Origin of the sequence: Streptomyces sp. NBC_00271 (genome assembly GCF_036178845.1) — a bacterium.
In the GTDB taxonomy this organism is placed as follows: domain Bacteria; phylum Actinomycetota; class Actinomycetes; order Streptomycetales; family Streptomycetaceae; genus Streptomyces.
This window is the reverse complement of sequence record NZ_CP108070.1, coordinates 3,669,104-3,897,171: the sequence shown is the minus strand read 5'-3', so window position 1 is coordinate 3,897,171 and position 228,068 is coordinate 3,669,104. Positions and strand designations below refer to the sequence as shown.

Genomic DNA, 228,068 nt, shown 5'->3' with positions numbered 1-228,068 from the left:
GGTCGCGCTCGGCGGCCTCGGTCACCCAGGGGGCGGTCAGATAACGGACGTTGCCGTCGGCCCGGTCCAGGACCAGCGCCTCCGCCTCGGCCCCGGTCGCGCCGTCGACCCGGGCGAAGTCGAGGGCCGCGCCGCCCGTGCCGGCGCGTGGCTCGGCGTACCGGGCGATGCGCAGTCCGTCGTAGAAGAGCACCACGCGCGCCTGGTCCACATCACCGGCGTACAGCAGCTGCGGCGGTCCGGCCGGGGCGCCCGAGGGGGTGCCGGGCGTCGCCGAGACCTGCACGGATTCGCCGGGCCGGGCCCAGACGGCGAGCGCGCGGCGCAGCAGCGCGATGTCCCGGGCGAGGTTGCCGCGCGCGGGCCACACGGAGAAGTCGGTGCGCGCGGACGACCGCCACGCCGTCGGGGCGACCCGCGTCACCTTCCCGGGGTCGAGGGCGGCCTCGGCGGCCGGGTTCTGCGCGTACGACGGGGCGGCGGCGCCGTCGGGTCCCCAGCCGCCGCTGGGCAGGGCCAGCAGCGCGCCGCAGACGGCCGCCGCGACGCCGGCGGCGAGCGCGGCCTTCATGTGCTGTCTGCGCCGCATCAGGTCGGTGGGCCGGGCGTGCAGCGAACAGGGGTCGAACTCGGGGGACAGGAGCAGGACGTCCCTGGCCTCGACGCCGCTTGCCTCCTTGAGCGCCGCGCCCGGGTCGTCGACGCCCGCCGCCGTCAGCACCTTGCGCACGTCGGGGTCGGGCAGCTTCTCCAGGCCGCGCAGGACGTACGCCGCGCGGGCGGGTCCGGACAGGGCCGACAGCCGCTGGTCCAGGGCGAGTTCGTCGGCGCCACCCGAGCGTGGGAAGAGCCTCAGGCCCCACACCTGGGGCAGCAACGGAGGCAGCTGGGACCGCTTGGGCCAGGCCGCGCGCCGCAGCGGCACCCCGGCCTCCAGCGCCGTACGCACGACCTTGAGGCGTACGAGGGCGTAGCCGGGGTCGCCGTCGCGGCCGGTGGCCTGGGCCGGGATCAGGGCGGCGGTCGTGCGTCCCCGGGGCAGGGCGCGCTGGGTGAGGGCGTGCGCGGTCAGCACCCGTCGGTTGCGGCCGAGGCTCGGCGGCAGCACCAGATAGGCGAGCCGGACGAGCCGCGGGTAGTGCTCGACGAGAGCGGCCTCGGCCTGCTCGACGTCGACGACCGGTCCTGGGGAGGCTGCGGAGCGCTGGGCTACATCCTGTGACTGCACGTTCAGCAAAACGAGCGAATCGGTGGATGGTCACCTGGCTCCGGAGAGTTACTCCCCGGGTTGTACGAGCAGCCGCGCGTAGTTCGCCATGGATCGCTGGTAGCGCGGCAGATGGGGCGCGAGGGCGGCGATCACCAGCGAGAGGCCCTCGCGTTCGCGGCCCAGGTCGGCGAGACAGAGCGCGAGAGTGGCGCGTACGGCATCGTCCAACTCGTCGGAGGGCGCGTCGAGTTCGGGGGTGAGGAGCTTGACGCCCTCCTCGGCCTGCCCGATGTTCCGCAGCGAGCTGGAGAGTTGGATCTTGGTGCGGCGGCCGCGGTAGCCGCCGAGGCCGCGGGCGAGGGCCTCCCGGTACAGCGGTACGGCCTGGTCCGAGTGGCCTGTGGAGTCCCAGGCGCAGGCCCGCTCGAACGGGCCGACGGGGCTGTCCGCGGGCAGTTCGGCGACCAGCGCGTCGATCACCGCCCGGAAGTCCGCCGCGTCCGCTTCGGTCGCTTCTTCGGAGCCGTCGAACGTGGCCCAGGCCGCCGCCGTACGCTCTTCCCAGTCTTCGGTCACGGCCACACCTTCGCACACACGTGCCCGTTGCGGCATCGGCATTCCCACCGGATGTCCTTCCGTCCGTAACGGGGGAGATTGAGCATTTGGCGCGCCGCAGCCGTATCGAAGACCAGGGCCCTCGCCGGGGCTCTCGACGGCGTGGGCGCCGACAGGCACCGGAGGAACGTATGAGGTTGACACGCGAAAAGCTGAGCGGGCACGGCCTTGCGGTCGTCGCGGCCGCGGCCCTGCTGGCGCTGACCGGCTGCGGCGGGTCGGACGGGGGAGGAACCAAGAGCGACTCGGCCGACCGGGTCCCGGCCACCGCGACCGGCAGTCTGGAGGATCTGGCGGCCGAGGTGAAGTGCAAGCCGGACATACAGACGGACGCCGACGAGATCCGCCAGGCGATCTGCAAGAACACCAACGGCAAGTTCGTCCTCGCGACCTTCGCCACCGACCGCGGCCAGCGCGAGTGGATCAACGACGCGAAGGACTACGGCGGGTTCTACCTCGTCGGCGCCAAGTGGGTCGCCGTCGCCGACCAGAAGGTGGTCACGGCGCTGCGCGGCACGCTCGGCGGTGACATGGAGGTCGGCACCAACCACAGCCAGCATTCCTCCCACAGCGGCTGAGCCGCACGCACGGCACACACACAGAAGGCCGGTGGCGGGATCTCCCGCCACCGGCCTTCTCAGTGCCTTGCTAGCTCTTCGGTGAAGCGACTACTCGCTTCGGCGAAGGGGCTGCTACCTGCACTGCTTGCCGGTGTTGAGGCAGTTGGCGATCTTGTTCGCCAGGCCACCGGTGGTGACGCTGATGAAGTCGTCGTGGTCGGTGGCCGCCTTGTGGAGCTGCTCCGGGAAGCCGTCGACCGCGTACGCGTTCTTCACCACACCGTTCTGGATGGTCGGCGGCGCGATGTTGTACGTCAGGCGCATCGTCAGCTGCGGGATCGCCTTGAAGCCGTTGCCGCAGACACCGCTCGCGGGGTCGGGGAAGGCCACGTGCGTACGGTGGTTGGCGCTGTCGATGTTCTGGCCGTCCCAGCAGCTCTGGAAGGCGAACGTGCGCACCACCTTGCTGCCCTGCGGGCAGATCGGGTACTGCGACGTCAGCTGGACCTTGTTCTCGAAGCCGGTGCAGCTCCAGTGCGCGTTGGCGTTCGCCAGACCGTTGGTCGTGGTCTTGGCGTCACCGGTGATGATGCGCAGGAACTGCGGCATCGCGACGACCTTGCTGGCCGGGCTGCCCACGTACTTGATCTGGGCCGAGACCGGGGTCAGGATCTTGCCGACGTTGCCTTCCTTGCCGCCGCCGTCCTTGTTCTGGTCGAAGTCCTGCGTGCCGTTCTGGATACGGACCACGGGCCAGTAGTACGACGACAGGTCGCTCTTGTTCTGGCAGCTGGTCCCGCCCTGCAGGAACGTCTGGTTGCTGGAGAACGCGTTGACCTTCTGGTTGCCGACGTAGTCGTGCAGGTGGTGCGCGCCGTTGGTCACGCCGGGCGCCACGATCACGTTGTCGGTGTTGAAGTTCTTGTTCGCGTTCACGCCGCACGCGGTGGTGAACGTACCTCGAGAGGCGTTGGCGCCCTTCTGCGGCTTGCCCTGGACGTTCGGTGCGACCTTGGTGATGTCGACGAAGTCGGCGGCGACGGGACCGTTTCCGGCCTGGCCGCCGATGTTGGCCGGCGCGCTCGCGCTCGGCGCCGCGGTGGCCGCGCCGCCGCCGTTGTTCTGCTGGCCGCCGTTCTGCTGGCCGCCGTTGTTCTGGCCACCGTTGTTCTGGCCGTTGTTGTTCTGACCCCCGTTGTTCTGCTGGCCGTTGTTCTGGCCACCGGCGGTGGTCTGGGCCTGGTTGGCGGTGGTGCCGGTGCAGGCGGCGAGACCGTCCAGCATGGTCGGCGCGGCGGCGCCCACCCGAGTGAAGTCGATCTTGATTCGGCCGATGACCGCGGAGCGCTTGTCCTTGAGCGGCGACAGGATCGCGTTCTGGACGAAGCCCGCGTCATTGGCCTGAGCCTGACGCGACGAGGCCAGCCGGGCGTAAGCCTCGGTGATCTGCTTGTCGAGCGTGGCCAGCTCCGCGTCGACGTTCGACTTGGCGTTGGCGGGCACACTGGTCAGTTTCTGCCCGACATCGGGGCAGGAGATGGTGGCGACCTGAGCGGCGGCAGCCTTGGTGGTGTTCGGGCTCGAGTTGGACTCGTGCGCCGAAGCGTAGAAATTCGCCCAGATCAATCCGCCCCCACCGATCGCGAGCGCCGCGGATGCGGCAACCGCGCGAACAGCCAGCGGCGAACGTCGTTTGCGAGTGTTGCGTCCCATGGAACTCCTCTGACTTCCTTGCGGGGCATCGAGGCGCCCGACAGGAGTGAAGCGGCGTCCATCAGTACGCAGGTGACTCCTGAGGCGTTCAGAAACCCAGGAAAATCTTAGAAGTTCGTGAGGTCATTTCCGGCGCAATGGGCTCAGAACCGCATGTTTTTCGAGGAGTTGATCTCGAAAAACAGGTTTGAACGATATTCAACGGCGTCGGCGGGCGCTTCTTCTTCACTGGCTTCCGTGATCCAAATACGCCAGTACGGCGAGTACGCGCCGGTTGTCATCGTCGGAGACCTCCAGCCCCAGTTTGGTGAAGATGTTGGAGGTGTGTTTGGCGATCGCCCGTTCTGTGACCACGAGTTGGGCCGCGATCGCCGCGTTCGAGCGGCCCTGCGCCATCAGTTCGAGCACCTCCAGCTCACGGGGGGTCAGCCACCCGAGGGGCTGCGCGGTGTGGGAACGCCGCGCCAGCAACTGCTGGATCACCTGCGGATCCATCGCGGTCCCACCCGCGGCGACCCGCCGTACGGCGTCGATGAACTGCTCCGCGTCGAACACCCGGTCCTTGAGCAGATAACCGACCCCGCCCGTGCCGTCCGCGAGTAACTCCCGTGCGTACAGCTGCTCCACGTGCTGGGAGAGCACGAGCACCGGCAGCCCCGGCCGCTCCCGACGGGCCTGGAGCGCGCACTGCAGCCCCTCGTCCGTGTGCGAGGGCGGCAGCCGTACGTCGATCACGGCGACGTCCGGCGCCAACTCGGCCAGCGCCCGGGTGAGTTCGGGTCCGCTCTCGACGGCGGCGGCGATCTCGAAGTCGTACGCCTCGAGCATCCGGACCAGTCCGTCGCGCAGCAGGAACAGGTCTTCGGCTAGGACAACGCGCAAGGGATCTCCATGGTGACCATGGTGGGACCGCCCGCGGGGCTGCTGACGGCCAGGACGCCGTCGAATGTACCGAGCCGCCGCTCGACGCCGGTGAGCCCCGAGCCCGCGCCGACCCGGGCACCGCCCTCCCCGTCGTCGGTGACGGTGATGCGGAGCGTTCCGTCCCTGTGCTGGAGGTCGACCCAGAGGCGCTCGGCTCCGGAGTGCTTGACCGCGTTGGTCAGTACCTCGCTGACGGCGAAGTACGCGGCGGACTCGACGGGCGCGTCGGCACGGCCGTCCATGTCGACGTCCACCTCGCTCACGAGAGGCAGCCGCAGCACCAACGCCCTTACCGCGTCGCCGAGTCCACGCTCCGCGAGCACGGGGGGATGAATACCCCGTACGAGGTCGCGCAGCTCGGTGAGCGCCTCGGCGGAGGACCGGCGGGCCTGGGCGAGCAGCTGTCGGGCCTTGGCCGGGTCCTTCTCGATGAGGACCTCGACGGTCCCCAGGTCCATCCCCATGGCGACCAGTCGCGCCTGCGCCCCGTCGTGCAAGTCCCTCTCGATACGGCGGAGTTCGGCCGCCGACGTGTCCACGGCGGTGCGCCGGGTCTCGGTGAGGACGCGGACCCGTTCGGCGAGTTCGCCGTCGCCGGAGGCGAGGACGGAGCGGGTGAGGAGGAAATGGATCCGCAGGAGGGCGGGGGAGAGGGCGTAGGAGGCGACGAGGAGCGCCGCGCCCAGTGCCCCCGCGAGGAGGGCGGAGCCCTGCCCCGACACCGGCACGAAGCCGTACCACCAGCCCACGTGCGTGCCGTCCGTGAAGACCCGCCACAGGCCGGCCGCCAGCGCGAAGCCCTCCAGGGGGTAGAGGAGGAGGGCGGCGGGCAGCAGTGCGGTCGCGAACCCGGCGGTCATGTCGACCACCAGCCAGCCGAGGTCGCGCCAGGTCGCCGGGTCCCCCAGCATGCGGAGGCAGCGCGTCCACGGGGTCGTGTCCGCGGGCAGGCTCCGGTACGTGGACGGAATCCGTATCCCGTACCACTCGGCGGCGATGATCCGTCGCCGGTCCGCGAAGGCCCGTACGCCGGTCAGGACCCAAGGGGTCGTGACGATCCCCACCCCCACCGGGACGAGCAGGATCGACACGACGGACAGCACGAAGAGAACAACCGCTCCGGTGAACCCCCCGACGGCCAGCATCAGCCCTCGTCCCCCGGCGACCAGTACCTCCGGCCCGCGCGTCCGTATGCCCCTGCCGCTCCATCTCTCCATACCGCCAGTCTCACCGACCCGCCCCTCGGGGTCACTGGGCCGAGCACCAGGGCGGGGGTGGTGCCAGGTGCACCCCGGCTCCGCCCCAGACCCCAGGGGGTGGTCTTTCGGCCGCGGCCCGGTGGGGGCTGGTCGCGCAGTTCCCTGCGCCCCTAAAAGCCTCGGCTCGCCCTCGTTTTCAGCCCGTCCGGCGTTTGAGGACGAGGCCGTTCAGGCCGATCAGGGGGCCGGGGGCGCAGCCCCGGCCCCCCAGGGGCGCGGGGAACTGCGCGATCGGCCCCCACCGGCCCGCAGCCGACGAACCCACCCGGGGGTCTGGGGGCGGAGCCCCCCAGGAACGGGATGGGACGGGTAGGGGCGGCGGGGGCGAGAACATGGGGTGGTGCTACTGGGTGAGTACCTTTGTCTCCAGGTGGGGCGGGAGGCCCACCGGGGGGCGGTCCGGGCGTTGGGGGGCCACCCCGCCGATGCCCTGGAGCCAGGTCCACGTGTCCGCGACCGTCTCCGAGACGGGCCGACACCGCAGTCCCGTCGCCACCGCACGGGAGACATCCGCCCGATGAAGAGCGTCATGCATGTCGGACCCCACCGGCACCCACACCGGCAACTGCGTCCACGGCTGGATCCCGGCGTCGAGGACCACGGAAGGCTCCGTCCAACGGAGTTCCGCCCGCGCCCCGGTGACCCGGACGCACGCGTCGAGCAGCTCCCCCATCGTCGTATGCCCCTGCGGACTCATCAGGTTGTACGCCCCGCTCACCCCCGCATCCGCCGCCCCGAGGATCCACTCCGCGAGATCACGCACATCGACGTACTGGAGGGGGAGGGACCGGGGGCCGGGCGCGAGGACGGGACCGCCCCGGGCGATCCGGGTCAACCACCACGGCAGGCGCCCGATGTTCTCGTACGGCCCGAGGATCAGCCCGGACCGCACGAGCAACGAGCGCTCCGCGCCGAACGCGGACACGGCGGCCAGCTCGCCGCCCAGTTTGTCCTGCGCGTAGTCGGTCTGTTCCGCATCCTCGGACGCCCCTTCCACGAGCGGCGCGTCCTCGGCGTAGTCGGCGGGCGGAGCCCACGCGTAGACCGAGCAGCTCGACACGTACACATACCGCCCGGCCCGGTCGGCCAACAGCCGGGCCGCGTCGCGAACGGCCCGCGGCGCCGCCGACCAGGTGTCGACGACGACATCCCACTCACCATCGGTGGACGCGTCGGCGAGCGCCGCGAGCCCGTCCGGGGCGGTGCGGTCACCCAGCAAGGACCGCGCCCCGGCGGGCGGCTCGCGGTGCCCGCGGTGGAAGACGGTCACCTCCCAGCCGCGGCCGAGCGCCGCCTCCACCACGGCCCGCCCCGCGAAATCCGTACCGCCCAGCATCAGCAGTTTCTTGAGTGTCATACGGAGGACTCTGCCCGCAGGGTCCGCGGGACGGAACGGGAATCTGCTGACAGAAGAGTTCCTGAGCTGCGGGGAGGGTCAACGCCCCGTCGGAGGCGCGTACTTGTACCCCACCCGCCGTACCGTCTGGATCGCCTGCCGGTGCTGCGCCCCCAGCTTGCGCCGCAACCGCGCGACGTGGACGTCGACGGTCCGCCCGTCGCCCACGTGCCCGTAGCCCCACACGGTGGTGACCAGTTGGTCGCGGGTGTGCACCCGGTGCGGATGCGAGACGAGGTGCGCGAGCAGCTCGAACTCCAGGTAGGTGAGGTCGAGCGGCCGCCCGTCGACCTCGGCGGTGCGCTGCACGGGGTCGATGCGGACGAGCGGGTCGTCGCCCACGGCGGCGTCGGTGGGGGCCGGGGAGTCCGGGACGGCGACCGGCAGCAGGGGCTGCTGGTCGGCCGGTACGAGGACCAGGTAGCCGATCATCGGCGGCTGGCCGGGGAGCACCGGGAGGGTGTGCGGGGGAGCGGGCAGCCAGGTGGCGCCCGGCGGCAGGAAGTCCGCGACGTCGACCACCTCGTCCCGGTGGACGGCACGGAGTCGGTGCCGCGCGGGGACGGGGGCGGGTGCCGGTGCGGACGTGGTCGCGACGGACGAGAAGGAACGAGTGGTCGCCATGAGAGGTCAGCTCTTTCGCGCGAGAAGTTCGTCGGGAAGGTCGACGACCGCGAGTTCGTGGTCGGGGCCGTCGAGGACGTACGTCGTGCGCGCTGGCCGAAGGCCGGGGGTGTACGGCTTTAGAGGGCCGGCGCGTTCGTCGCGCGGCAACACACCCGGTCGAAGTCGTGATGCTGACGGGAAGGCCAGAAGGGCTCCAGGTCGGGGCGACCCGTCGCGGTGTACTTCTGGAAGCTGGCCATGCCCCCATTGAAGCAGAAGCCGGAGCTGAGCAGGAGACTCCTCTCACAGGTCGGACGCGTCCTTGGCGTCAACTTGACGCCGTACGACGAGGCTGACCTCGTACGACCACGAATGACCTCGTACGACGAGGCCGATGTCGCGCGACGCGAGGAGGCGCCCACCATGACGGTGGGCGCCTCCTCGCGTGGCGTGCGGGGCGGATCAGACCTGGCCGGCCTTCTCCAGGGCGGTGCAGCAGGTGTCGACGAGCAGGCGCGTGACGACGTACGGGTCGACGTTGGCGTTCGGGCGGCGGTCCTCGATGTAGCCCTTGCCGTCCTTCTCGACCTGCCACGGGATGCGGACCGAGGCGCCACGGTTGGAGACGCCGTAGGAGTACTCGTTCCACGGGGCGGTCTCGTGCAGACCGGTCAGGCGGTCGTCGATGCCGGCGCCGTAGTTCTTGACGTGGTCGAGCGGCTTCGAGCCCTCGCCCAGCGACTCGCACGCGGTGATGATCGCGTCGTAGCCCTCGCGCATCGCCTTGGTGGAGAAGTTGGTGTGCGCGCCGGCGCCGTTCCAGTCGCCCTTGACCGGCTTGGGGTCGAGGGTCGCGGAGATGTTGAAGTCCTCGGCGGTGCGGTAGAGCAGCCAGCGGGCCACCCACAGCTGGTCGGAGACCTCCAGCGGCGCCAGCGGGCCGACCTGGAACTCCCACTGGCCGGGCATGACCTCGGCGTTGATGCCGGAGATGCCGAGGCCCGCCTTGAGGCAGTTCTCGAGGTGCGCCTCGACGACGTCACGGCCGAAGATCTCGTCCGCGCCGACGCCGCAGTAGTAGCCGCCCTGCGGGGCCGGGAAGCCGCCGACGGGGAAGCCGAGCGGGCGCTCCCCGTCGAAGAAGGTGTACTCCTGCTCGATACCGAAGATCGGCTCGTGCGCGGCGAACTTCTCCGCCACCTCGGCCAGCGCGGCACGGGTGTTGGACTCGTGCGGCGTCATGTCGATGTTCAGGACCTCGCACATCACGAGGACGTCGTCGCCGCCGCGGATCGGGTCCGGGAAGGTGGCGACGGGCTTGAGTACGCGGTCCGAGGCGTGGCCCTCGGCCTGGTTCGTGGAAGACCCGTCGAAGCCCCAGATCGGCAGTTCGACACCCTTGGCGTCGTCGCCCAGTATCTTCGTCTTGGAACGGAGCTTGGCCGTCGGCTCGGTGCCGTCGATCCAGATGTACTCAGCCTTGAAGGTCACGGGCCACATCCTTCGGGGTGTGTCTTAGGGCGCACTGCGGGTGCTGCGGCGCTGCGGCACTGGGGCGCCGCGGTACTGCCCGGCAGCCTGTCAACAGGCGATTTCCCGATCATTGCTCGAATGTGAACCCCGTGTTACCGGGTGTCTCTGTGCTGCGACTCACTCGCTGAGAGCGATTCCCGACCACTGTCGGCGGCCCGCTCGCGAAGGCCGCGAGCACATGCGTCGGCCCACCGTGGTCCTCGCGGTCCCGGTGGCGGCGGCTCGTATGCGATGGGTTTGGGGGCGCGCAGCACCGGGCTCTCCGCCGGTGAACTCGCTCTACGTGCCGGTCCTGCTGTTCGTGGCCGCGAACAGCAGGACGCACGACCCGCACCGGGCGGCGGTCCGGGCCGCGGGGCTGCTGCCGCACGCGGCCCGGCCGGTACCGCCGTCCCTTCGGCGGAGTTCCTCAGTCGTCAGATGTGGGCGCTCACCCCACCTTCTCGATCCGCGCCCGGCGGATCAGGAACTTGCCCGGCTCCCGGACCTGCTCGAACGCCGCGTTGTTGAGCAGTACGCAGCTGCCCGACACCGAGGTGACCTGCACGGTCGTGGACTTGTTGTTGTCCAGGTTCGTGACCTTGAGCTTGGTCCCGGCCGGGAACTGGTTGCTGGACGCGGCAGGGGCGCCCGCCTCGCCCGAGAGGGTGACGGTCGAACCGTTGCAGACCTGCTGGCCGGTGGCAGCGCCACCACCACCCGTCCCCTGCGCGGGTGCGGTGGTCTGCTGCTGCGCGGGTGTGGTCGTCGCCGGCTGGGCGGACTGCGCGGGCTGCGTGGTCTGGGAGTCCTGAGCCGACTCCCCAACCGCGCAACCGGACGCCTTCTGCTGCACCTTGATCTGTGCGATGACCGCCTCGCGGTTGGCGATCCGCGCCGCCGACTGCGCGTCGGGATTGGCCCGTTGGCCGTCGATGAACTTCTGGTTGTTGCCGAGGGCGGTGGTGAGCCCCTGGCAGACCGTCGAGTCCGCGGCGGACAGGGTCCGGCCGCTCTCGGTCGGCGCCGCGTTCGAGGTGGCCGCCATGGCGAAGGCGCCACCTCCGGCCACGGCGGCGGCACTGACCAGCAGCGCCAGCTTCTTCTTGGGACTGAGAGTCCTTTTACGCGACATGCACGCCTCCTGTCCGTGGCCGCCTCGTGCGGCGGCCGGATGCGATCCGTGTGCCGCTATGTACGAGATGCCGAACAGGGTTACTCAATGGTTAACACGAGTCAGTACAGTGGCCTGGGTCACATGCGAGTCAAGGCGTCCCGAACCGCTTCCTCCGTACGGGCCACGACCGCCGTCCCGTCGTCCGCCGTGATGATCGGACGCTGGATGAGCTTCGGGTGCTCGGCCAGCGCCTTGATCCACTGCCCGCGCGAACTGTCGTCGCGCGCCCACGACTTCAGGTCGAGCTCCTTCGCGAGGGCCTCCTGCGTCCGGGTGATGTCCCACGGCTCGAGGCCCAGTCGCTCCAGTACGTCCCGGATCTCGTCCTCCGTGGGTACGTCCTCCAGGTAGCGGCGGACGGTGTACTGCGCGCCCTCCGCGTCGAGCAGGCTGATGGCGCTGCGGCACTTCGAACAGGCCGGATTGATCCAGATCTCCATGCCGCACACGTTACGCGGGACCTCCTTTCCCGCCGGTGCGCAGGAAGCTCCCTCGTCCGTCCTCGTCCGTCTCCGGGAGGCCGCGCAGGACGCTGGGGCGGACACGAGTGGGAGCAGCGACAGTGGCACCTGCTCGATCGTCTCCAGCTCGGGCAACTGCTACGAGGCGGGGCGGTACTGCCGGAACAGGGATCACGGCGCTTCGACGACGGATGCCGGCGGTGCGGGCATCACGTGCGCCTACCGCAACGGGTGGCGCTGGACCTACTCCTGACGGCGCGAGCCGCGTCTTTGCCGGTGGGTGACGGGCGGGTCCCCGCCGTGCCGCCGGAGGGTCTGTTCGAATTTGCTGCTGCCTCACGCGCCTCTCGCGGAACTGCTGTGATGCGGCGGCAATTCCCTTGCCCACCTGGATGTTTGCTGGACTCTGTGGACTCCCTGGATGTCAGTGCCGGGCAGTAAACTGGAGTCAGTGTTCGAGGGTGTCGCCGGGGGGTCCGGATGGCGCCCTGACCGCGACAGGAGGATGCCTGTGCCCGCTGCCGCACTGAAGCCGCTGCCCACTCAGTCCACGTCCAAGAGGGCGGTCCTGATGGACCTGCCGTACGAGCCCGTGGCGAAGCGCCCGTTGCCGCCGGGGCGGCCTCGCGAGTGGTACGTCACGCACAACCGCCGGCTCAAGGCGATGCGTCTCGCGATCGCTCTGCTCGACTCCGGTGTGTACGTTCCGAATCAGGCCCGCAACGAGAAGATCCGCAGTACTGCGGAGGCGATCGGTGTTCATCCGCCGTCGGACATCACGTGCCACATGGTGCGCGCGCTGATGCGCTACGCGCGCTGAGCGCAAGGGGCGGCCGGGGCAACGTCTCTCGCCCCCGCCGCCCCTACCCGTCCCATCCCTGGGGGCTCCGCCCCCAGACCCCCGCATCGGCCTGAACGGCCTCGTCCTCAAACGCCGGACGGGCTGAAGACACGGGCCGGGGTGGGTGGGGTGCGGTCTTCGGGATCGTTCTGGGACGCCGGACGAGCCCAGGCCTTTAGGGGCGCGGGGAACTGCGCGCCCAGCCCCCACCGGGCCCGCAGCCAAGCGAATTGGGCGGGCGGGGGACGCGGGGCGAAGCCCCCGCCTTGGGGGCGCGGAGAACTGCGCGATCCGCCGCCACCGACCCGCAGTGGAACGGCACACCCGGGGGCTAAGGCGGAGCCACTTCGCTCCGTTACTGGCCCGTCGTCAGTTCCTTCTCCAGGGGGGTTCGGAAGCGAGGCGTGATCCGGGTCGGGCCCAGCCAGGCCCGTAGACGGGCGGCCTCCGTCTCGATCGCGGCCAGCGCCTCCCGCCCCACCCCGGCAGGGTCCAACACCCGCCACACCAGGGCCCCATCGGCCCGCTGCGCCCACCCCCCGACCACCCGCCCGTCCCACCACACCGTCGGCCCGACATTCCCACTGCCGTCGAAGAGGGCGGGACGGAGGGAGGGGGAGAGGTACCAGTCCCGTTCCTGCCATCCCATGGCCGTGGGATCGAGCCCGGGGAGCAGCGCGGCCCACGGCGCGGCGGGGCCCGGGACGGGGGCGATGTCGTCGGCGGTCACATATCCGGTGCCTCCGTCGTCGAGCGACACGGCCACCGCCCCGATCGCCGCCAGCGCCCGCCGCACATCGGTGACCTTCCACCCCGTCCACCACTTGAGGTCGGCCTCGGTGGCGGGCCCGCACACCGCGAGCCAGCGGCGCAGCAGTTCGGGCTGGGCCTCGGAGGGCGGGAGTTCGGGATGCGGCGGCGCCACGGCCCAGCGGAACTGGGTCGACGTCCAGGACCCCAGCGGCCGCCCACGCACCACCCGCCCCTCGACCCCGAGCACCCGCATCAGGCGGGACGACACGGTTTGCGCGCTCTCGTAACTCCGCCCCGCGCCGTACGTGAACTGCTCCCTCAACCGCGGCTCGTCCTGGACGAGTTCATTCACGGTGGCCTGCCCGCGCCGCGCCAGCGCGGCGAGCGCGGACGCCTCCACCTCGGCGAGCCACTCCTCGCTCAGCCGCCCGTCGCTGCCGCTCACCATGTCCTTGACCAGCCCGGCCCGGGCCTTCGCGGCGATCGCGAGCCCCGTCGAGGCGTGCACCACCGCGGCCAGCTCGGTGGGGAACACGAACACGGTGTGCCGCATGCCGTGCATCCGCACCAGCGTCCGGTCCTCGTACAGCGCCCGGTCGAGCTCCGCCACCGTCTTCCCGGCGTCCGCGAGCCGCGCGCCCACCGCCAGGTACACCGTCGCCGGATCGGTCCCGTGCAGTGCGACCAGGGACCCGGCGACCTCCTCGGGGCTCGCCGCGCGTGCCGTCCCCGCGAGCCGGTGCCGCAGGGCGAGCCGGGCCCGTCGCTCCGCCACTGCGATGTGCCGCCGCTCCTCGCCCACGCCGCCTCCTTCTCGTAGCTGCCGTCCCCGCATCCTCTCGCGCCTCACCCGATCGGCGCCCCCGCCGTGCGTACGCCCTGCTCACGGCCTTCACTGAAGCGGGAATCCGCAGCGGAACGTCGGGAGACGACATGGCGCGGCACGCGAGGCAAGGGATACGCGGCATACGCGGGATACGAGAGAGAGGCAGGGCGCTCGGGGTGCGTGGGACACCAGCGTCCGGCGTACGACGGACCGGCCCGGGGGCCGTGGCTGTCGTGCTCCTGCTGGCCCTCGGCGCCTGCCTGGCCGGCTGTTCCGACGGCACCACCCCGTCCGACGTGGCCTCCGCCGCCTCCTCCCTCGCGTCCGAGGCCGGCGACTCGCTCGCCTCCGCGACCGCCGAGGCCGGGCGGAAGCTCGACGAGTTCAAGAACGGCCTGGACGCCAAGGACGAGGTGAAGCTCGGCGACCGGGTGACCATCGACTCCGCGGGCCGGGCCACCGTCAAGGCCACCGCCACCAACCCGACGTCCGCGGCGAAGACGTACGCGGTCCAGGTCAACTTCCGTGACAAGGGCGGCAACCTCCTCGACACGGTCGTCGTCACCCTGAACGACGTCCCGGCGGGCGCCGCCAAGGACGCCACCGCCCGCAGCACCCGCACTCTCTCCGGAGACATCACCGCCGACGTGGCCCGCGCCGTACGGACCTGACACCCGCGAACGCGCCTCCCGCCCCGGCGACCGTCTCGCCGTGGCCGATGCCGATGCCGGTGCCTCAGCCGTATAGCTCGAACAGCCCGGTCACATACGCCGTCAGCCGTTCGCCCAGCAGTTCGGGGGTCAGGTCCGTGCGCCCCAGTTCCCGCCACGGCACCGCGAGCTTCTCGGCGTCGGGGGAGTAGGCCAGCGCGTCCAGCAGCCGCCAGTACAAGTGCTCCTCGGCGTCGGCCGGGCGGCGTCCGCCGTGTGCCTCGTACCGCGCGCGGAACCCCAGGCCGTACGCCTCCCCGTGGAGCAGCGCGAGAGCCGTGGAGCAGTGGGCCACGTCCAGGTCGGCGGGCCCCCACGAGGTCTCCACCCAGTCGACCACCCCGCTGATCCGCAGTGTGTCGCCCGCGCCGGTGAAGAGCACGTTGCCGGGATGGAAGTCCCGGTGCAGGAAACATCCTTCGTACGCCGGGGGTTCGCGTCGGATCACGTCCACGGCCCGCTCCCACAGCGCGCCCCGGGGCGCACGGACGCGTTCGGGCGAGGTCCATGCCTGGTACGGGCGCGGGCGGTCGGCCGGAACCACCGCGTGGATACGGGCCAGTTGGCGGGCCAGCAGGTCGATGCGCCGGTCCAGGTCCTCCTCGTCGACCCGTACCCGGCCCGGCAGCGAGGACATCAACAGCGAGGGGTGGTCGCAGTGTTCGGCGGCGGCGTCGACGGCGTGGAGCTCGGGTGTGGGTACGTCCTCGTACGGGGCGAGCAGGGTGAGGACGGACGCCTCGCGGGCCAGCAGGCCGGGCGCGTGACGACGGTAGAAGGGCTTCACGAACGACCGCAGCACCAGACCCGTACCGTCGTCGAGGGTGAGCCGGCGCATCTGGGAGCTCCAGCCGCCGCGCAGGGCCGTGGACTCCCGTACGCTCCTGCCGGCCGGAAGCTGCTTGGCCACCCAGCCGCGGGTCGCGGTCCACCCCCGCTCGCCCAGTCCCACGAGTACGGCGTCCACGAACCGCGCCCGGTCGGCGGGATGTTCGCGCAGCCACAGGCCCAGCATGTGGTCGGCGTCGGGGAACTCGAGCCGGGTGAACTGGGCGCGGGCGGTGAGCGCGTCCGTCACGGCCTCGGTGACGGCGGGCGGGATGACGGCGTCCGTACCGGGTACGGCGAGGACCGCACGGCCGTCGTACCCGCGCAGCACGTCGAGCGCGGGGGCCTGCCGCCAGCTGTCCGGCGCCCGGATGATCTCGCTGAAGCGCCCTCCCCCACTCTCGACTTCGCTCGAGCGGGAGGTGCCCCCACCCTCCCCGAACGGAACCTGCCAGGCCTCGGCGCCGTACACCGCGGGCGCGCACAGGCCCAGCGCCACCACGCGCCGCCCGTAGTGCCCGGCGAGATCGGCCACCGTCTGGCCGCTCATGCTGAACCCGGCGAGGATCAGCGGACCGTCGGCCGGGACCGACGTGTCGATGACGGAGACGGCCTGCTCGAAGCGTCGGCGCAGGCTCAGGTCCTTGAGTTCGCCCGAGCTCTCACCGTGTCCGGAGAAGTCGAGGGCGAGGCCCCGGCAGCCGCGTGCCACGAACTCCTCCAGCAGCGGGAGCAGTCGCTCCTTGTTGCCGAGGCCCGCGCCGTGCAGCAGGACGACGGTGGCCGCGGCGCCAGGGCCGTCGTCACCGCCGCCGCTGACGCAGCTCAGTCGTTCACCGTCATGGTCGTGTGCGAAGGAGGCGAGCATCCCCCCATTTATCCACGCCCGCCCTTCCACTCTCTATCTCCCGACGGCATGTACCGACGGCCCCGGCCAGGTCACAGACCCGGGGCGCCCCAGATCGGGAACCAGCGGCTGAGGTCCTGCTCGATCCGCAGATCGTCCGCGAGTGCGGCCTTGACCTGCAGTTCCAGCGCGTTGTCGCGCCGTTGGGCCTCGCCGGCCAGCGGTGCGAAGGGATAGAAGGTGCCGCGCTTGTAGAGGTAGACGAGTCCGAGCCGTCGCTGCCCGGTGTCCTGGAAGCCGGCCACGGAGCAGAGCAGCTGCGGTCCGAAGCCGCTGCCCTCCAGCGCGCTGTTGACCGCGTGCAGATCACTGACCAGCGCGGGCAGATCGTCCGGTTCCCGCCGTGAGACCAGCCACGAGTACCCGTACTCGTCGCGGCTGACCTCCACCGGCGGACCCGTGCGTTCGGCATCCGCGTCGAGCAGCTCCTGCACCTCCTGGTGCGCCTGGGCGAAGGCCCCGCCCTCGACGCTCGCGAAACACACCGCGCCCGTCCCGGTCGGGGTGAACCCGGCGGCGGCCTGCAGGGTCAGGGCCGCCGACGGCAGCCCGAAGAGCTGGTCGAGATCGGGCGCGACGGCCTTGGTTCGCCCGAGCAGGATGTCCAGGAACCCCATGCAGTCGGCTGCCTTTCCGGAAGGGACGAAGGGCCATGGCCCAGGATGAGCAGGGTGGGTAGGGAAGGGACAGGAAGGGGCAGGAAGGGACAGGAAGAAGAGTCAGGCGGTGGTTTCCGGGGTCGCCGCCTCACCCAGCTCCGCCGAGATCCTGGCCAGTTGTTCGAGCCGCTGCTCCAGGCTGGGGTGGGTCGAGAAGAGCTTCGCGATCCCCGGTTCGGCACCGAAGGCCGGCGTGAAGTAGAACGCGTTGAACGCCTGTGCCGTCCGCAGGTCCTTGGTCGGGATCCGCGCGATGTCCCCGGAGACCTTTGTCAGCGCGGACGCCAGCGCCGAGGGCCGGCCGGTGAGCAGGGCGGCGGACCGGTCGGCGGCCAGCTCGCGGTACCGGGACAGGGCCCGGATGAGCAGGAAGCTGATCGCGTACACGGCCGCGGAGACGGCCATCACCGCCATGAAGATCGCCACGGTGTTCTGGTCCTTGCGGCCGCGCCCGCCGAAGAGCTGGGAGTAGAAGGCGAACCGCACGATCAGCCCGGCGATCACCCCGAGGAACGAGGCCACGGTGATCACGGCGACGTCCTTGTGCGCCACGTGCGACAGCTCGTGCGCGAGCACGCCCTCCAGCTCGTCGGGCTCCAGCCGCCGCAGCAGCCCGGTGGTCACGCACAGGACCGCGTGATCGGCGTTCCGCCCGGTCGCGAACGCGTTCGGCATGTCGATGTCCGACACGGCGACCAGCGGCTTCGGCATGTCGGCGACGGCACACAGCCGGTCGACGACCCCGTGCAGCTGCGGATACTCCTCGCGCTCCACGATCCGGCCGTGCATCGCGTAGAGCGCGATCCGGTCCGAGAACCAGTACTGCGCGCCGAGCATCAGGGCCGCGACGACCACGACCAGCACCCAGGACTTCAGCAGCACGATCAACGCGGCGACGAAGGCCACGTACAGCAATCCGAGCAGGAACAGCGTGACCGTCATGCGTACGGTCAACCGCGGATCGCTCCGGAACCGGCTCTGCATCTGCATCACCCCCGCAGTAAGGCACTCGTCCCGCTGTCCAGTGTGCACCTGCGGATGCCCATGAAGCGGTTCCGAACAGCCCTAGGAGGTGCAAAGGCGACCTGTGGGATTCCGGTCAGGATCTGAGGGATTCCGTCCAAGATGCCGAGTGGTCGATCACCGACTAGCCTTTATCCGCGAGCAGCTCTTAATGAAAAGAGCCGCCATCGGAGTACGCCCGCCGCACGCGTCGGCGGTTTGAACGTACTCCGCGTACTCGGGCGAGAATCGCGCCGGACCCGCTCCGCCGCGGTCACGGCCATCTGCCATCCGTCTCGTGCCTCCGAAAGACCGCACGAGGGGTGCAAGGAGGATTCATCCATGAAGGCACAACGTGCGAGGCGCTTCTTCGCGGTATCCGCCATCGGCGTTCTGATGGCCGGAGGCGCCGCGATCGGCGCAGCAGGTACGGCCTCGGCAGCTGCCCCGGCCCAAGCCCACACCTACGGCTGTTCCAACTGGGGTGGCCGTGGCAACTGTGGCTTCGGCTTCAACAACGGCTTCAACACCGGCTTCAACCGTTTCGGCTTCAACAACGGTTTCGGCTTCAACAACGGATTCGGCTTCAACAACGGCTTCAACAACGGCTTCGGTGGTGGAGTCGTAGTCATCGTGGTGCCCTGACGGGCCACGACCGAGGGCCGCCACCTGTACACACAGGTGGCGGCCCTCAGTTTTTCAGGCGTCTTTTCAGGCGTCGTGATCTCTGGACGTCGTGATTTTTAGACGTCGTAGTACAGCTCGAACTCGTGCGGGTGCGGACGCAGCTGCAGCGGCGCGATCTCGTTCGTGCGCTTGTAGTCGATCCACGTCTCGATCAGGTCGGACGTGAAGACGTCGCCCGCGAGCAGGAACTCGTGGTCGGCCTCGAGGCGGTCGAGGACGGCCGGGAGGGAGGTCGGGACCTGGGCGACGCCCGCGTGCTCCTCGGGAGCGAGCTCGTAGAGGTCCTTGTCGATCGGCTCGGCCGGCTCGACCTTGTTCTTGATGCCGTCGAGGCCCGCGAGCAGCAGCGCCGAGAAGGCCAGGTACGGGTTGCCGGAGGAGTCGGGCGCACGGAACTCGACGCGCTTGGCCTTCGGGTTCGAACCGGTGATCGGGATACGCATGGCCGCCGAGCGGTTGCGCTGCGAGTACACCAGGTTGACCGGGGCCTCGAAGCCGGGGACCAGGCGGTGGTACGAGTTCACCGTCGGGTTCGTGAACGCGAGCAGCGACGGGGCGTGCTTGAGGATGCCGCCGATGTAGTAGCGGGCGGTGTCCGAGAGGCCCGCGTAACCGGCCTCGTCGTAGAACAGCGGGTCGCCGTTGGCCCACAGCGACTGGTGGACGTGCATGCCAGAGCCGTTGTCGCCGAAGATCGGCTTCGGCATGAAGGTCGCGGTCTTGCCGTTGCGCCAGGCGACGTTCTTCACGATGTACTTGAAGAGCTGGAGGTCGTCGGCCGCGGCGAGCAGCGTGTTGAACTTGTAGTTGATCTCGGCCTGGCCGGCGGTGCCCACCTCGTGGTGCTGGCGCTCGACCTGGAGGCCGGACTTGGCCAGCTCCAGGGAGATCTCGGCACGCAGGTCGGCGAAGTGGTCGACCGGCGGGGTCGGGAAGTAGCCGCCCTTGTAGCGGACCTTGTAACCACGGTTGTCCTCGAGGGCACCGGTGTTCCAGGCGCCGGCCTCGGAGTCGATGTGGTAGAAGGCCTCGTTCGACTTGGTGTCGAAGCGCACGCTGTCGAAGACGTAGAACTCGGCCTCGGGGCCGAAGAACGCGGTGTCGGCGATGCCGGTGGAGGCGAGGTAGGCCTCGGCCTTCTTCGCCACGTTGCGCGGGTCACGGGAGTACTGCTCGCCCGTGATCGGGTCGTGGATGAAGAAGTTGATGTTGACCGTCTTGTCGCGGCGGAAGGGGTCGACGCGCGCGGTGGACAGGTCGGCGCGGAGCGCCATGTCGGACTCGTGGATGGCCTGGAAACCGCGGATCGAGGAACCGTCGAACGCGAGCTCCTCGGCCGGGTCGAAGGCCTCGGCCGGGATCGTGAAGTGCTGCATCACGCCCGGCAGGTCGCAGAAGCGGACGTCGACGAACTTGACGTCCTCGTCCGCGATGAACTTCTTGGCCTCGTCGGCGTTCTGGAACATCCAGCTCCTCCTACTCCCGCCCACAGTGGACCGGGGTGGTAGTTCGTTCGTGCGGCCAGTGCGGTGGCACACGCTGGAGCCGACCTTAGGGATGGGGGATTTCTCCAGCGTGACCCATTTGTTTCGCCCAAGTTAACCGACCCGGGGTCGCCAGGCCCCTCCTGTCCGCATGCCAAAACGGGCGCAGTACCGTGGACGGGTGGACAACAGGCAAGCAATCGGATCGTGGCTCTCCGGACCCCGCGCGGCCCTGGAGGACGCCGGTGCCGACCTCGGATACCGGGGTGCACAGCTGGGTCTGCCGGAACAGGGCCCCGGCTCCATCGCCCGCCCCGGCCGCAGGCTGGGTGCCCTCGCCATCGACTGGGCCCTGTGCCTGTTGATCGCATACGGACTGCTCACCCACGGCTACAAGCCGGGGTCGACGGGTAACTGGGCCCTGCTCGTCTTCTTCGTCCTGGGCGTCCTGACCGTCGGCACGGTCGGCTTCACCCCGGGCAAGCGCCTCCTGGGCCTGCGGATCGTCCCCGAGGGCGGCGGCCGTCTCAACCCGCTGCGCGTCCTGCTGCGCACCGCCCTGCTGTGCGTGGCCATCCCCGCCCTGATCTGGGACCGCGACGGCCGCGGCCTGCACGACCGCATGGCCCGCACGATCGAGGTCCGGGCTTAGCAACCGGACACCAGGCCGTACGGCGACATCAGGCCGTCCGGCGAGTGGTACGACGATGGGGGCGCCCGGAGTGATCCGGGCGCCCCCATCGTCGTAACTCTGCTCAGAGGAGTGTCAGCGGGCCTTCGGTCCGCCGCGCGGCATCCGCATGCCCTTGGGCATCGGACCCTTCGGAAGGGGCATGTTGCTCATCAGGTCGCCCATCGCGCGCAGCCGGTCGTTGGTGGCCGTCACCTGCGGGCCGGTCAGGACGCGGGGGAACTTCAGCATCGTCGTGCGGAGCTTCTTGAGCCCCACCTGACCCTCGCCGGAGCCCACGAGCACGTCGTGCACGGGCACATCGGCGACGATCCGCGCCATCTTCTTCTTCTCGGCCGCCAGCAGGCTCTTCACCCGGTTCGGGTTGCCCTCGGCCACCAGCACGATGCCGGCCTTGCCGACCGCGCGGTGCACCACGTCCTGGCTGCGGTTCATCGCCACCGCCGGAGTCGTGGTCCAGCCCCGGCCGATGTTGTCCAGCACGGCCGCTGCTGCGCCGGGCTGGCCCTCCATCTGTCCGAACGCGGCTCGCTCGGCCCGGCGCCCGAAGACGATCGCCGTCGCGAGGAAGGCGAGCAGAAGGCCGAGAATGCCCAGGTAGTACGGGTGGTCGATCAAGAGGCCGATCGCGAGGAAGACACCGAAGGTGACGATTCCGACTGCCGCGAGTACAAGACCGATCTTGGAGTCGGCCTTGCGAGTCATCTTGTAGGTCAGGGCGATCTGCTTGAGTCGCCCGGGGTTAGCAGCGTCCGCTGCAGTTTCCTTCCTCGCCATGCCACGAAGTCTACGTGGCCCGGCAAGCGCCGACGACGGCAGTGTCCGGGCAGGCGGCGGCAGCGCCCGCACGGGGGGTCCGGCGACGGCTATGAACGCGTCGCCACGGACTCCAGCACGCGCTGCGCCTCGACCCGGTCCTTGGCGCGGCGGCGGTCCTCCAGGACGGAGGTCCAGGCGTTGCGGCGGGCGGTGCGCTGACCGCTGCTCATGAGCAGCGACTCGACGGCACGGAGTGCATCGGTGAACGACGGGATGGCTGTGGCGCGTACGGGCGCGGCCTGCATGATGGAGGTCCCCCCTCGGGATGGCGGCTCTGGACGGGGCGGTACGTGGCGTAAGACCAGGGTCACTGATTGGTGTTACCAGGGCGTGACCGACCGGTCAAACACCAATGAAGCCTTGATGCGGCGGGCCTCCAGCATGACGCCGTCCTGACGCCTGTCCCCATCTGCGCGGACGGTCCGTAGCGCGGTGAATTGGCCACATTGTGGGGGGAGTTGCTTGTGCGCCGATTCACACGCGAGCGGTGGCACTGAGTGCCACCGCTCGGGTTGTAAGGCGTTTCAAATTATGTCGCCCGCACTGCTCCGTACGGGTGTTCAGACCGCCTGCGAGGCGACGTACGCGCCACGCTTCTCGATGGCCATCTGGTACAGCCGACCGGCGCGGTACGAGGAGCGCACCAGCGGGCCCGACATGACACCGGAGAAGCCGATCTGCTCGGCCTCCTCCTTCAGCTCCACGAACTCGTGCGGCTTGACCCAGCGCTCCACGGGGTGGTGGCGCACGGAGGGACGCAGGTACTGCGTGATGGTCACCAGCTCGCAGCCCGCCTCGTGCAGCTGCGTGAGGGCCTCGCTGACCTCTTCGCGGGTCTCGCCCATGCCGAGGATGAGGTTCGACTTCGTGACCAGACCGTAGTCGCGCGCCTCGGTGATGACCTTCAGCGAGCGCTCGTAGCGGAAGCCCGGGCGGATGCGCTTGAAGATCCGGGGGACCGTCTCGACGTTGTGCGCGAAGACCTCGGGGCGGGACGAGAAGACCTCGGCGAGCTGGGCGGGCTCGGCGTTGAAGTCGGGGGCGAGGAGTTCGACCTTGGTGCGGCCGGCCTCGCGCTCCGCCGTCTGCAGGTGGATCTGGCGGACCGTCTCGGCGTACAGCCACGCCCCGCCGTCCTCCAGGTCGTCGCGGGCGACGCCGGTGATGGTGGCGTAGTTCAGGTCCATCGTGACCACGGACTCGCCCACGCGACGGGGCTCGTCGCGGTCGAGTGCCTCCGGCTTGCCCGTGTCGATCTGGCAGAAGTCGCAGCGCCGGGTGCACTGGTCGCCGCCGATCAGGAACGTGGCCTCGCGGTCTTCCCAGCACTCGTAGATGTTGGGGCAGCCCGCCTCCTGGCAGACCGTGTGCAGGCCCTCGCTCTTCACGAGGTTCTGCATCTTGGTGTACTCGGGGCCCATTTTCGCCCGGGTCTTGATCCACTCGGGCTTGCGCTCGATGGGGGTCTGGGCGTTCCGGACCTCCAGGCGCAGCATTTTGCGTCCGTCGGGTGCGACTGCGGACACATCGGCTCCCTGTAGCTTCGATTCTTCGGCGTACACCAGGGTACGCCCGTACGGTTCTCGGCCCCCGCGGTGGGCAACCTTGCGGACCGGGGGTGCATTCCCGGGGCTTTCCTCGCCCCCGCCGCCCCTACCCGTCCCATCCCCAGGGGCTCCGCCCCCAGACCCCCCGATCGGCCTGAACGGCCTCGTCCTCAAACGCCGGACAGGCTGAAAACGAGGGCGAGCCGAGGCTTTTAGGGGCGCGGGGAACTGCGCGAGCAACCCCCACCGGCCCGCAGCCAAAGGACTTCGGGTGGGCGGGGAACGCCCGCTGGCGGCATCCGTCAGGCCGAGGCCCGTTCGACCTCGCGGGGGCGCAGGTCCGCGTTCTCCAGGACGTCGCGCAGGTGCTTCTCGGCGACCGGCAGAACCTCGGCGATGGTGACCTCGCGCCCCAGCTCGTACGCAAGGGACGTCACCCCCGCGTCCCGGATCCCGCACGGGATGATCTTGTCGAAGGAGGATGTGTCCGGATTCACGTTCAGGGCGAAGCCGTGCATCGTGACGCCCTTGGCGACCCGGATCCCCATGGCGCAGATCTTCCGGTCCTCGCGCCGCTGCCCGGCGTTGGAGGGCGCGTACTCGGGCCCGTTCAGACGGGGGTCGAACTCCTCGTCCGTCAGCCGCGGGTCGAAGTCGAGGGAGAGTCCGCCGAGGGAGGGGCGCGAGGCGACGGGGTCGCCCAGGACCCAGACGCCCGCCCGGCCCTCCACCCGGCTGGTCTCGACGCCGAACTCGGCGCAGACCCGGATCATGGCGTCTTCGAGCCGCCGCAGGTGCGCCACCACGTCCACCGGGCGCGGCAGCTTCTGGATCGGGTAGCCCACGAGCTGCCCGGGCCCGTGCCAGGTGATCTTGCCGCCGCGGTCCACGTCGACCACGGGCGTGCCGTCGAGGGGCCGTTCGCTGTCCGCCGTACGCCGGCCCGCCGTGTAGACCGGCGGGTGCTCCAGGAGCAGACAGGTGTCGGGGACCTCGTCCAGGAAACGGGCGGCATGCACGCGGCGCTGCTCGTCCCAGGCCTCTTGGTACTCCACGGCCTCGGCACCGAATCCCATGCGGACGAACCGCAACTCACTCACGGCAAGCGCCTCCCTAGAAGCCTCAGAACCTTCGGAAACCGGCGGTGTGGCAACCGGCGGGCCCGTTGTGCGGCAGGCGAAAGAACCTTTCGTCAGGTACATAACGCGCCCACGCCACTGTACGTCCGGGCCATGCGCGTCAGCCCAGCGGTCAATCCTCACACGATCGGATGAATGTATGTCGATGCCTGCGATCAGGTGCTTACCCTCCGCTACATTCGCGCCGTCCACGAGGCCATAAGGGCTGCTCACAGGCAATCCGGGCACCCAGTGATGCCCGGAAGGCAGGAGACCGCACCGCAGATGACGGAACGACCCGCGCAGCGCACTCCCAATCGCCAGCTCGCCGCGCTCATCGCAGAAGCGGGGTTCTCCAACGCAGGTCTCGCCCGTCGCGTGGACCAGCTCGGCCTCGAACACGGACTTGACCTGAGATATGACAAGACATCGGTGACGCGGTGGCTGCGCGGGCAGCAGCCCCGCGGCACCACACCCGCCCTCATCGCCGAGGTGTTCACACGGCGCCTCGGCCGCCGTCTCACCGCGCAGGACCTCGGGCTCGACGCCTGCGCACCCGTCTACGCGGGCCTGGAGTTCGCCGCGACCCCCGAGGAGGCCGTCGACATCGTCAGCGGGCTGTGGCGCAAGGACTCCGGCAGCCACGCCGAGCTCCGCAAGATCGCCTTCACCCCGGCGGGACTCGTCGTCCCCAGCCGCGACTGGCTGATCGGACGGGCCGACGACCGGGTGAGCCGCGGCGACCCGGCCGCCACGCGCATCCCCGCCCAGGGGCGCCCCGCGGTCCCCCGCCAGCGCAACCAGACCGAACGCGGCCCCGGCCAGAAGGTCACCGGCGGGGACATCGCCGCCCTGCGCTCGGTGGGCGAACTGTTCCGCGCCCTCGACCACGCCTACGGCGGCGGCCACGCCCGCCAGGCCCTGGTCCGCTACCTGGAGCACGAGGCCGAGCCCATGCTGCGCGGCGCGTACGGCGAGCAGACCGGGCGGCGCCTGTTCGCGGCCGCCGCCGACCTCACCCGCCTCGCCGGCTGGACCTCGTACGACATCGCCGCGCACGGGCTCGCGCAGCGTTACTTCGTGCAGGCGCTGCGGCTGTCGCAGGCGGCCGGCGACCGGGCGTACGGCTCGTACGTCCTGGTCACCATGAGCCGGCAGGCGGTCTACCTCGGCCACGGGCGCGAGGCCGTGCAGCTCGCCCGGGTCGCGCAGCAGGGCGTCGGCTCGTCCGTGCCGCCCGTCGTCCAGGCGCTGCTGCACTCCGTGGAGGCGCGCGGGCACGGCGTCCTCGGGGAGGTGCGGGCCTGCACGGCGTCGCTGGTGCGCGCCGAGCGAGCCCTCGAATCCGCCCGGCCGGGGGACGAGGCCCCGCACTGGGCGCGGTTCTTCGACGAGGCGCAGCTCGCCGACGAGTTCGGGCACTGCCACCGGGATCTGCAGCAGTACCGGGCCGCGGCGCAGCACGCCGAGCGCTCGCTGCAGTTGCGGGCGCCCGGCTTCGCGCGCAGCCGGCTGTTCTGCCGGGTGGTGCTCGCCTCGGCACGGCTCGGGCTCGGGGAGCTCGACCAGGCCTGCCAGTTGGGCGCCGAGGCCGCGGGGCAGGCGGTGGAGATGCGGTCGGTCCGGGCCGTCGAGTACGTACGGGACTTCGAGCGGCGGCTCGAACCGTACCGGGACGCGGCACCCGTACGGGGCTACCGGGATCGGGTGGCGGCCCTGGGCTGACTCAGGCCGCCGTTTCCAGACGCTCCTCCGTCGCGGCCGGACGGGCGCCCAGGTCCATCAGGAGGGCGTGGGCGGCCCGGCGGCCCGAATGCAGGGCGCCCTGGACCGTGCCGGTGTCCCGGTGGTCCCCGCAGACGTACAGGCCCGCCAGGAGGCGTACAGGGCGGCGCAGGTCGTGCGGCGGGGGCATCGCGGGGACCGCGTCACGGGTGTGGTGGACGGCGAGGAGTTCCCAGCGGGTCGTCGACGTGCCGTAGAGGCGGGCCAGTTGGGCGCGGACCGCGGTGTCCAGGTGGGTGGCGGCCGGGGGAGTGCCCAGCACCGTCGAGGAGACGAGCGCCCGTCCGGCGGGGGCGCGGGACGGGTCGACCTGGCTGATGACCGCCGTCTGCGCCACCGGGCCGCTCCGGTCGGCGTCCAGCAGGAGGGCCGGGTCGGTCAACGGGGGCTCGTCCGTGGTGTGGTGCAGGACCGTCACCGGATGGAAGGCCGGGACGCGCAGACCGGGCAGCAGCCGGGCCGCGGCGCGGGCTCCGGTCGCCAGCAGGATGGCCCGGCAGGTGAGTTCGCCGTGGTCCTTCGTCGTCACGGTGGTCGTGGAGACCGCGGTGACCTCGACGCCGGTGTGGACGGTGCCCGGGGGCAGGGAGGCCGCCAGAAGCTCCGGCAGGGTGTCCGCGCCGCCCTCCGGCAGACACAGCCGGCCCGACGCGAACGAATGCAGGGCGAGGTCGGCGGCGCGGCTGGAGGTGGTGAGGGCCGGGTCGCACAGGAGTGCGGCGAGCAGGGGGCGCAGAAAGCCGTCGACCGTACGGGGCGGCAGACCACGGGTGGTCAGCGCCTGTGCGGTGGGGAGGTCGGGGCGGGTGAGGAGGCGTTCGGGTGGTGTGACGGCGAGGCGGGCGAGGGCGGTGGCCAGGCGGGTCTGGTCGAGGTGGCCGCCGAGGGGGCCGGGGCGGGAGGACTGGCTCCGGGGGAGACGGGGGGCGCTCGCGAGGGCGCGTGCGGCGGTGAGTGCGCCCCTTGCGCTCCGGGGGGTGGCGGGGGCGGCGGCGCGGTGGTGACGGCCGTCGCTGTGCAGCAGCACGCCCGGGGAGAACGGGCGCAGGGCCAGGGTGTTCAGGCCCGGGGTGCGGTGCAGTTCGGGGTACGAGGTGGACAGGAGCCGGCCGATGCGGTCGAGCCGGAAGCCGTCCACCTTCTCCGTCGTCATGCGGCCGCCCACGGTGGGGGCGGCCTCCAGAACCTTCGTCGTGAGGCCCGCCCTGGTCAGGTGCTGGGCGGCCGCGAGTCCCGCGGCTCCGGCCCCGACGATGACGACGTCCACGTCCGCCTTGCATACGGGCTCTAGCACGTACCCCTCCTCGAGGTTGCGCGGCCGGTGGGAACGTCATGCCCCCAACGTGCCCTGGGGATACCCGAGTTCGGGTCGAGGGTAGGTGCGTCTGGAGCCGTGGACAGTCGCGCGTCGGGCGTGCACGGTCGCATGGGGGTGCACGGATTCTTTGTCCGTGGGCGAGTGCGGGCCGTTCGCGCAGTTCCCCGCGCCCCTGAGGCGGGGCTCCGCCCCGCGTCTCCCTGCCCGCCCGGATTGGTTTGGCTGCGGGCCGGTGGGGGTTGCCCGCGCAGTTCCCCGCGCCCCTGGGGCGGGGGCTCCGCCCCGCGTCCCCGAGCCGCCCGCTGTCGTTCGGCTGCGGGCCGGTGGGGGCTGGGCGCGCAGTTCCTCGCGCCCCTGAAAGCCCCGGCTCGCCCTCGTTTTCAGCCTGTCCGGCGTTTGAGGACGAGGCCGCTCAGGCCGATCGGGGGTTTGGGGGCGGAGCCCCCAAGTGGGGATGGGACGGGTAGGGGCGGCGGGGGCGAGGAACGTTTGTCAGTGCAGGGCCGCTCGCAATGCCCCCTCGATCGTCGGGAAGGCGAAGGTGAAGCCGGAGGACAGCAGGCGGGTGGGGTGGACGCGTTGGCTGCCCAGAATGTCGCCGGACATGTCGCCGAGGGCGAGGCGCAGGAGGGGCGCCGGGGTGGGGAAGACGGTGGGCCGGTGCAGGACGCGCCCCATCGCCTCGGTGATCTCCCGGTTGGTGAGGGGCGTCGGCGCAGTGAGGTTCACCGGCCCGGACAGCGACGACGTGTCGATGAGATGCCGGATCGCGGCCACCTCGTCATGCAGGGAGATGTAGCTCCAGTACTGGCGGCCGTCCCCCATCCGCCCCCCGAGCCCCGCCCTGAAGAGCGGAAACAGCTTCCCCCACGCCCCACCCTCACGGGCCACCACCAGCCCCGTACGAGCGAAGACGGTACGGACACCCGCCTCCCGCGCCGGCTCCGCCGCCCCCTCCCACGCCACGCACACGGAGGGAAGGAATCCCTCCCCGGGCGGCGCCGACTCGTCCACCACCCGGTCGCCCGTCTCGCCGTAGAACCCGATCGCACTCCCGTTGACGAACACCCCCGGCCGCTCGTCCAGAGCGGCCACCGCCGCGGCCAGCGTCGCCGTCCCCCGCACCCGGCTGTCCAGGATCTTCCGCTTGTACGCCTCCGTCCACCGCCGCGAAGCGACCCCCGCCCCCGCGAGATTGACCACCGCCGCGCACCCGGCGAGCCCCGCGGCGTCCATCCGCTGCCCGTCCGGATCCCACCGCACCTCGTCCTTCCCGCGGGGCGCACGCCGTACGAGGCGGACCACCTCGTGTCCGTCCGCGGTCAAGGAGCGCGTCAGCGCCGAACCGATCAGGCCGGACGCACCGGCGATCGCGATGCGGGACCTACGGGAATCCGGAGCGAGCGGTGAGTCGTTCATGCGTCCATCCTGCCGCGCGCGCCGGAAAAGTACGGGACGGGACCGCGCGCGGCCGCCGTAAAGTGACCTTCATGCCGGTACCGCTCATACGCATCGCCACCCTCGACGACGAGGACGCGCTCGGCCGTCTCGACCGTGTCACCTGGTCCACCCTGCACGCCGTCATGCCGCGCCCCCAGCCGCCGTACGAACCCTTCTACAACGAGCGGTTCGGCCCCCGGGACCATCACGTCGCCGAACTCGACGGCGTCCTCGTCGGCTACATCCGGCTGGGCTATCCCACGCCCCTCGCCTGCAACTCCCACGTCCGGCAGATCCAGGGACTTGTCGTCGCCGAGGAGGCGCGCCACGCGGGCGTCGGACGAGGGCTGCTGCGGGCCGTGATGGACGGGGCCCGACGGCAGGGCGCCCGGCGGATCACGCTGCGCGTCCTCGGGCACAACGCCCCGGCACGGAAGCTGTACGAGTCCGAGGGCTTCCAGGTGGAGGGTGTCCTGCCCGAGGAGTTCCTGCTCGACGGCGACTACGTCGACGACGTGTTCATGGGCCGCTTTCTCTGAGCTACGAGGTGATCAGGTCGCCCGTGTCCACCGGTGTCGTCGAGGCCGCCGCGCGCTGGGCGTCGCCCGCGACCTCGTCGGCCGTCAGGACGTAACCCGTCTCGTCGTCCGAGGTCGAGCGGGCGAACACGACGCCGTACACCCTGCCGTCGGTGGTGAGGAGCGGGCCGCCGGAGTTGCCGGGGCGGACGGTGGAGCGGATCGAGTAGATCTCCCGGGTGACCATGCTCGAGTTGTAGATGTTCTGGCCCCGCGCGTTGATCCGGCCTGCGACCGTGGCCGCCTGGAGATCCAGACCGCCGTCCTGCGGATAGCCCGCGACGACCGCCGAGTCGCCGCGCTTGGCGCTGTCGTCGAAACGCAGGAGGGGGACCTTGAGGTCCGGCACGTACAGGACCGCGACGTCCTTGCGCGGGTCGAAGAACACCACCCGCGCCGAGTACACACGGCCCACACCGCCCACCCGCACGGTCGGGTTGTCGATGCCCGCCACCACGTGGGCGTTGGTCATCACGTGCTGCGCCGCGTACGCGAACCCGCTGCCCTCACGGCCCTGGTTGCCCGCGGCGCCCTCGATCTTCACCGTGCTGCGCTTGGCGGCGCTCGTCGCCGCCGCGGTGACGCTGTCGCCGGAGGGCTTCGCGACACCCGCCGTCGGCTCGTTCTCGAACGGGTTGAAGACCTGTGGGAAGCCCGCCTCCGTCAGCGCCGAGGTGGCCCGCGAGAACCAGGTGGGCGTGGTGTCCGGCATCGCCGTCTGTACGGCACCCAGCAGCGCGGAGTTGCGGATCGACTGGGTGATGAGGGTGGACGAGGAGGCTCCCAGGACGCTCGCGGCGACCCAGGCCACCAGCAGCACCGCCACCGTGTTCGCCGCCGCTCCGCCGACCCCGTCGGCCACCCGCAGCGGCCCCTGGTCCAGCTCGCGGCGCAGCTTCAGCGCCAGTCGGCCCGCCAGCTCGTGGCCCACCACGGCGGGCACGAGCACCGTCAGCACGGCCGTCACCGTCGCCGCCGACGTCCCCGCTGTCACCAGGTCCATCATCCACGGCAGCACCCATACGCCGATGACGGCGCCGCCCACGAACCCGGCCAGCGAGACACAGCCTGCGACCAGCCCGCGCCGGTAGCCGGACGCCGCGTAAGCAAGGATCACCAGCAACAGCAGGATGTCGAGCAGGTCCACGGAGCCGCCTTTCTCTTGGGCCCCTTAGTACGCGTGGGGCAGGCCCAGTGATCAGGCACGCGCGCGTGGAGCCCGGGAAACGGCCACGTGTGCGTGGACCTGTAAAAACGTCCCGGACCAGGACGATGGTTCCACCAGGTGGCACAGCACACATCGCGAGGTGATCGGAACCGGGTCAGGGTGGCTCCATGCGTGTCTTCAGAAAGGCGCGGGGCGCATGGACGCGACTCGCCCGGTGGGTGTGGGCGCGGCGTGCCGCCGTCGTCGTGCTCGGGTGCGTGCCCGGTCTGCTCGCCGTGCTCGCGCTGGGGGTGTGTGCGGCGGGGGTCGACCGGCCGGTCGACCCCGGGCGCGAGCGGCCGGTGGCCGCGCCGCTCCCCGCGGGTCCGCATCGCGCGGCGCGGCCGGTCATCGTGCCGCGGTCGCGGTGGCTGGACGCCGGGAGCACGCACACGCAGCCGCCCGCCCGCTACGACGACCACGTCGTCGCGGTCTTCGTGCACCACACCGACTCGCCGAACGCGTACGAGTGCGCCGACGTGCCCCGCATCATCCGCTCCCTGTACGCCGGTCAGACCGGTGTCCGGCGGTGGGACGACATCGGGTACAACTTCCTCGTCGACCGCTGCGGCACGATCTACGAGGGGCGGGCGGGTGGGGTCGACCGGGCCGTCACCGGAGCGCATACGCAGGGGTTCAACCATGGCACCGCGGGGATCGCGGCCATTGGTACGTTCGGGGCGGGGACGCCGGTGCCGCGGGCGATGACCGAGGCGATCGCCGCGTTGGCGGCGTGGAAGCTGGGGCTGTCCGACGTGGATCCCCGTGCCAAGGTGCGGCTCGTCTCCAGCAACGACCTCAGCCGTTACACCGCCGGTACGAGTGTGGTGCTGCCCACGCTGGTCGGCCACGACGCGGGCTTCATGACCAACTGTCCCGGCGCCGCGCTGACGTCCCGACTCCCCGGAATCCGCTCCCGAGCCGCCCACCTCCAGGGCCGCTGACCCTGCCCGCACACGTCGCCTGCCGACGGGCGGGGGCGGACCGCGCAGTTCCCCGCGCCCCTGAGGCGGGGGCTTCGCCCCGCGTCCCCGAGCCGCTCGTTGCCGTTCGGCTGACGGCCGGTGGGGGCCGTTCGCGCAGTTCCTCGCGCCCCTGGGGCGGGGGCTTCGCCCCGCGTCCCCCGCCCGTCCGAAGTCCTTCGGCTGCGGGCGCGTGGGGGCTGGTCGCGCAGTTCCCCGCGCCCCTACGGGATCGGGGCTGCGCCCCGGATCCCCGGCCGCGCGGGGTTCGTCGGCTGCGGACCGCGCAGTTCCCCGCGCCCCTGGGGCGGGGCTTCGCACCCGCGTCCCCCGCCCACCCGGATTTGTCTGGCTGCCGGCCGGTGGGGGCTGGGCGCGCAGTTCCTCGCGTCCCTGAAAGCCTCAGCCTGTCCGGCGTTTGAGGGCGAGGCCGTTCAGGTCGGTCGGGGGTTTGGGGGCGGAGCCCCCAAGTGGGGATGGGACGGGTAGGGGCGGCGGGGGCGAGGAACCGTTCACAGACAGACCACAGTCGAGTCAACGGTGTCTCAGATCGCCGCTCTCTAGTGTCCTTCTCGTAACAGCCGACTGGAGGTGGGGAAGATGAGCAGCAGGCGTACCGAGAAGACGGGCAAGGCGAACAAGGCGGCCGGCGCGGGAGGTTGGAACACGGCTTTGCGGACCCCGTGGACCGTGGCCTGCGCCGTGGTGACGGTCCTCGTGGGACCCGCCGCGGCCACCGCCTCGGCACTGGACCGAGCCAACGCCGCACCCCCGTACCACGCCCACGAGAACCACGAGAACCACAAGAACCACGAGAACCACGAGAACCACGAGACACACCTTCCGTACGTCACCCCGTACGCCACGTTGCCTCAGTCCCTGAAGCGCTCCCACAGCCTGGGATAGCGCTCGGCCAGCACGGACTCGTTCTCGAAGTCGAGCGGCGTACCCTCCGGCTCGGGCGACGCGGGCGGAATGCCCAGGTCGGGCGCGACGACCCCGGTCAGCTGCTCGTACGCCTCGTCCGCGGCGTACCCGAGCTCCTCACCGTCCCCGTCGAGGTCCTCGTCGAAGTCGTCCAGGAGGTCGGCGAGCGCGTCGGGATCGTGCATCGCGCCCTCGAAGACCTCCCGGCCCTGGCCGATCAGCCAGCACCGGAAGAAGTCGAAGGCGTCGTCGCTCACCCCGTCGAGCAGGACCCACGCCGCGCCCCACAGATCCCAGCGGTAGGCGCGGTTGTAGCGGGCCTCGAAGTGACGGGCGAAGTCGAGCACGGCGTCCGGGTCCAGCTGGACGAGCCGTTCGACGAGCAGGTCGGCGTGGTCCTCGGGGTCGCCCTCGACGGCCTCGCGGGTCGTGTCCACCAGCTCCCAGAACTCCGTCTCGTCCATCACGGGTCCAGCATCGGGCCTGAACGGGAGTGACGCACGCGGAGTGCCGCAGATTGTTATGCGCGCACATGCCGACGGTAAAACCGCGGGCTACGAGGCGTTTTCCCGGTACAGCTCCGCCAGCCGCACCGCGTCCCCCGCGAATCGGTCCCGCAGCGCCGCGGGCGAGAGCACCTCCACCTCGGGCCCGAGCCCCGTCAGTTGCCCATGGGCGACCTCCTCCGACTCGACGGGGAGGGTGACCGTCACCCAGCCCCGCCCGTCGGGGTCACCGCACCCACCCAGCGCCTGTCTCGCGGACGCGGGGTCGACGACGTACGCGAGTCTGCGCACGCCCTCCGGAGACAGCCGTACGACGGCCTCCGCCCGCAGGATGGACCGTGCGAACTGCTCGGCCCGCTCCGCCCAGAACCCGGGCAGGTCGAACCCGTCCTCCCGGGTGAAACACTCCGTGGCGGGCCTCACCTCGGTGAAGCGGTCGATCCGGTAGACCCGGAAGGGGCCGGATCCGGCCGCCCCGGGCTCGGGCACCCGCGCGCACAGGTACCAGACACCCGCCTTCAGTACGAGCCCGTACGGTTCGAGCACCCGCTCCACCTCGGCCGTCCCGCGCCGGTACCCCGCGGTGATCCGACGGTCGTCCCAGACCGCCTCCGCGACCGCGGGCAGCAGCTCGGGCGTCTCGGGCTCGTTGAACCACGCGGGCGCGTCCAGATGGAACCGCTGTCCCGCCGCCCGCGAGGCGTCCCGCAGGGAGGGGAGGAGGGCGGCGGACACCTTCAGGCGCGCGGCGGAGGCGGCGTCCTCCAGACCCATGTCCCGCAGGGCCCCCGGCACTCCGCTCAGGAACAGCGCCTCCGCCTCCGTACGCGCCAGGCCCGTCAGCCGGGTGCGGTAGCCGCCGATCAGGCGGTAGCCCCCGGCTCTGCCCCGGTCCGCGTACACCGGAACCCCCGCCTCCGACAGCGCCTGCGCGTCCCGCGTGATCGTCCGTTCGGACACCTCGAGCTCCCGCGCCAGCTCGGCGGCGGTCATCGACGGCCGTGACTGGAGCAGCAGCACCATCTTGATCAGGCGGGCAGCACGCATACGGCCATGATGCCGGGCCCCACTGACAGCGAAGGGGCGCCGCCGGAACGCCGAAGGGCGCGGCGGCCGTAGCCACCGCGCCCCTCGTGAAACACAGAAAACAGGCGGACCGTCAGAGTCCGTAGCGCTCCCGCGCTTCCTTCACCGCGGACGTCTTGACCTCGCCCCGCCGTGCCAGCTGCGCCAGCGCCGCGACGACGATCGACTGCGCGTCGACGCCGAAGTGGCGACGGGCCGCCGCACGGGTGTCGGAGAGGCCGAAGCCGTCGGCACCGAGCGAGGAGTAGTCCTGCTCGACCCACTGCGCGATCTGGTCCGGGACCTGGCGCATGTAGTCGGAGACCGCGAGCACCGGGCCCTCGGCGCCGTGCAGCGCCTGGCGGACGAACGGCACCCGCTCCTCGCCGCGCAGCAGGGCCGCGTCGGCCTCCAGCGCGTCGCGCCGCAGCTCCGTCCAGGAGGTCGCGGACCACACGTCGGCGGCCACGCCCCACTCCTCGGCGAGCAGCTTCTGCGCCTGGAGGGTCCAGTGGATCGCCGTGCCGGAGCCCAGCAGCTGGATGCGCGGGGCGTTGGCGACGGGGGACAGGCCCGCCGACTCGGCCGTGTTGAAGCGGTAGAGGCCCTTGACGATGCCCTCGTCGATACCGAGGCCGGCCGGCTTGGCGGGCTGCGGCATCGGCTCGTTGTAGACCGTCAGGTAGTAGAAGACGTTCGAGTCCTCGCCCGGGGCCGCCTCGCCGTACATCCGGCGCAGACCGTCCTTGACGATCGTCGCGATCTCGTACGCGAACGCCGGGTCGTAGGACAGGGCGGCCGGGTTGGTCGCCGCGATGACCGGGGAGTGGCCGTCGGCGTGCTGGAGGCCCTCGCCCGTCAGCGTCGTACGGCCGGCCGTGGCGCCGACCAGGAAGCCGCGGCCGAGCTGGTCGCCGAGCTGCCACATCTGGTCGGCCGTGCGCTGCCAGCCGAACATCGAGTAGAAGATGTAGAAGGGGATCATCGCCTCGCCGTGCGTGGCGTACGCGGTGGACGCGGCGATGAAGTCCGCCATGGAGCCGGCCTCGGTGATCCCCTCGTTGAGGATCTGGCCGTCCTTGGCCTCCTTGTAGTACATCAGCTGGTCGCGGTCGACCGGCTCGTACGTCTGGCCCTTGGGCGAGTAGATGCCGAGGGAGGGGAAGAGGCTCTCCATGCCGAAGGTGCGCGCCTCGTCGGGGACGATCGGCACCCAGCGCTTCCCGGTCTCCTTGTCGCGGACGAGGTCCTTGACCAGGCGGACGAAGGCCATCGTGGTCGCCACGTTCTGCGAGCCGGAGCCCTTGTCGAAGGACGCGAACGCCTTGTCGGCGGGGGCGGGCAGCGGGGCGAGCGCGTGCGTACGGCGGGCCGGGGCCGGGCCGCCGAGGGCCGCGCGGCGCTCCTGGAGGTAACGGACCTCGGGGGAGTCGGCGCCCGGGTGGCCGTAGGGAACCTGGCCGTCGATGAACTGGCTGTCGGAGATGGGCAGCTCGAGCAGGTCACGCATCTGCTTGAACTCGTCCGTCGACAGCTTCTTCATCTGGTGGTTGGCGTTCTTGGACGCGAAGCCCTCACCGAGCGTGAAGCCCTTGACCGTCTGGGCCAGGATCACCGTCGGCGCGCCCTTGTGGGCGAGGGCGGCGCGGTAGGCCGCGTACACCTTGCGGGACTCGTGGCCGCCGCGGGAGAGGTGGAAACACTCGGTGATCTTGTCGTCGCTGATCAGCTTCGCCATCTCGACGAGCGCCGGGTCGGCGCCGAAGAAGTCCTGGCGGATGTAGGCGGCGTCGCGGGTCTGGTACGTCTGCACCTGCGCGTCGGGTACCTCGCGCAGGCGGCGTACGAGCGCACCCGTGGTGTCGAGCTGGAACAGCTCGTCCCAGGCCGAGCCCCACAGCGACTTCACGACGTTCCAGCCGGCGCCGCGGAACTGGGCCTCCAGCTCCTGCACGATCTTGAAGTTGGCGCGGACCGGGCCGTCGAGGCGCTGCAGGTTGCAGTTGATGACGAAGGTCAGGTTGTCCAGGCCCTCGCGGGAGGCGAGTGCGAGTGCCGCGGTCGACTCGGGCTCGTCCATCTCGCCGTCGCCGAGGAACGCCCACACGTGGGACTGCGAGACGTCCTTGATGCCGCGGCTGGTCAGATAGCGGTTGAAGCGCGCCTGGTAGATCGCCGACAGCGGGCCGAGGCCCATGGAGACGGTCGGGAACTCCCAGAGCCAGGGCAGGCGCCGCGGGTGCGGGTACGACGGGAGGCCGTTGCCGCCCGCCTCCTGGCGGAAGTTGTCGAGGTGCTGCTCGGTGAGCCGGCCGTCGAGGAAGGCGCGGGCGTAGATGCCGGGGGAGGCGTGGCCCTGGATGTAGAGCTGGTCGCCGGAGCCGGGAGCCTCCTGGGACTCCTTGCCCTTGAAGAAGTGGTTGAAGCCGGTCTCGTAGAGCCAGGCCGCGGAGGCGAAGGTGGCGATGTGGCCGCCGACGCCGTGTTTCGCGCCCCGGGTCACCATCGCGGCCGCGTTCCAGCGGTTCCAGGCGGTGATCCGGGCTTCCATCGCCTCGTCGCCGTCCACGACGGGCTCGGCGGCGGTGGGGATGGTGTTGACGTAGTCGGTCTCAAGCAGCTTGGGCAGCGCGAGACCGTTGCCCTCGGCGCGCTCCAGCGTGCGGCGCATCAGATACGCGGCACGGTGCGGCCCGGCCGCCTGGGTGACGGCGTCCAGGGAGGCCTGCCATTCGGCGGTCTCCTCGGGGTCGCGGTCCGGGAGCTGGTCGAGCTCGCTCGGCTGGATTGCGGTGGGGTCGGTCATTGCGCCGCCTTCCGGATGCGGAGGGGGGTTCCCTCATCGGCAAGGGGTTTTCGGGGGTGCCCTTATGTCTTTGGCAGGACAGGGCGGCGGGCTCTGGTGGGAGCCCAGCGCTGACTGTAACTCCCTGATCGATGATCGATCAAAGGGTGGAGGGCGAAAACCTCTTCGTAGTGCAAAAGTCGGCACGGGGTGCCTCGACGACAGGCACGGGGTGCCTTGGATTCCCAGGGTTTCCCCAGGTGAGCGTGGGTGCGCTCGGCTGTGTCACGGGCGCGGCGCGCAGCCCAGCACATGCGCCTTCACCAGGTCGGCGATCAGTGGATCCCGGCGCCGGAAGGCGTCCACGAGCGCCTCGTGCTCCTCCGCGTACGACTGCTGGACGGTTCCCAGCCAGCGGATGGACAGGGCGGTGAAGACCTCGATGCCCAGGCCCTCCCAGGTGTGCAGGAGGACGGAGTTGCCCGCGGCGCGCACGAGTTCGCGGTGGAAGGCGACGGTGTGACGGACCTGGCCGGTGCCGTCCGACAGCCGGTCGGCCTCGTACAGCGCCGTGACGTGCGGCTCCAGGGCCGAGCAGTCCTGGGCGAGCCGCTCGGCCGCCAGCTCGGCCGCGATGGCCTCCAGACCGGCCCGTACGGGGTAGCTCTCCTCCAGGTCGGCGGCCGTCAGGTTGCGCACGCGCACACCCTTGTTGGGCGCCGACTCGATCAGCCGCAGCGACTCCAGTTCGCGCAGCGCCTCCCGCACCGGGGTCTGGCTGACCTCCAGCTCGGTCGCGATCCGCCGCTCGACGATCCGCTCACCCGGCTTCCAGCGCCCGCTGACGATCCCCTCCACGATGTGCTCGCGGATCTGTTCGCGCAGCGAGTGGACGACGGGCGCGGTCATGAGGGGCTCCTTCGCTGGGGGCGGGCCGGCCCCAGGGGCGTTGACCTTTAGACAATAAGGCCGCAGCCCCGTCGGGGAGAGGCGTACGGGGGCGCTTTCATGCAGGTGAGACGAGACTTACACGCTGTCAGAGCGGCCGCGTACGTAAAGACCCGTACCGGGTGGGGTCCGGAGGCGTCACGTCCGTGTCACCCGGAGAACTCGCGGGCCCCGCACGGTGTGTGGGTCGGCACAGGGGTTTCGGCGCGGGGGTTTCCACGGGGGGCTCCCGCGAACGCCAGGGGGTCGGCATGGGCGGATGGGGACGGAAGCGGGGGCTGCGCTGGGCCGCGGCGGCCGGGGCGGTCGCGGCCGTGGCGGCGTGCGGGCCCGTGGACACGGGGGCGGCCGTGCGGCCGAGTGCGACGCGGGCCCACGGCACCTCGGTCGCCTCCGGCGGGGCGTGTGTCTTCGTCAAGCCGGACGGCGCGCAGAGGTTCGGGCACGTCGGCTGGGGCTTCCGGATCACCGGCACCGACCGCTGGGTGTACGGCGCGGTGGAGAACCCGTCGAACGCGCTCTACACCCCGCCCGGCGGCGACATCGGCGCCTGGCACGCGGAGGGCACGTACGCGCGGATGCTCAGCGACATGTCACGTGACGTCAACTACCCGGGGAAGTCCACGCACCCGTACAGCCGCTACCGCTGCACGGACTCGTCGACCAGTGACGTGAAGGCCGCCCGCGCCATGATCCGTACGGTCGAGAAGCGGGGCTTCCTCGTCGGCGTCGACCCGGAGACGGGGGACCTCGGCTCGCGCGACTGCCTGGACGCCACGTACGACGTCCTCAGGGCGTACCGGACGCGGCACCTGACACCCGCGTACCCGACGGAGATCCCGAATCTGTGGGTGGAGACGCTGGTGCTGTGGTCGGACAGCGCGCTGAAGCCGCGGTGACCTGCGGCGGAAACGCGAAGCCCCCGTCCGGAAGGTTCCGGGCGGGGGCAGCGCGTGAGCGGGGTGGTTACAGGCCGAGCTCGACCTCGAACTCGCCCGCCTCCAGGATCGCCTTGACCGCGGTCAGGTAACGGGCCGCGTCGGCGCCGTCCACCAGACGGTGGTCGTAGGAGAGCGTCAGGTAGGTCATGTCGCGGACGCCGATGACCGTACCCTCCTCCGTCTCGATGACGGCCGGACGCTTGACCGTGGCACCGATGCCGAGGATCGCGACCTGGTTCGGCGGCACGATGATCGTGTCGAAGAGCGCGCCGCGCGAGCCGGTGTTGGAGATGGTGAAGGTCCCGCCGGACAGCTCGTCCGGAGTGATCTTGTTCGCCCGGACCTTGCCCGCCAGCTCGGCGGTGGCCTTGGCGATGCCGGCGATGTTCAGGTCGCCCGCGTGCTTGATGACCGGGGTCATCAGGCCCTTCTCCGAGTCCACCGCGATACCGATGTTCTCGGTGTCGAAGTAGGTGATCGTGCCCTCGTCCACGTTGATCCGGGCGTTGACGGCCGGGTGGGCCTTCAGCGCCTGGGCCGCGGCCTTCACGAAGAACGGCATCGGGGAGAGCTTGACGCCCTCGCGGGCCGCGAAGGAGTCCTTCGCCTGCGCGCGCAGCCGCATCAGTCGGGTGACGTCGACCTCGACGACCGAGGACAGCTGGGCCTGCTCGTGCAGGGCCTTCACCATGTTGTCGCCGATGACCTTGCGGATGCGGGGCATCTTGATGGTCTGACCGCGCAGCGGGGAGACCTCCAGGGTCGGCGCCTTCTTGGCCGCCGGGGCGGCGGCAGCAGCGGCCGGAGCCGGGGCAGCGGCGGCGGCCTTCGCGGCCTCGGCGGCGGCGAGGACGTCCTGCTTGCGGATACGGCCGCCGACGCCGGTGCCCTTGACGGAGGCCAGGTCGACGTAGTTCTCCGCGGCGAGCTTGCGCACCAGCGGGGTCACGTACGCGCCGTCGTCGGTGGCCTGCGCGGCCGGAGCCGGAGCCGGGATGACCGGGGCGGGCGCGGCGACCGGCGCGGGAGCCGGAGCGGCGGGCGCGACCGGGGCCGGAGCCACGGGCTGGACCGGAGCCGGGGCCGCAGCGGCCGGGGCGGCCGGAGCAGCGGGGGCCGGAGCCGGAGCCGCGGGGGCGGCCGGGGTCGGGGCGGCAGCGGCGGGGGCCGGAGCCGCGGGAGCCGGAGCGGCGGCCGGAGCCGCGCCCGGGGCACCGATGACGGCGAGCTTCGCGCCGACCTCGGCGGTCTCGTCCTCGCCGACCACGATCTCCAGCAGCACGCCGGCGACCGGCGCGGGGATCTCGGTGTCGACCTTGTCCGTGGAGACCTCGAGCAGCGGCTCGTCCTCCGCGACCTCCTCGCCGACCTCCTTCAGCCAGCGGGTGACGGTGCCCTCGGTGACCGACTCGCCCAGCGCGGGCAGCACGACGTCGGTACCGGAGGCGCCACCGGCCGGGGCGGCGGGAGCGGGAGCGGCGGCGGGGGCCGGGGCCGCGGGGGCCTCGGCGACCGGGGCGGGAGCGGCCGGAGCCGGGGCGGCCACGGGCTCGGCGGCCGGAGCGGGGGCGGCGGCGGGCGCGCCCGTGCCGTCGTCGATGACGGCCAGCTCGGCGCCGACCTCGACCGTCTCGTCCTCGGCGACCTTGATGGAGGCGAGGACACCGGCGGCGGGGGAGGGGATCTCGGTGTCGACCTTGTCGGTCGACACCTCGAGCAGCGGCTCGTCGGCCTCGACGCGCTCGCCCTCGGCCTTCAGCCAGCGAGTGACAGTGCCCTCGGTGACGCTCTCACCGAGCGCCGGAAGGGTTACGGAAACCGCCATGGTTTCTGTTGCTCCTTACGAATGGTGCGGAAGTCTGTGGTCGTCGTCGCGCCCAGGGCGACGCGATGACTGAAATCAGCCGGGGACTGGATCAGTCGTGCGAGTGCAGCGGCTTGCCCGCGAGGGCCAGGTGGGCCTCGCCGAGCGCCTCGTTCTGCGTCGGGTGGGCGTGGATGAGCTGGGCGACCTCGGCGGGCAGCGCCTCCCAGTTGTAGATCAGCTGGGCTTCGCCGACCTGCTCGCCCATGCGGTCGCCGACCATGTGGACGCCGACCACGGCACCGTCCTTCACCTGGACGAGCTTGATCTCGCCCGCGGTGTTGAGGATCTTGCTCTTGCCGTTGCCCGCGAGGTTGTACTTCAGGGCGACGACCTTGTCCGCGCCGTAGATCTCCTTGGCCTTGGCCTCGGTGATGCCCACGGAGGCGACCTCGGGGTGGCAGTACGTCACCCGGGGGACACCGTCGTAGTCGATCGGAACGGTCTTGAGACCGGCCAGACGCTCCGCCACCAGGATGCCCTCGGCGAAGCCGACGTGCGCGAGCTGGAGCGTCGGGACCAGGTCACCGACGGCGGAGATGGTCGGGACGTTCGTCCGCATGTACTCGTCGACCAGGACATAGCCGCGGTCCATCGCGACGCCCTGCTCCTCGTAGCCGAGACCGGCCGAGACCGGGCCGCGGCCGACGGCGACGAGCAGGACCTCGGCCTCGAACTCCTTGCCGTCGGCGAGGGTGACCTTGACACCGTTCTGGGTGTACTCGGCCTTCGAGAAGAAGGTGCCCAGGTTGAACTTGATGCCGCGCTTGCGGAACGCGCGCTCAAGAAGCTTGGAGGAGTTCTCGTCCTCGACCGGGACGAGGTGCTTGAGGCCCTCGATCACCGTCACGTCGGTGCCGAAGGACTTCCACGCGGAGGCGAACTCGACGCCGATGACGCCGCCGCCGAGCACGATCGCGGACTGCGGGACGCGGTCCAGGACCAGCGCGTGGTCGGAGGAGATGATCCGGTTGCCGTCGATCACCAGGCCCGGCAGCGACTTCGGCACGGAGCCGGTCGCGAGCAGCACGTGGCGGCCCTGGATGCGCTGGCCGTTCACGTCGACCGAGGTGGGGGAGGACAGTCGGCCCTCACCCTCGATGTACGTCACCTTGCGGGACGCGATGAGACCCTGCAGGCCCTTGTACAGGCCCGAGATGACCCCGTCCTTGTACTTGTGGACGGCCGGGACGTCGATGCCCTCGAAGGTGGCCTTGACGCCGAACTGCTCGCTCTCGCGGGCCTGGTCGGCGATCTCGCCCGCGTGCAGCAGGGCCTTGGTGGGGATGCATCCCCGGTGCAGGCAGGTGCCTCCGACCTTGTCCTTCTCGATCAGGGCGACGTCCAGGCCCAGCTGCGCCCCGCGGAGCGCCGCGGCGTAACCGCCACTGCCACCGCCGAGGATCACTAGGTCGAAAACGGTGCTGGCGTCGTTCGCCACGTCACGTCCTCCATGCATGTGCGCCACGCCGGTCTCCAGTGACCGGTCGGCGGCTGGTGTCCGGCCGCTCTTCTTCGGCCCTGTGGTGGGGGCCCTGTCCTGCCGAGAACCCATCTTCGCACTTGTCCGGAGCGTTCGAGACGCCGGGCCTGTGTGTGAGAAGTCGCACTGTCCGAATACAGGGGTACCTCCGCGCCCCGACAGGGGGCGCGGAGGTACCGCGCGACCGGCCGTGTTTCACTCGCGGCCGTGAAGCACCGCTAGCCGAGATCGCCCGCGGCGGTCAGCTCGGCGAGTCGCACCAGCGTCCGCACCGCCGACCCCGTGCCACCCTTCGGCGTGTAGCCGAACGGGCCGGACTCGTTGAACGCGGGCCCGGCGATGTCCAGGTGCGCCCACGTGATGCCCTCGCCCACGAACTCCTTCAGGAACAGACCGGCGACCAGCCCGCCGCCCATCCGCTCACCCATGTTGGCGATGTCGGCGGTCGGGGAGTCCATCCCCTTGCGCAGGTGCTCCGGCAGCGGCATCGGCCAGGACTCCTCGCCGACCTCCTCCGCGGCCTCGACGATCGACGTACGGAACGCGTCGTCGTTGGCCATCACGCCGAAGGTGCGGTTGCCGAGCGCGAGCACCATCGCGCCGGTCAGCGTCGCCACGTCGATGATCGCGTCCGGCTTCTCCTCGGACGCCTTCCACAGCGCGTCGGCGAGCACGAGACGGCCCTCGGCGTCGGTGTTGAGGACCTCGACGGTCTTGCCGCTGTACATGCGCAGCACGTCACCGGGGCGGGTGGCGGAACCGGAGGGCATGTTCTCGGCGAGCGCCAGCCAGCCGGTGACGTTGACCTCGAGGCCGAGGCGCGCCGCGGCGACCACGGCGGCGAAGACCGCCGCCGCGCCGCTCATGTCGCACTTCATCGTCTCGTTGTGCCCGGCGGGCTTGAGGGAGATGCCGCCCGAGTCGTAGGTGATGCCCTTGCCGACGAACGCGAGGTGCTTGGTCGCCTTCGGCGAGGTGTACGACAGCTTCACCAGGCGGGGACCGGCGGCCGAGCCCGCGCCGACGCCGAGGATGCCGCCGTAGCCGCCCTTCTCCAGGGCCTTCTCGTCGAGCACCTGCACCTTGATGCCGTGCTCCTTGCCGGCGGCGGTGGCGACGGCGGCGAAGGACTCGGGGTAGAGGTCGTTCGGCGGGGTGTTGATGAGGTCGCGGGCGCGGTTGAGCTCCTCGGTCACGGCGGTGGCGCGCGCGAGGGCCGCCTTGTACGCCGCGTCCCGGGGCTTGCCGCCGAGCAGCGTGACCTCGGCGAGCGGGGCCTTGCCGTTCTTCGCGTCCTTGCCGTTCTTGCCGTTCTCCTTGTAGGCGTCGAAGGCGTACGCGCCGAGCGCCGCGCCCTCCGCCAGGACGCCCGCGTCGGCGGCGTCGGTGATCGGCAGGGCGAAGACGGCCTTCTTGGCACCGGCGAGCGCGCGGGCCGCGGCACCGGCCGCGCGGCGCAGCGCCTCGGCACTGAACGTGTCGTCCTTCTCCGGGACGGCTCCGAGTCCGACGGCCACGACGACGGGCGCCTTGAAGCCGGTCGGCGCGGGCAGCTTCGTCACCTCGCCCTCGCCGCCGGATGCGCCGAGGGTCTCCAGGATCCCGGCGAGTGCGCCGTCGTACGCCTTGTCCACGGCCTCGGCACCCGGTGCGACGACCGGGCCCTTGGCGCCCTTCGCGACACCGACGACGATCGCGTCGGCCCGCAGGCCGGACGCCGCGGCGGTGCTGAGAGTCAGAGCAGTCACTGTGGTGAGATCTCGCTTCCATTGTTTTGCTGCGGCCGAGTAGGGATGGGTCGACCGGGCCCTGACGAATGACCCTAGATCCGGCCTCAGGGAGTGTCTTTACCTGGGTGGCACATACTCGGGACGAGCCTACGCGCGCCGCCGGGTTTCGCTCATTCCTACGCCCGCTGGAAGTTCAGCCGAGGGAGAGCGCCACGAGGGCGGTGGTCGCCGCCGTCTCGGCGAGGCCGCCGAAGACGTCGCCCGTGATGCCGCCGAAGCGGCGTGTGCAGTGGCGCAGGAGCAGTTCGGCACTCGCGCAGGCGGCGAGGACGGCCAGGGGGGCGCGTACGAGGTCGTACGTGCCGAGAAGCGCGCCGGCGCCGGCCGCCGCGACGGTGACGGCGAGGGTCACCAGCAGGGCGCCGCGTACGGGCACCGTGCCCGCGACCGCGGCACCCAGGCCCTCGGGGCGGGCCGGGGGCACCCCGGTGCGCGCGGCCAGGGTGAGGGCGAGGCGGGCCGCGGTCGCCGAGACGACGGCCGCGAGCACACCCCGCGCCCACGAGGCCTCGTAGGCCTGGAAGAGCGCGGCCACCTGCGCCAGCAGCACGAAGAGCAGGGTGATCACGCCGAACGGGCCGATGTCGGACTGCTTCATGATGCGCAGCGCGTCCTCGGCGGGCTTGCCGCTGCCGAGGCCGTCCGCGGTGTCGGCGAGCCCGTCGAGATGCAGACCACGGGTGAGCGCGGCCGGTACGGCGGCGGTGGCGACGGCGGCCAGCAGCGGGCCCGCGCCCATCGCTAGCAGTGTCACGCCCACCAGGGCCGCGCCCGCCCCGACCACCAGCCCGGCGACGGGGGCGCACAACATTCCGCCGCGCGCCGCCTCACGGTCCCAGCGGGTGACCGTGACGGGGAGCACGGTCAGGGTGCCGAAGGCGAAGCGGAGGCCGTGGGGGAGAGGGGTCCTGGACACCGGCGCAGGCTACCCGGGGAGGTGGCGGGCCGACCGAGCGCGGGTGCGGCGCCCGCGCGCGAGAGCCGCGGATAAAGTGCGCAATATGGGTCATTGGTTGTACAGGAACATCGTCGAACCGGGAAAGCTGCCGCTTCTCCTGGCACTCGCCTCCTTCGTGCTGACCTTTGTGATCACCCGTGTCGTCGTCCGCCTCATCCGCGCGGGCAAGGGTCCGTTCGGCAACGTCAAGGCGGGCGGTCTGCACATCCACCACGTCGTGCCCGGTGTCGTCCTGACGGTGATCGGCGGCTTCGGCTCGGTGGCCAGTTACCGGCACGGCTTCGGGGCCGCCCTGTTCGCGGTGGTGTTCGGTATGGGCGCCGGGCTGGTGCTCGACGAGTTCGCGCTGATCCTGCACCTCGACGACGTGTACTGGAGCGAGGAGGGCCGCAAGAGCGTCGAGGTCGTCCTGGTCACGGCGGCCCTCGTCGGCCTGGTGCTCGGCGGGTTCCTGCCGTTCGGGGTCAACGACATGACCCAGGAGGAACTCCAGGACCGGGGCGGGGTCATCCTGAGCGTCGCCGTGAACTTCCTCTTCGCCCTGCTCGCCCTGAGCAAGGGCAAGGCCCGCATGGCGATCTTCGGCGTGATCGTCCCGTTCGTCGCCCTCATCGGCGCCGTCCGGCTGGCCCGCCCGGTCTCCCCGTGGGCCAAGCGCTTCTACCGCCGCAGGCCGCGCGCCCGGGCCAGGTCGATGCTGCGCGCCTACCACCACGACCGCCGCTGGTTCGGTCCGCGCCGCAAGCTTCAGGACTGGATCGGCGGAAAACCGGATCCTGTCCGGCCCCTGCCCGGCCGCCGGTGACGGCGACGGTAGCGGTGGCGGTGACGCAGGATCGAGATCCCGTACAGCACGAAGACCGCGGCGAGCGCGGCGATGTGCTCCTTGCCCGCGAGGTTCCCTTTGAACGCCACCTCGATCATCATCGCCGCGACCACCCCCCACCCCGTCCAGTAGGCGCGATAGCGCCAGGCGACGAAGACGGCGAGGCCGACCACGGCCGCCGAGGGTCCGGTGTCCACGACCTGGGCGTCCGTCACGGGCAGCCCCAGCGGGTTGTCCGGGCTCAGTGAGATCGCTACGCGCGCGTAGAGCGTGCCGGCCAGCGTGGCGGCGTACGCGATGACGAGCATCCGCCACCAGCCCAGGCAGATCTCGGCGATCCCGAACACGATGAGCAGTTGCAGCAGCGCGCCCCACACCGGCAGGTCGAGGGCCGGCACGAACAGGGAGAGCGGGGTGCGCAGCAGGGCGAGCCAGAGCGGCTCCTCGGCCCGCACGGAGCCGATGTCCTGCACGAACTGGAAGCCCCAGGGCTGGTTCTGCACGAACTGGAGGATGGCCGTCAGACAGACGGCCCCGAGCGTCACCGGCATCGCCCGCCATCGCTGTCCGGCGAGTGCCTCGCGCACGGTGACGTACAGCAGTCCCCATTCGGCGCGGGCGAGGCGGGCGAGGGTGTTCATGCAGCGGTACCCGTCCGTCCTGCTGTCCCGGTTCCCATCCGTCTGGCTGTTCCGGTCCCCGTCCGGCAGGCTCCCCCCGTCTGTCCGGCCACCCTCATCGGTGCGACTCCAGGTGCCTGCGGTGCAGCCACTTCGGCAGTCCGGGTGCTTCGAGAAACCCCTCGGCGCGCGCGGCCGCGAGGCCGATGCGCAGCAGGTCCGCGCTCTTCTCGAAGAGCAGGAAACGGGGTTCCCAGATCGGCCGGTACTTGGCGTTGGCCCGGTACAGCGACTCGATCTGCCACCAGCGCGAGAAGAAGCTGAGCAGGGAACGCCACAGCCGCAGCACCGGTCCGGCACCGAGGCGTCCACCTCGTTCGAAGACGGAACGGAACATGGCGAAGTTGAGCGAGACCTGGGTGATCCCGATCTCCTGGGCGCGGCGCAGGAGTTCGATCACCATGAACTCCATCAGCCCGTTCTCGGCGTCCCGGTCACGCCGCATGAGATCGAGCGAGAGCCCCCGCGGCCCCCACGGCACGAAGGACAGCAGCGCCCGCAACTCCCCCTCTCCGTCGGTGCATTCCAGCATCACGCACCGCCCGTCGCCCAGGTCGCCGAGCCGTCCGAGCGCCATGCTGAACCCGCGCTCGGTGGCCCCGTCCCGCCAGTCGTCGGCACGCCTCAGGAGGTACGCCATCTCGTCGGCCGGGATGTCCTCGTGCCGCCGGATGCGCACCTCGTACCCGGCCCGCTTGACCCGGTTGTAGGCCTGCCTGACCGTGCGCATGGCGCGTCCCTCGAGGGTGAACTCGGCGGTCTCGACGATCGCTTCGTCACCGAGTTCGAGGGCGTCGAGCCCGTGCCGTGAGTAGACGGTCCCCGCCTCCTCGCTCGCTCCCATCACCGCCGGGATCCAGCCGTGCGCGCGGGCCTCGGCGAGCCAGGGCTCGATGGCGCCGGGCCACGCCTCCGGGTCGCCGATCGGGTCGCCGGAGGCCAGCGAGACCCCGCCGACGACGCGGTACGCGACCGCGGCCTTGCCGGTCGGCGACCAGATCACGCTCTTCTCCCGGCGCAGCGCGAAGTAGCCCAGCGAGTCGCGGTCGCCGTGCCGGTCGAGCAGGGTGCGCAGCCGTTTCTCGTCGTCCTCGGTGAGCGGATCGACGGCGCGGCGGGAGCGGAAGGCGGCGTAGAACACGGCGAGGACCAGCAGGGTGCTGAGCACGTTGATGGTGACGTTGACCCAGTTGGCGATCTCCAGGCCGTGGAAGCGGGAGTCGTCGGCGGCGACGGAGACCAGGCGCAGGGCGCCGTAGCGCCAGCGGTCCCAGAAGGTCGAACGGTAGGCGTCCTGCGCGCTGTTGGTGACCGTCACCAGCAGCGCGGCGAGCAGGGAGGCGACGAGCAGTCCGCCGACGGCGACGGCCGCGGCGAGCTTGGGGTTCGACCGGTCGCCCTTCGCGTAGAACTCCCGGCGGCCGATCACGAGCGAGACGACGAAGGCGGCGGTCAGGACGATGGAGACCCAGTTCTGGGCGTACTGGCGGATCTCCGGAAACGTCATCGCGACGGCGAACAGCATCAGGAACAGCCCGCTGAGCACGAAGTTCAGGATCCACGCGGCCCGTTTGCGGCGACGCATCGTGATGGCCAGGAACATGGTGAACACACCCGACGCGAATCCTGCCGTCAGCAGGTACGGGGTGAAGAAGTTCTCGGTGTTGTGGCGCCGTACGTCCTGCCCGAGCGACACCCACGCGGCGCTCAGGAAGTTGATGAACGCGACGGCCCGCAGGTACCAGACCGCGAAGGCGGCGGCTCTGCGCGACGCGCCGGTGGACAGGTGGTCCCCTTCACCCTGACGGGCCGGGACCCGCTCCTGGTCAGCGGCAATTCGGGCATCTCCCATAAAGGGCGATGATATGGGGCGGGGTGCGTCGTGCGGGGGAGGGGCGGTACGGGTGATGCGGGCCGGGGGATTGTTGCGGGGTGGGTTTCGCCCGTAGTTCTTTGGCCGCGGGCCGGTGGGGTTGGGCGCGCACTTCCCCGCGCCCCTGAAAGCCTCGGGGTGGACGGCGTTCGCGGGCGAGGCCGGAGGTTGCCCCGCCCGCCCCGGCCCGCATCCTTCAGCCCGTCCGGCGTTCGGGGGCCAGGCCGTTCACTCGTTCTGGTCGGAGACCTCGGGCTCGGGGTCGCGGTCGGGGGCCGGAGTTTCCGGGAGTTCGGCGGAGAGGGCTGCGGCGGCCTGGACGAGGGGGAGGGCGAGGAGGGCTCCCGCGCCCTCGCCGACCGTGACGCCGTGGTCGAGGAGGGGTTCGAGGGCCATGCGGTCCAGGGCCTTCGCCTGGGCCGGCTCGCCGCTGTTCTGGCCGGCCAGCCACCAGTCCGGCGCCCGGAAGGCGACCCGCTGCCCCACGAGGGCGCACGCGGCCGAGACGACCCCGTCGAGGATCACCGGCATCTTCCGCACCGCGCTCTGCAACAAGAACCCCGTCATCGCCGCGAGATCGGCGCCGCCCACCACCGCGAGCAGCTGCAGCTGATCCCCGAGCACCGGCCGAGCCCGCCGCAGGGCGTCCCGCACGGCCGCGCACTTGCGCATCCACGCGAGGTCGTCGATGGGGCGCCCGCCCCGCCCGGTGACCACGGACGCGTCGGTCCCGCACAGCGCCGCGACCAGCACGGCCGCCGCGGTGGTCCCGCCGACGCTCACATCGCCGAGCACCACCAGATCCGTACCGGAGTCCGCCTCCTTGTCCGCGACCGCGACCCCCGCCAGGAACGCGGCCTCGGCCTCCTCCAGGGTCAGCGCGTCCTCGACGTCGATCCGCCCCGACCCGCGCCGCACCCGATGCCGCACGACCTCCGCGGGCAGCTCCTGCGGATCGCAGTCCAGCGCCATGTCGACGACCCGTACCGGCACGCCGAGCCGGCGCGCCAGCACCGCCGCGGGGCTCGCGCCCTCCAGGACCGCCCGCACCAACTGGTCGGCGGTGCCCGCGGGCCGCGCCGACACACCGAGTCCGGCGACCCCGTGGTCGCCCGCGAACAGCACCACACGCGGGTGCTCGATCGGCCGCACCGGCACCGCGGACTGCGCCGCCGCCAGCCACTCACCCAGTTCGTCGAGGCGGCCCAGCGCCCCGGGTGGCACGACCTGGCGCTCCCGGCGCGCCTCGGCGTCCCGGCGCACGCCTCCGTCGGGGCGCTCGATCAGATCGGTGAAGTCGTCGAGATTAAGCGAGCTCATTCGCCGAACAGTACCGGCAGCGATCGAACACGTCCGCGCCACGTCGTTGCGCCCCGGATCACGATCCGCTACGTACCGTTTGTGTCGGATTGTCGTACGGCTCGCTCGCGCACCCCGCCGTCCCCCCACCCTGTCGTCCCCAGGAGCGTCCATGCCCCCCACGCCACCCCCGAGCGCCGAGCGCCGCGCCGCCTACGCGGCCGAACTCGCCCAAGGCACCGACCGGTTCCACGAACCGCGCCGGGAGGACTGTCCCTGGTGCGGCTCGAAGCGGCTGCGCACCCGGCTGCGGACGCCGGACCAGGTGCAGCGCAAGCCCGGCACGTTCGTCGTCGACGAGTGCGCGGACTGCTCCCACGCCTTCCAGAACCCCCGGCTCAGCGCGGAGGGGCTGGCCTTCTACCACCGGGACTTCCACGAGGGGCTCGACGGCCTCACCGACCGGCTCCTCGGCGCCCGCGGCAGCAGAGGGCGCCACCGGGCCGCCGCCCGCGCGCTGCTCCGCCACGCCGAGCCGGAGAGCTGGCTCGACGTCGGCACCGGGCACGGGCACTTCCCGGCCGTCGCCCGGGAGGTTCACCCGTACACGTCCTTCGACGGCCTCGACCCCACCCGGCGGGTCGAGAAGGCGCGGGCGGCCGGGCACATCGAGGAGGCCCACCGCGGCCGGCTCACCGACCCCCGGATCATCGGGCGGCTGAGCGCCCGCTACGACGTGGTGAGCATGTTCCACCATCTGGAGCACACCCGCGACCCGCGCGAGGAACTGCGCGCCGCCCTGACGGTCCTGCGGCCCGGCGGTCACCTCCTCGTCGAAGTGCCGGACCCCGACTGCGCGTTCGGCGCGCTGCTGGGCAGGTGGTGGGTGTCGTACGGCCAGCCGCGCCATCTGCACCTGATGCCGCTGTCCAACCTGCTGGGCGAACTGGAGTCCCTCGGCTGCGAGATCGTCGCGACAGACCGCCGCGAACCGCACATCCCGTACGACCTCGCCGGCGCCCTCGCGCTGGCCCTCGGCCGCGTCCTGCCCGACCTCGACGCCCCCTGGCGCCCCACCCCGCCGACCCCGCTCCAGCGCGCCCTGCACACGGTCCTGGCCCGGGCGAGCGTCCCGCTGCTCGCCTCGGCCTCCGCCCTGGACCACGCGATGGCCCCGGTCTTCCGCCGCACCCGCTTCTCGAACGCCTTCCGGATCATCGCCCGCAGACAATCCTGAGCCCCGGTCGGCTCAGGTCGGCCCCGGTCAGCCCCGCAATGACAGCGCCTGTCCCGCCACCACCAGCAGCACATGCTCGCACTCCGCCGCGAACCCCGCGTTCAGGCGGCCGAGTTCGTCGCGGTAGCGGCGCCCGGAGGCGGTGGCGGGGACGATGCCGGAGCCGACCTCGTTGGAGACGGCGACGAGGGTGCGGCGCGTGTTGCGGACGGCGGAGGTGAGTTCCTCGACGCGGGCGCGCAGCGCGCGTTCGCCGCCGCCGGCCCACTCCGCGTCGTCCCACGCGTTCACGGAGTCCATCGCGTCCGTGAGCCACAGGGAGAGGCAGTCGATGAGGAGGGGAGGCCCGGAGCCCTCCAGGAGCGGCACCAGGTCGCAGGTCTCCACCGTGCGCCAGGAGCCGGGCCGCCGTTCACGGTGGGCGTGCACGCGCGACGCCCACTCGTTGTCCCCGTTGCGGGACCCGCCCGTCGCCACGTACAGCACCCCGGGGAAGGACTCCAGACGCCGTTCCGCCTCCACCGACTTGCCCGAGCGCGCCCCGCCGAGCACGAGGGTGCGGCGCGGTACGTCGGGTACGTCCTCGTAGACGCCCACGTCCAGCGTCGTCCCGTCCGGCACCGCCCGCGCGCCCGCCGCCGCGAGCCGCCGCCGCAGTTCGGGGCCCGGCGGCACGTCGTGGTCGAGGTGGACCGCGATCACGTCCGTGGTCGGCCCGACGGCCCCGACCGCGCGCAGCTTCGCCAGGGCGTCCGGCCGCCCCACCACATCGGCGACCACCATGGCGTACGAGTCGCCGTTCTCGTCGAGTCCCGCGGGCGCCGCGCCCGGCGGCAGATACAGCAGCCGCTGTCCGTCCGGTCCGGTCACCGCGTACCCCGTGCCGGGCGAGTCCATCGGCACCGCCCGCACCCGGTGTCCGGTCAGCAGTGCCAGTTCGCTGCCGTCGGGAACCCGTACGGGCTGCGGCAGCCCGGCCGGCACCTCGACGGCGGGCCCGTCGTGCGGATGCGAGAGCAGGACCTGCCGTACGCCGCCCAGCGAGTGCCCGGCGCGGGCCGCGGCGAACGCGGCGCCGGGCGTGAGGTCGAGCAGCAGGGTGCCGTCCACGAGCAGCGCGGTGGCCGCCCGCGCGCTCTCGCCGAGCGCACTCGCACAGGCCGCACAGGGACAGTCGGGACGGGGCAGGCCCTCGGGGGCGCCGGTGCCGAGCAGAGTCAGTTCCACGCCCTGATTTTCCCGTGTCACCGTGGGTGGCGCGCGTTCGGGTACAGCGCCCGTAGGCGCGCGGGGCCGTTCACCACCCGCGACGCGTGCCGCGACCCGCGATCTTCTGTTCCGCACCCGGCTCAGCGCCTAGGCTTCGGACGGGAGCCGGATCTTGTGCGGCTTCCGCTGTGCAGTGTGCTCATACCTGGGAGGCGTACATGGCGGCATGGACGTGGCGGTTCGAGAAGTCCGACGGGACAGAGGTCCAACCCGCGGTACAGCCCGAGGAGTTCACCACACAGGGGGACGCGGAGTCCTGGATCGGCGAGGTCTGGAAGGACCTGCTGGAGGGCGGCGCGGACCAGGTGTTCCTCTTCGAGGACAGCACGAAGATCTACGGACCGATGAGCCTGCACGCCGAACCGGAGTAGGCCGGCCGGGGTTGCCGGGACCGTTCCCGGCAACCCCCTTCGCCGTGCGTCAACCCCTCGTCGCCGCTTTCACCCGTACCTGCTGCTCACCTTCACCCGTGCCTACTGCTCACCCAGCCGCACGCCGACCGTCCGCTTGGCCCCGCCCCGGACGAACGTCACCCGCGTCCGCTGGCCCGGCTTGTCGGCCGCGAGCACCTCGGCGAGCGAGGTGAGGGTGGTGATGTCGTTCGTGCCGATCCGGGTGATGATGTCGCCGGGCCGGATGCCCGCCGTGTCGGCCGCGCCGCCGGGCTTCACCTCGACCACGGCGACACCCGCGGGCGCGTAGGTCTCGTCGAGCACGGTACGGCCGGTGATGCCGAGCGCGGCCCGTCCCGAGTCGGTGACCTTGCCGGTCCTGATGATCTGGTCGGCGATCGTCCGCACCATCGAGGCGGGGATCGCGAATCCGATCCCGGGCGCCGTGCCGCCCCCGAGGCTCGGGTCCGTCGCGGCCAGCGTGGGAATGCCGATGACCTGCCCGTTCAGGCCGACGAGCGCGCCGCCGCTGTTGCCCGGGTTGATCGCGGCCGACGTCTGCACCATGTTGGCGATGGTGGCCCCCGTCCCGCCGAAGGTGCTGCTCTCGCTGACGGTGCGACCGGTCGCCGACACGATGCCCTGGGTCACGCTGGACGACAGCCCGAGTGGCGAGCCCATCGCCAGCACGATCTGGCCGACCTCGACCTTCTCCGAGTTCCCGATGGTGGCCGCCTTCAGCCCGCTCGGCACCTTGTCCAGCTTGATGACGGCGAGGTCCTGGCCCGGGTAGCTGTACACGAGCTTGGCCGTCAGCACGTTCTGGCTGTTGGCCGTCGTCACCCTGAACGTCTGCTCGTTCCCGACCACGTGCGCGTTGGTGACGATGTGTCCCCGGTTGTCGTACACCACCCCCGAGCCCAGTTCGTCGCTCGCCTGGATCTGCACCACCGAAGGCAGGACGTTCTTGATCACCTTCAGGTACGCGTTCTGCAGGTCGTCGGCCGCGAGCGGGACGACGGCCTGCGTCGTCCCGTCCTTCGTCCTGTCCTTCTCGGGGGGCGACCCGGCGTCGGAACAGCCGGAGAGCAGGGCGGCGGCGCAGATGAGGGCGGCTATGACGAGGGCGGTTATGGGGAGCAGCGGACGCGACGCGGAGGCACGGGTGGCAGCCATGTCCCGAGTGTCCCTTTCGCGGCTCCGCTCCGGCTCGCGGTGCAGGGCCGAACAGGGGGCGATCAGGAAGCGATCGGACAACGATCGGTCCTGCACGCCGCAGGGATCGATCAGCCGCGTACGCCGCACAGACGCATCAGCCGCGTACGCCGCGGACGCGCATCAGCCGCGTACGCCGCAGAGATGCAGCAGGGCCGCCACCTGGCGATAGGGGTCCGTCCGCCCGGCCCGCTCCTCCGCGGCCAGGAGAGTCTCCACGTCCTCGGGGACGGGGGTACCGTCGGGCGCCGTGTCCGTGAAGACCCGCACGCCGTACCAGGCGTGCAACGCCGCCCCGATCCCCGCGAGCGTCGACGTCAGCGTGGCGAGCCGGTCCGCGCGGACAGCGAGGCCGAGCCGATTGACGTAGGCGTCCGTGTCGAACGCGGCCAGGGTCGCCGCCCAGTCCCCGGACAGGCCCGGCCGCACGGCCAGCGCGTCGGCGTTGCGCACCAGCAGCGAGAGCAGCCCGCCCGGGGCCAGCATCCGCGCCAGCCCCGCGAGGAGCGGGTCCGGCTCCTCGACGTACATGAGTACGCCGTGGCACAGCACCACGTCGAAGCTGCCGGGCAGGAAGTGCACGCCCGTCTCGCGGCCGTCGCCCTCGATGAGCCGCACCCGGCTCCGGATGCCCTCGGGTTCGGCGGCCAGCGCCTCCCGGGCCACGGCGAGCATCTTCGCGTCCTGCTCGAGGCCGGTCACCTGATGCCCGGCCCGGGCCAGCCGCAGCGCCTGCGTGCCCTGGCCCATACCGACGTCGAGCACCCGCAACCGCTGCCCGACCGGGAACCGGCCGGCTATCTGCTCGTCGAGCTGTCGGGCCACCAGCTCCTGTCGTACGACATCACGCAACCCGCCCAGCTTGCTCAGCCAGGCATCCGCCGCGCCCCCGGAGAACGATGCCGCGCTCAGGGCCGCTCTCCGCGCTTGACCTGCGGCTTCGGCAGCCGGAGGCGACGCATCTGGAGAGTACGCATCAGCGCGTAGGCGACCGCGCCCTTCTTGGGCACGTCGGGGAAGCGGGCGGCCAGCTGCTTCTTCAGGCGGATCGCGATGCCGATCGAGTCGACCACGATCATCACGATCACCACGAGCCACAGCAGCAGCGCGATGTTCTGCAGCGAGCCCACCCGCACCATGCTCAGCACGAGGATGACCACGGCCATCGGCAGGAAGAACTCCGCGACACAGAAGCGCGAGTCCACGAAGTCGCGTGCGAACTTCCGCACCGGCCCCTTGTCACGGGCGGGCAGATAGCGCTCGTCGCCGTTGGCCAGGGCCTGGCGCTGCTTCTCCATCTGGACACGACGATCGTCGCGCTGCCGCTTGGCCGCCTCCTTGCGCGTCGTCGGCGTCTGGGCGACGCTGCGACGCTGGGTCTGGGCCTCACTGCGCTTGGGCGTGGGGCGCCCCTTGGGGGCCTGCGGGTCACGGGTCTGCTTGGAGTCGGTCACCTGCGCCTTGTCGGCGGGGGCCTTCTCTTCCTTGGCACGGCTACGGAACACAAAACCCAAGGGTACGGGGTGCGGCGGCATGGACGTCATTCGAGTGGGGAACGATCCGGCAACACCGTACGTCTGTAGTGGGACAGAGGGGACGCTGTGTACGGGTGGACCCCGAGTCCCACCTACTCCCTACGCCGGAGCGGTGCCGTACGCAGTCGTCCTTGGGGATGAGCGCATCCGTCCCCGAACAGTGCGGTAATGGATGCAGGGCCCGTACTGTGGGTTCTGTTGCAGTACCTGGAGCTGGAGTCCGTCAGAAGGGGGCGCGCGAAGCCCATGAGCGGTGTCATGAAGCGTATGGGGATGATCTTCCGCGCGAAGGCGAACAAGGCCCTTGACCGGGCCGAGGACCCGCGCGAAACCCTCGATTACTCGTACCAGAAGCAGCTGGAGCTGCTGCAGAAGGTGCGCCGCGGCGTCGCGGACGTGGCGACCAGCCGCAAGCGCCTCGAACTTCAGCTGAACCAGCTCCAGAACCAGTCCACCAAGCTGGAGGACCAGGGCCGCAAGGCGCTCGCGCTCGGCCGCGAGGACCTGGCCCGCGAGGCGCTCTCCCGCCGTGCGGCGCTCCAGCAGCAGGTGACGGACCTGGAGACGCAGCACCAGACCCTCCAGGGCGAGGAGGAGAAGCTCACCCTCGCGGCGCAGCGGCTGCAGGCCAAGGTGGACGCCTTCCGCACCAAGAAGGAGACCATCAAGGCGACCTACACGGCGGCGCAGGCGCAGACCCGCATCGGAGAGGCCTTCTCCGGCATCTCCGAGGAGATGGGCGACGTCGGCATGGCGATCCAGCGCGCCGAGGACAAGACCGCGCAGCTGCAGGCCCGCGCCGGCGCGATCGACGAGCTGCTCGCCTCCGGTGCGCTCGACGACCAGTCCGGTCTGGCCAAGGACGACATCCAGAGCGAGCTGGACCGGCTCTCCGGTGGTACGGATGTAGAGCTGGAACTGCAGCGCATGAAGGCCGAGCTCGCCGGTGGTTCGCCGCAGCAGGCGATCGAGGGCGGCACGGGACAGTCCACGTCGCAGTCCCAGCCGCGGGACACCCCGCGCTTCGACAAGCAGTGACCCACACCTAGGGCGCCTGAGGAGGGCGACATGATCGTACGGATCATGGGGGAGGGGCAGGTGAGGTTGGACGACAGCCACCTCACCGAACTGAACAAGCTGGACGACGAGCTGCTCACCGAGATGGAGAGCGGTGACGAGGCCGGCTTCCGCCGTACCCTGACCACTCTTCTGGACCAGGTCCGCCGCCTCGGCGCTCCGCTTCCCGACGACGCCCTCGAACCCTCCGACCTCATCCTGCCGTCCCCCGACGCGACCCTCGAAGAGGTCCGCGCCATGCTGACCGACGAGGGCCTGATCCCCGGCTGACGGTTCCCTCCGGGGGTTGAGCGGGGGGAGCTCCTCAGCTCCGGGGCCGCCCGGCTCGCCCACGCAGTTCCCCGCCCCCTGACCGGGGCTGCGCCCCGCGTCCCCCGCCCACCCGAAGTCCTTCGGCTGCGGCCCGGTGGGGGCTGGTCGCGCAGTTCCCCGCGCTCCTAAAAGCCTCGGCTCGCGCGCGTTTTCAGCCTGTCCGGCGATTGAGGACGAGGCCGTTCAGGCCGATGCGGGGGTCTGGGGGCGGCAGCCCCCGGGGAGGGGACGGGTAAGGGCGGCGGGGGCGAGAAACGTTGGGGTGCGGTGGTGACCGTTCCGCCCCCTGCAAGGGCCCCGTACCGTAAAACGAGTGAGCACCCTAGAGCGCACGAAGTGCAGACTCCGCGCGCATCCGATGGCACTGGACGCCACTCTGGCGACCGGCGTACTCGTGACGATGACGGCCAGCTCCTTCGTCGACCCCCACGGGGAGAACGGAGCGACCTGGGGCATCCACGTCCCGAACGTCCTCAGCCTCACCCTCATGGTGCTCAGCGCCGCCGCCCTGGTGTTCCGCCGCCGCGCCCCCAGAACGATCCTCGCCACGACCGGCGCCTTCTCCGCCGTGGAACTGGTCGCCAGCGACCCCAGAGCCCCGGTGGTGATGTCCGCCGTCGTCGCCCTCTACACCGTCGCCTCGGCCACGGACCGCCCCACCACCTGGCGCGTCGGCCTGCTCACGATGACGGTGCTGACGGCCTGCGCGATGCTGGTCGGCCCCCTGCCCTGGTACGCGCAGGAGAACCTCGCGATCTTCGCCTGGACGGGCATGGCCGCCGCCGCGGGCGACGCCGTACGCAGCCGCCGCGCCTTCGTGCACGCCATCCGCGAACGCGCCGACCGCGCCGAGCGCACCCGCGACGAGGAGGCCCGCCGCCGCGTCGCCGAGGAGCGGCTGCGCATCGCCCGCGACCTGCACGACGTCGTCGCCCACCACATCGCCCTCGTCAACGTGCAGGCCGGAGTCGCGGCCCATGTGATGGACAAGCGTCCCGACCAGGCCAAGGAAGCCCTCGCGCACGTCCGCGAGGCCAGCCGCTCGGCCCTCAACGAACTGCGCGCCACCGTCGGCCTGCTGCGCCAGTCCGGCGACCCCGAGGCCCCCACGGAACCCGCCCCGGGCCTCGCCCGCCTCGACGAACTCGCCGACACCTTCCGCAACGCCGGACTGCCCGTCGAGGTAGCCCGCGCCGACCACGGCACCACCCTCCCCGCCGCCGTCGACCTCGCCGCGTACCGCGTCATCCAGGAAGCCCTCACCAATGTGCAGAAACACGCGGGCCCTGAGGCGAAGGCCGAGATCAGCGTCGTCCGCGTGGGACCGAACGTGGAAGTGACCGTCCTCGACAACGGACCCGGGCAGGACGACGGCCCGGAGGAGGGCGGCGGGCACGGGCTGCTCGGGATGCGCGAGCGGGTCACCGCGCTCGGCGGCACCTGCACGACCGGTCCCCGCTACGGAGGCGGCTTCCGGGTCCATGCGATCCTTCCGGTCAAGAACCGCACCGCGCCCGCCCTGGGGGACTCCGCATGACCATCCGTGTCCTGCTCGCCGACGACCAGGCGCTGCTGCGCAGCGCGTTCCGTGTCCTCGTCGACTCCGAGCCCGACATGGAGGTGGTCGGGGAGGCGTCCGACGGCGCGGAGGCGCTGCGGCTCACCCGGGAGGTCCGCGCCGACGTGGTGTTGATGGACATCCGGATGCCGGGCACCGACGGCCTCGCCGCCACCCGGCTGATCAGCGCCGACCCGGGACTCGCGCACGTACGGGTGGTCATGCTGACGACCTTCGAGGTCGACGAGTACGTGGTGCAGTCGCTGCGGGCCGGCGCCTCCGGCTTCCTCGGCAAGGGCGCGGAGCCGGAGGAGTTGCTGAACGCCATCCGGATCGCGGCGGGCGGCGAGGCACTGCTGTCCCCGGCGGCCACCAAGGGGCTGATCGCCAAGTTCCTCGCCCAGGGGGACGGTTCGGACGAGGGCCCAGGCTCCGCCCGGGCCGAGCGGCTCGAGGCGCTCACCGGGCGCGAGCGCGAGGTGCTCGTCCAGGTCGCGGGAGGCCACTCCAACGACGAGATCGCCGAGCGGCTGGAGGTCAGTCCGCTCACCGTGAAGACGCACGTCAACCGGGCCATGGCCAAGCTCGGCGCCCGCGACCGGGCCCAACTCGTCGTCATCGCCTACGAGTCGGGCCTGGTACGCCCGAGGGTGGAGTGATCCTGGTGCGCCCGAGGGCGGAACGGTCTCCGCGTTACGGCAGCGCCGGCTACGGCTACGGCAGCGCCAGCATCCGCTCCAGCGCCAGCTTCGCGAACGCCTCCGTCTCCTTGTCCACCTCGATGCGGTTGACCAGGTTGCCCTCGGCGAGGGACTCCAGGGTCCACACCAGGTGGGGGAGGTCGATGCGGTTCATGGTGGAGCAGAAGCAGACCGTCTTGTCGAGGAAGACGATCTCCTTGTCCTCGGCCGCGAAACGGTTCGCCAGGCGGCGGACCAGGTTCAGCTCCGTGCCGATCGCCCACTTGGAGCCGGCCGGGGCGGCCTCCAGTGCCTTGATGATGTACTCCGTGGAGCCGACGTAGTCCGCCGCCGACACGACCTCGTGCTTGCACTCGGGGTGGACGAGGACGTTCACGCCGGGGATGCGCTCGCGGACGTCGTTCACCGAGTCCAGCGAGAAGCGGCCGTGGACCGAGCAGTGGCCGCGCCACAGGATCATCTTGGCGTTGCGCAACTGCTCCGCGGTGAGGCCGCCGTTGGGCTTGTGGGGGTTGTAGAGGACGCAGTCCTCCAGGCTCATCCCCATGTCGCGGACGGCGGTGTTGCGGCCGAGGTGCTGGTCGGGGAGGAAGAGGACCTTCTCACCCTGCTCGAACGCCCACTCCAGGGCCCGCTGGGCGTTGGAGGAGGTGCAGATCGTGCCGCCGTGCTTGCCGGTGAACGCCTTGATGTCGGCGGACGAGTTCATGTACGAGACGGGCACGACCTGGTCGGCTATCCCGGCCTCGGTCAGCACGTCCCAGCACTCGGCGACCTGCTCGGCCGTCGCCATGTCGGCCATGGAGCAGCCGGCGGCGAGGTCGGGGAGGACCACCTTCTGGTCGTCGGACGTCAGGATGTCCGCGGATTCCGCCATGAAGTGCACACCGCAGAAGACGATGTACTCGGCCTCCGGGCGCGCTGCGGCGTCGCGGGCCAGCTTGAAGGAGTCGCCCGTGACGTCGGCGAACTGGATGACCTCGTCGCGCTGGTAGTGGTGGCCGAGCACGAAGACCTTGTCCCCGAGTTTCTCCTTGGCCGCGCGGGCCCGCTCCACGAGGTCCGGGTCGGACGGCGAGGGCAGGTCTCCGGGACACTCCACGCCGCGCTCGCTCCTCGGGTCGGCCTCACGGCCGAGCAGCAGCAGGGCGAGGGGCGTCGGCTGTACGTCGAGCTCCTGGGTCTGGGCGGTGGTCACGACACGCACCCTTTCTGTTCTGCGGCTCGCTTGGATCACGGGGCGATCCAGCGGGACATTCGGACTAGCCTTTTCGTCGAAATGACGCTATCTATCATAACCGCTTCACGTCATGTTGACGACGGCCATAGTGTCGATGTGACGTGAATCCCGGAGGTTGTCCACAGGCCGCTGTCCGCTCTCCGGCGCGTGTGCGAGCATGGGAGGCGAGAACGGAAAGCCCACGGAAAGGCAGACTCTCGGCCCGGAATGAATCCGCGGCCCCGGCGGTTGCAATCGTCGGCAAGCAGTCTCCGTACAACCCGGGAGAGAAGCAGATGTCCGTATCGGACGAGAAGACCACCGTGAGCGACGGCATCATGCTGTCCGACTCCGCCGCGGGCAAGGTCAAGGCCCTGCTCGACCAGGAAGGCCGTGACGATCTGGCGCTGCGCGTCGCCGTTCAGCCCGGCGGCTGCTCCGGTCTGCGCTACCAGCTCTTCTTCGACGAGCGCTCCCTCGACGGCGATGTCGTCAAGGACTTCGGTGGCGTCAAGGTCGTCACCGACCGCATGAGCGCTCCGTACCTGGGCGGCGCGTCCATCGACTTCGTGGACACCATCGAGAAGCAGGGCTTCACGATCGACAACCCGAACGCAACGGGCTCCTGCGCCTGCGGCGACTCCTTCAGCTGAGTCCCGGCCAACTGCCGAACGCATCACGCGTACGAAGGCGGCGTCCCCCTCCGACAGGGACGCCGCCTTCGCGCATCCGGGGCCCTGCGCGGACCACCCAGCCCGCTCCCGTGGCTACCGTGCCTGAGGCTGAGGCGACTTCACCGCGGCGCCGGCCGCCTTGCCCTCCGGGATCGGTGTGCCGTCCGATCCGACGACCTTCCGGTCGCCGAGCGGCTGGTCGAGGTGCACCGTCTTCTCGTACACCTTGGCGATGAGGATGCAGATCTTGCCCTGCCACGGTGTCTCGGTCACCTTGACGGTCACCTTGTCCGTGCTCTCGCTCGCGGAGACGGAGTAGTCCGCGCACACCCCGCCCGTGAAGCTCACGGTCAGGTCCTTGCCGTCGGCCGTGTAGCCCTGCACCTTGACGTCACGGGACGTCGGCGCCGCGGTCGGCCGCGGGCTGGGGGTGGCGGTCGGCTTCGGCGAGGTCAGGTACTTCGGGTCGACCGCCGGATGCGTCACCGTGAAGGCGGAGTCCGTGCCCGTCGGCCGTACCTCGAACAGCCAGGACGGCACCAGTGTCTGGTGCCCGGACGCGAAGTGCGAGGCCAGCCCGAAGACGGCCTTCTCGACGGCCACAGACTCCCGCTTCGGCGCCGCCGTCGACGCGCGGCACGGCGTCTCGTCACGGTCCTTCAGCGGTACGGCGCTGGCGCAGCCGCCGGGTCCCATGCGCCCGTCGCCCGGCGTCGCGAGAGAGGCCGGGGCGTTCATCAGATCCAGGGCCTTGCTCGCGCTGATCACGGGATACGTGTCTCCCTTGACCGGCGTCTTCAGCTGGCCGTTGCCGCCCACCACCTGGCCGTCCGGGCCGACCTGGACGCCGGTCGTCCAGCCGTACGTGGGCAGGCCCCCGACCTTCGGGTCCGCGTTCACCACCCGGACGGCGCCCATGAGCTCGCTCGCGTCCAGCTTGGCGTCGTCCTGGCCCAGCGCCTTCAGCACGGGCACGGCGGCCTTCTTCGCGGCGGCCTCGGTCACCGCGTGGCTGCTCGGGGAGCCGGGGTCGCTCGTGCACACGGCGCCCTTGCAGTTGTCGGTGCCGGGCGCGTACCGGTTGAACGTCCAGGTCCCGGGGGCCCGCTGGTTCACCTGGAGGCTGGGTCCCGAGCCGTCCTTGTCCTGGCCGACCTTCCAGGTCTGGCCGCTGAGCTTCGGGGTGCCCGCGACGTCCAGGGCCTTCGCGAGACGGGCCACCTCGGCCGCCGTGACCTCGCCCTTCGCCGCGTAGACGGGCGCGGAGTCCGGGCCGGCGGGCAGCGTGCCGTCCGCGTGGTAGGTCGCGCCGTAGGGGTTCGGCTCACCGGGCGCGATATCGCCCGAACCGCCCGTGCCACCGGTACCGCCCTCGGTGTAGCCGTCGAGGGCCAGTGGCGGGGGAGTGCCGTCGGCGCCGGGGCTCGCGGAGTGGTCGCGGTCGCTCCCGCCGCCGGACGCGGTCGCGGCGACATAGGCCCCGCCGCCGCCGACGAGCAGCACCGCGGCCGCGACGGAGGCGACGGCCGCCGGGGAATGGCGGCGGCGCGGCTTCGCCGGCTCGCCGCCGTCCTCGGGGGGCTCGGGCGCTTCGGTCTCGGGTCGCTCGGTGCTCACCGCATCGCTCCTTCTGGTCGTACACCGCATCCCCTTTACGGGGGACAGCGATGGGACGCAGCGGGGGAGCGCACGGTTCCCTGCGGGCGCCGTTCGGGGCCGCCCTTTTCGAGGACCTTTCGGGTCCTGTCAGTCGCCGTAGTCGGACATCGCGTCCAGCAGGCGGGCGGACGCGGGCGGCACGGTCACCCCGTGGATGCGCGACGGGGACACGGGCAGGTCGGCACGGGAGATGATCGGGTCCGGTGCCGCCCAGTCCCGGGCCACGGCGCCGTCGCCGCGCAGCGACGCCAGATCGCCTTCGAGGTCGTGCGGAGCGGAGCCGTGGACCTTGCGGTTCGTCATGACGGAACCGTATGCACGCCGAGTGTTACGAAGAAAGACCTACTATCGGGTAGTTTTGACCGCTTCAGCGTGCACGTGTCGACCGGGTAGCGTGAACTGTCAATCCCCCTCCGTCGCAGGAGCGTGTCCTCGCCGTGCGTATCGCAGTCACCGGCTCCATCGCCACTGACCACCTCATGACCTTCCCCGGCCGTTTCGCCGACCAGTTCGTCGCGGACCAGCTGCACACGGTCTCCCTGTCCTTCCTGGTCGACAACCTCGACGTACGCCGGGGTGGCGTCGGCGCGAACATCGCCTTCGGCATGGGACAGCTGGGCACCCGGCCGATCCTGGTCGGGGCCGCGGGCTCCGACTTCGACGAGTACCGGGCATGGCTCGACCGCCACGGCGTCGACACCGACTCGGTCCGGATCTCCGAGGTGCTGCACACCGCGCGCTTCGTGTGCACCACGGACTCCGACCACAACCAGATCGGCTCCTTCTACACGGGCGCGATGAGCGAGGCCCGGCTGATCGAGCTCAAGGCGGTCGCGGACCGGGTCGGCGGCCTCGACCTCGTCCTGATCGGCGCCGACGACCCGGAGGCGATGCTCCGCCACACGGAGGAGTGCCGTTCCCGCACGATCGCCTTCGCCGCCGACTTCTCGCAGCAGATCGCCCGTATGAACGGCGACGAGATCCGGATACTGCTGGACGGGGCGACCTACCTCTTCTCCAACGAGTACGAGAAGGGGCTCATCGAGTCCAAGACCGGCTGGAGCGACGAGGAGATCCTGTCGAAGGTCGGTCACCGTGTGACGACCCTCGGCGCGCGGGGCGTGCGCATCGAGCGGGCCGGTGAGGACCCGATCGAGGTCGGCTGCCCGGACGAGGAGCGCAAGGCGGACCCGACGGGCGTCGGCGACGCGTTCCGCGCCGGTTTCCTCTCCGGCCTCGCCTGGGGAGTCTCCCTGGAGCGCGCCGCCCAGGTCGGCTGCATGCTCGCGACGCTGGTCATCGAGACGGTCGGCACCCAGGAGTACCAGCTCCGCCGCGCCCACTTCATGGACCGCTTCACCAAGGCGTACGGCGATGACGCGGCCATCGAGGTCAGGGCCCACCTGGCCTGATCGCCGAGGTCAGGGCCCACCTGAACTGATCAGGACACTCCTCCGGACGACCATCTAGGACACCCGGCGGACCACATAGGCGAAGCCGTGGTCCGCCGGCTCCTCCCCGACGTACTCCTGCCCCCGCATCTCGCACCACGCCGGGATGTCCAGCCGGGCGGCCTCGTCGTCCGAGAGGACGCGAACCGTGCCGCCCACCGGCACGTCCCCGATGACCTTGGCCAGTTCGATGACCGGGATGGGGCAGAGCTTGCCGAGGGAGTCCACCACGAGCGTGTCGGAGTCGGCGGGGGGCGGGGAGGGCGGCGCCGACGCCGTCGGGGCGCCGAGTTTCTCGCGTACGTCCGCGACCGCGTCCGGCAGCACCGACAGGAACCGGTCGACGTCCTCGGACGGCGTACCCGGTGGCAGCGAGACCCGGACGTTGCCCTCGCTCAGGACGCCCATCGCCTTCAGGACATGGCTCGGGGTCAGCGTGCTGCTCGTACAGGAGGAGCCGGAGGAGACGGAGAAACCCGCCCGGTCCAGTTCGTGCAGGAGCGTCTCCCCGTCGACGTACAGGCAGGAGAAGGTGACGATCCCCGGGAGACGGTGAACCGCGTCCCCGACCACCTCGACGTCCGGGACCAGTTCGGGCACCCGTACGCGGATCCGCTCCGTCAGTTCCCGCAGGCGCGCGGCCTCCGCGACCGCCTCCGCCCGTACCGCGCGCAGCGACGCCGCCGCGGCCACGACGGCCGGGATGTTCTCGAAGCCCGCCGCCCGCCCCGACTCCCGCTCGTCCAGGGGCCCTTGGGGAGCGAACCGCACCCCCTTGCGCACGACGAGCAGTCCGACCCCCGAAGGTCCGCCCCATTTGTGGGCACTTGCCGTCAGCAGGGACCAGTCGCCCTCCACCCGGCGCCAGGGCAGTGACTGCGCCGCGTCCACCAACAGCGGCACCCCCGCCGCCCGGCACGCCTCCGCGACCTCCCGCACCGGCTGCTCCGTGCCCACCTCGTGGTTGGCGGACTGCAGGCACGCGAGAGCGGTGTCGGGGCGCAGGGCGGCGGCGTAGGAAGAAGGGGAGACGGTGCCCGCGCGGTCGACGGGCACCGTCGTCACCGAGCCGCCCGCCGCCTCGTGGACCTCTGCCGAATGGAGTACCGACGAATGTTCGACGGCTGACACGATCAGGTGGCTTCCGACGCGCCGGCGGCCCGCCAGCGCACCCTCGATCCCGGAGTGCACCGCCCGGGTGCCGGACGAGGTGAAGGTCAGCTCGTCGGGACGGCAGCCCACCGCCTCGGCCGCCGCCTCGCGCGCCGCGTCGAGCAACAATCGGGCCCGCCGCCCCTCCCGGTAGAGCCGCGCGGGATCGGCCCACCCCTCGTCGAGCGAGGCTTGTAGGGCCTGCCGGGCGACGGGATGAAGAGGAGCAGCGGAAGCAGCATCGAAGTAGGCCACACCCCAACGCTAAAGCCCCGCTCGGACCAGCGCCCCCAAGGGGCCGCGAGGCTGTGACATCTGCGGCTCCGCCGCGGGGCGCGACAAGCCACAATGAGCCCGCAGCCGCCGTGATGTCCCCCCGTCCCGAGCTCCTGGGCGCCCCAAACCTCCGTCAGAAGTAGCCCGGAGCAGGGCAACCCACCCCCTTCGGCTGACCCGGCGGCGCGTTGGGCACCCTCCCCGCGCGACCCCAAATAGCGTCCAGTAGGGTTTGGTCCGCATAAACATCCAAACCCCTGCCCGACGCAGGGCGGCGACCGACCAGCGAGAAGGCCGCAGCCAACCGCGCGGGCGAGACTCTCGGGAAGGCGCTACGTGAGTCCCAACGGCTCCGACCGCTCGCCGCGGCGCCCGATGCGGCGGAAGCTGCTGCAGGCATTGACTGCGGGCCTGGTCCTGTCGACCGCCACCGGTTGCACATACAAGGACTTCCCCCGCCTTGGTATGCCCACCCCGACCACAGAAGAGGGTCCGCGGATCCTCTCCCTGTGGCAGGGGTCCTGGGCGGCCGCGCTCGCCGTTGGCGTGCTGGTGTGGGGCCTGATCCTGTGGAGTGTGTTCTTCCACCGGCGCAGTCGCACCAAGGTCGAAGTTCCTCCGCAGACCCGGTACAACATGCCCATCGAGGCGCTGTACACGGTGGTCCCGCTCATCATCGTCTCGGTGCTGTTCTACTTCACCGCCCGCGACGAGACGAAGCTCCTCAGCCTCAAGCAGAAGCCCGACGTCACGGTCAACGTGGTGGGCTATCAGTGGAGCTGGGGCTTCAACTACATCGAGGACGTTCCCGGTGTCACGGGCAACGCCAAGATCGACCCGAACCTGGCCGCCATTCCGGACCGGTTCAAGAAGGACTTCCCGGCGAACGCCGGCGGCGTCTACGAGGTCGGTACGCCAGGTGAGCGGAACCCGCAGACGGGCAACCCCGGTCCGACCCTCTGGCTGCCCAAGGGCAAGACGGTCCGCTTCGTCCTCACTTCGCGTGACGTCATCCACTCCTTCTGGGTGGTGCCGTTCCTGATGAAGATGGACGTCATCCCGGGCCACACCAACTCCTTCCAGGTGACCCCCAACAAGGAGGGCACCTTCCTGGGCAAGTGCGCCGAGCTGTGCGGCGTCGACCACTCCCGGATGCTCTTCAACGTGAAGGTCGTCTCCCCCGAGCGCTACGAGGCCCACCTCAAGCAGCTCGCGGCGCAGGGACAGACCGGTTACGTCCCGGCCGGCATTGAGCAGACGGGCCACGAGAAGAACCGGGAGACGAACAACCTGTGAGCATCCTCAACGAACCTCAGGGTGCCGGGGCAGCCGAAGACTCGTACGAGAACGAGCTGCCGGTGCGGCGCAAGCAGCCGGGCAACGTCGTGATCAAGTGGCTCACCACCACGGACCACAAGACGATCGGCACGCTCTACCTCGTCACGTCGTTCGCGTTCTTCTGCATCGGTGGCGTCATGGCGCTGCTGATGCGCGCCGAACTGGCGCGCCCCGGCACGCAGATCATGTCGAACGAGCAGTTCAACCAGGCGTTCACGATGCACGGCACGATCATGCTGCTGATGTTCGCGACGCCGCTGTTCGCCGGTTTCACGAACTGGATCATGCCGCTGCAGATCGGCGCGCCCGACGTGGCGTTCCCGCGGCTGAACATGTTCGCCTACTGGCTCTACCTGTTCGGCTCGCTCATCGCGGTCGGTGGCTTCCTCACCCCGCAGGGCGCGGCCGACTTCGGCTGGTTCGCCTACAGCCCGCTGTCGGACGCGGTCCGCTCGCCGGGTGTCGGCGCCGACATGTGGATCATGGGTCTGGCCTTCTCCGGCTTCGGCACGATCCTCGGTGCGGTCAACTTCATCACGACCATCATCTGCATGCGCGCTCCCGGCATGACGATGTTCCGTATGCCGATCTTCGTGTGGAACGTGCTGCTCACCGCGGTGCTGGTGCTGCTGGCCTTCCCCGTGCTCGCGGCGGCGCTGTTCGCGCTGGAGGCGGACCGAAAATTCGGTGCGCATGTGTTTGACGCCGCCAATGGCGGAGCCTTGCTATGGCAACACCTCTTCTGGTTCTTCGGCCATCCAGAGGTGTACATCATCGCTCTACCATTCTTCGGCATCATCTCCGAAGTCATCCCGGTGTTCTCCCGCAAGCCGATGTTCGGCTACATGGGCCTGATCGCCGCGACGATCTCCATCGCCGGTCTGTCCGTGACCGTGTGGGCGCACCACATGTACGTCACCGGTGGCGTACTGCTCCCGTTCTTCTCCTTCATGACGTTCCTCATCGCCGTCCCGACAGGCGTGAAGTTCTTCAACTGGATCGGAACGATGTGGAAGGGGTCCTTGAGTTTCGAGACCCCGATGCTCTGGGCGGTCGGCTTCCTGATCACCTTCACCTTCGGTGGTCTGACCGGTGTCATCCTGGCCTCGCCGCCGATGGACTTCCACGTCTCGGACTCGTACTTCGTGGTGGCGCACTTCCACTACGTGATCTTCGGTACGGTCGTGTTCGCGATGTTCTCCGGATTCCACTTCTGGTGGCCGAAGTTCACCGGCAAGATGCTCGACGAGCGCCTCGGAAAGATCACCTTCTGGACGCTGTTCGTGGGCTTCCACGGCACGTTCCTGGTGCAGCACTGGCTGGGTGTCGAGGGCATGCCGCGTCGCTACGCGGACTACCTCGCCGCCGACGGCTTCACCGCGCTGAACACGATCTCGACGATCAGCTCGTTCCTGCTCGGCCTGTCGATCCTGCCGTTCTTCTACAACGTGTGGAAGACCGCCAAGTACGGCAAGAAGGTCGAGGTCGACGACCCGTGGGGCTACGGCCGCTCGCTGGAGTGGGCCACGTCCTGCCCGCCGCCGCGTCACAACTTCCTCACGTTGCCGCGGATCCGTTCCGAATCCCCGGCCTTCGACCTGCACCACCCGGAGATCGCCGCTCTCGACCAGCTCGAGAACGCCGGTCACGGTGAGAAGGCCCTCGCTGGTGGCAAGGAGGCCGGCAAGTGAAGGTCCAAGGCAAGATGTTCCTCTGGCTGGCTGCCTTCATCCTCGTCATCGCCATCGTCTATGGCGTGTGGTCGAAGGAGCCGGCCGGCACCACGGCGCTCTTCCTGGCCTTCGGCCTGAGCGTGATGATCGGCTACTACCTGGCCTTCACGGCCCGGCGGGTGGACCAGCTGGCGCAGGACAACGACGAGGCCGATGTCGCGGACGAGGCCGGCGAGGTGGGCTTCTTCAGCCCGCACAGCTGGCAGCCGCTCGCGCTCGGTATCGGTGGCGCGCTCGCCTTCATGGCCGTCGTCTTCGGCTGGTGGCTGCTGTACTTCGGGTTCCCGCTCATCCTGATCGGCCTGTGGGGCTGGGTCTTCGAGTACTACCACGGTGAGAACCGCACCCAGTAGCACGCGCGCGGTCCCGTAGCGATCGCTGGACACCCCGGAAGCCCGGATTCTCCTGACGGAGAGTCCGGGCTTCCTCTTTTGCCGCACGTCGTATCCCCCGCACGGCTCACTCGCCGCGCCATGGTTGACGGGTGTTCATAGCGTGAGTCCATGAATCACGCACCGCGAATCCGCACGGTCGTCAGCCGCACCACGCTGGTGGTCGCCCTCGGCGCGGCCGCCGCTGCCTGCGGCGGAAGCGGCCACCCGCTCTCCGCCCGGCCGTACGACGCGGCGGGTCAGCTCTCCTTCACCGACGTGGTCGGCGACAGCCGCAAGGTCGACCCGGACAAGCCCCTGGAAGTCACCTCCAAGGGCGACGACGAGCGCATCACCGATGTGACGGCCGTCGACGCGTCGGGGCGCTATGTGGCGGGCGAACTCGCCGCCGACGGCTCCCGATGGCACAGCACCTCACCACTGGCCGCGGGCGCCCACTACACGGTGCACGTGAGCACGGAGGACGAGGACGGCGCCCCCGGACGCCAGATCGTCGACTTCGAGACCACCGCGCCCACCACGAACAAGCCCCTGGGCGTGACTCTGGGGCCCGCCTCGGGCGAGTACGGCGTCGGTCAGCCCATCACCGCCGAACTCAGTGCCCCGGTCAAGGACAAGGCCGCTCGCGCGATCGTCGAGGGCGCCCTGAAGGTCGACTCCGTGCCCGCCGCGGAGGGCGCCTGGCACTGGGTGGACGACAAGACGCTGCACTACCGTCCCAAGGAGTACTGGCCCATCCACGCCACCATCCAGGCCCACAGCAACCTCAAGGGCATCAAGGTCGCCGACCGGCTCTGGGGCGGCGACGCGAAGCCCCTGACGCTCACCACCGGGGACCGCTTCGTCGCCGTCACGGACGCCGCCACGCACTCCATGACGATCTACAAGAACGACCAGGTGATCAACCAGATCCCCGTCACCACCGGCAAGCCGGGCTACGAGACCCGCAACGGCGTCAAGGTCGTACTGAGCAAGGAGCCCTACGTACGCATGCGCGGTACCACCGTCGGCATCGCCGAGGGCAGTGCGGACTCCTACGACCTGCCCGTCTACTGGGCGACCCGGGTCACCTGGAGCGGCGAGTACGTGCACGCCGCGCCCTGGTCGGTGGGGGAGCAGGGGTCCGCCAACGTCAGCCACGGCTGTACCGGGATGAGCACCAGCAACGCCGAGTGGTTCTTCAAGAACGTCCGACCGGGCGACATCGTGAAGGTCCAGAACTCCAACGGCGACGCGATGACCCCGTTCAACAACGGCTTCGGCGACTGGAACGTCGCCTGGAAGGACTGGCGCAACGGCAGCGCCCTGACAGCGGGCACCCCGGAGGGCCCGAAGCTGACGGACCGGGCGAGGCTGCGGCCCGAGAGCGTTTGAGATCGACCCGCCCCGCGCCCCGAAAGGGGCGCGGGGCCGTGTTCTTCTGCGGCTCCGTGCTCTCAGGCGCCCTGCAAGGCCTTACGACGCAGCAGCGAGGCCAACGCGGAGGCGAACTCGACCGGATCCACCGGAAGGGTCACCGCCGCGTCCGCACGGCTCCACGTGGCCAGCCAGGCGTCCTGGGGCCGCCCGATGAGCACCAGCACCGGCGGGCAGTTGAAGATCTCGTCCTTGATCTGCCGGCAGACGCCCATGCCGCCCATCGGAACCGCCTCGCCGTCCAGCACACAGACGTCGATCCCGCCCTTGTCCAGCTCCGTCAGGACGGCGGCGGGCGTGGCGCACTCGACGAACTCGACCTGGGGGACGTCGGGGGCCGGTCTGCGGCCGGTCGCCAGCCGCACCTGCCCCCGGGTGTTGGAGTCGTCGCTGTAGACCAGCACCGTGGCGGTCGGCTGCATTGTTCCTCCACGCATCTAAGAAGCACGGCATTGCTCGGGAACTCCTGGTACCGATGGCGCGGATGCTACCCCCTCGAACACCCCGTCAACACCGGTTCGGACAGGGCTTCGATGGGCCATACGGGCTGGACACACCCCATCAACACCCCGAACGGCACCCCCGGGCGTGAGGGCGGGATAAGCGACCGACATAATGTCGGTCGTGGCGACAGCAACGACAGTAGAAACCGGGCACGCGCACCCGTCGGTCAATCGACCGAACCTCACCAGCGTCGGAACCATCATCTGGCTGAGTTCCGAGCTGATGTTCTTCGCGGCCCTCTTCGCGATGTACTTCACCCTGCGATCGGTGACCGGGCCGGATCACTGGAAGGAGATGGCGAGCCATCTCAACTTCCCGTTCTCGGCCACGAACACCACGATCCTGGTGCTCTCCTCCCTGACCTGCCAGCTCGGCGTGTTCGCCGCCGAGCGCGGGGACGTGAAGAAGCTCCGGATGTGGTTCATCGTCACGTTCGTGATGGGTGCGATCTTCATCGGCGGTCAGATCTTCGAGTACACCGAGCTGGTCAAGAAGGACGGGCTCTCGCTCTCCTCCGACCCGTACGGCTCGGTGTTCTACCTGACCACCGGTTTCCACGGCATGCACGTGACGGGTGGACTCATCGCCTTCCTGTTTGTCCTCGGTCGCACCTACGCGGCCAAGAGGTTCACTCACGAGCAGGCAACCGCAGCCATCGTCGTGTCCTACTACTGGCACTTCGTCGATGTCGTCTGGATCGGCCTCTTCGCCACGATCTACATGATCAAGTAACCGGGCGGCGTCCGCGGCGAACCGATCGCGCGCGACGAACCGATCCATTCCAGAAGCATCGACGCAGAAGATCCTGACACCGGGGTAATCCGTGAAAAAGCTCTCCGCACGACGACGCCATCCGCTGGCGGCGGTCGTCGTCCTACTCCTCGCGCTGGCGGCCACCGGGGGGCTGTACGCCGCGTTCGCACCCGCGAGCAAGGCGCAGGCCGATACGACCGCCCAGTCCCTTGCCATCGACGAGGGCAAGAAGCTCTACTCCGTGGGCTGCGCCAGCTGCCACGGAACCGGCGGTCAGGGGTCCTCCGACGGGCCGAGCCTGGTGGGTGTGGGCGCCGCGGCGGTCGACTTCCAGGTCGGCACCGGCCGTATGCCGGCCCAGCAGCCGGGCGCTCAGATCCCGAAGAAGAAGGTCATCTACTCGCAGGCCGAGATCGACCAGCTCGCGGCGTACATCGCCTCGCTGGGCGCTGGTCCCACGGTGCCTACGAAGAGCCAGGTCAGCCCCGAGGGCGCGGACATCGCCAAGGGCGGCGAGCTCTTCCGTACGAACTGCGCGCAGTGCCACAACTTCACCGGCAAGGGCGGCGCGCTGACGCACGGCAAGTTCGCGCCGAGCCTTGAGGGTGTCGACCCCAAGCACATCTACGAGGCCATGCAGACCGGCCCGCAGAACATGCCGTCCTTCCCCGACACCACGCTGTCGGAGAAGAACAAGAAGGACATCATCGCGTACCTCGACGCGGTCAACGGTGACGACACCGAGAGCCCCGGCGGTCTGGACCTGGGCGGCCTCGGGCCGGTCAGTGAAGGCCTCTTCGGCTGGATCTTCGGTCTTGGCGCCCTGGTCGCCGTCGCCGTCTGGGTCGCCGCTCGGACCGCAAAGGCCAAGAAGTCATGAGTAGCCAAGACATTCCAGAAGAGAACCTGCCCGCTGAGCAGGTCGACGAGCACGGTCACGGCGCGGTAGCCCTCGCGGACGAGACCAACCCGTTCGCGGACCCGGGCCTGCCGCCCCACGAGCCCCGCATCCAGGACATCGACGAGCGGGCCGCCAAGCGGTCCGAGCGTGTCGTCGCCATGCTGTTCACGTTGTCGATGCTGGCCACCGTCGGCTTCATCGCCTCGTACGTGGCGATCCCGAGGGACAAGTCGATCTTCGTCTTCCCGCTCGGGCACATCGGCGCGCTGAACTTCGCGCTGGGGATGACCCTCGGTGTGGCGCTGTTCGCGATCGGCGCGGGCGCGGTCCACTGGGCCCGCACCCTGATGTCCGACGTGGAGATCGCCGACCAGCGTCACCCGATCGAGGCGGAGCCCGAGGTCAAGGCCAAGGTCCTGGCCGACTTCAAGCAGGGCGCCAAGGAGTCCGCGCTCGGCCGCCGCAAGCTGATCCGCAACACGATGTTCGGCGCGCTGGCCCTGTTCCCGCTCTCCGGCGTCATGCTGCTGCGCGACCTGGGTCCGCTGCCCGGCACCAAGCTGCGCCACACGCTCTGGTCCAAGGGCAAGCTGCTCGTCAACATGAACACGAACGAGCCGCTGCGTGCCTCCGACGTCGCCGTCGGCTCGCTCACCTTCGCCAAGCCCGAGGGCCTGGAGGAGCACGACGAGGACTTCCAGCTCCAGATCGCCAAGGCGGCCCTGATGATCGTCCGGCTCCAGCCGGAGAACATCAAGGACAAGCGCGAGCTCGCCTGGTCGCACGAGGGCATCGTGGCGTACTCGAAGATCTGCACCCACGTCGGTTGCCCGATCTCCCTGTACGAGCAGCAGACGCACCACGTGCTCTGCCCCTGCCACCAGTCCACCTTCGACCTCTCCGACGGTGCCCGAGTGATCTTCGGCCCGGCCGGTCACGCCCTGCCGCAGCTGCGCATCGGTGTGAACGAACAGGGCTACCTCGAAGCGCTCGGCGACTTCGAAGAGCCCGTCGGTCCTGCCTTCTGGGAGCGCGGATGAGCACTACCACCACTTCCGACTCGCGCCCCTCGCGCGAGAAGGCCCCGGCCGGCGAGAAAGTCGCCGACTGGGCCGATGGACGGCTCGGGATCTACTCCCTGGCCAAGTCCAACATGCGCAAGATCTTCCCCGACCACTGGTCGTTCATGCTGGGTGAGATCTGCCTCTACAGCTTCATCATCATCATCCTCACGGGTGTGTACCTGACGCTGTTCTTCCACCCGTCGATGAACGAGGTCACGTACCACGGCAGCTACGTCCCCCTGCAGGGACAGCTGATGTCCGAGGCGTTCAACTCGACCATGCACATCTCCTTCGAGGTGCGCGGTGGTCTGCTGGTCCGGCAGATCCACCACTGGGCGGCGCTGATCTTCCTCGCCGGCATGTTCGTGCACATGATGCGTGTGTTCTTCACGGGTGCGTTCCGCAAGCCGCGTGAGGTCAACTGGCTGTTCGGCTTCCTGCTGTTCGTCCTGGGCATGTTCACCGGCTTCACCGGTTACTCGCTCCCGGACGACCTGCTTTCCGGCACCGGTGTCCGCTTCATGGAGGGCGCGGTCCTGTCCGTGCCGATCGTCGGCACGTACCTGGCGTTCTTCCTCTTCGGCGGCCAGTTCCCGGGCGGCGACTTCGTCGCGCGGTTCTACTCGGTCCACATCCTGCTGCTGCCGGGCATCATGCTCGGCCTGGTGGTCGGCCACCTGATCCTGGTCTTCTACCACAAGCACACGCAGTTCGCGGGCCCCGGAAAGACGAACAACAACGTCGTCGGCATGCCGCTGCTGCCGGTCTACATGGCCAAGGCCGGAGGCTTCTTCTTCCTGGTCTTCGGTGTCATCGCGGCCATCTCGGCGATCGCCTCGATCAACCCGATCTGGACCATGGGCCCCTACCGTCCGGACATGGTGTCCACGGGCGCCCAGCCCGACTGGTACATGGGCTTCTCCGAGGGCCTGATCCGTGTCATGCCGGGCTGGGAGATCAACGTCTGGGGTCACACGCTCGTGCTGGGCGTGTTCATCCCGCTGGTGATCTTCCCGCTGGTCCTGGTCGCGATCGCGGTCTACCCGTTCATCGAGTCCTGGGTCACCGGCGACAAGCGTGAGCACCACATCCTGGACCGCCCGCGCAACGTCCCGACCCGGACCGCGTTCGGTGCCGCCTGGATCAGCTGGTACTTCGTCCTGCTCGTCGGTGGTGGCAACGACATCTGGGCCACGCACTTCCACCTGTCGATCAACTCGATCACCTGGTTCGTGCGCATCGGCTTCTTCGTCGTGCCGGTCATCGTGTTCGTCATCACCAAGCGGGTCTGCCTCGGCCTCCAGCGCCGCGACAAGGACAAGGTGCTGCACGGCCGCGAGTCGGGCATCATCAAGCGCCTGCCGCACGGTGAGTTCATCGAGGTGCACGAGCCGCTCAGCCAGGACGCCCTGCACACGCTCACCGCGCACGAGCAGTACCAGCCCGCCCAGATCGGCGCGACGGTCGACGAGAACGGTGTCGAGCGCAAGGTGAAGGGCACGGAGAGGCTGCGCTCCAAGCTCAGCGAGGGCTTCTACGGGGAGGACAGCCAGATCCCCAAGCCCACGGTCGAGGAGTACAAGGAGATCACGAGCGGCCACGGCCACCACTGATCTTCCGACCGGTTGACCGGTCTTCACTGATCGCCACGGCGAGAGCCTCCGTCCATTGCCTGGACGGGGGCTCTTTGCCGTCTCCGGGCCTGGATAGGGTGTTCCCATCTACACAAGGAGTCCCTTTGCCGGGACGACGGACCCAGGAGCGGCTTATGAGCGCTGTGAACCCCGCTGGAGGCAACACCGCGGCGGGCCGTTCCTGGCCCGTGGTGCTGAACGGCCTGCTCGAGGGCCGCGACCAGAGCGCGGACGACACGGCCTGGGCGATGGACCGGATCATGAGCGGCGAGGCGACGGACGCGCAGATCGCCGGGTTCGCGGTGGCGCTGCGGGCCAAGGGCGAGACGGTCGAGGAGATCTCCGGTCTGGTCCGGACGATGTACGAGCACGCCAATGTGATCGAGGTGCCGGGGGACACCGTCGACATCGTCGGTACGGGCGGTGACGGCGCGAAGACGGTGAACATCTCCACGATGTCGTCGATCGTCGTGGCCGGGACCGGCGCCAAGGTCGTCAAGCACGGCAACCGGGCCGCGTCCTCCGCGTCCGGTGCCTCGGACGTCCTGGAGAAGCTCGGCGTCAATCTGGACCTGACGACGAAGCGGGTGGCCGAGGTCGCGGAGGAGGCCGGGATCACCTTCTGCTTCGCGGTGAAGTTCCACCCGGCGCTGCGTCATGTCGCGGCGGCTCGGGGGCAGTTGGGGATCCGGACCACGTTCAACGTGCTGGGTCCGCTGACGAACCCGGCGCGGGTGAAGGCACAGGCCGTCGGAGTCGCGGACCTGCGTATGGCACCGATCGTGGCGGGCGTGTTCGCCGAGCGCGGCAACTCCTCGCTCGTCTTCCGCGGCGACGACGGCCTGGACGAGCTGACCACCACCGCGACGTCCCGGGTCTGGGTCGTCCGCGACGGCAAGGTCACCGAGGAGCGCTTCGACCCGCGTGACGTCGGCCTCGAACTCGTCCCCGTGGAGGCCCTGCGCGGCGCCGACGCGTCCTACAACGCGGACGTCGCCCGTCGCCTGCTCAACGGCGAGACGGGGCCCGTACGGGACGCTGTGCTGCTGAATTCCGCGGCGGCCCTCGTCGCCCTGTCCCCGACCGACGCGCCGCTCGCGGACCAGCTCCGCGCCGGGATGGCGAAGGCGGCGGAGGCGATCGACTCGGGGGCGGCGAAGCGGACGCTGGAACGCTGGGTGGCTGCGAGCCAGTCGTAGTCCGGTTGTTCGGCCGCGGGCTGGCGGGGGTTGCCCGCGCAGTTCTCCGCGCCCCCAAAAGGGGCGCGGAGAATTGCGCGATCTTTTGCGGGTCTGGGGGCGGAGACCCCAGGTAGGGACTCGGCGTCCCGGCATACGGACGTCGGGTTGCGGGGGGAAGATCTTGTGGCAGGATGCCGTATCAGGTCATGAGCGACAGCCATCAGGCCCCGGCCGGCTGTCCGGCAACCCTCCGTCCGTGGCGGGGTGCCCCGGGTGAAGACCAGGCCGTAGGCAGCGAGGTCTACGGCAAGCGCGGACCCCTCGAGAATCCCAGGGGTCCTGGTCGTTCGAGGGAGCCTTCTGTGAGCAAGCGAATGCGATAGGGCGTAGAGCCCCGCCTCCGCACACCCCTTTTGCCTTTCCTCCCTGCGCCGAGCCGCGCGGGTGCACAGCGGTACCCCCGTGCACCCGGCCCGCGCAGCGATTCCGCCTGCCTCTCACAGGAGCTCGCCATGTCTGTCTCCACCGCTGCCGCCAACCAGACCCTTTGCGCCCCTCTGCCCGTTCTGGGCCGAGATGTCACCGTCCCGCTCGTGACCGGCGGTGAGGTCACCTACGCCGCGCTCGACTACGCCGCCAGCGCCCCCGCCCTCCAGCGGGTGTGGGACGACGTCGCCGCGTACGCCCCGTACTACGGCAGCGTGCACCGCGGCGCCGGGTACCTCTCCCAGCTTTCCACCGACCTCTTCGAGAACGCCCGCAGGACCGTCGCGGAGTTCCTCGACTGCCGGGGCGACGACCAGGTCGTCTTCACCCGCTCCACCACCGACTCCCTCAACCTGCTCGCCGCCACGCTTCCGGCCGACTGCCAGGTGTTCGTCTTCGAGACGGAACACCACGCCTCGCTGCTGCCGTGGAAGGACGCCCGGGTCACCTACCTCGACGCGCCCCGCACCCCGCAGGAGGCCGTCACGGCCCTGGAGCGGGCCCTCGCCGCCCGCGACCCCCACGGCCCGGCCCTGGTCTGCGTCACCGGCGCCTCGAACGTCACCGGCGAGCTGTGGCCGGTGCGCGAGCTGGCCGCCGCCGCGCACGCGCACGGTGCCCGGATCGTCCTGGACGCCGCCCAGCTCGCCCCGCACCACCCGGTGTCGGTGCGGGACCTCGACGTCGACTGGGTCGCCTTCTCCGGGCACAAGCTGTACGCGCCGTTCGGCTCCGGCGTGCTCGCGGGCCGCGCCGACTGGCTGCGCGAGGCCGAGCCGTATCTCGCGGGCGGCGGCGCCAGCCGCAAGGTCACGCGGCGGGTGGACGGCGGTGTGGACGTGGAGTGGCACGAGAGCGCGGCCCGGCACGAGGCCGGTTCGCCGAACGTGATCGGCGCCTACTCCATCGCCTCCGCCTGCAAGGCGCTGACCGAGGCCGGTTTCGACACGCTCGTCGCCCGCGAGGAGCAGCTGATCGGGGCCGTCCGCGCCGGTCTGGCCGAGGTGCCCGAGGTCCGCGTCCTGTCGCTCTTCGGCGACGACGCCCCGCGCGTCGGCGTCATCTCGTTCGTCGTCGAGGGCTGGAACAGCTCGCACTTCGCGGCCGCGCTGTCCGCCGAGTACGGGATCGGGGTGCGGGACGGTCTCTTCTGCGCGCACCCGCTGCTGCGGACGCTGCTCGGCAGCGATCCGCAGACGCAGGGGGAGTGCGGGGCGCCCGAGGCCGCGCCCGGGGAGAAGTCCCTCAACGCGATCCGCGTCAGCTTCGGGGCCGGTACGCCCGACGAGCACGTGGAGCGGTTCGTGCGCGCGGTGAAGGAACTGGTGCGGGACGGGGCGAAGTGGAACTACCGCACGGAGGACGGCCGCTGCGTTCCGGCGGTCTGAGATTGGCTGGGGGTGCGTGGGGGTGCGTGGGGGCCCCGCCCCCCCACATCTCCCCAAAAGGACCGCGCGGCCGTGCCTAGCTGTCGAGGCCGATGGCGAACGCCGCCTCCAGGTCGTGCTGGGAGTACGTGCGGAACGCGACGTGGGTGTCCGTCCCCTCGACGCCGGGGATCTTGCTGATCTTGCCGGGGATGACGTCCGCCAGGTCGTCGTGGGCCTTCACCCGGACCATGGCGATCAGGTCGTACGTACCGGTGACGGAGAAGACCTCGCTGACACTGTCCAGCGCGGCGATCGACTCGGCGATCTCGGGGATCCGGTCCACGCTGGTCTTGATGAGCACGATCGCGGTGATCACGGCTGGTTTTCTCCCTCGGGGGCTGCTGCTGGGGTTTTCACTCTAGTCGGCCGCCCGAACCGCACCCACGCGTAGACGAACCCCAGCGAGAAGCCCACCAGGTGGGCCAGATAGGCGACCCCGGGGCCCGAGGGGCTGCGGCCCGCCGCCAGCCATTGCAGGGTCACCCAGAAGGGCAGCACGACCCAGGCGGGGAAGCGCAGCGGCAGGAAGAAGAGGAACGGGAAGAGACTGGTCACCCGGGCCCTGGGGAACAGGTACAGGAACGCTCCGAGGACCGCGGAGATCGCCCCCGAGGCGCCGACCAGGGTCTGCTCGGAGCCGGAGTTGGCGATCGCGTAACCCAGCAGAGCGAGGTACCCGCAGACCACGTAGAAGACGGCGAACTGGACGTGGCCCATGCGTTCCTCGGTCATCGCTCCGAAGACGTAGAAGAAGAGCATGTTGCCCAGGAGGTGGAGCCAGCTGCCGTGGATGAACAGGGCCGTGGCCGGGGTGAGCCAGGCGCCCGGGGTCCCGTCGAAGAGCTCGGCGGGGATCACGCCCCAGCGCCGGAAGTAGGCCCGCTGGGCGACCACCAGCGCGTCCCCGGTCCCGAACGACGGATTGAGTCCCGAGGCGGGACCGATCAGGAAGATCAGGCAGCACAGGAAGATCAGCCCGTACGTCACCGGCGCGGACTGACCGCGCATCGTCCTGCCGACCGCCGTACCCCAGGTGCTGATCATGGTACAGAGCATGACGTAACCGGACCGATGCGCACAGAGTGCCTCGCCGCCATGGACGGCCGAGCGTCGAGTACCCGCCAGGCCGTAGGGTAACGAGCCACACGCGCCGGAGACCGGTGTCGGACGGACACTAGAAGGAAAGCGACTGCCACATGACGGTTCCCCTCCCGACCGCCGAGACTCGCTGGCGCTGCACACTCTGCGGCAACCTCACGCGATTCGACGTGACCCGCTCGTCCAAGGTCGTCGAGTATGTGCACCTCGACCTGGCCGGTGAGCCGAACGTCGAGGAGCGCAAGGTGGTCAGTGAGACCATCGAGTCGGTGCGCTGCCGGTGGTGCAACGCGGTGGACCAGGTGGAACTGGTGGACAGGCCGGGCGCCGGCTCCTGAGGGAGCGGGCCCCGCACAGACATTGGGGTGACGGATGGTGGAGACCACAGGCGGGGAGCCGGACGACGGCGCCGCTGAGGTGCTCGACCGTCCGCTGCCCGACGGGGTGCGTCGACGGGTCGTACAGATCGTGTCGGACGGCTTCGGCGGGTTGACCGTCGCCGAACTACCCGCCCAATTGCGGCAGTATGCGCGGTTCGCCCCCAATCGGCGCGCGAAGTTCGCCGGCAACGCCATGGCCGCCGCGCTGGAGACCGACCCGCTGTTCCGGCAGCGTATCGCCGAAAAGCTCAGAGAGGCGCAGCCGGAGCTCGTCGGTGCCCTCGACTCGGGCGCGCCGCCGCCGGCCGCGGATCCGCTGGACGTGGCGGCCGCGGCCTATGTGCTGCGCCCCACGGGCTGGGTGAAGCTGGTGACCGCCGCGGGTGAGGAGGCCCTGCGGGCGGACGCCGAGCGCGCGGACGAGGAGAGCCGGGCGGAGCTGGAGCGGCTGCGCGAGGAGCTCGCTCAGGCGCGTGGTCAGACCAAGGCCGAAACCGAGCGGTTGCGCACGGAGTTGGAGTCCGCGAAGAGGGAAGCGGAATCGCTTCACCGCAAGTTGCGCGGCGCCCTCAGCGACGTCAAGCGGGGCGAGGCCGCGCTGCGCAAGCTGCAGGGCGAGATGGACACCACACGGGCGGACGGGCAGGCCCAGGTGTCCGCCGCCGAGAGCGAGACCCGGCGGCTCAAGGCGCGGCTCTCGGAGGCCGAGGCGGCCCTGGAGGCCACCCGCAAGGCGGCGCGCGAGGGTCGCAGCGTCGAGGACATGCGCGTACGGCTGTTGCTCGACACCGTGCTGGAGGCGGCCCAGGGGCTGCGCCGGGAGCTCGCGCTGCCGCCCGTGTCCGTACGGCCGGCGGAGACCGTGGACGCGGTCGAACCGGGGCGCATGACGCCCAAGGACATCGCGGCCCGTGCGCTGTCCGAAAATGATCCCGCGATCCTCGACCAGCTGCTCGCGCTGCCGCAGGCGCATCTGGTCGTCGACGGCTACAACGTCACCAAGACCGGCTATCCGCAGATGCCGCTGGAGAAGCAGCGGCTCAGGCTGCTGGGGCAGCTCTCGCAGCTCGCCGCGCAGACCGGGGCCGAGGTGACGTGCGTCTTCGACGGGGCCGAGCTGGCGGCGCCCGTGCTGCTCGCGCCGCCGCGCGGGGTGCGGGTGCTGTTCTCCAAAGCGGGGGTCACGGCGGACGAGTTGATCCGCCAGCTGGTGCGCGCCGAGCCGCCCGGGCGGCCCGTCATCGTGGTCTCCACCGACCGTGAGGTGGCCGACGGGATCGCCAAGGCCGGCGCTCGCCCGGTGGCCTCCGTGGTGCTTCTCAAGCGCTTTTCGCGCGGCTGAAACAGTCGTCGGCGATCTGTGCCGTACACCCCAAAGAGCCCGTACGCCCCATCCGTAACATCCGGGCGTTGTGCCCGAATTGGCGAAACCTTCACGCAACGTAGCGTCAGCTCCACATCACTGCATGTGAGTTGAGTGCAAAGAATGCGCTGGGTGACTAAGAATTTTCAGGTTTGGATTTGAACTGATCACAGGAAGGTCACTAGGGTCGGGGCTCGAACCTCCACTCGGGTGATCACTCATTGGGAGTGACGGTGGGGGGACACCGCCCGTCGGCGTCTCGGCAGGCGGCTGGAGGAAGAAGGAGCTCGCCTTCGTGGCGTCCCACCGTCGACCCAAGCAGCCGAGCCGCACCCGTGTGACCGTGCTCACCACCGCCGCAGCCGCTGCCGTTGTCCTCAGCGCCAACGCCGCCAACGCCGCGCCCAGCGAGAAGCCGAGCAAGGACGAGGTCAAGAGCAAGGTCGACAAGCTTTACGAGGAGACCGAGCAGGCCACCGAGAAGCTCGACGGGGCCAAGGAGAAGCAGGACAAGCTGGAGAAGGAAATCAGCACCCTGCAGGACAACGTGGCCCGCGGCCAGGACGAGCTCAACGCCCTGCGCGACGGACTCGGTTCGATGGCCAGCGCCCAGTACCGCACCGGCGGCATCGACCCCTCCGTGGCACTGTTCCTCTCCTCGGACCCGGACGACTACCTGGACAAGGCGTCCGCGATGGACCAGCTGAGCAGTCAGCAGGTCGAGGCGCTGAAGAAGGTCCAGGAGAAGCAGCGTTCGCTCGCCCAGCAGCGGCAGGAAGCCTCTGCGAAGCTCAAGGACCTCGCCGACACCCGTACGGAACTGGCCAAGCAGAAGAAGACGGTTCAGACCAAGCTCGCCGCGGCGCAGAAGCTCCTCAACTCCCTGACGGCCAAGGAGAAGGCGGCTCTGGACGCGCAGCAGTCCCGCGCCACTCGCGCCAGCGAGCGCACCGTTCTCGGCGACCCCGGTACACCCGCGTCCGGGCGCGCCGGTGCCGCGTTCTCCGCCGGACAGACCAAGATCGGCTCGCCGTACGTCTACGGCGCCTCCGGCCCCAGCTCCTTCGACTGCTCGGGCTTCACCTCGTGGGCGTACGCCCAGGCCGGTGTCTCCATCCCGCGCACCTCGGAGTCGCAGGCGACCATAGGCACCCGCATCTACTCGCAGAGCGATCTGCAGGTCGGCGACCTGGTCTTCTTCTTCGGCGACCTGCACCACGTCGGCCTCTACGCGGGCAACGGCCAGGTGCTGCACGCCCCGCGCACCGGAACCGTCGTGCGCTACGAGTCGATGAGCACCATCGGTGGAGCGTTCCAGTTCGGCGTCCGGGTCTGATCCGGCTCCCCGAACCCTCCGAGATCCTTTCGAGGCCCCCTCGACATGCCGCCCGAACGGGCGAATCGCGGTAGCTCCCGCTGACCCCCCGCCCCGTCGGTGACCTGCGTCTCCGGCGGGGCGCCGCGTTGTGCGCCCCTGGAGGTCTTTGGTCGGTGCGTGGTCGCACGGCTACTGTCTGGCGCGTTTCCCCCAACTCCGGGGGACCGTCAGCGGAAGGGAGAGCGGCTACTCGTGGGGTCCCATCGCCGCCGTCCACCGTCCGGGTTCGACCGGGGCGTCAGCGCCGCGGGCATCGCCGGCATCGCCGTGACCGTGATGTCCGTCGCGGCCGCCGCCCTCGGGGCCGTACCGGCCGCCGCAGCACCGAAGGACGACACCCGGGCCGAGGTGGACCGCCTGTACACCCAGGCGGAGAAGGCAACCGAGGCGTTCAACAAGGCCGATGAGAGCGCGGGAGTCCTGCGCAAAGAGGTGCGCACGGCACAGGACCGCATCGCCCGGCAGCAGGAGCGCATCAACACCATGCGGGACGCGCTCGGTTCGCTCGCCGGGGCCCAGTACCGCGCGGGCGGCCTCGACCCCTCCCTGGCGCTGCTCTTCTCCGACAGCCCCGCCGAGTACCTCGACAAGGCCGCCGCGCTCGACCGGATCAACGCCCACCAGGCGGGCGAACTCAAGGACCTCCAGCTCGCCATGCGCGACCTCGCCCAGGAGCGCGAGGAGGCGACCGCCGAACTCGCCGAGCTGGAGAAGAGCACCAAGGCCGCCGCCCGGCACAAGCGGACCGTCGAACGGAAGCTCGCCAAGGCGCGCATACTGCTCAACTCGCTGCCGTCCGCCGAGCGCGCCGCCTACGACCGGGCCTCCCGCTCCGGACGCTCCGACCTGCCCGAACTCGGCAGTGTCACGCCCGCCTCGGGGCGCGCCGCCGCCGCCCTCGCCGCGGCCCGCTCCGCACTCGGCCGCCCCTACATGTGGGGCGCCAACGGGCCCGGCGGATTCGACTGTTCGGGTCTCATGCAGTGGTCGTACCGGCAGGCGGGCATCGGTCTGCCGCGCACCTCCCAGGAACAGCGCTACGCCGGACGGCAGGTGTCGCTCTCCCAGGCGCAGCCCGGCGACCTCGTCACCTACCGTTCCGACGCGAGTCATGTCGCGATGTACGTGGGCAACGGTCAGGTGATCCACGCGCCCTACCCAGGTGCGCCGGTGCGCTACGACCCGGTGGGCATGATGCCCATCTCGTCCGTGACGCGGGTCTGACCCCCGCGCCCGGGCGCCGTACGACCCGGGCGCCGTACGATCGGGAACGTGGCTGGTCGAAGGCGTGCGTCGCGGGCGGGGTGCTCCCTGGTGCTGCTGCTCGCCGTGTTGGTGGGCTGCGGCGGCGGGCCGTCCCCGGACACCGCGTCCGCCGATGTGCAGCGGGTCCTCGACCGGCGGGCGGCCGCGGTCCTGGACCGGAACGAGTCGGCGTACCGGGCCACGGAGGAACCGTCCGGCTCGACCGCGGAGTTCACCCGGCTGCGCGCGGTCCCGCTGGCCGCCTGGTCGTACCGCCTGACGGACCTGCACCGCTCAGGCGACCGCGCCACCGCGGGCGCCGAGCTGCGCTACCGCATCGAGGGCTACGACAGGGCGCCCGTCACGGCGGCCCGCACCCTGCGCCTGGTCCGCGACGGCGGGACCTGGCGGGTCGCCTCCGACGTGCCCGCCGAGCGGGCCAGTCAGCAGCTGTGGGAGCAGGGGGCGGTGACGGTGGTACGGGGCGCGCACAGCCTCGTCCTGGGGGTCGGGCAGTCCGGTGAGCGGCTGCGGGCGTACGCCGGGCTCGCGGACCGCGCCGTGCCCGCCGTGACGGACGCCTGGGGCGCGGACTGGACGGGGCACGTCGTCGTCCTCGTACCGAAGTCGCTGGAGGGCATGGCGGGGCTGCTCGGGGCGCCCGCGTCCGGGTACCGGGGGATCGCGGCGGTCACCACGGGAGAGGCGGGAGGGACGGCCAGGGCGCCCGCGGACCGGATCATCGTCAACCCCGATGCGTACGGCCTCCTCGGCGACTTCGGGAAGCAGGTCGTGCTCACCCACGAGACGACGCACGTGGCCACCCGTGCCCACACCACCGCCGCCACACCCCTGTGGCTCTCCGAGGGCTTCGCGGACTGGGTCGGCTATCGCGGCAGCGGCCGTACGGCGACGCAGGCGGCGCCGGAGCTGGAGCGGGCGGTGCTGGACGGGCACGTACCGGCCGCGCTGCCGGACGACAAGGACTTCGGGTTCGCCGGGGACGCGGCACGGCTGGCGCGGGCGTACGAGGGCGGCTGGATGGCCTGCAGGCTGATCGCCGATCACTGGGGCGAGGTCCGGCTGAACGAGTTCTACCGGGCCGTCGGCGACCACAAGAAGCGGCCGGGGGCCGTCGAGGGCGCGCTGCGGGACGTACTGCACACGACGCCGGAGAAGTTCACGCAGCAGTGGCAGGCGTACCTGAAGGCGCAGCTCGGCTGAATCAGCCCGTCGCCGTGTCCAGTCGGGCGATGGCCTCGGCGAGCCACCCCCGCTCCGCCTCGCCCGTCGCCCGCGCCACCCGCAGCATCCCCTGCCGGAACAGGTCGCCGGCCTCCTCCGCCCGTACGGTCCTGTGCCGCTGTGTGGCCCTCGCCGCCGGCCTGCGCGCCGTGCGCCGCAACGCGTCGCTGCGCGAGGCCGCGGTCGTCCGCCCCGCCGAGCCCACCGGCCCCGCGCTGCGCCGCACCCTGCGGACCGGGCCGCCCATGTCCGCCGACTTCACCGTGCGCCAGGGCGGGGCGCTGGTCCTGGTCGCGATCGTGGCCCGGCTCGGGGTGACGGCCGTGGCCGCGTACTCCCTCGCCTACAAGGTCCTGTACGTCGCGACCATGGCCTTCTACGCGGTGCGGCAGGCCGCCTCGATCCACACCGCGCACACCCGGGGCGCCGGCCGGGACGAGCGGGGCGCGATCGGGCGGCAGGCGGTGGTCGTCTCCGGGGCGGTGGGCCTGGTGGCGGCCGTCCTGCTCGGCGCGTTCGCCCCCTGGATCATGCGGGCCTTCGGAGCCGGGGACGCGGTCGCCCGCGACGGCGTGCTGTTCCTGCGCTGCGTCGGCCCGTACCTGCTGCTGATGGCCTGCTTCATCGCGTTGGGCGGGGTCTTCGAGGGGAGCGGGGGAGCCCCGTTGTTGCTTTGCGGGTGACCCTGCTCGGCGCCGCGGTCCAGCTGCCTCTGGCGTACGCCATGTCGGGGCTCGGGCTGCCCGGGATCTGCCTGGCGCCGGCGCTGTCCATGGCGGTGCAGTGCACGGCCGTCGGACTGCTTCTCGCCCGCGCCCGCCGCCGTCAGGGGGAGCTCAGGCGCTCCTTGCTGCGGGTGGCCTGAGTGGGCAGGGTCGGGGCCGGGTCGGACACCGTGCTCCACCACAGTTCGAGCGCGGCGAGCAGGGCCGCGATCACCAGCAGACCGTTGCGCAGGAAGAGCAGGGTGATGCCCAGCCGGTCGCTGCCCACGACGTGCGAGAACCAGATCGGGAACTCCAGGACGGTCACGAAGCACGCGGCCAGCACCAGCCCGACCGGCAGGGTCATCCGGCTGCCCCGGAAGCACAGGCAGACCGCGCCGATCCCGACCAGCCACACCATGTACTGCGGGCTGATGACCCGGCTGGTGGCCGTGAACATCAGCACCGCCACGAACGCGGCGTCGGCGAGCGTGTGCGGCGAGAAGCGCTGGGCGCGCAGCCGCCACAGCAGCAGCCAGGCGAAGGCGATCGCGGTGAGCGCCAGGGCCAGCCTGCTCACCACGTCGACGTACGGGCCGAGGAACTCCACCGAGCCGTAGTTGAGCAGCACCTGACCGTCCCAGCCGAAGTGCCGGCCCACATGGAAGACGAGGGAGCCCAGCGACTCCACCTCGGTGCCCCGGTCGCGCTGGAAGGTCAGGAAGGAGAAGGCGCCGGGCATCGACAGCCCGAACAGCACCGCGATCCCGCCCGCGGTCACCGCCGCCGCGGCCCACGCGCGCCGCTTCACGGCCCCCAGGAGCAGGAGCGCCGGCCACACCTTCACCAGCGCCCCGAAGCCCACGAGAGCGCCCATCACCCGCGGATGGCGGGCTCCCGCGAGCAGCGCCGCGACCGCCACGGCCGTCACCATCACGTCGTAGCGGGCGTAGACGGTCGGTCCGAGCAGCGGGACGCCGATCACCCACACCCAGGCGCCGCGCAGCGTCTTGCCGGGGCGCCGGCCCGCGTAGTGGAGCAGTGCGTACACCACCAGGTCGGCGACGAAGGCCAGCAGGAAGAAGGCGTGCGCGTAGTCGAGGAAGGGCAGCAGCCCGGGGGAGAGGATCGCGAGCGCGGCGGCCGGCGGGTACTGCCAGGTCACGTCGTCGAGCGGGAAGGTGCCGGTGCGCAGGATCTCGTACCAGCCCTGGTAGATCACCGAGACGTCACTCGTGACGTCCGGTCCCGGGAAGACGAACACCTTGGAGACGAAGAGCAGAAGCAGAAGCCTGGTCAGGCCCCAGGTTCCCAGCAACGCGTACGGAACCCCTTCCCCCCGTGTGCCCTTCATGCTCACCTGGCCCTCGTTCGTCGGCTGTCTTTGCGGTCGTGCGGTGGTGCGGTCGTGCGGTGGTGACATAGCGCGGTCGTGCGGGTGCGGAAACATGATGACGTGCGGGGCTGTGCGAGGCCCGTGAAGTGCGGCCGTACGGAGCTGTGACCACCGGTGGAATACAGCTTCGCCGCTGTGGACCGCTCGCGTGGGGATTCGAAGGTTTCGGTAGTGTCGAACGCGATGCACAAGACCTTGATCGTTACCAACGACTTCCCGCCCCGCCCCGGCGGCATCCAGGCGTTCCTGCACAACATGGCGCTGCGACTGGACCCCGAGCGGTTCGTAGTCTACGCATCCACGTGGAAGCGGAGCCGGGAGGGCGTCGAGGCGACGGCCGACTTCGACGCCGAGCAGCCCTTCACCGTCGTCCGGGACCGTACGACGATGCTGCTGCCCACACCGGGCGCCACCCGGCGCGCCGTCGGGCTGCTGCGCGAGCACGGCTGTACGTCGGTGTGGTTCGGGGCGGCGGCTCCGCTCGGCCTGATGGCGCCCGCGCTGCGCAGGGCGGGTGCCGAGCGCCTGGTGGCCACCACGCACGGCCACGAGGCGGGCTGGGCCCAGCTGCCCGCCGCACGGCAGCTGCTGCGCCGTATCGGCGAGTCCACGGACACGATCACCTACCTCGGCGAGTACACGCGCTCGCGCATCGCGTCCGCGCTGACGCCCGAGGCCGCCTCCCGCATGGTTCAGCTGCCTCCGGGGGTCGACGAGAAGACCTTCCACCCCGGCTCGGGCGGCGACGCGGTCCGCGCCCGCCTCGGCCTCACCGACCGCCCGGTGGTGGTCTGTGTCTCCCGTCTGGTCCCGCGCAAGGGCCAGGACACGCTGATCCTCGCCATGCCCCGCATCCTCGCCAAGGAGCCGGAGGCGGTGCTGCTGATCGTCGGTGGCGGGCCGTACGAGCAGGACCTGCGCAAGCTGGCGTACGACACCGGGGTCGCCGCCGCGGTCCGCTTCACCGGCGCGGTCCCCTGGTCGGAGCTGCCGGCCCACTACGGCGCGGGCGACGTCTTCGCGATGCCCTGCCGCACCCGCCGGGGCGGCCTCGACGTCGAGGGCCTGGGCATCGTCTACCTGGAGGCCTCCGCGACGGGCCTGCCGGTCGTCGCGGGCGACTCGGGCGGCGCCCCCGACGCGGTCCTCGACGGCGAAACGGGCTGGGTTGTCCGAGGCGACTGCCCGGACGACTCCGCCGACCGCATCATCACCCTGCTCGCCGACCCCGAACTCCGCCGCCACATGGGCGAACGGGGACGGGAGTGGGTGGAGCAGAAATGGCGCTGGGACCTGCTGGCGGAGAGCCTGAAAGAGTTGCTCTAGGTGCGCGACCGGTCACAAACACCCCGCGCTCTCCCCACTCACCGCGACGCCCTCTGAAATCCCGGCAAAAACCCTAGGCGGAAGCAAATAATCCGCCGATGCTGCGCTCATGACAGAAAAACTGACTCATCATCAGATGAGTAACCGTCAGCTAACAAACCGTCACTTGACGAGACGCCAGATCCTGGGCATGGTCGCCCTCCAGACGGCCGCCGCCGCCGGCCTCACCCGCGTGGGCCTCCAGTCCGCCCACGCGGCGGAGCCCGCCGCGGTCGACACCGCGCCCGCCATCGTCATCGGATCGGGCTACGGCGCCGCCGTGGCCGCCCTCCGCCTCGGCCAGGCCGGCATCCGCACCCTCGTCATAGAGATGGGCAAGCTCTGGAACACCGCCGGCTCCGACGGCAAGGTCTTCTGTTCCACCGCCGCCCCCGACGAGCGCTCGATGTGGTTCCGCACCCGCACCGAGGCCCCGCTCGCCACCTTCCTGTGGCTGGACGTCGTCAACAAGGACATCGGCCTCTCCCCGGGAGTCCTGGACCGGGTCCACTACGACAACATGTCGGTCTACGTCGGCCGAGGCGTCGGCGGCGGCTCGCTGGTCAACGGCGGAATGGCCGTCACGCCCCTCCAGTCCTACTTCGCCGAGCAGTTCCCCACGGTCGACGCCACCGAGATGTACAACACCTACTTCCCGCGGGCCCGCACCATGCTCGGCGTCAACACGGTCGACCCCAGCTGGTTCGAGTCCACGGAGTGGTACCAGTTCACCCGCACCTCCCGTAAGGCCGCCGCCAACGCCGGTCTGAAGACGACCTTCGTCCCGAACGTCTACGACTTCACCTACATGCAGCGCGAGGCGGCCGGCACCGCCACCAAGTCCGCACTCGCCGCCGAGGTCATCTACGGCAACAACTACGGCAAGAAGAGCCTCGACAAGACCTACCTCGCGGCAGCGCTCGGCACCGGCAACGTCACCATCCACACCCTGGAGAAGGTCCGGGCGATCAGCAGGGCCACGGACGGCACGTACACCCTGACCGCCGACCGGATCGACACCACCGGCGCGGTCGTGGAGACCAAGCAGTACAGCTGCACGTACCTCTTCCTGGGCGGCGGCAGCCTCGGCACCACCGAACTCCTCGTCCGGGCCCGGGAGACGGGCACGCTGCCGGCCCTGGACGCGAGCGTCGGCACCGGCTGGGGCACGAACGGCAACGTGATGACGGGCCGCGCCAACCACATCTGGGACACGGTCGGGGCGAACCAGTCGACGATGCCGGTCATGGGCATCGACGACTGGGCCAACACCGCCAACCCCGTCTTCGCCGAAATCGCCCCGCTGCCCATGGGGTTGGAACACTGGATCAGCCTCTACCTGGCGATCACCAAGAACCCGCAGCGCGCGTCCTTCACGTACGACGCGGCGACGGACTCCGCCAAGCTCGGCTGGACCGCCGCCCAGAGCGCGGTCTCCGTGAGCATGGCCAAGAAGCTCTTCGACCGGATCAACTCGGCCAACGCGACGATCTACCGCTACGACCTCTTCGGCAACAACAAGACCTTCGCCGACGACTTCTGCTACCACCCGCTGGGCGGCTGCGTACTGGGCAAGGCCACGGACAACTACGGCCGGGTCAAGGGGTACCCGCACCTGTACATCACCGACGGCTCGCTCGTGCCGGGCTCGATCGGGGTGAACCCGTTCGTCACGATCACCGCGCTCGCGGAACGCGGAATGGCGCGGATCCTCGCCGAGGACACCGCGCCATGAGAACCGCTCGATCGGGCCGTCAGCCCCGGTAGATGGCCTCGATCTCGTCCGCGTAGTCCTTCGCCACCACGTTGCGCTTGAGCTTCAGGGACGGCGTGAGGTGGCCCGACTCCTCCGAGAACTGGGAGGACAGAATGCGGAACTTCCGCACCGATTCCGCCTTCGACACCGCGGCGTTGCCGTCGTCGACCGCGTCCTGGATCGCAGCGATCAGATCCGGGTCCTCGCGCAGCGACGCCGCGGTGGAACCCGCCGGCTTGCCGTGCTCCTCGGCCCAGCGGCCCAGGAACTCCTCGTCGACGGTGACCAGCGCGCCGATGAACGGGCGCCCGTCGCCGACCACCATGCACTCCGCGACCAGCGCGTGCGCGCGGATGCGGTCCTCGATCACGGCCGGGGCGACGTTCTTGCCGCCCGCGGTGACGATGATCTCCTTCTTGCGGCCGGTGATACGGAGGTAGCCGTCCTCGTCGAGGGTGCCGATGTCACCCGTGTGGAACCAGCCGTCCGCGAGCGCCTCGGCGGTCGCGGCCTCGTTGTTCCAGTACTCCTTGAACAGGTGCTCGCCGTGCAGCAGCACCTCGCCGTCGTCGGCGATCCGGATCACGGAGCCGGGCAGCGGCTGGCCGACCGTACCGATCTTCGTACGGTCCCAGGGGTTGAAGGCGGTGGCCGCGCAGGACTCGGTGAGACCGTAGCCCTCCAGGACCGTGAAGCCGATGCCGCGGAAGAAGTGGCCCAGACGCTCGCCGAGCGGGGCGCCGCCGGAGATCGCGTACTCACCGCGACCGCCCAGCACCGCGCGCAGCTTGCTGTAGACGAGCTTGTCGAACGTCTTGTACTTGATCTTCAGGCCGAGCGACGGGCCGGAGGGGGTGTCCAGGGCGCGGCTGTAGGCGATCGCCGTGTCCGCCGCCTTGTCGAAGATCTTGCCCTTGCCGTCCGCCTGCGCCTTGGCGCGCGCCGAGTTGTAGACCTTCTCGAAGACCCGCGGCACACCGAGGATCAGCGTCGGCCGGAACGCGGCCAGCTCGTCGGTGAGGTGCTTGATGTCCGGGACGCAGCCCAGCTTGATCGGCGCCATCATCGGCGCGACCTGCACCAGCCGTCCGAAGACGTGCGCGAGCGGCAGGAAGAGGAGGACGGAACACTCGCCCGTACGGAACAGGGGGCGCAGCCGCTCCACGATGTTGCCGCACTCCGCGAAGAAGGCGCGGTGGGTGAGGACACAGCCCTTGGGACGGCCGGTCGTACCGCTCGTGTAGACGATGGTCGCCGGGTCGTCCGCCTTGGCGAGCGAGCTGCGCTCCTCGACGGTGGCGTCGCTGACGTCCTGGCCCGCGCGCCCCAGTTCCTCCACCCCGCCGGCCTCGATCTGCCAGACGTGCTTGAGGGCGGGCAGCCGGTCGCGCACCGACTCCACGGAGGCCGCGTGCGTGTCCAGCTCGACGATGCAGGCGCTCGCGCCCGAGTCGCCGAGTATCCACTGCACCTGCTCGGCCGAGCTGGTCTCGTACACCGGCACGGTGATCGCGCCCGCGCTCCAGATCGCGAAGTCGAGCAGTGTCCACTCGTAGCGGGTACGGGACATCAGGGCGACCCGGTCGCCGGGCTGTACGCCCGAGGCGATCAGGCCCTTGGCCGCGGACCGCACCTCGGCGAGGAAGGTGGTGGCGGTGACGTCCGTCCACGTGCCGCCCACCTTGCGGGCGATGACGGCGACGTCGGGATGCTGCGCGGCGTTTCTGCGGACGATGTCGGTCAGATTTCCGTCCGCAGGGACCTCGTACAAAGCCGGAAGGCTGAACTCGCGCAAGACTGCTGCTCCTCATAGGGCGCCGACGCCACGACGGTGTGTGATGCGACGGAGCGGTCCAAGGCTCGGGCAGGTACCCAGGAACATCATTGTTGAAATCCTGAGTACGACTGGACTGCCCGGACGTTACCCACCGGTACGGCTTTTTCGATAGGGGGTCTTACCGAGATGTTCCCTGCGTCACACAGGTTGGCGCGTCGCACCGGATGGCGTTCCTTCGCGCACAGTAGTCCACGCTCTTCTTGCCATGCCAGTAACCGCAGGTCCGACCGCCTCTATTCACGTTTGCCCCACACGCCTACGCTTGATCGTCATGGCACCCACACCAGGCGGTAACCGCAGAACGCGCATTCATGTGGTCAGTGACGTGCACGGCAACGCGCGCGACCTGGCCCGGGCCGGCGACGGCGCGGACGCCCTGGTGTGCCTCGGTGACCTGGTGCTCTTCCTCGACTACGCCGACCACGCGCGCGGCATCTTCCCCGACCTCTTCGGCGCCGAGAACGCCGACCGGCTCGTCGAGCTGCGCACCGCCCGCCGCTTCGCCGAGGCGCGGGAGTTCGGGCGGCGGCTGTGGGACGAGATCGGGATGGATCATTCCGTGGCCATCGAGAAGGCGGTGCGCAAGCAGTACGCCGAGCTGTTCGCCGCGTTCCCGACACCGACGTACGCCACCTACGGCAATGTCGACATGCCCCCGTTGTGGGCGGAGTACGCCGGACCCGGCACGACGGTCCTCGACGGTGAGCGGGTGGAGATCGGCGGCCGGGTCTTCGGCTTCGTCGGCGGGGGGCTGCGCACCCCCATGCGGACGCCCTACGAGATCGACGACGAGGAGTACGCGGCGAAGATCGAGGCGGTCGGCGAGGTCGACGTGCTGTGCACGCACATCCCGCCGGACGTACCGGAGCTGGTCTACGACACGGTGGCGCGCCGCTTCGAACGCGGCTCCCGTGCCCTCCTGGACGCGATCCGCCGCATCCGTCCCCGTTACTCCCTCTTCGGCCATGTCCACCAGCCGCTCGCGCGCCGGATGCGGATCGGGACGACCGAGTGCGTGAACGTCGGCCATTTCGCGGCGTCGGGCCGCCCGTGGGTCCTGGAGTGGTGAACAGCAGGTGGGGTGGCGATGGTTCGGCGGGCGCGCGGTAGCCTTCACGCTGCACACACGTGCGTACCACCCTCCCTCACCGGACCGCATCTGGAGGAGCCACCGCGATGGCGGAACACACCAGCTCGAGCATCACGATCGAGGCGGCACCGGCTGATGTCATGGCGGTCATCGCCGACTTCGCCCGCTACCCGGACTGGACGGGAGAGGTGAAGGAGGCGGAGGTACTCGCCACGGACGGGCAGGGCCGCGCCGAGCAGGTACGCCTCGTCATGGACGCCGGTGCGATCAAGGACGACCAGACCCTGGGGTACACCTGGACCGGCGACCACGAGGTCTCCTGGACCCTGGTCAAGTCCCAGATGCTCCGCTCCCTGGACGGCTCGTACATCCTCAAGCCCGCGGGCGCCGGCGCCACCGAGGTCACCTACCGGCTCACGGTCGACGTCAAGATCCCCATGCTGGGCATGATCAAGCGCAAGGCCGAGAAGGTCATCATCGACCGGGCACTGGCAGGTCTGAAGAAGCGGGTGGAGTCGGGCGAGGCGGGCTGATCCCCGCTCCGCCCCGCCCCTCGGGGGCGCGGGGAACTGCGCGACCAGCCCCCACTCACCCGCAGGTGACACACCCGCCCGGGGGTCTGGGGGCGCAGCCCCCAGGTTGAGGATGATGGGGGTCCCCTTGCTCGAGCGAAGCCGAGAGCTTGGGGAGGGCAGGGGCGGCGGGGGCGCTCGACGCAGGTAGCGTTCATGCAATGCGCACCATCCTGATCACAGGCCAGGGCGGCACGGGCCGTACGACGGTCGCGGCCGCCACCGCGCTGAAGGCCGCCCGCGAGGGCACCCGTACCCTCCTGCTCACCGCCGACCGCACCGACACCCTCGGCGCCGTCCTCGGCGTGCCCACCGGCGCGGAACCCACCGACACCGCGCCCCACCTCACGACCTGGCGCCCCGACGCCAACGCCCGCTTCCGTGAGGACCTCACCGCCTTCCAGGACCGCGCGACCACCGCCCTGGACCTGCTCGGCGCCGCCCGCCTGGACGCCGAGGAACTCACCCCCCTGCCCGGCGCCGAGGAACTCGCCCTGCTGCGCGCCCTGCGCGACGCGGCGACCTCGCAGACGTACGACCTGCTGGTCGTGGACCTCCCGCCGACCCCCCAGGCACTCGCCCTCCTCGCCCTCCCGGAGGAGCTGCGCCGCTATCTGCGCCGGCTGCTCCCGCCGGAGCGCCAGGCGGCCCGCGCCCTGCGCCCCGTCCTCGGCCGCCTCGCGGGCGTCCCGATGCCCGCCGAGTGGCTGTACGAGACGGCGGCACGCTGGGACATCGAGCTGGCCGCCGTCGCGGCGGTCGTCGAGGACCGCGCCACGACCGTACGGCTGGTCGCCGAGCCGGGTCCGGCCGGCACCGACGCCGTGCACGCCGCCATCACCGCCCTCGCCCTGCACGGGCTGCGCGTCGACGCGCTGGTCGCCAACCGGGTACTGCCCGCCGCCAGCGCGGACGCCTGGCTGGGCGCCCTCGCCGCCCAGCAGCGCAAGGCGCTGGACGAGTGGCAGGAGACGTACACCGTCCACGAGGTCCCGCACCTCGGCCGCGACCCGCGCGGCACCGACGACCTCGGCGCGCTCCCCGTGCCCGGCGTCAACCGGGCGCCGAACCCGGTCGAGTGGCCCGTTCTCGACCACCTCGCCGACGACGGCGTCCTCGTATGGCACATCCCGCTGCCCGGCGCGATACGCGAGGAACTGGACCTGATCCGCCGGGGCGACGAACTCGTCGTCACCGTGGGCCAGTTCCGCAGGATCGTGCCGCTGCCGTCCGCGCTGCGCCGCTGCACCGTGGCCGGCGCCGCCCTGCGCGAGGGGGAACTCAGGGTGCGTTTCGCGCCGGACCCGGATCTGTGGCCCCGGACACGGTGAACGGCGTACCCCCGTTCGGGTACCGTCGAAAGGAAGAACCATAGGCAGGAGTCCGCCATGAGCGAAGAGCGCCCCACGTCCGACGCCGCTCAGGAGGCGAACGACGAAGCGCGCACGAGCGACGCCGACGCATGGGCGAAGGCGTGCGCCGAGGACCTCGCGGCGGAGAAGGCCCGGCGCCGCGCCCAGTACGGTCCGCCGCCCGGCTCGGCCGCGGAGGAACTGCGCAAGCTGGTCGACGCGGTCGCCGACAAGCTGTCCGGACTGAACTCGCCGCTGTTCGGCGTGGTCGCCTCCGGCACCGCCCAGCAGATGGTCAACCAGGTCGTACAGCAGGCCAAGGCCGCCGTCGAACCGGTCATAGAGCGCAACCCCGATGTCTTCGATCACCTCGCGGCCGCGGGCAGCGAGCTGCTCGCCGCCTACCGCTCGGCCGTCGAGGCCCAGGAACGACGCTGGACCACCCGGGAGCGTGGCCCCCGCGACGAGGGGACCGGTCCGGGGGAGCGGATTGACTTGGACTAAAGGCTGCTCGGGTACGGTTGGCCGTAGCGGGGCTCGACCGAAACTGAGGGATTCATGGGACTCACCATCGGCGTCGATATCGGCGGCACGAAGATCGCGGCCGGTGTGGTCGACGAGGAAGGCAACATCCTCTCGACGCACAAGGTGCCGACCCCCACCACGCCGCAGGCCATCGTGGACGCCATCGCCGCCGCGGTGGAGGGCGCGCGCGCAGGTCACGACATCGTCGGCGTGGGCATCGGTGCCGCCGGATACGTGAACCGCCAGCGCTCGACCGTGTACTTCGCGCCCAACATCGACTGGCGGCAGGAGCCGCTCAAGGCCGAGGTCGAGGCGCGCGTGGGGCTGCCCGTCGTCGTCGAGAACGACGCGAACGCGGCGGCGTGGGGCGAGTACAAGTTCGGCGCGGGCAAGGGCCACCGGAACGTCATCTGCATCACCCTGGGCACGGGCCTGGGCGGCGGCATCATCATCGGCAACAAGCTGCGCCGCGGGCACTTCGGCGTGGCCGCCGAGTTCGGCCACATCCGCATGGTGCCGGACGGTCTGCTGTGCGGCTGCGGCTCGCAGGGCTGCTGGGAGCAGTACGCCTCCGGCCGCGCCCTCGTCCGCTACGCCAAGCAGCGGGCCAACGCCACCCCCGAGAACGCGGAGATCCTGCTCGCGCTGGGCAACGGCACCCCCGACGGCATCGAGGGCAAGCACATCTCGGTGGCCGCACGCCAGGGCGACCCGGTGGCGGTGGACTCCTACCGCGAGCTGGCCCGCTGGGCCGGCGCCGGCCTCGCCGACCTTGCCTCGCTCTTCGACCCCTCCGCCTTCATCGTCGGCGGCGGCCTCTCGGACGAGGGCGAGCTGGTCCTCGACCCCATCCGCAAGTCGTACAAGCGCTGGCTCGTCGGCGGCAACTGGCGCCCGGTGGCCGAGGTGATCGCCGCCCAGCTCGGCAACGAGGCGGGCCTGGTGGGCGCGGCCGACCTGGCCAGGGAGCCCGACCCGATCATGTAACGCCGCGTGTCCTGTTCGTACGACCCCGCCCGCCGCGCCCTTTAGGGGCGCGGCGGGCGGGGTCTTTTAGGGGCGCGGGGAACTGCGCGACCAGCCCCCACCGGCCCGCAGCCGACAAACCACCCGCAGCGTTCCGTCTCCTCCCAGCGGTGCATCCACGTATGTTGATCCACATGGCGACGACGACCCCGCTGCCCCGCTCCCACACCGAATCCGACGGCTCCGCCGTCATCCGCGTCCTCAGCTACAACATCCGCTCGATGCGCGACGACACCACCGCCCTCGCCCGCGTCATCCATGCCTGCGCCCCCGACCTGGTCCTCGTCCAGGAAGCCCCCCGCTTCTTCCGCTGGCGCAAGAAGCTGGCCCGGCTCGCGGCCGCGTCCGGCCAGACGATCCTGTCCGGCGGCGCGACCGCCGCGGGCCCCGCGCTCCTCTGCTCGATGCGGGCCACCGTCGAACGCACCGAGGACGTCCTGCTGCCCCTCACCCCCGGCCTGCACCGCCGCGGCCTCGCCACCGCGGTCGTCCGCTTCGGCGCCGCCCGGCTCGGCGTGGTGAGCTGCCACCTCTCGCTCCAGAAGGACGAGCGGTACACGCAGAGAGGCCTGCTCCTCGACCGCCTCGCCGCCCTCGGCACCCCGCACGCCCTCGCCGGCGGCGACCTGAACGAACGCCCCGACGGCCCCACCTTCACCCGCCTCGCCGCCGACCTCCAGGACTGCTGGGCCACCGCCCCCTGGGGCACGGAGTACACCTCGACGCCCACCGACCCCCACCAGCGCATCGACGCGATCTTCGCCACCCGCGGCATCGAGGTCCTCGGCTGCGGGGTCCCGTACGGCCACCCCGGGGTCACGGAGACAGACCTGAGGGCGGCCACGGACCATCTGCCCGTGCTGGCCGCCCTCAGAGTGCCCGCCGAGTAACCGGCCGCGTCAGACCACCGCGCCCCGCCCGGGATCGTCCTCGTCCTCGTCGTCGGTCTTCATGCGCGCCACGAGGGTGGCGAAGCCGCCCAGGAAGCCGCCGATGCCGACCGTGGCGAGCCACCACGTCATGTCCCAGCCGAGCAGGATGGTCAGCAGGAGCACGATCGGGCCACCGACGACGGCGAGCCAGGCGAACTTGGCCGTGGTGTCCGCGGTGGGCAGCGGGGGCGGCTCCGGGGGGACGAAGTGGCCCTCGTCGTCCCCGTCGAAGTCGTCCTCGGAGGGCTCGGGCGCCTGGTAGTCGCGCGGGCCGCCGACACCGGGCGCGAAGGAGACGGAGCCGCCGAGGGGCTTCGCCGCAGCGGGCGGCTCCCCCGCCTCGTCGCCGGCCCCGTCCTTCTCGCTCGTCCCGACGGACCCGCCGGTCCCGTTCTTCTTGCCCTTCTCGGGCCTCTCGGGTGCGTCCCCGCCGCCCGGAGCGTCGTTCGTCACCGGGTCGAGGAGCGCCAGGTCCTCGATCGACTTGAACGGCTTCGCGCCGGGCGGATCCGGCGGTTCCTCGCCGTACCCCGCCACGATCGCCTGCCACGCGGCGTCCTCGTCGAACGGCACCCCCTGCTCGTCACCGAGAGGCTCGCCGACGGGTACGCCCTTCTCGTCGGGCTCGCCGCGCTCCGCGTCGTGCTCAGCCACCAGTGGCCGTCCCTTCCTGCTGACCCACCTGACCCGTGTCGGACCGCTTGCCGACACTGGGCGCGAGCCGGGCGATGAACGCGTAGCTCTCCTCGAAGATCCGGTCCGCGTCATGGTCCAACGTCGCCACGTGGTAGCTCTGTTCCAGCAGGATCTCCGTCACGTCGGTGGACGACACCCGGCTCAGGATCCGGGCCGAGTCGGCGGGCGGCACCACATGGTCCTGAGGGCTGTGCAGCAGCAGCATCGGCTGGGTGACCTGGGGCAGTTCTCCGTCGACCATCCGGTAGAAGTTCCGCATGGAGTGGGCGGCGTGCAGGGGCACCCGGTCGTAGCCCACCTCCGAGACGCCCTCCTTGGCGATGTCGCTGGTGATGCCGCTCACCGTCCGGACGAGGTGGCGGAGCACCGGGAGGGCGTGGGCCGCCGCCCCGTGCACCTTGTTCGCCGGATTGACGACGACGATGCCGCTCACCTCGTCCCCGTGCTTCGCGGCGAGCCGCAGGGTCAGCGCGGCGCCCATGGACAGGCCGAAGACGAACACCTGGGCGCAGCGCTCCCGCAGCGCACGCAGCTCGCGGTCCACCTCCGCGTACCAGTCCTGCCAGCCCGTGAGCTGCATGTCCTCCCAGCGCGTGCCGTGCCCGGGCAGCAGGGGCAGCGCGACGGTCAGACCGCGCTCGGCGAGATACTTCGCCCAGGGGCGCAGCGACTGCGGGGAACCGGTGAAGCCGTGACAGAGAAGGACACCGACCTCTCCGCCCTCGTGGCGGAACGGCTCGGCTCCAGGAAGGACCGGCACCTTCGGTCTCCTGTTCATCAGACGGGCGGAATGCGAGGCGTACTTCACCGTACGCGACGGCACTGACACCGACCAGGGTCGTCGGAGCCTTTGACAGTGCTCCGGGATAAGGTCTGACCGACGACACAGGAGGCATTCGGTTGATCTACGGCGCCATGAAGTTTTCCATCGGAGGGCCGCTGAAGCTTGCCTTCAGGCCCTGGGTGGAAGGCCTCGAGAACATTCCCGCCGAGGGCCCCGCCATCCTGGCAAGCAATCATCTGTCGTTCTCGGACTCGTTCTTCCTGCCCGCGGTCCTCGACCGCAAGGTGACCTTCATCGCGAAGGCCGAGTACTTCACGACGCCCGGCGTCAAGGGCCGGATGACCGCCGCCTTCTTCAAGGGCGTCGGCCAGCTCCCGGTGGACCGCTCCGGCGCGCGCGGCGCGGGCGAGGCGGCCGTCAAGAGCGGCATCGACGTCATCGAGCGCGGTGAGCTGTTCGGCATCTACCCGGAGGGCACGCGCTCGCCCGACGGGCGGCTGTACCGCGGCAAGCCGGGCGGCCTCGCGCGCGTGGCGCTCGCCACCGGCGCCCCGGTCATCCCGGTCGCCATGATCGACACCGAGAAGATCCAGCCGCCGGGCAAGGTGATGCCCAAGCTGATGCGCCCGGGCATCCGCATAGGCAAGCCGCTCGACTTCAGTCGCTACAACGGCATGGAGCACGACCGCTTCGTGCTGCGCGCGGTGACCGACGAGGTCATGTACGAGATCATGAAGCTCTCCGGCCAGGAGTACGTCGACATCTACGCGACGGCCGCCAAGCGGCAGATCGCGGACGCCGCGAAAGCCGAGAAGCAGGCGCTCAAGGAAGCCGAACAGGCGCTGAAGGAAGCCGCGAAGGCGGCCGAAGCCGAAACCGAAGAAGGACGAGCCGGCACCTAGACGCTTGCGTCGGGGGACGGTGGGGGTGGGGGACATGGCCAAGCGCGAGAGAGTCATGAGGATGTCGGTCGAGCAGCCGCTGTGGCGTGCGCTCACCGCCTACCGCGTGCTGACGATGCTGTACGCGATCGGGCTCTTCGCCACCGCGTTCCGCAAGTTCGCCCACCCCTGGGTGGCCATCGGGTACTACGCGGTCCTGTTCGTCTGGACGCTCGCCACCCTGCCCAGGGTGGCGAACGCGGTGAGCTGCACCAAGCGCTTCCTCGCCGTCGACCTGACCATCGCGCTCACCGGCATCATGCTCACGCCCGTCGCGGACACCCACCACCGCGTGGTGACCGGCGGCCCCACACTCCCGTCGATATGGACCGCGGGCTCCGTCCTGGCCTTCGCCATCAAGGGCGGCTGGCGCTGGGCGGCCTTCGCCTCGACGCTCGTGGCGGCCGTCAACCTCGTCGAGCGCGGCGCCCCCACCCGCGACACGGTCCACAACGTGATCCTCGTCTGGGTCGCCTCCATCGCCATCGGATACGTCGTCGAGGTCGCCCGCGCCTCCGAGCTCACCCTCGCCCGCGCACTGGAGATCGAGGCCGCGACCCGCGAGCGCGAGCGTCTCGCCCGTGACATCCACGACGGCGTCCTGCAGGTCCTCGCGATGGTGCAGCGACGGGCCTCCGCGCTCGGCGGCGAGGCCGCGGAGCTGGGCCGGATGGCCGGCGAGCAGGAGGTCGCGCTGCGCACCCTGGTCTCGGGCGGCCTGGTGCCCGTCTCGCGGGTGTCCGAGGACGCCGCGCTCGGCGCGGTCGTACGGGCCGTCGAGGAACCGGACGACGACCACGACTCCCGGGGCCCTGTCGACCTGCGCGCACTGCTCGCCCCGTACGCGAGCGCGCGCGTGACCTTCTCCGAACCGGGCGCCCCGGTTCCTCTCCCCCCGGCCGCCGCCCGGGAGTTGGCCGCCGCTGTCGGTGCGGCCCTGGACAATGTCCGTAAGCACGTCGGCGAGGACGCCCGGGCCTGGATCCTCGTCGAGGACGAGCCGGACGAGGTGATCGTGACCGTACGCGACGAGGGCCCGGGCATCCCGGCGGGGCGGCTCGCCCAGGCCGAGGGGGAGGGACGGCTCGGTGTGGCCCTGTCGATCCGGGGCCGGCTGCGCGACCTCGGCGGCGCGGCCGAACTGATCTCGGTGCCCGGCCAGGGCACGGAGGTCGAGCTGAAGGTACCGAAGGTTTCCAGGGTTTCACGGGGGAAGGCGGAGCAGCGATGACGGAGGTCACCGACGTGGTGGGGCAGGGTCCGATCAAGGTCATGGTGGTGGACGACCACCCCATGTGGCGCGACGCGGTCGCCCGCGACCTGGACGCGTCCGGTTTCGCCGTGGTCGCCACCGCGGGCGACGGCGAGCAGGCGGTGCGCCGTGCCCGGGCCGCCGCGCCCGACGTCCTGGTGCTCGATCTGAACCTGCCCGCCAAGCCCGGCGTCCAGGTCTGCAAGGAACTGGTCGGCAGCAACCCGGCGCTGCGCGTTCTCGTCCTGTCGGCCAGCGGTGAGCACGCGGACGTCCTGGAGGCGGTGAAGTCCGGCGCCACCGGCTATCTGCTGAAGTCGGCGTCCACGGAGGAGCTGATCGACGCGGTGCGCCGTACGGCTGTCGGCGACCCGGTGTTCACGCCCGGCCTCGCGGGCCTGGTCCTCGGCGAGTACCGCCGGCTGGCCTCCGAACCCGTCCCCGCCGCGGGCGCCGACGAGCCCAAGGCCCCGCAGCTCACCGACCGCGAGACCGAGGTGCTGCGCCTGGTCGCCAAGGGCCTGAGCTACAAGCAGATCGCCGAGCGCCTGGTCATCTCCCACCGCACGGTCCAGAACCATGTGCAGAACACCCTGGGCAAGCTCCAACTCCACAACCGGGTCGAGCTGGTGCGCTATGCGATAGAGCGCGGTCTCGACGAGGCGTAGACCCCGACGAGTGGGCGGCGTAAACCCTGGTTGACCCACCATCGAGTGAAGGCGAGTGATCAACACCCGCACAATTCACCGGAATTGCCCTTCCGCCCCATGCCTAAGTGACCTGGATCACTATTAGCGTGAGTCTCCTCAGGCAATCGCGGCGAAGGGACTTTTCCATGCGGGTCGGAGTACTGACCGGAGGCGGCGACTGCCCCGGACTCAACGCCGTCATCCGGGGCATCGTCCGCAAGGGCGTGCAGGAGTACGGATACGACTTCGTCGGCTTCCGGGACGGCTGGCGCGGACCTCTCGAGAACGACACCGTCCGGCTGGACATCCCCGCCGTGCGCGGCATCCTGCCGCGCGGTGGCACCATCCTCGGCTCCTCGCGGACGAACCCGCTCAAGCAGGAGAACGGCATCCGCCGCATCAAGGAGAACCTCGCCAAGCAGGACGTCGAGGCGCTCATCGCGATCGGCGGCGAGGACACGCTCGGCGTCGCCGCGCGTCTCACCGACGAGTACGGCGTGCCCGTCGTCGGCGTACCGAAGACCATCGACAACGACCTGTCCGCCACCGACTACACCTTCGGCTTCGACACCGCCGTCGGCATCGCCACCGAGGCGATCGACCGCCTGCACACCACCGCCGAGTCGCACATGCGCGTCCTCGTCTGCGAGGTGATGGGCCGTCACGCGGGCTGGATCGCCATCCACTCGGGCCTGGCCGGCGGCGCCAACGTCATCCTCATCCCCGAACAGCGCTTCGACGTCGACCAGGTGTGCGCCTATGTGACCTCGCGGTTCAAGGCCTCGTACGCGCCGATCGTGGTCGTCGCCGAGGGCGCGATGCCCAAGGACGGCCAGATGGTCCTGAAGGACGAGTCCCTCGACTCCTTCGGCCATGTACGCCTCTCCGGGGTCGGCGAGTGGCTGGCCAAGGAGATCGAGAAGCGCACCGGCAAGGAGGCCCGCACCACGGTCCTCGGGCACATCCAGCGCGGCGGCACCCCCAGTGCCTTCGACCGCTGGCTCGCCACCCGCTTCGGACTGCACGCCATCGAGGCCGTCCGTGACGGCGACTTCGGCAAGATGGTCGCCCTGCGCGGCACGGACATCGTCCGGGTCCCGATCGCGGATGCCACGGCCAAGCTGAAGACGGTCGACCCGAAGCTGTACGAGGAGGTCGGGGTCTTCTTCGGCTGACGTTCTCCCTCCCCGCGATCCCGTCGGCCGCACGGGCCTCCCGACACCCGTGCGGCCGGCGTCCTCGACCACGGCTGCCACGACTACACGCAGGGCCGCCGCTCCGACAGCGTGCCGGCGCCCCGCAGCCGACCGACCAGCTCCCGCACGACGGCCGTCCCGTTCAGCGTCAGCACCGACTCCGGGTGGAACTGCACACCCGCGAACCCCGGCCCGCGCAGCGCGTGCACCTCACCGCCCTCGGTGCGGCTGACCTCGATGCCATGGGCCGACAGCTCGGCCGCCGTCTCCTCGTCGCAGTGCGCCACGAAGCTGTTGTAGAAACCGACGGTCTCGGCCCGCCCGAAGAGATCGATCTCCGTCTGCGCCCCCTGGTACGGGACCTCCTTGCGTACGATCTCCAGGCCCAGCTCCGCCGCGATCAGCTCGTGCCCGAGACAGACGCCGAGCACGCCGTGCCCGTGCCCCCCGATCACCTCGGCGGTGAGCTCCCGCAGGAACCGCATCTTGGGATCGTCCAGGTCCAAGGGGTCGCCCGGGCCGGGGCCCAGGACCAACGGCCCCTCGTGCGCCCGCACCGCCTCCCGCAGCCCCGGCTCGTCGTAGCGCCGCACGGTCACCTCGAGCCCCGAGGACCGCAGCACATGCGCGAGCATCGCCGTGAAGGTGTCCTCGGCGTCCACGACCAGCGCATGGCCCTCCAGCTCACGCGCCTGCTCCTGCATCCGCAGCCAGAACGGCGCGAGCGAGGCCCGCCGCCCGTCCAGCGCCGCCCGCACCCGCGGATCGTCGGCCAGCCTCGGCCGTACACCCTCCACGCGGGCCCCGGCCTCCACGACCCCCAGCGCCGCCAGCACCCCCGCGGCCTTCGCGTGCGTCTCGGCGACCTCGCCCACCGGATCCGATCCCCGGACGAGGGTGGCGCCGACCGGCACCCGCAGCCGCCCGTCCGCGTCGATGTCGGCGGTCCGGATGAGGATGGGCGAGTCGAGGGTCTGGGCACCGCCCGCGTCGCGGCCGATGAGGGCCAGCGCACCCGCGTAGTAGCCCCGCCCGCCGACCTCGTGCCGCTCGATCACCCGGCACGCGTTCTGCACCGGCGACCCCGTGACGGTCGCCGCGAACATGGTCTCCTTCAGGACCTCGCGCACATCCAGCGAGGACCGGCCCCGCAGCTCGTACTCGGTGTGCGCGAGGTGGGCCATCTCCTTGAGCCGCGGACCGATCACCACGCCGCCCCTGTCACCGACCGTGCACATCATCTTGAGCTCCTCGTCGACGACCATCGAGAGCTCCTCGATCTCCTTGCCGTCGGCGAGGAAGCCGAGCAGGTCGTCCGCGCAGGGCCCCTCGGCCGGATAGCGGTACGTGCCGCTGATCGGGTTCATCACGACGGTTCCGCCCGACATCCGCACGTGCACCTCGGGGCTCGCGCCGACCAGTGTGCGCTCTCCGGTGTGCACGACGAACGTCCAGTACGCGCCCCGCTCACCGACCAGCAGCCGCCGGAACAGGGCCAGCGCGTCGGCCCGCCCGAACCCCGCGATCGCGCCCTCGTACGTACGCCGGATCACGAAGTTCGCGCCCTCGCCGCGCCCGATCTCCTCCTCCAGCACGCGCCCGACGATCCCCGCGTACTCCTCGTCGGCGACGTCGAAGCCCCCGCCCGTGACACGCACCTCGTGCGCCGGCAGCTCCGCCAGCGCCCGCTCCAGCGGCAGGACGTGCGTCTCCTCCGGGGTCAGCACCGCGAGCGGCGTGCCGTCGTCGCGGACGTCGAAGCCGCGCTCCCTGATCTGGCGGAAGGGGACGAGCGCGAGTCCCTCGTCGGGGAGGTCGGCGAGACGGTCGCAGGTGCTGACCGGTCCGAGCAGCAGCTCGACGGTGTCGTGATCGTGACCGGGGGTGCGGCGCCGCAGCAGGGCGAACGGACGGGGATCGTCCAGCAGGTCGAGCAGGTGCATCGGTCCTGTTCCTTCTCTCGGATTCTCGGATTCTCGGATTCCCGAAAACTCGGAGAGGAACGGCCCGTGTCCGCAAACACCGAAGGCCGCCCCTCGGGCGGCCTTCGCGAAGTCTTGCGTACGCGCAGTCAGTGGGCCGCCGGATGAGCGGTCCACCACCAGTTCTGGGTCGAGTGCGCGAACATGCGCCGCACCTTACCCGACGTCAGGGGGCGGGCAACAGCGTGAACCGTCCGCGCCCTGCGTTCCTACTGCTCGGTCACCGGCCATGGATGGCATGGCCCAGGAAGCCCGACCGAGGAGAGAACCATGTGCGCAGCCCGTTCACCCCGGCCCCGCCGAGGCGGCGTCCGAACGCTCACCTTGTGCGCCGCCGCCGCGGCCCTCGCCGCCGGCCCGCTCGGTACCGCACGCGCCGCCGGGACCGACGACACCGTCAAGGTCACCTACCGCGGCCACGAGTTCACCGTCCCCGCCTCCTGGCCGATCGTGGACCTGGAGAAACATCCGGACGTCTGTGTCCGCTTCGACCGGCACGCCGTGTACGTCGGCACGCCCGGGGACCAGCAACAGTGTCCGGCGGGGGCGAGGGGACGTACCGAGGCGTTCCTGGTCCAGCCGTCCGCGGTCAAGGGCCGCACCGCCACCGAGAACCGCACGGCCCGCATGATCCGGGTCACCGCCGACCGGATCGCGGTGACCGCCGCGTACGAGGCGGACCGTACGAGGATCCAGGACATCCTGCGCGGCGCCGGTCTGTCCGTCGCCGCCGAGGGGACCGGGCCGACCGCGGGGGCGCCCGCCGCGGCGCCGCTGCCCGCCGACGCGACGTCCTTCCGCGGCGAGGGCTTCGACGCCTGCACCGCGCCGGGCCAGACGGCGATGGACGCCTGGCGGGACGACTCCGACTACGGGGCCATCGGCGTCTACATCGGCGGGGTCAACCGTGCCTGCGCCCAGAGCAGACTCACCGCCGGCTGGCTGCGGACGCAGTACGCGAACGGCTGGCGGTTCTTCCCGCTGTACGTCGGCCGCCAGCCCACCTCCGACGGGGGGAGCTGCAAAGGCGGCTGCGCGGCGATCACCGACCCCGTGCCGCAGGGCACCGAGGCCGCCGACGACGCCGTCGAGCAGGCCACCACGCTGGGCTTCCCCAAGGGCACGGTGATCTACGACGACCTGGAGAACTACACCCCCGGCTCCACCGTCACCAGCCGGGTGCTGTCGTACCTCGACGCCTACACCAAGCGCCTGCACGTACTGGGCTACCGCTCCGGCGTCTACGGCAACACTTCGTCCCTGGTCACCGACCTGGTCGCCAACAAGAGCCGCGTCACCCTGCCCGACGTGCTCCACTTCGCCCGCTGGAACGGCAAGTCGACGACCACCGACTCGACGATCCCCGCGAACCTGTGGGCCGACCACCAGCGCATCCACCAGTACCTGGGCGACACGACCGAGACGCACGGCGGCGTGACGATCTCCATCGACCGCGACCGGCTCGACGTGGACTAGGGGCCCGGCCACCCGCCCGCTCCGGGCGGCCGCGGGGACCTGCCGTGCGGCTGCCCGGAGCGCCTCCCGATCGAGCGCGGTTCGTCTCAATTGATGGGCATGGGGATGGACGCCCGACACGACCCCGTAATGTGGTCAGGGTGACCGTGAACGCTAAGCCCAGCGCAAGCGCTGGCAACACCTGGCGAGACCTGCCCGCGGCGCAGCAGCCCGAGTACCCCGATGCCGAGGCTCTGCGCGATGTGATCGCGGACCTCGAGTCGTATCCGCCGCTCGTCTTCGCGGGCGAGTGCGACCAGCTGCGCGCCCGGATGGCGTCCGTCGCCAAGGGAGAGGCGTTCCTTCTCCAGGGTGGCGACTGCGCCGAGGCCTTCGACGCGGTGTCGGCCGACCACATCCGCAACAAGCTCAAGACCCTGCTCCAGATGGGCGCCGTGCTCACGTACGCCGCCTCGGTGCCGGTCGTGAAGGTCGGCCGCATCGCCGGCCAGTACTCCAAGCCGCGCTCCAAGGGAACCGAGACCCGCGACGGCGTGACGCTGCCGACGTACCGCGGTGACTCGGTCAACGGCTTCGACTTCGACGAGAAGGCCCGCATCCCGGACCCCGAGCGTCTGAAGCGGATGTACAACGCCTCCGCCTCCACGCTCAACCTGGTGCGCGCCTTCACCACCGGCGGCTACGCCGACCTGCGCCAGGTGCACGCCTGGAACCAGGACTTCGTGAAGTCCTCCCCGTCCGGGCAGCGCTACGAGCAGCTGGCGCGGGAGATCGACAACGCGATGAACTTCATGCGGGCCTGCGGGACCGACCCGGAGGAGTTCAAGACCGTCGAGTTCTACGCCTCCCACGAGGCGCTGCTCCTCGACTACGAGGCGGCGCTGACCAGGGTCGACTCGCGTACGGGCCAGCTGTACGACGTCTCGGGCCACATGGTGTGGATCGGTGAGCGCACCCGGCAGCTGGACGGCGCGCACATCGAGTTCGCCTCGCGGATCCGCAACCCGATCGGCATCAAGCTCGGCCCGACGACGACGGCCGAGGAGGCACTCCAGTACATCGACCGCCTCGACCCGGACCGCGAGCCCGGCCGGCTGACCTTCATCGTGCGGATGGGCGCCGACAAGGTCCGCGACAAGCTCCCCGAGCTGGTCGAGAAGGTCACGGCCTCGGGCGCGGTGGTGGCCTGGGTGACCGACCCGATGCACGGCAACACCTTCGAGGCGGCCTCCGGTCACAAGACCCGCCGCTTCGACGACGTGCTCGACGAGGTCAAGGGCTTCTTCGAGGTCCACAAGGGTCTGGGCACGCACCCGGGCGGCATCCACGTCGAGCTCACCGGTGACGACGTCACCGAGTGCGTGGGCGGCGGCGACGAGATCTTCGTCGACGACCTCCACCAGCGCTACGAGACGGCCTGCGACCCGCGCCTGAACCGCAGCCAGTCCCTCGACCTGGCCTTCCTGGTCGCGGAGATGTACAGGGACCAGTGACGGGTTCGCCTGTTACACCTGAGTGAAGTGGGGCGCGGATCACATACGATCCGCGCCCCCTCCCACTTTTGCGGTTCCTGAGTGATGGGTAAGGTTAGGTTAGCCTCACCGATTAACGGGACGGCACCAGACATCGAACCCGCCGGGAGGTGAACCGCGTGTACGTATGCAGTTGCTTCGGGGTCACCGAACAGCAGGTCAAGCAGCACGCGGAGAACGGCGCCTGCACGCCCCGCCAGATAGCCTCCGCCTCCAAGGCGGGCACGGACTGCGGCTCCTGCGTCCGCAGCATCCAGGCGATCCTCGGCCGTGGCGCGTGCCCCCGCCGTGAGCTGGCCGAACAGGGCAAGCCGGTACTGGCCGAGCTGTCCACGGCGCGGGGCCTGGAAGAAGCCGAAGCCGCTTAGCTCTCCGGCTGCTCGATCACCTGGGCGATGTAGAGCGCCTCGCCGAGCTTCTCCACCAGCTCCAGCTGGGTGTCGAGGTAGTCGATGTGGTGCTCCTCGTCCTCGAGGATCGACTCGAAGATGTTCGCGGACGTGATGTCGCCCTTGTTGCGCATCACCTCGATCCCGCGCTTGAGGCGGTCGATCGCCTCGACCTCCACCTGCCGGTCGGCCTGGAACATCTCGGTGACGGTCTGCCCCACCCGGACGTGGAAGAGCCGCTGGTAGTTCGGCAGGCCCTCCAGGAAGAGGATGCGGTCGGTGAGCACCTCCGCGTGCTTCATCTCGTCGAAGGACTCGTGGCGGGTGTACTTCGCGAGCTTCGTCCAGCCGAAGTTCTCCTGCATCTTCGCGTGCAGGAAGTACTGGTTGATCGCGGTCAGCTCACCGGTCAGCTGCTCGTTGAGGAATTCGATGACCTCGGGGTCGCCCTGCATCGCAGAGGCTCCTTCCATGCGGGGGACTGGGCAGATTGCGCCGCATCCTCGCATCGGCGTCCCGGGTCGTCCAGTAAGTGCACGCTTAGTATGAGTTGCCCGATTCCGTGCTGGGCTGGTCATGTGCACTGTCCTGGGTCTGTCAGGATGGAGGCATGGGTCAGCCGGTGGGACGTGGAACGGGAGAAGCGGCACAGTCGGAGCTTCCGCCGGGGCAGCGACTGCAGCGCGGCTGGCCGGTCACGCACTACGGTCCCGTACCCAAGTTCCGTCCCGAACGCTGGGAGTTCAGGGTCTTCGGCGCCACCGCCGACGGTGAGAAGCACTGCTGGACCCACGAGGAGTTCACGGCCCTGCCGTACACCTCGGTCATGGCCGATCTGCACTGCGTCACGAAGTTCAGCATGATCGGGGCCGAATGGGGCGGTATCCCGGCGCGCACGATCCTGGAGATCGCCCCGCCCGCGCCCACCGTCACCCATGTCATGGTCTGGGCGGAGTACGGCTTCAGCTCGAATCTGCGCCTCGACGACTTCGCCTCCGAGCGCACGATCTTCGCCACCCACAAGGACGGCGAACTCCTCACCGCCGAGCACGGCTTCCCGCTCCGCCTCGTCGTCCCCCACCTCTACGCCTGGAAGGGCCCCAAGTGGGTGCGCGGCGTCGAGTACATGACGGCCGATCGCCGCGGCTTCTGGGAGGAGCGCGGCTACCACAACATCGGCGACCCCTGGCGCGAACAGCGCTACTCCTACCAGGAGGAGCCCGGGGACGGCCCCGAGCTCTGACCCGGCCCGCCTTGTGGGGCGGCGTCAGCCGTCCCTGAGTTTCTTCAGGCGCTCCACGTCCGCCGCGTGCCCCTCCTTCCCGCCCGGCGTCTCGATGATCAGGGGTACGCCCTCGGTGGCGGGGTGGGTCATCAGCGCGCGGAACGGGTCCTCGCCGATGTGACCGGAGCCGATGTTCTCGTGGCGGTCCTTGTGGGCGCCGACCACGTCCTTGGAGTCGTTGGCGTGGATCAGCTTGAGCCGGCCCGCGCCGACCGTGTCCACCAGCAGGTCGAGCGTCTGGTGCATGCCGCTCGGCCCGGTCAGGTCGTGCCCCGCCGCGTAGATGTGGCAGGTGTCGAGGCACACGCCCAGCTTCGGATGGGCGTCCAGCACCTCGAAGTACGGCCCGAAGTCCCAGGTGCGCGAGCAGAGCGAGGCACCCTGACCCGCGGTCGACTCCAGGAGCAGATACGGGTCGTCGTCATGCGTCAGCTCGTCCAGCAGGGGCAGCAGATGCTCACGTACCTGCTTCAGGGCGACGGACCGCTCCCGGCCCCCGGTGGCGCTCCCCGTGTGCACGACCACGCCGAGCGCCCCGATCTCCCGGCCCCGCCGCAGCGAGTGCCGCAGCGATTCCACGGACTTCTCGACCGTCGCCTCGGTGTGCGAGCCGAAGTTGATCAGATAGGGGGCGTGGACGTACGCGGGTATCGACTCGGCGGCACAGGCCGCCCGGAACTCCTCGTCCTGGCGGGGACTGCCGACGGGCGTCGCCCAGCCGCGCGGGTTGGCGACGAAGACCTGGACGGTCTCGGCACCCATCTCGCGTGCGTAGGTCAGGCCGACGGAGCTGAGGCCGCCGGCCACGGGGACATGGCCGCCGACGGGGTTGCGGAGCTGCTTGCTGGTCACACCCTTCAGGGTGTCACGCACTCCCGGACGGCCCGTCGGCGGACCTCACTGCCGTGGCCCCAGCATGGCCGAGGCCTCAGCGCTGCCGTGGTCTCAGCGGATCACGATGGAGATCGTCGACCCCTTGGGCGCGGTCTTGCCGCCCTCCACCGACTGGCTCTTGACGTGGTCCCCGAAGAGCCCGAGCAGCCCGCGGTCCTCGTCGACCTGGAACCCGGCGTCCTCCAGCGTCTTCTTCGCGTCGTCCACGCTGTCGCCGACCACGTCCGGCACCGGGACCATCTCGGGGCCCTTGGAGACGGTCAGCGTGACGGTGTCGCCGTCGGCGAGCTGGCTGCCCGCCTTCGGCGACTGCTGGGCGATCTGACCCTGGTCGAACTCCGAGTTGACCCGCTGGGTGGCGATCTTCACCTTCAGGCCCGCCTGCTCCAGCTCCGAGGTGGCATCCGCGACGGACGCGCCCGTGACGTCCGCGACCTCCACCGGACTGCCCTTGCTGACGGTGAGCGCGATGGCCGAACCGGCGTGCCGCTCCGTGCCCGCGCCCGGATCCGAACTGATCACGAAGCCCTTGAGGACGTCCTGGTTGAACTCCCGGGTGACCATGCCCGCGGCGAGCCCGTTCCCCTTCAGGACCTCCCGCGCCTTGAACAGCGCGAGTCCCGTCAGGTCGGGTACCTTCACCGTCTCCGGGCCGTTGGAGATGGTCAGCGTCACGGAGTCGTTGTCCCGGATGCGGGCGCCGGGCGCCGGGTCGCTGCTGATGACGGTGCCGCGCTTCACGGTGTCGCTGTAGGCGTGCTTGACCTGCCCGACGTCGAGACCGGCCTGCTCGATCCGCGTCTTGGCCTGCGCCTCGGTCTTCGCCAGCAGCAGCGGGACCTTGGTGAACTGGCCGGAGTTGATGTACCAGACGCCCGCGCCGAGCCCGAGCATCAGCACGATCGCGGCGATGATCGCGAACAGGCCGCGCCGGGGCCGTGAGCCGCGCCGCGGGGGAGCGGGCGGTCCGGACTCGAACCGGCTGGTCTGCTCGAACCGGCTGGTCCGGTTCACCGGGTCGCCGGCGTCGCCCCCGTTCTCGTCACCCTCGTTCACCGGCAGCAGGCGGGGCACGGAGAGCGAGCGCGGGATCACGCTCGTACGGTCACCCGCGTTGTCGTGGCCCACGGCGAGCGCCTGCGGGGGTATGGCGTCGAGCTGCTCGGCGGTGAGACCGGCCCGCGCCTGGAGGACCTGGCCGAGCAGCGCCACCGCGTCGTGCGGGCGCACCTCGGGATTGCGGGCGGTCGCCGCGGCGACCAGCTCGTCGAGGGCGTAGGGCATCGAGGGCACGGCGGCCGACGGCGGCGGCACATCCGCGTGCAGGTGCTGGTAGAGCACCTGGGCGGGGGAGTCCCCGGAGTGCGGCTTGCCGCCGGTGAGCATCTCGTAGAGGACGACCCCGCAGGCGTAGACGTCGACACGGGTGTCCGCGGTGCCGTGCTCGATCTGCTCGGGGGCGAGGTACGACACGGTGCCAAGGACGGCCCCAGTCGTGTTCGTGACGGTGTCCACGGCCCGGACGAGGCCGAAGTCGGCCACCTTGACCCGGCCGTCGTCCCCTATCAGGACGTTCTCCGGCTTCATGTCGCGGTGCACGAACCCGGCGCGGTGCGCGGCGCCGAGCGCGGCGAGCACCGGCTCCAGGACGTCCAGGGCGGCCCGCGGTTGCAGCGCCCCGCGCTCCCGCAGCACGTCACGCAGGGTGCAGCCGGCGACGTACTCCATGGCCAGATAGACGTACGACCCGTCCGCGCCCTGGTCGAAGACCTGCACCACGTTGGGGTGCGCGAGCCGTGCCACCGACTTGGCCTCCCGGATGAACCGCTCGACGAACGAGCCGTCGGCGGCCAGCGTCGGGTGCATCACCTTGAGCGCGAGCACGCGGTCGAGGCGGGTGTCCAGGGCCCGGTAGACCGTGGCCATCCCGCCGACCGCGATGCGTGCGTCGACGCGGTAGCGGCCGTCGAGCACTTGCCCGACAAGCGGGTCCTGAAGGGTCGTATCCACGCAGGCGAGTCTACGAGCCGCCACTGTCACCCCCACCCTTCCGGCCAATTCCGGAGCGGGACTGCAGCCGACCTGTGACGGATCTCGCACGCTTGATCGATCCGGTCCGCATGCCGTGCACAGCGCATGTAAGGCACCCTGCCCCGCCACCCCCCAGCCGCCAACGGCGCCCCACCCCCACAGGCGACGCACACTTTCCAGCCGACTGGAAACGGGCGGTGCGCGGGCGGGAGAAAAAACACAGGCGCCGGGTGCCTAGAAAGCAGGCCGCTCAGGATCCAACCGCGCCAGCCCCTCCGCAGGAGACGACGCGGAGGCGAAGTGCCGCCGAGGAATCCGCCCCGCACGCCAGGCGAGCCGCCCGGCTTCCACCGCGTGCTTCATGCCCTCGGCCATCAGCACCGGCTCCTGCGCCCGGGTCACGGCCGACGCCAGCATGACGCCCGCACACCCCAGCTCCATCGCGAACGCCGCATCCGACGCCGTACCGGCCCCCGCGTCCAAAATCACCGGCACACGCGCGTGCTCCACGATCAGCTGGAAGTTGTGCGGGTTGCGGATACCGAGACCGGACCCGATGGGCGACCCGAGCGGCATGACCGCCGCGCACCCCACGTCCTCCAGCTTCCGCGCGAGCACAGGATCGTCGTTGGTGTACGGCAGCACGGTGAACCCGTCGTCGACCAGCGTCTCGGCGGCGTCCAGCAATTCGATCGGATCCGGCAGCAGGGTCCGCTCGTCGGCGATGACCTCCAGCTTGATCAGCTCCGTACCGAGCGCCTCCCGCGCGAGCCGCGCGGTCAGCACGGCCTCGCCCGCGGTGAAACACCCCGCCGTGTTCGGCAGCACCCGGATGCCCAGCTTGTCGAGCACGGACAGCACCGAGCCGTGCGCCGCGGGATTCACCCGCCGCATCGCGACCGTCGTCAGCTCCGTGCCGGACGCCACGAGCGACCGCTCCAGGACGTCGAGGCTGGGCGCACCCCCCGTACCCATGATCAGCCGGGACGAGAAGGACGTACCTCCGAGGACAAACGGATCGTCGGCCATGGTTCAGCCTCCTTGGACTGCGGTGAGGACTTCGACGCGGTCTCCCTCGGACAGGGCCGTGGACGACCACTGCGTGCGCGGGACGACGGTTTCGTTGAGCGCGGCGGCGACGCCGGAGGGCGCGACGGTGAGGGTGGCGACGAGCGTGTCGAGGGCCGTGTCGGCGGCGACGAGCCGTCGCTCTCCGTTGACGAAGATGTTCATACGGTCTGCTCCGTGAGTGCGGTGCTGAAGCGCCCGGGGGTGAAGGGGCGGGCCACTTCCGGGAGCTCGCCGGTGGTCAGGACGTGCGCCATGGCGTCCCCGGTGACGGGCGTGAGCAGGACGCCGTTGCGGTAGTGCCCGGTGGCCAGCAGCAGCCCGTCGAGCGCGGTCGGGCCGAGCAGCGGCGCGTTGTCGGGCGACCCGGGCCGCAGGCCCGCGCGCGTCTCGGTGAGCGGCAGCTCGGTGATCCCGGGCACCAGCTCGTGGGCGTCGCGCAGCAGCTCGTAGACCCCGCCCGCGGTCACCGTGGTGTCCCAGCCCAGCTCCTCGCTGGTGGCGCCCACGACGAGCTCACCGTTCTCCCGCGGCACCAGATAGACCTGGCTGCCGCGGACCACGGCCCGCACGGTCCGGCTCAGGAACGGTGCGTACCGCTTCGGCACGGTCAGCCGCAGCACCTGACCCTTCACGGGCCGTACGGGCGGCAGTACGTCGGCGGGCACGCCCGGGAGCTTCCCGCTGAGGCTCCCGGCGGCGAGCACCACCTGCCCCGCCGCCAGCTGTTCACCGCCCGTCGTGACGACCCCGGTGGCCCGGTCCCGTACGACGGTCAAGCGCTCCGCCCACGTCCGGTGGAACTCCACTCCGGCCCGCTCGCACGCCGTGACCAGGGCCTTCGCGAGCCGGCGCGGGTCGATCTGGTGGTCGCCGTCGACCCGCAGCCCGCCGCGCACGCCCGGCGCGAGCATGGGCTCCAGACGGCGGCACTCCCGGCCGCTGAGCCACTCCGATTCGAGCCCCGAGCGGTGTTGCAAGGCGTGCAGTTCGCGCAGGTGAGCCCGGTCGTCGGCGTCCAGCGCGACGGCCAGCGTGCCGCACCGGCGGTAGCCGAGGTCCTGGCCGCTCGCCTCGGTGAGTTCGGCGGCGAAGTCGGGATAGCGGCGCGCGGAGGCGAGGTTCAGGCCCAGCAGGGTCTGCTCGCCGTAGTGCAGCTCGGTGACGGCGGCGAGCATCCCGGCGGCCACCCGCGCCGCCCCGCCGCCCGGCTCGGGGTCCACGACCGCGACGGTGAACCCGCGCTGCGCGGCCCGCCAGGCGGTCACCAGACCGATGATCCCGCCCCCGATGACGAGGACGTCCGACGCACGTGCGTCCGATGCCGGCGCATCCGAGGAACGTGCAGGTGTACGCGTAGGCGACATAGGTGTCCAGCCCCTCCCTTCGCCGGCATGACCCGGATCAGGTTCGTACGGTCGGAGGCCGCCAGCCTCCCTCTCAGCCCGGTGCGTCCAGGCTCCCGCGAGTAGTCTTTTGTGCCGGGTGTCCGGGGGTCGCCCCCGGGAGATGCAGCACATTGGCCACCCTAGCCCGCTGCCGTATGTCTCAGTAAGGGAGCCTCCGTCCATGGCCCGTACGCTCGACGGCCTCGTCCTCGCCCCGGTCGCCGACCAGGCCCCCGGGCAGGTCGGCACGCGCACCCGGTTCACGTACCACGAGAAGGACGGCGAGATCTGGGCCGAGTACGCGGGCGGGGACGTCGTACGCGGTCACCTCGTGGGGACGCGGGAGGGCGACCGCCTCGACTTCCGGTACGTGCAGCTGAAGCACGACGGCAGCACCTCGTCGGGCCACTGCGTGTCCGTGGTCGTGGAGCTGCCCGACGGACGGTTGCGCCTGGAGGAGACCTGGGAGTGGGAGTCCCAGGACGGGAGCGGTACGAGCGTTGTGGAACAGGTCACTGCGCACGTCCCCTGACTGACAGATTGTCAGTTGTCTATGGTGATCAGGTGAGCGAGCAGACGCGGGCACAGGTGCGGGCGCAGGGGCGTGCGGCACGGCGGGTCGTCATCGTGGGCGCGGGCATGGCCGGCGTACAGACGGCGGTCGCCCTGCGGGAACAGGGATTCACCGGGGATGTGACGCTGATCGGCGCCGAGCCGCACCAGCCGTACGACCGGCCACCCCTGTCCAAGGCGGTGCTGCTCGGCAAGGCCGAGGGCTCCGCCTTCGACATCGACTTCGAGGCGCTGGACATCGAACTGCGGCTCGGCTGCGAGGCGCTGGGCCTGCGCCCCGCGGACCACGAGCTGGACACCGAGGCGGGACCGGTGCCCTACGACGTCCTGGTCCTCGCGACCGGCGCGGAACCGATTCAGCTGCCGGGCTCGGAGGGCGTCCCCGGCGTCCATCTGCTGCGGACCCTGGACGACGCCGAGCGGCTGCGCCCCGTGCTCGCCCAGCAGCACGACATCGTGGTCGTCGGGGCGGGCTGGATCGGTGCGGAGTTCGCGACGGCGGCACGTGAGGCCGGGTGCGCGGTCACGGTGGTCGAGGCCGCCGACCGGCCACTGGCCGGCGCGCTGCCCGCGGAGGTGGCCGCGCCGATGACCGGCTGGTACGCGGACAGCGGCGCGTCGCTGCGCACCCACGCGCGCGTGGAGCGCGTCGAGCCCGGCGCGGTGGTCCTCGACGACGGCACGCGGGTGCCGGCGGGCGCCGTGGTCGTCGGCATCGGCGCGCGCCCCGCCACCGCCTGGCTGGCCGGCTCCGGCATCGAGCTCGGCGCCCACCGCGAAGTGGTCGCCGACAACCACCTGCGCACCTCCGTCCCGGACATCTACGCGGTCGGCGACTGCGCCTCCTTCCCGTCGGGCCGCTACGAGGAGCGCCTCCTCGTCCACCACTGGGACAACGCCCTCCAGGCGCCGCGCACGGTCGCGGCGAACATCATCGGCGAGGCCCCGGCGGCGTACGACCCGGTCCCGTACTTCTGGTCCGAGCAGTTCGGCCGCTTCGTCCAGTACGTCGGCCATCACGCCCCCGCCGATACGACCGTCTGGCGGGGCGACCCGTCGGGCGCGGCCTGGACGGTGTGCTGGCTCCGCGAGAGCCGCCTCGTCGCCCTGCTGGCCGTGGGGCGTCCCCGTGACCTGGCCCAGGGCCGCCGCCTGATCGAGGCGGGCATGCCCATGAACCCGGACGTCCTGGCCGACCCGTCCCGCCCCCTGAAGGACGCCACGGCATGACCCCCCGGTTTCCGTCGCCCGGACGGCGGCGGTCCGGGGGGCGCCCGGGTACCGAGTGTCAGTCCGGGATGGCAGGCTTGTCCCGTGACCGAGATTGACGCAAAGATCGATGCTCTCGTCCCCGCCTGGCTCACCCTCCCCGACATCGCCGAACAGCTCGGCGTCGAGGTGACCCGCGTCCGGCAGTTGGTCAAGGAGGGCCAGCTGATCGCCGTACGCCGTGGTGAGAACCGCGCGCTGCACGTCCCCGCCGCCTTCATCGACGGGAACGAGCAGAAGGTCGTCAAGGGCCTGACCGGCACCTTGACGCTCCTGCGGGACGACGGCTTCTCCGACGAAGAGATGCTCGAGTGGCTCTTCACCCCCGACCCGAGCCTGCCCGGCACCCCCGCGCAGGCTCTGAGCGAGAATCGCGGCACGGAGGTGAAGCGCCGCGCCCAGGCGCTCGCCGTCTGATTCGAACGACCGTCCGGCGTACGGACCACGGCCGGCCCCGGACCACCCCGGCCGCCGCGGTCCGTACGCACCGCACCACGTCCGTAGGGTGCGTACGACATCCGTACGCACCCGCACCACGGGGGACACACGCATGCCCGAGAACGCCGCCCGCACCCGCCTCGCCGACGCCCGCGTCTACCTCTGCACGGACGCCCGCAAGCGCCAGGGCGACCTCGCCGACTTCCTGGACGCGGTCCTGACCGGCGGTGTCGACATCGTGCAGCTGCGCGACAAGGGCATGGAGGCCGCCGAGGAACTGGAGCACCTCCAGGTCTTCGCGGACGCCTGCGCCCGCCACGGCAAGCTCCTCGCGGTCAACGACCGGGCGGACGTCGCCCACGCCATCCGCGCCGACGTACTCCACCTGGGCCAGGGCGACCTCCCGGTCCCCGCCGCCCGCGCGATCCTCGGCGACGAGGTCCTGATCGGCCGCTCCACGCACGCCGAGTCCGAGGCCGCGGCAGCCGCCGTCCAGGACGGCGTGGACTACTTCTGCACCGGCCCCTGCTGGCCCACCCCCACCAAGCCCGGCCGCCACGCCCCGGGCCTCGGCCTGGTCCGTCACACGGCCTCCCTCGCCACCGACCGCCCCTGGTTCGCCATCGGCGGCATCGACCTCGGCAACCTCGACGAGGTCCTGGAGGCGGGCGCCCGCCGTGTCGTCGTCGTGCGGGCGATCACCGAGGCGGCGGATCCCGGCGCGGCGGCGGCGGAATTCGCGAAGCGGCTGCGTCAGGCGTAAGGGGCGGCTGCGTCAGGCACAGGCCGTGCCCCGACGCGTCGATGGTCCGATCAACAATCGGACCGGTTGTCCCAGCAGGTGTCCGAGGGGTGGACAAGAAGTCGACAAAACAGACAATTGACGTCGGTTCGGTTGGGAGACCGCCGCCCCCTGACTAACCTGCGGGTATGGCCCTCGGATCTGCTTCCACCAGGACTGATCGCGCACGCACCGTGCGTGACATGCTCGCCACCGGCAAGGCGACGTACTCGTTCGAGTTCTCCGCGCCGAAGACCCCCAAGGGTGAGCGGAACCTGTGGAACGCGCTGCGCCGCGTCGAGGCCGTCGCCCCCGACTTCGTCTCCGTCACCTACGGTGCCGGTGGCTCCACCCGCGCGGGCACGGTCAAGGAGACCGAGCAGATCGTCGCCGACACGACGCTCACCCCGGTCGCCCACCTCACCGCGGTCAACCACTCCATCGCCGAACTGCGCAACATCATCGGCCAGTACGCCGACGCCGGCATCCGGAACATGCTCGCGGTCCGCGGCGACCCGCCCGGCGACCCGATGGGCGAGTGGGTCCCGCACCCCCGGGGCCTGACCTACGCCGCCGAACTCGTCCGTCTCATCAAGGAGTCCGGCGACTTCTGTGTCGGCGTCGCCGCCTTCCCCGAGATGCACCCCCGCTCCGCGGACTGGGACGTGGACGTCGCGCACTTCGTCGACAAGTGCCGGGCCGGCGCCGACTACGCGATCACCCAGATGTTCTTCCAGCCCGAGTCGTATCTGCGCCTGCGTGACCGGGTGGTGGCGGCCGGCTGTACGACACCGGTCATCCCGGAGGTCATGCCGGTGACAAGTGTGAAGATGCTGGAACGACTTCCGAAGCTGAGTAACGCTTCATTCCCGGACGTCCTGAAAGAGCGGATCCTCACAGCCAAAGACGATCCGGCGGCTGTACGCTCCATTGGGATCGAGTTCGCGACGGAGTTCTGCGCGAGGCTGCTGGACGAGGGAGTCCCCGGACTTCACTTCATCACGCTCAACAACTCCACGGCGACGCTGGAAATCTACGAGAATCTGGGCCTGCACCACCCGCAGCAGGCCTAGACCGGTCGCACCCACGTACGACACACTGCGTAGCGGCCACTGGGAGAGGGGCGTACATGGGCTGGACGGTCCTCTATATCGCGTTCGGCATCGTCGCGCTGTGGCTGCTCGGCGAGGTCCTGCTGCAGTACAAGGCGCGGTTGCGCTGGCGCCTGCTCGCTTTCGTGGGCTTCCTCGGTGTCGTCTTCGGCGTGCTGATCCCTTCCGTGATCGTCATCGGGCTCGGCGCCGCGGCCTTCGCGGTCGGCCAGACGTACGTCACCCTGTCGTTCCGCCGCGGTTTCGCGGAGGGCTGGGCCGTGGGCAACCGGCAGGGCGCCGACAGTGGCGCCGGCAAGGGCTTCGGCAAGAGCAAGCGACGCCGCGGTGAGGGCCACGAGGATCCGGAGCTGGAGGTCTCCGACCTCGAAACGGCCGAGGGAGCCGAGGCCAGGGCCGAAGGACTGGCCCGAGGCGCGGCGTATCCCCAGGGCGACGACTTCACCCGAGAGGACGACGTGTTCTCGCCCGCGCACTCCGACCGGTTCATGCCGCCCGGCTCCGGCGACCTGACGGCCGCCGAGGCCACCGCCGTGTACGAGCCCCAGCCCCTGCCCGACGACACCGGCTCCTACGGCGTCTACAGCGACACCGCCTACGCGGCCGCCCCCGACCAGTCCTACGCCGCCGCGGCCCAGTCCCAGGACCAGCAGGCCTACGCGTACGACGGCTACTCGACCGGGTACGACCAGCAGCAGCAGTACGGCTACGACAACGGCCAGCAGCAGTACGCGGCCTACTCCGACCCGTACACCGGCACGCAGACCTACGGCGGCGCCTCGTACGACACGACCTACGGCGGCGGCGACCAGCAGTACACGCAGCAGCAGCAGGGCTACGGCCAGGACCAGTACGCCACCGGCGGCTACGGCGGCGAGACCCCGGCCGGCGGCGTCTGGGTCCCGCAGCAGCGCAACACCGACGACCCCTACGGCGGCGAACTCCCGCCGGAGCAGCCCTACCCGTACCAGGGCAACGGCAACGCCAACGGCGCGGGGTACGACGAGCAGTACCGGTACTGAAGGCCGCCCCCTTCGGGCGGCCTTCGGCGCGCCGGTGCGCTCACTGAGAGCCCCGGAACTGCGGTCCCTCCACGATCAGTCCGGACACCAGGGCGCCCGACATGCCCGCGTGCGGGAGGCCGCCGCCCGGGTGGGCCCAGCCGCCGACCACGAACAGCCCCGGCATACGGGTGGAGTTCGACGCGTGCAGCAGTCGTCCGTCCGCCGCGGCGAGCGCCGGTGCGGGGACGGCGCCGCCGTCCGCGCCCGTCTCTTCCGCGAAGTCGGCAGGAGTGCGGGCCTCGTGCCACAGCAGACGCTCGCGCAGGCCCGGTATCGCGCGCTCGGCGACACCGAGCACCCCCTCCACGTCTTCCTCGGACACCGACAGGTCCGATGGGACCGTGACGCTCAGCGTGACCGCCTCGTGCTCCGCGTCCGGTGCGAGGGCGGGGTCGTCCGGGCGCGACACCGTCACGGTGGGCGCGGAGGAGAACCCCGGACGCTCACCGAAGATCCGGTCCAACTCCTCCGCCCGGTCCGCCGCGTGCACCACCGTCCGGTGTGCCACCCCCTCGGGGCGCCCTCCGCGCAGCGCCAGCAGCACGGTCAGTCTGCTCGGCGCCCCGCGCTGCGGCGCGACCTCGTCACCGCCCCGTAGCGCCGTCCCGGGGACCAGGGCGTCGAGCGCTCCGGGCGCGACACCGGCGACCACGAAGTCGGCGTCCGCGACCTCGCCGTCGGCCAGCTCCACACCCGTCGCCCGGCCGTCCTTCTCGACGATCCGCGCGACCGGGGTTTCGAAGCGGAACTCCACCCTGCGGGCCACACACCGCTCGTACACCGCGCGCGCCAACTCCCTTATGCCGCCGCGCACATACCAGGTGCCGAAGGCGTGCTCCATGTACAGCAGTACGGCCGCGCTCGCCGGGGTGACGCGCGGATCGAGCCCGTGGGCGAGGGCGTGGCTCTCCAGCAGGGCGGTGAGGCGCGGGTCGCGCAACTCCCAGGCGCCGACCTCGGCGAGGGTCGTGGCGCGGCGGGTGCGCAGCAGCTTCTTGTGCGGCACCGAGGGGTAGGGCTCGCGCTCGGCGAGCACCGACCAGTTCGGCCACAGTGGCTCCTCCAGGAGCGGCCTGCGGGTGCGGTCCCAGGCCTCGCGTGCCCGCACGAGGAAGTCGCCCCACCGTGCGCCCGCGCCCGCCCCGAGGGCCTCGTCGAGGGCGGTGACGACGCCCGCGCGTGAGGCGTTCGGCAGACCGACCTCCGTGCCCTCGGCGAAGACATGGCGCGAGGACGGGTCCACCTGGACGAGCTCGACGCACGCCTCCAGAGGCTCCTTGCCCGTCTTGACGAACAGATCGCGGTAGACCGCGGGCAGGGGGAGCAGTCCCGGGCCCGTGTCGAACACGAAGCCGTCGCGCTCGAAGCGGCGCACCGCCCCGCCGTACGTCGCCGCGCGCTCGTACACCACCACCCGGTGGCCCGCGACGGCCAGCCGGGCGGCGGCCGCCATCGCGCCCATCCCGGCGCCGATCACCGCAATCCGTCCCATGCCAGCGACTTTATCGGCCGCCACTGACAACCCGGCCCGCGGTCTCAGTCGGGTGGCTGTCCCACCCGTGCGGCCAGGCGTTTCTCCTCCCGGCGCTGGGCCCTGCGGCGCAGGAACCGGCGGATACGTGAGATCAGGAAGAAGAGCGCCAGCAGCCCCGCGAGCAGCAGCACGCCCGCGATGATCGCCGCGGCCTCGGGGTGGAACATCGCGAAGGTCAGGATCCCGGCGACCCCGAGATCCTCGGCGGTGCTCATGACGAAGTTGCTGAACGGCTCCGGCGAGGTGTTGATCGCCATTCGCGTCCCGGCCTTGACCGTGTGGCTCGCCAATGCCGTCGAACCGCCGATCGCGCCGGCCGCCAGATCGGAGAGTGAACCGCTCTGCCCGGCGAGCAGGGCCCCGACCCACGCCCCCGCCGCCGGGCGGATCACGGTGTGCACCGAGTCCCACACCGAGTCCACGTACGGGATCTTGTCGGCGACCGCCTCGCACAGGAAGAGAACGCCCGCTGTGATCAGGATCTCAGGACGCTGAAGGGACTCCGGGACGTCGTCACTCAGACCGGTCGCTCCGAAGATGCCGAGGAGCAGCACCACCGCGTACGCGTTGATGCCACTGGCCCAGCCGCTGGTGAAGACCAGGGGGAGTACGGACACGGACGCGATCGTAACCAGTTGACGACGGTGCGTCCTGGGCATGAGTGCGTACGGCTGAGTATCCGTACCTAGTGAGTGAGATGAGTACGCGCGCGGATGGGGCGCGACCAGCGCGAAAGAGAGAGTGGAGGCACGGAAAGGGGCGCGGCTCCGGTACCGCCGACACGGGGCGGCGGAACGGTCCTCGCGCCCTTGGCCGCTCCTTCCGCCGACTCCGTCGGCGGGAGCGAGGCACGGGGGAACCCGGGGGACGACCGAACGGGGGCCCAACGGGGAGTACGGGGAGTGAGGCGAAGCGCCGGTTCGAAGTGGCCCGCGGGGGGACGCGGCCACCTCGGACCGGCGCTTCGCCGTGCCCCGTTTCCGTACCGAGCCCTGTCAGCTCACCGGTTGCCGCTCACACGGCCCTGGAGCAGCCGCGACAGCGCCGCGTGGACGTCGTCCAGGGAACGCTCCGGCTGGAAGGCCTGCCAGTCCAGGGCGGCCACCAGGACCATCCCGACCAGCGCGGCGGCCGTCAGCGGAACGTCGATCTCGTCGCTGAGCTCGCCGTTCGCCACCCCTTCGCGCAGCACGCCCTCGACGACCGCGACCGCCTCCTGCCGGACCACCATGAGCGTGGACTGCCAGGCCCGGTTGGTGCGCCACAGCTCGGCCACGTAGAGCTGGGTGAAGGCCGGGTAGCGGTTGATGAAGGCGAGCCCGGCCCTGATCATCGCGTCCAGTGCGTCGACCCTGGTGCCGCCATCCTGCTCGGTGCGCTCCGCGGCCTCCCGCAGCGAGGCGGTGAGGAGTCCCACGCCGTGCCGCAGCAACTCCTCGAAGAGGACGGACTTGCTCGCGAAGTTGTAGTAGACCGTGCCTTTCGCGACCCCGGCCCGCTCGGCGATCTCGTCCACGGTGGTGGCGGAGAACCCCTGTTCCGCGATGAGGGTGACCGCCGCCTCGTAGAGCTTCTGCCGGGTCGCCTCGCGACGGCCGCCGCCTGCCGTGGTGCTGCTGCTTTCCATGGCCCTGATTGTCACAGGCTCAGCTCGGGGTGCAGACGGTCGAGGGTCCACACCTGCTTGCGGTGTGCCGACAGGGCGGTGAGCGCGAGCGCGCCCGCGGTGAACGCCGTGAGGACGGCGCACGCCTGCCAGACCGGTCCGAGACCGCCGCCCGTGATGAGCCGGCGGAGGGCCTCGACGACGTAACTCATCGGCAAGAAGGGGTGGATCGCGTTGAAGAAGCCCGGACTGGTCTGGACGGGGTACGTGCCGCCCGCCGAGGTCAGCTGGAGCATCAGGAGGGCGAGTACGAGAATCCGGCCCGCCGCTCCGAAGCGTGCGTTCAGCCACTGCACGAGCGCCGCGAAGCACGCCGTCACCAGGCACAGGAAGCCGACCGTCCCGGCCGCCCGCACCATCTCCAGGCCGATCGCCCAGTGCAGCACGGACATCAGGGCCACCGTCTGGAGCACGCCCAGGGCGGCCACCGGCAGCCAGCCCGCCAGTGCGATGCGCCAGGCCGAGGCACCCACCGCGAGCGCGCGCCGGTTCAGCGGCTGGATCAGCATGTACGCCACCATCGCGCCCACCCACAGGGACAGCGGGATGAAGTACGGGGCGAAGCCGGTGCCGTAGTTGGGCGCCTTGTGCAGGTCCTTGGAGGCGAGCTTCACCGGATCGGCCATGACCTGGGTGCGCAGGTCGCGGTCCTGCCGGTCGTAGTCGGGGATCTGCCCGGCGCCGTCGTGCAGCCCACCGGCGAGCTGCCCCGAGCCGCCGACGAGCTTGTACATGCCCTCGTCGAGGGTGCCCGCGCCCGTCTTCAGCTTGCCGACCCCCGTGTCGAGGTCCGCCGCGCCGGTCTTGGCCGTGCCGAGGCCCGCGCGCAGCTTCTTGGCCCCCGCGGCGACCTTCTCGGCGCCCTCGTTGAGCTTGTTGACCTTGGAGACGGCGTCGGTGAGGTCTTCGGAGAGGTGCGGCGAGCGGTCGGCGAGGGCCTGGGCCTGCTTCTGCAGGGTGCCCAGGTTCTTGTCGAGCCGGTCGAGATCGCCGTTCTGGTCGCTGATGAGGCTGTTCACGTCGTCGGCGACCTCGGCCACGTCCGCGGCCGCCTGCCGGGCCTTCTTCAGGTCCGGGCACGCCGCGTCGGGCAACGGCAGGGTCTCGCAGCGTGCCCTGTAGACGGCGCTCAGCGCGTCGGACGCCGTATGGGCGCCCTTGGCGGCGACCGGGGCCGTCTTCACCAGCGTGTCGAGGTTGTGGCGGATCCCTGCGGCGGAGTCGGCGACGAGCCGGGCCGTGTCGCCGATCGACTTCTCGTTGTCCTTCAGGAAGGGGCCCACCTTGTCCGCGACCCCGTTGACCTTGTCGGCCAGCACCCCCGTGCCGTCGGCGACCTGCCGCGAGCCGTCCGCCAGGTCGCCGGCGCCCTTGTCGAGCTTGCGCAGGCCCCCGGAGAGCTTGCCACTGCCCTCCTTGGCGTCCTTCAGGCCGTCGGCGAGGTCCTCGGAGCCCTTCCGGGCCCGGGTGATGCCACCGCTGAGTTTGTCGGCCCCCTTGGCGGCCTCCTCGGTCGCCCCGTGGATGTCCGAGAACGAGATGAAGATCTTGTCCAGGAACGACCGGGAGGCCTTCGTGGACGCCGCCGTGCGCACCTCGCCGAACACCGTCCGTGAGATCTGCCCGACGATGTAGTTGTTCGCGTCGTTCGTACGCACCTGGAGGGCGCCCGTCTCCGGAGCTTCCCCGGAGCTGGAGGCGATCCTTCGGCTGAAGTCGGACGGCATGGTCAGCGACAGGTAGTACGTGCCGTCCTCGACACCCCGGCGGGCCTCGGCCGCGCTCACCTCGTGCCACTCGAAGGTGTCGCTGTCGCGCAGCCCCTTGGTGATGTCCTCGCCCGCCGAGAGCTTCTTGCCCGCGACGCTCGCCCCCTTGTCGTCGTTCACGAGCGCCACGGGAATGCGGTCCAGCCGGCCGTACGGGTCCCAGAACGACCACAGGTAGAGGGCGCCGTACAGCAGCGGCAGCAACAGGAGCGCGGCCAGCGCGGCGCGTGGGAGTCCGCCCCGGCCGAAGCGCCTGAGCTCAAGAACGGCCAGTCTCGGCGAGCGCATCGGCCGTCTCCTTGTCGTCGGTCTCGCTGGTGTGGTCGGTCGGGCGGGTGGACACGCGGACGGCTCCGTCGGGAGCCTCGCCGCACACCGCCACGACCGTGGTGCCCGACTGGGCGATCGACTTCAGCAGGGCCCAGACCTCGGCCCGTTCGGCATCCGCCAACTTGAGGTCGGTGTCGTCGACGCCGAGCAGCCCCGGGCGGCCGACGAGGGCCAACGCGACGGACAGCCGCAGGGCTTCGAGCCGCTCCAGGTCGCGTACGGCGGTCCGGGAGCCCTTGGGCAGGGCCTCCCGGTCCAGCCCGGCGGCGGCCAGCGCGGAGTCGATCCGCAGCTTCCCCTCGGCCGCCCGCTCGGCTCGCGGACGCAGCGGCCCGCGCAGGGAGTCCTTCAGGGACGCACCGAACCGCCGCTGCAACAGCGCCCGTTCGAGCAGGTGCTCCCCGACGGTCAGGGCGGGGTCCAGGTCGGTGACACCCGGGACATGGGCCAGCGCGCTCGCGCGACGCACCGCGGCCATCTGCCGCGGCAGCGTGGCCCCGCCCACGGTGGCCGTCCCCTCGGTGGACCGCATCCGGCCCGTGAGCGCGAGCAGCAGGCACGTACGGCCCGAGCCGGACGGCCCCGCGACCGCGATCAGCGAGCCGGGCCCCGCATCGACACCGACCCCGCGGAACGCCCAGCCGCGGGGGCCCTCGAGTCCGAAGTCCCTGGCCGTGACACCGAGTCCGAGCGGACCGTCCACAGCGTCCCCATCCCCTGAACATTTTTGAACTGACTGGTCAGTGCAAAAACTAACCCGAACCTTCGATCGAAGCAAAGGCCCAGGTCAGAACGGATTGTCAGTGGCATACCTCACGATGGGCACATACGGCCACAGTGCCGTCACACAGACGACAGGAGGTTCGTCATGGCCACCTCTTCCGCAGCAGCCGCCCACCGGCGCCGCGCCACCGGCCCTGCCCCCTCACTGACCGGCCCGGCGGGCGACGTGCACCCCGTGCTCCGCCGGGCCACGGCCCCGCCCGCCGCCCTCGACCTGCTCGCCCAGGCCCGCGCCGGCCTCGACGAGGCGACCGCCCTGGAAACCCCCAATGAGCGCTACGCGACGGCGCACTTGGCGGCCCTGCGCACCGCCGCCGCCGTTCTCGCCGCACGGGGCCGCCCGGAGCCCACACCCCGACGCCGCGCCCGCATCCGGAGCGCCTGGGAAGTGCTCCCCGAGATCGCGCCCGAACTCACCGAGTGGAGCGCCCTGTTCGCCTCCGGGGCCGACCGGCGCGCCCGCGCCGAGGCGGGTATCCGGGGCGCGGCCGGCACCCGCGACGCAGACGACCTGATACGCGACGTGGCGATGTTCCTGCGCCTCGTCGAGCGGATGCTGGTGCTGCAACCCGTACTGCCCCAGCCCCGTCGCAACGGAGAGGAGGAGGGGGACGGAGACGGGGAGGGCGGGGAGCACAGGGCGGACCGGGAGGTCCCGGACGCGAGCTGACTCCGTGAGCCGCCGCGCGATCCGATGCCTGATCCGATGCCTGATCCGACGCGTGATCCACCGGGTGAGACGGAGGGTCAGGTACGACGGTGGAGGCAATAGGGTGGAGGCGCCTGAAGCCTCCTGCCGGGAGGCCCCCCGATCGCTCCGCCGCGCAAGAGGCGGTGCCGCTCCGAGGAGTCAACTGCCGTGCCGGACCCGACGCGCCCTCGCGCTTCTCTCCGTACCGCCGTGGTCTGGGAGGTCCTCAAGGACGCTCTCGACCGCCGGGTCAAGGCCACCGGGCGGGAGTCCCTGGACGTCCTCGACACCGGAGGCGGCAGCGGCAACTTCGCGGTGCCCGTGGCTCGCCTCGGCCACCGTGTCACCGTCGTCGACCCCAGCCCGAACGCGCTGTTCGCGCTGGAGCGCCGGGCCGCCGAGGCCGGGGTCGCCGACCGTGTCAAGGGTGTCCAGGGCGACGCCCACGGCCTCTTCGACGTCGTCGAGCGCGGTGGCTACGACGTCGTGCTGTGCCACGGGGTCCTGGAGTACGTGGACGACCCCGCCGACGGCGTGCGCAACGTGGTGGACGCGCTGCGCCCCGAGGGCGTTCTCAGCCTCCTCGCGGCGGGCCTGGGCGGCGCCGTGCTCGCCCGTGCCCTCGCCGGCCACTTCAAGGAGGCCAAGCAGGCGCTCGACGACCCGGACGGACGCTGGGGCGAGGGCGATCCCGTACCCCACCGATTCACCGCCGACCAGCTCACCGCGCTCGTCGAGGGCGCGGGTCTGCGCGTCGGCGCCGTGCACGGCGTACGGGTCTTCGCGGACCTGGTCCCCGGCGTCCTCGTGGACACCGAGCCGGGTGCCGTGGAGGCCCTCCTGCAGCTCGAGGCGGCGGCCGCCGAACTCCCCGCGTTCCACTCCGTGGCCACGCAGCTTCATGTGCTCGGTGAGGCGCAGGAGGCCGACGAGGGGTGAGCCGCCTCTCATGTTGCGCCCCTGATCAGGGGCGGGGCGGCAGATGGAGTACGCCACAGGCCACCCGATCGGGCGCTCGGCGCCGTATGATCGAGGGAGACCATCCGGCATGACGGGCCGGTTGCTGGGGAATGCACGCCTCAGTGAATCGGGGTGCCATGGCGGGTTCCGGTTGGCGAATTGGCGCAGAGGGGCGGGTTTCACGGGGGCGATTCCCTGCCTATCCTGAAGGGGACCCCCGGTCGCCCCGGCGACTGCACGATGAGGAGGACGCCGTGCCGCTCTCGGAGCACGAGCAGCGAATGCTCGAGCAGATGGAGCGAGCGCTGTACGCCGAAGATCCCAAGTTCGCGACAGCGCTTGAGGGAAGCGGGCTGCGTACGTACACCCGGCGACGGGTCTACCAGGCGGTCGCGGGCTTTCTGGTGGGTATCGCGCTCCTCATGGCCGGAATGGTCTCCAAGCAGATCTGGGTCAGCGTGGTGGGTTTTCTCGTCATGCTGGGCTGTGCGGTGCTCGCCGTCACCGGTTGGCGCAAGGCTCCCAAGCCGGGTGAGCAGCCGGCCGCGCCCGGCGCACCCGCCACGCGCCACCAGGGCCGACAGCGCCGCTCCATGATGGACCGCATCGAACAACGCTGGCAGCGACGCCGAGACGAGCAGGGTCAGTAGTCCCGCGAGGGCAGTGGCCCTGCGGGCGCCCGCAGTCGAAGACAACGCGTGAGGGGGTGTCCCCACCCGGGCCGGGTGGGGACACCCCCTCAGTCGTACCCCGACAGGGCGTCTTGCCCGCCCCGGCGTGAAGCACCGGCGTGAAGAGCATGCGTGACGCCGACGAGAACCGAACCTTCGCCTGTGGGACGCCGACCGGCACCGGCGGGTCGCCACCGGCGGCCTCCGTCCCGGCCGGGCACCCACCACATGTGGCCCGTGTCCCCGGCCGGGGACACGGGCCACACGGTTCAACGCGACGTCAGCTGTTCTGCCCCGAAGGGCGTCGCAGCAGGGACTCTCTGCGCGCCGCCAGCCGGGCCGACACAGCCGCCCAGTAGGCCGACGCCGCCCAGGCCACCCGGACGGCTGAGCGGGGCGCGAGCAGGGCGCGCAGGCGGGCGGTGCGGCTCGCCCGGGCGCCGAGGGCGTCCGTGACACGACGGGCATCCTCCGCGAGCCCCGCCGTCAGCCGGGGATGCGGGGCGTACAGCACCTGCTCGACCGCCGCGGCCAGCCGGTGCACCGCCTCCGACGCCTCGGCTTCGAGGAGCCCGAGTCGCACGATCCGCGCCGCGGCCTTGCGTGGTGTCTGGGACTCGTCCGGCACGATTCCGTAGTCCCACGCCGTATCGGTCACCTCCAGCCACGTCGCCAGCGTGTACGCGGGCGCGTCCGCCTCACCGCGGCCGTGCGCACCCAGCCGCACGGACCGGAGCCGCATCCGCCACAGCATCGGCAGCAGCGGTACGACCAGCAGCAGGAGTCCGGCCAGTGCGTACCCCAGGTTCTGGAGCCACGGAGTGCCGTCGTCCTTCGAGCCCACCGTGGCCAACGCGGACTGGCTCGGGCACGCTTCCAGCTTCTTCTGCTCGGCCAGGCAGTTGCCGCTGGCCGAGGGAGCGGTGGACGGCGCCGCGGACGTCGACGTGGACGGCTTCGGCACCGTCGACGAGTCCGACCCGGGCGTGTCCGTCTGGGTGTACTCCGGCACCGAGCCCCGGTTCGGGGTCGGCTCGAAGCGGGTCCAGCCCACCCCTTCGAAGTACAGCTCGGGCCAGGCGTGCGCGTCCCGCAGCCCCACCGACATCGAACCGTCGGACTGCGGAGAGCCGGGTGTGAAGCCCACCGCGACCCGGGCCGGAATCCCCAGCGTGCGGGCCATCGAGGCCATCGCGAAGGAGAAGTGGACGCAGAAGCCCTGCTTGTCCTTCAGGAAGCGCGCGATCGCGGCCGAGCCGCTGCCCACCTGCACCTGGGTGTTGTAGGTGAACCCGCCGTTCACCGCGAAGTAGTCCTGGAGTTTGACCGCCTGCTCGTAGTGGTTCGTCGAGCCCGCGGTGACCTTGCGCGCCGTGTCGGCCACCACCGCGGGCAGCGACGAGGGCACCTTGGTGAACTCGCGCTTCAGGACCTTCGACGGCTCCGGCGCGTTCGCCAGCTGCTCCGCGGTCGGCTGCACGATCAGGCTCGTCACCTCGTACTGCACGCCGCGCGTGTTCTGACCGTGGTCACCGACGAGCGTGCGCCCGACCGGCTCGTACCGCCAACTGCCGCTGATGTTCACCTTGCTGACCGGGTACGGCATGGGCAGCCAGTCCTGGGCGTACCAGTCGGCCGCCGAGATGCGGGTCTGGATCTCGCTGCGCTGGACATCGGCCCCGAGGCCGATCGGCGTCGGGAACGTGTCCGGCACGTCCTGGATGTGTCGCTGGGCCGGCTTCCACGCCGTGCCGTCGAAGTCGTCCAGGGACACGATCCGCAGATACATGTCCTGGGTGTCTTCGGTATTGGTGCGGTAGGACATGACCTGGCGGTCCTCGTCCACGTTCAGGCTGTCGCGGAGCGAGACCAGCGGGTTCACCGCGGAGATCGTGCCGCCGCCGGAACCCGAGCCGACGCCCGCGCCCGTGCCGCCCAGCAGACCGCCGTCGAGGGCGGGCAGGGCGAGCGGCACCGCCAGGGCGACGCCCAGCGCGACCACGCCGATGCGCCGCCCCGTGCGGACCGGTGCGACCGTGCCCGGGGAGGCATCCAGCCCCTGTGAGCGGGGCGCGCCGCCGAAGACCCGGCCCCACTGGGAGAGCCGGTCGCGGCCCTCCGCCAGGAGCAGCATCAGATAGCCCGTGGCCGCGAGCAGGAACCACAGCCAGGCCCAGCCGCCGCCCGACAGTCCCGCTGCGACCGAGTACAGCGCGAGCAGGGGGAGCCCGGCGGGGGCCGCGCTGCGGAACGTCACCGCGAGCGTGTCCACCGCGAGCCCGATCACCAGGACACCGCCGATCAGCATCAGGCGGATGCCGTCGGACAGCGGCGCCGGAATCGCGTACCGCCCGACGTCGTCCGTGCCCGCCTGGAGCAGATCGCCGAGATGCCGGAACGCCTCCGGACCCGGGACGAAGCCGAGGAGCGCCTGCTGCTGGGCGAAGACCAGCGTCAGCAGCATCAGCATCACCAGCGCCTGCGCTGCCACCGTCAGCGGCCGGGCCAGCGGAACCCGCCGGGTCAGCGCGCCCACACCGGACTGCAGGGCCAGCAGGAACACCGCCTGGAGGAACCACGTCGCCGGCTTGACCAGCGGCAGCAACGCGCACGCCGCCATCAGTGTGGCCGCCGCCGAATACAACGTCAGCCGAGCCCGCCCGCTCATGATCGTCCACCCCCTGCCGTACTCCCCGTCGAGGCGGCACCCGTGCGCTGCCGGTCCGCCTGCCGCCACAGGTCGGCGAGTTCCGCCCCCCGTGGCACCGTCACGGCGGTCCAGCCCGCCTCGCGCAGCATGCGCAGTCGATCCTCGCTCCTGTCCAACGGGCCGGGGACGTCGGTCGGTTCCCGCACCCAGGTCTCGCTGTCCAGCAGGAAGGCGACGGCCCCGCCACTGCGCTGGCGCATCTTGGCGAGCACCGTCGCCTGCTCCTCGTCGAGGTCGCCGAGAAAGGCGATCAGGAGCCCTTCGTTGCCCCCACGCAGGACGTCGTAGGCCCGGGAGAGCCCGGCGCCGTCCGAGTGGTCGATGACCGCGAGCGTGTCCATCATCAGTCCGGCCGCGTCCGCCGACTCCTGGCTCGCGCCCGCGAAGCCGTCGGCGCCCTCGCCGGGCACCGAGGTGCCGTCGTCCGTCAGCAGCCGCACCGAGAAGCCCCGCTCGAGCATGTGCACCAGCGTCGACGCCGTGCCCGACACCGCCCACTCGAAGGCGGAGTCCGGGCCGGCGCCCTCGTAGGCGATGCCCCGGGTGTCGAGCAGCACCGTGCAACGGGAGCGCTGCGGCTGTTCCTCACGACGGACCATCAGTTCGCCGTAGCGCGCGGTCAGGCGCCAGTGCACCCGGCGCAGGTCGTCGCCGTAGCGGTAGCCGCGCGGAATGATGTCGTCCTCGCCTGCCAGCGCCAGCGAGCGCTGCCGCCCGTCGCCGTACCCCTTCGCCTCACCGGTCAGCCGCACCGGCGGCAGCGGTTCCACGCGCGGGATGACCGTCAGGGTGTCGTACGTCGAGAAGGAGCGGGTCAGTTCGCACATCCCGAACGGGTCCGTCAGACGCAGTTGCAGCGGACCCAGCGGAAAGCGGCCGCGCAGGTCGGAGCGGACCCGGTAGGACACCTCGCGCCGACCGCCCGCCTCCACCCGGTCCAGGACGAACCGGGGCCGGGGGCCGAGCACGTACGGCACCCGGTCCTGGAGCATCAGTAGGCCGGTGGGCAGCCGCGAGACGTTGTCCATCCGCAGATGGACGCGGGCCTCGGAACCGGCCGGCACCCGCCCGGGGGAGAGCCTGCGGCTGCCCGCGACCCGGTAGCGCGTGCGGTACAGCACGGTCGCGCAGACCAGCGGCAGGACCGCGAGGAGCAGGCCGACCCGGAGCAGATCGCTCTGCCCCAGGACGTACGCGCAGATCGCGGCCGCGATGCCGGCGGCCAGGAAGGAGCGTCCACGGGTGGTGAGACCGGTGAGCGCGGTGCGCAGCCCGCCCTTGTCCTCCTCGGCGTCGCCGGTCCCCCCGGGCGTCATCACAGCCTCCGGGGCGGCTGCTGGCCGTACGCGGGCGCGCCGCGGCCCATCGTGAAGCCCGGCTGCTGCTGGGGTGCCGAGGGAACGGCGGTCTGCTGAAGGATCTCCTGGACGACCTGCTCGGCCGTGCGACGGTTCAACTGCGCCTGGGCCGTGGGGAGCAGACGGTGGGCCAGGACCGCCACGGCGAGTGCCTGGATGTCGTCCGGCAGCGCGTACTCCCGGCCGCTGAGCGCCGCGGAGGCCTTCGCCGCGCGCAGCAGATGCAGCGTGGCACGCGGCGAGGCGCCGAGTCTGAGGTCGGGGTGGGTGCGCGTGGCGGCGACCAGATCCACCGCGTACCGCCGGACCGTCTCCGCGACGTGGACCGTGCGGACCGCGTCGATCAGCTTCACGATCTCGTGCGCGTGCGCCACCGGCTGGAGGTCGTCCAGCGGGGAGACCCCGCCGTGGACGTCCAGCATCTGGAGCTCGGCCTCCGCACTGGGGTAGCCGATGGAGACGCGGGCCATGAAGCGGTCGCGCTGGGCCTCCGGCAGCGGGTAGGTGCCCTCCATCTCGACCGGGTTCTGCGTGGCCACCACCATGAAGGGGCTGGGCAGTTCGTAGGTCTGCCCGTCGATGGTGACCTGGCGCTCCTCCATCGACTCCAGGAGCGCGGACTGCGTCTTGGGGGAGGCGCGGTTGATCTCGTCGCCGATCACGATCTGCGCGAAGATCGCACCCGGTTTGAACTCGAAGTCCCTGCGCTGCTGGTCCCAGATGGACACACCCGTGATGTCCGAGGGCAGCAGGTCGGGCGTGAACTGGATCCGCCGCACCGAGCAGTCGATGGACCGTGCCAATGCCTTGGCCAGCATGGTCTTGCCGACGCCGGGGACATCCTCGATCAGAAGATGTCCCTCGGCGAGCAGCACGGTCAGCGAAAGCCGTACGACCTCAGGCTTGCCTTCGATCACTCCTTCCACCGAACTGCGGACACGCTCCACAGTGGCGGTCAGATCTGTAAGGCTCGCTCGATCGTCATAGGTCGTCACCCGGCCCTCCTCGGCCCGTTCTCGGGCCGACGCCCTGTGCGGACCGGCCCACCCCGAAACACGGACACCACGCGCGAGAAGTTCCGCGTGACGCCACAACCGCATTCTTGTTGCCGTTACCGGTTCGTGTCACTCGCCTGTGGATAACTGGCTGCGATATGTCAGGTCTTGCGACTCTTTGGGCGCCGGTGGGTCGGGGCTTTTTCGTGAAGTGAGGGTCCCATGAGGGCCCCACGAAGTTTTACGAGGGGCCCGGTGGGAGTGTTCAGGCGGGGTCGATCTCGCGCAGCAGACCCGTCGTCACGTCGAAGACGAAGCCGCGCACGTCGTCCGTGTGCAGGAGGAACGGTGAGGTGCGCACGCGCTGCATCGACTGCCGTACGTCCTGTTCGACGTCCCGGAAGGCTTCGACCGCCCAGGCGGGGCGCTGGCCGACCTCCATCTCCAGGTCGTGCCGGAAGTCCTCGGTGAGGGACTCCAGGCCGCAGCCGGTGTGGTGGATGAGAACGACGCTGCGGGTGCCGAGCGCCCGCTGGCTGATGGTGAGGGAGCGGATCACGTCGTCGGTGACGACGCCGCCCGCGTTGCGGATGGTGTGACAGTCACCCAGCTCCAGGCCGAGCGCGGCGTGCAGGTCGAGCCGGGCGTCCATGCACGCGACCACCGCGACGTGCAGCACGGGGCGCGCGTCCATCCCGGGATCGGTGAACGCGCCGGCGTACTGCTGGTTCGCCTCGACGAGACGGTCGGTCACGCCGCCGCTCGTGGTTATGGCGTCTTCGGGCTCTGTGGGTACGGATGCAGAAGTCGTCATAGCTATGACGTTACTGGTCAGGTATGAAGTAGTCCTGCTGTGAGAAGGGACAAAGAACGTCATCGTGTCTTGTTGTGAGGTAACCCACATGGGTGTTTAGAGATCGCCTGGATAGGTGATTTTTGCTGATTCACAGCTTCGATCGGGGGTTCGTGGACGAGTGGTCCGCGACGCGCATGCCGGTTGATTGACCGCGAGACACCGTGGACTAAAGTGACGCGAAGCGGGAGGCGAGGCTCTCCCTGCTGGACTGCTTTCCCCTGGAGACCCGGCGATTTTCCGGCGTCTCCCCCCGCGTGCGCGGCGCGTACGTACGGCTCGGCCTCCTCCCGCTCCCGGTCGGCTGACGCCACTCACCCGGCGCCAGCAGGCCTCCCCTTCTCGAGCGGGTGGGGACCCGGCGGTGCGTACGGCCGCGCCGGACCTGAGAGGGCCCCTTGAGCCAGAGTCGACACGTCCCGGTGATGCTCCAGCGGTGCCTGGACATGTTGGCCCCGGCCCTCACCGAGCCGGGCGCCGTGGTCGTCGACTGCACCCTGGGACTCGGCGGCCACAGCGAGGCGCTGCTGACCCGGTTCCCCGAGGCCCGTCTCGTCGCCCTCGACCGCGACAAGGAGGCACTGCGCCTCTCCGGAGAGCGGCTCGCCCCCTTCGGCGACCGTGCCACCCTCGTGCACGCGGTCTACGACGAACTGCCCGAGGTGCTCGACCGCCTCGGCATCCCCCGTGTCCAGGGAGTCCTGTTCGACCTGGGCGTCTCCTCCATGCAACTCGACGAGGCCGACCGCGGCTTCGCCTACGCCCAGGACGCCCCGCTCGACATGCGGATGGACCAGACGACCGGCATCAGCGCGGCCGAGGTGCTCAACACCTACCCGCCGGGCGAACTGGTGCGGATCCTGCGCGCGTACGGCGAGGAGAAGCAGGCCAAGCGGATCGTCTCCGCCGTCGTGCGCGAACGCGACAAGGAACCCTTCAGCAACAGCGCGCGGCTCGTCGAGCTGATCCGCGACTCCCTGCCGCAGGCCGCCAAGCGCACCGGCGGCAACCCCGCCAAGCGCACCTTCCAGGCGCTGCGCATCGAGGTCAACGGGGAGCTCAGCGTCCTGGAGCGGGCGATTCCCGCGGCCGTGAAGGCGCTCGCCGTCGGCGGCCGGATCGCCGTTCTGTCGTACCACTCGCTGGAGGACCGGCTGGTCAAGCAGGTGTTCGCGGCCGGTGCCGCCACCACCGCGCCGCCCGGTCTGCCGGTCGTGCCCGAGCGCTACCAGCCCCGGCTCAAGCTGCTCACCCGCGGTGCCGAACTTCCCACCGAGGAAGAGGTCGCCGAGAACCGGCGAGCGGCTCCCGCACGACTGCGCGGGGCCCAGCGCATCCGCGAGGACGCCGAGTGAGGCACCAGGAGGGGGAGATCGAGTGAGTAGGAAACCCGAACTCAGGGGGCGGGCCGCCCGGCTCGCCCGGCTTCTCCCCGCCGGCGGGGGCCATGCCGCCCGCACCCCCTTCGTCCTGCTCGTCGTGCTCCTGCTCGGCGGCGGCCTGATCGGCCTCCTCGTGCTGAACTCCGCCCTGAGCGAGGGCTCGTTCCACCTGGACGACCTGCGGAGGGACACCAAGAGCCTCACCGACGAGGAGCAGGCGCTGCAGCGGGACGTGGACACCTACTCCGCGCCCGACGCCCTCCAGCGCCGCGCGCGCGAGCTGGGCATGGTGCCCGGCGGCGACCCGGCCTTCCTCAACCCGGACGGCAGCGTCAAGGGCGTCCCCGGAACGGCCGCCCAGCAGTCCTCCGCGCGCATCCCGGTGGTCCGCCCGCCCGAGGTCCTCGCCCTCACGCAGACCACGGCCCCGGCCACCAGCGCCCCGGCGGCCGCCGTTCCCTCCGCGGGCGTCGCCACCCCGCAGACCCCGGCCCCGCAGACTCCGGCCCCGCAGACCCCGGCCCCGCAGACCCCGGCCCCGCAGACCCCGACCCCGCGGATCCCGACCCCGAAGACCCCCGCCCCCACCCCGTCCGCGCAGCCCTCCTCGACCCCCGGCAGGTGACGGAAGTGTCCGACAGGGAACCGCCGCGTCGTCGTGTGCCCGGCCCCGCCAGGCCCGTACGCCCCGGGGGCCAGCGGCGTCCGGGCCCCGGCGCCCGCCCCGCACGCCGCCCGGGCGCGCCCCGGCCCGGCGGCCCACAGGTCCTGCGGCTGGGCAGCCCCCGTCCCCGGCTGCGCATGGTCAGCCTCGCCCTGACACTGGTGATGATCGCCTTTGTCGTACGCCTGCTCCAGGTGCAGGCCGTGGACGCCAACGCCTACGTCGCCAAGGCCGAGCAGAACCGGTATGTCGGCCGCACCCTGGCCGCCACCCGTGGCGGGATCACGGACCGCAACGGCGTGGAGCTCGCGACGAGCGTGGACGCGTACGACATCACGGCCGACCCCACGATGTTCACGCAGGACACGACGAAGGTGACGGACGCGCCCGAGCAGGCCGCGGCATTGCTCGGGCCGATCCTCGGCCAGGAGGTGGACACCGTCGCCAAGAAGCTCCGTACGAAGAACACCCGATACACCCTGCTCGCGCACCGCCAGACCCCTCAGGTCTGGAAGCAGATCAAGGACCTGAGGAGCACGCTCGCGGTCAAGGCGGAGACCGACAAGAGCACCGTCAACTTCCTCGCGGGCGTCGTGGCGGTCCCGGCCAGCAAGCGCGTGTATCCGAACGGCGATCTCGCCGCCGGGATACTGGGCTGGGTCAACGCCGACGGCAAGGGCGGCGGCGGAGTCGAGCAGAAGCTGAACAAGGAACTCGCCGGCAAGGACGGCAAGATCCGCTACGCCCAGTCCGGCGGCCGTCAGGTGCCGACCGTGGGGTCGACGGAGACCCCCGCCGTGGCGGGCTCCGACGTCGAGCTGACCATCAACCGCGACATCCAGTGGGCCGCGCAGAACGCGATCACCCAGCAGGTGAAGGCGTCCAAGGCGGACCGCGGGTACGTGATCGTGCAGGACGCCCGCAGCGGTGAGATCCTCGCCATGGCGAACTCGCCCGGCTTCGACCCCAACGACCTCACCCAGGCCAACGCGGCGGCCCTGGGCAACGCGGCCCTCCAGGACGCGTACGAACCCGGCTCCACCGCCAAGGTCATGTCGATGGCAGCCGTACTGGAGGAGAACGCCGCAACGCCCGAGACGCACGTCGTCGTGCCCAACCGACTCCACCGCGGCGACCGCCTCTTTCAGGACGACATCGACCACGCGACCTGGAACCTGACGCTCAACGGCGTGCTCGCCAAGTCCAGCAACATCGGCACCATCCTGGCGACCGGCCAGCTCGGCAAGACGCAGAAGGAGGCGAACCAGGTCCTCTATTCGTATCTGCGCAAGTTCGGCATCGGCAGCTACACCGGCCTCGGCTTCCCCGGCGAGACGAAGGGCATCCTCGCGCCCGCCGACAAGTGGTCGACCTCCCAGCAGTACACGATTCCTTTCGGCCAGGGCATGTCGATCAACGCGATGCAGGCGGCCTCCGTCTACTCGACGATCGCCAACGGCGGTGTACGCGTCGAGCCGACGCTGGTGCGCGGCACGAAGGGGCCCGACGGCCGGTTCACCCCGGCCGCCCAGCCCAAGAAGACGAGGGTCGTGAGCGAGAAGACGGCGGGGACCCTCGCCCAGATGCTGGAGTCGGTCGTGGACGACGAGCAGGGCACCGGCGCCAAGGCGCGCATCCCCGGCTACCGGGTCGCGGGCAAGACGGGTACGGCCAACCGCGTGGATCCGGCCACCGGCAAGTACCACGGCTACACCTCGTCGTTCGCCGGATTCGCCCCCGCCGACAAGCCCCGGGTCACCGTCTACTGCGCGATCCAGAACGCCACCAAGGGCAGCTACTTCGGCGGCCAGATCTGCGGACCCATCTACAAGCAGGTCATGGAGTTCGCGCTCAAGACCCTCCAGGTCCCGCCCACCGGAGCGGGGGCCGCCAATCTGCCCGTGACCTTCACGCCGTGATCGATTCCGGCCATATCCCCTGATCAGGACTTGATCAGGGTCCGGCCAGGACCCGGACAAGACCGCACGCACAACGGACCAGGAACCAGCTCGTGACAACGATCACCCCGGATTCCGGGAACCACGGCTCGCCACGCCCCTCGCTTCGCTCCGGCGGGGGTGCGCCCGGTACGCTCACCGCCGTGCCACACGCTGATCAGTCCCAAACCACCCAGAAGGGCGTTCCTGTGACATATCCGGGGCCGCCGCGACCGGTCGAGAACTCCGCCACACCCCTCGCGGAGCTCGCCGATCAGCTGGGTGTCACCGCCCCGGCGTCGAATGCGGGAGTCACGGGCATCACCCATGACTCCCGCGCGGTGCGCCCCGGAGACCTCTACGCCGCGCTGCCGGGCGCCCGCCTGCACGGCGCCGACTTCGTGACGCAGGCGGCCGGTCTCGGCGCGGTCGCCGTGCTGACCGACCCGACCGGCGCCGAGCGCGCCGCCGCCACCGGGCTGCCGGTCCTCGTCGTCGACGACCCGCGCGGCCTGATGGGAGAGCTCGCGGCCACCATCTACGGCCACCCGGGACGCGATCTGCTCCAGATCGGCATCACCGGCACCTCCGGCAAGACCACCACGGCCTATCTCGTCGAGGGCGGGCTGAAGACGCTCCGCTCCACCGGCCTGATCGGCACCGTGGAGATGCGCATCGGCGAGGAGCGCATCAAGTCGGAGCGCACCACCCCCGAAGCAACCGACCTCCAGGCACTGTTCGCGGTGATGCGCGAGCGCGGCGTCGACGCGGTCGCGATGGAGGTCTCCAGCCACGCGCTGGTCCTCGGGCGGGTCGACGGCTGTGTCTTCGACATCGCCGTCTTCAACAACCTCAGCCCGGAACACATGGAGTTCCACTCCGACATGGAGGACTACTTCCGGGCCAAGGCGCAGCTGTTCACACCGCAACGCAGCAAACTCGGCGTCGTCAATCTCGACGACGAGTACGGGCGCAGGCTGGCCGAGGAGGCCACCGTCCCCGTCGTCACCTTCTCCGCCGAAGGACACCCGGACGCCGACTGGCACGCCGAGGAGGTCGAGGTCGGCCCGATGGACTCGGCGTTCGTCGCGGTCGGCCCCAAGGGCGAGCGGATCACCGCCAAGTCGCCGCTCGCGGGCCCCTTCAACGTGGCGAACACCCTCGCCGCGATCGTCGCCCTCGCCGTCGCCGGGATCGACCCGCAGACCGCCGCCGACGGCATCGCCGCCGTCCCGGGCGTGCCGGGCCGCCTGGAGCGCGTGGACGCGGGCCAGCCCTACCTCGCGGTCGTCGACTACGCCCACAAGACGGACGCCGTCGAATCGGTCCTGCGTGCGCTGCGCAAGGTCACCGAGGGCAGGCTGCACGTCGTGCTCGGCTGCGGCGGCGACCGTGACAAGACCAAGCGGATGCCGATGGGCGCCGCCGCGGCGCGGCTCGCCGACACCGCCGTACTGACATCGGACAATCCCCGCTCGGAGGACCCCCTCGCGATCCTCGCGACGATGCTCGCGGGCGCCGCCGAGGTGCCGGCGCACGAGCGTGGCGAGGTCCAGGTCTTCGAGGACCGGGCCGCCGCCATCGCCGCCGCCGTCGCCCGGGCGCGGCCCGGCGACACCGTGCTGGTCGCGGGCAAGGGCCACGAGCAGGGCCAGGACATCGCCGGGGTGGTGCGTCCCTTCGACGACCGCCAGGTGCTTCGCGAAGCTATCCAGAAGACCCAGGGATGAACTTGTGATCGCCCTCTCCCTCGCCGAGATCGCAGCAGTCGTCGGCGGGCAGACGTACGACATACCGGATCCGGCGGTACAGGTCACCGGACCGGTCGTCAGAGACTCCCGTGAAGTGGAGCCAGGCAGCCTCTTCGTCGCCTTCGCCGGCGAGCGCGTGGACGGCCACGACTTCGCCGAGGCCGTCGTCGCGGCGGGCGCGGTCGCCGTACTGGCCTCCCGGCCCGTCGGCGTGCCCGCGATCGTCGTCGCGGACGTGCAGGCGGCCCTGGGCGCTCTCGCGCGTCACGTCGTCGAACGGCTCGGCGCGACCCTCGTGGCCCTCACCGGCTCCGCGGGCAAGACCAGCACCAAGGACCTGATCGCCCAGGTCCTGCGGAGCAAGGCGCCGACCGTCTTCACGCCCGGCTCGCTCAACAACGAGATCGGGCTGCCGCTGACCGCGCTGAGCGCCACCGAGGAGACCAGGTTCCTCGTCCTGGAGATGGGCGCCCGCGGCATCGGCCACATCAGCTACCTCACGGACCTCACGCCACCGAGGATCGGCCTCGTCCTGAATGTCGGGACCGCCCACATCGGTGAGTTCGGCGGCCGCGAACAGATTGCACAGGCGAAGGGCGAGCTCGTCGAGAGCCTTCCGCCGTCGGAAGCGGGCGGTGTCGCCGTCCTCAACGCCGACGACCCCCTCGTACGCGCCATGGCGTCCCGGACGAAAGCGCGCGTGATCCTCTTCGGAGAGTCCGGCGAAGCGGACGTACGTGCCGAGAACGTCCGTCTCACGGACGCTGGACAGCCCGCATTCAGGCTTCACACACCCTCCGGGTGCAGCGATGTGACCATGCGCCTGTACGGTGAGCATCACGTGTCGAACGCGCTCGCCGCGGCCGCCGTCGCCCATGAGCTGGGCCTGTCCGCAGACGAGATCGCCCTCGCGCTCTCCGAGGCGGGCTCCCTCTCCCGCTGGCGGATGGAGGTCACCGAGCGCCCGGACGGCGTGACGGTCGTCAACGACGCCTACAACGCGAACCCCGAGTCCATGCGAGCCGCCCTGCGCGCGCTCGCGGCAATGGGCAAGGCCGCACAGGCACAAGGGGGTCGCACGTGGGCGGTGCTCGGTCAGATGGCCGAGCTCGGGGACGAGGCGCTCGCCGAGCACGACGCGGTCGGGCGGCTCGCCGTCCGACTCAACGTCAGCAAGCTCGTCGCGGTCGGGGGCAGGGAAGCTTCCTGGCTCCAACTGGGCGCATATAACGAGGGTTCGTGGGGTGAGGAGTCGGTGCACGTGTCCGACGCACAGGCGGCTGTCGACCTGTTGCGCAGCGAGTTGCGCCCGGGGGACGTCGTGCTCGTGAAGGCGTCCCGGTCGGTCGGGCTCGAACGGGTGGCGCAGGCGCTGCTCGACGGTGCCGAGGGTGAGGTCGCGGCCCGATGATGAACCAGATCCTGTTCGCAGGAGTCATTGGTCTGTTCCTGACCCTGATCGGGACCCCGCTGCTGATCAAGCTGCTGGCCCGCAAGGGCTACGGGCAGTACATCCGCGACGACGGCCCGAAGGAGCACCACAGCAAGCGCGGTACTCCGACCATGGGTGGTATCGCCTTCATCCTGGCGACGATCATCGCGTACTTCCTGTCCAAGGTGATCACGGGCAAGCCGCCGACCTTCTCGGGTCTGCTGGTGCTCGGCCTGATGGCCGGCATGGGCCTGGTCGGCTTCCTGGACGACTACATCAAGATCGTCAAGCGGCGTTCGCTCGGTCTGCGGGCCAAGGCGAAGATGGCCGGTCAGCTGATCGTCGGCATCTCCTTCGCGGTCCTCGCGCTGCAGTTCGCGGACAACCACGGCAACACCCCGGCCTCCACCAGGCTCTCCTTCGTGGAGGACTTCGGCTGGACCATCGGCCCGGTGCTCTTCGTGGTCTGGGCCCTGTTCATGATTCTCGCCATGTCGAACGGCGTGAACCTGACCGACGGTCTGGACGGTCTCGCCACCGGCGCTGCGACCATGGTCTTCGGCGCGTACACCTTCATCGGCGTCTGGCAGTTCCAGGAGTCCTGCGCCAACGCGCAGACCCTGACCAACCCGGCCGCCTGCTACGAGGTACGAGATCCACTCGACCTCGCGGTCGTCGCCTCCGCCCTGATGGGAGCCTGCTTCGGCTTCCTGTGGTGGAACACCTCGCCCGCCAAGATCTTCATGGGTGACACCGGCTCGCTGGCCCTCGGCGGCGCGCTCGCCGGCCTCGCGATCTGCTCCCGCACGGAGCTGCTGGTCGCGCTCCTGGGCGGCCTCTTCGTCCTGATCACCATGTCGGTCGTCATCCAGGTCGGCTCCTTCCGGCTCACCGGCAGGCGCGTCTTCCGCATGGCACCACTCCAGCACCACTTCGAACTAAAGGGGTGGTCCGAAGTCCTTGTCGTGGTCCGCTTCTGGATCATCCAGGGCATGTGCGTCATTGTGGGTCTGGGCCTCTTCTACGCAGGATGGGCAGCCAAGAAGTGACCGACTGGCAGGGCAAGCACGTCACCGTCGCCGGGCTCGGCGTCTCCGGCATCCCGGCGGCCAAGGTGCTGCACGGTCTCGGCGCCGTCGTCACGGTCGTCAACGACGGCGACGACGAGCGCTCCCGCGCGCAGGCCGCGGAGCTGGAGGCGCTCGGCATCACCGTGCGCCTCGGTGACGGCGCCACCCTGCCCGAGGGCACCGAGCTCATCGTCACCGCGCCCGGCTGGAAGCCGGACAAGCCGCTGTTCGCTGCGGCCGCCGCGGCGGACGTCCCGGTCTGGGGCGACGTCGAACTGGCCTGGCGGCTGAGAGGTCCCGACGCGGCCCCCTGGCTGGCCGTCACCGGCACCAACGGCAAGACCACGACCGTGCAGATGCTCGCCTCGATCCTGACGGCGGCCGGGCTGCGCACGGCCGCCGTCGGCAACATCGGGGTCTCACTCCTCGACGCGGTCCTCGGCGAGGAGCGGTACGACGTCCTCGCGGTGGAGCTGTCGAGCTATCAGCTGCACTGGGCGCCGTCGCTGCGCGCGCACTCGGCCGCCGTGCTGAACCTGGCACCGGATCACCTCGACTGGCACGGCTCCATGGAGGCGTACGCCGCCGACAAGGGCCGTATCTACGAAGGCAATCGGGTCGCCTGCGTCTACAACCTCGCCGACAAGGCCACCGAGGACCTGGTGCGCGAGGCGGACGTCGAGGAGGGCTGCCGGGCGGTCGGCTTCACCCTCGGCACCCCAGGACCGTCCCAACTGGGCGTCGTGGAAGGCATCCTGGTCGACCGCGCCTTCGTCGAGAACCGGCAGAAGAACGCCCAGGAACTCGCCGAGGTCTCCGACGTCAACCCGCCCGCCCCGCACAACATCGCCAACGCCCTTGCGGCGGCGGCCCTGGCACGCGCCTTCGGGGTGCCCGCCGCGGCCGTACGGGACGGGCTGCGGGCCTTCACACCGGACGCCCACCGCATCGCGCACGTCGCCGACGTGGACGGCGTGGCGTACGTCGACGACTCCAAGGCGACCAACACGCATGCCGCGGAGGCCTCTTTGGCGGCCTACGAGTCGATCGTGTGGATCGCGGGCGGGCTCGCCAAGGGCGCGGCCTTCGACGAGCTGGTCGCCAAGTCGGCCAAGCGACTTCGGGGCGTCGTGCTCATCGGCGCGGATCGGGCTCTGATCCGTGAAGCCCTTGTGCGACACGCGCCGGAAGTACCCGTCGTCGACCTCGACCGGACCGACACTGGGGCGATGCTCGCGGCGGTTCGGGAGGCGCGGGGGCTCGCCCGCGAGGGCGACACGGTGTTGCTGGCGCCGGCCTGTGCCTCCATGGACATGTTCGTCAACTACAACAAGCGCGGGGACGCGTTCGCGGAGGCGGTCCGCGAACTCGGCGCGAGCGCCTGACGGCGGGTCTCGGACGGTCCGGGCGCGCCCGGGACCCTTGGGAGGGACGCGTGACGCCATGGTGGGGACCCCCATCGCCCTGTGGGACGCCCTCCCGGGGCATGGCGGACGGAGCCGGTGATGGCCAGTAGCCGTACTGGCCGTCCCCCCGTCCAGCGTGCCCCACGGCGCCCCGCCGGACGCCCCCGTCCCCCGCGCGACAACTCCCTGCGCCTGCTCGTCCTGCGCGCCCGCAAGGCCTGGGACCGTCCACTCACCGCGTACTATCTGATCTTCGGCAGCAGCCTGTTGATCACCGTGCTGGGCCTCGTGATGGTCTACTCGGCCTCGATGATCACGGCGCTGCAGCTGTCGCTGCCGGGGTCGTTCTTCTTCCGCAAACAGTTCCTCGCCGCCTCCATCGGCACCGTGCTGCTCCTGATCGCCATGCGGGTACCGGTGAAACTGCATCGGGCGCTGGCGTACCCGATCCTGGCCGGCGCTGTCTTCCTGATGATCCTCGTGCAGGTCCCGGGGATAGGGATGGCGGTCAACGGCAACCAGAACTGGATCTCCCTCGGCGGCTCGTTCCAGATCCAGCCCAGCGAGTTCGGCAAGCTCGCGCTCGTGCTGTGGGGCGCCGACCTGCTCGCCCGCAAACAGGACAAGGGCATGCTCGGGCAGTGGAAGCACATGCTGGTGCCGCTCGTCCCGGGCGCCTTCCTGCTGCTCGGGCTGATCATGCTCGGCGGCGACATGGGCACGGCGATCATCCTCACCGCCATCCTCTTCGGGCTGCTGTGGCTGGCCGGGGCGCCCACGCGGCTGTTCGGCGGCGTGCTGGCGGTCGCCGTGACCATCGGTTTCATCCTGATCAAGACGAGCCCCAACCGGATGTCCCGGCTCGCCTGCATCGGCGCCACCGAACCCGGCCCGAACGACACCTGCTGGCAGGCCGTGCACGGCATCTACGCGCTGGCCTCCGGCGGATTGTTCGGTTCCGGCCTCGGCGCCAGTGTGGAAAAATGGGGACAACTCCCGGAAGCGCACACCGACTTCATCTTCGCCATCACCGGGGAGGAACTGGGCCTCGCGGGGACGCTGTCGGTGCTCGCCCTCTTCGCGGCTCTAGGCTATGCGGGTATCCGCGTGGCCGGACGCACGGAGGACCCCTTCGTGAGGTATGCCGCGGGAGGCGTGACCACCTGGATCACGGCCCAGGCCGTGATCAACATCGGTGCGGTGCTCGGTCTGCTGCCGATCGCCGGAGTCCCGCTCCCGCTGTTCTCCTACGGAGGGTCCGCCCTGCTGCCGACCATGTTCGCCATCGGGCTGCTGATCGCCTTCGCACGCGACGAGCCCGCTGCGCGGGCGGCGCTTGCGATGCGGCAACCCCGCTTTGGTAGAAAGCGTGCTGCGGTGAGAGGCTCCGCGGGGGCCGCGGGGCCTCGGAGATGGAACACGATGCGACGGCGTGCCTCGGCGGCGCGTTCGTCCGGAGAGCGGTGAATTTCGGTGCATGTCGTACTCGCCGGCGGGGGGACCGCCGGCCACATCGAGCCCGCGCTCGCCCTCGCGGACGCCCTGCGCAGGCAGGACCCGACCGTGGGGATCACGGCCCTGGGCACGGAACGCGGACTTGAGACCCGGCTCGTACCGGAGCGGGGTTACGAACTCGCGCTGATCCCCGCCGTTCCGCTGCCCCGCAAGCCCACACCCGAGCTGATCACCGTCCCGGGACGGCTGCGCGGCACGATCAAGGCGGCCGAGCAGGTCCTGGAGCGCACCAAGGCGGACGCGGTCGTCGGCTTCGGTGGCTATGTGGCGCTGCCCGCCTACCTCGCGGCCAAGCGCCTCGGTGTGCCGATCGTGATCCACGAGGCCAACGCACGGCCGGGCCTCGCCAACAAGATCGGTTCCCGGTACGCGGCGCAGGTCGCCGTCTCGACCCCGGACAACAAGCTGCGCGGCGCCCGCTACATCGGCATCCCGCTGCGCCGCTCGATCGCCACCCTCGACCGGGCCGCCGTGCGCCCCGAGGCGCGCGCCGCGTTCGGTCTCGACCCCTCGCTGCCGACCTTGCTGGTTTCCGGCGGCTCGCAGGGCGCACGGCGCCTCAACGAGGTCGTCCAGCAGGCGGCTCCCTACCTCCAGCAGGCCGGTATCCAGATCCTGCACGCGGTCGGCCCGAAGAACGAACTGCCGCAGGTCCACCAGATGCCGGGAATGCCCCCGTACATCCCGGTACCGTACGTGGACCGGATGGACCTCGCGTACGCCGCGGCCGACATGATGCTCTGTCGCGCGGGCGCGATGACCGTCGCCGAACTCTCCGCCGTCGGGCTGCCCGCCGCCTACGTCCCGCTGCCCATCGGCAACGGCGAACAGCGGCTGAACGCCCAGCCGGTGGTCAAGGCCGGTGGCGGTCTCCTTGTCGACGACGCGGAGCTGACACCTGCGTGGGTTCAGCAGAACGTGCTGCCCGTGCTGGCCGACCCGCACCGGCTGTACGAGATGTCCCGCGCCGCCAGCGAGTTCGGCCGCCGGGACGCCGACGACCTGCTCGTCGGCATGGTGTACGAGGCGATCGCCTCTCGCCACCGCTAGGACCGCATGAGGGAAGGCAGGGAGCGTGGCCGGACCGACGACCGCCGAGCGCGGTGAACGGCAGAAGTTGGAGTCCGGCTCGCCCCGCCTCAGGCGGTTGCGTCGCCTTCGTATGCTCATCATCCTTTTGGTCGCGGTGGTGTTGGTGACGGCGGCCGCAATCTGGCTGCTCTACGGCTCACCGTGGCTGCGGGCCGAGAAGGTGTCGGTCTCCGGGGTGCGGGTCCTGACGGACCAGCAAGTGCGCGACGCGGCCGACGTGGCGGTCGGATCGCCGCTGATTTCCATCGATACCGACGCCATTGAGGCGCGATTGCGCCGGAAATTGCCCCGAATTGACTCGGTTGATGTCGTCCGTTCCTGGCCGCACGGAATCGGGCTGAAAGTGGCCGAGCGCACCCCGGTGCTCATTCTCAAAAACACCGGAAACGGCGGCAAGTACATCGAAGTGGACGCCAAGGGTGTGCGTTTCGCGACGGTTTCGGCCGCCCCGAGGGGTGTGCCCGCACTGGAATTGGCGGTGTCCAAGCCGGCCGTTCTGCGCCGCTTCCCGGTCGACCGGCTGGTGCGCGAGGCGGTGGGGGTGGCCGGGGACATTCCGGCCGCAGTCCGTCGCGACACCCGGATCGTCAAGGTCCGTTCGTACGACTCGATCTCGCTGGAGTTGAGCGGCGGACGCAGCGTCGAGTGGGGGAGCGGCGAGAAGGGTCGCGCGAAGGCCAGGACGCTCACCGCTCTCATGAAAGCAGCTCCAGGGGCCCGGCACTTCGATGTGAGTGCCCCCATCGCCCCTGCGTCATCGGGGAGTTGACGCACATTTGCGCAGGCCAGCACCCTGGTTGGGCAGCGCTACGCCTGATCACATAGGGTGAAAAGAAAAACGGGAGGTTCGGCGTGTTCGTTGAACGTGCGCCACTTGTCGACTTAGTGTCCTGTTCGGAAGAGTCCAAGGAACAGACACACTGGTAACCCTAAACTTCAGCGTTAGGGTTCGGGTCGGCGTTCGGACCGTCCCATTCGGCATCAGTCGTCGGATCGCGAGCGTGCGAGGCGACGACACGTAACTCGAGGCGAGAGGCCTTCGACGTGGCAGCACCGCAGAACTACCTCGCAGTCATCAAAGTCATCGGTGTCGGCGGCGGTGGTGTCAATGCCATCAACCGGATGATCGAGGTCGGTCTCAAGGGCGTCGAGTTCATCGCCATCAACACGGACGCGCAAGCTCTGTTGATGAGCGACGCCGACGTCAAGCTCGACGTCGGCCGCGAACTCACGCGCGGACTCGGCGCCGGAGCCAACCCGGCCGTCGGCCGCAAGGCGGCCGAGGACCACCGCGAGGAGATCGAGGAGGTCCTCAAGGGGGCCGACATGGTCTTCGTGACGGCCGGTGAAGGCGGCGGCACCGGCACCGGCGGCGCGCCCGTCGTGGCCAACATCGCCCGCTCGCTCGGCGCCCTGACCATCGGCGTGGTCACCCGGCCCTTCACCTTCGAAGGACGGCGTCGCGCCAACCAGGCCGAGGACGGCATCGCGGAACTCCGTGAAGAGGTCGACACCCTCATCGTCATCCCGAACGACCGGCTGCTGTCCATCTCGGACCGCCAGGTCTCCGTCCTCGACGCCTTCAAGTCGGCGGACCAGGTCCTGCTGTCCGGTGTTCAGGGCATCACCGATCTCATCACCACGCCCGGTCTGATCAACCTCGACTTCGCCGACGTCAAGTCCGTGATGTCCGAGGCGGGTTCCGCGCTCATGGGCATCGGCTCGGCCCGCGGCGACGACCGCGCCGTGGCGGCAGCCGAGATGGCGATCTCCTCGCCGCTCCTGGAAGCCTCCATCGACGGCGCACGCGGCGTCCTGCTCTCCATCTCCGGCGGCTCCGACCTCGGCCTGTTCGAGATCAACGAGGCCGCCCAGCTGGTCAGCGAGGCCGCACACCCCGAGGCCAACATCATCTTCGGCGCGGTCATCGACGACGCGCTCGGTGACGAGGTGCGGGTCACCGTGATCGCCGCCGGCTTCGACGGCGGCCAGCCGCCGGCCAAGCGGGACAACATCCTCGGCTCCACCTCCGCCAAGCAGCGCGAGGAGCCAGCGCCGGTACGGGCCTCCGAGAGCCGTCCTTCCTTCGGCTCGCTCGGCAGCGTCACGCCGAAGGAGGCCCAGGAGCCCACCCCGGAGCCGGTCAACGAGGTCCAGGTCGCACCGCCGGTCCCGCCGTCCCGCGCCTACTCGGACAGCGCGGCCGAGGAGCTGGACGTGCCGGACTTCCTGAAGTGATAGGACATCGCTCCGAAACGAGCACCGTGAGCGGCGCGCGCTTCGCCTTCACCGACCGGTGGGGCGGGGTGAGCGCCGTTCCGTACGAGGCGCTCAACCTCGGCGGAGCGGTCGGCGACGACCCGGACGCCGTACGGACCAATCGTGAACTGGCCGCCAAGTCCCTCGGGCTGGACCCGGCCCTGGTCGTCTGGATGAACCAGGTGCACGGGCCGGACGTGGCGGTGGTCGACGGACCGTGGCTCTCCGCGGAGATCCCTTCCGTCGACGCGATCGTGACCGCGCGGCGCGGGCTCGCCCTCGCCGTCCTCACCGCCGACTGCACGCCGGTCCTGCTGGCCGACCCGGTCGCCGGGATCGCGGCCGCCGCCCACGCGGGACGGCCCGGCATGGTCGCCGGGGTCGTCCCCGCCGCCGTACGGGCCATGGTGGAGCTCGGCGCCGAGCCCGAGCGGATCGTCGCCCGCACCGGACCCGCGGTCTGCGGCCGGTGCTACGAAGTGCCGGACGAGATGCGCGCCGAAGTCGCCGCCATCGAGCCGGCGGCGTACGCCGAGACCAGCTGGGGCACTCCCGCGGTCGATGTGACCGCCGGAGTGCACGCGCAGCTGGAACGGCTCGGGGTGTGCGACCGGGCGCAGTCGCCGGTGTGCACGCTGGAGTCGGACGACCACTTCTCGTATCGACGGGACCGCACGACCGGGCGGCTCGCGGGCTATGTCTGGCTGGACTGATGGGGCATGACGGAACGTAAGGCTCAACTCGCCGGAAATCTGGCGAAAGTGGAAGAGCGCATCACGGCGGCCTGTGTGGCCGCCGGGCGCAAGCGTGAAGAGGTGACCCTGATCGTGGTCACCAAGACCTACCCCGCCGGCGACGTGCGGCTCCTGTCGGAACTCGGTGTGCGCAACGTCGCCGAGAACCGGGACCAGGATGCGGCACCCAAGGCCGCGGCTTGCTCGGATCTGCCCCTCTCGTGGCATTTTGTCGGTCAGTTGCAGACCAACAAGGTGCGATCTGTGGTCGGTTACGCGGATGTGGTGCAGTCCGTGGACCGTGCCCGACTTGTCACGGCCCTGTCGAAGGAAGCGGTGCGGGTGGAGCGCGAGGTGGGCTGCCTCATCCAGGTCGCACTGGACGCGCAGGAGAGTGGCCGGGGTGAGCGGGGAGGCGTCGGAGTCGGCGGAATCGAAGAGTTGGCCGACCTCGTCGCCGGGGCGCCCGGGCTCCGGCTCGACGGACTGATGACCGTCGCACCGCTCGCCGGGGTGTACGCCGGGCGCCAACAAGCGGCGTTCGAGCGGCTGATGGATTTGTCGACTGCTATGCGCCGCACGCATCCGGCTGCGAACATGGTGTCTGCAGGGATGAGTGCGGACCTCGAGCAGGCCGTGGCGGCCGGAGCGACACATGTACGCGTCGGTACGGCGGTACTCGGAGTCCGACCCGGGCTCGGGTAACGTCGCCAAGAAGTCGGACCACAGCAGAAAATATGGTCATTACCGCCACTGGCGGGCATAACGACCTCGTGGATCGCGGGCACTTGGCAATTCGTCAGCCGATCCACCACAGAGCGGAGGACTCAGAGCATGGCCGGCGCGATGCGCAAGATGGCGGTCTACCTCGGCCTCGTGGAGGACGATGGGTACGACGGCAGGGGTTTCGACCCCGATGACGAGTTCGAGCCCGAGCTCGACCCGGAGCCCGAGCGTGACCGGCGGCGGCACGAGCCGCCCCACCAGTCGCATCAGGCACACCAGGCACATCAGTCCCAACGGGATGAATCGGTACGAATGGTGCAGCCTCCGGCGCCTCGCGATCCGGTGCCGCATTCCGCTTCGCTCACTGCGGAATCCAGCCGTCCGGCGCGGATCGCGCCCGTGGCATCCATCACACAAGAACGCGCAAGCCTGGAGAAGAACGCACCGGTGATCATGCCCAAGGTCGTGTCGGAACGAGAGCCGTACCGGATCACCACTCTTCACCCGCGGACCTACAACGAGGCCCGTACCATCGGGGAACACTTCCGTGAGGGCACCCCGGTGATCATGAATCTGACTGAGATGGATGACACAGATGCGAAGCGACTTGTCGACTTTGCGGCCGGTTTGGTGTTTGGTCTCCACGGCAGCATCGAGCGGGTGACGCAGAAGGTGTTCCTGTTGTCGCCTGCTAACGTCGATGTCACGGCGGAGGACAAGGCCCGCATCGCAGAGGGCGGGTTCTTCAACCAGAGCTGAGACGCATGACCGGATCAAGGTACGGAAACAGGGGAGAGGGAAGCACGGATCATGAGCGTGGTCGGGCAGGTTCTCTACATCGCGCTGACGTGTTTCCTCGTCGTGTTGATTTTCCGGTTGGTCATGGACTACGTCTTCCAGTTCGCCCGCTCATGGCAACCCGGCAAGGCGATGGTGGTCGTTCTCGAGGCCACCTACACTGTCACCGATCCACCGCTCAAGCTTCTGCGGCGGTTCATTCCGCCGCTGCGTCTCGGGGGCGTGGCGCTCGACCTGTCCTTCTTCGTACTGATGATCATCGTCTACATCCTGATCTCCGTCGTGAGCCGGCTGTGAACGATACGGTCTTGCCGAATGCCGACGACTACGTTGAGGTGAAGAGATGCCGTTGACCCCCGAGGACGTGCGGAACAAGCAGTTCACGACCGTCCGCCTCCGAGAAGGCTATGACGAGGACGAGGTCGATGCCTTCCTCGACGAGGTTGAAGCCGAACTGACGCGACTGCTCCGCGAGAACGAGGATCTGCGCGCCAAACTGGCGGCGGCCACGCGCGCGGCTGCGCAGAACCAGCAGCAGGGCATGCGCAAGCCGCCCGAGCAGCAGGACCAGCAGGGCCCGCCGCAGGGCATGCGAGGTCCCGGCGCCCCCGTACCCGCCGGCATATCGGGCCCGCCGCAGCAGCAGATGGGTGGCCCCATGGGTGGGCCGCCCCAGCTGCCGAGCGGTGCGCCGCAGCTGCCCGCGGGCCCCAGCGCCCAGGGCGGCCAGCAGGGCCAGGGCCCCATGGGTCAGGGTCCGATGGGCCAGGGCCCCATGGGTCAGGGTCCGATGGGGCAGGGCCCCATGGGTCAGGGTCCGATGGGCCAGGGCCAGATGGGTCAGGGTCCGATGGGCCAGGGCCCCGGTCAGCAGATGCAGCAGCAGATGCCGGGCCAGATGCAGCCCCAGATGCAGCAGCAGATGGGCGGCCCGATGGGCGGCCCCATGGGTGGACCCATGGGCGGTCACGGCCCGCAGATGCCGCAGCAGGGCCCCGGTGGCGACAGCGCCGCGCGTGTCCTCTCGCTGGCTCAGCAGACCGCCGACCAGGCGATCGCCGAGGCGCGCTCCGAGGCCAACAAGATCGTCGGTGAGGCCCGCAGCCGCGCCGAGGGTCTCGAGCGTGACGCCCGTGCCAAGGCCGACGCGCTGGAGCGGGACGCGCAGGAGAAGCACCGCGTCGCGATGGGCTCCCTGGAGTCCGCCCGCGCCACGTTGGAGCGCAAGGTCGAGGACCTGCGTGGCTTCGAGCGCGAGTACCGCACGCGTCTGAAGTCCTACCTGGAGTCGCAGCTGCGCCAGCTGGAGACGCAGGCGGACGACTCGCTCGCCCCGCCGCGCACTCCGGCCACGGCTTCCCTGCCGTCGCCCTCCGCGCCCTCGATGGCTCCGGCCGGCGCGAGTGCGCCGTCGTACGGCGGTCAGGGCATGGGCGGTGCCCCGGCACCGGCGGCGCCCTCCTACGGCGGGCAGCAGCAGATGTCGCCGGCCATGACCCAGCCGATGGCTCCGGTACGGCCCCAGGGGCCGTCGCCGATGCAGCAGGCTCCCTCGCCGATGCGTGGGTTCCTCATCGACGAGGACGACAACTGACGGCCTTGAGTACGCCTTAGGCGTCGGCAGCGTTCAGGGCGGAGCCCCGGATTATTCCGGGGCTCCGCCCTTTTGCCGTGCTGGTTCGGGCGGGGAAATTTCGGGCGGGCGTGCGGTTCCTTGGGGCATCTGTACGGGGTACGCAACGCCGAAGGCCGGGGCCCACCAAGATCTTTGGTGGGCCCCGGCCTTCGTTCTTCGGCTGCGGGTGGGTGGGGGCTGGTCGCGCAGTTCCCCGCGCCCCTGAGGCGGGGGCTTCGCCCCGCATCCCCCCGGCCGCCCGAAGTCGTTTGGCTGCGGGCCGGTGGGGGTTGCTCGCGCAGTTCCCCGCGCCCCTAAGAGCCTTCAGCCTGTCCGGCGTTTGAGGACGAGGCCGTTGAGGGCCCCTGGGGGGCCTGGGGCGCAGCCCCGGCCCCCCAGGGGCGCGGGGAACTGCGCGATCGGCCCCCACCGGCCCGCAGCCGACGAACCCACCCGGGGGTCTGGGGGCGGAGCCCCCAGGTAGGGATGGGACGGGTAGGGGCGGCGGGGGCGAGGAACGGTCCCGCCGCCCGGGCTACGCCTTGCGGAGGCGGAAGGTGAGGGACAGGCCCTCGTCGGTGAACGGGGCGCCGTAGGTGTCGTCGGCCTCGCCCTGGGCGAAGTCGGTGGCGAGGACCTCGTCGGCGATCAGCGCGGCGTGCTCGTTCAGAGCGGCGATGACGGCCGGGTCGGTGGACGTCCAGCGCAGAGCGATCCGGTCGGCCACGTCGAGGCCGCTGTTCTTGCGGGCCTCCTGGATCAGCCGGATCGCGTCACGGGCGAGGCCCGCCTGCCGCAGCTCCTCGGTGATCTCCAGGTCGAGGGCGACCGTGGCACCCGAGTCGGACGCCACCGACCACCCCTCGCGCGGGGTCTCCGTGATGATGACCTCGTCCGCGGCCAGCGGCACCGTCTCGCCGTCGACCTCCACCGAGGCGGTGCCCTCGCGCAGGGCGAGGGAGAGGGCCGCCGCGTCCGTCTCGGCGATCACCTTGGCGACCGCCTGGACGCCCTTGCCGAAGCGCTTGCCCAGCGCGCGGAAGTTCGCCTTGGCCGTGGTGTCGACCAGCGAGCCGCCCACCTCGGAGAGGGAGGCGAGGGAAGTGACGTTCAGCTCCTCGGTGATCTGCGCGTGCAGCTCCCCGTCGAGGGACTCGAAGCCGATCGCCCCGACCAGCGCGCGGGACAGCGGCTGGCGCGTCTTGACGCCCGACTCCGCGCGCGTGGCGCGGCCCAGCTCCACGAGACGCCTCACGAGGACCATCTGCCGCGACAGCTCCGGGTCGATGGCGGACAGGTCCGCCTCCGGCCACGAGGACAGGTGTACGGACTCGGGGGCGCCCGGCGTCACGGGGACGATCAGGTCCTGCCAGACCCGCTCGGTGATGAACGGGGTCAGCGGGGCCATCAGCCGCGTGATGGTCTCCACGACCTCGTGCAGCGTGCGCAGCGCGGCCTTGTCGCCCTGCCAGAAGCGGCGGCGGGAGCGGCGCACGTACCAGTTCGAGAGGTCGTCGACGAACGCGGAGAGGAGCTTTCCGGCACGCTGGGTGTCGTACGCCTCCAGTGCCTGGGTGACCTGGTCGGTGAGCGCGTGCAGCTCGGAGAGCAGCCAGCGGTCCAGGACCGGACGGTCGGCCGGGGCCGGGTCGGCCTCGGAGGGGGCCCAGTCGGAGGTGCGGGCGTACAGGGCCTGGAAGGCGACCGTGTTCCAGTAGGTGAGGAGCGTCTTGCGCACCACCTCCTGGATGGTGCCGTGACCGACGCGGCGGGCCGCCCAGGGGGAGCCGCCGGCCGCCATGAACCAGCGCACCGCGTCCGCGCCGTGCTGATCCATCAGCGGGATCGGCTGCAGGATGTTGCCCAGGTGCTTGGACATCTTGCGGCCGTCCTCGGCGAGGATGTGGCCCAGGCACACGACGTTCTCGTACGACGACTTGTCGAAGACGAGGGTGCCGACCGCCATGAGGGTGTAGAACCAGCCGCGGGTCTGGTCGATGGCCTCCGAGATGAACTGCGCCGGGTAGCGGCTCTCGAAGAGCTCCTTGTTCTTGTACGGGTAGCCCCACTGCGCGAACGGCATCGAACCCGAGTCGTACCAGGCGTCGATGACCTCCGGCACGCGGGTCGCCGTACGTCCGCAGCCGTCCTGCGGGCACGCGAAGGTGACCTCGTCGATGAACGGGCGGTGCGGGTCCAGGTTCGACTGGTCGGTGCCCGTCAGCTCGGAGAGCTCGGCGCGGGAGCCGACACAGGTGAGATGGCCCTCCTCGCAGCGCCACAGCGGGAGCGGGGTGCCCCAGTAGCGGCTGCGGGACAGCGCCCAGTCGACGTTGTTGTTCAGCCAGTCGCCGAAGCGGCCGTGCTTGACGGACTCCGGGAACCAGTTGGTCTTCTCGTTCTCCTGGAGGAGACGGTCCTTGATGGCGGTGGTGCGGATGTACCAGGACGGCTGCGCGTAGTAGAGGAGCGCGGTGTGGCAGCGCCAGCAGTGCGGGTAGCTGTGCTCGTAGGGGATGTGCTTGAAGAGCAGACCGCGCTGCTGGAGATCCTCGGTGAGCTTTTCGTCCGCCTTCTTGAAGAAGACACCGCCGACGAGCGGGACGCTCTCCTCGAAGGTGCCGTTCGGGCGGACGGGGTTCACCACCGGCAGTCCGTACGCCCGGCAGACCTTGAGGTCGTCCTCACCGAAGGCGGGGGACTGGTGGACCAGACCCGTGCCGTCCTCGGTCGTCACGTACTCGGCGTTGACCACGTAGTGGGTTTCCACGTCCGTGGGGAACTCGACGAGCTCGAACGGACGTTGATACGTCCAGCGCTCCATCTCGGCGCCGGTGAAGGTCTCACCGGTGGTCTCCCAGCCCTCGCCGAGCGCCTTCTCGACGAGCGGCGCGGCGACGACGAGCTTCTCGTCGCCAGATGGGCCCTTCGTCGCGACGACGTAGGTGACCTCGGGGTGCGCGGCGACCGCGGTGTTGGAGACCAGCGTCCACGGGGTCGTCGTCCACACCAGGAGCGAGGCCTGGCCGGCCAGCGGACCGGAGGTGAGTGGGAAGCGGACGTACACGGACGGGTCGACGACCGTCTCGTAGCCCTGCGCCAGCTCGTGGTCCGACAGACCTGTCTCGTCGCGCGGGCACCACGGGGCCACGCGGTAGTCCTGGACCAGCAGACCCTTGTTGAAGATCTCCTTGAGCGACCACCACACGGACTCCACGTACTCGGGGTCCATCGTGCGGTACGCGTCGTCCAGGTCGACCCAGTAGCCCATGCGGTTCGTGAGCTCGGTGAACGCGTCGGTGTGACGGGTCACGGACTCGCGGCACTTGGCGTTGAACTCGGCGATGCCGTACGCCTCGATGTCCTGCTTGCCCGTGAAGCCGAGCTCCTTCTCCACCGCGAGCTCGACCGGGAGGCCGTGGCAGTCCCAGCCGGCCTTGCGGGCCACGTGATAGCCGCGCATGGTGCGAAAGCGCGGGAAGACGTCCTTGAAGACGCGCGCCTCGATGTGGTGGGCGCCCGGCATGCCGTTCGCGGTGGGCGGGCCCTCGTAGAACACCCACTCAGGGTGGCCCTCGGACTGCTCAAGGCTCTTGGCGAAGATCTTCTGCTCGCGCCAGAAGTCGAGCACGGCGTGCTCGAGGGCGGGCAGGTCGACCTGGGCGGGCACCTGGCGGTACGTCGGCGTTGTCATCAGCGAGCTTCCTCCGGCGGACTTTCTGCCTTCCGTCCGGAGGGACGAGAGCCTGGGCAGCCATCTCCTGGATGCTGCGGACGCCGTGCGCGGCGCGCTCCCGCGGTACCACCCTCCTTGGCTCCCCGGTGCGTGCTGTGCACCAGTGAGCCCCCTCATTGGGGTCGCGATGCCGGTTCTACCGGCCGCTGCTCGCTCGCTGCGGCTTTCTTCCGGCGGCTCCGGGGTGATCTTCGCGTCGCGCTCGCCCCCGGGCTTCCACCGTCCCCGGGTCGCTCCTGGCTGCGTACGCCGCTACTCGTCCCCATCCACGCTTCTCGCTGCGCCCAGTGTACGGCGCCGCGCGGACAGCGGCCGACCGGTTTTCCGGGGCACGCCGCCGGGGCCGCCCCAAGCGGCGCCGCGGCCTCGCGGTGACCCGAAAGGCGAGGCACGGGCGTCCGGATCCTGGGACGCCGGACCTGGCGGATTACCCGGCGGGGAGCTGGGCACAACGCATGCAGGTTCCTCGCGAGGGACCCGCGGGGCGGACGAAACGTTGGTGCGCCCGGTTGCCGTGGACCAGAAGTCGATTTATCGTCCCAGCACGATTTGCGCGCAAAATCACAATATGTGAAGGGGCCGCGGCCATGGTGGCGAAGAAGACCGCCGTACAGCAGTCGGCGTCCGGCAGATCCACGGGTCCGGCGGCCAAGGACGTGGGCGGGAAGAAGAGCGTGTCGGTGGCGCCTGTGGCGCACGCGGCCAATCCGGTGAACACCGCCACGCACACCGCCACGAAGCCGCCCACCAAGACGGCCACGAAAGCCGCTGTCGGCAAGAAGGCGGCGGCCACCGGGAAAGCGGCCGCTACGAAGGGAGCCACCAAGAAAGCGGTCGCCAAGAAAGCGGTCGCCAAGAAATCCGTGGCCAAGGAAGCGGTGGCCAAGGAAGCGGTCGCCCGGAAGGCGGTGGCCAAGAAGGCCGACGGGAAGAGCGTGGCCAGGAAGAGCAGCGGCACGGCAAGGAAAAGCACCAGTACGGCGAAGAAGTCGGTCGCTTCCGCGGCCGAAGGCGCGGCCAAGGCCGCGAAGACGACGGGAGCCACGACGGTGGTTGCGAAGAAGACTCCTGGCACGGCCACGGCGGCGCAGAACCCCACCGCTGTCCCCAAGGCGCGGATCGCCGCGGTGGAGCCCGGCGAGCTCGCGGTGCGCCCCGGTGAGGACCCCTGGACCCCGGAGGAGGTCGCGGAGGCGCGCGCCGAACTCCAGTCCGAGGCGCTGCGGCTGAGCACCGAGATCTCGTCGTCCGAAGAGGCGATCGCGGGCCTGATGCGCGACTCCGGCGACGGCGCGGGTGACGATCAGGCGGACACCGGCACGAAGAACATCACACGCGAGCACGAGATGGCCCTGGCGGCCAACGCGCGCGAGATGCTGGAGCAGACCGAGCGAGCGCTGGAGCGGCTCGACGCGGGCACCTACGGGCTCTGCGAGAACTGCGGCAATCCCATCGGCAAGGCGCGGATGCAGGCCTTCTCGCGAGCCACCCTGTGCGTCGAGTGCAAGCAGAAGCAGGAACGCCGCTCCTGATTCGCGCGGGAGGGCTCCTGAGCACGTGGGCGCCGGGGGGTGTGCCGTACCCTCGTCCTCAGTCAGGCACCTAGGTCGAGGGACTCACTCACGTGGCAGAGGCGGAGCGCATCATCGGTACGCCGGATACCCCAGGAGCGGGGGGCGCCGAGCCGGAGCAGTCCGGCGTGGAAGAGGCCGGGGCCCCGGCCGAGGAGCCCAGGGGCAGGCGCAGGATCGCCGTCCTGTTCACGGTCGCCGCCCTGGCGTACGTCCTCGACCTGGTCAGCAAGCTGATCGTGGTCGCGAAGCTGGAGCACCACGCGCCGATCCAGATCATCGGCGACTGGCTGAGGTTCGAGGCGATCCGCAACGCGGGAGCGGCCTTCGGCGTCGGCGAGGCGTTCACGATCATCTTCACGGTGATCGCCGCGGCCGTGATCGTGGTGATCGCGCGGCTCGCGCGCAAGCTCTACAGCCTGCCCTGGGCGATCGCGCTCGGTCTGCTGCTGGGCGGTGCGCTCGGCAACCTGACCGACCGGATCTTCCGCTCGCCCGGGATCTTCGAGGGCGCGGTCGTGGACTTCATCGCGCCCAAGCACTTCGCGGTCTTCAACCTGGCCGACTCGGCGATCGTCTGCGGCGGCATCCTGATCGTGCTGCTGTCCTTCCGCGGGCTCGACCCGGACGGCACGGTTCACAAGGACTGATCGGTCCACAAGGACTGATTGGTCCATCAGGGCTGATCGGCCCGCACTGAGTGGCGTACGGGACGTCCGGAAGGACGTCTGGGGGCAGGTCCACGGGCACTGCTGTTCGGGCGATGGTCCGGCGGTGTCCGACCCGTCCGGCATACTCGACGGGTGAGCACCATTCCCGAGATCCGCAACCTGCCCGTGCCCGACGGCCTGGAGGGCGAGCGCGTCGACGCCGCCATCTCCCGTATGTTCGGCTTCTCCCGCACGAAGGCCGCCGAGCTTGCCGCGGCGGGGAAGGTCACGGTCGACGGCTCGGTGGTCGGAAAGTCCGAGCGGGTGCACGGCGGCGCCTGGCTGGAAGTGGAGATGCCGCAGGCTCCCGCCCCCGTGCAGATCGTCGCCGAGCCCGTCGAGGGCATGGAGATCGTGCACGACGACGACGACATCGTCGTGATCATCAAGCCGGTCGGTGTGGCCGCGCACCCGAGCCCCGGCTGGAGCGGTCCGACGGTGATCGGCGGCCTCGCGGCGGCCGGGTACCGGATCTCGACCTCGGGTGCCGCCGAGCGGCAGGGCATCGTGCACCGGCTGGACGTCGGCACCTCCGGGCTGATGGTCGTGGCCAAGTCGGAGCGCGCGTACACCTCGCTGAAGCGGCAGTTCAAGGAACGCACGGTCGACAAGCGGTACAACGCGCTGGTCCAGGGGCACCCCGACCCGATGAGCGGCACCATCGACGCACCCATCGGCCGGCACCCGAACCACGACTACAAGTGGGCGGTGACGGCCGAGGGCAAGCCGTCCGTCACGCACTACGACCTGATCGAGGCCTTCCGGGCGGCCAGCCTGCTCGACATCAAGCTGGAGACCGGCCGCACCCATCAGATCCGTGTCCACATGGCGGCCCACCGCCACCCCTGCGTGGGGGACCTGACCTACGGCGCGGACCCGACGATCGCCAAGCGGCTCGGTCTGACCCGGCAGTGGCTGCACGCGGTGCGGCTCGGCTTCGAGCACCCCGGGGACGGGCAGTGGGCGGAGTTCGAGAGCGACTATCCCGAGGACCTGCAGAAGGCGCTCGACAAGGTGCGTGAGGAGAGCTACGCGTGAGCGGCTCGGACGGGGCGCGGAGCGGGTCCTACGTGGTGCGGGTGGCCGAGGACGCCGCGGACCGTGAGGCGTGCTTCGCGGTGCGCAAGGAGGTCTTCGTGGGCGAACAGGGCGTCCCCGAGGACATCGAGTACGACGCGTACGACGCCGGTGCCCTGCATGTGCTGGCTATCCGCGAGGACGGGGTGCCGCTGGGCACCGGGCGACTCCTGTACGGCCCGGAAGCCGCCGCGAAGACCGACGGCGACCTGACGGTCGGCTCGCTCGGCCGGCTCGCCGTGACGAAGGCGGCGCGCGGGCTCGGCGTCGGCGTGGCCCTCGTACGGGCCATCGAGGACGCGGCACGCGCGCGTGGGCTCGCCGCGGTGGACCTGCACGCGCAGACACAGGCGATGGGGTTTTACGAGCGGCTCGGGTACGTGGCGTACGGCGAGGAGTTCCTCGACGCCGGGATCGACCACCGGTCGATGCGCAAGGCTCTGTGAGACGGGGTTCGTCGCACGTGGGTTGCCGGGAGGGCATTGTCGTAGGCGCGTGGCACGCTTGAGGTCTGGCTCTTCCTTGATCGCCTAGACCGTGCCGGAGCGCTGACCGTGGATCAGTTGGCCCTGTTGTTCGTGCTGTTGCTCGGGGCCGTGGTGAGTGTCCCGGTGGGGGACCGGTTCGGGCTGCCGGCGCCCGTCCTGATGACGCTCTTCGGGATCGTGCTGGCCGTGCTGGACTTCGTGCCCAACGTGGACGTCCCGCCGGACCTGATCCTGCCCCTGCTGCTGCCTCCGCTGCTGTACGCCTCGGTGCGACGCACCTCGTGGAGACAGTTCACCGCCAACAAACGGCCGATCTTCCTGCTCGCCGTGGCGCTGGTGTTCGTCACCACGGCGGCCGTGGCTTTTGTCGCCAGCGCCATCGTGCCGGGGCTGCCGATCGCCGCCGCGGTCGCCCTGGGGGCGCTGGTGGCGCCGCCTGACCCGGTCGCCGCGACGGCCGTCGCGGGGCAACTCGGCCTGCCCCGCCGACTGGTGTCGATCCTGGAGGGCGAGGGGCTCTTCAACGACGTGACGGCCATCGTGCTCTACCACGTCGCGATCGCCGCCGCCGTGAGCGGCACCTTCTCGCCGTGGCGGGCCGGGCTCGATCTCGTGCTGTCCGCCGTGGTCGCGGTCGCCATCGGGCTGGCGCTGGGGTGGGCGGCGAACAAGCTGATGTCGCTGCTCGGTGACGCCACGCTGCAGATCGGGATGACGCTGCTGGTGCCCTTCGCGTCGTACGTCCTGGCGGAGGAGCTGCACGGGTCGGGGGTGCTCGCCGTGCTCACCACCGCGCTGTTCCTCGCGGAGTACGCCACCGATGCCGACGACGTCATGACGCGGCTCGCCGGGTACACGTTCTGGGACGTGGTGGACACGCTGGTCACCGGGGTCGCCTTCGGGCTGATCGGGCTCGAGCTGCACAACGCGATCAGGACGGCGTCGGGGCGGTGGGGCGAGATGCTGGGCTGGGCCGCCGCGATCGTCGCCGTCGTGGTGTTCGTACGGCTGGCGTATCTGATGCCGGCGACGTGGCTGACGAAACGGCTTCATGCGAAACGGGACTACGACGAGGAGATTCCGACCTCGTGGCGGGAGACCGTGATCATGTGGTGGTCGGGGATGCGGGGAGTCGCGTCCGTGGCACTCGCGCTCGCCATTCCGCTGAAGATGGACGACGGCTCGCCGTTTCCCGACCGGGACGAGATCATCTTCATCGCGTTCGGGGTGATCATGGCCACGCTGGTGATCCAGGGGCTCACGCTGCCGTGGCTGGTGCGCAGGCTCGGGGTGCGGGCCGATGAGGATGTCGAGAAGGCGTTCGAGAAGGAGCTGGCGGTTCGGGCGGCGAAGGCGGCGAAGCGGAGGCTCAAGGAGATCGAGGAGGTGGAGGAGCTGCCGGAGGAGTTGTCCGAGCAGCTGATTCGGCGGGCCTTCGACATCGGAATGCGGATCAGTCCGGATCTGGGGGACGAGGAGCGGAGGGAGGCGCATGAGCAGCGGGCTCGACGGGTGAAGCGGTTGCGGCGGATTCAGGGGGAGATGTTGAGCGCGGCGCGGCATGAGGTGTTGTCGGCGCGGAGTGAGCCGGGGGCGGATCCGGAGATCGTGGACCGGGTGCTGCGGCACCTGGACGTACGCAGTTTGCGTTGAGGGTGTTCTCCCGCCCGCGCACCGCTGGTTTCCCCCCCGCCGACAAGTGACGGTCGCCTGTGGGGGTGATGCGCCGTCGGCGACTGTGGGAGAGACATAGAGACAAGAGACATAGAGACATACGGATACTCTGCGCGGCCTGCGGGCGGTGCGGGGTGGGGCCCGGGGGGTCAGCTTCGGCCTGGGCCTGTTCGTGGGGGGTCGGGGGTGTAGGGGGTCGTGGGGGCGGATATCGCGCCGTCGGTGTCGTCGTGGTCCGGGCGGTGGGGGCGGCCGTTGGGCCAGCTCAGGGGCAGGATCGCCTCGGCCGTGTTGACGCGGGGGAGGGCGTAGGGGTGTACGTCGGTGAGCCAGCGGATCATGCGCTCGCGCACCGTGACCCGTACCGTCCAGATGTCGTCCGCGTCCTTCGCGGTCACCAGGGCGCGCACCTGCATGGTGTTGGGGGTGGAGTCGGTGACGGCGAGGCCGTAGTCGCGGCCGTCCCAGGCCGGGCACTCACGCAGGATGTCGCGGAGCTGCTCGCGCATCGCCTCGACGGGTGCCGAGTGATCGACGTGGAAGAAGACGATGCCGGTCATCTGGGGGGTGCCGCGGGACCAGTTCTCGAAGGGCTTGGACGTGAAGTACGAGACCGGCATCGTGATCCGGCGCTCGTCCCACGTGCGTACCGTCAGGAACGTCAGTGTGATCTCCTCGACGGTGCCCCACTCGCCGTCCACCACGACCGTGTCACCGAGGCGCACCATGTCGCCGAAGGCGATCTGCAGCCCGGCGAAGAGATTCGCCAGCGTGGACTGGGCGGCGACACCGGCGACGATGCCGAGGATGCCGGCCGAGGCCAGCAGCGAGGCACCGGCCGCGCGCATCGCGGGGAAGGTGAGCAGCATCGAGGCGACGGCCACCACGGCGACGATCGCGGACACCACCCGTTGGATCAGCGTCACTTGCGTGCGCACCCGGCGGACCCGCGCCGGGTCGCGGTGGGCGTTCGCATAGCGGGTGTAGGAGGTCTCGACGATCGCCGTCGCGATGCGGATCACGAGCCACGCGGCGGACCCGATGAGGATCAGGGTCAGGGTGCGGCCGACGCCGACCCGGTGTTCCACGAGCAGCTTCGCCTGGTCGTACGAGCCACGTAGCAGGGCGGCGAACAGCACGAGCTGGAAGGGGACCCGTGCGCGGCGCAGCAGGCCCCACAGGGAGGTCTCTTGGTGTCGGGCGTCGGCCTTGCGCAGTACGCGATCCACGGCCCATCCGATGAGCAGCGTGAGCACGACCGAGCCACCGACGACGATCAGGGGACGCAGTACGTTCTCCATGCCTGAGACCGTAACCGGCTTGGGGCCGCCCTGAACATGTCGCCCTGGTCCCCGGGCCTCGATCCGGGGCTGTCAGTCCTGGCTGGCACCATGGGGCGCATGAACATCATGCTCTTTCACTCGACCTACGGGCCCCGGCCCGCGGTGCGCGCGGCGGCCGACCGGCTGCGTGCCGCGGGGCACGAGGTGTGGACGCCGGACCTCTTCGAGGGCCGCACCTTCGAGACCGTGGAGGAGGGCATGGCCTTCAACGACGGGATCGGCAAGGAGGAGCTGCTCAGACGCGCCGTCCTGGCCGCCGCTCCCTACTCCGAGCGCGGCCTGGTGTACGCGGGGTTCTCGCTCGGCGCCTCCATCGCGCAGACCCTGGCGCTCGGCGACGAGAAGGCCCTTGGGCTGCTGCTCCTGCACGGCACGTCGGACATCGCCGAGAGCGCGTCGGTGGACGAGCTGCCGGTCCAGCTGCACGTCGCGGAGCCGGACCCGTTCGAGACGGACGACTGGCTGAGCGCCTGGTACCTGCAGATGCAGCGGGCGGGGGCGGACGTGGAGATCTACCGGTACGCGGGTGCCGGGCACCTTTACACCGACCCCGACCTGCCCGACTACGACGAGGAGGCCGCCGAGGCCACCTGGCGGGTGGCGCTCGGCTTCCTTGACTCGCTGTAGCGCTCCGCCGCGCCGGGGCGACAGGCTTCCAACAGACGGGCCCGGGCCATCTGTTGGATGACCCGGGCCTGTCTGTTCAACCTCGGTCAACTGCGACTACCGGCGTCGTGGAACGTCGCAGACCCTAGCCCGGGAAGCACTCCTTGGGCGGGTGCACCTGCGACGGGAAGTGACCGGACCACACCCAGGCCGTCGGCTGGGAGTCGTAGATCCTGAACCACCGTTCCCCCGAGGGGGTCTTGGTGGTCGAGCACTGGATCCGCAGGGTCGTGCCCCGCGGCTCCGTGTGGTACCTCGTCGACGAGGAAGTGGGCTGGGCGTATATGGGAGAGCTTTCCGCCGTGGTCAGGTTGACGAACGCCGGTGCCGCTGCCGCCGTGGCTTCCTGCGCCTCGGCGGATGTGGCGGTGAGTCCGGCGAGGGCCAGGGCGGCGCCGAGCACTGCGGTCTTCGTCAGGACACTTTGGGGGGTGGCCATGTGACTCCAATCGTGAGCGAACTGACAGGCCGTCGGTATGACGATCAGATAACGCGCCCGACGCTATCAAGATCTTTCCCACGCCCGGAATTGATTTCTATACCGGGTCGTAGGTGCGCTCGACCTTCTGGGTGCCGGTGCGCGTGCGGTACGAACGAGCCCAGGACGAGGTCGCGTTGGCGTTCGTGCGGTCGGACAGGACGTAGTAGTCCATCTGCGCGCGGTCGGCGGTGATGTCCAGGACGCCGTATCCGTGGCGGTCGGTGTCGACCCAATGGACGTGCCGGTTGGCGATCTGGATGAGCGGGGCGGCAATCGCGGAGACCGTGCCCTCGGGGACCTTCACGATGTCGTCGAGGTTGTCCGAGGTCACCGAGGTGATCACGAACTCGGTGGCGGCCGACGCGGACAGCGGGTACGTCCCGGCGTCCACCGGCACGTCGTTGGCCCAGGACATGTGGATGTCGCCGGTGAGGAACACCGTGTTGCCGATCGCGTTCGAGCGCAGATGGGCGAGGAGTTCACGGCGGTCGTCGGTGTAGCCGTCCCACTGGTCGGTGTTGACGCCGATGCCGTTCTGCGGCAGGTCCAGCAGCTTGGCGAGCGGCTTGAGCAGGTCGGCGGTGAGCGAGCCGATGACGAACGGCGCGATCATCACCGAGTTGCCGACCAGCCGCCAGGTGGTGTCGGACGCCTTCAGTCCGGCCTTCAGCCAGTCGAGCTGGGCCCGGCCCGTGATCGTACGGTCGGGGTCGTCGACCGTGCCGCTGGCCGTGGACGCCTGCTGGGAACGGAAGGACCGCAGGTCGAGCAGGGAGAGGTCGGCGAGCTTGCCGAAGCGCAGCCGGCGGTAGGTGGTGCCCTCGATCGCCGGACGTACCGGCATCCACTCGAAGTAGGCCTGCTTCGCGGCGGCCTGACGTGCCGTCCAGGTGCCCTCGGCGCCCTCGGTGTGGTTGACCGCGCCGCCCGACCAGGCGTTGTCGGCGAACTCGTGGTCGTCCCAGATCGCCACGACCGGCGCCTTGTGGTGCAGGGCCTGGAGGTCCGGGTCGGTCTTGTACTTGCCGTGCCGGGTGCGGTAGTCGGCGAGGGTGATGATCTCGTTAGCGGGGGAGTGCGGCCGGACGACCGTGCCGCGCGCCGCGTACTCGCCGGACTTGTACTCGTAGATGTAGTCCCCGAGATGCAGCCAGGCGTCCAGGTCGTTCCGGGCCGCGAGATGGCGGTACGACGAGAAGTAGCCCGCCTCCCAGTTGGCGCAGGTGACGACGCCGAAGCGCAGGCCCGCCACGGCGGCATTGGCGGCCGGGGCGGTGCGGGTGCGGGCGACGGGCGAGTCGGTGCCGCCCGCGGAGAAGCGGAACCAGTAGTCCGTGGCCGGTTCCAGGCCGCGGATGTCCGCCTTCACGGTGTGGTCGGACGCGGCCGTCGCGGTGAGGGAGCCCTTGGAGACGATCGTGGTGAACGCCTTGTCCTTGGCGACGGTCCAGCTGACTTCGGTGTCGGGGCCGACGCCGGAGCCGGGTATCGCCGCGGGGGTGGGCGTCACCCGGGTCCACAGCAGGATGCCGTCCGGGAGCGGGTCGCCGGAGGCGATGCCGTGCAGGAAGGCGGGGGCGTCCGCGGCGGCGCGGGCCGGCAGGGCGGCGGCGAGCGGGCCGGCCAGGACAGCGGTCGCCGCCGCGGCCTTGACGACCGTACGGCGGCGCGGCGAGGGAGAGTTGAGTCCCTGGAACGCCTCGGATGATCTGTATCGACTGGTCACGACCGAACAGGTTACTGATCGGTACGCGCGAGAGCGGGCGAACCTCGAAAGTTCGCCCGCTCTTCACGCGGAGGCCGAATTCCCCGTCGGCGTCAGCCCTTGAGAGCCGCGTCCACCACCTTGTCGAAGTCGGCCACCGTCAGGAGCGGGGTGCCGCCGTTGAGCTGCTTGCCGTCCATGACGAAGCCCGGGGTGCCGGTCACGCCCTCCTTGTTGTCGTCGAAGGTCTTCGACATGGCCATCGCCCAGGCGTCGTAGGTGCCCTTCTTCACCGCGTTCTGGAACGCGGTGTTGCCCTTCAGCGCGGGAACGGTGTCTGCGGCCTTGAGGAGGTAGGCGTCGTCCTTGAACTTGTCGGTCGTCTCGTCCGGGTGCCACTTCGTCGAGTACAGCGCGGTCTTGTACTCGAGGAACGCCTCGGAGCTGACGTTCAGCGCGGCGCCCAGGGCGCTCAGCGCGTTCTTGGAGCCCTGGCCGTTGTCCTTGTCGTCGATGAACGTGGCGCCGACGTACTGGAACTTGAACTTGCCGTCGTCGATGTCCTTCTTCACGGTCGAGCCGACGGTCTGCTCGAACTGGGCGCAGACCGGGCAGCGCGGGTCCTCGTAGACCTTGAGGGTCTTCTTGGCGGTGCTCTTGCCGATGACGACGGTGGTGCCCTTGGTGCCGGTGGTGTTGGCCGGGGCGACGACCTTGGCGTCCTTCAGGCCCGCCCAGTAGCTCGGCTTGTTGTTCTGCACGACCGCGTAGCCGACGCCGCCGGCTATCGCGAGGACGGCGACGATGGAGCCGGCCACGATGGCCTGGCGCTTGACCTTGTCGCGCTTGGCCTGGCGCTCGCGCTCGAGGCGCAGCTTCTCCCGGGCCGCCGTCTTCGACGCCTGGCTGTTTCGCTTGCTCATGTTGGTGATCTCCAAGGGGGACGCGCACACGTCGTACGCGGAATACGTATGGGGGACCGCTGGTGCTCAAGGGCTGTCGCGCAGAAGCGAGGGCTCAGGCGAAAGCGGCCGAGAGCGGCGGTCCACGCCGTCCCAGGGAGTGCACGAACAGGCGGGTGCGGGCGCCCGTGCTCCGGCGCGCGGGGCGCGGCAGCCGGCGTACCGGGGCGAGCCGTACGGTCACCGCGGCGACCGCGATCAGCAGGGGCCGGAAGGTGGCCGCGGCCACCGCGCGCAGCAGCTGGTCCAGGGCGCGGTCGCCGCGGCGCAGCCAGGCGGCCGCGAGCAGCCCGACGCCGACATGGGCGGCGAGCAGCAGCCAGGCGGCGGCCGGGTCGGTCTGCGCGAGCAGGGTGGCGGCACGGTCGCCGCTGCCGCCGGTCACATGGGCCAGCGGGGTGCCCACGCTGCCGCCGCCGCACAGCACGTCGAAGCCGACCGAGCGCAGCGGGCCCGCGACGGGGCCGCCCGCCCTGCCGTAACAGACGTGCTGGCCCGTGGTGAACACGGTGTCGGCGGTCAGCTCCAGCGGGATGAGCAGGGCGGCGATCCGGCCGAAGCCGCGCTCGCGGCCCGCCAGCGCGTACGCGATGACGAAGACGGCCGCGGCGATCGCCGCCATGGTGCCCAGCGGCAGCGGGACCCGGGACAGCAGTACGTGCGACGCGGTGGAGAGCGTCACGACGACAGCCGTGAACAGCGCCGCGCGCACGGCTCTGAGCTGGGTCCCGGATATGTCCATAGCGGAGCCGAGTGTCCCACGTGCTCCCGTAAGGGCCCCCTAAAGGGTTCCTATGTGTTACGGGAGCGTTGTGGGTCCGTCGTCCGGGGTGCCTACAGGCCCGGGATCCGGCCGTTGCGGAACAGGTCGACGAAGATCTGGTGGTCGGCACGCGCGCGTGCGCCGTAGCTGTGCGCGAAGTCCACCAGGAGGCCCGAGAAGCCGTCCTCGTCGGCGGCGATCGCCGCGTCGATGGCCCGCTCGGTGGAGAACGGGACCAGCTCCGAGTGGCCGCTCTCGTCGTCGGCCGCGGCGTGCATGGTGGCCGTGGCCCGGCCGAGGTCGGCGACGACCGAGGCGATCTCCTCCGGGTCGTCGATGTCGCCCCAGTCCAGGTCCACCGCGTACGGCGAGACCTCGGCGACCAGCTGGCCGGCGCCGTCCAGCTCGGTCCAGCCCAGCCACGGGTCGGCGTGCGCCTGCAGGGCGCGCTGGGAGATCACCGTGCGGTGGCCCTCGTGCTGGAAGTACTCGCGGATCGAGGAGTCCGTGATGTGCCGGGAGACGGCCGGGGTCTGGGCCTGCTTGATGTAGATCACGACATCGTTCTCCAGGGCGTCGCTGTTGCCCTCCAGAAGGATGTTGTACGAAGGCAGCCCGGCGGAGCCGATGCCGATGCCGCGGCGGCCGACGACGTCCTTCACCCGGTAGGAGTCCGGGCGGGTCAGGGAGGACTCGGGGAGCGTCTCCAGGTACCCGTCGAAGGCCGCGAGCACCTTGTAGCGGGTGGCCGCGTCGAGCTCGATGGAGCCGCCGCCGGGCGCGAAGCGGCGCTCGAAGTCGCGGATCTCGGTCATCGAGTCGAGCAGCCCGAAGCGGGTCAGCGAGCGGGCGTCACGCAGCGCGTCCAGGAGCGGGCCCTCGGCCGTGTCCAGGGTGAAGGGCGGCACCTCGTCGCTCTTGGCGCCGGTGGCCAGGGCGTGGATGCGCTCGCGGTATGCGCCGGCGTACACCTTGACCAGCTCGGTGATCTGGTCGTCACTGAGCGCCTTCGCGTACCCGATGAGGGCCACGGAGGCGGCGAAGCGCTTGAGGTCCCAGGTGAAGGGGCCGACGTACGCCTCGTCAAAGTCGTTCACGTTGAAGATCAGGCGGCCGTTGGCGTCCATGTACGTGCCGAAGTTCTCGGCGTGCAGGTCGCCGTGGATCCACACGCGGGAGGTGCGCTCGTCCAGGTACGGTCCGCCGCGCCTCGGCCCGAACCCGATCTCCGCGGTGAGGTCGTGGTAGAAGAGGCCCGCCGTGCCCCGGTAGAACGCGAAGGCGGAGGCCGCCATCTTGCGGAACTTGACGCGGAACGCGGCCGGGTCGGCGGCCAGGAGCTCGCCGAAGGCGGTGTCGAAGACGGCGAGGATCTGCTCGCCGCGTTGCTCGGCGCTGAGCTGCGGGACCGACATCGCTGGGTGCCTCCTGGTGCAGGTGGTGCTTGACATGGGGGAAGGACGTGTCCGTCCGCCGGGACGGTTGCTTCCGTCCTCTCCCAACGGACGAAGGTACGCGGGAGTGCCCGCGCACCGGGGACGAACGGTACGCGCGCGTGCCCCGCGCCCCGGATGAAGGTACGGGTGATCGGCCCGCCCGTCACCAGACCACCGCCCCTCATCGAGGCGCTTCGCGCCCAGTGTTCGTCTCCAGTGTCAGTGGCGCGTCATAGACTTCGACGCTGTCCCCCCAGACTGTCCGCAGCCTGTCGACGATTGTTCTTCTTGGAGGCCGAAGCCGTGTCAAAGCCGCCGTTCACGCACCTGCACGTCCACACCCAGTACTCGCTGCTGGACGGTGCCGCGCGGCTCAAGGACATGTTCAACGCCTGCAATGAAATGGGCATGACGCACATCGCCATGAGTGACCATGGCAACCTTCACGGGGCCTACGACTTCTTCCACACGGCGAAGAAGGCGGGCGTCACACCGATCATCGGCATCGAGGCGTACGTCGCCCCCGAGTCCCGGCGCAACAAGCGCAAGATCCAGTGGGGCCAGCCGCACCAGAAGCGCGACGACGTGTCCGGTTCGGGTGGTTACACGCACAAGACGATCTGGGCGGCGAACCGGACCGGCCTGCACAACCTCTTCAAGCTCTCCTCGGACGCGTACGCCGAGGGCTGGCTCCAGAAGTGGCCCCGGATGGACAAGGAGACCATCTCCCAGTGGTCCGAGGGGCTCATCGCCTCCACCGGCTGCCCCTCCGGCGAGCTCCAGACCCGCCTGCGCCTCGGCCAGTACGACGAAGCACTGAAGGCGGCCGCCGAGTACCAGGACATCTTCGGCAAGGACCGCTACTTCCTGGAACTGATGGACCACGGCATCGAGATCGAGCGCCGGGTCCGTGACGGGCTCCTGGAGATCGGCAAGAAGCTCGGCATCCCGCCCCTGGTGACGAACGACTCGCACTACACGTACGCGCACGAGGCGACCGCCCACGACGCCCTGCTGTGCATCCAGACCGGCAAGAACCTCTCCGACCCGGACCGCTTCCGGTTCGACGGCACCGGCTACTACCTGAAGTCGACGGACGAGATGTACGCCGTGGACTCCTCGGACGCCTGGCAGGAGGGCTGCCGCAACACCCTCCTGGTCGCCGAACAGATCGACACGACCGGCATGTTCGAGGCGAAGAACCTCATGCCGAAATTCGACATCCCCGAGGGGTTCACCGAGGTCACCTGGTTCAAGGAGGAGGTGCGCCTCGGCATGGAGCGCCGCTTCCCGGGCGGCGTCCCCGAGGACCGGCAGAAGCAGGTCGAGTACGAGATGGACGTCATCATCCAGATGGGGTTCCCGGGGTACTTCCTCGTCGTCGCCGACTTCATCATGTGGGCCAAGAAGCAGGGCATCGCCGTGGGCCCGGGCCGTGGCTCGGCGGCCGGTTCGATCGTCGCGTACGCCATGGGCATCACCGACCTCGACCCGATCCCGCACGGTCTGATCTTCGAGCGGTTCCTGAACCCCGAGCGCGTCTCCATGCCCGACGTCGACATCGACTTCGACGAGCGCAGGCGCGTCGAAGTGATCAGGTACGTGACCGAGAAGTACGGCGCCGACAAGGTCGCCATGATCGGCACCTACGGCAAGATCAAGGCGAAGAACGCCATCAAGGACTCCGCGCGCGTCCTGGGCTACCCGTACGCCATGGGCGACCGCCTCACCAAGGCGATGCCCGCCGACGTCCTCGGCAAGGGCATCGACCTCAGCGGCATCACCGACTCCTCGCATCCGCGCTACAGCGAGGCCGGCGAGATCCGCGCGATGTACGAGAACGAGCCGGACGTGAAGAAGGTCATCGACACCGCCAAGGGCGTCGAGGGCCTGGTCCGGCAGATGGGCGTGCACGCCGCCGGCGTCATCATGTCCAGCGAGCCCATCGTCGACCACGCCCCGGTCTGGGTGCGGCACACCGACGGCGTGACCATCACACAGTGGGACTACCCGCAGTGCGAGTCGCTCGGCCTGCTGAAGATGGACTTCCTCGGCCTGCGCAACCTGACGATCATGGACGACGCCGTCAAGATGGTGAAGTCCAACAAGGGCGTCGACCTCGACCTGCTGGCCCTCCCGCTCGACGATCCGACGACCTTCGAACTGCTCCAGCGCGGCGAGACCCTCGGCGTCTTCCAGTTCGACGGCGGCCCCATGCGCTCGCTGCTGCGCCTGATGAAGCCCGACAACTTCGAAGACATCTCCGCCGTCTCGGCGCTCTACCGTCCCGGCCCGATGGGCATGGACTCGCACACGAACTACGCGCTCCGCAAGAACGGCCTGCAGGAGATCACGCCGATCCACAAGGAGCTGGAGGAGCCCCTCCAGGAGGTTCTGGCGGTCACCTACGGCCTGATCGTGTACCAGGAGCAGGTGCAGAAGGCCGCCCAGATCATCGCCGGGTACTCGCTCGGCGAGGCCGACATCCTGCGCCGCGTGATGGGCAAGAAGAAGCCCGACGAACTGGCGAAGAACTTCACCATCTTCCAGGCCGGTGCCCAGAAGAACGGCTACAGCGACGAGGCGATCCAAGCCCTGTGGGACGTGCTGGTGCCCTTCGCCGGCTACGCCTTCAACAAGGCCCACTCGGCCGCGTACGGACTGGTCTCGTACTGGACCGCCTACCTGAAGGCGAACTACCCCGCCGAGTACATGGCGGGCCTGCTCACCTCGGTCAAGGACGACAAGGACAAGTCCGCGATCTATCTGAACGAGTGCCGGCGCATGGGCATCAAGGTGCTGCCGCCCAACGTCAACGAGTCGGAGCAGAACTTCGCCGCCCAGGGCGACGACGTGATCCTCTTCGGCCTCTCCGCCGTCCGCAACGTCGGCACGAACGTCGTCGAGTCGATCATCAAGAGCCGCAAGGCCAAGGGGAAGTACGCCTCCTTCCCGGACTACCTCGACAAGGTCGAGGCCGTCGCCTGCAACAAGCGAACCACGGAGTCGCTGATCAAGGCGGGCGCGTTCGACACCATGGGGCACACCCGCAAGGGCCTCACCGCGCAGTTCGAGCCGATGATCGACAACGTGGTGCAGGTCAAGCGCAAGGAGGCCGAGGGCCAGTTCGACCTCTTCGGGGGCATGGGCGACGAGGACACCAGCGAGCCCGGCTTCGGACTCGACGTGGAGTTCACCACCGACGAGTGGGACAAGGCCTATCTGCTCGCCCAGGAGCGGGAGATGCTCGGTCTGTACGTCTCCGACCACCCGCTCTTCGGCCTGGAGCACGTGCTGTCCGACAAGGCCGACGCGGGCATCTCCCAGCTCACCGGAGGTGAGCACGCGGACGGCGCGGTCGTCACCATCGGCGGCATCATCTCGGGCCTCCAGCGCAAGATGACCAAGCAGGGCAACGCCTGGGCGATCGCCACGGTGGAGGACCTGGCCGGTTCCATCGAGTGCATGTTCTTCCCGGCGACGTACCAGCTGGTGTCGACCCAACTCGTCGAGGACGCGGTCGTCTTCGTCAAGGGCCGCCTCGACAAGCGCGAGGACGTGCCGCGGCTGGTCGCGATGGAGCTTCAGGTCCCCGACCTGTCGAACGCGGGCACCAACGCACCCGTGATCCTCACGATCCCGGCGCTGAAGGTCACCCCGCCGATGGTGAGCCGTCTCGGCGAGATCCTCAGCCACCACAAGGGCGAGAGCGAGGTGCGCATCAGGCTCCAGGGCCCGCGCAAGACCACCGTGCTGCGGCTCGACCGGCACCGGGTGAAGCCGGATCCGGCGCTGTTCGGTGACTTGAAGGTGCTGCTGGGCCCGTCCTGCCTCGCGGGCTGACGGGATCAGCCGACAGGATCAGATGATGTACGCGAGGGGCGCATCCGTTGCCGGATGCGCCCCTCGGTGTGTGCCTGGGCTTCGACAGCCCTTACGCGTGGCCTCAGTTGTGGCCGAAGCGCTTCTGGTGCTTGCGGGCGACGTCCGCGGGGCTGCCCTGCGCCTGCGACATCGGCGTGTGAGCCTCCGTCGAGGACCGCTGCGCCTGCTCATGCGCACGCTCGGCCTGCGAGGAGCGGTCCTGCTGGCCGCCCTGCTTGCGGTTCTTGTTCTTGGCCATGGTGATTGCCTCCTGTGGGGCCCTAGGGGTCAGGGCCGGATCCAGATTCACATTCACATAGCCTGACAAGCAGTGCATTTCGGAGAATTACCGTGCGTAATAAGCCCTGTCGGAGCGTTATCCCCCGATTCGCCACGCCGAAGATCGAGTTCGGGCCGTTAACCTCCGCGCCGTCGGGCAGACTCGAAGGAAGCCCGAAGCAAACCTCCCGGAACCGGAAAGAGGGTGGACCGCGTGGACCGCTGCATCGTCCTGGTGGACGCCGGGTATCTGCTCGGGGCTGCTGCCAGTCTCCTCGCCGGGGAGCCTTCGCGATCCCGGATCACCGTCGACCACGCCGCCCTCATCCAGGGCCTGCGCGAGCGCGCCGAGTCCGACACGGAGCGGCCCCTGCTGCGCATCTACTGGTTCGACGGCGCACCCGACCGCGTACCGCAACCGGAGCACCGCCGGCTGCGCGTGATGCCACGGGTCACGGTGCGCCTCGGCGCGCTGACCCGCAGCGACGGGCGGTGGGCGCAGAAGGGTGTCGACGCCGCCATGCACGCCGAGCTGACCGAGCTGGCTCGCAACCGCGCCTGCTCCGACGTGGTCCTGGTGACCGGCGACGGGGACCTGCTGCCGGGCATGATGGCCGCCAAGGAGCACGGCGTCGCCGTACACCTGTGGGCCGTGCAGGCCGCGGACGGCGACTACAACCAGTCCGAGGACCTGGTCGCCGAGGCCGACGAGCGCCGGGTGCTGGACCGGGCGTGGATCACCAAGGCCGTACGGGCCAAGGACCTCGGCGGGATCTGCGCGCCGCAGCCCGTGCCGCGCCCCGAGATCGCCGCGATCCTCTCCGCGCCGCTGCCCGACTCGTCGCTCGCCGGTGCGGCCGAGCGGCCCTCCGAGACCGCGGAGCACAGCCCCGCCGCCGAGTCGCAGAACGGGTCCGAGGAGCGGGTTCCCGCCCCCAAGGGCGTGCCCACGCCGAAGGACCTCGCCGCACTGCGCGCACCGGGCGTCCAGGCCCCCCAGCACCCCGCGAGCGCGACGCTGCGGTGGTCGTCCGACAAGGGGTGGATCGAACGCCCCGGGGGCGCCACGGAGTCCACGGAGGCCGCCGCACTGCCCACGCTCGCCCAGCTCACCTCCGCCGAGCAGCGCTGGGCCGACCGCGAGGAGGACATCACCACGGTCGGCGGCGATCCGTACGAGGTGGGGCAGGTCTTCGCGCGCCGCTGGATGGAGCGGCTCACCGACCCGAGCCATCTGCAGAAGCTGTCCACGATGTACCCGCGGGTACCGCATCGTGTGGACGGTGAGCTGCTGCGTTACGCGGCGCGCTTCGGACTGCTCGCCCACAAGGACGACCAGATCGACGAGCACGACCGGTATGCGATCAGGGCCGGGTTCTGGCGGGAGATCGATGTGCGTACGGCGGCGGAGCATGCCCCTGCCGGGGAGTGAGCCGGGGGAGCGGTCGGACCCCGGGTGTGCTGCTCGGGTGCGGGTGGGTGAGGGCGCGTCTTCGGCGCGCCAGACCTTGGAGACCCGGTCCAGGACGGCTCGTGGACCGGCTGAGGCGAGGGCCCCGGGCGCATAACGGGGCATCGGACCCCGTAGGCTCGTCCCTCGTGAGTACGCGCACGGCACAGGCAGTCCGGAACGGGCACAGGGGCGATGTCGTGTGCTCGGTGCGCGCGCTGACCAAGACCTACCCGGCCGTCCGCGGACGCCGTGGCAGCCCCGGTACGCCCGAGGTGAGGGCCACCGACGGGGTACGGCTGGACATCCGGCGCGGCGAGATCTTCGGCCTGCTCGGGCCGAACGGCGCCGGGAAGTCCACCCTCGTACGCCAGCTGACCGGGCTCATGCGCCCCGACAGCGGCAGTGTCGAGATCCTCGGGCACGACATCGTGCGTCACCCCGAGCGGGCGGCGCGCATCCTCGCCTACCTCGGGCAGGAGTCCACCGCCCTCGACGAGCTGACCGTGTCGCTGGCCGCGGAGACGACCGGGCGGCTGCGCGGGCTCGAACTGCGCGAGGCGCGGGCGGAGCGGGACGCCGTGCTCGAGGAGCTGGGCCTCACCCCGATCGCCTCCCGCCCCCTGAAGAAGCTGTCCGGCGGACAGCGGCGGCTGGCCTGCTTCGCCGCCGCGCTGGTCGGGCAGCGGCCGCTGCTCGTCCTCGACGAGCCGACCACCGGCATGGACCCCGTGGCCCGGCGGGCCGTGTGGTCCGCCGTCGACCGGCGCCGGGCCGAGCACGGCGCCACCGTGCTGCTGGTCACCCACAACGTCATCGAGGCCGAGACCGTGCTCGACCGGGTCGCCGTCCTCGACCGGGGCCGCGTCATCGCCTGCGACACGCCGGCCGGGCTGAAGGAGCGGGTCGCGGGCGAGGTGCGGGTCGAACTCGTCTGGCGCGAGAGCGCCCCGCTGGACGTGCCCGAGGTCGCCGCGCTGCGCGCCCGGGCGGTCGAGTCGGGCCGCCGCTGGACCCTGCGGCTCGCCCCGGAGGAGGCCCGCGCGGCCGTCGCCACGGTCACCGGAGGCGCCGCGTTCGCCGCGCTCGACGACTTCACACTGGCCACGCCGAGCCTGGAGGACGTGTACCTCGCGCTCGGCGGCAACGCGCAGGGGTTGGTGAAGGCGTGAGCGCGCGGGGTCTGGAATCCGTAGGGGAGTCTGTACGGACGGGGAGGGGCGTCGTGGGTGTGGCAAGCGGCGTGGGAATCGGCGTGGCAATGGGCGTCGGAAACAGGAGCAGGACGGCTGCCGGAGTGAAGAGGAGCAGCTCGACGTGAGTGTCGTACCCGCTGAGGTGCTGCCGGGCAGTGCGCTGTCCGTGGCCGAGGACGCCGTTGACGCCGCCGAACTCGGGCCGCGGGCGCGGCTGTGGCCGTCCCTCGCCGCCATGTACCGGGCCCAGCTCTCCCGCGCGCGCGTGGCGCGGATTCCGCTGCTGTTCGTGGCCACGGTCCAGTCCGTCGGCATCATGGTCATGATGCGTGGCGTGGTGGACGGCGGGGGCGAGGCCCGGTCCATCGTGGCCGGGGCGTCGGTCCTGGTCGTCGCCTTCGTAGGGCTCAACCTGTTGGCGCAGTACTTCGGACAGCTGCGGGCCGGCGGCGGGCTCGACCACTACGCGACCCTGCCGGTGCCGCCGGCCGCCGTCGTGCTCGGTGTCGCGGGCGCGTACGCCTCCTTCACCGTGCCCGGGACCGTGGTCACCGCCGTCGTCGGCTGTGTCCTTTTCGGGCTGCCGATGGCGCATCTGTGGGTGCTCGTCGCGGTGATCCCGCTCGCGGGCGCCGCGCTCGCCGGGCTCGGGGCGGCGCTCGGACTGCTCGCGCCTCGGCCCGAACTCGCCACGCTGCTCGGGCAGTTGGGGATGTCGGCGGCGCTGTTGCTCGGGGTGCTGCCGGCGGACCGGCTGCCTACGGTGGTGCAGTACGCCCGTGATCTGCTGCCCTCCACCTACGGCGTCGAGGCCTTCGCGCGGAGCTTCGGGGCGCACCCCGACTGGGCCTTCGTCGTCGGTGACCTCGCCGTCTGCGCGGGCGTGGGGGTGGCCTCGCTGGCGGTGGCGACCTGGGCGTACCGCCGGGCGGCCGTCCGGTGACGCGGCCGACAGCCGGGCCTGGCACGATGTCAGTGTGACCGCACCGCTGACTCCGCCTCCGCCGCCGCATCAACCGCCGTCCGACGACGCCCATGCCTGGCAGGCTCCGCCCGCCGGGGGCGTCTCGGGGACCGTCGGGTACGAACCGGACGGGCCCGGGATGAAGACCGAAGTGCTGGAGGCCGTCGTCGTCACGGTGGCGGTGGCGGTGGCGGGTGTGCTGCTCGGTGTGCTGTGGTGGTGGCTGGCGCCGCATGTGCCGCTGATCGCGGACGACAGTGCGGTGTATCTGAAGGACACCGAGGGTGAGCAGGCCATCGGGGTCGACGGGACATTTACGCTGCTCGCGTTGGCGTTCGGTGCGGTCAGTGCGGTGGTGGTGTTTCTGGTGCGGCGGCGTGGGGGTGTGCCGCTCGTTGTCGCGCTGGCGGTGGGGGGTCTGCTCGGGTCGCTGCTCGCCTGGCGGATCGGGATCTGGCTCGGGCCGACGCAGAACGTGGTCGCCCATGCCAAGCAGGTCGGCAAGGGGGTGACGTTCTCCGCGCCGTTGAAGCTCGGGGCGATGGGGGCGTTGCTGGCGTGGTCCCTGGCGGGGCTGGTGGTTCATCTCGGCCTGACCGCGTTGTTCGGTCCCCGGGACCCGGATCCCTACGCGAGCCCGTACGGGACCCCGCCGCAGCCTCCGACGGTCTGAACCGGGGGCACGGGCCAACTTTCCTCGCCCCCGCCGCCCCTACCCGTCCCATCCCCAGGGGCTCTGCCCCCTCACCCCCGCCAGGGGCGCTGCGCCCCCTGGACCCCCGCATCGCCCGAAGGGCTCGTCCTCAAACGCCGGACGGGCTGAAGATGCGGCCGGCCGGGGTGGGTGGGTTGGACGGGGGGTGGGTGGGTTCCGGTCTCCGGCCTCGTTCCCAAATACCGGGCGGGCTGAAGATGCGGGGCGAAGCCCCGCCTTAGGGGCGCGGGGAACTGCGCGCTCAGCCCCCACCGGCCGTCAGCCGAGCGGATCGGGTGGGTGGGGGATGCGGGGCGGAGCCCCGTCTTGGGGGCGCGGGGAACTGCGCGCTCAGCCCCCGCCGGCCGTCAGTCGACGGACATACCCCGGGGGGCCGGGCGCATAGGTCATGGAGGTCGGTGGCCGTGGTTCGAGCGGCCCTTCTTCGTGCGCCACTTGCGTTTGCGGGTTCGTTTCGACATGCCTCTCGTGCTTAACGCAGGACGACGCATCCGTCGAGGGGTCACGCACGGGCGACCGGCGCGGACACCGCTTCCGTGAGGTGCGCCAGGTCGTCGGGGGCGAGCTCGACCTCGAGCCCCCGGCGGCCGGCCGAGACGCAGATCGTGGCGTGGTGGTGGGCCGAGGCGTCCAGGACCGTACGGAGTCTCTTGCGCTGGCCCAGGGGGGAGATGCCGCCGCGGACATAGCCCGTGGTGCGCTCGGCGGCCGCCGGGTCGGCCATGGCGGCGCGCTTGCCGCCCACCGCCGTGGCCAGCGCCTTCAGGTCCAGGGAGCCCGCGACGGGGACCACGGCGACCACGAGGGAGCCGTCCACGTCCGCGACCAGGGTCTTGAAGACGCGGTCGGGAGAGACGCCCATCGCCTCGGCGGCCTCCTCGCCGTACGAGGGGTGCGCGGGGTCGTGCTCGTAGGCGTGGACCGTGTACGCGACGCCCGCCGCCGTCAGGGCCACCGTCGCGGGCGTTCCCCCGGACTGCTGCTGCTTCTTCGACTTCTTCGCCAAGGTGTCGAGGCCTTCAGTTGAGACTTGTCGGGTTGCGCGTCAGTTCCGCCGCCGGCAACGACGGCAGATTACGGATGATGGCGGTCTCGGCGCGCAGGAGTTTCAGCTCTTCGTGGAGGCGGGTGGCCGTGTCGGGGGCCTGGAGCAGCTTCTGCTTGGCCGGGATGTCGAGCATCACGGCGGCCGCCACCAGGTAGGAGACCACCGCCGGGTCGTCCGGCAGGTCCGCGCCGGTGGACAGTGAGCGTTCGCGGGCGCCCGCCAGCCGCTTCTGGTACTGGCGGAAGGCCCGCAGGACGCCCTCGGCGAGCGCGCCCGCCTCCTCGCCGGGTTCCTCCGGAAGTTCCTCCAGTTCGGCCGTCAGGAACGGCCCGGAGGCGTCCACCGACAGGAGCCGTACCCGTGTGGTGCCGGTGGCCAGTACCTCGAAACTGCCGTCGGCGCGCTCCCGGATGGTGGCCGCGTCCGCGACGCAGCCCATCTCGTGGAAGGCCTTGAGCGGGTCGTCGCCGAACCCGGCCGTGGGACCGCGTTGCGGCAGCGCCGTCTGGTCCGGCATGCCGGGTGCGGTGTGCGCGACCTCGTGGCCGTCGCGGATGGCGACGACGGCGAACCGGCGCGGTTCGTCCTCGGGGGTCTTCAGCAGTTCGCGCATCATGGCGCGATAGCGCTCCTCGAAAATGTTCAGGGGAAGCACGAGCCCCGGGAACAGTACTGAGTTCAGGGGGAAGAGCGGAAGCCGGACGGTGGTCACGACGCGAAAGCCTAATGGTCGCCGGAGCGAGCGCGTCCGCCGTGCTCACTCCGTGGATGGAGGGGGATGGTCGAGGCGACCTCCAGACGGACTCCGTCGCGCAGTTCCAGGAACTGGCCCAGCGGGTCGTCGGAGACCCGGTCCCAGGGGAACGAGGTCGCGTACGGGCCGATCAGACGGAGCTGGTCCAGGGCGTCCTGCCAGCGCTCCAGCCTGATCAGGACGTAGGTGAGGAGGTTGCGCACCTCCGCGGGCCACGGGTCGGCGGGCGCGTATGCCGCCGAGACCGCGATCGCGAGGTCGGCCGCCTCGTCGAGCCGCTCACGCGGGATCACGGCCCGGCCGCCCTCGGTCAGATAGGCGAAGGCCGCGCGCACCGGAAGCGCCTGTACGAGTGAGCCGGGCAGCGCGTCCTGCGCGGCCCGCTCGGCGAAGTCGAAGCACTCGCGGTGCGAGCCGTACCAGGCGGCCGACAGGTACTTCAGGGCGGCCACATGGCAGCCGTAGTGGTGCGGGGAGCGGCGTACGGCCTCGGCCCACAGCTTCTCGAACTCGGTGTGCCCGGTGTTGGTGCCACGGGCGTGGTCGAGCGCGATCCGCCAGGGCACCGGGTCGCGCGGGTCGCCCTCGGCCGCGGCGGCGATCAGCGGGCCGACCTCGCGCAGCAGCTCGGCGCGGGCGGGCGAATCCCACCAGCGGCGCACCGCGAGCTCGGCTTTGACCAGGAGCGCGTCCGGGTCGTGCGGGGACTCGCTCTGCCAGGACTGGAGCCATTCGTCGCGGGTGCGCGCGAAGGCGGCGAGGCGCCTGGCGTACCGGTCGCGGTTCTCCCACTCGGCGGCCTCGCGGGTGGCGGCGAGCAGTTTGGCCGCGATGTCGTACTCACCGCGGGCCGCCGCGACGAGGGCCGGGGCGAGCCGTTCGTCCGGGGCGTCCAGCAGTACCTCGTCGTCGGCGGGCAGTCCGGCGGCGAGGCGCGAAGTGTTCTTGACCATCCGGGCCGTACGGATGAACGCGCGCAGCAGTGCCATGGTGTCGACCATTGAAAGCCGCAGGTCGGAGCTGTACCAGAGGGTGCGCGGTGACACTTTCGTAACCCTCGTTTGGTTGTATGTCAGATGGTCAAGGGTGAGTAAAAAGTGACTGTTGTTCTACTATTGAACACCTGTCAACAGGATGGCCGGATGCTGCCCCACCAGGCCCCAGCAGGCCCCTCAGCTGCGGCGCAGCAGCCGCGTCGCCCCCGCCGCCACCGCCGTCGCCAGGATCCAGCCCAGGAGGATCACCACTGCGGCCAGCCACTGCCAGGCGCCACGCAGCTGCCAGACGTCCACCTGGCCGAGGTCGATCACCGGCAGCAGCAGGTCGAGGGCGAACAGCGCGGCGTTCCACGGCGGATGGCCGCCGTTCACCGGGGTGTGGGTCGCGTGCGAGAAGGCGATCGAGGACGCCGCCCACAGCACCGCCATCCACAGGGCGGCCCGGCCGGGCCGGTACCCGTAGGCGACCGTCCAGTCCTGCGCGTACCCCCACAGCTTGGCCGCGAGCGGCAGGGTCTCGCGGCGGCGGCGCTGCTTGGCGAGCAGCACCTCGCGCGCGTCCTCGTCCTCGCCGGAGTCGCGCAGCACGGTGGCCAGCCGCTCGTACGGCTCCGGGCTGTACTCCGCGGTCGCCGCCGCCACCCACTCCAGGCGCCGGGTCAGCGGGAACCCGCCCTGCGGTACGAGGTTCTCGTAGCTGAAGCCGCCCATGTGGAGGTTCCCGGGGCCCGGCCAGCTGTCCGCCCGGTCGACGAGATTGACGATCCGCGCGCCCGACAGGACCACCTTGCCCCGCTCGGGACGCTCCCCGAGGAAGCGCAGCTCGGGCGTCTGCACCCGCAGCAGGGACAGCTCCTGGTCGTCGTCGAAGCTGAAACGGGCCCGCTCGAAGTCGAGGGCGTCCCCGAACCGTCCGTCGTCGAGGCGGATCCCGCCCTGGCACTCGAAGCGCTGCACCAGCGTCCCGCGCGCCGGGGTGGTGCCGCTGGTCAGCAGGGGATTGCCGAGGCCCGCCGGGGTCATGTAGAGCGTGCGGTTGACGGTCAGCTGGGGAGCGTTCAGGGCGAGCCGGGAGTACGGGTTGTTCAGCTTGCTGCCGCGCAGGCTGAGCGAGACACCGACGGTGGCGCCGCGCAGGCTCAGCTCGCCGTGCGACTCCAGCATCTCGGCCTGCAGGTCCTGCCCCACGGTCATGCCGTCGCCGGTGAGCGAGCGGCCGCGCCGGTCCCGGTAGACCACGGCCTGGTTGAGCAGCAGATCCGTACCGATGTGCGCGTCGGTCAGCCGCACCCCGTTGTGGAAGCGGCAGCGGGGCAGATGCAGATCGCCCTCGGTGTGCACCCGGGCCGCCTCCAGGCGCGGCACCGAGCAGTTGACCAGACGTACGGTCGTGAAGTGCGCCTCCGGCAGCAGGATCTCCTTCTCGAACCGGCAGCCCTTCAGCTCGACGTACGGCACCACCGTGCCGCCCGCGAGGTCGAGGACGTCCGTGATCTGCACGCCGGTCAGCTTCAGGGAGGCGACCCGGCCCTGGAGGGCGGGCGGCCCGTCGAGCAGCAGCCATGCCACGATCCGGGCCCGGACACTGCGCTCGGGCCCCCAGGGATGGCCGCCGTGCGGATCGTCCACGGTGATGTCCCCGCTGCGCAGGTCGTACACGCTGCCGTTGCGGAAGGCCTGCCACATCCCGGCCTCGGCGGCGGTCAACTCGTCCGGCAGGTCCCCACCGCGGGTGCCGGCACCCTCGGTCACGTCACGTCCCTCCCTCCCCAGCTACTCGCGGGTTTCGTACAGCCGTTCATGCCCGCTGTGTGACGGGTCGAACGCTATTGGTGACGGAGATCTCCAGGGGGAGCCTGGGACGGCTTGTATCAGCCATTGATACGGGCGTCCGGCGCCTTATCGCCGTCTGAGAGAATTGGGACCGTGCTGCAATCTCTTCGTATGGCCCGAATCGATCTGCGCGGCGACGCCCTCCCCGAGGGCTCCGCCCTGCGCGACCTGCTGCCCCGAGCCGACTTCGACGTTCAGGCCGCCCTGGAGAAGGTGCGTCCGATCTGCGAGGCCGTGCATCATCGTGGCGACGCGGCGCTGATCGACTACGCGGAGAAATTCGACGGGGTGCGGCTGGAATCCGTACGGGTTCCGGCCCGGGCCCTCGCCGAGGCCCTGGAACAGCTCGACCCGGCCGTGCGCGCGGCCCTGGAGGAGTCCATCCGCCGCGCCCGCCTGGTCCACCGCGAGCAGCGCCGCGCCGCGCACACCACCCAGGTCGTGCCGGGCGGCTCGGTCACCGAGAAGTGGGTGCCGGTCGAACGCGTCGGCCTGTACGCGCCCGGTGGACGTTCGGTCTACCCCTCGTCCGTGATCATGAACGCGGTTCCGGCGCAGGAGGCCGGAGTCGCCTCCATGGCGCTCGCCTCCCCGCCGCAAAAGGAGTTCGGGGGGCTCCCGCACCCCACGATCCTCGCCGCCTGCGCCCTCCTCGGTATCGACGAGGTGTACGCGGTCGGCGGCGCCCAGGCCGTCGCGATGTTCGCGCACGGCACGGAGTCCTGCCCGCCCGCCAACATGGTCACCGGTCCCGGCAACATCTGGGTCGCCGCCGCCAAGCGCTATTTCACGGGCAAGATCGGCATCGACACCGAGGCCGGTCCCACCGAGATCGCGATCCTCGCGGACGAGACCGCCGACCCGGTGCACGTGGCCTCCGACCTGATCAGCCAGGCCGAGCACGACCCGCTCGCCGCCGCCGTCCTCGTCACGGACTCCGTCGAGCTGGCGGAGGCGGTCGAGAAGGAGCTGGAGCCGCAGGTCGCGGCCACCAAGCACATCGAGGACCGGATCGTCCCCGCGCTCAGCGGCAGGCAGTCCGCGATCGTCCTCGTCGACGGCGTGGACGAGGGCCTGCGGGTCGTCGACGCGTACGGCGCCGAGCACCTGGAGATCCAGACGGCGGACGCTGCCGCCGTCGCCGACCGGGTGAAGAACGCGGGCGCGATCTTCGTCGGCGCCTGGGCGCCGGTGTCGCTGGGCGACTACTGCGCGGGCTCCAACCACGTGCTGCCCACCGGCGGCTGCGCCTGCCACTCCTCGGGGCTGAGCGTCCAGTCCTTCCTGCGCGGGATCCACATCGTGGACTACACGCGCGACGCCCTCGCCGAGGTGGCGCACCACGTGGTGACGCTCGCGGAGGCGGAGGACCTGCCGGCCCACGGGGCGGCGATCAAGGCTCGTTTCGGGTGGAAGGTTCCAGAGAGCAAGTGACCGGTATCGACGATCTTCCCGTACGGGACGAGCTGCGCGGCAAGTCCCCCTACGGCGCGCCCCAACTCGACGTGCCCGTACGGCTGAACACCAACGAGAACCCGTACCCGCTGCCCGAACCGCTCGTCGAGCGGATCGCCGAGCGGGTCCGCGAGGCCGCCCGCAACCTCAACCGCTACCCCGACCGCGACGCGGTGGAGCTCCGTACGGAGCTGGCCAAGTACCTGACGAGGACCGGCGGCCACCGGGTCGACGTCGAGAACGTCTGGGCGGCCAACGGCTCGAACGAGGTCATCCAGCAGCTGCTGCAGACCTTCGGCGGCCCCGGCCGTACGGCGATCGGCTTCGAGCCCTCGTACTCGATGCACGCGCTCATCGCGCGCGGTACCGGCACGGCCTGGATCTCGGGTCCCCGCGGCGAGGACTTCACGATCGACCGGGCCGCCGCCGAGCGGGCCATCGCCGAGAGCCGCCCGGACGTCGTCTTCATCACCACCCCGAACAACCCCACGGGCAACGCGGTGCCGCGCGAGACGGTCCTCGCGCTGTACGAGGCCGCGCAGGCCGCCAAGCCGTCCATGGTCGTGGTCGACGAGGCGTACATCGAGTTCAGCCACGGCGACTCGCTGCTGCCGCTGATCGAAGGCCGGCCGAATCTCGTCGTGTCGCGGACGATGTCGAAGGCGTTCGGCGCGGCCGGACTGCGCCTCGGCTATCTCGCCGCGCACCCCGCGGTCGTCGACGCGGTCCAGCTCGTACGGCTGCCCTACCACCTGTCGGCCGTCGCGCAGGCCACCGCCCTGGCCGCCCTGGAGCACACCGACACGCTGCTCGGGTACGTCGAGCAGCTGAAGGCCGAGCGGGACCGCCTGGTCGCCGAACTGCGTGCGATCGGGTACGAGGTGACCGAGTCCGACGCGAACTTCGTCCAGTTCGGGCGATTCGACGGCGAGGGTGGCTCCCACGAGGCCTGGCAGAAGATCCTCGACCGGGGCGTCCTGGTCCGGGACAACGGCGTACCGGGATGGCTGCGGGTCTCCGCCGGCACCCCGGCCGAAAACGACGCGTTCCTGGACGCGGTCCGTGAGTTGAAGAAGGAGCAGAGCGCATGAGCCGCGTCGGAAGAGTGGAGCGCACGACCAAGGAGACGTCGGTCCTCGTCGAGATCGATCTCGACGGGTCCGGCAAGGTCGAGGTGTCGACGGGCGTCGGCTTCTACGACCACATGCTCGACCAGCTCGGCCGGCACGGTCTGTTCGACCTGACCGTGAAGACCGAGGGCGACCTGCACATCGACTCGCACCACACCATCGAGGACACCGCCCTCGCGCTCGGCGCCGCCTTCAAGCAGGCACTCGGCGACAAGGTGGGCATCTACCGCTTCGGCAACTGCACGGTCCCGCTGGACGAGTCCCTCGCCCAGGTGACCGTCGACCTGTCGGGCCGCCCGTACCTCGTGCACACCGAGCCCGAGAACATGGCGCCGATGATCGGCGAGTACGACACGACGATGACCCGGCACATCCTGGAGTCCTTCGTCGCCCAGGCCCAGATCGCACTGCACGTGCACGTGCCCTACGGGCGCAACGCGCACCACATCGTGGAGTGCCAGTTCAAGGCGCTCGCCCGGGCGCTGCGCTACGCCTCCGAGCGCGACCCGCGCGCCGCCGGCATCCTCCCCTCCACGAAGGGCGCGCTGTAAAGCCATGACAGGCCTCAACACCATCCTCATCGTCGTCGGGCTCTTCCTCCTGGGCGGTGTCTACTCCTTCGTCAAGCAGAAGATGCCCGCGAGTCTCATCGTGCTGCTCTCCTTCGGCGCCGCGATGTGTCTGATCGCGGGCGTCATGAGGCTGGAGGTGTGGAATTGACCGCTCCTAAGAAGGTCGTCGTCTTCGATTACGGCTTCGGGAACGTGCGTTCCGCCGAGCGTGCCCTCGCGCGCGCGGGCGCCGAGGTCGAGATCACGCGTGACTTCGACAAGGCCATGAACGCGGACGGGCTGCTGGTGCCCGGCGTCGGCGCCTTCGCCGCCTGCATGAAGGGCCTCAAGGACGCCCGCGGCGAGTGGATCATCGGCCGCCGGCTGTCCGGTGGCCGCCCGGTGATGGGCATCTGCGTCGGTATGCAGATCCTCTTCGCGCGCGGCATCGAGCACGGCGTGGAGACCGAGGGCCTCGACGAGTGGCCCGGCACGGTCGAGCCGCTCCAGGCCGACATCGTGCCCCACATGGGCTGGAACACGGTCGAGGCCCCGGCCGGCTCCCGGCTCTTCTCGGGGCTCGACGCCGAGGCGCGCTTCTACTTCGTGCACTCCTACGCCGTCCACGACTGGTCCCTGGAAGTCGGCAACCCGGCGCTGCGCGCCCCCCTGGTGACCTGGTCGACGCATGGCAAGCCCTTCGTGGCGGCCGTCGAGAACGGCCCCCTGTGGGCCACGCAGTTCCACCCCGAGAAGTCCGGCGACGCCGGAGCCCAGCTCCTCACCAACTGGATCGGAACACTGTGAGCAAGCTCGAACTCCTCCCCGCCGTCGACGTCCGCGACGGCCAGGCCGTCCGTCTCGTGCACGGCGAGTCGGGGACGGAAACTTCTTACGGCTCCCCCCTCGAGGCCGCCCTCGCCTGGCAGAGCTCGGGCGCCGAGTGGCTGCACCTCGTCGACCTGGACGCCGCGTTCGGCACCGGCGACAACCGCAAGCTGATCGCCGAGGTCGCCGGCGCCATGGACATCAAGGTCGAGCTGTCCGGCGGCATCCGCGACGACGACACGCTCGCCGCGGCCCTCGCCACCGGCTGCACCCGGGTCAACCTCGGCACCGCCGCCCTGGAGACCCCCGAGTGGGTCGCCAAGGTCATCGCCGAGCACGGCGACAAGATCGCGGTCGGTCTCGACGTACGCGGCACGACGCTGCGCGGCCGCGGCTGGACCCGCGACGGCGGCGACCTCTACGAGACGCTGGAGCGCCTCAACGCCGAGGGCTGCGCGCGCTATGTCGTCACGGACATCGCCAAGGACGGCACGCTGCAGGGTCCGAACCTGGAGCTGCTGCGCAATGTGTGCGCCGCGACGGACCGCCCGGTGGTCGCGTCGGGCGGGGTCTCCTCCCTGGACGACCTGCGCGCCATCGCCGAGCTCGTGCCGCTGGGCGTCGAGGGCTCCATCGTGGGCAAGGCCCTCTACGCGAAGGCGTTCACCCTGGAAGAGGCCCTGGAGGCGGTAGCCAAGTGAGCGACGTACGACGTGTCACGACCGGCGCGCCCTGGGAGGACGCCTTCGGCTACTCCCGCGCGGTGGAGCTGCCGAACGGCCTGGTGCTGGTCGCCGGCTGCACCTCCGTGGTCGACGGAGCGATCGTCGACGGCGGCCCGTACGAACAGGCGGTCAACTCCTTCAACGCCGCGTTCGCCGCGTTGCAGCAGCTCGGCCTCGGCCGTGACGACGTCGTCCGTACGCGCATGTACATCACCCACGCGCGGGACGTGGAGGAGGTCGGACGCGCCCACAAGGAGCTGTTCGACACCGTCCGTCCCGCCGCGTCCATGATCATCGTCTCCGGCTTCGTGGACTCGCGACTGGTCGTCGAGGTCGAGGTGGAGGCGTTCCGCTCCGGCGGAGAAGACGGAGTGTCCGCAGCATGACCCTGGCCGTACGAGTCATCCCCTGCCTGGACGTGGACAACGGCCGGGTCGTCAAGGGTGTCAACTTCCAGAACCTGCGTGACGCGGGCGACCCCGTCGAGATGGCCAAGGTGTACGACGCCGAGGGCGCCGACGAGCTGACGTTCCTGGACATCACCGCGTCCTCGGGCAACCGCGAGACCACCTACGACGTGGTGCGCCGCACGGCCGAGCAGGTCTTCATCCCGCTCACCGTCGGCGGCGGCGTACGCACCGCCGAGGACGTCGACAAGCTGCTGCGGGCGGGCGCCGACAAGGTCGGGGTCAACACGGCCGCGATCGCCCGGCCCGAGCTCATCCGGGAGATCGCGGAGCGGTTCGGACGGCAGGTGCTGGTGCTGTCGGTGGACGCCAGGCGCACTCCCGGGGGGACCTTCGAGGTCACCACCCACGGCGGGCGCAAGGGCACCGGCATCGACGCGGTCGAGTGGGCCCACCAGGCCGCCGAGCTGGGCGCGGGCGAGATCCTGCTCAACTCGATGGACGCGGACGGCACGAAGGACGGCTACGACATCGAGATGATCGAGGCCGTCCGTAAGCACGTCACCGTGCCGCTCATCGCCAGCGGGGGCGCGGGCCGGCTCGCCGACTTCCCGCCCGCCATCGCCGCGGGCGCCGACGCGGTGCTCGCCGCGTCCGTCTTCCACTTCGGGGATCTGCGGATCGGCCAGGTGAAGGAGGCGCTGCGGGGGGCGGGGCGACCCGTTCGCTGACGTCGGACGTCGGCCGTGCACACCGTGCGCTGAGCCCCGGTCACCGGGTGGCCGGGGCTCGCTTGTGGGCAGATGTGAAAGATAAGTTGCGCAAAATCTGTTGTGCAATTTTTCTTTCGTATCTACGGTTGGGGACATGGCAAGCAAGGAGAACCGCCGGATCACGGACATGGGCACGCTCAAGGCGCTGGCCCATCCGTTGCGGATGAAGCTCTACCGGGGGCTCATCGTGGCCAGGGTCGCCACCGCCTCCCAGCTGGCGGAGCAGGTGGACGAGGCCGTCTCACTGGTCAGCTACCACCTGCGCAAGCTGGCCGAGCACGGCGTGATCGAGGAGGCGCCGGCACAGAGCGCCGACGGCCGGGAGCGCTGGTGGCAGCCCGCCTCCGACGGGGTCAGCATCCGCGACGAGGACTTCCGCGGCGCGCCCGAGAAGGCCGCTGTGTACACCGCGGCCAGTCGGCTTTTCTCCGAGCAGCGCGCCGACCTGTACCGCCGCTACCTCGACGAACGCGCTCACTGGACGCCCGAGTGGAACCGCGCCGCCGAGTCCTCCGAGTCCGCGATGCGGCTGACGGCCGGTGAGCTGTCCGAGCTGGTCGCGGACATGCAGGCCCTGTTCAAGGCCTACACGGAGCGGGGCCGGGCCGCCGAGGAGGCCGGTGACACCGAAGGCCGCGAGAACGTCGCGGTGCACACGTACGCCTTCCCGTTCCGCGTCTGAGCCGCGTCCGAGCCGGGTCTGGTCCAGGTCCCGGTCCGGGTCTGAGCCGAATCTGAGCCGGGTCTGAGAGGACACACCCCATGAGCGTCACCGCAGTGCGGTCGGGCGCGGCCGCCGAACGGCCCGCCCACCGCGACCCCAACGTGCTGCGCTGGCTCGGCGCGTACACCTCGTCGGCGATCGGCGACAACGTCTACTACATCGCCCTGTCCTGGGCCGCCGTCCAGGCCGGGACACCCGCGCAGGCCGGGCTCGTCTCGGCCGCCAGTGCCGTGCCCCGCGCCCTGCTGATGCTCGGCGGGGGAGTGGTTGCCGACCGGTTCGGGCCGCGTCGTGTGGTCGTCGGCAGCGGCGCGGTGCGCTGTGCCCTCGTCCTGACCGCCGCCGGGCTGCTCCTCGCGACCAGCCCCGGACTCTGGGCGCTGGGCGCGGTGGCCGTGCTCTTCGGGGTCGTGGACGCCGTCTTCCTGCCCGCCGCGGGCGCTCTCCCCGCCCTGCTGGCCCCCCGGAGCCAGCTCGCCCGGGTCCAGGGCATGCGGGGCCTCGCGACCCGGCTCGCCACCGTCCTCGGCGGCCCGCTCGGCGGCCTGGGCGTGGCCCTCGGCGGTACCGCCGGAGCGTTCGGACTGGCCGCGCTGCTGATCGGGGTGTCCCTGCCGATGCTGCTGACCATACGGGTGGGGCGGTTGCCCGCCGACGACGACAAGACGCGCGGAGCGGTCATGGCCGAACTCCGGGACGGGCTCCGGCGCATCCGCCGGCACCCGGTGCTCCGCCCGTTGGTGCTCGCCATCGCCCTCTCCGACCTGGGGTTCGTCGGACCGATGAACCTCGGCCTGACCCTGCTCTCGCAGCAGCGCGGCTGGGGGTCCTCCGGGATGGGCTGGGTGCTCGCCGGGTTCGGGACCGGCGCGGGTGCGGCGTCCCTGCTGCTCGCCCTGCGGGGGTGGGTGCCGCGCGCCGGACTCGTGATGGCGGTGACGGCCGTCGCGAGCTCGGTGGCCATCGGGGGGCTCGCGCAGGTGGAGTCCGTCGCCGCCGGGGCCTGCGTGGCCCTGTGCATCGGACTGCTGGCCGGGCTGGGCGGGGCCCTGAGCGGCGCGCTGGTGCAGGCGCAGACCGAACCCGCCTACGCCGGTCGTGTCATCTCGGTCTCGACCCTGGTCAGCTTCGGCGTCGCGCCGCTCACCTTCCCGGTGGTCGGCTGGGCCGTCGACCGGTGGGGCACCGGCCCGGTCTTCACGGCCTGCGCCGCGATCTGCGCCCTGAGCGGGATCATCGCCCTCTGCTCCCGGCCGCTGCGCCGCGCCGAGCTGCCGCGCTGAGCAGGCCGCTCGGGGCCCCAGGGTCTGTCCGGCGGATCATGCCGCAGACGCGGGGCTTGGCCCGCCCTCCTCCAAGCTCTTCGAGCAGGGGGTGCCCCCAGCGGCGTTGTCGTCGGTCGCCGACTCCCCCGCGCTCTCGGCTTCGCTCGAGCAGGGGGACCGGACAGGCCCTGGCAGGTCCGGCGGTCCGCAGCCGCACCCGGTTCGGTGAGCCCGCTCAGAGACCCAGCTGCTTCGTCTCGCTCAGTTTCGCGATCGCGTCCTTGTCGCCCTCCAGCTCCACGTCGGCCGTCTTCTGCCGGCCGAGGGCGAACATCAGCAGTTCCGAGGGCTCACCGGTCACCGTCACGACCGGGGTGCCCCGGTGGGCGACCGCCGTCTGGCCGTCCGGGCGGCGCAGCACCAGGCCGGTCGGGGCGCCACGGCCGGCGAGGCGGGCGGTGCGCTCCAGGCGGGACCACAGGGCGTCCTGGAAGACCGGGTCCAGCGGGCGCGGCGTCCAGTCCGGCTGGGCCCGCCGCACGTCCTCGGTGTGGACGTAGAACTCGACCGTGTTCGACGCCTCGTCGATCTGCTTCAGCGCGAAGGGCGAGAAGCGTGGCGGCCCCGTACGGATCAGCTGGATCAGCTCCTCGTACGGCTTCTCGGCGAACTCCGCCTGCACCCGCTCCAGGCGCGGCGCGAGCTGTTTGAGCAGCAGCCCGCCCGCGGCGTCCGCGCGGCGCTCGCGCACCACCACGTGCGCGGCGAGATCACGGGTGTTCCAGCCCTCGCACAGGGTCGGGGCGTCCGGGCCCTCGGCCTCCAACAGGTCGGCGAGGAGAAGTCGTTCACGCTTGGCATGGGTCGACATGCCAGCAAGCCTACGACCGCCCCAGGAGCCCGCCCAGTGGACGTCGGCGTTCAGGGGGCGCACGGTCCGGCCTGTGGACAACCGGCGAGCGCGTCCCACGGGCGCGGCACAATGGTCGGCATGACCAGCACGCCCCCGCCCAGCAGCCCCAGCGGCCTGGATCCCGAGATCGCCGCGCGCCTCAAGCGCAGCGCCGACGGACTCGTCCCCGCCATCGCCCAGCAGTACGACACCGGTGAGGTGCTGATGCTCGGCTGGATGGACGACGAGGCGCTGCACCGCACGCTCACCACGGGCCGCTGCACGTACTGGTCGCGCAGCCGCCGGGAGTACTGGGTGAAGGGCGACACCTCCGGCCACTTCCAGTGGGTGAAGTCCGTGGCCCTGGACTGCGACGCCGACACGATCCTGGTCCAGGTCGACCAGGTGGGCGCCGCCTGCCACACGGGCGCCCGTACGTGCTTCGACGAGGACGTGCTCCTCAAGGAGGCGGCCCCCGTGGACACCCAGGGCGCCGATTCCGGCGTACCGTCACTGGATCAGTAAGGTCAGCCGCCATGGACCTCGAGACGTTCCGCAAGCTGGCCACCGACCGCCGTGTCATCCCCGTCAGCCGCAAGCTCCTCGCCGACGGCGACACGCCGGTCGCGCTCTACCGCAAGCTGGCCGCCGAGCGCCCCGGCACCTTCCTCCTGGAATCCGCCGAGAACGGCCGATCCTGGTCCAGGTACTCCTTCATCGGCGTCCGCAGCCAAGCCACCCTGACCGAGCGCGACGGCCAGGCCCACTGGCTCGGCACCCCGCCCGTCGGCGTCCCCGTCGACGGGGACCCGCTGGCCGCCCTGCGCGCCACCATCGAGGCCCTGCACACCCCGCACGGAGAGGGCCTGCCCCCGTTCACCGGCGGCATGGTCGGCTACCTCGGCTACGACATCGTGCGCCGCCTGGAGAAGATCGGCCCCGGCGAGCGGGACGATCTGAAGCTCCCCGAGCTGACCATGCTGCTCACCAGCGACCTCGCCGTCATGGACCACTGGGACGGCTCGGTCCAGCTGATCGCCAACGCGATCAACCACAACGACCTCGACACGGGCGTCGACGAGGCCTACGCGGACGCGGTCGCCCGCCTCGACGCCATGGAGGCCGACCTCTCCCGCGCGGTCTCCCAGCCGCCCGCCGCGCTCCCGCCCTCCGAGCTGCCCGAGTACACCGCCCTGTGGGGCGGCCCGGACTTCCAGGACGCCGTCGAGGACATCAAGGAGCGCATCCGGGCGGGCGAGGCCTTCCAGGTCGTCCCCTCCCAGCGCTTCGAAACGCCGTGCACGGCAAGCGCGTTGGACGTCTATCGCGTACTGAGGGCGACCAATCCCTCCCCGTACATGTACCTCTTCCGCTTCGACGGCTTCGACGTCGTCGGCTCGTCTCCCGAGGCCCTGGTCAAGGTCGAGGACGGGCAGGCGATGGTGCACCCCATCGCGGGCACCCGGCCGCGCGGCGCCACCGTCCAGGAGGACCAGGCCCTCGCCGACGAGCTGATCGCCGACCCCAAGGAGCGCGCCGAGCACCTGATGCTCGTCGACCTGGGGCGCAACGACCTGGGGCGGGTCTGCGAGCCAGGCTCCGTCGAGGTCGTCGACTTCATGTCCATCGAGCGCTACTCGCACGTGATGCACATCGTGTCCACCGTGACCGGACGCGTCGCGGCGGGCCGTACGGCCTTCGACGTGCTCACCGCCTGCTTCCCGGCCGGCACCCTCTCCGGCGCCCCCAAGCCGCGCGCGATGCAGATCATCGACGAACTCGAACCGTCCCGGCGGGGCCTGTACGGCGGCTGCGTCGGCTACCTCGACTTCGCAGGCGACTCCGACACCGCCATCGCCATCCGTACGGCCCTGCTGCGCGACGGCACCGCGTACGTCCAGGCGGGCGCCGGCATCGTCGCCGACTCGGACCCCGTCGCCGAGGACGACGAGTGCCGCAACAAGGCCGCCGCGGTCCTGCGCGCGGTGCACACGGCCAACCGGCTGGCCGGATGACCTGCGGGGCTTGTTGGTAACCGGGCGATTACGCTAAGTTCATAGTCCCACGTGGGAGTCCTTGAAGGCACAACTCCGGCATGCCGGTGGACCCGGTTTCGTACGGGACGTTGACCACGTAGGCGCGGGGTGCAGTCAATCACCCCTGCTCCACGGCTGTGGAGCTGGACGCAAACGTCTCGTCATGCCCAATGGCGCCCGTTGTGCAAGCCCGGTGTCTCGACAACGAGCGGTTGACGCGATAGTGGAGTACATGACTGCTGTACCGCACCTTCGCTCGGAAGCGGCCGGACCCGCCCGGTCCGGCCGCCGCAGCCTCGCCGTCGCCCTGCTCAGCGGCGCCCTCGGCGCGGCCGTGGCGCTGCTCTCCACCCGGCAGAGCTGGTCGGAGGGCACCGCGACGGTGGCCGGCGGCGCCTTCCCGCTGACCGCCAAGGGCAGCGACGTCACGGGCGTACCCGCGGCGCTCGCCATAGTGGGCCTCGCCGCACTCGTCGCCGTCTTCGCCGTCCGCAGCTCCGGGCGCTTCCTCGTCTCCGCCCTGCTCGCGCTCTCCGGCGCGGGCACGGTCGTGGCGGCGGTGCTCGGCGCGAGCGACAGCTCCGCCCTCGACGAGAAGGCCGCGGCCGCCTCCGGCGACACCGCCGCCACCGCGAGCGCCCTCAGCCACACCGCCTGGCCCTACGCGGCAGCGGCGGGCGGCGCGCTCATCCTCCTCGCGGGGCTGCTCGCGCTGCGCTACGGACGGCTGTGGCCCGCGATGTCCGGCCGCTACGAGCGCGACGGGACGCCCCGGCCGCGCAAGGCCAAGCCGGTCGACCCCGACCGGCCCGAGGACATCTGGAAGGCGCTCGACCGGGGCGAGGACCCGACGGGACCGGACCCCGCCGGGACCTAGGTCCCGAATCGGCCGGGACCCAGGGCCGCAATCGGGCAGACCGGCCCGGGCCCTACGGCCCGGGACATCGGTTGTGACGTGCAGAATGTGACGTGGCAGTCGCCACCCCGCGCTCCCGCCGCAGGCGTGCGTACGGGAGAATGGACGATGAGCGTCCGACTCACACACGTAATCAGCAACGAGGAGCAAGTCATGGCGGGCAGCAGCCACGGTCACACCCCGGCCGCCTGGACCGGTGTCATCATCGCCTTCATCGGTTTCTGCGTCGCGGGTGCCTTCATGGTGATGGCCAACCCGCTGGGCTTCTGGGCCGGCATGGTCATCGTCGTCCTCGGCGGAGTCGTCGGCATGGCCATGCGCGCGGCGGGCCTCGGCCAGCCGAAGAGGACCGCGGCCCCGGCCGTCGCGCACCCGGTCCGCGAGGCCGTCGGCGCCGAGAGCTGACCCCCAGGGCTTCTCGAGAGGCGGTCCCGGCACTCCCGCCGGGGCCGCCTCTCGCGTGTCCGCCCCGGGCGCGCCGCGCCCGCGACGAGCACGCCACGCCCGGGACGGGCAGAATGCGACGGGTGAACGCCGAGACCCGGAGGGTGACGCGGCCCCGACCTGCCGAGTGGGTCGTGCCGCGGCGGCTCGCCGTCCCCGCGGGGACGCTCGCGGCCGTCGCCGGCGCCTTCGCGTACGTCGGGGCCGTGGACCCCAACCAGCCCGGGCACTACCCCGTCTGCCCGCTGCTGCGCTACACGGGCCTGTATTGCCCCGGCTGCGGCGGTCTACGCGGCGCGCACGCCTTCGTGCACGGGGACTTCGCGGCGGCGCTCACGGACAACGCGCTCGCCTTCGCGGGCTACTTCGTCTTCGCGGTGGTGTGGATCGTCTGGGCGGTCCGCTCGGCCCGCGGACGGCCGCTGCGGATCGACCTGGGGCCCGTGCACCTGTGGAGCGTGGGCGTGTTGCTCCTGGTCTTCACCCTTGTCCGGAACCTGCCCTTCGGCGGCTGGCTGCACCCTTGATCAAATGGCAAACGTCCAGGTAGTGGGACCGGCGTCAACCGGATGTGAAGCCTAGCCCTTCCTCCGGATACCATCGGTAGTGACCCATCACGGCCGTCGGGACGACGGCCTGGGGTCGACAGGCTCAACCGTTCACCGTCAGGGAAGGGGGCCGCTCGCGTGAGTGTGCTCGACGAGATCATCGACGGAGTCCGTGCCGACCTCGCGGAGCGGCAGGCGCGCGTCAGCCTCGACGAGCTCAAGGAGCGCGCGGCGAAGGCTCCCGCGGCCAAGGACGGCTTGGCCGCCCTGCGCGGCGACGGCGTCAAGGTCATCTGTGAGGTCAAGCGCTCCAGCCCGTCCAAGGGTGCGCTCGCCGCGATCGCCGACCCCGCGGCCCTGGCCGCGGACTACGAGGCGGGCGGCGCGGCCGTCATCTCGGTCCTGACCGAGCAGCGCCGCTTCGGCGGCTCGCTGGCCGACCTGGAGGCCGTCCGCGCCCGGGTCGACATCCCCGTGCTCCGCAAGGACTTCATCGTCACGTCGTACCAGCTGTGGGAGGCCCGCGCGTACGGCGCCGACCTCGCGCTGCTGATCGTCGCCGCCCTCGACCAGGCCGCCCTGGAGTCCCTCATCGAGCGCGCCGAGTCCATCGGGCTCACGCCGCTCGTCGAGGTGCACGACGAGGACGAGGTCGAGCGGGCGGTGGACGCCGGGGCGAAGGTCATCGGCGTCAACGCGCGCAACCTCAAGACCCTGAAGGTGGACCGCACCACCTTCGAGCGGATCGCTCCCGAGATCCCGTCCGGCCTCGTGAAGGTCGCCGAGTCCGGCGTCCGCGGACCGCACGACCTCATCGCGTACGCCAACGCCGGCGCCGACGCGGTCCTGGTGGGCGAGTCCCTCGTCACCGGCCGCGACCCGAAGACGGCGGTCGCCGACCTCGTCGCGGCCGGGGCCCACCCCGCGCTGCGCCACGGACGGAGCTGACACCCCGGTGCACAGCGCGCCCCACGCCACCGCCGTCACCCGTCCGGGCCCACGCCTCGACGGGGGAGTGGCGTGCGTGCGGGCGGCTGCGGCCGGGGCGCGCGATCCCTACGCCCGCCTCGCCCGCGGCTGTCGGCCGCGCGGCTGCCGGGCACCGGCCCGCCGCGTCCACGGGCGCCGCGTGCGGTATGTCATCGGCGACGAACCGGGCCAGGTCAACGGCATGCGATGGCCCGCCGGCGCACGCGTATCAGGCGCCGTTCCGGGCCCGCCGCACCCCGCGGTGAGCTGACGGCTCCCCGGCTCGGCCGGGGGCTTCCCGGCCGCCGCTTTCCGTACGCCCCGGCTCGTTCGGGCGGAAAGTGAACGGTGTCGTCCGGGCGACCTGTGCGTGCGCGACCGACGTGACCCCTGTCCGACCTGTAACCGGGGCTGTCGCCCCTGCGAGGTATCCGCATGCCCAGCGAGTTCTTCATTCCCGACCCCGAGGGTCAAATTCCCACCGCCGAGGGGTACTTCGGCGCGTTCGGCGGCAAGTTCATCCCGGAGGCGCTGGTCGCCGCCGTGGACGAGGTCGCCGTCGAGTACGACAAGGCGAAGGCGGACCCCGAGTTCGCCCGCGAGCTCGACGACCTGCTCGTCCACTACACCGGGCGCCCGAGCTCACTCACCGAGGTGTCCCGCTTCGCCGAACACGCCGGTGGCGCGCGCGTCTTCCTCAAGCGCGAGGACCTCAACCACACCGGGTCCCACAAGATCAACAACGTGCTCGGTCAGGCACTCCTCACCAAGCGGATGGGCAAGACCCGCGTCATCGCCGAGACCGGCGCCGGTCAGCACGGCGTGGCCACCGCCACCGCCTGCGCGCTCTTCGGCCTCGAGTGCACGATCTACATGGGTGAGATCGACACCCAGCGGCAGGCGCTCAACGTGGCCCGCATGCGCATGCTCGGCGCCGAGGTCATCGCCGTGAAGTCCGGCTCCCGCACCCTCAAGGACGCCATCAACGAGGCCTTCCGGGACTGGGTCGCCAACGTCGACCACACGCACTACCTCTTCGGGACCGTCGCGGGTCCGCACCCCTTCCCCGCCATGGTCCGCGACTTCCACCGTGTCATCGGCGTCGAGGCCCGGCGGCAGATCCTGGAGCGCGCCGGACGGCTTCCCGACGCGGCCATCGCCTGTGTCGGCGGCGGCTCCAACGCCATCGGCCTCTTCCACGCCTTCATCCCGGACGCGGACGTACGCCTCATCGGCTGCGAGCCCGCCGGGCACGGCGTGGAGACCGGGGAGCACGCCGCGACCCTGACCGCCGGTGAACCCGGCATCCTGCACGGGTCGCGGTCGTACGTCCTCCAGGACGAGGAAGGGCAGATCACCGAGCCCTACTCCATCTCGGCGGGCCTCGACTACCCGGGCATCGGACCCGAGCACTCCTACCTCAAGGACAGCGGCCGCGGCGAGTACCGCGCGGTCACCGACGACGCGGCCATGCAGGCCCTGCGCCTGCTCTCCCGCACCGAGGGCATCATCCCGGCGATCGAGAGCGCCCACGCGCTCGCCGGGGCCCTGGAGGTCGGCAAGGAGCTGGGCAAGGACGGGCTGATCATCGTCAACCTGTCCGGGCGCGGCGACAAGGACATGGACACGGCCGCCCGCTACTTCGGTCTGTACGACACCGCCGCCGACGCCGTCGTCGAACCGGACGCCGACAGTGACACCGCCGAGATCGAGGGGGACGCCAAGTGAGCGGCAACATCCAGCTGTTGAGCGACACCCTCGCCGCCGCGAAGGCGGAGGGGCGCTCCGCGCTCATCGCGTACCTGCCGGCCGGGTTCCCGACGGTCGACGGCGGGATCGCGGCCGTCAAGGCCGTCTTCGAGGGCGGCGCGGACATCGTCGAGGTCGGTCTGCCGCACAGCGACCCCGTCCTCGACGGTCCCGTCATCCAGACCGCCGACGACATCGCCCTCAAGGGCGGCGTCAAGATCGCCGACGTCATGCGCACGGTCCGTGAGGCGCACGGGGCCACCGGGAAGCCGGTGCTCGTCATGACGTACTGGAACCCCATCGACCGCTACGGCGTCGAGCGCTTCACCGCCGAACTGGCGGAGGCGGGCGGCGCGGGCTGCATCCTGCCCGACCTGCCCGTCCAGGAGTCGGCGCTGTGGACGGAGCACGCGCAGAAGCACGGCCTCGCGACCGTTTTCGTCGTCGCGCCCAGCAGCAAGGACGCCCGGCTCGCGGAGATCACCGCGGCCGGCAGCGGCTTCGTGTACGCGGCCTCGCTGATGGGCGTCACGGGCACGCGGGAGTCCGTGGGCGCCCAGGCCCAGGACCTGGTGCGGCGCACCAAGGCCACCACCGAGCTGCCGGTCTGCGTCGGCCTCGGGGTCTCCAACGCCACCCAGGCGGCCGAGGTGGCCGGCTTCGCCGACGGTGTGATCGTCGGCTCGGCCTTCGTCAAGCGGATGCTGGACGCGCCGGACGAGGCCGCGGGCCTCGACGCGGTCCGCGCCCTCGCGGGCGATCTGGCGAAGGGCGTGCGCGGCACGGCCTGAGACACCTTCCGCCGCGTACGCGTCCTGTTGCGTACGTAACGGACAATCCGCTCACTCGAACGGGTGGACCTGGGACCGGGGAGGCGCGCTGCGCCTCCCCGGTTCGTTCTGCCGGTTGTGAGCGAGAAGAACCGTGACGGAAAGCGCACCGCCCGCGAGCGGATGGCGGTCGAGCGAGAGAAGCAGAAGTCCGCGGACAAGCGCCGCCGGGCGCTGATCGTGGGCGCGTCGGTGGTGTGCGTCCTGGCCCTTGCCGCGGTGGTGGGCGTCCTGGCCGCCAACTCGGGCAAGGACAAGAAGAGCGCCGCGTCGGGCCCGGCCGTGTCGCCCTCGGGTGCGACCGGCAAGAACGGCCTCGCGATCCCCGTCGGCAAGGACGGCGCCAAGTCGACCCTCACGGTCTGGGAGGACTTCCGCTGCCCGGCCTGCCAGGCCTTCGAGACGGTGTACCGCCCGACGATCCACGAGCTGGTGGACGCCGGAAAGCTCAGGGTCGAGTACCACCTGGTCACGCTCATCGACGACGGCAGGGGAGGCAGCGGCTCCCGGCACGCGGCCAACGCCGCGGCCTGCGCCCAGGACGCCGGAAAGTTCACGGCGTACCACGACGTGCTCTACGAGAACCAGCCCAGTGAGACCACCGACGACTTCTCCAGCGACAGCAAGCTCATCGAGCTGGCGGGCAAGGTCGACGGCCTGGACACCCCCGCCTTCCAGAAGTGCGTCAAGGACGGCACGCACAACAGCTGGGTCGTGAAGTCGAACGCGGCCTTCCAGAGCAGCGGATTCCGGGGCACGCCGACCGTGCTGCTGGGCGGCAAGAACATCTACGAGGACCAGACGATGACCCCCGCGAAGCTCAAGCAGATGGTGGAGGCGGAGAACAAGGCCTGAGCCCCGCGTCGGCCCTGCGCCCCCGGCCCGGACACGGGCCGGGGGCGACTCATGTCGTTGCTCACGTCCTGACCCGAGTTGTGCCTTCTGTCACGGTCCTTGTCACGGCCCGTGTCAGGGCCTCTGTCAGGGCCCCTGTTATGGACCCGTAGCCGGGGTGCTTGCCGTGGGTCCGGTCCGGCAGGGTAGCGTCGACCCTGCCATGGATATCGCCTACATTCCCAGCCCGTCGCACGGTGTGGTGCACCTCGGCCCCATCCCGCTGCGCGGCTACGCGTTCTGCATCATCATCGGCGTCTTCGTAGCCGTCTGGCTCGGCAACAAACGCTGGATCGCCCGGGGTGGGCGGCCCGGCACGGTGGCCGACATCGCGGTGTGGGCCGTCCCGTTCGGCCTTGTCGGCGGCCGGCTCTACCACGTGATCACGGACTACGAGCTGTACTTCAGCGACGGCCGTGACTGGGTGGACGCCTTCAAGGTGTGGCAGGGCGGCCTCGGCATCTGGGGCGCGATCGCGCTAGGTGCGGTGGGCGCGTGGATCGGCTGCCGCCGACGCGGCATCCCGCTCCCCGCCTGGGCCGACGCCCTCGCCCCCGGCATCGTCTTCGCCCAGGCCATCGGGCGCTGGGGCAACTGGTTCAACCAGGAGCTGTACGGCAAGGCGACGGACGTGCCGTGGGCGCTGCACATCACGTCCTCCACGGACGGACGCGTGCCGGGGTACTACCACCCGACGTTCCTGTACGAGTCCCTGTGGTGCATCGGCGTCGGTTTCCTCGTCATCTGGGCGGACCGCCGCTTCACGCTGGGTCACGGACGGGCGTTCGCGCTGTACGTCGCCGCGTACTGCGTCGGCCGCGGCTGGATCGAGTACATGCGCGTCGACGACGCCCACCACATCCTGGGTCTGCGTCTCAACGACTGGACCGCGATGGTGGTCTTCCTCCTCGCGGTGATCTACATCGTGGTGTCGGCGCGGCTGCGGCCGGGACGCGAGGAGGTCGTGGAGCCGGACGGGGACACCCCCGACGGGGATGCCGTCGCCCTCGACAAGAAGTCTGACACCAAGTCCGACACCAAGGCCGACAGCAAGGCTGACGACGAGGCCGCCGAGACGACCGACAAGAAGTCCGACGGCAAGAAGCTCGACGGCAAGAAGCCCGACGCGAAGACGGACACCGAGTCCGACGAACCCGCGCAGTCCACGGAGTCCGTGGAGCCCGCGGAATCCGAGGAGCCCGAGGAGTCCGTGGAGGCGGCGCGGGGCGAGGCCGAGTCGGCCAAGAAGGTCTGAGTTCCTCCGGTACGTCGAAGGGGGGCGCCGCGTCCGAGGACGCGGCGCCCCCCTTCGCTCATTTCCGGCGGGACAGCGCCAGCGTGCGGCGGGCGCAGGCCACGACCGCCGCGTCCACGAAGCGGCCGTCGGGCAGGGCCTGGGCGCCCGGCTCGGCGACGGCGGCCTTGACGATGAGCTCGGCGGTCTCGACCTCGGCCGGGGTCGGGAGATAGGCGTGTTCGATCACCGGGAGCTGGCGGGGGTGGATGGCCGCACGGCCGAGAAAGCCCAGGGTGCGCCCGTGGGCGCAGGAGGCGGCGAGGCCTTCGAGGTCCCGGATGTCCGGGTAGATCGACTGGGTGGGCGGCGCGAGGCCGGCGGCCCGGGCGGCGACCACGATCCGGGCGCGGGCCCAGTCCAGGCCCGCGTCCTCCCGAACGCCCAGGTCGGCCCGTAGATCCGCCTCCCCCAGTCCGATGCCGCGCACCGCCGGGTGGGCCGCGGCGATGGTGAAGGCGTGTTCGACACCGAGGGCGGTTTCCAGGAGGGCGTACAGGGGGATCGCGCCGCCCTCGGAGGGGGCCGAGTGTTCGGCGACCCGGACGACATCGGCCGGGGAGGTCACCTTGGGCAGCCGGAGGCCGGAGAGGCCTGGAAGCGGGGCGAGCGTCTTCAGGTCGGCCTCGGCGAGGGGACCGTCCAGCGCGTTGACGCGGACGTGGACCGGGACCGGGGGAGGGCTCGAGAGCAACTCGGCGGTGGCGGCGCGGGCGTACTTCTTGCGATGCGGCGCGACCGCGTCCTCCAGGTCGATCAGGACGACGTCCGCGCCGGAGACAAGGGCCTTGGCCACCACCTCCGGGTGGTCTCCGGGGGCGTAGAGCCAGGTGAGCGGGAGGGCCGGGATCCTCATAGGGCGCCTTCCGATCTGAGGGCGGTGATCTCGGCCTCGGACAGGCCGAGTTCGGTGAGGACGGCGTCCGTGTCGGCGCCGTGGGGGCGGCCCGTCCAGCGGATCGCGCCGGGGGTGGTGGAGAGCCGGAAGAGCACGTTCTGCATGCGCAGGGGGCCGAGTTCGGGGTCGGCGACGGTGGTGATCGTGTCCAGGGCCGCGTACTGCGGGTCCTCCATCACATCCCGTACGTCCTGGACCGGGGCCACCGCCGCCTCCGCCTTCTCGAAGGCGTCCAGGACCTCGGCGCGGCGGTGGCGGGCGATCCAGGTGCCCACCGCCTCGTCCAGGACGTCGGCGTGGCGGGCCCGGTCGGCGCCCGTCGCGAACCACGGTTCCTCGATCAGCTCCGGGCGTCCGACCAGCCGCATCAGCCGCTCGGCGATCGACTGGGCGGAGGTCGAGACGGCGACCCAGGAGCCGTCCGCCGTGCGGTAGGTGTTGCGGGGCGCGTTGTTCGCGGAGCGGTTGCCGGTGCGGGGCTGGACGTAACCCAACTGGTCGTACCAGACCGGCTGTGGGCCGAGCACGGTGAGGATCGGCTCGATGATCGCCATGTCGACCACCTGGCCGAGGTCCGAAGCGTCGCGGGCGCGGAGCGCGGCCATGACGGCGTACGCCGTCGCCAGGCCCGCGATCGAGTCGGCCAGGCCGAAGGGCGGGAGGGTCGGCGGGGAGTCCGGTTCGCCGGTGATCGCCGCGAAGCCGCTCATCGCCTCGGCGAGGGTGCCGAAGCCGGGGCGGTGCGCGTACGGGCCGAACTGGCCGAAGGCGGTCACGCGGGCGAGGACGAGGCGGGGGTTGGCGGCCGACAGCTCCGCCCAGCCCAGGTCCCACTTCTCCAGGGTGCCGGGCCGGAAGTTCTCGATGATCACGTCGGCGGTGGCGGCGAGGCGCAGGAGGGTGGTGCGGCCGCCGGGCCTGGACAGGTCGAGGGTGATGGTGCGTTTGTTGCGGCCGAGGAGTTTCCACCACAGGCCGATGCCGTCCTTCGACGGGCCGTGGCCCCGGGACGGGTCGGGCTTGGCCGGGTGCTCGACCTTGACGACCTCCGCGCCGAAGTCGCCGAGCATGGTGGCGGCGAGCGGTCCGGCGAACAGGGTGGCGAGGTCGAGGACGCGCAGCCCGGTGAGCGGACCGCGATCCGTCCCCGCCTCCGAGCCCGTATGCCCGCTCATGCGCTGTGCCGGTTGTTCGAGGCGGCCTGGGCGTCGATCTCGGAGCGGTACGGCATCGAGGACGAGGCGCCGACGCGCCGCACCGACGGGGACGCGGCCGCCGCCCGGGCCTTCGCGACGTACGCGACGAGGTCCATGTTCGTGCTGCCGAGCACGGCGATATGGGTCATGGGTGACGGGTCTCCCGGTGCGTGAGCTGGTGGGTCAGCTGGGCGAGGGTGTCGAAGCCGATGCCGTCGAAGTCGGCGACGGAGGTGGCGAGGCGGTTCTTGAGGGGGGTGGTCCAGCGGTCGGGGAGCGCGGCGGGGGCGCCGGTGAGCAGGCCCGCGACGCTGCCCGCCGTCGCGCCGTTGGAGTCGGTGTCCCAGCCACCGGACACCGCGCGACAGATGGAGCCGGAGAAGTCGCCGTTCGCGTGGGTGAGGGCGGCGGCGATCAGGGCGGTGTTGGGGAGGGCGTGGACCCAGTGGTAGGCGCGGTGGGTGGTGTGCAGTGCGTCGACGACCGTGTCGAAGTCCTCGGTGGTGCGGGCGAGGTGGACGGCGTGGCGGATCGCCTCGGCCAGTCGGGAGGCGGGGGGTACGACGGTGAGGCCGGTGCGCAGGCTGGCGTGGATGTCGCCGTGGCCGGTGGCCGCCTCGGCGATGGTGGCCGCCGTGAACATCGCGGCGTACACGCCGTTCGCGGTGTGGGTGAGGGTGGCGTCCCGGTGGGCCGCTTCCGCGGCGGCGGCCGGATCGCCGGGGTTGGTCCAGCCGTGGACGTCGGCGCGGATCAGGGCGCCGATCCATTCGCGGAAGGGGTTGCGGTGGTGGGCCGTGTGCGGGGGTTCGATGCCGGTGAGGAGGTTGCGGTAGGCGACGCGTTCGGCGGTGAACGTGCGGCCGGCGGGGAGTTCGTCCAGCCAGAGGCGGGCCACGTCGGCGGTCGTGAAGTCCCTGCCGTACCGCTGGAGCAACAGGAGGTTCAGGACCGGGTAGTTGAGGTCGTCGTCCTCGGGCATGCCGTCGATGTTCTCGGCGAGGGAGGTGGGGGCGGAGCGTCTGTTCCAGGGGTGGGTCCGGAGGAGGTCGTCGGGTACGCCCCGGGCGGTGAACCAGGTGCGCAGAGGCCAGTTTCCGCCGGCCCGGGCCAGGTCGCGGATCCCTTCGAGGGGGAGCTTCTCCACCGGTTTGCCGAGCAGACAACCGACCGCTCTACCGAGCCACGCGGCTTCCAGGTGGGTCTGGGTGGGGGCTGGGGCGGGCACGGGCCGGGCGGGCCAGTCCGGGCAGTGGGCCCTGATCTGTCCCAGGTCCGTCGGTTCCGCATCCGCCAACCCGCTGGGCAGCTCGGCCAGTTCGTCCAGGAGGTCGCCCGCCAGTGCGCGCAGGTACCGCGAGGCCGGGGTCGGGGACGTGCCTGCGCGCGGTGGGGCCTCCGGGCCGCCCGCCGCGTGCCAGCGGGCGGCGATCGCCTCCGGTGCGCGGCCGTCCTGGTACGCCTGGGCGAGTTCGTGGCCGAGAAGGTCCTCGGGTTGGACCCAGGTCAGTCGGAGCATCATGGGGTCCCCGTCAGCTCGGCGTACGCGGACTCGTGGGCGCGGCGACGGCCCACGTCGCGGGCGAAGATCTCGCGGGTCACCCCGGTCAGGGCGGTCGCCGGGGCGTGCAGGTCCAGGCGGCTGGACTCGGCGACCGTCTTGGCCCAGTCGTGGGGGATCTCGGAGCCGAGGGCACCGGCGAGGGCGCCGGACATGGTGGCGATGGAGTCGCAGTCGCGGCCGTAGTTCACCGAGCCGAGGACCGCGTGCCGGTAGTCGCCCCCGGACACCACCAACATGCCCAGGGCGACGGGGAGTTCCTCGATCGCGTGGAGGCGGGAGGGGCGGCGGGCGGCGAGGGAGGGGGAGCGGTAGTCGGGGCCGACCGTGTCGTAGGGGGCCACCGCCTCGCGGAGCGGGATCAGCGCCGACTCGAAGTCCGTGTGGCGGGCGGCGACTTCGCAGACCGCCTCGATCGCCGACCGGGTGCCGTCCTTCGCCAGGGACAGGCAGGCCGCGACGACCGAGTCCGGGCTCGCCCCGGGCGCGCACGCCGCCGCGACCCCTGCCGCGAAGACGCCCGCCGCCTCCCGCCCGTACGACGACTGGTGGGCGCCCGCGACGTCGAGCGCCTCGGCGTACGCGCCCGCCGGGTTGGCCGCGTTGACCAGGCCGACCGGCGCCATGTACATCGCGGCGCCGCAGTTGACGATGTTGCCTGTGCCGGCCTCCCGGGGGTCCACATGGCCGTAGTGGAGGCGGGCCACCAGCCACTTCTCCGCGAGGAAGATCCGCTGGAGGGGGATGGCCTCGGCCTCCAGTTCCGGGATCCAGCGCGGGCCCGTCATGAGGTCGGGGACCAGGTGCTCGGCGACGGCGTACGCGTCGAGGTGGTCGCGGACGGTGGCGTACACGCGTACCAGCGCATGGGTCATCAGGGTGTCGTCGGTGACGTGTCCGTCGCCCTTGTGGTACGGGGCGATGGGGCGGGCGGTGCGCCAGGCGTCGCCGTTCCAGGGGCCGACGATGCCGTGGATCCGGCCGCCGTGCCGCTCGACGATCTGCTCGGGGGTGTAGCCCTCGACGGGGCCGCCGAGCGCGTCGCCGACGGCGGCTCCGACGAGGGCTCCGGTGATGCGTTCGTCGAGGGTTCCCGATCCTTCTCCTTTGGGCGTCATGCCCGAATCATCCCTCTGGGGTGGCCAGTTCCGTCGCTTCCAGGAGGTCGGCGAGTCCGATCAGGTCCGTGCCCGTGAGCCGGGGCAGCGCGCAGCCGGACAGGATGCGGCAGGCGTCGCGCCAGGAGGCCGGGATCGCGGCGCCGCCGCCCAGCGCGCCGGTGAGCGCGCCCGCGAGGGCCGGGGCCGAGTCCGCGACCCGGGACAGACAGGCGGCGGCGGGCACCGCCTCCGCGATCCGGCCGCGTGCGGCGGTGGCCAGGGCGAGGGCGACCGGCACGGTCTCCGCCGCCGCGATGCCGTAGCTGTAGACGTGGTCGACGATCTGGTGTTCCAGGAGGGGGACCAGGGCGAAGGTGTCCTCGCTGGCGCGGGCGAGCCGCAGTGCGTGCCGCGCGTTGCGGCCGATCTCCGTCGACTCGGGGAGCTCGGCGAGGGCGGCGTCCGCGCAGGCGTCGACGTCGGCCCCGGCGAGGGCGAGCGCGAGGGCCGCGGCCATCGCGCGGGCACCGTGCACCCCGTCGCCGTCCTGGGTGTAGCGGGCGTCGAACTCGGCGAGTTCCGCGGCGAGTCGGGGGTCGCCCGGGTGCGCCACGGCGAGCACGCAGGCCCGTACGCAGGCCGCGTCGTCGAAGTAGTGCGGGTTGTCGTGGCCGGTGGCGGGCGGGCGCAGCCCGGTGGCGAGGTTGCCGAGGCCCGCCCGTACGGAGATCCGGGCGCGGAGGGGGAGCAGCGCGGACTCGACCTCGGGGGCGCGCTCGGCGGCGGCGGCGACCTCGCTGGCGACGGCGTTCCAGGACAGGTCGATGGACGCCCGCATCCGGCGTTCTCGGCTCAGGTCGCCGAGCGCGCTGCGGTCCCCGGCGCGCAGCACGGCCTCGGCCGCGAACGCCGCCCATTCGGCGTCGTCCGACGGGCCGAGCCGCAGGGGTTCCGGCGGCTGGTTCAGCGCGATGGGCACGGGCAGGGTCGTCGTCGCGTTCTGTTCCGCGAAGGTGTCCAGTTCGCGGGTCAGCCGCCGGGTCCACTCGGGCATCCGGGCCGCGCGGTGCCGGCCGGCGGGCCAGCCTGCGGCGTCGCCCGCGGCCAGTCCGAGCAGGAGGCCCTCGATCCGGCGGGGGCGCGGGGCGGGTGCGGGGGCGGCGCCCGGTTCGGTACGGGGGGCCGCGTCCGGCGAGGGTGAGTTCCCGATGTCGGCCGTAGAGGAGGAGTCCCCGGTATCGGTTGTCGAGGGTGAGCCCTCGGTGTCGGTCGTCGAGGGTGAGTCCTCGATGTCGCAGATCGAGACGATCGAGACCGATCCCCCGGCTTCCGGTGCCGAGGCCGATCCCGTACCGGGTTCGTCGCCCACCAGTCCGGGTCTCATGGCTGCACCTCGTCATCGTCGTAGGCAAGGATGTAATCGCTGGTGAGGGCGTACGGGTCGGGGGGTGGAGGTGCCGTGCTCCCGGTCCCCCACTTCCCGTCGTCCCCCGTGGTGAGCAGTTCCGCCACGTCCAGTACGTGGTGGCCCGCCATGGAGGGCAGGCAGCTGCCGCGTGCCGGGCCGATCGCCGCCGCCCAGTCCGCCGGGATCGCGGCGGCGCCCCGGGTCGCCCCGGCCAGCGCACCCGCCACCGCGGCCGTGGTGTCGGCGTCGCGGCCCATGTTGACGGCGGTGAGGACGGACTCGGTGAAGTCGCCGTCGGCGGCGGCGTACGCGCCGAAGGCGAGGGCGACGGCCTCCGGGGCCAGGTCCGTCCAGGGGTAGCCGCCGATGACGACCGCCGAGCGGACCGCTCGTTCCCCGCGGTGGGCGACGGCCACCGCCCGGCGCAGGGAGCGGGCCGTCCAGGAGTCGTCCGGGATCACGGCGAGCGCGGAGGCGACCACCGCGATCGTGGCCGCGCCCGCCATCGCCGCCGCGACCCCCGCCGCGACCGCCTGGCCGCCGTAGATGCCCTCGCCCTCGTGGCTCACCGAGCCGTCGATCGCCACCAGCCGGGCCGCCTCCGCCGGGCGGCCCGCCGCGAAGACGCCGAAGGGGGCCGCGCGCATCGCCAGACCGTCGCTCCAGGCGTGCCGGTGCTGGGCGGAGATGGGGGCCGCGAGTCCCCGGCGCAGGTTCTCCAGGGTGCCGCGCTCGCTGAAGCCGGCGCCCCGGAACGGCCCCTCGTCGCGGTCGGCGATCCACTGGTGCCAGGCCGCCTCGACATGCGTCACGGTGAGCGCCGAACCGTGCCGGGCCAGCAGCAGCCCCGAGAAGATCGCGTACTCCGTGTCGTCCGTCCCGGCCGGGTGCTCGGCGACGTACCCCGTGATCCGTCCCCACTTCGCGCGGATCTGCGACGGCCTCATGTTCTCGGCGGGCGCGCCCAGCGCGTCCCCGACGGCGAGGCCGAGCAGCGCGCCGCGGGCCCGCTCGCGCAGAGCGGCCGAGTCCCCGGGTGCCGGGACGGAGGGAATGCAGGCGATGGAAGCCATACGGTGCCTCTCCTCTCAGGGCGCAGAGCCCTTTGGGGATGTGTCCCACGGGAGGGGGCGGGGAGAGCCGTCCGCGGCTCCTCATTCACCCGGTCGACATCTGTGCATGATCCTTCACGGATGAGCGCTTGAGGGTAAATCCGCAGGTTAGCCCAGCCTTTCCTTGCTGGCGGTGAAGAAATTCCAGGCGTACTTTCGTGGTTGTCGAAAAGTAGAAACAGTCCAATCGACGGATCCTGGGGGACCGGTATGTCCATCATCGAGACCGAAGCGACACTGCACGTGGCGCACCGCGACAACCACACCCACCGGGACGTGAACGGCGGATGGCTGCGCCCGGCCGTGTTCGGCGCGATGGACGGGCTCGTCTCCAACCTCGCCCTGATGACCGGCGTCGCCGGCGGGTCCGTCTCCCATCAGACGATCGTCATCACCGGGCTCGCGGGCCTGGCCGCCGGCGCCTTCTCCATGGCCGCGGGCGAGTACACCTCCGTCGCCTCGCAGCGCGAACTCGTCCAGGCCGAACTCGACGTCGAGCGGCGTGAGTTGAGAAAGCATCCGCAGGACGAGGAGCGCGAGCTCGCCGCGCTGTACGAGTCACGCGGCGTCGATTCCGCGCTCGCCCGCGAAGTGGCCAGGCAGCTCTCGCGCGACCCCGAACAGGCCCTGGAGATACACGCCCGCGAAGAGCTCGGCATCGACCCCGGCGACCTGCCCTCCCCGGCCGTCGCCGCCGTGTCGAGCTTCGGCTCCTTCGCCCTGGGCGCCCTGCTCCCCGTACTGCCGTATCTGCTCGGCGCGACCGTCCTGTGGCCCGCGCTGCTGCTCGCGCTGATCGGGCTCTTCGCGTGCGGCGCGATCGTGGCCCGGGTGACGGCTCGAACCTGGTGGTACAGCGGAATCCGGCAGCTCGCGCTCGGGGGTGCCGCGGCCGGTGTGACATACCTCCTGGGCAGCCTGTTCGGTACCGCCGTAGGATGATGTCTCGCGCACCTATGCAAGGGACTGCATAAGTAGCCGTTACTCCCTGGTTTCGATCGCTTAACCACTGGGAATGAGCCGTAAGCGCTGCGGGCAATGAGGCCTGCGCCGCTGCAGTGCGGTGGGTGACGTTGCCCGCCGTACCTTCGGACCCGCGGACACTGATCTGTCCGCTTAGGTCCCCTTAACTCCACCGTCGTGCGCGGGACCCCCACGCCACCCCTCGGTGTCCGCATGTTGGAACGGAGTATCCGGTTCCCGAGAACCATTCCATCATGTAACCTGCACGAAATTTTGCACCCCCAGCAGAGGGCCAACGTCGTCCCTCGGCACATGCATATGCCACGACGACGACGGGAGAGCCGATGCGTACGCCGCGCCAGCCGTCCCAGCACTCCACGAATGGCCAGAACTGGTCCTTCATGGATGCTCGCCCTGCTGCGCAGGGTATGTACGACCCCCGCAACGAGCACGACGCCTGTGGTGTCGGCTTCGTGGCCACCCTCACCGGTGAGGCGAGCTACGCGCTGGTCGAGCAGGCGCTCACCGTGCTGCGCAACCTGGAGCACCGGGGTGCCACCGGCGCCGAGCCCGACTCGGGCGACGGCGCGGGCATCCTGTCCCAGGTGCCCGACGCGTTCCTCCGTGAGGTGGCCGGATTCGAGCTGCCCGCGGCCGGCGCGTACGCGGTCGGCATCGCCTTCCTGCCCGAGGACGGCATCGAGGATGTCGTCTCACAGATCGAGACGATCGCCGCCGACGAGGACCTGACCGTCCTCGGCTGGCGCGAGGTCCCGGTCGCCCCCGAACTGCTCGGCGCCACCGCCCGCTCCACGATGCCCGCCTTCCGCCAGATCTTCGTCACGGACGGCGTCTCGACCGGCATCGAGCTGGACCGCAAGGCGTTCGTGCTGCGCAAGCGCGCCGAGCGCGAGGCCGGCGTCTACTTCCCGTCGCTCTCCGCGCGCACCATCGTCTACAAGGGCATGCTGACCACCGGCCAGCTGGAGCCCTTCTTCCCGGACCTGTCCGACCGCCGCTTCGCCTCCGCGATCGCGCTCGTGCACTCCCGGTTCTCCACCAACACCTTCCCGAGCTGGCCGCTCGCCCACCCGTACCGCTTCGTCGCGCACAACGGCGAGATCAACACGGTCAAGGGCAACCGCAACTGGATGCAGGCCCGCGAGTCCCAGCTGGTCTCCGACCTCTTCGGGGACAAGGGACTGGAGCGGGTCTTCCCGATCTGTACGCCCGACGCGTCGGACTCCGCCTCCTTCGACGAGGTGCTCGAGCTCCTCCACCTCGGCGGCCGCTCGCTCCCGCACTCCGTGCTGATGATGATCCCGGAGGCGTGGGAGAACCACGACTCCATGGACCCGGCCCGCCGCGCCTTCTACCAGTTCCACTCCACGATGATGGAGCCCTGGGACGGCCCGGCCTGTGTCACCTTCACCGACGGCACCCAGGTCGGCGCGGTCCTCGACCGCAACGGTCTGCGCCCCGGCCGCTACTGGGTCACCGACGAGGGTCTCGTCGTCCTCGGCTCCGAGGTCGGCGTCCTCGACATCGACCCCGCGAAGGTCGTCCGCAAGGGCCGCCTCCAGCCCGGCAAGATGTTCCTCGTCGACACCGCCGAGCACCGCATCATCGAGGACGACGAGATCAAGGCCGCCCTCGTCGCCGACAAGCCGTACGCGGATTGGCTGGAAGCCGGCGAGATCGAGCTCTCCGACCTCCCCGAGCGCGAGCACATCGTGCACACCCACGCCTCGGTCACCCGCCGCCAGCAGACCTTCGGCTACACCGAGGAAGAGCTGCGCATCATCCTCGCGCCGATGGCCAACACCGGCGGTGAGCCGCTGGGCTCCATGGGCACGGACTCGCCGATCGCGGCCCTGTCCGCACGCCCGCGTCTGCTCTTCGACTACTTCACCCAGCTGTTCGCGCAGGTCACCAACCCGCCGCTGGACGCGATCCGCGAGGAGCTCGTCACCTCGCTGCGCTCCTCGCTGGGCCCGCAGGGCAACCTGCTGGAGCCCACGGCCGCGTCCTGTCGTAGCGTCACCCTGCCCTTCCCGGTGATCGACAACGACGAGCTGGCCAAGCTCATCCACATCAACGCCGACGGCGACATGCCGGGCATGAAGGCCGCGACCCTGTCCGGTCTCTACCGGGTCAGCGGTGGCGGCGACTCCCTCGCCGCGCGGATCGAGGAGATCTGCACGGAGGCCGACGCCGCCATCGAGAACGGCGCCCGTCTGATCGTCCTGTCGGACCGCCACTCCGACGCCGAGCACGCGCCGATCCCCTCGCTGCTGCTCACCGCGGCCGTCCACCACCACCTCATCCGCACCAAGCAGCGCACCCAGGTGGGCCTGCTGGTCGAGGCGGGCGACGTCCGCGAGGTCCACCACGTGGCCCTCCTCATCGGCTTCGGCGCCGCCGCGGTCAACCCCTACCTGGCGATGGAGTCGGTCGAGGACCTGGTCCGCGCCGACACCTTCCTGACCGGCATCGAGGCCGAGCAGGCCATCCGCAACCTGATCTACGCGCTCGGCAAGGGCGTCCTCAAGGTCATGTCCAAGATGGGCATCTCCACCGTCGCCTCCTACCGCGGCGCCCAGGTCTTCGAGGCCGTCGGCCTCGACCGGGCCTTCGTCGAGAAGTACTTCAACGGCACCGCCACCAAGATCGGCGGCGCCGGTCTCGACGTCATCGCCAAGGAGGTCGCGGCGCGGCACGCCAAGGCCTACCCCGCCTCCGGCATCGCCCCGGCGCACCGGGCCCTCGACATAGGCGGCGAGTACCAGTGGCGCCGCGAGGGCGAGCCGCACCTGTTCGACCCGGAGACGGTCTTCCGCCTCCAGCACTCGACGCGCTCCGGCAGCTACGACATCTTCAAGAAGTACACCGACCGGGTGAACGAGCAGTCCGAGCGCCTGATGACGCTCCGTGGCCTGTTCGGCTTCAAGTCCGACCGCCAGCCGATCTCGATCGACGAGGTCGAGTCGGTCGGCGAGATCGTCAAGCGTTTCTCCACCGGCGCCATGTCGTACGGCTCCATCTCCAAGGAGGCGCACGAGACCCTCGCCATCGCCATGAACCAGCTGGGCGGCAAGTCCAACACCGGCGAGGGCGGCGAGGACGCGGACCGGCTCTACGACCCGGCGCGCCGCTCGTCGATCAAGCAGGTCGCCTCCGGCCGCTTCGGCGTCACGTCGGAGTACCTGGTCAACGCCGACGACATCCAGATCAAGATGGCGCAGGGCGCCAAGCCCGGCGAGGGCGGCCAGCTGCCCGGCCACAAGGTCTACCCCTGGGTCGCCAAGACCCGGCACAGCACCCCGGGCGTGGGCCTGATCTCCCCGCCCCCGCACCACGACATCTACTCCATCGAGGACCTGGCCCAGCTGATCCACGACCTGAAGAACGCGAACCCGCAGGCGCGGATTCACGTCAAGCTGGTCTCCGAGGTCGGTGTCGGCACGGTCGCCGCGGGTGTCTCCAAGGCGCACGCGGACGTGGTGCTCATCTCCGGCCACGACGGCGGTACGGGCGCCTCCCCGCTCACCTCCCTGAAGCACGCGGGCGGCCCCTGGGAGCTCGGCCTCGCCGAGACCCAGCAGACGCTGCTGCTCAACGGCCTGCGCGACCGTATCGTCGTGCAGACCGACGGCCAGCTGAAGACCGGCCGTGACGTCGTCATCGCCGCGCTGCTCGGCGCCGAGGAGTTCGGTTTCGCGACCGCGCCGCTCGTCGTCTCCGGCTGCGTCATGATGCGCGTCTGCCACCTGGACACCTGCCCGGTCGGCATCGCCACCCAGAACCCGGTGCTGCGCGACCGCTTCGCCGGCAAGGCCGAGTACGTCGTGAACTTCTTCAAGTTCATCGCCGAAGAGGTCCGCGAGATCCTCGCCGAGCTGGGCTTCCGCACCATCGAGGAGGCCGTCGGCCACGCCGAGAACCTCGACGTGGAGCGGGCGATCACCCACTGGAAGGCGCAGGGCCTGGACCTGTCCCCGCTCTTCCACGTGCCCGACCTGCCCGAGGGCGCGGTGCGCCACCAGGTCATCGCCCAGGACCACGGTCTGGAGAAGGCGCTCGACAACGAGCTGATCAAGCTCGCCGCCGACGCGCTGGCCGCGAACACCCAGGCCGACGCCCAGCCCGTGCGCGCCCAGGTCGCGATCCGCAACATCAACCGCACGGTCGGCACCATGCTCGGCCACGAGGTGACGAAGAAGTTCGGTGGCGGGGGCCTGCCCGACGACACCATCGACATCACCTTCACCGGCTCCGCGGGCCAGTCCTTCGGCGCCTTCCTGCCGCGCGGTGTCACGCTGCGCCTGGAGGGCGACGCCAACGACTACGTCGGCAAGGGTCTCTCCGGTGGCCGGGTGATCGTCCGTCCCGACCGGGGCGCCGACCACCTCGCCGAGTACTCGACCATCGCGGGCAACACCATCGCGTACGGCGCGACGGGCGGCGAGCTGTTCCTGCGCGGCCGCACCGGCGAGCGCTTCTGCGTCCGCAACTCCGGCGCGACGGTGGTCTCCGAGGGCGTGGGCGACCACGGCTGCGAGTACATGACCGGCGGTCACGCGGTCGTCCTCGGCGAGACGGGCCGCAACTTCGCGGCCGGCATGTCCGGCGGCATCGCGTACGTCGTCGACCTGAACCGCGACAACGTCAACGCCGGCAACGCGGGCGCCGTCGAGGCCCTCGACGAGACCGACAAGCAGTGGCTGCACGACGTGGTGCGCCGCCACCAGGAGGAGACCGGCTCGACCGTCGCCGAGAAGCTTCTGGCCGAGTGGGACAGCATCGACGGGGGCGCGTCCCGCTTCAGCAAGATCATCCCCAGCACGTACAAGGCAGTGCTCGCCGCCAAGGACGCCGCCGAGCGAGCCGGACTCCCCGAGTCCGAGATCACCGAGAAGATGATGGAGGCGGCGACCAATGGCTGATCCCAAGGGCTTTTTGAACCACGGCCGCGAGGTCGCCAGGACCCGCCCCGTCGAGGAGCGCGTCAAGGACTGGAACGAGGTCTACGTTCCGGGCTCGCTGCTCCCGATCATCTCCAAGCAGGCCAGCCGTTGCATGGACTGCGGGATCCCGTTCTGCCACAACGGCTGTCCGCTGGGGAACCTGATCCCCGAGTGGAACGACTACGCCTACCGCGAGGATTGGGGGGCCGCGTCCGAGCGTCTGCACGCCACGAACAACTTCCCGGAGTTCACGGGCCGCCTGTGCCCCGCTCCCTGCGAGTCGGCGTGTGTGCTCGGCATCAACCAGCCCGCCGTGACCATCAAGAACGTCGAGGTCTCGATCATCGACAAGGCGTGGGACACGGGCGACGTCGCCCCGCAGATCCCCGAGCGCCTGTCGGGCAAGACCGTCGCCGTCATCGGCTCGGGCCCGGCGGGTCTGGCCGCCGCCCAGCAGCTCACCCGGGCGGGCCACACGGTCGCCGTGTACGAGCGTGCCGACCGCGTCGGCGGCCTGCTGCGCTACGGCATCCCCGAGTTCAAGATGGAGAAGCGGCACATCAACCGCCGCATCGAGCAGATGCGCGCGGAGGGCACCCGCTTCCGCACCGGCATCGAGATCGGCCGCGACCTCAAGGCGACGGACCTGCGCAAGCGGTACGACGCCGTGGTCATCGCCGCCGGTGCGACGACCGCGCGCGACCTCCCGGTCCCCGGCCGCGAGCTCAAGGGCATCCACCAGGCCATGGAGTACCTGCCGCTGGCCAACAAGGTGCAGGAGGGCGACTACGTGGCGCCCCCGATCACGGCCGAGGGCAAGCACGTCGTGGTCATCGGCGGCGGCGACACCGGCGCGGACTGCGTGGGCACCGCCCACCGCCAGGGCGCGGCCTCGGTCACGCAGCTGGAGATCATGCCGCAGCCCGGCGAGGAGCGCAGCCCGGGCCAGCCCTGGCCGACGTTCCCGATGCTCTACAAGGTCACCTCCGCGCACGAGGAGGGCGGCGACCGCGTCTACTCGGTCTCCACCACCCACTTCGAGGGCGACGAGGACGGCAACGTCCAGTGGCTGCACCTCACCGAGGTCGAGTTCGTCGACGGCAAGCTGAACCAGAAGCCGGGCACGGAGCGCAAGATCCCCGCCCAGCTGGTCACGCTGGCCATGGGCTTCACCGGCACCGACGTCGAGAACGGCGTGGTCTCGCAGTTCGGCCTGGAGCTCGACGCGCGCGGCAACATCGCCCGCGACGCCGAGTTCGCGACCAACGTGCCCGGCGTGTACGTCGCCGGTGACGCCGGCCGCGGCCAGTCGCTGATCGTCTGGGCCATCGCGGAGGGCCGCTCGGCCGCCCGCGGGGTCGACCGCTTCCTGACCGGGGCCAGCGACCTGCCGGCTCCGATCCGCCCGACGGACCGCTCGCTGATGGTCTGACGCTCCACCCCAACAAACGTCCCGTACAACGGCGTACGGAACTGAACGCGGCGCCTGCCTTGTCCCCGACCGGACTGTGGTGGGCGCCGTGGTGCGTTCTCAGCAGGTCGGGCGGCCCGTGGTGCGTCGTCGTGGCGGTGTCAGTCGGCCGGGCGCCCGGTGTCGTCCGGCCAGACCCCGATGTGGTCCTGCTCCAGTTCCAGCATCACCCGGTCCTCCATCCCGAGGGCCGCGGTGTACTCGGCGGGCAGCTGGAGCCGGCCGGCCCGGTCCAGCGTCGCGAACTCCCGTGCCACCAGGGACTCCTGGCCCTCCGCGTCGACCTCCGTGCGGCGCAGCACCTCCGTCGAGGTACGGCCGTCACGGATCGCGACCGCGCGGCGGACCTCCCCGGCGACCGCCTGGTCGTGCGTGACGATCACGATCGTCGTGCCCAGCTCCTCGTTGGCCCGGCGGAACGCCGCGAAGACCTCCGCGCCGGTCGCCGAGTCGAGTTCGCCGGTCGGCTCGTCGGCGAGCAGCACGGACGGCGAGTTGGCGAGGGCCACGGCGATCGCGACCCGCTGCTGCTGCCCGCCGGACATCTGCGACGGACGGCGGCCGTGGCAGTCGGCGACGCCGAGCATCGCGAGCAGTTCCTCCGCCCGCTCGGCCCGCCGCTTCCCGCGGCCCCGGCCGCCCTTCAACTGCATGGGCAGCGCCACGTTCTGGGCCGCCGTCAGATAGGGCAGGAGATTGCGGGCCGTCTGCTGCCAGACGAAACCGACCACCTCACGGCGGTAGCGCAGCCGGTCCTTCGCGTTCATCGTGAGCAGGTCGCGGCCCGCGACCCGCGCGGCGCCCGCGGTGGGCACGTCGAGGCCGGCGAGGATGTTCATCAGGGTCGACTTGCCGCTGCCGGAGGCGCCGACCAGCGCCATCAACTCGCCCTCCTGGACCAGCAGATCGAGCCCCTGGAGCGCCTGCACCTCCACCCCGGCGGAGCCGCCGCGCCCAGGGGAGTCGCCCCCGGCCGACCGGCCGGAGAAGATACGGACCAGCCGGTCGCAGGCGATCAGGGCGTCCCGCCCGTACGCGGCCCGGTCGCGGCGCGCCGCCGCCCGATGCTCCAGCTCCGCCAGGCTCGTCCGCGAGGTCGTGGTACCGGTCATCGCATGCCTCCTGTCCTGAGTTCGGTGATCGACGTACGGCGCCCCGCCCACCAGGCCTGCGCGACGGCCACCGCCCACGCCAGCAGCACCGTGCCCGCCGCGGGCAGGAGCAGCGACCACACGTCGGTACGCAGCGACGCGCCGACCACCGGCACTCGGCCCGCCGCGGTGGCCAGCGCGAGACGTTCCAGGTCGATGCCGGGAGCGAGCAGCCGGACCGTGGCCCAGCCGGCGAGCACCCCGCCCGAGGCCGCGAGCAGCGCCTGGGGCAGCGCGTCCAGGCTGAGCAGCCGACGGCCCTGGCGGGGCGTGAGGCCCATGGTGCGCAGCCGGGCCAGCAGCGCGGCCCGCTCCGGCGCGGACTGAAGGAGGGAGAGCAGCAGGGCGAGTACGGCGTATCCCGCACCGGCCAGGGCGGCCGTGGTGTAGATCCGCTCGGCGCCCGCCTGCAACGGCGCATCGGCGAGCGCCGCCCGTTCCTCGCCGCGCGACGTCACGGTGAGGCCCTTCCCGGCGCCGCGCACGGCCGTCCGCAGGGCCGGTGCGTCGAGTGCGGCACCGGTCGCCAGCAGCGTCGTCGGCTCGGAGTGCGTGAGGCCCGCGGCGTCGACCAGCAGGAAGTCGGCGCCGGGGGCGGCGGGGGTGCGGGAGCGTACGGCGGCGATCCGGACGGTGATGTCACCGGCGAGGGAGGTGATCCGACGCGGGGCGCGGCCCAGGCGCTCCGCGAGGCCGGGGGAGGCGACGGCGTTCAGCACACGCCCCGTCCCCGCACCCTTGGTCCCCTTCGGCTTCAACACATCCGCGGGGAAGGCCCCGAGGCCCGTCTGCCGGGCCAGCCGGGCGTACGACACCGGCTCGACCCCGATCAGCGTCAGACCCTCCTTCGCCCCTGCCCCGCCGGAGGTGAGCTCCGCCGTGCGCTCGATCCGCACGGCCGTCACCGCGCGTACGCCCGCTACCTTGCCTACCGCCCCTGCCACGCCCGCCGGGAGCGGCGTCACCTCGCCCGGCCCCGCGATCCGCGCGTCCGCGCCGGTCGCCAGCAGCGCGGCCCGGTCCCGGGCGTCGGACACCCCGGCGAGCACGGAACCCCCGAACGCCGCCGTCGTCAGGGCCAGCAGCAGCGCCAGCAGCGGCAGCGCGACGCCCACCGTCGAGGACCGGCCCGCGCGGGCCAGCGACAGGAACCCGACCACCCCGCGCCCTCGCGCGGCCGGGCGGGCGGCCCACCGCAGCGGCAGCGGATACAGCCGTACGAGCACCAGCGCCGCGATCAGCCCGACCAGGACCGGAGCGGCGCTGACCAGAAGGTCGCCCGAGCTGGACGCGCCGCGCCGCCGCAGCGCCACGACCGAGCCGACGGCCAGCACCAGCACGGTGAGTTCGGCGACCGTGCGGCGCCTGCCGGGCCTGGCGTGGGCGAGATCGTCGCGCTCCGCGTGCGCCCGCGGCCTGCGGTGCGCCACGACCGCCCGCACCGGCAGTACGGCACAGGCGAGGAGGGCGACGGCGGACGCCCCGAGCACGGCGGGCAGCAGCCGGGCCTCGTCGACGGTGAGTACGGCGAGCAGCAGACCGGCGGCGGCCGCGGGCACCGCCACGACCGCGGTCTCGGCGAGGAGCCGTCCGGCGATCCCGCGCAGCGAGCCGCCCCGCGCACGCAGCAGGGCGAGTTCGGCGGCCCGGCGGGTGGCGACCAGGCCGCCGGCCATCCCCAGGACGACGGCGGCGACCGCGCCGATCCCGAAGGCCCCGACCGCCACGACGGGCGTGATCGCCGTGCGGGTCGTCGTGTAGGAGCCGACGACCGTCTCCAGATCGGTGGCGACGGCCGCGGTGCCCCCGGCCACCTCGCGCATCCGCAGCAGCTCGGGCCCGCCCTCGAGGGAGGCGATCCGGGAGACGAGCCCCGGGACGTCCTGTGCGGTGAGCCGGCCGGTGGCGGGGGCGAACCGCCAGTACAGCTCCGGCTGTCCCTGGCTGTCGAGGAGCACCGGGGCGGCGCCGGGTGCCAGTAGGAGGCCCGCGTCCCAGTAGAACTGCGGCGGGAGGGACGGGTCCGCGGCCACGCCCGGGGTGCGCAGGACCGGCTCCGCGGACCAGTAACCGCCCTGCGGATGCCGAGGCTCCACGATCCCGGTGATCCGCACGACCAGCGGCGCGCCCCCGAAGCCGTCCACGTCGATGACGGAACCGACCCGCAGCCGCAGTGTCCGGGCGGTCGCCTCGGTCACCGCGGCCTCGACCTTCCTGGTGTCCGCCGTCACCTCCCCGGCGGCGGTGGGGAGACGTCCGCCGCGCACGGTGGAGTGGGCGGCGAGTTCCGACTGCGCGGCCAGCGTGAAACGGGGCGGCGCGTCGATCACCGGCAGCCAGGAGTTCAGTCCGACGAGGCTCTTGGAGGTCCGCACCCCGTAGGCCGACTCCGTGGTGTCCGCCCGCAGCGGCGCGGGCAGCCTGGCCAGCGCCGCGCGTCGGACGGCCGCGAGCGCCGGGGGCCGCACCGCCTTCTCCCGGGTGGCCTGCGCGATCTCCAGCCCCGGCTGCGGTGCGCTCAGCTCCACCGAGGTGGCGGCCGGGGGCGCCCCGGCGATCTCCTGCCGCAGCCCTTTCGTCTCGTAGGCGTCAAGGGCCCGCGGCAGCGCCGCCGCGAGGAACGCCGTGACCAGCACGAGCACTCCGAACGCGACGGCCGCCCCGGGGGCGGTCCGCAGCCGCGTACGCACCCAGGGCGCCACACCGCGCTCCGTGCGCTGCTTCCACCAGGCCATCTCAGCTGTCCCCCTGGTGGCGGAGCGCGACCGCCGGGTCGGCGCGCCGGACGGCCGTCGCGGCGCTGATCAGCAGGGGCAGCGCCGCGACGCCCACCAGGAGCAGTGCCACCTGGGACACCGGGAGTTCGACGAGGACGCGGGGGACCGGTCGCGCGGCCCCCGGCGTCAGCACGATCAGCGGGACGACCGCCCGGGTCAGGACGGTGCCGAGGCCGAGACCGGCGAGCAGACCGGCCCCGATCAGCAGGCCCTGCTCCACGGCGACCAGCCGGGCCAGTTCCCGGCGGCCCGCGCCCAGGGCCCTGAGCACGGCGAACTCCGCGGACCGCTCGCGCCGGGAGCCCGCGGTGCCCACCGCGAAGCCGCCCGCGGCGAGGGCCGCCGCGGCCACCGCCACCGCCAGCAGCGCCGCGCGCGGCCCGGCGCCGAGCGGGTCGCCCAGCAGCCGGTCCGCGGCCTCGTCCCGTACGAGCACCTGGTCCGGCTCGATGTCGGGGCGCGCCCGCAGCGCGGCCGCGACCTTCGCGGCCTCGCCGGGTGCGGTGCTCAGCCACCATTCGGCGGGTGCGAGCGGAGCGCGTGCGCGCTGTGCGAACACGGCGTTCACGGCGCGCAGATCCAGCAACAGCGCGCCCCCGTCCGCCGTTTCCGCCCCGCCCTCGTCCGCCGCTCCGTCCGATGCTCCCGCCGCGTCCGCGGTGGCCCCGGCCCAGGCCGAGCCCGTTCCGGTCGTCGGCAGCTCGCTCACCGACCGCACGATCGTCACCCGCAGCCGCTCCCCGTCCAGCGTCACGTCGATGCTCTCGCCCGGCTCGGTCCCGGCCGCGCGCAGAAACGCCCGGGTGGCGACGGCCGCGATCCGCGCCGGGGGCGCGGCCCGCGCGGTGTCGAGGCGGACGGTGAACTCCGGCGGACCGGAGGCCCATTCGTCGCTCCCGGGCGCGTTGCCCGTCCCGTACGAGACCGTCAGCGGCGCCGTCCTCGACGCGGCCGGACGCAGGGCCGTCGACGGGAGCGCCGCTCCGTCCGCCGTCTCGGTCCTGCTGCCCCGCCAGCGCACCTCGGCGGGCACCGTGACCGCCCGGGCCGTTCCGTCGGGGCCCGTGGACAGCATCCGTACGACGGTGAGCCGGTGCTGCTCGGGCTCGCCCGCGGGAACCGCGCCGTCGAGCTGCAGCCCGGTCAGCCGCAGTGGCCCGGCCGGCGTGGCGCGGGCGCCCGAAGCCGACACGTCCAGGTCGAGGGTGACCCGGTGGACCCGGCCGTCGACGGGCAGCTTCCCGGCGCTCAGCCGGTACGCGATGCCGTAGCCGTCCTCGACGACGACGGTGACCAGGGGCGCGAGTCCGGAAGGAGAACGCCCCGCCTTGGCCCCTGCACCCGCGGCCGTCGTCCCGCCCGTTGCCGCCGTCTCGTTGGTGATCCGCAGGTCGAGCGCGAGCCGCCGGGTGCCGTCGGGCAGCGACACCGAGGGTCCGGCCGCCTTCTCCCGAGGCGCGAGACCCCGCAGCAGCCGCTTCACGGGCTCGTCGGCGAGGTCGCCGCGCATCAGCATCCCCTCCCCGGCGTGCGCCGTGTCCAGAGCGAGCACCGTCGCCCTGCGGCCGCCGGAGAGGTCCGTGGTGGCGCGATAGGCGGGAGCGGCATCCCGTACCCCGGGCAGCGCGGCGTACAGACCGGTCTGGCCGGGGCTGCCCGGCCTGCCGTCCAGCACCCGTACGGCAGCACCCGTCCCGAAGTCCGCCTGGTCGCCCTGCGACCGCTGCCACGACGCGCTCTGCCCGATCGCCAGCATCCCGGTCGTCACGGCCAGGACCAGCAGCAGCACTGGCCCCGCCCCCCGCAGCGGACGTCGGCTGAACTGCCAGCCCGCCAGCGCCGCCGGCAGGCCCCGCCCGCTCGCGGCCCGCCGCTCCGCGAGCCGCGCCGCCAGCGGCAGCAGCCGCAGCGTCAGCACCGTGCCGGCCAGCAGGGCCAGTGCGGGCGCCGCGACCAGCAGCGGATCGATGCCCAGATCGCCCGCACGGTCACGGCTGAGCGCGCCGCCACCGGACGAGCCGGTCTGCCGGTCGAGTTGCCAGTACGCCACCGCCGCGATCAACAGCAGCCCCACATCGGCCCCGGCCCGCACCGGCGCCGCGCCCGCCGCGGCCCGCACGCGCCGCAGCCGCGGCGCACCCGCCGTCGCGGCCAGTGCGGGCGCCACGACCGCCGCCGCGCAGCACACCGCGACCCCGGCCGCGACCAGCCACACCTGGAGCACCGGAGCGTCCCCGAGCCGGACCCCGGTCCGGTCGAGGGACGACCACCGGGCGAGCAGCCGTACCAGCGGGCCGGACACCAGCGCGGCACCCACCGCCGCCGGTACGGCAAGCAGCAGTGCCTCCAGCGCGGCGAGGCTCGTGATCCGGCGGCGCGAGGCACCCCGCGCCTTCAGCAGATCGGTCTCGCCCGCCCGCTCGGTGTCGAGCAGCCGGGCCACCAGCAGCAGCGCGTACCCGGCGAGCAGCACCAGCTGGACGGAGACGATCATCAACGTGGACCGGGAGACGAGCAGCGCGCGCCCGGTCCTGTCGAGCACGGCGGGCAGCGCCGTCCGCACGGTCGCGCCGGCTCCGAACGCCGGGTTCCTGCCCAGTGCTTCGGGCTCGCGCGCCGCGGCCTCGCGCAGTGCGTCGATGCCGTCGGTGGTCAGGTTCCGGTAGTCGGCCGTCGCCACCCACCCGGTGGTGCCCGCGGAGGTGCGGGAGGCGAGGACGGACGGGTCGGCGAGCAGCGGGCCGTAGGTGGTGAAGTCGACGGTGCGCACCCCGTGACCGCCGAGGGTGTCCAGCTGCCAGTACGGATCCGCGCTGTCGGCGGCCCGGTACACGCCGGTGACCCGGACCGTCAGGGGCGCGCCGCCCAGCCGGTCGGTCAGGGCGATCCGCGCGCCGGGCCGCACCTTCAGCCGGTCGGCGGCGACTTCGGGCAGTGCGACGGGCACGGGTGCGGTGCGCGCCGCCGGGGCCGGGCCGGGCAGTGTGCCCGCGACCAGCCTGATCCGCGACCGGTCGAGGGCGGCGAAGTGGGTGAGGTCCGGTTGCCCCGCGCGGCCATCGGTGCCCTGGAGGGAACGGGGCAGCGCGTACGGCCCCGAGCCGCGCAACGTCCGTACGGTCACCGCGAGCCCGGCGAAGGTCCGGCGCGCGCCGCGGACCGCCGCGTCCTGGGCCGCCTCGTCCCGGCCGCGGGGCACGTCGGCGCTGATGACGAGCGAGGCGGAGGTCGCGGCCGGGCCGCTCAGGTTCTGTCGGAGCGCCGCGTCCCCGACCGAGGCGGAGAACGCGGCGAGGGCGGCGAGTACCGAGGTGGTCAGCAGCACCGCGAGCAGGGCGGCGCCGAGCAGCACCCGATGCGCCCGAACGCGCAGCAACAAGAAGCCCGTCACTCGTCCCCCAGCCGATTGCCGAGCCACCCCTCGCCGACCCGACATGAATATCATGGGGTTCCCGTTCTGGGTACATGAGTTCCATTCCGTAGGGGGTGCGTCGATGACGGAGAACACCGGCACGCGGTCCGGTGCCGCCCTCGTGGGCGAATCCGCCGACGAACCGATGGTGCGGGTGGAGAACCTGCACCACTCGTACGGCACGGGCACCGTGGCCGTGCACGCGCTGCGCGGCGCCTCCTTCGAGCTGCGGCGCGGTGAACTCGTCGCCCTCAAGGGCCGGTCGGGCTCCGGCAAGACGACCCTGCTCCATCTGATCGGCGGCCTCGACCGCCCGGACCGCGGCCGCGTCGTCATCGACGGCACCGACCTGTCCGCGCTCGGTGAGAACGAGCTGCTGGAACTGCGCCGCGACCGGATCGGCTACATCTTCCAGTCCTTCGGACTCATCCCCATCCTCACCGCGGCCGAGAACGTGGGAGTGCCGCTGCGGCTGCGCAGAGCCGACCCCCGCGAACGTGAGGAGCGCGTGGCCCTGCTGCTCGCCCTCGTGGGGCTCGCCGACCACGGGGCGCAGCGCCCGGCGGAGCTCTCCGGCGGCCAGCAGCAGCGGGTGTCCATCGCCCGCGCCCTCGCCAACCACCCGGCCCTGCTGCTCGCCGACGAGCCGACCGGACAACTGGACGCGCAGACCGGCCTGGCGGTGATGGAGCTGCTGCGGGCGGTGGTCGCCAGTGAGGGCGTCACGGCCCTGGTCGCCACGCACGACCCCCAACTCCTGGGCCTGGCCGACCGTGTACTGGAACTGAGCGACGGCGAGGTCGTCGAGCACTGACGGCGCCCGACCGAATCGGGCGGAGGGGCGGCGCCTCGGCTCCGTGGGGAGGGGCTACGGCACCTTGTACGTCTCCCCGTACACCTTCCACTCCAGCGGTGTGCGCAGGTCCAGGTTCCCGTCGTACAGGAACACCCGCTGGGCCGTGTCGATGCGGGTCGTGTCGCGGTGGGCGCTCTCGGCCTTCATCGCCGCGCGACGCACGTCGAGGAAGATGTCCAGGTAGGCCTTCTCGGAGCCGCCCTCGGCCGGGGTGTCGGCCTGGGCCATGGCACGGGTGCGCAGGTCGTAGAAGCCGCCCGCGCCGGTGCCGGGCCCGTGCATGACCATGGCGTCGTAGTAGATGAACTGGCCCAGCGTGCCGAGGCCGTCGAGCTTGGCGCGGCGCACCGCGGGGTCGAAGTAGACGCGGTCCCGCTCGGCGTCCTGCGCCTTGCGGAAGGCGGCCACCGAGGCCTCCTTGCGCCAGGCCGCCACGAAGCCCGGGTCGAGACCCTCGTGCGAGTCCGTCCCGTCGACCTTGCGCAGGGCGGGGAGGTAGCGGGCGAGGCCGTTGCCCGGGTGGTCCTTCGTGTAGCCCTCGACCAGGACGAGCAGATCGTGGGTGCCGGTGCAGAAGCCGATGAGGCCCGCCGTGTACCCCTGGCCGTCGCCGATGTCCTCGATGTAGGCATACGCGCTGCGCCAGTCGAGCGTGGAGTTCTCCGCGCTCGCCACGAGCTTCTGCGCCAGCTCCTTCTTGTCCGGGGCGGCGAGGCCCGCGCCCGCCGTGCGCTCGGCGTCCTGGCGGGCCCGCGCGCGCCCGGCGGCCCCGCTCGCGTCCGTGAGTCCCGGGGCGAGGAAGCAGACCGCCACCGCGACCAGGGGGAGGACCGCGAGCAGGAGGAGCCGAGCGCGTTTCATGGGCTCAGCCTAGGGAGCGCTCAGGCCGCTCCGCTCGTCAGCGCGGACACCTTTCCGACGGCCGCGATCACCAGCAGCGCCAACAGCGCGGCGCACGCGGCCGCTTGGACGAGCGCCCGGCGGCGGTCCCGGGGCGCGTACGCGTAGGCGAGAGTGATCACCCCGCCCGCCAGCAGTCCGCCGAGGTGGCCCTGCCAGGAGGTGAGTCCCGCCGAGATGAGCAGCCACAGCAGCAGGCCCGCCATGAAGCGGTTGACGGCGCTCATGTCGGCGCCCAGCCGGCGGGCCATGACGTAGTACGCGGCCCCCAGCCCGAAGATGGCACCCGACGCACCGAGCGTGGGCGTGTACGGCGCGATCACCAGTACGAGGACCGAGCCGCCGAGGGCCGAGAGCAGATAGAGCGTGACGAAGCGGATCCGGCCGAGCTGGGCCTCCACCACCCGGCCCAGGTTCCACAGCGAGACCATGTTCATCACGATGTGCAGAATCCCGAACGTGCCCTCGGTGGGCGGCAGATGGAGGAACGCACCGGTCAGCATCCGGTACCACTCCCCGTCGACCACGCCCTCCGGGTGGAAGTCGTAGGGGTACTGGGCCTGCCAGACGTAGTGCCCGCCGTCGGGCCCCGCCAGCCCTGCGCCGAGCATCTCGAACCGGTCCACGATCGCCGGGCGCACCACCTCGCCCACATAAGCCAGCACGTTGAGCGCGATCAGGAGGTACGTCACCACGGGCACGGTCGAGATACGGCCGCCGAACGCCGTGCGGGCCTGCCGGATCGAACGGGCGCCCTCCTTCACGCACTCCACGCACTGGTGACCGACGGCCGCCTCGCGCATGCAGTCCGGGCAGATGTAGCGGTCGCACCGTGTACAGCGCACATGGGACTCCACCTTGGGATGGCGATAGCAGGTGGTGACGGTGGGTTCTGTGGGTTGTGTGGGTTGGGCGGATTCGGCGGACTCGGATTCCACGACCGGCTCCTCGCGGGTACGGAGATCAGGGGGACGATGAGCCGGTGGGGTCGGCGGCGAACAAAATAGCGAACGCCCATGTGGGAGGGCGACGGCAGGGGCTGTCAGTGCCGTAATCTCGGCGTTTCCGCAACCCTCGCGCGATGGGAGCCCCGCATGGCCGGAATCAGCCTCACCAAGGTGGAGGAGACCGCGCCCGCGCTGATCAGTCTGTACAAGAGCGCCGGTGTCTCCCTCACCAAGCACGGGCTGAGCGGACAGCAGGCCGCGGTGTACCTGGTCGTCGACTACTCCGGGTCGATGAAGCCGTACTACAAGGACGGCAGTGTGCAGGCGCTGGCGGACCGGGTGCTAGGCCTGTCGGCGCACCTCGACGACGACGGAACCGTCCCGGTCGTCTTCTTCTCCACGGACATCGACGCGGTCACGGACATCGCGCTCGACAACCACCAGGGCCGGGTGGAGAAGATCGTGGCCGGGCTCGGTCACATGGGGAAGACCAGTTACCACCTGGCCATGGACGCGGTCATCGACCACTACCTCGACAGCGGCTCCGAGGCCCCCGCCCTGGTCGTCTTCCAGACCGACGGCGGCCCCATCAACAAGCTCGCCGCCGAAAGGTACTTGTGCAAGGCGGCGAAGCTTCCGCTGTTCTGGCAGTTCATAGGGTTCGGTGACCCCGACAGCAAGCAGTTCGAGTTCCTGCGCAAACTCGACGAGCTGCCGGTGCCGCAGCGGCGGGTCGTCGACAACGCCGGTTTCTTCCATGCCGGTTCGCAGCCTCGGAAGGTCTCCGACGCCGAGCTGTACGACCGGATCGTGGGCGACTTTCCCCAGTGGCTGACGGCCGCGCGCGAGCGGGGGATCGTCCGGTGACCGTGCGTGTCCTGCCGGCCGCCGGGCGGGTCGCCGTGCCCTGGAAGAACGGTGGCGGGGTGACGCGCGAGATCGTCGCGCGGCCTGAAGGCGCGGACATGGGGGACTTCGAGTGGCGGGTGAGCCTGGCCGACGTCGGCTCCGACGGGCCGTTCTCGGCGTTCGCCGACGTGGACCGGATCCTCACCATGGTCGAGGGCGAGGGGATGGACCTGACGGTCGGCGGTGAGCGGCGCCGGGTGGACGCGCGGTTCGTCCCGCAGCGCTTCCCCGGTGACCTGCCGACCGGCTGCCGTCTCCTCGGGGGGCCGGTCGTGAACCTCAACGTCATGTGGCACCGGGGCGCCGCCGCGACCCCCACCGTCACGGTCGCCGCCCCCCGTCGGTCCCTTGCCCTCCCGGCGGGCCCGGCCGTCCTGATCGTCGCCCTCGACGGCGCCGCCGAGGTGGCCGGGGTGGCCCTCGGGCGCTACGACGCCGTGCTCCTGACGGACGAGGAAGCGACCCTCCGCGCGACGGGCCACACCGCCGTTCTCACCCTCACCCCGAGAGCCTGAGCCCCCGCCCGGTTCCTCGCCCCCGCCGCCCCTACCCGTCCCATCCCGACTTGGGGGCTCCGCCCCCAAACCCCCGATCGGCCTGAACGGCCTCGTCCTCAAACGCCGGACGGGCTGGGAGTCTTCAGGGGCGCGGGGAACTGCGCGACCAGCCCCCACCCACCCGCAGGTTGAGAGCCCACCCGGGGGTCTGGGGGCGGAGCCCCCTGGGATGGGACGGGTAGGGGCGGCGGGGGCGAGAGGCGGACGGGGGTGACGCGCCGTTGGCTTCGGGGAGGTGTCGTGCCACTCTGGTGGGCCGAGGGGGTGGCCCATGGGCGCGGGAGAGATCAACTCCGGTCGAGGGCAAGGGACTTCACGTGCGGGGCGGCGAGGCGAGACGTCGGGGGGCGAACGCCTCGCGGACTGGGCCGACGGACGGCTCGGCCTCTACGCGCTGGCCAAGGCCAACCTGCGCAAGGTCTTCCCGGACCACTGGTCCTTCATGCTCGGCGAGGTCTGCCTCTACAGCTTCCTGATCCTGATCCTGACCGGCGTCTACCTCACGCTCTTCTTCGAGCCGAGCGCCTCCGAGGTCGTCTACCACGGCCCGTACGAACCACTCAACGGCATCCTCATGACCCGCGCCTACGAGTCCACCCTCCACATCAGCTTCGAGGTGCGCGGCGGACTCCTGGTCCGGCAGATCCACCACTGGGCGGCGATCGTCTTCCTCGCCGGCATGCTCGTGCACATGATGCGCGTCTTCTTCACCGGCGCGTTCCGCAAGCCCCGCGAGGTCAACTGGCTGTTCGGCTGGACCCTGCTGATGCTCGGCCTGATCACCGGCCTGACCGGCTACTCGCTCCCCGACGACCTGCTCTCCGGCACCGGCGTCC

At 71.0% G+C, this 228,068-nt stretch carries 205 protein-coding genes, 2 pseudogenes and 2 riboswitches (2 of these 209 running past the window's edge); of the genes and pseudogenes, 115 read left to right on the top strand and 92 right to left on the bottom strand.

Annotation, left to right across the window (positions count from 1 at the left end; genetic code table 11):
* Window positions 1–1,228, bottom strand: partial view of a hypothetical protein gene (locus tag OG798_RS18150; RefSeq protein ID WP_121418526.1) — the 5' portion only. The gene continues 689 nt to the left of window position 1, outside the view; the window shows 1,228 of its 1,917 coding nt (coding positions 1–1,228); the start codon lies at window positions 1,226–1,228; its stop codon lies off the left edge, out of view.
* A 48-nt stretch (window positions 1,229–1,276) separates the two neighbouring features.
* Window positions 1,277–1,822 (bottom strand): tetratricopeptide repeat protein, encoded by a 546-nt coding sequence (locus OG798_RS18145; protein WP_179436594.1) that lies wholly within the window; start codon window positions 1,820–1,822, stop codon window positions 1,277–1,279.
* A 134-nt stretch (window positions 1,823–1,956) separates the two neighbouring features.
* Here OG798_RS18145 and OG798_RS18140 point away from each other — a divergent pair, with 134 nt between their 5' ends.
* The gene (locus OG798_RS18140; protein ID WP_095855060.1) at window positions 1,957–2,403 is read left to right on the top strand and encodes a hypothetical protein; all 447 of its coding nucleotides are present in this window, start codon (window positions 1,957–1,959) and stop codon (window positions 2,401–2,403) included.
* A 114-nt stretch (window positions 2,404–2,517) separates the two neighbouring features.
* Here the strand turns inward: OG798_RS18140 and OG798_RS18135 are convergent, their stop codons facing one another.
* The 9 genes from OG798_RS18135 to OG798_RS18095 all read right to left on the bottom strand — a co-directional run bounded on the left by OG798_RS18135 (window position 2,518) and on the right by OG798_RS18095 (window position 11,412).
* Entirely contained in the window at window positions 2,518–4,098 is a 1,581-nt protein-coding gene (locus tag OG798_RS18135; protein ID WP_095855061.1) for a DUF1996 domain-containing protein, read from the bottom strand.
* Window positions 4,099–4,323: 225 nt separating this feature from the next.
* Window positions 4,324–4,980 (bottom strand): response regulator transcription factor, encoded by a 657-nt coding sequence (locus OG798_RS18130; RefSeq protein WP_121416389.1) that lies wholly within the window; start codon window positions 4,978–4,980, stop codon window positions 4,324–4,326.
* Window positions 4,965–6,239 carry a sensor histidine kinase gene (locus OG798_RS18125; protein ID WP_328757305.1) on the bottom strand — a complete coding sequence of 425 codons (1,275 nt, stop codon included), beginning with the start codon at window positions 6,237–6,239 and terminating at the stop codon, window positions 4,965–4,967. The genes OG798_RS18130 and OG798_RS18125 overlap by 16 nt, the downstream gene beginning before the upstream one ends.
* 385 nt (window positions 6,240–6,624) lie before the next feature.
* Window positions 6,625–7,617, bottom strand: coding sequence for an NAD-dependent epimerase/dehydratase family protein (locus OG798_RS18120; protein ID WP_095855064.1), 993 nt, complete (start codon window positions 7,615–7,617; stop codon window positions 6,625–6,627).
* Window positions 7,618–7,716: 99 nt separating this feature from the next.
* On the bottom strand, window positions 7,717–8,301 hold the full coding sequence (locus OG798_RS18115; RefSeq protein WP_095855065.1) for a winged helix-turn-helix domain-containing protein: 585 nt from the start codon (window positions 8,299–8,301) through the stop codon (window positions 7,717–7,719).
* Between the two features lie 119 nt (window positions 8,302–8,420).
* Entirely contained in the window at window positions 8,421–8,543 is a 123-nt protein-coding gene (locus OG798_RS18110) for a hypothetical protein (protein WP_095858130.1), read from the bottom strand.
* Between the two features lie 202 nt (window positions 8,544–8,745).
* A complete protein-coding gene (glnII, locus tag OG798_RS18105; protein ID WP_328757304.1) occupies window positions 8,746–9,774 on the bottom strand; it encodes a glutamine synthetase in 1,029 nt (342 codons plus the stop codon).
* A 472-nt stretch (window positions 9,775–10,246) separates the two neighbouring features.
* Window positions 10,247–10,930 (bottom strand): hypothetical protein, encoded by a 684-nt coding sequence (locus tag OG798_RS18100; protein ID WP_095855067.1) that lies wholly within the window; start codon window positions 10,928–10,930, stop codon window positions 10,247–10,249.
* Between the two features lie 119 nt (window positions 10,931–11,049).
* Window positions 11,050–11,412, bottom strand: a complete 363-nt coding sequence (locus OG798_RS18095; RefSeq protein ID WP_179857151.1) for an arsenate reductase family protein — start codon at window positions 11,410–11,412, stop codon at window positions 11,050–11,052.
* A 532-nt stretch (window positions 11,413–11,944) separates the two neighbouring features.
* Between OG798_RS18095 and OG798_RS18090 the strand changes: the two genes are divergently transcribed.
* Entirely contained in the window at window positions 11,945–12,253 is a 309-nt protein-coding gene (locus tag OG798_RS18090; RefSeq protein WP_095855069.1) for a hypothetical protein, read from the top strand.
* 376 nt (window positions 12,254–12,629) lie between these two features.
* Here the strand turns inward: OG798_RS18090 and OG798_RS18085 are convergent, their stop codons facing one another.
* A complete protein-coding gene (locus OG798_RS18085) occupies window positions 12,630–13,862 on the bottom strand; it encodes a winged helix DNA-binding domain-containing protein (protein WP_095855070.1) in 1,233 nt (410 codons plus the stop codon).
* Between the two features lie 215 nt (window positions 13,863–14,077).
* Between OG798_RS18085 and OG798_RS18080 the strand changes: the two genes are divergently transcribed.
* Window positions 14,078–14,524 carry an FxLYD domain-containing protein gene (locus tag OG798_RS18080; protein WP_097226151.1) on the top strand — a complete coding sequence of 149 codons (447 nt, stop codon included), beginning with the start codon at window positions 14,078–14,080 and terminating at the stop codon, window positions 14,522–14,524.
* Between the two features lie 64 nt (window positions 14,525–14,588).
* Here the strand turns inward: OG798_RS18080 and OG798_RS18075 are convergent, their stop codons facing one another.
* From OG798_RS18075 to htpX, 3 genes are all read right to left on the bottom strand, one after another.
* On the bottom strand, window positions 14,589–16,259 hold the full coding sequence (locus OG798_RS18075) for a phosphotransferase (protein WP_328757303.1): 1,671 nt from the start codon (window positions 16,257–16,259) through the stop codon (window positions 14,589–14,591).
* A gap of 71 nt (window positions 16,260–16,330) precedes the next feature.
* The gene (pspAB, locus tag OG798_RS18070; protein WP_095855073.1) at window positions 16,331–16,915 is read right to left on the bottom strand and encodes a PspA-associated protein PspAB; all 585 of its coding nucleotides are present in this window, start codon (window positions 16,913–16,915) and stop codon (window positions 16,331–16,333) included.
* A 102-nt stretch (window positions 16,916–17,017) separates the two neighbouring features.
* On the bottom strand, window positions 17,018–17,941 hold the full coding sequence (htpX, locus tag OG798_RS18065; protein WP_328757302.1) for a zinc metalloprotease HtpX: 924 nt from the start codon (window positions 17,939–17,941) through the stop codon (window positions 17,018–17,020).
* Window positions 17,942–18,301: 360 nt separating this feature from the next.
* On the opposite strand from htpX, the gene OG798_RS18060 reads away from it, so the two are divergent.
* The gene (locus OG798_RS18060; RefSeq protein WP_095855074.1) at window positions 18,302–18,604 is read left to right on the top strand and encodes a hypothetical protein; all 303 of its coding nucleotides are present in this window, start codon (window positions 18,302–18,304) and stop codon (window positions 18,602–18,604) included.
* A gap of 98 nt (window positions 18,605–18,702) precedes the next feature.
* Here OG798_RS18060 and glnA read toward each other — a convergent pair whose 3' ends face one another.
* On the bottom strand, window positions 18,703–20,112 hold the full coding sequence (gene glnA, locus OG798_RS18055) for a type I glutamate--ammonia ligase (RefSeq protein ID WP_054229275.1): 1,410 nt from the start codon (window positions 20,110–20,112) through the stop codon (window positions 18,703–18,705).
* A 199-nt stretch (window positions 20,113–20,311) separates the two neighbouring features.
* Here glnA and OG798_RS18050 point away from each other — a divergent pair, with 199 nt between their 5' ends.
* On the top strand, window positions 20,312–20,782 hold the full coding sequence (locus tag OG798_RS18050) for an RDD family protein (protein ID WP_095855075.1): 471 nt from the start codon (window positions 20,312–20,314) through the stop codon (window positions 20,780–20,782).
* Between the two features lie 114 nt (window positions 20,783–20,896).
* Here OG798_RS18050 and OG798_RS18045 read toward each other — a convergent pair whose 3' ends face one another.
* The 4 genes from OG798_RS18045 to lipB all read right to left on the bottom strand — a co-directional run bounded on the left by OG798_RS18045 (window position 20,897) and on the right by lipB (window position 24,287).
* Window positions 20,897–21,598 carry a DUF4191 domain-containing protein gene (locus tag OG798_RS18045; RefSeq protein WP_095855076.1) on the bottom strand — a complete coding sequence of 234 codons (702 nt, stop codon included), beginning with the start codon at window positions 21,596–21,598 and terminating at the stop codon, window positions 20,897–20,899.
* A gap of 89 nt (window positions 21,599–21,687) precedes the next feature.
* Complete coding sequence (locus tag OG798_RS18040; RefSeq protein ID WP_054229278.1) at window positions 21,688–21,885, bottom strand: SCO2195 family GlnR-regulated protein; 198 nt, start codon at window positions 21,883–21,885, stop codon at window positions 21,688–21,690.
* 315 nt (window positions 21,886–22,200) lie between these two features.
* Complete coding sequence (gene lipA / locus OG798_RS18035) at window positions 22,201–23,166, bottom strand: lipoyl synthase (RefSeq protein ID WP_095855077.1); 966 nt, start codon at window positions 23,164–23,166, stop codon at window positions 22,201–22,203.
* 323 nt (window positions 23,167–23,489) lie between these two features.
* Window positions 23,490–24,287 (bottom strand): lipoyl(octanoyl) transferase LipB, encoded by a 798-nt coding sequence (lipB, locus tag OG798_RS18030; RefSeq protein ID WP_095855078.1) that lies wholly within the window; start codon window positions 24,285–24,287, stop codon window positions 23,490–23,492.
* 303 nt (window positions 24,288–24,590) lie between these two features.
* Between lipB and OG798_RS18025 the strand changes: the two genes are divergently transcribed.
* On the top strand, window positions 24,591–26,030 hold the full coding sequence (locus OG798_RS18025) for a regulator (protein ID WP_095855079.1): 1,440 nt from the start codon (window positions 24,591–24,593) through the stop codon (window positions 26,028–26,030).
* Window position 26,031: 1 nt separating this feature from the next.
* Here the strand turns inward: OG798_RS18025 and OG798_RS18020 are convergent, their stop codons facing one another.
* Entirely contained in the window at window positions 26,032–27,384 is a 1,353-nt protein-coding gene (locus tag OG798_RS18020; protein WP_267061542.1) for an NAD(P)/FAD-dependent oxidoreductase, read from the bottom strand.
* Window positions 27,385–27,900: 516 nt separating this feature from the next.
* Window positions 27,901–28,827, bottom strand: coding sequence for a TIGR01777 family oxidoreductase (locus tag OG798_RS18015; protein ID WP_121416396.1), 927 nt, complete (start codon window positions 28,825–28,827; stop codon window positions 27,901–27,903).
* Between the two features lie 71 nt (window positions 28,828–28,898).
* On the opposite strand from OG798_RS18015, the gene OG798_RS18010 reads away from it, so the two are divergent.
* Window positions 28,899–29,387 (top strand): GNAT family N-acetyltransferase, encoded by a 489-nt coding sequence (locus tag OG798_RS18010; RefSeq protein ID WP_179436596.1) that lies wholly within the window; start codon window positions 28,899–28,901, stop codon window positions 29,385–29,387.
* A gap of 1 nt (window position 29,388) precedes the next feature.
* On the opposite strand, the gene OG798_RS18005 is transcribed toward OG798_RS18010, so the two are convergent.
* Window positions 29,389–30,573, bottom strand: a complete 1,185-nt coding sequence (locus OG798_RS18005) for a MarP family serine protease (RefSeq protein WP_095855083.1) — start codon at window positions 30,571–30,573, stop codon at window positions 29,389–29,391.
* A gap of 188 nt (window positions 30,574–30,761) precedes the next feature.
* On the opposite strand from OG798_RS18005, the gene OG798_RS18000 reads away from it, so the two are divergent.
* Both OG798_RS18000 and OG798_RS17995 read left to right on the top strand, forming a co-directional pair.
* Complete coding sequence (locus OG798_RS18000) at window positions 30,762–31,577, top strand: peptidoglycan recognition protein family protein (RefSeq protein WP_267061541.1); 816 nt, start codon at window positions 30,762–30,764, stop codon at window positions 31,575–31,577.
* A gap of 618 nt (window positions 31,578–32,195) precedes the next feature.
* The gene (locus OG798_RS17995) at window positions 32,196–32,501 is read left to right on the top strand and encodes a hypothetical protein (protein WP_328757301.1); all 306 of its coding nucleotides are present in this window, start codon (window positions 32,196–32,198) and stop codon (window positions 32,499–32,501) included.
* Here OG798_RS17995 and OG798_RS17990 read toward each other — a convergent pair.
* From OG798_RS17990 to OG798_RS17975, 4 genes are all read right to left on the bottom strand, one after another.
* Window positions 32,468–32,986 carry a DUF4240 domain-containing protein gene (locus tag OG798_RS17990; RefSeq protein ID WP_095855086.1) on the bottom strand — a complete coding sequence of 173 codons (519 nt, stop codon included), beginning with the start codon at window positions 32,984–32,986 and terminating at the stop codon, window positions 32,468–32,470. The two genes, OG798_RS17995 and OG798_RS17990, sit on opposite strands and share 34 nt — an antisense overlap.
* Before the next feature lie 90 nt (window positions 32,987–33,076).
* Window positions 33,077–34,075: a helix-turn-helix transcriptional regulator gene (locus tag OG798_RS17985; protein ID WP_097226158.1), complete on the bottom strand. Its 999-nt coding sequence runs from the start codon at window positions 34,073–34,075 to the stop codon at window positions 33,077–33,079.
* 112 nt (window positions 34,076–34,187) lie between these two features.
* On the bottom strand, window positions 34,188–36,899 hold the full coding sequence (gene aceE, locus OG798_RS17980; RefSeq protein WP_095855088.1) for a pyruvate dehydrogenase (acetyl-transferring), homodimeric type: 2,712 nt from the start codon (window positions 36,897–36,899) through the stop codon (window positions 34,188–34,190).
* Between the two features lie 264 nt (window positions 36,900–37,163).
* The gene (locus tag OG798_RS17975; protein ID WP_054230749.1) at window positions 37,164–37,787 is read right to left on the bottom strand and encodes a GntR family transcriptional regulator; all 624 of its coding nucleotides are present in this window, start codon (window positions 37,785–37,787) and stop codon (window positions 37,164–37,166) included.
* Between the two features lie 290 nt (window positions 37,788–38,077).
* Here OG798_RS17975 and OG798_RS17970 point away from each other — a divergent pair, with 290 nt between their 5' ends.
* On the top strand, window positions 38,078–38,725 hold the full coding sequence (locus OG798_RS17970; RefSeq protein WP_121416400.1) for a hypothetical protein: 648 nt from the start codon (window positions 38,078–38,080) through the stop codon (window positions 38,723–38,725).
* A 67-nt stretch (window positions 38,726–38,792) separates the two neighbouring features.
* Here the strand turns inward: OG798_RS17970 and sucB are convergent, their stop codons facing one another.
* The 4 genes from sucB to OG798_RS17950 all read right to left on the bottom strand — a co-directional run bounded on the left by sucB (window position 38,793) and on the right by OG798_RS17950 (window position 44,820).
* Window positions 38,793–40,592 (bottom strand): 2-oxoglutarate dehydrogenase, E2 component, dihydrolipoamide succinyltransferase, encoded by a 1,800-nt coding sequence (gene sucB, locus OG798_RS17965; RefSeq protein WP_121416401.1) that lies wholly within the window; start codon window positions 40,590–40,592, stop codon window positions 38,793–38,795.
* A 91-nt stretch (window positions 40,593–40,683) separates the two neighbouring features.
* The gene (lpdA, locus tag OG798_RS17960) at window positions 40,684–42,072 is read right to left on the bottom strand and encodes a dihydrolipoyl dehydrogenase (RefSeq protein WP_067363503.1); all 1,389 of its coding nucleotides are present in this window, start codon (window positions 42,070–42,072) and stop codon (window positions 40,684–40,686) included.
* A gap of 260 nt (window positions 42,073–42,332) precedes the next feature.
* Entirely contained in the window at window positions 42,333–43,862 is a 1,530-nt protein-coding gene (locus tag OG798_RS17955; protein WP_097226161.1) for a leucyl aminopeptidase, read from the bottom strand.
* A 175-nt stretch (window positions 43,863–44,037) separates the two neighbouring features.
* Complete coding sequence (locus tag OG798_RS17950) at window positions 44,038–44,820, bottom strand: adenosylcobinamide-GDP ribazoletransferase (RefSeq protein ID WP_095855092.1); 783 nt, start codon at window positions 44,818–44,820, stop codon at window positions 44,038–44,040.
* A gap of 85 nt (window positions 44,821–44,905) precedes the next feature.
* Between OG798_RS17950 and OG798_RS17945 the strand changes: the two genes are divergently transcribed.
* Window positions 44,906–45,667, top strand: coding sequence for a hypothetical protein (locus OG798_RS17945; RefSeq protein WP_095855093.1), 762 nt, complete (start codon window positions 44,906–44,908; stop codon window positions 45,665–45,667).
* Here the strand turns inward: OG798_RS17945 and OG798_RS17940 are convergent.
* From OG798_RS17940 to cobT, 3 genes are all read right to left on the bottom strand, one after another.
* Complete coding sequence (locus OG798_RS17940) at window positions 45,610–46,329, bottom strand: hypothetical protein (RefSeq protein ID WP_179436597.1); 720 nt, start codon at window positions 46,327–46,329, stop codon at window positions 45,610–45,612. The genes OG798_RS17945 and OG798_RS17940 overlap by 58 nt on opposite strands.
* A gap of 94 nt (window positions 46,330–46,423) precedes the next feature.
* Window positions 46,424–48,220, bottom strand: a complete 1,797-nt coding sequence (locus OG798_RS17935) for a phosphatidylglycerol lysyltransferase domain-containing protein (protein ID WP_097226162.1) — start codon at window positions 48,218–48,220, stop codon at window positions 46,424–46,426.
* A 249-nt stretch (window positions 48,221–48,469) separates the two neighbouring features.
* The gene (gene cobT / locus OG798_RS17930) at window positions 48,470–49,561 is read right to left on the bottom strand and encodes a nicotinate-nucleotide--dimethylbenzimidazole phosphoribosyltransferase (RefSeq protein WP_121416404.1); all 1,092 of its coding nucleotides are present in this window, start codon (window positions 49,559–49,561) and stop codon (window positions 48,470–48,472) included.
* A gap of 151 nt (window positions 49,562–49,712) precedes the next feature.
* Between cobT and OG798_RS17925 the strand changes: the two genes are divergently transcribed.
* On the top strand, window positions 49,713–50,777 hold the full coding sequence (locus tag OG798_RS17925) for a class I SAM-dependent methyltransferase (protein WP_095855096.1): 1,065 nt from the start codon (window positions 49,713–49,715) through the stop codon (window positions 50,775–50,777).
* A 27-nt stretch (window positions 50,778–50,804) separates the two neighbouring features.
* Here OG798_RS17925 and OG798_RS17920 read toward each other — a convergent pair whose 3' ends face one another.
* Window positions 50,805–52,004, bottom strand: coding sequence for a bifunctional adenosylcobinamide kinase/adenosylcobinamide-phosphate guanylyltransferase (locus tag OG798_RS17920; protein WP_121416405.1), 1,200 nt, complete (start codon window positions 52,002–52,004; stop codon window positions 50,805–50,807).
* A 200-nt stretch (window positions 52,005–52,204) separates the two neighbouring features.
* On the opposite strand from OG798_RS17920, the gene OG798_RS17915 reads away from it, so the two are divergent.
* Window positions 52,205–52,417, top strand: coding sequence for a hypothetical protein (locus tag OG798_RS17915; RefSeq protein WP_054231569.1), 213 nt, complete (start codon window positions 52,205–52,207; stop codon window positions 52,415–52,417).
* A 102-nt stretch (window positions 52,418–52,519) separates the two neighbouring features.
* On the opposite strand, the gene OG798_RS17910 is transcribed toward OG798_RS17915, so the two are convergent.
* From OG798_RS17910 to OG798_RS17900, 3 genes are all read right to left on the bottom strand, one after another.
* Window positions 52,520–53,614, bottom strand: coding sequence for a S1C family serine protease (locus OG798_RS17910; RefSeq protein WP_121418528.1), 1,095 nt, complete (start codon window positions 53,612–53,614; stop codon window positions 52,520–52,522).
* Between the two features lie 162 nt (window positions 53,615–53,776).
* A complete protein-coding gene (locus tag OG798_RS17905; RefSeq protein WP_095855098.1) occupies window positions 53,777–54,478 on the bottom strand; it encodes a class I SAM-dependent methyltransferase in 702 nt (233 codons plus the stop codon).
* An 83-nt stretch (window positions 54,479–54,561) separates the two neighbouring features.
* Window positions 54,562–55,188 carry a DUF3043 domain-containing protein gene (locus tag OG798_RS17900; RefSeq protein WP_079064850.1) on the bottom strand — a complete coding sequence of 209 codons (627 nt, stop codon included), beginning with the start codon at window positions 55,186–55,188 and terminating at the stop codon, window positions 54,562–54,564.
* 246 nt (window positions 55,189–55,434) lie between these two features.
* Here OG798_RS17900 and OG798_RS17895 point away from each other — a divergent pair, with 246 nt between their 5' ends.
* The 4 genes from OG798_RS17895 (at window position 55,435) to OG798_RS17880 (ending at window position 58,794) form a co-directional block, all read left to right on the top strand.
* Window positions 55,435–56,226, top strand: a complete 792-nt coding sequence (locus OG798_RS17895) for a PspA/IM30 family protein (protein WP_067363540.1) — start codon at window positions 55,435–55,437, stop codon at window positions 56,224–56,226.
* Between the two features lie 30 nt (window positions 56,227–56,256).
* Entirely contained in the window at window positions 56,257–56,535 is a 279-nt protein-coding gene (gene pspAA, locus OG798_RS17890; RefSeq protein ID WP_095855099.1) for a PspA-associated protein PspAA, read from the top strand.
* Between the two features lie 355 nt (window positions 56,536–56,890).
* The gene (locus OG798_RS17885) at window positions 56,891–58,114 is read left to right on the top strand and encodes a sensor histidine kinase (protein WP_179436598.1); all 1,224 of its coding nucleotides are present in this window, start codon (window positions 56,891–56,893) and stop codon (window positions 58,112–58,114) included.
* Window positions 58,111–58,794 carry a response regulator gene (locus tag OG798_RS17880; protein WP_095855102.1) on the top strand — a complete coding sequence of 228 codons (684 nt, stop codon included), beginning with the start codon at window positions 58,111–58,113 and terminating at the stop codon, window positions 58,792–58,794. The genes OG798_RS17885 and OG798_RS17880 overlap by 4 nt, the downstream gene beginning before the upstream one ends.
* A 55-nt stretch (window positions 58,795–58,849) precedes the next feature.
* On the opposite strand, the gene nadA is transcribed toward OG798_RS17880, so the two are convergent.
* Complete coding sequence (gene nadA / locus OG798_RS17875) at window positions 58,850–60,034, bottom strand: quinolinate synthase NadA (RefSeq protein ID WP_328757300.1); 1,185 nt, start codon at window positions 60,032–60,034, stop codon at window positions 58,850–58,852.
* 317 nt (window positions 60,035–60,351) lie between these two features.
* Here nadA and OG798_RS17870 point away from each other — a divergent pair, with 317 nt between their 5' ends.
* Window positions 60,352–60,708: a HesB/IscA family protein gene (locus OG798_RS17870; RefSeq protein WP_067363548.1), complete on the top strand. Its 357-nt coding sequence runs from the start codon at window positions 60,352–60,354 to the stop codon at window positions 60,706–60,708.
* A gap of 114 nt (window positions 60,709–60,822) precedes the next feature.
* Here OG798_RS17870 and OG798_RS17865 read toward each other — a convergent pair whose 3' ends face one another.
* Window positions 60,823–62,376, bottom strand: coding sequence for a hypothetical protein (locus tag OG798_RS17865; protein WP_267061534.1), 1,554 nt, complete (start codon window positions 62,374–62,376; stop codon window positions 60,823–60,825).
* Window positions 62,377–62,475: 99 nt separating this feature from the next.
* A complete protein-coding gene (locus OG798_RS17860) occupies window positions 62,476–62,691 on the bottom strand; it encodes a hypothetical protein (RefSeq protein WP_095855103.1) in 216 nt (71 codons plus the stop codon).
* Window positions 62,692–62,825: 134 nt separating this feature from the next.
* Between OG798_RS17860 and OG798_RS17855 the strand changes: the two genes are divergently transcribed.
* Complete coding sequence (locus tag OG798_RS17855; protein WP_095855104.1) at window positions 62,826–63,800, top strand: carbohydrate kinase family protein; 975 nt, start codon at window positions 62,826–62,828, stop codon at window positions 63,798–63,800.
* Window positions 63,801–63,854: 54 nt separating this feature from the next.
* On the opposite strand, the gene OG798_RS17850 is transcribed toward OG798_RS17855, so the two are convergent.
* Window positions 63,855–65,246, bottom strand: coding sequence for a cysteine desulfurase/sulfurtransferase TusA family protein (locus OG798_RS17850; RefSeq protein WP_328757299.1), 1,392 nt, complete (start codon window positions 65,244–65,246; stop codon window positions 63,855–63,857).
* Window positions 65,247–65,603: 357 nt separating this feature from the next.
* Here OG798_RS17850 and ctaC point away from each other — a divergent pair, with 357 nt between their 5' ends.
* The 4 genes from ctaC (at window position 65,604) to OG798_RS17830 (ending at window position 70,104) form a co-directional block, all read left to right on the top strand.
* Window positions 65,604–66,563, top strand: coding sequence for an aa3-type cytochrome oxidase subunit II (gene ctaC, locus OG798_RS17845; RefSeq protein WP_095855106.1), 960 nt, complete (start codon window positions 65,604–65,606; stop codon window positions 66,561–66,563).
* The gene (gene ctaD, locus OG798_RS17840; RefSeq protein WP_054231556.1) at window positions 66,560–68,296 is read left to right on the top strand and encodes an aa3-type cytochrome oxidase subunit I; all 1,737 of its coding nucleotides are present in this window, start codon (window positions 66,560–66,562) and stop codon (window positions 68,294–68,296) included. The genes ctaC and ctaD overlap by 4 nt, the downstream gene beginning before the upstream one ends.
* Window positions 68,293–68,691 carry a cytochrome c oxidase subunit 4 gene (locus tag OG798_RS17835; RefSeq protein ID WP_095855107.1) on the top strand — a complete coding sequence of 133 codons (399 nt, stop codon included), beginning with the start codon at window positions 68,293–68,295 and terminating at the stop codon, window positions 68,689–68,691. Before ctaD ends, OG798_RS17835 begins: the two co-directional genes overlap by 4 nt.
* A 150-nt stretch (window positions 68,692–68,841) precedes the next feature.
* Complete coding sequence (locus OG798_RS17830) at window positions 68,842–70,104, top strand: L,D-transpeptidase (RefSeq protein WP_095855108.1); 1,263 nt, start codon at window positions 68,842–68,844, stop codon at window positions 70,102–70,104.
* 62 nt (window positions 70,105–70,166) lie between these two features.
* Here OG798_RS17830 and OG798_RS17825 read toward each other — a convergent pair whose 3' ends face one another.
* The gene (locus OG798_RS17825) at window positions 70,167–70,568 is read right to left on the bottom strand and encodes a response regulator transcription factor (protein WP_095855109.1); all 402 of its coding nucleotides are present in this window, start codon (window positions 70,566–70,568) and stop codon (window positions 70,167–70,169) included.
* A gap of 193 nt (window positions 70,569–70,761) precedes the next feature.
* On the opposite strand from OG798_RS17825, the gene ctaE reads away from it, so the two are divergent.
* The 6 genes from ctaE to OG798_RS17795 all read left to right on the top strand — a co-directional run bounded on the left by ctaE (window position 70,762) and on the right by OG798_RS17795 (window position 78,057).
* Window positions 70,762–71,382 (top strand): aa3-type cytochrome oxidase subunit III, encoded by a 621-nt coding sequence (ctaE, locus tag OG798_RS17820; protein WP_095855110.1) that lies wholly within the window; start codon window positions 70,762–70,764, stop codon window positions 71,380–71,382.
* A gap of 91 nt (window positions 71,383–71,473) precedes the next feature.
* Window positions 71,474–72,283: a cytochrome bc1 complex diheme cytochrome c subunit gene (gene qcrC, locus OG798_RS17815; protein WP_095855111.1), complete on the top strand. Its 810-nt coding sequence runs from the start codon at window positions 71,474–71,476 to the stop codon at window positions 72,281–72,283.
* The gene (gene qcrA / locus OG798_RS17810) at window positions 72,280–73,344 is read left to right on the top strand and encodes a cytochrome bc1 complex Rieske iron-sulfur subunit (protein WP_095855112.1); all 1,065 of its coding nucleotides are present in this window, start codon (window positions 72,280–72,282) and stop codon (window positions 73,342–73,344) included. The genes qcrC and qcrA overlap by 4 nt, the downstream gene beginning before the upstream one ends.
* On the top strand, window positions 73,341–74,981 hold the full coding sequence (gene qcrB, locus OG798_RS17805) for a cytochrome bc1 complex cytochrome b subunit (RefSeq protein ID WP_095855113.1): 1,641 nt from the start codon (window positions 73,341–73,343) through the stop codon (window positions 74,979–74,981). The genes qcrA and qcrB (OG798_RS17805) overlap by 4 nt, the downstream gene beginning before the upstream one ends.
* Before the next feature lie 155 nt (window positions 74,982–75,136).
* Window positions 75,137–76,201, top strand: coding sequence for an anthranilate phosphoribosyltransferase (gene trpD / locus OG798_RS17800; protein WP_095855114.1), 1,065 nt, complete (start codon window positions 75,137–75,139; stop codon window positions 76,199–76,201).
* Between the two features lie 184 nt (window positions 76,202–76,385).
* Window positions 76,386–76,502: riboswitch (SAM riboswitch) on the top strand.
* 193 nt (window positions 76,503–76,695) lie between these two features.
* Window positions 76,696–78,057 (top strand): aminotransferase class V-fold PLP-dependent enzyme, encoded by a 1,362-nt coding sequence (locus tag OG798_RS17795; protein WP_328757298.1) that lies wholly within the window; start codon window positions 76,696–76,698, stop codon window positions 78,055–78,057.
* A 76-nt stretch (window positions 78,058–78,133) separates the two neighbouring features.
* Here the strand turns inward: OG798_RS17795 and OG798_RS17790 are convergent, their stop codons facing one another.
* Together OG798_RS17790 and OG798_RS17785 are read right to left on the bottom strand one after the other, a co-directional pair.
* Window positions 78,134–78,415, bottom strand: a complete 282-nt coding sequence (locus OG798_RS17790; protein ID WP_054231546.1) for an Lrp/AsnC family transcriptional regulator — start codon at window positions 78,413–78,415, stop codon at window positions 78,134–78,136.
* Window positions 78,412–79,143, bottom strand: a complete 732-nt coding sequence (locus OG798_RS17785; protein ID WP_120987272.1) for a rhomboid family intramembrane serine protease — start codon at window positions 79,141–79,143, stop codon at window positions 78,412–78,414. The genes OG798_RS17790 and OG798_RS17785 overlap by 4 nt, the downstream gene beginning before the upstream one ends.
* 152 nt (window positions 79,144–79,295) lie before the next feature.
* On the opposite strand from OG798_RS17785, the gene OG798_RS17780 reads away from it, so the two are divergent.
* From OG798_RS17780 to OG798_RS17760, 5 genes are all read left to right on the top strand, one after another.
* Window positions 79,296–79,535 carry a hypothetical protein gene (locus OG798_RS17780; RefSeq protein WP_054231545.1) on the top strand — a complete coding sequence of 80 codons (240 nt, stop codon included), beginning with the start codon at window positions 79,296–79,298 and terminating at the stop codon, window positions 79,533–79,535.
* 34 nt (window positions 79,536–79,569) lie between these two features.
* A complete protein-coding gene (locus tag OG798_RS17775; RefSeq protein WP_095855116.1) occupies window positions 79,570–80,919 on the top strand; it encodes an NYN domain-containing protein in 1,350 nt (449 codons plus the stop codon).
* A 316-nt stretch (window positions 80,920–81,235) separates the two neighbouring features.
* Window positions 81,236–82,276: a C40 family peptidase gene (locus tag OG798_RS17770; RefSeq protein ID WP_095855117.1), complete on the top strand. Its 1,041-nt coding sequence runs from the start codon at window positions 81,236–81,238 to the stop codon at window positions 82,274–82,276.
* A 234-nt stretch (window positions 82,277–82,510) separates the two neighbouring features.
* Entirely contained in the window at window positions 82,511–83,542 is a 1,032-nt protein-coding gene (locus tag OG798_RS17765) for a C40 family peptidase (protein ID WP_097226170.1), read from the top strand.
* A gap of 48 nt (window positions 83,543–83,590) precedes the next feature.
* Window positions 83,591–84,787, top strand: coding sequence for a hypothetical protein (locus OG798_RS17760; protein ID WP_097226171.1), 1,197 nt, complete (start codon window positions 83,591–83,593; stop codon window positions 84,785–84,787).
* 1 nt (window position 84,788) lies between these two features.
* Here OG798_RS17760 and OG798_RS17755 read toward each other — a convergent pair.
* A pseudogene (locus OG798_RS17755) lies at window positions 84,789–84,917 on the bottom strand (PadR family transcriptional regulator); the annotation flags it as partial.
* On the opposite strand from OG798_RS17755, the pseudogene OG798_RS17750 reads away from it, so the two are divergent.
* Window positions 84,901–85,673: pseudogene (locus OG798_RS17750) on the top strand (MATE family efflux transporter); the annotation flags it as partial. The pseudogenes OG798_RS17755 and OG798_RS17750 sit on opposite strands and share 17 nt — an antisense overlap.
* Here the strand turns inward: OG798_RS17750 and OG798_RS17745 are convergent.
* Window positions 85,634–86,866: a glycosyltransferase family 87 protein gene (locus OG798_RS17745; RefSeq protein ID WP_095855120.1), complete on the bottom strand. Its 1,233-nt coding sequence runs from the start codon at window positions 86,864–86,866 to the stop codon at window positions 85,634–85,636. The pseudogene OG798_RS17750 and the gene OG798_RS17745 overlap by 40 nt on opposite strands.
* 225 nt (window positions 86,867–87,091) lie before the next feature.
* Here OG798_RS17745 and OG798_RS17740 point away from each other — a divergent pair, with 225 nt between their 5' ends.
* Both OG798_RS17740 and OG798_RS17735 read left to right on the top strand, forming a co-directional pair.
* Window positions 87,092–88,234, top strand: a complete 1,143-nt coding sequence (locus OG798_RS17740) for a glycosyltransferase family 4 protein (RefSeq protein ID WP_095858136.1) — start codon at window positions 87,092–87,094, stop codon at window positions 88,232–88,234.
* Between the two features lie 190 nt (window positions 88,235–88,424).
* Window positions 88,425–90,008 (top strand): GMC oxidoreductase, encoded by a 1,584-nt coding sequence (locus OG798_RS17735; protein ID WP_121416408.1) that lies wholly within the window; start codon window positions 88,425–88,427, stop codon window positions 90,006–90,008.
* Between the two features lie 19 nt (window positions 90,009–90,027).
* Here the strand turns inward: OG798_RS17735 and OG798_RS17730 are convergent, their stop codons facing one another.
* Window positions 90,028–91,824, bottom strand: a complete 1,797-nt coding sequence (locus OG798_RS17730; RefSeq protein ID WP_267061532.1) for an AMP-dependent synthetase/ligase — start codon at window positions 91,822–91,824, stop codon at window positions 90,028–90,030.
* A gap of 313 nt (window positions 91,825–92,137) precedes the next feature.
* On the opposite strand from OG798_RS17730, the gene OG798_RS17725 reads away from it, so the two are divergent.
* From OG798_RS17725 to OG798_RS17700, 6 genes are all read left to right on the top strand, one after another.
* Window positions 92,138–92,935, top strand: a complete 798-nt coding sequence (locus tag OG798_RS17725) for a metallophosphoesterase family protein (RefSeq protein WP_095855123.1) — start codon at window positions 92,138–92,140, stop codon at window positions 92,933–92,935.
* A 107-nt stretch (window positions 92,936–93,042) separates the two neighbouring features.
* Window positions 93,043–93,489: an SRPBCC family protein gene (locus OG798_RS17720; protein WP_054231534.1), complete on the top strand. Its 447-nt coding sequence runs from the start codon at window positions 93,043–93,045 to the stop codon at window positions 93,487–93,489.
* A gap of 200 nt (window positions 93,490–93,689) precedes the next feature.
* Complete coding sequence (locus OG798_RS17715) at window positions 93,690–94,859, top strand: ArsA family ATPase (protein WP_121416410.1); 1,170 nt, start codon at window positions 93,690–93,692, stop codon at window positions 94,857–94,859.
* Between the two features lie 57 nt (window positions 94,860–94,916).
* Window positions 94,917–95,384, top strand: coding sequence for a DUF5304 domain-containing protein (locus OG798_RS17710; protein ID WP_095855125.1), 468 nt, complete (start codon window positions 94,917–94,919; stop codon window positions 95,382–95,384).
* Window positions 95,385–95,438: 54 nt separating this feature from the next.
* Window positions 95,439–96,392 carry an ROK family glucokinase gene (locus tag OG798_RS17705; RefSeq protein ID WP_054231531.1) on the top strand — a complete coding sequence of 318 codons (954 nt, stop codon included), beginning with the start codon at window positions 95,439–95,441 and terminating at the stop codon, window positions 96,390–96,392.
* A gap of 173 nt (window positions 96,393–96,565) precedes the next feature.
* A complete protein-coding gene (locus OG798_RS17700) occupies window positions 96,566–97,321 on the top strand; it encodes an endonuclease/exonuclease/phosphatase family protein (protein WP_121416411.1) in 756 nt (251 codons plus the stop codon).
* Between the two features lie 9 nt (window positions 97,322–97,330).
* On the opposite strand, the gene OG798_RS17695 is transcribed toward OG798_RS17700, so the two are convergent.
* The gene (locus OG798_RS17695) at window positions 97,331–98,017 is read right to left on the bottom strand and encodes a hypothetical protein (RefSeq protein ID WP_095855127.1); all 687 of its coding nucleotides are present in this window, start codon (window positions 98,015–98,017) and stop codon (window positions 97,331–97,333) included.
* Window positions 98,010–98,819 carry an alpha/beta hydrolase gene (locus OG798_RS17690; protein WP_121416412.1) on the bottom strand — a complete coding sequence of 270 codons (810 nt, stop codon included), beginning with the start codon at window positions 98,817–98,819 and terminating at the stop codon, window positions 98,010–98,012. Before OG798_RS17690 ends, OG798_RS17695 begins: the two co-directional genes overlap by 8 nt.
* Before the next feature lie 155 nt (window positions 98,820–98,974).
* On the opposite strand from OG798_RS17690, the gene OG798_RS17685 reads away from it, so the two are divergent.
* The 4 genes from OG798_RS17685 (at window position 98,975) to OG798_RS17670 (ending at window position 102,900) form a co-directional block, all read left to right on the top strand.
* Window positions 98,975–99,745, top strand: coding sequence for a lysophospholipid acyltransferase family protein (locus tag OG798_RS17685; protein ID WP_095858137.1), 771 nt, complete (start codon window positions 98,975–98,977; stop codon window positions 99,743–99,745).
* A 34-nt stretch (window positions 99,746–99,779) separates the two neighbouring features.
* Complete coding sequence (macS, locus tag OG798_RS17680) at window positions 99,780–101,015, top strand: MacS family sensor histidine kinase (protein WP_095858138.1); 1,236 nt, start codon at window positions 99,780–99,782, stop codon at window positions 101,013–101,015.
* 41 nt (window positions 101,016–101,056) lie between these two features.
* Complete coding sequence (locus OG798_RS17675; protein WP_095858139.1) at window positions 101,057–101,704, top strand: response regulator; 648 nt, start codon at window positions 101,057–101,059, stop codon at window positions 101,702–101,704.
* A 167-nt stretch (window positions 101,705–101,871) separates the two neighbouring features.
* Window positions 101,872–102,900 (top strand): 6-phosphofructokinase, encoded by a 1,029-nt coding sequence (locus OG798_RS17670; protein ID WP_095855129.1) that lies wholly within the window; start codon window positions 101,872–101,874, stop codon window positions 102,898–102,900.
* A gap of 83 nt (window positions 102,901–102,983) precedes the next feature.
* On the opposite strand, the gene OG798_RS17665 is transcribed toward OG798_RS17670, so the two are convergent.
* A complete protein-coding gene (locus tag OG798_RS17665; protein WP_328757297.1) occupies window positions 102,984–104,864 on the bottom strand; it encodes an anthranilate synthase family protein in 1,881 nt (626 codons plus the stop codon).
* Window positions 104,865–104,992: 128 nt separating this feature from the next.
* On the bottom strand, window positions 104,993–105,049 hold the full coding sequence (locus OG798_RS56560; protein WP_071528813.1) for a trp operon leader peptide: 57 nt from the start codon (window positions 105,047–105,049) through the stop codon (window positions 104,993–104,995).
* Window positions 105,050–105,173: 124 nt separating this feature from the next.
* Here OG798_RS56560 and OG798_RS17660 point away from each other — a divergent pair, with 124 nt between their 5' ends.
* From OG798_RS17660 to OG798_RS17650, 3 genes are all read left to right on the top strand, one after another.
* On the top strand, window positions 105,174–106,379 hold the full coding sequence (locus tag OG798_RS17660; protein ID WP_121416414.1) for a glycoside hydrolase domain-containing protein: 1,206 nt from the start codon (window positions 105,174–105,176) through the stop codon (window positions 106,377–106,379).
* A 140-nt stretch (window positions 106,380–106,519) separates the two neighbouring features.
* A complete protein-coding gene (locus tag OG798_RS17655; RefSeq protein ID WP_054231523.1) occupies window positions 106,520–107,872 on the top strand; it encodes a class II 3-deoxy-7-phosphoheptulonate synthase in 1,353 nt (450 codons plus the stop codon).
* 149 nt (window positions 107,873–108,021) lie between these two features.
* The gene (locus OG798_RS17650) at window positions 108,022–108,279 is read left to right on the top strand and encodes a (2Fe-2S)-binding protein (RefSeq protein WP_097226179.1); all 258 of its coding nucleotides are present in this window, start codon (window positions 108,022–108,024) and stop codon (window positions 108,277–108,279) included.
* Here the strand turns inward: OG798_RS17650 and bfr are convergent.
* Complete coding sequence (bfr, locus tag OG798_RS17645) at window positions 108,276–108,755, bottom strand: bacterioferritin (protein ID WP_054231521.1); 480 nt, start codon at window positions 108,753–108,755, stop codon at window positions 108,276–108,278. The two genes, OG798_RS17650 and bfr, sit on opposite strands and share 4 nt — an antisense overlap.
* A 155-nt stretch (window positions 108,756–108,910) precedes the next feature.
* On the opposite strand from bfr, the gene OG798_RS17640 reads away from it, so the two are divergent.
* Window positions 108,911–109,543 (top strand): sulfite oxidase-like oxidoreductase, encoded by a 633-nt coding sequence (locus tag OG798_RS17640; protein ID WP_095855133.1) that lies wholly within the window; start codon window positions 108,911–108,913, stop codon window positions 109,541–109,543.
* Between the two features lie 24 nt (window positions 109,544–109,567).
* Here the strand turns inward: OG798_RS17640 and OG798_RS17635 are convergent, their stop codons facing one another.
* The 5 genes from OG798_RS17635 to thiO all read right to left on the bottom strand — a co-directional run bounded on the left by OG798_RS17635 (window position 109,568) and on the right by thiO (window position 114,945).
* Window positions 109,568–110,437, bottom strand: a complete 870-nt coding sequence (locus OG798_RS17635) for a deoxyribonuclease IV (RefSeq protein WP_328757296.1) — start codon at window positions 110,435–110,437, stop codon at window positions 109,568–109,570.
* A gap of 93 nt (window positions 110,438–110,530) precedes the next feature.
* Window positions 110,531–112,489 (bottom strand): Stk1 family PASTA domain-containing Ser/Thr kinase, encoded by a 1,959-nt coding sequence (gene pknB, locus OG798_RS17630; RefSeq protein WP_328757295.1) that lies wholly within the window; start codon window positions 112,487–112,489, stop codon window positions 110,531–110,533.
* A gap of 255 nt (window positions 112,490–112,744) precedes the next feature.
* Entirely contained in the window at window positions 112,745–113,539 is a 795-nt protein-coding gene (locus tag OG798_RS17625; RefSeq protein ID WP_095855136.1) for a thiazole synthase, read from the bottom strand.
* A gap of 3 nt (window positions 113,540–113,542) precedes the next feature.
* Window positions 113,543–113,743, bottom strand: coding sequence for a sulfur carrier protein ThiS (gene thiS, locus OG798_RS17620; protein WP_054231516.1), 201 nt, complete (start codon window positions 113,741–113,743; stop codon window positions 113,543–113,545).
* Entirely contained in the window at window positions 113,740–114,945 is a 1,206-nt protein-coding gene (gene thiO, locus OG798_RS17615) for a glycine oxidase ThiO (protein ID WP_121416416.1), read from the bottom strand. The genes thiS and thiO overlap by 4 nt, the downstream gene beginning before the upstream one ends.
* A riboswitch (TPP riboswitch) is annotated at window positions 114,943–115,054 on the bottom strand. (Overlaps the previous gene by 3 nt.)
* 93 nt (window positions 115,055–115,147) lie before the next feature.
* On the opposite strand from thiO, the gene OG798_RS17610 reads away from it, so the two are divergent.
* The 6 genes from OG798_RS17610 (at window position 115,148) to OG798_RS17585 (ending at window position 120,161) form a co-directional block, all read left to right on the top strand.
* A complete protein-coding gene (locus OG798_RS17610; protein ID WP_054231514.1) occupies window positions 115,148–115,498 on the top strand; it encodes a hypothetical protein in 351 nt (116 codons plus the stop codon).
* A 32-nt stretch (window positions 115,499–115,530) separates the two neighbouring features.
* Window positions 115,531–116,769, top strand: a complete 1,239-nt coding sequence (locus tag OG798_RS17605; protein WP_435864104.1) for an NAD(P)/FAD-dependent oxidoreductase — start codon at window positions 115,531–115,533, stop codon at window positions 116,767–116,769.
* 84 nt (window positions 116,770–116,853) lie between these two features.
* Entirely contained in the window at window positions 116,854–117,225 is a 372-nt protein-coding gene (locus OG798_RS17600; RefSeq protein ID WP_054231512.1) for an Rv2175c family DNA-binding protein, read from the top strand.
* A gap of 133 nt (window positions 117,226–117,358) precedes the next feature.
* The gene (gene thiE, locus OG798_RS17595; RefSeq protein ID WP_095855139.1) at window positions 117,359–118,009 is read left to right on the top strand and encodes a thiamine phosphate synthase; all 651 of its coding nucleotides are present in this window, start codon (window positions 117,359–117,361) and stop codon (window positions 118,007–118,009) included.
* A 167-nt stretch (window positions 118,010–118,176) separates the two neighbouring features.
* A complete protein-coding gene (gene metF, locus OG798_RS17590) occupies window positions 118,177–119,100 on the top strand; it encodes a methylenetetrahydrofolate reductase [NAD(P)H] (RefSeq protein WP_075026407.1) in 924 nt (307 codons plus the stop codon).
* A gap of 56 nt (window positions 119,101–119,156) precedes the next feature.
* Window positions 119,157–120,161, top strand: coding sequence for an SCO2102 family sporulation regulator (locus OG798_RS17585; RefSeq protein ID WP_328757292.1), 1,005 nt, complete (start codon window positions 119,157–119,159; stop codon window positions 120,159–120,161).
* A 40-nt stretch (window positions 120,162–120,201) separates the two neighbouring features.
* On the opposite strand, the gene OG798_RS17580 is transcribed toward OG798_RS17585, so the two are convergent.
* From OG798_RS17580 to OG798_RS17560, 5 genes are all read right to left on the bottom strand, one after another.
* Window positions 120,202–121,695, bottom strand: a complete 1,494-nt coding sequence (locus OG798_RS17580; RefSeq protein WP_328757291.1) for a phytoene desaturase family protein — start codon at window positions 121,693–121,695, stop codon at window positions 120,202–120,204.
* Between the two features lie 44 nt (window positions 121,696–121,739).
* On the bottom strand, window positions 121,740–122,354 hold the full coding sequence (locus OG798_RS17575) for a DUF4126 domain-containing protein (RefSeq protein WP_095855143.1): 615 nt from the start codon (window positions 122,352–122,354) through the stop codon (window positions 121,740–121,742).
* A gap of 383 nt (window positions 122,355–122,737) precedes the next feature.
* Window positions 122,738–123,364 (bottom strand): TetR/AcrR family transcriptional regulator, encoded by a 627-nt coding sequence (locus OG798_RS17570; protein ID WP_095855144.1) that lies wholly within the window; start codon window positions 123,362–123,364, stop codon window positions 122,738–122,740.
* 11 nt (window positions 123,365–123,375) lie between these two features.
* Window positions 123,376–125,460 carry a YhgE/Pip family protein gene (locus OG798_RS17565; protein ID WP_121416419.1) on the bottom strand — a complete coding sequence of 695 codons (2,085 nt, stop codon included), beginning with the start codon at window positions 125,458–125,460 and terminating at the stop codon, window positions 123,376–123,378.
* The gene (locus OG798_RS17560; RefSeq protein ID WP_095855146.1) at window positions 125,432–126,205 is read right to left on the bottom strand and encodes an ATP-binding cassette domain-containing protein; all 774 of its coding nucleotides are present in this window, start codon (window positions 126,203–126,205) and stop codon (window positions 125,432–125,434) included. The genes OG798_RS17565 and OG798_RS17560 overlap by 29 nt, the downstream gene beginning before the upstream one ends.
* Before the next feature lie 165 nt (window positions 126,206–126,370).
* On the opposite strand from OG798_RS17560, the gene OG798_RS17555 reads away from it, so the two are divergent.
* The 3 genes from OG798_RS17555 to OG798_RS17545 all read left to right on the top strand — a co-directional run bounded on the left by OG798_RS17555 (window position 126,371) and on the right by OG798_RS17545 (window position 128,586).
* On the top strand, window positions 126,371–126,955 hold the full coding sequence (locus tag OG798_RS17555) for an SAV_6107 family HEPN domain-containing protein (RefSeq protein ID WP_095855147.1): 585 nt from the start codon (window positions 126,371–126,373) through the stop codon (window positions 126,953–126,955).
* Between the two features lie 189 nt (window positions 126,956–127,144).
* A complete protein-coding gene (locus OG798_RS17550; RefSeq protein WP_095855148.1) occupies window positions 127,145–127,915 on the top strand; it encodes a methyltransferase in 771 nt (256 codons plus the stop codon).
* 275 nt (window positions 127,916–128,190) lie between these two features.
* Window positions 128,191–128,586: a DUF3040 domain-containing protein gene (locus OG798_RS17545; RefSeq protein WP_060902071.1), complete on the top strand. Its 396-nt coding sequence runs from the start codon at window positions 128,191–128,193 to the stop codon at window positions 128,584–128,586.
* Window positions 128,587–128,887: 301 nt separating this feature from the next.
* Here the strand turns inward: OG798_RS17545 and OG798_RS17540 are convergent, their stop codons facing one another.
* From OG798_RS17540 to OG798_RS17525, 4 genes are all read right to left on the bottom strand, one after another.
* Window positions 128,888–131,275 (bottom strand): transglutaminase TgpA family protein, encoded by a 2,388-nt coding sequence (locus OG798_RS17540; RefSeq protein WP_095858140.1) that lies wholly within the window; start codon window positions 131,273–131,275, stop codon window positions 128,888–128,890.
* Entirely contained in the window at window positions 131,272–132,633 is a 1,362-nt protein-coding gene (locus OG798_RS17535; protein WP_097226188.1) for a DUF58 domain-containing protein, read from the bottom strand. The genes OG798_RS17540 and OG798_RS17535 overlap by 4 nt, the downstream gene beginning before the upstream one ends.
* A complete protein-coding gene (locus tag OG798_RS17530) occupies window positions 132,633–133,670 on the bottom strand; it encodes an AAA family ATPase (RefSeq protein WP_095855150.1) in 1,038 nt (345 codons plus the stop codon). Before OG798_RS17530 ends, OG798_RS17535 begins: the two co-directional genes overlap by 1 nt.
* Window positions 133,671–133,935: 265 nt before the next feature.
* Window positions 133,936–134,484 (bottom strand): beta-class carbonic anhydrase, encoded by a 549-nt coding sequence (locus OG798_RS17525; protein WP_095855151.1) that lies wholly within the window; start codon window positions 134,482–134,484, stop codon window positions 133,936–133,938.
* A gap of 437 nt (window positions 134,485–134,921) precedes the next feature.
* Between OG798_RS17525 and rsmH the strand changes: the two genes are divergently transcribed.
* The 16 genes from rsmH to OG798_RS17445 all read left to right on the top strand — a co-directional run bounded on the left by rsmH (window position 134,922) and on the right by OG798_RS17445 (window position 152,883).
* Entirely contained in the window at window positions 134,922–135,878 is a 957-nt protein-coding gene (gene rsmH, locus OG798_RS17520) for a 16S rRNA (cytosine(1402)-N(4))-methyltransferase RsmH (protein ID WP_121416420.1), read from the top strand.
* A gap of 22 nt (window positions 135,879–135,900) precedes the next feature.
* On the top strand, window positions 135,901–136,530 hold the full coding sequence (locus tag OG798_RS17515) for a hypothetical protein (RefSeq protein ID WP_328757290.1): 630 nt from the start codon (window positions 135,901–135,903) through the stop codon (window positions 136,528–136,530).
* A 5-nt stretch (window positions 136,531–136,535) separates the two neighbouring features.
* A complete protein-coding gene (locus tag OG798_RS17510; protein WP_323138711.1) occupies window positions 136,536–138,488 on the top strand; it encodes a peptidoglycan D,D-transpeptidase FtsI family protein in 1,953 nt (650 codons plus the stop codon).
* Window positions 138,489–138,715: 227 nt separating this feature from the next.
* Window positions 138,716–140,236: a UDP-N-acetylmuramoyl-L-alanyl-D-glutamate--2,6-diaminopimelate ligase gene (locus tag OG798_RS17505; RefSeq protein WP_095855154.1), complete on the top strand. Its 1,521-nt coding sequence runs from the start codon at window positions 138,716–138,718 to the stop codon at window positions 140,234–140,236.
* Between the two features lie 4 nt (window positions 140,237–140,240).
* Complete coding sequence (locus OG798_RS17500) at window positions 140,241–141,668, top strand: UDP-N-acetylmuramoyl-tripeptide--D-alanyl-D-alanine ligase (RefSeq protein WP_095855155.1); 1,428 nt, start codon at window positions 140,241–140,243, stop codon at window positions 141,666–141,668.
* Window positions 141,668–142,738 (top strand): phospho-N-acetylmuramoyl-pentapeptide-transferase, encoded by a 1,071-nt coding sequence (mraY, locus tag OG798_RS17495; RefSeq protein WP_177323990.1) that lies wholly within the window; start codon window positions 141,668–141,670, stop codon window positions 142,736–142,738. Before OG798_RS17500 ends, mraY begins: the two co-directional genes overlap by 1 nt.
* Window positions 142,720–144,144: a UDP-N-acetylmuramoyl-L-alanine--D-glutamate ligase gene (gene murD / locus OG798_RS17490; RefSeq protein ID WP_095855156.1), complete on the top strand. Its 1,425-nt coding sequence runs from the start codon at window positions 142,720–142,722 to the stop codon at window positions 144,142–144,144. The genes mraY and murD overlap by 19 nt, the downstream gene beginning before the upstream one ends.
* A gap of 120 nt (window positions 144,145–144,264) precedes the next feature.
* Window positions 144,265–145,632 (top strand): putative lipid II flippase FtsW, encoded by a 1,368-nt coding sequence (ftsW, locus tag OG798_RS17485; protein WP_095855157.1) that lies wholly within the window; start codon window positions 144,265–144,267, stop codon window positions 145,630–145,632.
* A 6-nt stretch (window positions 145,633–145,638) separates the two neighbouring features.
* On the top strand, window positions 145,639–146,730 hold the full coding sequence (gene murG / locus OG798_RS17480; RefSeq protein WP_054231490.1) for an undecaprenyldiphospho-muramoylpentapeptide beta-N-acetylglucosaminyltransferase: 1,092 nt from the start codon (window positions 145,639–145,641) through the stop codon (window positions 146,728–146,730).
* 25 nt (window positions 146,731–146,755) lie between these two features.
* Window positions 146,756–147,541, top strand: coding sequence for a cell division protein FtsQ/DivIB (locus tag OG798_RS17475; protein ID WP_095855158.1), 786 nt, complete (start codon window positions 146,756–146,758; stop codon window positions 147,539–147,541).
* A gap of 275 nt (window positions 147,542–147,816) precedes the next feature.
* On the top strand, window positions 147,817–149,010 hold the full coding sequence (gene ftsZ / locus OG798_RS17470; RefSeq protein WP_095855160.1) for a cell division protein FtsZ: 1,194 nt from the start codon (window positions 147,817–147,819) through the stop codon (window positions 149,008–149,010).
* A gap of 26 nt (window positions 149,011–149,036) precedes the next feature.
* The gene (gene pgeF, locus OG798_RS17465; protein ID WP_095855161.1) at window positions 149,037–149,744 is read left to right on the top strand and encodes a peptidoglycan editing factor PgeF; all 708 of its coding nucleotides are present in this window, start codon (window positions 149,037–149,039) and stop codon (window positions 149,742–149,744) included.
* 6 nt (window positions 149,745–149,750) lie between these two features.
* A complete protein-coding gene (locus OG798_RS17460) occupies window positions 149,751–150,470 on the top strand; it encodes a YggS family pyridoxal phosphate-dependent enzyme (protein WP_121416423.1) in 720 nt (239 codons plus the stop codon).
* Window positions 150,471–150,599: 129 nt separating this feature from the next.
* On the top strand, window positions 150,600–151,250 hold the full coding sequence (locus OG798_RS17455) for a cell division protein SepF (RefSeq protein WP_067363754.1): 651 nt from the start codon (window positions 150,600–150,602) through the stop codon (window positions 151,248–151,250).
* Between the two features lie 51 nt (window positions 151,251–151,301).
* A complete protein-coding gene (locus OG798_RS17450; RefSeq protein WP_054231484.1) occupies window positions 151,302–151,586 on the top strand; it encodes a YggT family protein in 285 nt (94 codons plus the stop codon).
* 46 nt (window positions 151,587–151,632) lie between these two features.
* Window positions 151,633–152,883, top strand: a complete 1,251-nt coding sequence (locus tag OG798_RS17445) for a DivIVA domain-containing protein (protein ID WP_054231483.1) — start codon at window positions 151,633–151,635, stop codon at window positions 152,881–152,883.
* A gap of 556 nt (window positions 152,884–153,439) precedes the next feature.
* On the opposite strand, the gene ileS is transcribed toward OG798_RS17445, so the two are convergent.
* Window positions 153,440–156,598 carry an isoleucine--tRNA ligase gene (ileS, locus tag OG798_RS17440; protein ID WP_267061516.1) on the bottom strand — a complete coding sequence of 1,053 codons (3,159 nt, stop codon included), beginning with the start codon at window positions 156,596–156,598 and terminating at the stop codon, window positions 153,440–153,442.
* Window positions 156,599–157,227: 629 nt separating this feature from the next.
* Between ileS and OG798_RS17435 the strand changes: the two genes are divergently transcribed.
* The 5 genes from OG798_RS17435 to OG798_RS17415 all read left to right on the top strand — a co-directional run bounded on the left by OG798_RS17435 (window position 157,228) and on the right by OG798_RS17415 (window position 162,139).
* Entirely contained in the window at window positions 157,228–158,172 is a 945-nt protein-coding gene (locus OG798_RS17435) for a TraR/DksA family transcriptional regulator (RefSeq protein WP_095855165.1), read from the top strand.
* Window positions 158,173–158,264: 92 nt separating this feature from the next.
* Entirely contained in the window at window positions 158,265–158,861 is a 597-nt protein-coding gene (gene lspA, locus OG798_RS17430; RefSeq protein ID WP_095855166.1) for a signal peptidase II, read from the top strand.
* Window positions 158,862–159,014: 153 nt separating this feature from the next.
* Complete coding sequence (locus OG798_RS17425) at window positions 159,015–159,959, top strand: RluA family pseudouridine synthase (RefSeq protein WP_097226191.1); 945 nt, start codon at window positions 159,015–159,017, stop codon at window positions 159,957–159,959.
* Window positions 159,956–160,444 carry a GNAT family N-acetyltransferase gene (locus tag OG798_RS17420; protein WP_095855168.1) on the top strand — a complete coding sequence of 163 codons (489 nt, stop codon included), beginning with the start codon at window positions 159,956–159,958 and terminating at the stop codon, window positions 160,442–160,444. The genes OG798_RS17425 and OG798_RS17420 overlap by 4 nt, the downstream gene beginning before the upstream one ends.
* 108 nt (window positions 160,445–160,552) lie before the next feature.
* The gene (locus OG798_RS17415; protein WP_095855169.1) at window positions 160,553–162,139 is read left to right on the top strand and encodes a Na+/H+ antiporter; all 1,587 of its coding nucleotides are present in this window, start codon (window positions 160,553–160,555) and stop codon (window positions 162,137–162,139) included.
* Window positions 162,140–162,309: 170 nt separating this feature from the next.
* On the opposite strand, the gene OG798_RS17410 is transcribed toward OG798_RS17415, so the two are convergent.
* Window positions 162,310–163,461: a mechanosensitive ion channel family protein gene (locus tag OG798_RS17410; RefSeq protein WP_097226192.1), complete on the bottom strand. Its 1,152-nt coding sequence runs from the start codon at window positions 163,459–163,461 to the stop codon at window positions 162,310–162,312.
* A 99-nt stretch (window positions 163,462–163,560) separates the two neighbouring features.
* Between OG798_RS17410 and OG798_RS17405 the strand changes: the two genes are divergently transcribed.
* Window positions 163,561–164,130, top strand: a complete 570-nt coding sequence (locus OG798_RS17405; protein ID WP_095858141.1) for a dienelactone hydrolase family protein — start codon at window positions 163,561–163,563, stop codon at window positions 164,128–164,130.
* Window positions 164,131–164,254: 124 nt separating this feature from the next.
* Here OG798_RS17405 and OG798_RS17400 read toward each other — a convergent pair whose 3' ends face one another.
* From OG798_RS17400 to OG798_RS17380, 5 genes are all read right to left on the bottom strand, one after another.
* Entirely contained in the window at window positions 164,255–164,608 is a 354-nt protein-coding gene (locus OG798_RS17400) for a hypothetical protein (protein WP_095855171.1), read from the bottom strand.
* Window positions 164,609–164,705: 97 nt separating this feature from the next.
* Complete coding sequence (locus OG798_RS17395; RefSeq protein WP_328757288.1) at window positions 164,706–166,376, bottom strand: alkaline phosphatase D family protein; 1,671 nt, start codon at window positions 166,374–166,376, stop codon at window positions 164,706–164,708.
* Window positions 166,377–166,468: 92 nt separating this feature from the next.
* A complete protein-coding gene (locus OG798_RS17390; RefSeq protein ID WP_097227650.1) occupies window positions 166,469–167,278 on the bottom strand; it encodes a thioredoxin domain-containing protein in 810 nt (269 codons plus the stop codon).
* A gap of 94 nt (window positions 167,279–167,372) precedes the next feature.
* Window positions 167,373–168,059 carry a hypothetical protein gene (locus OG798_RS17385; RefSeq protein WP_328757287.1) on the bottom strand — a complete coding sequence of 229 codons (687 nt, stop codon included), beginning with the start codon at window positions 168,057–168,059 and terminating at the stop codon, window positions 167,373–167,375.
* 92 nt (window positions 168,060–168,151) lie between these two features.
* Complete coding sequence (locus OG798_RS17380) at window positions 168,152–169,495, bottom strand: DUF2252 domain-containing protein (RefSeq protein WP_095855174.1); 1,344 nt, start codon at window positions 169,493–169,495, stop codon at window positions 168,152–168,154.
* A 324-nt stretch (window positions 169,496–169,819) separates the two neighbouring features.
* On the opposite strand from OG798_RS17380, the gene dnaE reads away from it, so the two are divergent.
* The gene (gene dnaE, locus OG798_RS17375; RefSeq protein ID WP_095858143.1) at window positions 169,820–173,359 is read left to right on the top strand and encodes a DNA polymerase III subunit alpha; all 3,540 of its coding nucleotides are present in this window, start codon (window positions 169,820–169,822) and stop codon (window positions 173,357–173,359) included.
* Window positions 173,360–173,462: 103 nt separating this feature from the next.
* Here the strand turns inward: dnaE and OG798_RS17370 are convergent, their stop codons facing one another.
* Window positions 173,463–173,639 carry a hypothetical protein gene (locus OG798_RS17370; RefSeq protein ID WP_168490584.1) on the bottom strand — a complete coding sequence of 59 codons (177 nt, stop codon included), beginning with the start codon at window positions 173,637–173,639 and terminating at the stop codon, window positions 173,463–173,465.
* 234 nt (window positions 173,640–173,873) lie between these two features.
* Here OG798_RS17370 and OG798_RS17365 point away from each other — a divergent pair, with 234 nt between their 5' ends.
* From OG798_RS17365 to OG798_RS17350, 4 genes are all read left to right on the top strand, one after another.
* The gene (locus OG798_RS17365) at window positions 173,874–175,091 is read left to right on the top strand and encodes an NYN domain-containing protein (RefSeq protein ID WP_095858144.1); all 1,218 of its coding nucleotides are present in this window, start codon (window positions 173,874–173,876) and stop codon (window positions 175,089–175,091) included.
* A gap of 167 nt (window positions 175,092–175,258) precedes the next feature.
* On the top strand, window positions 175,259–176,281 hold the full coding sequence (locus tag OG798_RS17360) for an ABC transporter ATP-binding protein (protein ID WP_267061511.1): 1,023 nt from the start codon (window positions 175,259–175,261) through the stop codon (window positions 176,279–176,281).
* A 145-nt stretch (window positions 176,282–176,426) separates the two neighbouring features.
* The gene (locus tag OG798_RS17355) at window positions 176,427–177,248 is read left to right on the top strand and encodes an ABC transporter permease (protein WP_095855176.1); all 822 of its coding nucleotides are present in this window, start codon (window positions 176,427–176,429) and stop codon (window positions 177,246–177,248) included.
* A 34-nt stretch (window positions 177,249–177,282) separates the two neighbouring features.
* Window positions 177,283–177,942: an AAA family ATPase gene (locus tag OG798_RS17350; protein WP_328757286.1), complete on the top strand. Its 660-nt coding sequence runs from the start codon at window positions 177,283–177,285 to the stop codon at window positions 177,940–177,942.
* A gap of 544 nt (window positions 177,943–178,486) precedes the next feature.
* Here the strand turns inward: OG798_RS17350 and ybaK are convergent.
* The 4 genes from ybaK to OG798_RS17330 all read right to left on the bottom strand — a co-directional run bounded on the left by ybaK (window position 178,487) and on the right by OG798_RS17330 (window position 182,536).
* Entirely contained in the window at window positions 178,487–178,990 is a 504-nt protein-coding gene (gene ybaK, locus OG798_RS17345) for a Cys-tRNA(Pro) deacylase (protein WP_054231469.1), read from the bottom strand.
* Window positions 178,991–179,003: 13 nt separating this feature from the next.
* A complete protein-coding gene (locus OG798_RS17340) occupies window positions 179,004–179,744 on the bottom strand; it encodes an LON peptidase substrate-binding domain-containing protein (protein WP_095855178.1) in 741 nt (246 codons plus the stop codon).
* A gap of 11 nt (window positions 179,745–179,755) precedes the next feature.
* Window positions 179,756–180,787 carry a hypothetical protein gene (locus OG798_RS17335; RefSeq protein ID WP_443054186.1) on the bottom strand — a complete coding sequence of 344 codons (1,032 nt, stop codon included), beginning with the start codon at window positions 180,785–180,787 and terminating at the stop codon, window positions 179,756–179,758.
* 171 nt (window positions 180,788–180,958) lie between these two features.
* On the bottom strand, window positions 180,959–182,536 hold the full coding sequence (locus tag OG798_RS17330; RefSeq protein WP_328757285.1) for an oxidoreductase: 1,578 nt from the start codon (window positions 182,534–182,536) through the stop codon (window positions 180,959–180,961).
* A gap of 192 nt (window positions 182,537–182,728) precedes the next feature.
* Between OG798_RS17330 and hisD the strand changes: the two genes are divergently transcribed.
* From hisD to OG798_RS17280, 10 genes are all read left to right on the top strand, one after another.
* Window positions 182,729–184,051: a histidinol dehydrogenase gene (hisD, locus tag OG798_RS17325; protein ID WP_095855180.1), complete on the top strand. Its 1,323-nt coding sequence runs from the start codon at window positions 182,729–182,731 to the stop codon at window positions 184,049–184,051.
* Window positions 184,048–185,163 (top strand): histidinol-phosphate transaminase, encoded by a 1,116-nt coding sequence (locus OG798_RS17320; protein ID WP_095855181.1) that lies wholly within the window; start codon window positions 184,048–184,050, stop codon window positions 185,161–185,163. Before hisD ends, OG798_RS17320 begins: the two co-directional genes overlap by 4 nt.
* Window positions 185,160–185,753 (top strand): imidazoleglycerol-phosphate dehydratase HisB, encoded by a 594-nt coding sequence (gene hisB, locus OG798_RS17315; protein WP_054217455.1) that lies wholly within the window; start codon window positions 185,160–185,162, stop codon window positions 185,751–185,753. Before OG798_RS17320 ends, hisB begins: the two co-directional genes overlap by 4 nt.
* Window positions 185,754–185,757: 4 nt before the next feature.
* Entirely contained in the window at window positions 185,758–185,922 is a 165-nt protein-coding gene (locus OG798_RS17310) for a hypothetical protein (RefSeq protein ID WP_165854115.1), read from the top strand.
* Complete coding sequence (hisH, locus tag OG798_RS17305) at window positions 185,913–186,560, top strand: imidazole glycerol phosphate synthase subunit HisH (protein WP_179436604.1); 648 nt, start codon at window positions 185,913–185,915, stop codon at window positions 186,558–186,560. Before OG798_RS17310 ends, hisH begins: the two co-directional genes overlap by 10 nt.
* Window positions 186,557–187,282 carry a bifunctional 1-(5-phosphoribosyl)-5-((5-phosphoribosylamino)methylideneamino)imidazole-4-carboxamide isomerase/phosphoribosylanthranilate isomerase PriA gene (gene priA / locus OG798_RS17300; protein WP_067363806.1) on the top strand — a complete coding sequence of 242 codons (726 nt, stop codon included), beginning with the start codon at window positions 186,557–186,559 and terminating at the stop codon, window positions 187,280–187,282. Before hisH ends, priA begins: the two co-directional genes overlap by 4 nt.
* Complete coding sequence (locus tag OG798_RS17295; RefSeq protein WP_095855183.1) at window positions 187,279–187,692, top strand: RidA family protein; 414 nt, start codon at window positions 187,279–187,281, stop codon at window positions 187,690–187,692. Before priA ends, OG798_RS17295 begins: the two co-directional genes overlap by 4 nt.
* The gene (gene hisF / locus OG798_RS17290) at window positions 187,689–188,444 is read left to right on the top strand and encodes an imidazole glycerol phosphate synthase subunit HisF (RefSeq protein ID WP_054231460.1); all 756 of its coding nucleotides are present in this window, start codon (window positions 187,689–187,691) and stop codon (window positions 188,442–188,444) included. Before OG798_RS17295 ends, hisF begins: the two co-directional genes overlap by 4 nt.
* Window positions 188,445–188,580: 136 nt before the next feature.
* Complete coding sequence (locus OG798_RS17285; protein WP_067363816.1) at window positions 188,581–189,168, top strand: ArsR/SmtB family transcription factor; 588 nt, start codon at window positions 188,581–188,583, stop codon at window positions 189,166–189,168.
* A gap of 80 nt (window positions 189,169–189,248) precedes the next feature.
* Entirely contained in the window at window positions 189,249–190,493 is a 1,245-nt protein-coding gene (locus OG798_RS17280) for an MFS transporter (protein WP_267061507.1), read from the top strand.
* A 217-nt stretch (window positions 190,494–190,710) separates the two neighbouring features.
* Here OG798_RS17280 and OG798_RS17275 read toward each other — a convergent pair whose 3' ends face one another.
* A complete protein-coding gene (locus OG798_RS17275; protein WP_060902101.1) occupies window positions 190,711–191,346 on the bottom strand; it encodes a TIGR03085 family metal-binding protein in 636 nt (211 codons plus the stop codon).
* A 120-nt stretch (window positions 191,347–191,466) separates the two neighbouring features.
* On the opposite strand from OG798_RS17275, the gene hisI reads away from it, so the two are divergent.
* From hisI to lgt, 11 genes are all read left to right on the top strand, one after another.
* Window positions 191,467–191,892 (top strand): phosphoribosyl-AMP cyclohydrolase, encoded by a 426-nt coding sequence (gene hisI / locus OG798_RS17270; RefSeq protein WP_054231580.1) that lies wholly within the window; start codon window positions 191,467–191,469, stop codon window positions 191,890–191,892.
* Window positions 191,893–191,903: 11 nt separating this feature from the next.
* Complete coding sequence (locus OG798_RS17265; protein ID WP_267061506.1) at window positions 191,904–193,382, top strand: anthranilate synthase component I; 1,479 nt, start codon at window positions 191,904–191,906, stop codon at window positions 193,380–193,382.
* A gap of 244 nt (window positions 193,383–193,626) precedes the next feature.
* The gene (locus OG798_RS17260) at window positions 193,627–194,280 is read left to right on the top strand and encodes a TIGR02234 family membrane protein (protein WP_121416435.1); all 654 of its coding nucleotides are present in this window, start codon (window positions 193,627–193,629) and stop codon (window positions 194,278–194,280) included.
* A 192-nt stretch (window positions 194,281–194,472) separates the two neighbouring features.
* Window positions 194,473–194,724: an HGxxPAAW family protein gene (locus OG798_RS17255; RefSeq protein WP_054231454.1), complete on the top strand. Its 252-nt coding sequence runs from the start codon at window positions 194,473–194,475 to the stop codon at window positions 194,722–194,724.
* 113 nt (window positions 194,725–194,837) lie between these two features.
* Complete coding sequence (locus OG798_RS17250; protein WP_121416437.1) at window positions 194,838–195,290, top strand: DUF2752 domain-containing protein; 453 nt, start codon at window positions 194,838–194,840, stop codon at window positions 195,288–195,290.
* A 159-nt stretch (window positions 195,291–195,449) separates the two neighbouring features.
* A complete protein-coding gene (gene trpC / locus OG798_RS17245; protein WP_095855188.1) occupies window positions 195,450–196,259 on the top strand; it encodes an indole-3-glycerol phosphate synthase TrpC in 810 nt (269 codons plus the stop codon).
* Between the two features lie 67 nt (window positions 196,260–196,326).
* Entirely contained in the window at window positions 196,327–196,551 is a 225-nt protein-coding gene (gene trpM / locus OG798_RS17240) for a tryptophan biosynthesis modulator TrpM (RefSeq protein WP_256257959.1), read from the top strand.
* Between the two features lie 164 nt (window positions 196,552–196,715).
* Window positions 196,716–198,008, top strand: a complete 1,293-nt coding sequence (trpB, locus tag OG798_RS17235; RefSeq protein ID WP_095855189.1) for a tryptophan synthase subunit beta — start codon at window positions 196,716–196,718, stop codon at window positions 198,006–198,008.
* Window positions 198,005–198,820, top strand: a complete 816-nt coding sequence (gene trpA, locus OG798_RS17230; protein ID WP_095855190.1) for a tryptophan synthase subunit alpha — start codon at window positions 198,005–198,007, stop codon at window positions 198,818–198,820. The genes trpB and trpA overlap by 4 nt, the downstream gene beginning before the upstream one ends.
* A 117-nt stretch (window positions 198,821–198,937) precedes the next feature.
* A complete protein-coding gene (locus OG798_RS17225; protein ID WP_328757284.1) occupies window positions 198,938–199,714 on the top strand; it encodes a DsbA family protein in 777 nt (258 codons plus the stop codon).
* Window positions 199,715–199,916: 202 nt separating this feature from the next.
* Complete coding sequence (gene lgt, locus OG798_RS17220; protein ID WP_095855192.1) at window positions 199,917–201,008, top strand: prolipoprotein diacylglyceryl transferase; 1,092 nt, start codon at window positions 199,917–199,919, stop codon at window positions 201,006–201,008.
* 58 nt (window positions 201,009–201,066) lie between these two features.
* On the opposite strand, the gene OG798_RS17215 is transcribed toward lgt, so the two are convergent.
* Genes OG798_RS17215 through OG798_RS17185 form a run of 7 tightly spaced genes read right to left on the bottom strand, consistent with a single transcriptional unit; the run spans window position 201,067 to window position 208,283 of the window.
* Window positions 201,067–201,903: an HpcH/HpaI aldolase/citrate lyase family protein gene (locus OG798_RS17215; protein WP_183127389.1), complete on the bottom strand. Its 837-nt coding sequence runs from the start codon at window positions 201,901–201,903 to the stop codon at window positions 201,067–201,069.
* Window positions 201,900–203,120 (bottom strand): CaiB/BaiF CoA transferase family protein, encoded by a 1,221-nt coding sequence (locus tag OG798_RS17210; protein ID WP_328757283.1) that lies wholly within the window; start codon window positions 203,118–203,120, stop codon window positions 201,900–201,902. Before OG798_RS17210 ends, OG798_RS17215 begins: the two co-directional genes overlap by 4 nt.
* A complete protein-coding gene (locus tag OG798_RS17205; protein WP_179436607.1) occupies window positions 203,117–203,290 on the bottom strand; it encodes a hypothetical protein in 174 nt (57 codons plus the stop codon). Before OG798_RS17205 ends, OG798_RS17210 begins: the two co-directional genes overlap by 4 nt.
* Window positions 203,287–204,660: an ADP-ribosylglycohydrolase family protein gene (locus OG798_RS17200; RefSeq protein ID WP_328760039.1), complete on the bottom strand. Its 1,374-nt coding sequence runs from the start codon at window positions 204,658–204,660 to the stop codon at window positions 203,287–203,289. Before OG798_RS17200 ends, OG798_RS17205 begins: the two co-directional genes overlap by 4 nt.
* Entirely contained in the window at window positions 204,660–205,820 is a 1,161-nt protein-coding gene (locus OG798_RS17195) for an ADP-ribosylglycohydrolase family protein (protein ID WP_095855195.1), read from the bottom strand. Before OG798_RS17195 ends, OG798_RS17200 begins: the two co-directional genes overlap by 1 nt.
* Before the next feature lie 7 nt (window positions 205,821–205,827).
* The gene (locus OG798_RS17190; RefSeq protein ID WP_107424629.1) at window positions 205,828–207,186 is read right to left on the bottom strand and encodes an ADP-ribosylglycohydrolase family protein; all 1,359 of its coding nucleotides are present in this window, start codon (window positions 207,184–207,186) and stop codon (window positions 205,828–205,830) included.
* A complete protein-coding gene (locus OG798_RS17185) occupies window positions 207,183–208,283 on the bottom strand; it encodes an ADP-ribosylglycohydrolase family protein (protein WP_097226203.1) in 1,101 nt (366 codons plus the stop codon). The genes OG798_RS17190 and OG798_RS17185 overlap by 4 nt, the downstream gene beginning before the upstream one ends.
* A 249-nt stretch (window positions 208,284–208,532) precedes the next feature.
* On the opposite strand from OG798_RS17185, the gene OG798_RS17180 reads away from it, so the two are divergent.
* From OG798_RS17180 to OG798_RS17170, 3 genes are all read left to right on the top strand, one after another.
* Window positions 208,533–209,264 carry a VIT1/CCC1 transporter family protein gene (locus OG798_RS17180; protein ID WP_095855197.1) on the top strand — a complete coding sequence of 244 codons (732 nt, stop codon included), beginning with the start codon at window positions 208,533–208,535 and terminating at the stop codon, window positions 209,262–209,264.
* Between the two features lie 365 nt (window positions 209,265–209,629).
* Entirely contained in the window at window positions 209,630–214,231 is a 4,602-nt protein-coding gene (gene gltB, locus OG798_RS17175) for a glutamate synthase large subunit (protein WP_179436608.1), read from the top strand.
* A complete protein-coding gene (locus OG798_RS17170) occupies window positions 214,224–215,684 on the top strand; it encodes a glutamate synthase subunit beta (RefSeq protein ID WP_095855199.1) in 1,461 nt (486 codons plus the stop codon). The genes gltB and OG798_RS17170 overlap by 8 nt, the downstream gene beginning before the upstream one ends.
* A gap of 140 nt (window positions 215,685–215,824) precedes the next feature.
* Here the strand turns inward: OG798_RS17170 and OG798_RS17165 are convergent, their stop codons facing one another.
* Genes OG798_RS17165 through OG798_RS17155 form a run of 3 tightly spaced genes read right to left on the bottom strand, consistent with a single transcriptional unit; the run spans window position 215,825 to window position 223,042 of the window.
* Entirely contained in the window at window positions 215,825–216,835 is a 1,011-nt protein-coding gene (locus OG798_RS17165; protein WP_267061503.1) for an ABC transporter ATP-binding protein, read from the bottom strand.
* Window positions 216,832–219,609: an ABC transporter permease gene (locus OG798_RS17160; RefSeq protein ID WP_328757282.1), complete on the bottom strand. Its 2,778-nt coding sequence runs from the start codon at window positions 219,607–219,609 to the stop codon at window positions 216,832–216,834. The genes OG798_RS17165 and OG798_RS17160 overlap by 4 nt, the downstream gene beginning before the upstream one ends.
* Window position 219,610: 1 nt before the next feature.
* Window positions 219,611–223,042: an FtsX-like permease family protein gene (locus OG798_RS17155; RefSeq protein ID WP_328757281.1), complete on the bottom strand. Its 3,432-nt coding sequence runs from the start codon at window positions 223,040–223,042 to the stop codon at window positions 219,611–219,613.
* A gap of 103 nt (window positions 223,043–223,145) precedes the next feature.
* Here OG798_RS17155 and OG798_RS17150 point away from each other — a divergent pair, with 103 nt between their 5' ends.
* Complete coding sequence (locus tag OG798_RS17150; RefSeq protein WP_095855203.1) at window positions 223,146–223,877, top strand: ABC transporter ATP-binding protein; 732 nt, start codon at window positions 223,146–223,148, stop codon at window positions 223,875–223,877.
* Window positions 223,878–223,931: 54 nt separating this feature from the next.
* Here the strand turns inward: OG798_RS17150 and OG798_RS17145 are convergent, their stop codons facing one another.
* Complete coding sequence (locus OG798_RS17145; RefSeq protein ID WP_095855204.1) at window positions 223,932–224,780, bottom strand: chitosanase; 849 nt, start codon at window positions 224,778–224,780, stop codon at window positions 223,932–223,934.
* Window positions 224,781–224,800: 20 nt separating this feature from the next.
* Complete coding sequence (locus OG798_RS17140; RefSeq protein WP_328757280.1) at window positions 224,801–225,757, bottom strand: rhomboid family intramembrane serine protease; 957 nt, start codon at window positions 225,755–225,757, stop codon at window positions 224,801–224,803.
* Window positions 225,758–225,913: 156 nt separating this feature from the next.
* Here OG798_RS17140 and OG798_RS17135 point away from each other — a divergent pair, with 156 nt between their 5' ends.
* From OG798_RS17135 to qcrB (OG798_RS17125), 3 genes are all read left to right on the top strand, one after another.
* On the top strand, window positions 225,914–226,633 hold the full coding sequence (locus tag OG798_RS17135) for a vWA domain-containing protein (RefSeq protein WP_095855205.1): 720 nt from the start codon (window positions 225,914–225,916) through the stop codon (window positions 226,631–226,633).
* Window positions 226,630–227,190 (top strand): HutD/Ves family protein, encoded by a 561-nt coding sequence (locus OG798_RS17130; protein WP_095855206.1) that lies wholly within the window; start codon window positions 226,630–226,632, stop codon window positions 227,188–227,190. The genes OG798_RS17135 and OG798_RS17130 overlap by 4 nt, the downstream gene beginning before the upstream one ends.
* Before the next feature lie 313 nt (window positions 227,191–227,503).
* Window positions 227,504–228,068 carry the start of a cytochrome bc1 complex cytochrome b subunit gene (qcrB, locus tag OG798_RS17125; RefSeq protein WP_121416445.1) on the top strand. It continues 1,097 nt past the right edge of the window, so only the first 565 of its 1,662 coding nucleotides appear in the window; its start codon is at window positions 227,504–227,506; its stop codon lies beyond the right edge, outside the window.

Excerpts from the sequence above, each read along its gene's own strand:
- OG798_RS18145 (WP_179436594.1), bottom strand. The coding sequence starts at position 1,822 with ATGCCGCAACGGGCACGTGTGTGCGAAGGTGTGGCCGTGACCGAAGAC.
- OG798_RS18140 (WP_095855060.1), top strand. The coding sequence starts at position 1,957 with ATGAGGTTGACACGCGAAAAGCTGAGCGGGCACGGCCTTGCGGTCGTC.
- OG798_RS18135 (WP_095855061.1), bottom strand. The coding sequence starts at position 4,098 with ATGGGACGCAACACTCGCAAACGACGTTCGCCGCTGGCTGTTCGCGCG.
- OG798_RS18125 (WP_328757305.1), bottom strand. The coding sequence starts at position 6,239 with ATGGAGAGATGGAGCGGCAGGGGCATACGGACGCGCGGGCCGGAGGTA.
- OG798_RS18120 (WP_095855064.1), bottom strand. The coding sequence starts at position 7,617 with ATGCTGGGCGGTACGGATTTCGCGGGGCGGGCCGTGGTGGAGGCGGCG.
- OG798_RS18115 (WP_095855065.1), bottom strand. The coding sequence starts at position 8,301 with ATGGCGACCACTCGTTCCTTCTCGTCCGTCGCGACCACGTCCGCACCG.
- OG798_RS18110 (WP_095858130.1), bottom strand. The coding sequence starts at position 8,543 with ATGGCCAGCTTCCAGAAGTACACCGCGACGGGTCGCCCCGACCTGGAG.
- OG798_RS18100 (WP_095855067.1), bottom strand. The coding sequence starts at position 10,930 with ATGTCGCGTAAAAGGACTCTCAGTCCCAAGAAGAAGCTGGCGCTGCTG.
- OG798_RS18095 (WP_179857151.1), bottom strand. The coding sequence starts at position 11,412 with ATGGAGATCTGGATCAATCCGGCCTGTTCGAAGTGCCGCAGCGCCATC.
- OG798_RS18085 (WP_095855070.1), bottom strand. The coding sequence starts at position 13,862 with ATGCGGGGACGGCAGCTACGAGAAGGAGGCGGCGTGGGCGAGGAGCGG.
- OG798_RS18075 (WP_328757303.1), bottom strand. The coding sequence starts at position 16,259 with ATGCTCGCCTCCTTCGCACACGACCATGACGGTGAACGACTGAGCTGC.
- pspAB (WP_095855073.1), bottom strand. The coding sequence starts at position 16,915 with ATGGGGTTCCTGGACATCCTGCTCGGGCGAACCAAGGCCGTCGCGCCC.
- htpX (WP_328757302.1), bottom strand. The coding sequence starts at position 17,941 with ATGCAGAGCCGGTTCCGGAGCGATCCGCGGTTGACCGTACGCATGACG.
- OG798_RS18060 (WP_095855074.1), top strand. The coding sequence starts at position 18,302 with ATGAAGGCACAACGTGCGAGGCGCTTCTTCGCGGTATCCGCCATCGGC.
- glnA (WP_054229275.1), bottom strand. The coding sequence starts at position 20,112 with ATGTTCCAGAACGCCGACGAGGCCAAGAAGTTCATCGCGGACGAGGAC.
- OG798_RS18045 (WP_095855076.1), bottom strand. The coding sequence starts at position 21,598 with ATGGCGAGGAAGGAAACTGCAGCGGACGCTGCTAACCCCGGGCGACTC.
- OG798_RS18040 (WP_054229278.1), bottom strand. The coding sequence starts at position 21,885 with ATGCAGGCCGCGCCCGTACGCGCCACAGCCATCCCGTCGTTCACCGAT.
- OG798_RS18025 (WP_095855079.1), top strand. The coding sequence starts at position 24,591 with ATGACGGAACGACCCGCGCAGCGCACTCCCAATCGCCAGCTCGCCGCG.
- OG798_RS18015 (WP_121416396.1), bottom strand. The coding sequence starts at position 28,827 with ATGAACGACTCACCGCTCGCTCCGGATTCCCGTAGGTCCCGCATCGCG.
- OG798_RS18010 (WP_179436596.1), top strand. The coding sequence starts at position 28,899 with ATGCCGGTACCGCTCATACGCATCGCCACCCTCGACGACGAGGACGCG.
- OG798_RS18000 (WP_267061541.1), top strand. The coding sequence starts at position 30,762 with ATGCGTGTCTTCAGAAAGGCGCGGGGCGCATGGACGCGACTCGCCCGG.
- OG798_RS17995 (WP_328757301.1), top strand. The coding sequence starts at position 32,196 with ATGAGCAGCAGGCGTACCGAGAAGACGGGCAAGGCGAACAAGGCGGCC.
- OG798_RS17990 (WP_095855086.1), bottom strand. The coding sequence starts at position 32,986 with ATGGACGAGACGGAGTTCTGGGAGCTGGTGGACACGACCCGCGAGGCC.
- OG798_RS17985 (WP_097226158.1), bottom strand. The coding sequence starts at position 34,075 with ATGCGTGCTGCCCGCCTGATCAAGATGGTGCTGCTGCTCCAGTCACGG.
- aceE (WP_095855088.1), bottom strand. The coding sequence starts at position 36,899 with ATGACCGACCCCACCGCAATCCAGCCGAGCGAGCTCGACCAGCTCCCG.
- OG798_RS17975 (WP_054230749.1), bottom strand. The coding sequence starts at position 37,787 with ATGACCGCGCCCGTCGTCCACTCGCTGCGCGAACAGATCCGCGAGCAC.
- OG798_RS17970 (WP_121416400.1), top strand. The coding sequence starts at position 38,078 with ATGGGCGGATGGGGACGGAAGCGGGGGCTGCGCTGGGCCGCGGCGGCC.
- sucB (WP_121416401.1), bottom strand. The coding sequence starts at position 40,592 with ATGGCGGTTTCCGTAACCCTTCCGGCGCTCGGTGAGAGCGTCACCGAG.
- OG798_RS17945 (WP_095855093.1), top strand. The coding sequence starts at position 44,906 with ATGGGTCATTGGTTGTACAGGAACATCGTCGAACCGGGAAAGCTGCCG.
- OG798_RS17940 (WP_179436597.1), bottom strand. The coding sequence starts at position 46,329 with ATGAACACCCTCGCCCGCCTCGCCCGCGCCGAATGGGGACTGCTGTAC.
- OG798_RS17935 (WP_097226162.1), bottom strand. The coding sequence starts at position 48,220 with ATGGGAGATGCCCGAATTGCCGCTGACCAGGAGCGGGTCCCGGCCCGT.
- cobT (WP_121416404.1), bottom strand. The coding sequence starts at position 49,561 with ATGAGCTCGCTTAATCTCGACGACTTCACCGATCTGATCGAGCGCCCC.
- OG798_RS17925 (WP_095855096.1), top strand. The coding sequence starts at position 49,713 with ATGCCCCCCACGCCACCCCCGAGCGCCGAGCGCCGCGCCGCCTACGCG.
- OG798_RS17915 (WP_054231569.1), top strand. The coding sequence starts at position 52,205 with ATGGCGGCATGGACGTGGCGGTTCGAGAAGTCCGACGGGACAGAGGTC.
- OG798_RS17910 (WP_121418528.1), bottom strand. The coding sequence starts at position 53,614 with ATGGCTGCCACCCGTGCCTCCGCGTCGCGTCCGCTGCTCCCCATAACC.
- OG798_RS17900 (WP_079064850.1), bottom strand. The coding sequence starts at position 55,188 with ATGCCGCCGCACCCCGTACCCTTGGGTTTTGTGTTCCGTAGCCGTGCC.
- OG798_RS17895 (WP_067363540.1), top strand. The coding sequence starts at position 55,435 with ATGAGCGGTGTCATGAAGCGTATGGGGATGATCTTCCGCGCGAAGGCG.
- pspAA (WP_095855099.1), top strand. The coding sequence starts at position 56,257 with ATGATCGTACGGATCATGGGGGAGGGGCAGGTGAGGTTGGACGACAGC.
- OG798_RS17880 (WP_095855102.1), top strand. The coding sequence starts at position 58,111 with ATGACCATCCGTGTCCTGCTCGCCGACGACCAGGCGCTGCTGCGCAGC.
- OG798_RS17870 (WP_067363548.1), top strand. The coding sequence starts at position 60,352 with ATGTCCGTATCGGACGAGAAGACCACCGTGAGCGACGGCATCATGCTG.
- OG798_RS17865 (WP_267061534.1), bottom strand. The coding sequence starts at position 62,376 with ATGCGGTGTACGACCAGAAGGAGCGATGCGGTGAGCACCGAGCGACCC.
- OG798_RS17860 (WP_095855103.1), bottom strand. The coding sequence starts at position 62,691 with ATGACGAACCGCAAGGTCCACGGCTCCGCTCCGCACGACCTCGAAGGC.
- OG798_RS17830 (WP_095855108.1), top strand. The coding sequence starts at position 68,842 with ATGAATCACGCACCGCGAATCCGCACGGTCGTCAGCCGCACCACGCTG.
- OG798_RS17825 (WP_095855109.1), bottom strand. The coding sequence starts at position 70,568 with ATGCAGCCGACCGCCACGGTGCTGGTCTACAGCGACGACTCCAACACC.
- ctaE (WP_095855110.1), top strand. The coding sequence starts at position 70,762 with ATGTCGGTCGTGGCGACAGCAACGACAGTAGAAACCGGGCACGCGCAC.
- qcrA (WP_095855112.1), top strand. The coding sequence starts at position 72,280 with ATGAGTAGCCAAGACATTCCAGAAGAGAACCTGCCCGCTGAGCAGGTC.
- qcrB (WP_095855113.1), top strand. The coding sequence starts at position 73,341 with ATGAGCACTACCACCACTTCCGACTCGCGCCCCTCGCGCGAGAAGGCC.
- trpD (WP_095855114.1), top strand. The coding sequence starts at position 75,137 with ATGAGCGCTGTGAACCCCGCTGGAGGCAACACCGCGGCGGGCCGTTCC.
- OG798_RS17795 (WP_328757298.1), top strand. The coding sequence starts at position 76,696 with ATGTCTGTCTCCACCGCTGCCGCCAACCAGACCCTTTGCGCCCCTCTG.
- OG798_RS17785 (WP_120987272.1), bottom strand. The coding sequence starts at position 79,143 with ATGATCAGCACCTGGGGTACGGCGGTCGGCAGGACGATGCGCGGTCAG.
- OG798_RS17780 (WP_054231545.1), top strand. The coding sequence starts at position 79,296 with ATGACGGTTCCCCTCCCGACCGCCGAGACTCGCTGGCGCTGCACACTC.
- OG798_RS17775 (WP_095855116.1), top strand. The coding sequence starts at position 79,570 with ATGGTGGAGACCACAGGCGGGGAGCCGGACGACGGCGCCGCTGAGGTG.
- OG798_RS17745 (WP_095855120.1), bottom strand. The coding sequence starts at position 86,866 with ATGAAGGGCACACGGGGGGAAGGGGTTCCGTACGCGTTGCTGGGAACC.
- OG798_RS17740 (WP_095858136.1), top strand. The coding sequence starts at position 87,092 with ATGCACAAGACCTTGATCGTTACCAACGACTTCCCGCCCCGCCCCGGC.
- OG798_RS17735 (WP_121416408.1), top strand. The coding sequence starts at position 88,425 with ATGGTCGCCCTCCAGACGGCCGCCGCCGCCGGCCTCACCCGCGTGGGC.
- OG798_RS17725 (WP_095855123.1), top strand. The coding sequence starts at position 92,138 with ATGGCACCCACACCAGGCGGTAACCGCAGAACGCGCATTCATGTGGTC.
- OG798_RS17720 (WP_054231534.1), top strand. The coding sequence starts at position 93,043 with ATGGCGGAACACACCAGCTCGAGCATCACGATCGAGGCGGCACCGGCT.
- OG798_RS17715 (WP_121416410.1), top strand. The coding sequence starts at position 93,690 with ATGCGCACCATCCTGATCACAGGCCAGGGCGGCACGGGCCGTACGACG.
- OG798_RS17710 (WP_095855125.1), top strand. The coding sequence starts at position 94,917 with ATGAGCGAAGAGCGCCCCACGTCCGACGCCGCTCAGGAGGCGAACGAC.
- OG798_RS17705 (WP_054231531.1), top strand. The coding sequence starts at position 95,439 with ATGGGACTCACCATCGGCGTCGATATCGGCGGCACGAAGATCGCGGCC.
- OG798_RS17700 (WP_121416411.1), top strand. The coding sequence starts at position 96,566 with ATGGCGACGACGACCCCGCTGCCCCGCTCCCACACCGAATCCGACGGC.
- OG798_RS17685 (WP_095858137.1), top strand. The coding sequence starts at position 98,975 with ATGAAGTTTTCCATCGGAGGGCCGCTGAAGCTTGCCTTCAGGCCCTGG.
- macS (WP_095858138.1), top strand. The coding sequence starts at position 99,780 with ATGGCCAAGCGCGAGAGAGTCATGAGGATGTCGGTCGAGCAGCCGCTG.
- OG798_RS17675 (WP_095858139.1), top strand. The coding sequence starts at position 101,057 with ATGGTGGTGGACGACCACCCCATGTGGCGCGACGCGGTCGCCCGCGAC.
- OG798_RS17670 (WP_095855129.1), top strand. The coding sequence starts at position 101,872 with ATGCGGGTCGGAGTACTGACCGGAGGCGGCGACTGCCCCGGACTCAAC.
- OG798_RS17665 (WP_328757297.1), bottom strand. The coding sequence starts at position 104,864 with ATGCACCTGCTCGACCTGCTGGACGATCCCCGTCCGTTCGCCCTGCTG.
- OG798_RS17660 (WP_121416414.1), top strand. The coding sequence starts at position 105,174 with ATGTGCGCAGCCCGTTCACCCCGGCCCCGCCGAGGCGGCGTCCGAACG.
- bfr (WP_054231521.1), bottom strand. The coding sequence starts at position 108,755 with ATGCAGGGCGACCCCGAGGTCATCGAATTCCTCAACGAGCAGCTGACC.
- OG798_RS17640 (WP_095855133.1), top strand. The coding sequence starts at position 108,911 with ATGGGTCAGCCGGTGGGACGTGGAACGGGAGAAGCGGCACAGTCGGAG.
- OG798_RS17625 (WP_095855136.1), bottom strand. The coding sequence starts at position 113,539 with ATGGCCGACGATCCGTTTGTCCTCGGAGGTACGTCCTTCTCGTCCCGG.
- thiS (WP_054231516.1), bottom strand. The coding sequence starts at position 113,743 with ATGAACATCTTCGTCAACGGAGAGCGACGGCTCGTCGCCGCCGACACG.
- thiO (WP_121416416.1), bottom strand. The coding sequence starts at position 114,945 with ATGTCGCCTACGCGTACACCTGCACGTTCCTCGGATGCGCCGGCATCG.
- OG798_RS17610 (WP_054231514.1), top strand. The coding sequence starts at position 115,148 with ATGGCCCGTACGCTCGACGGCCTCGTCCTCGCCCCGGTCGCCGACCAG.
- thiE (WP_095855139.1), top strand. The coding sequence starts at position 117,359 with ATGCCCGAGAACGCCGCCCGCACCCGCCTCGCCGACGCCCGCGTCTAC.
- metF (WP_075026407.1), top strand. The coding sequence starts at position 118,177 with ATGGCCCTCGGATCTGCTTCCACCAGGACTGATCGCGCACGCACCGTG.
- OG798_RS17585 (WP_328757292.1), top strand. The coding sequence starts at position 119,157 with ATGGGCTGGACGGTCCTCTATATCGCGTTCGGCATCGTCGCGCTGTGG.
- OG798_RS17580 (WP_328757291.1), bottom strand. The coding sequence starts at position 121,695 with ATGGGACGGATTGCGGTGATCGGCGCCGGGATGGGCGCGATGGCGGCC.
- OG798_RS17570 (WP_095855144.1), bottom strand. The coding sequence starts at position 123,364 with ATGGAAAGCAGCAGCACCACGGCAGGCGGCGGCCGTCGCGAGGCGACC.
- OG798_RS17565 (WP_121416419.1), bottom strand. The coding sequence starts at position 125,460 with ATGCGCTCGCCGAGACTGGCCGTTCTTGAGCTCAGGCGCTTCGGCCGG.
- OG798_RS17555 (WP_095855147.1), top strand. The coding sequence starts at position 126,371 with ATGGCCACCTCTTCCGCAGCAGCCGCCCACCGGCGCCGCGCCACCGGC.
- OG798_RS17540 (WP_095858140.1), bottom strand. The coding sequence starts at position 131,275 with ATGAGCGGGCGGGCTCGGCTGACGTTGTATTCGGCGGCGGCCACACTG.
- OG798_RS17535 (WP_097226188.1), bottom strand. The coding sequence starts at position 132,633 with ATGACGCCCGGGGGGACCGGCGACGCCGAGGAGGACAAGGGCGGGCTG.
- OG798_RS17525 (WP_095855151.1), bottom strand. The coding sequence starts at position 134,484 with ATGACGACTTCTGCATCCGTACCCACAGAGCCCGAAGACGCCATAACC.
- mraY (WP_177323990.1), top strand. The coding sequence starts at position 141,668 with ATGAACCAGATCCTGTTCGCAGGAGTCATTGGTCTGTTCCTGACCCTG.
- murD (WP_095855156.1), top strand. The coding sequence starts at position 142,720 with ATGGGCAGCCAAGAAGTGACCGACTGGCAGGGCAAGCACGTCACCGTC.
- ftsW (WP_095855157.1), top strand. The coding sequence starts at position 144,265 with ATGGCCAGTAGCCGTACTGGCCGTCCCCCCGTCCAGCGTGCCCCACGG.
- OG798_RS17460 (WP_121416423.1), top strand. The coding sequence starts at position 149,751 with ATGACGGAACGTAAGGCTCAACTCGCCGGAAATCTGGCGAAAGTGGAA.
- OG798_RS17455 (WP_067363754.1), top strand. The coding sequence starts at position 150,600 with ATGGCCGGCGCGATGCGCAAGATGGCGGTCTACCTCGGCCTCGTGGAG.
- OG798_RS17450 (WP_054231484.1), top strand. The coding sequence starts at position 151,302 with ATGAGCGTGGTCGGGCAGGTTCTCTACATCGCGCTGACGTGTTTCCTC.
- OG798_RS17445 (WP_054231483.1), top strand. The coding sequence starts at position 151,633 with ATGCCGTTGACCCCCGAGGACGTGCGGAACAAGCAGTTCACGACCGTC.
- ileS (WP_267061516.1), bottom strand. The coding sequence starts at position 156,598 with ATGACAACGCCGACGTACCGCCAGGTGCCCGCCCAGGTCGACCTGCCC.
- OG798_RS17435 (WP_095855165.1), top strand. The coding sequence starts at position 157,228 with ATGGTGGCGAAGAAGACCGCCGTACAGCAGTCGGCGTCCGGCAGATCC.
- OG798_RS17410 (WP_097226192.1), bottom strand. The coding sequence starts at position 163,461 with ATGGAGAACGTACTGCGTCCCCTGATCGTCGTCGGTGGCTCGGTCGTG.
- OG798_RS17405 (WP_095858141.1), top strand. The coding sequence starts at position 163,561 with ATGAACATCATGCTCTTTCACTCGACCTACGGGCCCCGGCCCGCGGTG.
- OG798_RS17400 (WP_095855171.1), bottom strand. The coding sequence starts at position 164,608 with ATGGCCACCCCCCAAAGTGTCCTGACGAAGACCGCAGTGCTCGGCGCC.
- OG798_RS17390 (WP_097227650.1), bottom strand. The coding sequence starts at position 167,278 with ATGAGCAAGCGAAACAGCCAGGCGTCGAAGACGGCGGCCCGGGAGAAG.
- OG798_RS17385 (WP_328757287.1), bottom strand. The coding sequence starts at position 168,059 with ATGGACATATCCGGGACCCAGCTCAGAGCCGTGCGCGCGGCGCTGTTC.
- OG798_RS17380 (WP_095855174.1), bottom strand. The coding sequence starts at position 169,495 with ATGTCGGTCCCGCAGCTCAGCGCCGAGCAACGCGGCGAGCAGATCCTC.
- OG798_RS17370 (WP_168490584.1), bottom strand. The coding sequence starts at position 173,639 with ATGGCCAAGAACAAGAACCGCAAGCAGGGCGGCCAGCAGGACCGCTCC.
- OG798_RS17335 (WP_443054186.1), bottom strand. The coding sequence starts at position 180,787 with ATGGTCGACACCATGGCACTGCTGCGCGCGTTCATCCGTACGGCCCGG.
- hisD (WP_095855180.1), top strand. The coding sequence starts at position 182,729 with ATGGCCCGAATCGATCTGCGCGGCGACGCCCTCCCCGAGGGCTCCGCC.
- hisB (WP_054217455.1), top strand. The coding sequence starts at position 185,160 with ATGAGCCGCGTCGGAAGAGTGGAGCGCACGACCAAGGAGACGTCGGTC.
- OG798_RS17310 (WP_165854115.1), top strand. The coding sequence starts at position 185,758 with ATGACAGGCCTCAACACCATCCTCATCGTCGTCGGGCTCTTCCTCCTG.
- hisF (WP_054231460.1), top strand. The coding sequence starts at position 187,689 with ATGACCCTGGCCGTACGAGTCATCCCCTGCCTGGACGTGGACAACGGC.
- OG798_RS17285 (WP_067363816.1), top strand. The coding sequence starts at position 188,581 with ATGGCAAGCAAGGAGAACCGCCGGATCACGGACATGGGCACGCTCAAG.
- OG798_RS17280 (WP_267061507.1), top strand. The coding sequence starts at position 189,249 with ATGAGCGTCACCGCAGTGCGGTCGGGCGCGGCCGCCGAACGGCCCGCC.
- OG798_RS17275 (WP_060902101.1), bottom strand. The coding sequence starts at position 191,346 with ATGTCGACCCATGCCAAGCGTGAACGACTTCTCCTCGCCGACCTGTTG.
- hisI (WP_054231580.1), top strand. The coding sequence starts at position 191,467 with ATGACCAGCACGCCCCCGCCCAGCAGCCCCAGCGGCCTGGATCCCGAG.
- OG798_RS17265 (WP_267061506.1), top strand. The coding sequence starts at position 191,904 with ATGGACCTCGAGACGTTCCGCAAGCTGGCCACCGACCGCCGTGTCATC.
- OG798_RS17255 (WP_054231454.1), top strand. The coding sequence starts at position 194,473 with ATGGCGGGCAGCAGCCACGGTCACACCCCGGCCGCCTGGACCGGTGTC.
- OG798_RS17250 (WP_121416437.1), top strand. The coding sequence starts at position 194,838 with ATGCGACGGGTGAACGCCGAGACCCGGAGGGTGACGCGGCCCCGACCT.
- trpB (WP_095855189.1), top strand. The coding sequence starts at position 196,716 with ATGCCCAGCGAGTTCTTCATTCCCGACCCCGAGGGTCAAATTCCCACC.
- lgt (WP_095855192.1), top strand. The coding sequence starts at position 199,917 with ATGGATATCGCCTACATTCCCAGCCCGTCGCACGGTGTGGTGCACCTC.
- OG798_RS17215 (WP_183127389.1), bottom strand. The coding sequence starts at position 201,903 with ATGAGGATCCCGGCCCTCCCGCTCACCTGGCTCTACGCCCCCGGAGAC.
- OG798_RS17210 (WP_328757283.1), bottom strand. The coding sequence starts at position 203,120 with ATGAGCGGGCATACGGGCTCGGAGGCGGGGACGGATCGCGGTCCGCTC.
- OG798_RS17205 (WP_179436607.1), bottom strand. The coding sequence starts at position 203,290 with ATGACCCATATCGCCGTGCTCGGCAGCACGAACATGGACCTCGTCGCG.
- OG798_RS17200 (WP_328760039.1), bottom strand. The coding sequence starts at position 204,660 with ATGCTCCGACTGACCTGGGTCCAACCCGAGGACCTTCTCGGCCACGAA.
- OG798_RS17195 (WP_095855195.1), bottom strand. The coding sequence starts at position 205,820 with ATGACGCCCAAAGGAGAAGGATCGGGAACCCTCGACGAACGCATCACC.
- OG798_RS17190 (WP_107424629.1), bottom strand. The coding sequence starts at position 207,186 with ATGAGACCCGGACTGGTGGGCGACGAACCCGGTACGGGATCGGCCTCG.
- OG798_RS17185 (WP_097226203.1), bottom strand. The coding sequence starts at position 208,283 with ATGGCTTCCATCGCCTGCATTCCCTCCGTCCCGGCACCCGGGGACTCG.
- OG798_RS17180 (WP_095855197.1), top strand. The coding sequence starts at position 208,533 with ATGTCCATCATCGAGACCGAAGCGACACTGCACGTGGCGCACCGCGAC.
- gltB (WP_179436608.1), top strand. The coding sequence starts at position 209,630 with ATGCGTACGCCGCGCCAGCCGTCCCAGCACTCCACGAATGGCCAGAAC.
- OG798_RS17170 (WP_095855199.1), top strand. The coding sequence starts at position 214,224 with ATGGCTGATCCCAAGGGCTTTTTGAACCACGGCCGCGAGGTCGCCAGG.
- OG798_RS17165 (WP_267061503.1), bottom strand. The coding sequence starts at position 216,835 with ATGACCGGTACCACGACCTCGCGGACGAGCCTGGCGGAGCTGGAGCAT.
- OG798_RS17160 (WP_328757282.1), bottom strand. The coding sequence starts at position 219,609 with ATGGCCTGGTGGAAGCAGCGCACGGAGCGCGGTGTGGCGCCCTGGGTG.
- OG798_RS17150 (WP_095855203.1), top strand. The coding sequence starts at position 223,146 with ATGACGGAGAACACCGGCACGCGGTCCGGTGCCGCCCTCGTGGGCGAA.
- OG798_RS17145 (WP_095855204.1), bottom strand. The coding sequence starts at position 224,780 with ATGAAACGCGCTCGGCTCCTCCTGCTCGCGGTCCTCCCCCTGGTCGCG.
- OG798_RS17135 (WP_095855205.1), top strand. The coding sequence starts at position 225,914 with ATGGCCGGAATCAGCCTCACCAAGGTGGAGGAGACCGCGCCCGCGCTG.